This is a genomic window from Sorangium sp. So ce726, from assembly GCF_051521405.1.
GTDB lineage: Bacteria > Myxococcota_A > Polyangia > Polyangiales > Polyangiaceae > Sorangium.
In genome coordinates this window covers 7,196,339-7,427,024 of sequence record NZ_CP150349.1, presented here as the reverse complement: position 1 = coordinate 7,427,024, position 230,686 = coordinate 7,196,339, and the positions used below count along the sequence as shown (strand labels likewise).

Here is a 230,686-nt window from a genome sequence, read left to right as displayed (position 1 = left end):
GCGAGATCTCGTTGGTTCTGCACATTTCCGCCAGGGCAGGAGCGTCCTCGCGCGCGCTCCCGAGCGCTCTTGCGCGGTGTCAAGGGTCAAGGATCCTCCGCGCCGGCTCCATCTCTTCGGCGGAGTGACGAGCCCCGCGGAGCGGTGCGTCGTGATGAGAACGTTCACACGGGTGTTGCGTACTGCCTCCATCGCTCAGCGCTCCGGGAAATGTACCGCAAAATTGCGGATCTTTAGTCGCGAGGCGAAGCGACTGCCATCGCGGTAGGAACGCCGGTGTGGCATCATGCGCCAATGCGTACCATCACGGATAGGCTCACACGTAGCGCTCGATACCTCGCCTTCGCGGCCATGCCATTCGCCGTACTGAACTGCTCCAGCAGCGATCCCGATGTGTCGGGGGACGGCGGGAGCACCGCGGCGAGCACCGGCTCCCCGAGCGCCAGCAGCAGCAGCGCCAGCAGCAGCAGCAGCGCCAACAGCTCGAGCTCGAGCGGAGGCGACCCCGCGACCACCACGACGTCGGGGGCCGGGGGCAACGGAGAGGGGGGCGCGACGGGAGCAGGCGGAAGCGGAGAGGGCGGCTCGGGAGGGAGCGGCGGCGCGCCCTCCGAGGAGTTCTCGCTCGCGAGCACCAATCACGCGGAAGGCGCCAAGTTCGCCGACAAGTACACCTGCCAGACCGCCGGCTTCCAGAACAGCGTCATGCCGGAGCTCCACTGGACCCCGGGGCCTGCGGGCACGAAGAGCTACGCCATCACCTTCATCGATGTCACCCTGGCGCACGCGACGCCGTCGCAGCCCAACGGCTATCACTGGGTTCTGTACAACATTCCTGCCACCACCACCTCGCTGCCCGAGGGGTTCAAGCAGGCGGACGCGACGGCGCTTGGCGCCAAGCAGAACTCGAACTACCTCGGGCCCTGCCCCAACTTCGGCAGCAGCACCGGCGCGAAGACCGACACCTACGAGTTCACGATCTACGCGCTCGCCGAGGAATCGATCACGATCACGGGCACCAGCACGGCTGCAGTGAGGGACGCGGAGACCAAGCTCGAGGCGAAGCACCTCGAGAGCGCGAAGCTCACCGGCACGTCCAACGCCTTCTCGACTCGATGAAGCGGTAGCGGGCGTCGACGCCCGCGGGGGCCTTGCGGCCGCAGGACGGCACGAGGCCCCCGCGCTCGCCGCGCGAACTCGCGCGGTCCTTCGTTCAGCGGTGTGAGGGCGATCCGCTCACGGACGCGGAGGTGGCCGATCTCATGGCCTTCCTCTCCTCGCTGACGGATCCCAGCTCGCTCAACTTGCACCACCTGATCCCGGAGAGCGTGCCGAACGGGCTGCCCGTCGACGATTGAGCGGCAGGAGCCACGGCCGTCTGGAGCTCTCCCATGCTTTCTCGATCCTGAAGCATCCTCTCGAATGTTTCGAGAGATTCACAGGGAGGCGGGGAGGCGAGGAGTAAAGTCCCATGAATCTCCCTGTCTCCCCGCCTCCCTGTTCAAATTTCTCTTCCCCAAAATGCCAACAAAATGAGGGGATTTGTCAGCTCTCGATCCTGACCCCGGGGTCGCAGGTGCGATGTCTCGATGACCGTCGTCGGACGCGCAGCGCCTGCTGATGCTCGATCCGTCCGTCATCCAGAGGTGGGCTCCCGGCGGCGGCCCTCCGGACGCTTCGGGGTCTGCTGCGGGGAAGACAGGCTCTCTGCCAGCTTGCCGCTCCCCTGTTCGATCAGCTTCTTCTCGTACCAGGGCCGTGTGGCCTGCGCGCGAGCGAGATAGGCGAGCGCGATGACGCCGAGGAGCGGCAAGGCGGCGTAGGCCACGGAGTGGGCCGTCACGTCGGGGCCGATCGCGCTGGCTGAGCTCCACGAGGGGACATGGCGCGCCTTCACCGTCTCGCCCTCGCGGAGCCGGGCGAATGCGCCGTGGGACACCTCATCGGAGAACGCGGCGCCGCTCTCGCCCCGCATCGTGACCTCGAAGCGGGTGTGGTCGCCGTCCTCGTTCTCCTGGAGCTGCGTCACGCGGACGTCCACCGTCTCCCCCAGCCAGCGGCGCGCGTGGAAGGCCGCGAACGCCATGTTGAACGCGAGCGACGCGACGGCCGCAGCGATGGCCCACCGCTTGTGGAACGCCGCCCTGCGCGCGAACCGCTCGCCGAGCGGCTCGGACGAGAGGAGCATGCGCCCCCCGCGCAGGGGCACGAGCAGGTATCCCTGCGCCTGCTCGCGGTACCCCTGGGCTTGCGCCTCGGGATCGGGCGCGCGCCGGAGCTCACCGATCGCGAAGACCCGCTCGCCTGGCATGAGCTCGGCCACGCGGACGCGCCGGGTGAGATCGACCCGGATCATGCCGTCGAGCACGTCGACGAGCTTCACGTCCTCGCCCGGCTCGACCCGGATGCGCGCGCCGGACGCGTGGCGGAGATAGAAGGGGTGGACACGGACCTTGCGGCCGGTCTCGGCCCACTGGTGGCTCCAGATCCCGGAGGTCTCGGACTCGGACCCCTCCTGCTCGACCTCGACGCGCACCGCCACGTCCACGCCTTGCTCCCGCTCGACGGTGCCCACGACGACGGCCTCGCCGGGCGCGAGCGCGGCGCCGGGCATGAACGAGGCCTCGGCCTGCGCGGCGGCGCGGCGCTGCCGGCGCGAGAGCCGGAGCGCGAGCGCCGCGAGGACGAGCAAGCCGACCGTCGCGACGCCGTCCACCAGGAGCGACGACAGCTCGGCGTCGAGGTGGTATCGGCTCACGAGCAGCCAGATCCGGGGTTCCATGGCCCGCCATGAGAGCGCAAACCGGCGCACCCGTGCGAAAAACCCGGCGCGCGCCTACCTTCCGGAGGAACGATGCCTGCCACGCCGCCGCCCTTCCGCGTCCACGAGCCTGACACGGCGGGGCCGATCGTCGTCGAGGTCCCGCACGCGAGCCTCGTCGTGGACGAGCTCGCGGCGCGCTTCACGCGCGTGCCGGAGCGCGCCCTCACGGCCGACGCGGACGTCGCGGCGGACGCGCTCTTCGGCGACGTCACGCTCGAGGGGGCCGCGCTCGTCGTGGCGACGGCGAGCCGCTTCGTCATCGATCTCAACACGGCCCCGCGCGTGCCCACGCCCTACGAGGACAAGCTGCCCTACGGGCTGCGGGAGGTGCGGCGGCGCTCCGCGAGCGGCGAGCAGTGGCTCGAGAGCCCGCCGCCGCGCGCGGAGGTCGAGCGCCGCGTCCGCGACGTGTTCGAGCCGTACCACGCGGAGGTCGCCGCGCGCCTCGCCGACGCGCGCGCGCGCCACGGCGTCGTGATCCTCGTCTCCGGGCACACGTACCCTGACGTCATGTTCCCGGGCGCAGCCGATGTCGTGCTCGGGACCCGGCGCGGCGAGAGCGCGGCGAGCTGGGCGCGCGACGCGGTCGCCGAGGTCGCGCGCGCGCACGGCCTCTCGCTCGCGCTCGACGATCCGTTCCCCGGCGGCCACGCGATCGAGCGGCACGCGCGCCGCGACGAAGGGGTCCACGCGCTCCAGATCGAGATCGCCCGCAGGCTCTACTGCGACGCGCGCACCCTCGCCCTCCGTCCCGACGATGTCGCGCGCCTCCGGGGCTTTACCCGCAGCGTCATCGCCGCGCTCACGAGTGCAGCCGCGCGATAACGCGGCACGCACACGGTACGGCCGCAGCGCGCACACGGTACGCGCGCAGGACGCACACGGTACGCGCGCAGGGCGCACACAGACACGGCGCGCGCGCGGTGAGGGCACGGCACACGCGCGGTGATGGCGCGGCGTACGCGCGGTGAGCGCGCGGCACACGACCTCAACGAGCTCGGCAGGCGCGCAGCATCGAGCCTGCGCTGCTCGGCGAACGTCGCACAGGTGCGCGCTCGTCCCACCACCGGATCCGCTGTTCCACAGCACTCTCGTGGCGCATGCAGACGTTGACACCGCGACACGATGCACGGAGATTCCGCCCTCAACACCAGGCCAGGGATGGGGAGGCTCTCCATGCGCCCAGACGGTTTTTCGCTCTCGTGCTCGGCGCTCGCCAGCGTCGCTTTCATCGGCTTCCGCGGTACCGAGCACGTCTCGCAGCCGTATGAGTTCGAGCTCTTCTTCTCCGTCCCAACGAGCACCGACGTGCGCAAGGCGGTGGGCGAGCGGGCGACGGTGCGCGCGAGCCGCGGCGACGGGAAGGACCCGCTCGTCGTGCACGGCGTCATCGCGAGCGTTCGCCTCTTGCACCAGAACGCGGAGCGGGCGCTGTACCAGGCGCTGCTCGTGCCGAAGCTCTGGTTCCTGCGCCACTTCTGGCGCAGCCACGTCTTCACGAACCAGCCCGTCAAGGAGTTCCTCTCGGCGACGCTCCAGAACGGCGGGCTCGCGGGCAGCGACTTCCGCTTCTCGATCAACGACGGCGACTACCCGGTCGAGGAGTTCGTCGCGCAGTACCGCGAGACGCACCTCGCGTTCTTTCACCGGTGGCTCGAGCGCGAGGGCCTCTACTACTTCTTCGAGCACCCGGAGGACGGGCCCGGTGAGGTGCTCGTCATCGTCGACGATCGCGGGCTGCACGACGATTTCCCGGGGGGCGGGGTCGTGCGCTACGTCCCGCTCTTCGGCGACGACGTGACCGCGCCGCCGGGCCTGCACCACATCGAGCAGAACGTGCAGTGGCTGCCGAAGACGGTCACCATCGCCGACTACAACTACTCGAACCCGTCCGCGTCGGTGAAGGGCGAGAGCAGCATCACCGCGAACGGGGTGGGCGCGATCCGCGAGTACGGCTTCCGCGTCTTCGTGCAGAGCGACGCCGAGCGCCTCGCGCAGGTGCGCGCGCAGTCGATCGGCTGCCGCGAGGTGACCCTGCGCGGGAGCGGCGACGCGCTCGGGCCGCGGGCCGGGTACCGGTTCTCGCTGGACGATCAGCCTGCCGACATCGTCGACCAGTGGCTCGCGCTGGAGGTGCAGCACAGCGCGTCGATCGCCGGGATCACGCCCGAGATCGCGCGGCTGACGGGGCTCTCGGGCAAGGACATCTACGCGATCAAGCTGCTCGCGATCCCGGCCGACGTGCAGTTCCGCGCGCCGCAGGCGACGCAGTGGCCGCGCATCTACGGGTTCGAGAACGCGATCGTGTGCGGCGCCGCCGACAGCCAGTACGCGCAGATCGACGCCGACGGCCGCTACCTCGTGCGCTTCGAGTTCGACACGAGCGGGCTGCCCGACGCGCGCATCTCGACGCGCGTGCGCATGATGCAGCCCCACGGCGGGACGACGGAGGGCTTCCATTTCCCGCTGCGCAAGGGCACCGAGGTGATGATCGCCTTCCTCGGCGGCGACCCGGACCGGCCCTTCATCGCCGGCGTCGTGCCCAACGCGCACCGGCCGAGCGTCGTCGCGGAGCGCAACCTCAGCCAGAACATCATCCGGACCGGGAGCGGCAACCAGCTCGTGCTCGAGGACGAGCAGGGCAAGGAGTTCATCTTCCTCCACACGCCGAACAACCGCACCGGCATCTACATGGGGACGCCGAGCGGCAACCACGGCTCGGTCTACACGGGCGACGGCGACACGCAGACCGGCACGTTCCTGTCCCCCGAGAACGCCGATCCGGCCATCGCCGGCAGCAGCCTCGTCGACGTCACGTTCAGCTATCTCGAGACGACCTCGGGGGACGGCGGCTCATGGATCGGCGGCGACTCCTGGGAGAACGTCAGCGGCAACAAGTTCAGCATGGTGGTCGGCAACCTCTGGGCGGGCGTCGGCGGGACGTACACGTACCAGGTCACCGGCGCGGCGACGGAGACCTACTACGCGACGCGCACGACCACGATCAAGACGGGCCGCGTGGACACCGTGGAAGCCGGCGGGATGAAGCAGACGATCACCGACGGGATGACGCTGACCATCACGAGCGGCGGGATGAAGCACGACGTCCACGGCAAGTTCGAGCAGACGATCGAGCCGGAGGGGTCGTCGACGGTGACCGGGCCGTGGATGCACAAGGTCACGGCCGAGAACTTCGACGACTACAAGAGCTGGAAGACGGAGGTCGCCACCACCTGGAAGGGCCACTTCGGCGGGGACGTCGACCTGAAGTCCGACACGAACTTCCTGATCAAGGCGCCCAACGCGAAGATCACGGCCACCAACCTGAAGTGGGAGGTGCTCGGGCTGACGTTCGACCTCACGCCGAACAAGCACGAGCTCTTCTTCTACAAGGGCGCGAGCGGCGTCATCAAGACGGACCACGCCGTGCTCGCCCAGCAGGCCTACTTGCTCAAGCTCGAGACGTCGTTGATCAAGCTCGACTACTTCGCGTTCGATAAGAAGGACGCCGCCGCCAAGATGGATCAGTTCGGCACCTACCTGAAGCAGCAGGCCATCGCCCTGACCCTCGCGGGGGTCATCGCGTGGAACAGCGCCTTCACGAAGATCTGAGCGCGGATGCGAGTCGTCAAACCCCTCAAGGTCCCGGCGCTCACGCGCGTCGTCGAGGTCGCGCGGCGCCCCAGGTTCCACGTGGGCGCCATGCTCGCGTTTCCCCTCGACGCGCCGCGCGCGCTCGTCGACGAGATGACGTTCTGGCAGGCCGCGACCGCGCAGCTCGGGGGCCTCCCGCTCGACGACGGCATCACGAAGGCGCGCGGCGAGCTGCTCGTCGCGGGCCGGTGCTACGCCCCGGAGGGCCGCCGCGTCGGCGCGTCGTTCGTCCGCGCGCGGCTCGGCTCCGTCGACAAGCGCCTGGCCGTGCTGGGCGACCGGTACTGGAGCGGCCATGGCTTCACGGAGCCGGAGCCGTTCTCGGAGATGCCCATCGACTGGGCGCGCGCGCTCGGCGGGCCGAAGGACGCGGCGAACCCCTACGGGAAGGGGATCGAGGAGGTCGAGCGCGGCGGGCAGCGCGTCCGGCCGCTGCCGAACGTGGAGCACTACGGCGCGCTGATCCGCTCGCCCGGCGACCGGCCAGGCCCGGCGTCCTTCCTCGCGATGGACGTGACGTTCGGCCAGCGCCGCGCCCGCGCAGGGACGTACGGCGCGGACTACGCCGAGAAGTGGGCGCCCAGCCTGCCGCCCGACGTCGATCCCGCCTTCTTCAACGTCGCGCCGAACGATCAATGGCTCGCCGAGCCGCTCCGCGGCGACGAGGCGTTCCTCGTGGAGAACATGCACCCGACGCGCCCGCGCATCGAGGGCGCGCTCCCCGGCCTCGCCGCGCGCGTGCTCGTCACCCGCCGCGACGCGAGCGGGGAGGCGTTCCAGGAGCTGCCCGTCCGCTGCGACACGGTGTGGCTCCTCCCCTCGGCCAACCTGGGCGTGGTGATCTTCCACGGCTCGATGCCCGTGGCCGACGACGACGCCGGGGAGATCGTCGACCTCGTCGTCGCCTGCGAGGAGATCGGACGCCCCCGGCCGATCGAGCACTACCGCGAGGCGCTCGCCCGGCGGATCGACAAGGATCGGGGCTCGATCGCGTCCCTCAGCGACAGCGATCTCATGCCGCCGCGCGAGTCGGGCGTCGCCGCGAACGTCTCCGGGATCGAGATGGTGCAGTGGCTCAAGAGCGAGAACCTCGCCGCGCAGAACCTGCGGCGCGGCACGGAGCGGGAGCGCGAGCGCCGCCGCGAGGAGCTCCTCGCGGACGGCATCGACCCGGCGCGCTTCGGCCTCGACGCGCCGCTGCCGGAGGCGGAAGCGCCCCCGCCGGTCGACGATCTCGACGCGCTGGTGACCTACCTCGACGCGGCGTCGCGGAAGATGGAGGAGGAGAAGGCGAAGGCCGAGCGCCTGAAGAAGGAGGCCGAAGAGCGCTTGAAGGCGCAGGCCGCCGAGATGGACGTGTCTGAAGAGGCGCTCCGGCGCGGCCAGACCGGGGAGGAGCCGCCCGGCGGCCCGCCGCGCTTCTCGGCCAAGGCGCAGCTCCAGCAGTACACGGAGCTGGCCGAGGCGGGGCGCCTCGGCGGCGTGCCGAACCTCGAGCTGGAGGCGATGCTCGCGGATCCAGGGTTCCCCGAGCAGCTGCGCCGCCTCGAGCAGGCGGCGCGCGAGGGCTACCGCGGCTCGGCTCACCTGAGGTCCGCGGCCCTGCCGATGACCGCCGAGGCCGCGCAGATGGCGCGCGTGGTCGTCGATGCGGCGCGCGAGGCGAGCGAGCCGCTCGACGAGCGCGACCTCACCGGCGCCGACTTCCGCGGGGTCGACCTGCGGGGGATGCGCTTCACGCGCGCGTTCCTCGAGGGGGCCGACCTGCGCGGCTGCGACCTCTCGGGCGCGGTGCTCGAGGGTGCGGTGCTCGCGAAGGCCGACCTCTCGGGCGCGAACCTCACGGGCGCGCGGCTCCGGGGCGCGAACCTGGGCAAGGCGAACCTCGAGGGCGCGGTGTTCGACGACGCCGATCTGACCGAGGCCGTCCTGATGGGCGCGAGGCTCGCCGGGGCGAGCCTGAAGCGGGCGCGGCTCGAGCGCGCCGACGCCCTCCAGGTGAGCTGGGCCGGCGTGGATCTCTCGGGCGCGGACCTCTCGCTCTGCTCGTTCCTCCAGACGAGCTTCGCCGGGGCGAACCTCGCCGGGGCGAACCTCGAGCGGGCGACGCTGCTCGAGTGCAAGCTCGACGACGCGGACTTCTCGGGCGCGCGGCTGCACAAGACGTCGCTGATGAGCTGCACGGGGGCGAAGGCGCGCTTCGCGGGCGCGCGCTTCTCCGAGGGGGTCGCCGTCCACAAGAGCGGCTTGCCGGAGGCCGATTTCCGCGACGCCGTGCTCGACAAGACCTGCTTCCGGACGACGGACCTGCGCGGCGCGCGCTTCGATCGAGCCCAGATGACGATGACCGATCTCTCCGAGGCGGACGCGACGGGCGCGAGCTTCGACCGCGCCGTGATGAAGAACGCGCTCCTGATCCGGACGAACCTCGACCGCGCGTCGCTCCGCGGGTGCAACCTGACGGAGGCGATCCTCTCGAAATCGCGCCTGGCGGGGGCCGACTTCACGGGCGCGCAGCTCTGCCGGGCCGATTTCAGCCGCGCGCGCGGGGACAACCGGACGACGTTCGCCGAGGCGAGCGTCGAGTTCACCCGGTTCGACCGGCAGGCGGCGCCGGCCCCTGGAGGCGCGACATGAACCGCGACGAGGTGCTCGACAAGGTCCACCACGGGGACCCGATCCAGGCGGTGGACATCTCCGGGCTCGACCTGACGGGCGCGGATCTCTCGGGCGCGGTGTTCGACCGGGTCCGCATGCCGCGCGCGATGCGGGGCGCGCTCGTCAAGGAGTCGACGTTCTCGGAGTGCGATCTGTCGGGCGTGGACGCGGCGGGCGTGGACCTGCACCTGACGACGTTCTTCCGGAGCCGCCTCGACGGGGCGACGCTCTCGGGGGCGAGGCTCATCGGCGCGAGCTTCATCGAGTCGACGTTCGAGGGCGCGGTCCTGTCGGGCGCGGCGGCGCCCATCGCGACCTGGACGACGTGCTCGCTCGAGCGCGCCTCGTTCGAGGGGGCGAACCTCGACCGGGCGAACCTCGTCGAGGTCAAGGCCGGCGGCGCGAACTTCTCTCGCGCGAACCTCGAGAAGGCGACGTTGTACAAGCTCGACCTGCGCACCGCGCTGCTCGACGGCGCGAACCTGACGCTCACGACGCTGGTCGAGGCGGCGCTCGGCGCGCGGGCGTTCCAGGGGACAAAGCTGTTCCGCACGCAGTTCATGCGCGGCAGCGTCGCTGGCTCGAGCTTCGCGGGCTGCGACGCGACGCAGTGCAACTTCACCGGGGTCGACGTGTCCGACTGCGACTTCTCCGATGCGGTCCTGACGCAGGCGCTCTTCGGCGAGGCGAACGCGGCGAAGGCGCGGTTTTCGCGGGCGAAGCTGCAGAACGCCATCTTCGAGCGGGCCGCGCTCGCGGAGGCCGACTTCTCGGGGGCGGAGCTCGTCGAGGCGTACCTCGCCTTCGCGTCGTGCGCCGGCGCGCGCTTCGTCGGCGCGAAGCTCGCGTACGCGGACTTCTCGCACTGCGATCTCTCGGGCGCGGACTTCACGCAGGCAGGGATGTTCCGCGCCAAGCTGCACCGCGCTCGCCGCGACGGGGCGCGGGTGCCGGCGGGCGCAGGCTGGCTCGGCGACGACGAGAAGCTCGCCGCGCTCGAGGACTGGAAGCCGCGCCGCGGCGGCGAGCGCGACGGGCAGCGCGCGTGATCGTGCCTGCTGCGCGCGCCGTGCGGAGCCACGAAACCGTGCGTAACCACGAGGCCGCGGCCGCGACCCGTGAGATGTCGGGGCGAGACCGCGTTCCACGAAACCCGTTGATTCCTGCCGTGAAATCATTGAAACTAGCGTTGCGGCGCGCACGTCCTGACCGGGCGGATCCAGGCCGAGGAGACCCGAGATGCAGAGCATGGCGGCCCGCGAGCCCCTGACGGTGGCACACGACGACAGCGCGCAGGACGACCTCCTGGCCGCGGTGGATCTGCCGGCGATCGAGCGCTCGCCCGCGCCGCGGCGCGTGCCGTCGCTGGAGACGGGCGTCGTCCGGGGCACGGCGTCGGGGCTCGTGATCGAGCTCGGCGGCGGGCCGGTCGCGGCGCGGCGCGCGAAGAGCTGCCTCGTCGCGCCGGACGCGGGCGATCGGGTGCTCTGCGCGGTGGACGGCGAGCAGGTCTTCGTCCTCGCGGTGCTGGAGGGCGAGGCGGGCGCGACGACGCGGATCGTCGCCGAGGGCGACATGAAGGTGCAGGCGACGGGGCGGCTCGGGCTCGGCGCCGGCGACCAGATCGAGATCGCCGCCGCCAGGGAGGTTGGGCTGTTCGCGGGCAAGCTCCAGGTCCGCGCGCAGGCGGCGGCGGCGGCGATCGAGGAGATCGGGCTCGTCGGCCGGTCGCTCGAGGCGCACCTCCAGAAGGCCGTCGTCGTCGCCGAGCGCATGGAGGCGCGCGCGGATCGGCTCGTCCAGCGCGCGAAGCAGGCGTTCCGCTTCGTCGAGGCGCTCGAGCAGGTGCGCGCGGGCGTCTTCGATCTCCGCGCGGAGGGCCTCGCGGCGGTCCGCGGGGAGAACACGATCGTCGCCGCGCGGACGCTCGCGAAGCTCGACGGCGAGCAGGTCAAGATCGGCTGAAGGGGCGCGCCGCGGGGCCGCGGGCGCCAGCAACGACGAGGGGTAAAGCGATGCTCGCGAAGACGACCGCAGGGGGGATGTGCCTGGCGTTCCCGGACGTGTGCCTGACCCCGACGCCGGCCCCGGTGCCGATCCCGTACCCGAACATCTCGCTCCACCCGATGAGCGTGCTCTTCGTGCCGAACGTGCTCGTCACGTGCGCGCCGGCGCACAACATGCTGACGGTCGCGCCGCTCACGATGGGGGACAACCCGGGCGTCGCGCTCGGCGTCGCGTCCGGGATGGTGATGGGCCCGTCGCGCAACGTGACCGCGGCCTTCACGGTGATCGTCGGCTGCGCGCCCATGACGCGCCTGACGAGCGTCTCGATTCAGAACAGCACGAACGCGCCGGGCATGGCCATCGTGCCGAGCGTCACCACCGTCCTCGTGCTCGCGCCGTGACGGTCGCGAGCAAGGGGTCCACCACGGATTCAGGGACGGCGCCGGAGAAGAGCACGCTGACGGAGGCGCTCGCGAAGCTCGACGCGGCGATGCGCAGGCCGTCGGGCAGCAGCGCCGATCCGGATCGGCGCCGCGTGGCGGCCCGGCTCGCGGATCTCGTCCGATGCGAGGACGACGAGCTCACGGCGTTCGCGAGGCGGCACCTGCCCGACCGCGCGGCGGACGAGGCGGCGCTGCGCGCTGCGCGGGAGATGCTCCTGGCGATCGGCCGCGTCCTCGGTCCGGAGGGCGAGAGCGCCGAGGCGCTGGTCGTGCTGAAGGACGCGCACGGGGCGCTCGACGAGCGGCTGGCGGAGGCGAAGCGGGCCGCGGCGCAGCGCGCGGCGGACGAGGCGGCGGCGAAGCGCGCGGCGGAGGAGGCCGCCGCGACGACGGGCGCGCCGGCGCTGGTCGAGGCGCAGGGGCCGCTGTCTCGCCTGGGCGGAGGGCTGCCCTTCGTGCCGGCGACCGCGGCGAAGCGTGAAGCGGAGGAGGTCACCGCGACGACGAGCGCGCCGGCGCTGGTCGAGGCGCAGGGGCCGCTGTCTCGCCTGGGCGGGGGGCTGCCCTTCGTGCCGGCGGCGGTGCTGGCGCCCGCGCCGATGGCGGCGCCGATGGCGGTGCTGGCGTCAACGGCGGTGCCTGGGCCGGCGCCGCTCGGCGTGCCTGGGCCGGCGTCGGTCGGTGTGCCCGCGCCGGCGTCGGTCGGTGTGCCCGCGCCGGCGTCGGTCGGTGTGCCCGCGTCGATGGCAGTCGCCGCGCCGGCACCCATGGCGGTACCCGTGGCCGCGCCCGAACCGGTGGCCGAGCCCGAGCCCGCCCCGGCGCCTGCGTCCACACCCGCGCCCCAATCCGTCACCCAGCCCGCGATCGTGCCTGCACCCGCGCCTGCGTCGGCTCCTCGGACGGAGCCGCCGGTGAGCGGCGCGGAGTCGAAGCCTCTGGGCAAGACGCTCCCGGCTACGCCGCGGGCCATCGACTCCGCGCTGCCCTTCATCCCGGTGGCCTCCGAAGAGCGCTCTCGGCCAGCCGTCACTCGTTTCGACTCGGCGCTGCCGTTTCAGCCCGTCGCCAGCCCTGATGGACAGCCGGTGCGCGAGCCTGGTCCGGCGCCCGCGCACCACTCCCAGGCGATGCCGCTCCACGACGACGAGCGTCATCCCGTTGCGGCCACGCCGAGCGCGCAGGCCGCTGCCACGGCGAGCCCGCTGCCGGTCGCCGCGTCGAGCGCGCTGCCCGCTGCCACGGCGAGCCCGCTGCCGGTCGCCGCGTCGAGCGCGCCGCCGGTCGCCACGCCGAGCGCGCTGCCGGCAGCCACGCCGAGCGCGCCGCCGGTCGCCACGCCGAGCGCGCTGCCGGTCGCCACGCCGAGCGCGCTGCCGGTCGCCACGCCGAGCGCGCTGCCGATTGCCACGCCGAGTGTCCCGCCTGCCTCCACACCGGCCCCCGCGAGCGCGGGCGACCCGCTCAGCGCGCGCCCGCCACCCTCGCTCACGCTCAACCAGTACGCCGGCCTCGTCGTCGCGTGCGAGCTGTACCCCGCCTACGTGGAGAGCACGAACGCACGCTACGGGGTACCGACCTCCGCGGCGCGCGCTGCCCTCGACGCCTTCTGGGCAGGCCGCTTCGCAGCAGATCCCGCGCTTGCCCAGCGCTGGCCCGAGCTCTGCGAGGCCGCGCGCAGGTACTTCCTGCAATCGCGCTGAACGCTGGCGCCCCACGCGCAGCGCCTAGCGTTCAGCCGGCGCCGCTCGAGCAGGCTCGGATGAGCTCGGTCACGAGCGGCGGCAGCCGACCGGCGAGCGCGGCGCGCTCCGGCTGGAACAGCGTGGCGACGAAGAACGGATGGCCGTCCAGCTCCACGGCGCGCACGTCGCCGGCTTCGTCCTCGGCGCCGATGCGCAGCGGGCCCGAGACCAGCGCGGCCTGGAACTCCGGGTTGAGGCCGTAGCGGCACCGATATCCTTCCGTGGCCTCAGGGCGGCCGTACGCCCGCGCGATGCGGGTTCCGGCGCTGAAGCGAATCGTGCCGGTGGCCTCCACCAGCGAGCACTCCAGCGGCGCGATCACCGCGCGTTGCGCCTCTGGCGCCGTTTCCGCGTGCTCGGCGTCCGACCAGCCCAGCACATGGCGCGCGTACTCGATGATCGCGTGCTGGAAGCCCCCGCAGGTGCCGAGGAACGGGCGCCGCTGCTCGCGGGCGAAGCGGATCGCGCGCAGCGCGCCATCCATGCTCCGGTACGGGCTCGCCGGCACGCACCACAGGGCGTCATAACGAGCCACCCGCGAGGTGTCGGTCACCTCCTCGGTCGGCACCCATTCAAATGAGAGCGGCGCGGATAGCGCCTCTCCCGCCATCCGCAGCGCCACCGGGATGGCCCTGTGAGCCGTCACCGCGTCGTCGCGGTCACCGATGAGCCCAACATGAAGCATCGGCTGGATCATGGCCTCAACGCCGCCAGGTATACGGCGGTGCGACCGTCACCTCGGTGACCGTCGAGACGCCCGCCCAGTCGTCGGGGACGAACCCGTAGAACGTGTTGCTCGATTTCGACGTGGCGACGAACTCGACATCCCCGAGCAGCCGTGCTGTTCCGGAGACGGACTGGCGATCGCCGAACCAGCCGAGTGGATAGAAGGTGGTCTGCACGTTCGCCGAGCCGCTCACGTTGAATCCGCGCGCCTGGATGCCCGAGCCGCGCTGCCCGACGAGACTGAGCGCACCGACACGGCCGCCGGAGATCACGCCGTTGACGATGGTCGCGTGATCCTCGACGCGGACGTCGCCGCTCACCTCGCCGCCGAGGATGGTCGCGTAAGGACCGACGTAGACGCTCGACGGCGTGCCCGCGGGCGCGCAGCCGCCGCCGTTCGCGTGCCTCGCCGTGCCCCGCGGACACGCGTCGAGCTCACCGTCCTGGAACCCGGCGGGCCACGCTCCGTCGAGCTCCACCATGTACGGATAGCGATAGATCGACGGGTATGCTTGCCCGTCCGAGGGGTTCGTCCAGACCAGCTTCTGGTATTCGGTCGGCGTCGCGACCACGACCAAGTAGACGTTCTCACCTGGGCTAATGCAGAAGTCCATCTCGCCGTCGCTCCCCCGCTGCAGCGGGCTGTAGCGCGACGTGGTCAGCTCCGGGTCGGTCGCGACGAGGCCCCAGCGCCAGCCGGAGTCGGCGCCGGTCTGCGTCACGCCCCGGAAGACAACGCGCACGCTGGTCGCGTCCGATTTCGGGTGCAGGCGCACGATGTTGTAACCCCAGCGCTGCGGTGCCCAGTGATACGGCGAGACGAAGCGGCGATTCTGCGCCCAGTCCGCGTCGAGCGCCTCGAGCCGCGTGAGACGAAGCCGCCGATCCGTGCGGCCGTTCGACGTCATGTCGGCCTCGATCGAGCCGTATTTCCGTCGATACACGCTGGATGGATCGCCTCCGTCCGTGGGCGGCGGGTCCTTGTAGTCCCAGGTGATGTTGTGCATCGCCCACTCGCCGAACTCGTCGTTGAGCCGCTCGATGTCCCAGCCACGGCTCAGCATGAGCTTCTGCCACGGGTCGCCCTGGCCGCGTGGCGCCTCGTAGGCCCACATGTCGTTGACGGCGCTGTAGCAGTGCTTGTCCTTCAGGAACTCGAAGAACTGCCAGTTGCAATAGCGGTTCCGGGTGTTGCCGTAATAGAGGTGCGGCATGTTCGGCAGCATGTCTGAGCAGTGCACGTTGTCCCGCCATATCTGGTGCGGCATCCAGTTCGCGTGGCTCTCGAAGATCCAGCAGCCGGTGCCGCCGCAATCGGGGAATGCCTGCGTCATCGACTGCACGCCGTGCATGAACTCATGGGCGAGTCCCCACGGGTCGCTGGCGGCGCCGGGGCCGATCCACATCCCCATGTAGTTGACGCCGTTGCGGCTCCACCCGCCGCCCCAGAGCGGGAAGCTGTTGTCGAAGTGGACCGCGGCCTTCCACTTGTCCGCCGATTTGCAGTACGGCTCGGGGAAGAAGATAGGGCTGCCGAAGTACGCGCTCCAGATGGTCTCGAGCGTGTCCGCCGCCTCCTCCGCTTGGCTCAGGTTGATGTCCGTCCCATCGGGCCAGTAGAAGGCGAAGTGCGCCGACTCGTGGCGCAGCGGCGCGCGCGTCTCCCCGCCGTCGCGCGGCGCCTTCCATGTGCCTGCTGTGCAGCTGGCCCCGGTGGTCTGGCAGCTCGTCGCCCACTCGGTGCTGGTCGTGCCCTGCTCGCAGGCGCCGGGGTTGCCGCCTGCAGTCCCTGTCGAGCCGCCTGTTCCTGCCGCCTCGCCTGTGGATTCACCGGTGCTGCCGGTGCCGCCAGTGCCGCCGGCGTTGCCGGTGCTGCCGGCGTTGCCGGTGCTACCGGCGTTGCCGGTGCTGCTGGCGTTGCCGGTGCTGCCGGCGCCACCTGCGCCTGAGGTCGACGTGGTGGCGCCGCCGGACCCCGATCCCGAAGCAGCTTCCTCCGGCGCCTGACCGCACGCGGCGAGGAGCGCGGCGACAGCGAGTGCCGAGCCGTTCACGAGAAGCTGCTGGAACGATGTGCGAGTCGCGCGACGAACGCCCGCGGGTGTGCGGAATATGTAAGTGAAGCTCTCACGGACTGCGTGTTTGTGTATCGAGGATGAGTCATAAGCTTGGTCGAGCATGCTGTATTCTCGTTCGAGGCGCGCTCGCCATGCAAAAGAAAACAAAGCGTGGCGAGGTCCCTTCCGCTCCATGGACGTGACCGGCGCTGCGTGGCCGCAGCTCGTGACGGATGCTGGGGGGTGAGACCCGACCCAGGTTGGACCCATCCAGACCCGACCCAGGTTGACATAGACCCGACCCAGGTTGAGACCCGACACCCAAATCTCAACCCAGGTTGGACCCATCCAGACCCGACCCAGGTTGACATAGACCCGGCCCAGGTTGAGACCCGACACCCAAATCTCAACCCAGGTTGGGTTGTGGCATGGCGGCCGCCACCTCTGGCGCGATAATCGCCACCTGTGGGGTGTGGCAAGTGCTTGAAATGATTGATAGCAAACTCTGGCACAGCGTTTGTTGGTGTGGACGGGCCATGAGCCACCCTCGCGAGATCTCGCCCGGCGCTACCTATATGATTACCCGTCGCGTCTTGCGCCGGCATCTGCTCTTGCGGCCGGACGCGGCCATCACCCAGCTCTTGGTTTATGCCCTCGCGGTCTCGGCCCGTCGCTTCAGGATCGAGGTTCACGCGTTCTGCGCGATGTCAACGCATCTGCACCTGGTCGTGACGGACGTGAATGGCGTACTGCCGCGCTTCTTGCAGTTCTTTCATCGCCTCGTGGCGCTCGGGACCAAGGTGCTTCGCGCGTGGGAAGGACCGGTATGGGACCACGAGGCCACGAGCGTTGTGCGCCTCCTGACGCGCGCTGCCGTGGTGGAGAAGATCGCCTACGTGCTCGCGAACCCGGTGGCCGCTGGCCTCGTCCGGCATGCGCGTGAGTGGCCTGGTGCGAAAGTCGATGTGAGAGAGCTCGGCTGCGGCGTGCTGCGTGCGGCGCGTCCTGTGGCGTATCTTGACCCGGAAAATCCACAGTGGCCCGAGGAAGTGACGCTGCCTCTCGCGTTGCCACCGTCGGTCGAGCAGGACAGCCTCGATGACTTTCGCCACTCGGTCGCCGCATCTCTCAAGGAACAGGAGGCGCAGGCCCATGCGGCGCTGCAGCAGCAAGGGCGTCGCTTTCTTGGTGCTGAGCGAGTCAGCAAGATCTCCCCGTACGAGCGCGTCACGAGCTTCGAGGCGCTGGGCGAACGCAATCCGACCTTTGCGGTTGGCCGCCATCAAGGCGATGCGCGGCGAATCGCTGGCGCTGCGGTGCGGGCGTTTCGTGCGTCGTACCGCGCGGCGCTTGAACGGTGGCGCGCCGGGGTACGCAGTGTGGTGTTCCCGGCGGGAACTTGGTGGATGCGCACGTTCCACGGCGCCAGCGTGACGGACCTCGGACTCCTGGTGTAGATATCGCGTGGTGCTGTTTCCGGCGATGCGAGAAATGCGGGAGCGAGTTCGACCCGCTGCTGCCGTGTTGTGGGGAACGTCCGTCTGGAGAAGCTGGAGCGGGCGGACAGCGCGAGTGTCCGGCGCTGCGCGTACGCGTACGAACGGGGTGTACCGAGTCGAGTGCGTACGCAGCGATTGGACGTGTGACTTCAGATCGACTCTGACTGACAGAACGGGACGGTTATCGACCGGTAGGTGGCCGAATCGATTGAATCAATCCGGGTCAAGCCATGGATTGGGGGCGTGCAGATCCGGTGACGGTCAACCCGGGTCGAGTTTCCTTTGCGTGTGCTTTCGTGCGGTGGCTCAACCCGGGTCGGGTCGATGCTCTCACGGGTCGGTCGGGTCGGGCCGCTGGGCCCCTCTTACCTGTACATACGGTCGATCCGCTCTTCGGGGGCGCGTGGATCGAGCAGCAGGAGCGTAAGGTAGAATGCCCACTCCAGCGGCTTCATCGCGAGGTAGACGAGATCGGCAGCCCAAGTGGCGCCGATATATCGGCTCACGGGCAGCCCCATCCGGTCGTAGAGCCGGCGTGCCGCGCGCCCGAAGCGCGGCCAGCGCTCGTGCAGCAGATCCTCGAAGGCGTTGGCGATGGCGAGCTGGCGATTGACGAGGATCGGCGTGCCGCCCCGCCGCCCGAGCCGGATCGGGCGCACAAGCCAGGCGTGGCCGCGCGCTGCGACGGTGCACAGGTAATGGCAGTCGCCGGGTAGCTTCACGATCGGGAGCTGCGACAGCGTGTATCCGCACGTGCGGGTGAAGACCTGGAGCGCGGCTGCTGGATGTCCCAGCCAGGCCGCGTGCAGGACGGCGTGAACCCCGAGCAGCAGCGGGGAAGCCGCGAGGGCGCGCCACAACGTGGGTCGGTGAATCGCGGGCGGTGGCGGGAGCGGGACCTGCGGCGGCCCCGCGCGATAGGCGGGATCGGCAGCGGCCAAGGGAGCGGGCCCGCTGGCCTCGACGCCCCGCCGCACGAGGCGAGCGCGCAGCTCGGCGGAATAGAAGACGACGGTGACCACCGGCGCGACGCACGGCAGGAGCAGCGGCGGCACGAGCAGGCCGGCCGCGACCCAGGGGCCGAAGTGCACCGCCAGCAGGACGTGGAGCGTAATTCCGACGATCAGCGCTGCGTGAACGACGAGCTCTGCGGGGCCAGGCAGCGCTTCTTTCCGGCGTCGTGACACGACATAGGCGAGCGCGGTGAGGGCGTGCAGCGCGATCAGGCCGTGGACTTCCGGCTCGGCGAGCGGCCGGAACGCCGTGGTGCCGACGTCGCATGCCTGGACAGTGCACGTCCCAGGGGCCTCATGGCTGTATGCCATGCCCCAGGCGGGCAGGAGGAGCAGCGTGAGCACCTCGGCCGCCACCTGGAAGGGGGCGCGTCCCCGGCGTCGTATCGCGCGGTATGTCCAAACGGTCAGGCCGATCCAACCGGCCAGCCCGAGCGCGCCGGCGACGAAGATCGCGGCATCGAGTCGCACCAGCTGCCCCGCGCCGAAGAGCAGCGCCGCGAGCACCGGAACGCCGTAGCCGGTGGCTACCAAGGCGGCGATGGCGCCGTCGGTCAGCGAGAAGGGCTGCTCGGGCGGTGACTGCTGTGGCTCGGGCGGTGATTGCTGTGGCTCGGGCGGTGATTGCTGTGGCTCGGGCGGTGATTGCTGCGGCATGCGTCCACCATGCTAACGGCTCCAGTCGCAGGAGATCCATCCTGCGAGGTGGAGCGCGCGTCCTTCGCGAGCCGCGTCGCACGTCGGAGAGTGACCCGTGCCGGCTGCTCGCGCAGGGAACCCCCGCGTCGAGCGGATGCTGATAGGATCCATGGGATCTGGCATGAGCCCGGACCGCAAGCGCCGTCCGCGCCCCGCAACCTCCGCCGAAGGGCGGCCGCTCCGACGGCGGGCGCACGCGATCGTCGAGGCGCTCCTTACGTCGGCCATGAGCCACGAGGAGCAGGTGGGGCTCGCGCGCACCGTGCTCAGGTCCGGCTCCCGCGAGGCGATCAACCGGCTCTTCGAGTACTTCCAGCGCTGCCAGGCCGAGACCCGGTGGGGAAGAGACAACCCCCTGCACGAGATCGCCGGGGCGATGCGCGTCCAGGCGATCCGGGCCCTCAGGGGCCCGCCCGGGCAACACAGCCGGAATCACAGGAGCGCGCTCCTCGTCCTGTGGGTAGCCGGTCGCCCAGGCGATGTTCCGCTCCTCGCGTCGCTCCTGGCAGCGCAGGATCCAGACGGCCTGGGTCGCGACCTCTTGCCGGTGCTCCAGCACGTCATTTCGGGCTACGAACCCAGCGATCCCCACCTCATTGCCGCGATCGAGCGGTTCATCGAGCGGGCGGCTTCGCTGCAGGACATCCACGCCGCGTCGCTCGTCCTCCGCGAGTACCGCGTTTCCGAGGCCGAGTCGGCGCTCCAGCGGGCCCTCGCCTCTCCGGATCCGTGGCGGCGCGCTCCCGTGATGGCGGCCCTGGTCGTCAGGAATCCAGGACAGCACTGGCACGTCGGCGAGGCGTTGCTGGCCGCGCTGAAGCTCGAAGCGCGGGCGGCGGAGACATGGGACAAGGATTCGGTCCAGAGGGCGCTCGCCGAGGCGCTCGACGGGGCCAAGGAAGCGTTCGAGTCCGGGGAGGAGGCCAGACTTCCCCCGGTTCCCGAGGCGTGGATCGAGGAGCTCGACAGCGTGCCCGACGAGGACTGCGCTGCGTTCCTCGATCGGCTTGGACGGGAGTTCACCCTGGATCAGGCGCTCCTGCTTCCGCGCCTCCAGACCGCCTCCCTCGCCCGGAAAAGGGCGCTGCTCCGGGCCCTCGGGGCCGTGGCGACCGGCGGAACCCCGTTCTTTCATGCGGTATGGCCTTTCACCTCCGATCCTGACGAGGAGATCGCGGCGCTGGCCATCGCCGCGTGCGGGGCCACGCGCTCGGATCAGGCGAGGATGCGGCTGACGGCGAGGCTCATGGGCGCGATCGCGAGAGGCGATGCCGCCGCAGCAAGGCCGCTCCTGACCGGCCTACGCGGCTGTCTCTACGACGGCGCGGTGTGGAGCGCGGCGCTGTCCCTGTCGTGTGAGATCGCCCGGAGGCTGGCGATCGAAGGCATCGAGCACGCCGCCGTCCTGCGCGGGCCGGCGATCGAGCTGCTGAACGAGGCTGCGAGGCGCGAGAGCAACGAGGCGCTTCGTCGGCGGATGGCCCGGCTTCTCAGGGATCGCTGACCCAGGCAATGGCGGCGGGGGCGTCTACAGCCATCGCCATCGCCCGCCATCGCCCGTGACGTGGTTGGGTCCCGCGCAGCCATCGCCATCGCCCGTGACGTGGTTGGGTCCCGCGCAGCCATCGCCATCGTCCGTGACGTGGTTGGGTCCCGCGACGCCCGTGACGTGGTTGGGTCCCGCGGCGCCCGTGACGTGGTTGGGTCCCGCGGGGTCCCGCGACGCGAGGGACCGCGCGGACGTGGCGCTAGCGCCCCGCGGGATCGTGCACACGCCCCTCGGTTGGAGGCGTCGGCCCGGAGGGCGTCTCCAGCACGAGCTCGCCGCCGTGGGTCAGCACGTGCCAGCGCGCGTCCCGCGGCTCGGGCGACGGGGACCCCAGCCTTCCCTGGACGTCCGGCGCAGGATTTGGACGCACGCGGAACCGCACCCGCCCGTCCCGCATCTCCATCAGCGTCAGGTCCTGGTCGACATCCACGTCGCGCGCCAAGGTGAGCGCCGGCTGCCCTGGGCGATCCAGCGACACATCGAGGCGTCCGCCGGCCGAGTCCGTCGGCGAGCTCGCGATGAGCGCCGCGCCCCCGGGAGCTGGAAGCGCCGCGACGCCGTCCGGCGCCGTGACCCGGCGCCACGCCTGCGGTGCCCCGAGCGGCAGCGGGCTTCGCACGAGCGCCTGCAGCGGCTCGCGCTGCCGGGCGCTTGCGGGCGGCGTCGGCTCGAGCAGGAGCAGCGTGCCATCCGGCGCTGCGGCGATCCACTTGAGGGCCTCGGCCGGGGTCGCCTGGCTCCCCTCCGCGTGCCATGCACCTTGCGCGCCCCGCACGAAGAGGACCGCGCCCCCGCTGCCTCCGCGGCAGATCAGCACGCCGATGCCGGCCGCGTTGTGCAGCGCGACCGGCTGCGGGCACCCCTCGGGCGCCGCGACGGGCGTCACGTTGCTCGCGATGTGGTCGACGACCGCGAACGTCGGTGGCCGCGTGAGGTGCGCGGCGCAGGCGCTGCCGGGCGGTCGCGCGCTCGTCGGTTCGCATATCCCGTCGCCGAACGTCGCGATCCGTGTGCGCGTCGGCTGTGGCCGCGGCGTGGCGCTTTCGAGCAGGCAAAGCGCCCCTCCGCACGAGTCGCCAGCCGGGCCCACGAGTCCGATACCGCCCACCATGCCCTCGTCGTCGCTTTTGCACGGCGGCTCCCGCCCGACCGCGGTGTTGCCGCGTCGGGGCGGCTCGGGCGCTGGCGGGACGACGGACGAGCGGAACGAGCCGACCTCGATGGCGCGGATCGCGGGGGAGAGGTGCAGCGCGACGCCCAACGGGGGTCGGGCGTAAAGGCCAGCAGCGGCCCTGGTCCACGCCTGGCCGTCGCGGCTCAGCACGGCGGGGCAGCTCGCATTGCCGTTCCAGATCCAGGATCCCGCTCGCTCGATCGATCGCGGCTGGAACGCAGATCGCTTCCAGGTCTGCCCGCGATCCAGCGAGAGGAACGTGTCGGGCGCCGCCGGCTGCTGGCCGCGCGCCGGCGCCTGGACCACGGCCGCGAGCACGCCGTCGGGTCGCACGAGCACCGCGCGCACCGTCTTGCCGGGCGCAACCACGGTCGAGGTGAAGCTGCGGCCCTCGTCGGCGGAGACGCTGACGCGCTCTCCCGCCGCGGCCGCGATGAGGGTGCCGGCGGCGTCCCAGGCCGTCGCGCCAGGCACGCTGCTACGCGGCACGAAGCCTTCCGGCCTCAGTGCATCGCGGACGCCGGCAGCGCGGTGGAGCACGCCCTCCGGCGTGGCCCCATAGAGCGTGTCGATCTGCGGGCCGGCAACGCCAACCCAGGTGAAGTGAGCGGGCAGCTTCAGGGGGCCGACGACGCCAAGCTTCTCGTCGACCGCGAAGGCTCCGCCCGCGGGGTCGGCGCCGCCTTCCTTCGCCGCGAAGATCGCGACGTGCTCGCCGAGGGCGATCTCGGTGTGCTCGCGGAACGGGTCCCGACCGGCCCTCGCCCGCTCCTGCTCTCCGAGGGGCGGCTCGACCCAGGTTGCCGGCGGGATCGCGGCGATCGGCAACGTCAGCGGGGCCGAGGGATCCACGGCCGGCGCGCCAGCGGCGCGCGCGGGCGCTTCCAGCGGGGCGGGGGGGATGGCGACCCAAGCCGGCGCGAGCGCCGCGGGGGCCGACCCGGCGGCGGGACCACACGAAGCGACGAGAAGCAGGAGGGGGAGGAGCGCGAGCCGCGAAGCCATCATGCAGGGAGGGTCTCCTGGGCCACCCTTACCAGGCTCGCCGACGGGGATCACCAGGCGGGCGCTCGCGGTGCTCCTCGCTCGCCATCGCCACGGCCATCTGCTGACCTGGACTCGTGCGCACACCGCGAACGCCGAGCCCTGTGAGCCCATGCGGCGAACGAGCCGCTGGCGGCGCCCGCTCGTAATGCTCCTTCGGTGCCTGTGGCGTCGGAGCGGGGGATCCAGTCAATGACGAGCAACCTCGAGGCCGGTGGGGGCCAAGAGGGTCGCGGGATGCCTGGAGGCGTCCTCGCGCGAGGCGCGCCGTGACTGCCACCCTTCTTCCGGGGATCTCCTGAAGATCGCGTCGAGCAGCACGCCGGCGAGGCGGCCGACCTCCGGGACCTCCCTGGCCCGGGGGCGCGGCAGATCGACCGCGACGCTCTCCACGATGCGCCCCTCGTCGAACACCAGCACGCGATCACCGAGCAGGACCGCCTCCTCCACGTCGTGCGTCACCAGGATGGCCGTGAAGCGGCGCTGCGCCCACAGCGACTCGACAAGGCGTTGCGCCCCGATCCGCGTCAGGGCGTCGAGCGCGCCGAACGGCTCGTCGAGCAGCAACACCTTCGGGTCGTGCACGAGCGCGCGCGCGAGGGCGACCCGCTGTCGCTGACCTCCCGAGAGCACGCCCGGGTAGTCGTTCAGCCGATCTCCGAGCCCGACCCGGTCGAGCACGTCGCGCGCACGCGCGTCGCGCCCTCTCGGCCCGCCGATGCACGTGTTCTCCAGCACCGTGCGCCAGGGCAGCAGCCGGGGCTCCTGGAAGACGACGCGCACGGCCTCGCGCGCTGCGACCTCCCTCGACGTCAGGACGCGCGCCGCGCCGCGCGTCGGCTGCTCGAGGCCGCACAGCACGCGGAGCAGCGTGCTCTTGCCCGAGCCGCTCCGCCCGACGATCGTCACGAACTCGCCAGGGCGGATGTCGAGCTCGATGCCCGAGAGCGCGAGTCGGTCACCGTACCGCTTGTCGACCTGCTCCAGCACGACGCGCGCGCCGGCGGTTTGATCGCCCGAACCGCTCATTCGCTCACCTCGCGTCGAGCCGCTGCAGCGGCGGCTGCCACGGTAGGAGTCGGCGCTCGAGCCACCGCGCCAGGGAGTCGGCCAGCTTGCCGAGCAGGGCCCAGAGCACGATCGTGAGCACCAGGAGATCCATCTGCATGAACTCGCGGGCGTTCATCGCGACATAGCCCAGGCCCTGGCTCGCGCCGAGGGTCTCCGCGACGATGAGCACGAGCCACGAGAGCCCGAGCGCGAAGCGCAAACCGACGAGGATCGAGGGGAGCGCGCCAGGGAAGATGACCTCGCGGTAAAGCGCGAACCCCCGCACGTCGTAGACCTGCGCCATCTCGATGAGCTGCGGATCCACGCTGCGCACCCCGTGGAACGTGTTCAGGTAGACGGGGAACAGCACCGTGATCGCGACGATGAAGAGCTTCGCTGTCTCGCCGAGCCCGAACCACAGGATCACGAGCGGCACGAGCGCCAGCGCGGGGATCGCCCGGAGCATCTGCAGCGGTCCGTCGATGACCAGCTGGAGCGGGCGCGAGAGCCCCGTCCCGAGGCCGAGCGCGAGCCCGACGACGGCGCCGACGACGAGCCCGCCGACGGCCCGCAGCGCGCTCACGCCGAGGTGCGCGGGCAGCTCGCCGCTCCTCGTGGCGCCCGCCGCGGCGACCAGCACCTCCACGGGCGACGGCAGCAGGCTCTTCGGGATGATCTGCAGCCGCGACAGGACCTCCCAGAGGATCACGAGGGCCAGCGGGGCCAGCCAGGGCGCGATGCGCACGCCCAGCCCGCGCACCGCGCCGCCGCCCAGCGCTTCAGCAGCCGTCATCGCGCGCCTCCGCTCGCGGCGCCCGGCAGGAGCGCCTCCTCGATGCGGATGTCGCGCGGGATGATCGCGAGCTTGTGGAACGTATCGGCGATGGCTTGCTGCCTTTGCACGATCTCGGGCGTGATCGGCAGTATCTGGAACGCGCGCCGGTGCTCGGACCGCAGGAATGCCTCGTACGAGATCCCTGAAGATTTCGCGAGGATCTGCGAGGCTTCCTCGCGGTGCCCGTCCTCCCAGGCGCTCAGCGCGCGGTACTCGTCGAACACGATCTGCAAGAGCGCCTGTTGCGCTTCAGCGAACTCTCGCCGCACGACGTAGAAGAGGCGGTTGTCGACGAGCCCCTCGCCGTCCTGGAGGACACGGGCCCCGGCGAGCTCGGCCGCTGCCAGGAACGGATCCCAGATCACCCAGGCATCGACATTGCCGCCCTCGAACGCGGTCCGCGCGTCAGCGGGCGCGAGGAAGACGACCTGGATGTCGTCCAGCGTCAGCCCGGCGCTCTCGAGGGCTCGAACCAGGAGGTAATGGACGTTGGAGCCGCGGTTGAGGGCGACGCGTTTGCCCTTCAAGGCTGCGAGCGTGCGGATCGGAGAGTCCTTCTTGACGACGATCGCCTCGGCCTTGGGCGCCGGCGCGTCGCTGGCGGCATAGACGAAGGGCACGCCGCCCGCCTGCGCGAACACCGGCGGCGTCTCGCCGACGTGGCCGACGTCCACGGCGCCCGCGCGCATCGCCTCGAGCAGCGGAGGACCGGCTTGAAACTCGACCCACTCGGCGCGGGCGTTCCTCGCCTCGAGCGCCTTCGTCAGGGCCTCCGCGCGCTCCTTGAGGAGAAACGGCGTGCCGATCTTCTGGTACCCCAGCCGCACCACCACCGCCGTCCGCGTGTCCTCGGCCGCCTGCCCGGCGTTCGCCGCCTTCTCGCCCGTGGCGCCCGCCTCGCCGCCGTCGCGGCCGCACCCGAGCAGCAACAAGCTCGAGAGAGCTGCGCAGCCCAGCAGCGCGGAGCGGGCCGTCGTGAACGAGATGTACCTGATCATGAGGGCTCTTTCGCCTCCTCTACAACCCACGTCAGCACGTAAGGATGATATTTATGATGTAAAATTGCATCTGTGACGGATGCGTGGTGTAAACCTCGGTCCAGCAGCCGCTGTGCCAGGTCGAGGCGTGGCGCTCCGCCGGGGAGGACCCGTGGAGGAGCGGTCGATTGCTGATTCAGCAGCAGTCGATCAGCAGTTTGTGTTGCTGGAGCAGCAGCGGCGGCACCGCGGCATGCCCGGCGAAGTTCCCTGGCGCCGTGGGCCCCAGCGCGCAGCGGCGCGCGGTGCGGATCGTGCCCTCGCGCGCCTGACCCGGCGAATCACGGGCGAGGAGCTTCTCCATCGATGAACGTCTTCTGGTTTCTCCCGACGCACGGGGACGGCCGCTACCTTGGCACCGCCGAGGGCGCGCGCCCCGTCACGCTCCCATATCTTCGTCAGATTGCGCAGGCCGCCGACGACCTCGGCTATCACGGCGTGCTGGTCCCCACCGGGCGGTCGTGCGAGGACGCCTGGGCGGTGGCGTCGGCCATGATCCCGCTGACGCAGAGGCTTCGCTTCCTCGTCGCCGTGCGGCCGGGCGTCGTGTCGCCCACGTGGGCCGCCCGCATGGCGTCCACGGTCGATCGCCTGTCCGACGGCCGCCTGCTCGTCAACGTCGTGACCGGCGGCGATCCGGCGGAGTCCGAGGGGGATGGCGTCTTTTTGAAGCACGACGAGCGGTACGTCGTCACCGACGAGTTCCTCGGCATCTGGCGGCGCGTCATGGCCGGCGAGACGGTCGACTTCACGGGGCAGCACCTGCGCGTGAAGGGCGCGAAGATCCTCTTTCCACCGCTCCAGGCGCCGCACCCGCCGCTCTACTTCGGGGGATCGTCGCCCGCGGCGCACGCGCTCGCGGCGCGCCACATCGACGTCTACCTGACCTGGGGAGAGCCTCCGGCCGCCGTGGCCGAGAAGATCGCGGACATGCGCCGCCGCGCGGCCGCGGAGCAGCGCACGGTGCGCTTCGGGATCCGCCTTCACGTCATCGTCCGCGAGACGGCCGAGGCGGCGTGGGCCGCCGCGAACGACCTGATCCGGCACCTCGACGACCGCACCATCGCCGCGGCGCAGCAGGCCTTCGGGCGCCTCGACTCCGAGGGGCAACGCCGCATGGCGGCGCTGCACAAGGGGCGGCGCGATGCGCTCGAGGTGAGCCCGAACCTCTGGGCCGGCGTCGGGCTCGTCCGCGGCGGCGCCGGGACGGCGCTCGTGGGCGACGCAGATACAGTCGCGCGCCGCATGAAGGAGTACGCGGAGCTCGGGATCGAGACGTTCATCCTGTCGGGGTACCCGCACCTCGAAGAGGCCTATCGGGTCGCCGAGCTGCTCTTCCCGCGGCTCCCCGTCGAGCGGAGGGCCGCAGGCGTCAGCCCGAACCTCACGGGGCCGTTCGGCGAGATCATCGCCAACGACATCGTCCCGCACCGATCGCAGAGCTGAGGCGGAAGGCCCCGTCCCGAGACGTCATTCGAGCTCCTCGGGATCGGCGTTATCGAGGGCGCGCCGCAGGAGATCGAGGTCGCTCATCGCCCTCTCGATGCACGACGCAAAGGCATCGAGGAGGGCCGGGTCGGGGCTGTCGATGAACGCGTTGTCGCCCTCGCCATCGATGACGAACTCTCCCTCGATCGGCGGCTCGGCCAGCCTGGCGAGCGATCGGAGCACGGCGATCCACGTGTAACCGCCGCCTTGCAGCCCGCGCTCGTCGAACAGCGCGTGGACCTCGGGCGGGGCGTCGGCGACGACGAGGAAGTGGCGACCGTCGTCGTAGGTTCCGCGGGTGAGGTACTCCATCGACGATCACCTTGTCAGATAGGCCTCCCAGGTTCCAGGCTCGCGGGCGGCCGGTCGATCCAGATCGAGGCTCCCCGTGTTGTCGGCGTGGGCTTCGCTGCCGACATCTCGGCTGCCACGTGGGAGACGATGGGCGCGGCCATCGAACTCCCGTCTATCGTCTATGTGAATTAAATTACAAATGTGCCCCATCTAAAAAACGACGGGACCGCCACAGATCGCGTGAAGGATGGGCTCGCTCACCTGCATTCAAGGAGTGTGCAGCGCTCCTCGATGACGATGACCAGCGCACGGCGCCCGCCGTGCCCTGGCTCATCGCCCCAGAGACGGGCGCGCGCAGGCTATCGCAGGACGGTCAACTCGATGCGTTGTTGATGCCGTGCTGTCATGGCAGCGCGGGAGCGGCGACGCGCGCTCAGAGATGATCCTGCGCGCTTGATCTGCTCATCAGGCAGGGCGCGGCGTTCTCCCGCGCTCGCCTGGACTCCGTCGCTCTTCGTCCGCGAGCGTCCCCCGGGGGCGTAGCTCGTCACCGTGATCGTTTCCAGGAGGTCTCATGTTGTCCAAGCGTTCGAGGTCGAGGTGTTCGGTGCGCTCAGGGGCTGGTCTTGGCTCCGCCTGGGCGTGGTGGTCGGCGCGAAGCGCCGCGCTGGCCACGCTCGCGCTCCTTCCTGCCGCGTGCTCGGACCTCGGGCCGGAGGACGGCGGACTGGCCGAGCCCGGCGAGCTTCTGGATCTCGCGGAGAGCGAGACCGCCGAGGCCGCCCAGGAGGTCATGCTGCCGTTCGCGATCGATCCGCGGAAGTCGCTCATCGTCACGGACGTCGACATCGTGTCCCAGTTCTCCCTGCAGCAGGTCCTGCAGCAGCTGATCACCCAGTCGGGCGTCACGGGCCTGACGCCCCTCACGCTGTTCCGTAGCTTCATGGACACCCACCGGACAGGTGCGACCGGGCTCTTCTCCGTCCCGCACTGTGATGATACGGCGGCCAACACCGCGGATATTTACCCCCCGGGCGCCTCGAACCCACCCACCGGCTCGATCAACGGGTGGCCGGTCCTCTGCCCGCGTGCTGTAGGGAACGAATCCGCGAGTGATCCTTTCGCGGATCCGAACGCCGACAGCGCGTACATGGCCACGACCCTCACGAACCGCTTCGACCTCGCCCCGCCGGACGGCTCCAATTGCGGGGAGTACCGGATCGTCTTCGCGAGGCGCGGCGGCCGCCTCGATGCGAACAGCCTCCAGCGGAACTTCATCATCTTCGAGGCCCGGCTGCCCAACCCGAACCCGAGCCTCGGCCGGCAAGGTTGCTCCTCGGTCGTCGACTTCTGGCTGAACCAGTCGAATCCCGCGAAGAGCGTGGCGACGCGGACGAACGAGCTCCTGAACTTCTACTTCAATGGCCTGGATGGGTTCGAGCCCGTCATCCACATCGACCACTACGGCCACGCTCCCGGGGCCGAGCACGGCCAGATTCGAACCAACGATTTCCTGAATGGCTCGTTGCCGGTGGGGGCCTGGTCGCTCCGTGAGTTCAGGCTCGTCCACGGCACCAGCACCCCCTCGCTGAAGATCACCCCGTCCTTCGTCAAGGACAACCCGGCCGCGAGGGTCTTCTCGCCCGCCTCATCGAGCGATTGGCGGGTCAACAGCTTTCAGGGCACTCTCTTCCCGCAAATGGTGGAGCGGCTCGCCGCTGCCGACGATGTCAATCGCTTCGCTTACAAGTTCCCCATGACCAGCAATTACAACGGGGGGGAGAGCCTGATGATCCCCCTCCAGAACAACTACTTGAACGCGCTCGGGACCGGGGCGTCGACGCTGAGGAGCACTATCCAGGCGAAGCTCACCGCCATGGGTAGCTCGCTCACGCCGGACCAGATCGTCGGGCGCGCGCAGGCCCTCTCGTGCTCGGGGTGTCACGAGCCGGCGGACCGCAACGGCGCCGGGACGAGCAACTTCGATGTCGGCCTGTCTGCTCCGTTCCCGACCACGCTGGTCTTCACCCACACCTCCGAGAAGACGGAGCCGATCGACTCGAACAACCCGAACGGCCCAAGACGCTTCCTTATCTCGCCGGCCCTCATCAACGTGTTCCTCCCGTTCCGCCAGCAGGTGATGACCGACTACCTCCTCAACGACCCGGTCCTCGGGTTCGAGACGCCGGGCGCGTGGACCTCGCCGCAGACCTCCCTCCCGCTCCACACGGGCCGAGTGAGAGAGGGCATCTCGTCGCTGGAGGTCCGGACGCCGGCCTCGATCACCGAGATCGTCAGCCCGAGCTTCGGCACCTCGGCCCTGCTGCCGGTCGGCGACAGGATCAAGCTCGAGCTCTTCGTGTCCGTCGTCCAGCCGAACCCGAGCTCGATCGGCACCCTCGAGGCGCGGATCGAGATCCCGTCCGCCGGCATCCCCGAGCAGTCGGTCGGGGTGGTCGGGCTCGATGGCCTCACCCGGGGCGCATTCAACACCGTCGCGTTCCCGCAGCTCCCCGGGAACATCGTGAGCGCGCTCCTCGCAGCGCCGAGCGACGTGAAGCTGAAGTTCAGATTCGCCGTGACCCCGATGACCCCCACGTCCGGTTCCTACTACATGGACAAGGTTCGATTCGAGAACTGATCCGCGCCGCGCCCTCGTGAACGGGGCGTCTGGCTCTCGCCACGCGCGGCTCTTCCGGCGGTCTCCGCTCAGGTCTGCGCAAGCTCGCCGCCGGAACAGCCCGCCTCAGGAGGTCAGCGACGCCGAGCGCTCCCCGGGCTGACCGATGGCAACCCGAGCTCCTGCCGGCCGCTGCGTCGCGACAAACACCCCGAGCCCGAGCACGAGCGTGGCGGCGACCCCGATCACCGGGAAGTACTCCATCCATGTCGCCTCGGCGCCATCGGGTCGCGGCCAGGCGATGTTCGCGATGAGCGCGACCCCCCAGACCACGGCCGCGGCGTTCAGCGCGAGCCCGGCCCGGCCGAGGGAGAACACCCCGGCCGGCGCCCCGGCGAGGCCCGGCCACCCGCGCAGACGGCGGAGGAGCATCCCCGCCGTCACGACCAGGTACGAGAGGTTCACGAGGAGCACGGCCGTCTCCGTGATGAGCACGAAGAGCTGCGCCTCGCCGTAGTTCACGACGAGCATGCCGCACGCGAGCGCGCCGACCACGATCGCCGGGGCGACGGGCGTCTTCGTGCGCGGTGACACGCGCGACAGCGCCGGCGCACACGGCAGCGCGCCGTCCCGCGCCATCGAGAAGGCCAGGCGCGAGGCGCCGGTCTGGATCGCCAGCGTGCAGACGCACACGGCCAGCGCCACGTCGACAAGGAAGACCTTGCCCAGCGTCGGGCCGAGCGCGCCGACGACCACGTAGGCGAGGCCCTCCGTGGCGAGGCGGCCGTCGGTCAGGCTCGGCGCGGCCATCAGCGCTGCGAGGAGGAGCAGCGCGCCGCCCACCCCGGAGGCCACGACGGCCTTCAGGATCGCCCTTGGCACGATCCGCCGCGGGTTCTGGGTCTCCTCGGCCAGCGAGCCGGCTGAGTCGAAGCCGTACAGCACGTACGCTGGCATGAGCGCGGCCGCGAGCAGGCCCGCCACCCCCGTTCCCAGCGACGACGGCGGGCCGTAGATGGGCTCCAGCACCACCCCGGGGCCGCGCACCGCGCTCAGGAACAGCGCCACGAGCAGCAGCGCGACGCCGCCGAGCTCCGCCATCACGCCGACGTCGTTGACCCAGGCCATCACCTTCACCCCGGCCATGTTGATCGCCGTCGTCAGCACGATGAGCCCCGCGCCGAGCACCACGGCGTTCGCGGCGCCGTCGCGCGACGTGAGCGACGGGTCGCCTCCAAGGAACTGGAACCCGCTCCAAACGCTCGGCAAGATCGCTTGCAGCGCGATGGCCGCCGCGGCGACGCTCACGACGTCGCCGATGAGCTTCAGCCAGCCCGCGAGCCACCCCGGAGCGCCGCCCCAGACGCGGCGCCCCCACGGGTACACCGAGCCGGCCACGGGGTAGCGCGAGCCCATTTCGGCGAGGTTGAGCGCGACGGCGAGCTGGCCGAGGAAGACGACCGGCCACGTCCAGAAGAACCGGGTCCCGCCGAAGGCGTACCCGATCACGAAGAGCTGGAAGACCGTCGTGAGGATCGAGACGTAGGAGAAGCCCGCGGCGAAGGCGGACAGGCTGCCCAGGTCCCGCCGGAGCTCCTGGCGGTAGCCGAGGCGGGCGAGGTCGTCGGCGTCGCCGCGATCCTCCGCGACGAGCGCCGATGCCGGTGCGGCGGTCGAGATCGGGTCACGCATCGGCCGACACCCCCACGAGCGGCTGGCCCGCGCTGACCATCTGGCCCGGGCGGCAGCCAATCCAGCCGACCGCTCCGGCCACGTCGGCCACCACGGGGAACTCCATCTTCATCGCCTCGAGCACGGCCACGCGCTGGCCCGCCTCGACGCGCTGCCCCTCCGCCACGTCGACCTTCCACACGCACGCGGTGAGCGGCGCCGTCACCGGCAGCACCCCGGCCGGGAGGGCGTCCTCGGCGGCGGTCGACGCGCCCTCGAGCCGGGCGCCCGCGCGGCGCACGCGGTCGAACTCGCCGTCCGCCTCCCAGCGGGCGCGCTCGGCGTCGAACGCCGCCCGCTGCCGCGCCTGCGCCGCGCGGATGGGCCCGGCGTTGTCGGCGAGGAAGCGGTGGTGCTCGCCCAGGTCGAACGTGGTCTCCTCGATGCGCACCTCGCCGCGCCCGGCCACCATGTCGGCGCGGAGCTCGAGCAGCTCCTTCGCCGACACGAGGTGGAAGCGGAGCTGGTCGAAGAAGCGCAGGAGCCAGGGCCGCTCGCGCGTCGTCTGCCGGAACGGCCGGTGGCGGCTCCAGACCGGCACGGTGCGGCCGAGGAACTGGTACCCGCCCGGCCCCTCCATGCCGTAGATGCACAGGTACGCGCCGCCGATGCCGACGGCGTTCTCGGGCGTCCACGTGCGCGCCGGGTTGTACTTGGTCGTGACCATCCGGTGGCGCGGATCGATCGGCGTCGCGACCGGCGCGCCGAGGTACACGTCGCCGAGGCCGAGCACGAGGTAGCTCGCCGCGAGGAAGAGCTCCTGGACCGCCGCGATGTCCGGCAGCCCGTTGACCCGGCGGATGAACTCCAGGTTGCTCGGGCACCAGGGCGCGTCGTCGCGGACCGCGCGCATGTAGCGCTCGATCGCCTCGCGCGTCGCCGGGTCGTCCCAGCTGAGCGGCATGTGGACGACGCGGCTCGGGATGCGGACCTCGGCCTGGGCGGGCAGGTCGGCCTCGACCTCGCGGAGCAGGTCGAGGGCCTTGGCCACGGTGAGGCGCGCGCCGTCGACGTGCACCTGGAGGGAGCGGATCCCGGGCGTCAGGTCGACGACGCCGGGTATGCGGAGCTCCTCGAGCCGCGTCATGAGCAGGTGCGCGCGCACGCGCAGGTCGATGTCGAGCACCGGCGGGCCGAACTCGACGAGCACGTAGCGGTCGCCGCTCTGGCGGAAGACCACCGCGGGCCGGTCGTCGCGCGCCGGCACGCGCCCCAGCACGGGCTCGCCGCGCGGTCGCCGCGGCGCGGCCGGCGTCGCGGGAGCCGCGAGCGGCGCGGGCGCCAGCGCGGCCCTCGCCGCGACCGGGGTTGCGCCGTTCGCTCTGGCCGCGAGCGGCGCGGGCGCCTCCCTCGTGGCTCCGCCGCGCAGGGCCACGAGCGCCTCGCACCGCTGCGCCAGCGCGTCGGCCTCCGCGGGCACGATCGACCGGAACCGCACCTTGTCGCCGGCGCTCAGCTGGCCGAGCTTCCACCGCTCGGCCGCAGCGACCGTGAGCGGACAGACGAAGCCGCCCAGGCTCGGGCCGTCGGGGCCGAGGATGACGGGCATGTCGCCGGTGAGGTCGACAGCGCCGATCCCGTAGGCGTTGTCGTGGAGGTTCGAGGGGTGCAGCCCTGCCTCGCCGCCGTCGGTGCGCGCCCATTTCGGCGCGGGGCCGACGAGGCGGACGCCGGTGCGGGCCGAGTGGTAGTGGACCTCCCACTCGGTCTCGTAGAAGTGCTCGATCCCGTCGCGCGTGAGGAAGTCCGGCGCGCCGTGCGGCCCGTCGAGCACGGCGAGCTCCCAGGACCTGCCGATCTCCGGCCGGGCCTCGGGCGGCAGCGCGCCGGGGTCGAGGGAGGGGTCGACCTCCTCGCCGAGGCGCAGCACGTCGCCGGGGCGGAGCGGCCTGCCGGCGTGGCCGCCGAAGCCGCCGAGGGTGAACGTGGCGCGGCTGCCGAGGTGCGCCGGCACATCGATGCCGCCGCGGATGAGCAGGTAGGCGCGCGCGCCCGGCCCCCGCACCGGCCCGCAGGCCACGGTGGCGCCCGGCGCGACCTCGACCGGCGTCCACGGCGCAACCTCGGTGCCGTTGACGAGCACGCGCATCGCGGCGCCCGCGGCGCACACGACGGCGCGCCGGTGGAAGACCAGCGTGGGGCCGTGCACCTCGCACTCGAGCCCCGCGGCGCCACCGGGGTTGCCCACGACGCGGTTGCCGAGCCGGAACGACAGGTCGTCCATCGGCCCGCTCGGCGGGACGCCGACCGACCACAGGCCGAGGCGCCCGGGCCAGTCCTGCACGGTCACCGCGCCCGGCGAGGCGGTCACCTCGATCGTCGGCGGGCGGAACGGCAGCGACGCGAACGTGCCCGTGTGGTGCCGGACCCCGCGGAAATCGGGGTGATCGAGCGCGACCGCGACCCACTCCCGGTTGGTCTCGATCCCGCCGATCCGGGTCTCCTCGACGGCGCCGCGCAGCGCCGCGACGGCCGCGGCCCGGTCCGCGCCGTGCACGAGGAGCTTGGCGAGCAGCGGATCGTAGAGCGCGGAGACCTCGGTGCCGGTCTCGACCCACCCGTCGACCCGCACGCCCCCGCCCTCGGGGGTGCGAACCTCGGTGAGCAGGCCTGCGCTCGGCAGGAACCCCCGCGCCGGGTCCTCGGCGTAGAGGCGGGCCTCGATCGCGTGGCCGCGGAGCGCCGGGTCGCCGCCGGCGAAGAACGCGGTGTCGCCCGCGGCGATGCGCAGCATCCACTCCACCAGGTCGACGCCGGTGCAGAGCTCGGTCACGCCGTGCTCGACCTGGAGGCGCGTGTTGACCTCGAGGAAGTAATGCTCGGCGCGGGCCGGATCGACGAGGAACTCGACCGTACCCACGTTGCGGTAGGCGACCTTCGCGGCGAGGGCGCGGGCCGACTCGGCGAGGGCGGAGCGCAGCCGCGGCGGCAGGTCGGGCGCGGGCGCCTCCTCGAGGACCTTCTGGTTGCGGCGCTGGACCGAGCAGTCGCGATCGCCGAGGACGAGCACGTTCCCGCGGCCGTCGCCGGCGATCTGGACCTCGACGTGCCTGGGTGCGTCGAGGAAGCGCTCGAGGAACACCTCGCCCGAGCCGAAGTTCGAGCGGGCGAGGCGCTGGACCCGCTCGAACGCGGCGGGGAGCTCCGCCGGCCTGTCGCAGCGGGCCATGCCGATGCCGCCGCCCCCGGCGCTCGCCTTGAGCAGCACGGGGTAGCCGATGGCCGCGGCCTCGGCGGCGGCGTGGTCCGCGTCCCGGAGCACGCCGGTGCCCGGCAGGAGCGGCACGCCCGCCTCGACGGCGATCTCCCGTGCCCGGTGCTTGCTCCCGAAGGCCTCCATCTGGCCTGGCGTCGGGCCGATGAAGACGATGCCCGCGTCCTCGATGGCGCGCGCGAAGTCCTCGGACTCGCTCAGGAAACCGTAACCTGGGTGGACCGCATCAGCGCCGGCGCGACGGGCGGCGTCGAGCACGGCGTCGATGCGGAGGTAGCTCTCGGCGGGGGTCTGGCCGCCGAGGCGGACGGCGTGGTCGGCGAGCCGCACGTGGAGGGCGGCGCGGTCGGCGTCGGAGAACACGGCGACCGACGCGACGCCGAGGCGCTTCAGGGTACGGATGATCCGGCACGCGATCTCGCCGCGGTTGGCGACGAGGACGCGGCGGAAGGGCGGGGTCATGGCGCTCATGGCCGCACCACCACCGCGCGGATCGGGGTCGGGTTGAACGCGTTGCAGGGGTTGTTGATCTGCGGGCAGTTCGAGACGAGCAGCAGCAGGTCGAGCTCGGCCCGCAGGTCGACGTGTTTGCCGGGCGCGGAGAGGCCGTCGACGATGCCGAGGGTGCCGTCGGCCTCGACGGGCACGTTCATGAACCAGTTGATGTTGCCGACGAGGTCGCGCTTTCCGAGGCCGTAGGGCGTAGCGGCGAGGAGGAAGTTCTCGACACAGGCGTGCTGGTGCTTGGTGTGGTGGCCGTAGCGGACGGTGTTCGACTCGCACGAGCAGGCGCCGCCCGAGGTGTCGTGGCGGCCGCAGGTGTCGTCGATGAGGGTCATCATCACGCGGCCGCGGTTGGAGCGGAGCCGCGCGCCGGTGGTCAGGAAGATGTTGCGCTGGGCGACGAGGGTATCGGCGGCGCTGTAGCGCTCGGCGGTGTCGGCGAGGACGTAGGCGAGGAAGTCGACGGCCTGGTTGCCCTCGAGGTCGATGACGCGGAGGATCTCGCCGGCGCGGACGATCTTGGCCCACGGCGCGCGCGCCGGGACGATCTCGTCGGAGACGAGGGCGCCGGACAGCCCGGCGAGGGCGGGGTCGCGCAGGGCGGCGACCGGCTTTCCGGGGGTGGCGGCGGGGCTCATCGCGCGCCTCCTGCCCGGAGGCCGAGCGCGAGCTCCTCGGCGGTGTTCTCGAAGGCGCGGCGCGCCTCGGGGGTGGCGTTGCGCACGGGGTCGTCGTCGGCGGGGGGGCGGCCGCGCCATGCGGTCACGCGGACCTTGCCGGCGCGGTAGGTCGGGCGCGGGTCGAGGCGGTGCGGCACGACGGCGACGCTGACGAGGACGTCCTGCTCGGCGCGGAGCAGCACGTGGGCGCCCGGCCGGGAGGAGTCGGGCAGGAAGGTGACGGCGCCGTCGGCCTCGATGCGGACGCCCTTGAAGAGGTTGATGGCCGTGGGCAGGTCCCGCTCGGCAAGGCCGTGCTTGGCGAGGGCGAGGAGGAGCCGCTCGCGGCCGGAGCGGAGGGCGCCGCCGTGGGCGTCGCTGCCGTGGCGGGACTCGATCTCTCCCGGGAGCGAGGTGCCGCAGAAGGTGTCGTGGCGGCCCGCGGTGTCCTCGAGGAGGGAGGCGAGGACGCGCCCCATGTCCGAGAGGAGCAGGTAGCCGGGGCCGGGATAGGCCTGCCACTGGAGCTTCACGGTGTCGGGGAGGCAGAGCCGCTCGATGGGGCGGTCCGCGCGGTGGAGCACGAGGGCGACGCAGGTGTCGCCCTCGAGGTCGACGAGCCGGAGCCGGCTGCCGACGGGGAGCGTGCGTGCCGCGTAACCGCCGGCGCCGAGGGTCTCCTCCCAGAGGACGTCGCGCGCTTCGACGCCCGCCGGCGGATCGCCGATCGACGTGCTCGGTACGGTGGGTTGCGTCTCGACGACGCTGCCTTCCTGGGCGCGCGCGTGCTTGCGCGCGGCGTACGTTGTGGCCGTTTCAGACATCGACCGCCTCACTTTCGATAGAGAATCGAAACTACGGGCCGACTATCCGGGGCCAGGGTTTCCAGGCTGTTTCGCGGGGGTAAAATGCAGGGCGCGCGCGCTTTTTCCTGGAAGTGTTGAATTTTCTTGATGGCAGTGTGGGTGGTGGATTGGATGAAGAGCGGATGGCGCAGGGGGGCGAGCGCGGAGCCGATTGACGCGCGGGAGGGCGAGGCGGCATGAGGGCGCGGCGGCGATCGCGCGGCTGCGCGAGGGCCACCCCCGGCGATGATGATGAAGACAGAGATGGCTCCTCCCGCGAAGACCGACGGCAAGCACGGCGTCGAAGGAAGGCAGCAGGCGGAAGCGGGGCGGAACGCCGGAGGCGAGCAGAAGGCCGAGGGGAGCCCGCGCCGCATGGGCCGGCCGCGCAAGGCGCCGCAGCGGAGCGATCTCGCGCCGCGGGAGCAGATTCTGCAGGTGGCGGGCCGGCTGTTTGCCGAGCGGGGGGTCGCCGAGGTGTCGATGCTGGAGGTCGCGCAGGCGGCGGGGCTCCGGCAGTCGTCGCTGTACTACTGGTTCCGGCGCAAGGAGCTGATCGTCGCGGAGATCCTGCAGCAGGTGAACCGGCTGCCGCTGTCGTACGCGCGGAGCCTGGAGGCGGCCGGCGAGACGGCGGACGTGCAGCTATGGCGCTTCGTGCGCTTCGACGTGCAGACGGTGTGCGGGTTTCCCCTGGAGATCACGGAGATCCACCGCTTCAGCGAGCGGGATCCGGCGGCGTTCGCGACGTACTGGGCCGAGCGGCGCGCGCTGACCGAGGCCGTGGCCGCGATGGTGGGGCGCGGGATGGGGGAGGGGAGGTTCCGCGAGGTGGACGCCTACCTGTGCGCGCTGACGGTGCTGGCCCAGGACGAGAGCGTGCAGAACTGGTGCCGTCCCGAGGGAGGAGGGCGCCTGCATCCGCTCGCGGCCAGCGATCCGGCGGCGGTGGGCTACGGGCCGGAGCAGATCGCGGAGCTCGTCGCGGATCAGACGGTCGGCGGGCTGCTGGTGCGGCCGTCGAGGCTCGCGGCGCTCCGGAGGAAGGCCGGGGGAGCCGACCGAGGTTGAGGCGACCCGACCGAGGTTGGGGCGACCCGACCGAGGTTGAGGCGACCCGACCGAGGTTGAGCGGACCCGACCGAGGTTGAGCGGACCCGACCGAGGTTGAGCGGACCCGACCGAGGTTGAGCGGACCCGACCGAGGTTGAGCGGACCCGACCGAGGTTGAGCGGACCCGACCGAGGTTGAGCGGACCCGACCGAGGTTGAGTGGACCCGACCCAGGTTGGGACGCCGGGGATTGCAGGCGACCCGACCCAGGTTGAGGCGACCCGACCCAGGTTGGGATCGCCGGGGCGCTCAGAGCGGGTTGAAAGGCGCGAGCCCCGGGAGGTCCTTCGGCTTGCGCCCTCCGGCGCCGACCGCCGGGACCTCCTTGATCTTCTCGCGAGCACGCCCCGTGCCGTCATCCACCACGGTCCATTCGTTCCAGAAGTGACCGTCGACGACGAACAGCTGCGGGTGATCGAATGGCGCCTCCTCGAACCGGACCCGCTCGTCCGTGAGCGTCGCCAGGAACGCCACGAGCGCCTTCTTCTCATCTTCCGTCAGCCCGAGCGGCTGAATGTTCGGAGCGAGGTTCGTCCCGTTGGGCCCGAACCCAGTCGTGTCCCCACCCTCCCGTTCGCGCCGGCCGCCGCCAGCGTTGTAAAATTCGACGACTTGCCGCAGCGTCAGCGCGCCTCCGTTGTGGAAATAGGGGCCCGTCAGCTCGACGTTCCGGAGCGTCGGGACCTTGAACGCGCCGTCGACCGTATCGCGCTCGCCCGGCGCGATCGGCACGCCTGGATCGACCTCGAACGACGCCGGGTCGATGTGGAATACGTCCGGGGCGCCCTCGCCCGCAGCCAGCAGCTTCCCTTGCCGCGTGAACGAGAACGGATGACCGAAGGCATCGACCCCTCCGACGCCGAGGTCCTCCTCGGTCGGCCGAACGCCAATGTTGTAATAGCCCCTGTCGTAGAGCGCGGCGCCGCCGTCCCCGACCGGCATCCGCGAGATCAAACCGCCCACCTGCGCCTCGCGCTGCAGGCGGGTGGCGGCGTTGGTGAACTCGGGACCATGGTGGCAGTTGCTGCACCTGCCCTTGCCCTGGAAGATCGCGAGCCCCGCGCGCTCCTCGTCGCTCAGGGCCGCGCTGTCCCCGTCGGCAAAGCGATCGAACCGGCTGTTGTCGGACACGAGCGTGGCCTCGTAGAGCTGCATGGCGAGACCAAAGAAGAGCGAGAAGTTCGCTTCCACGAGCGACCGATCGCCGACGCGCTGGTCCGATCGCCAATATGCGTCCACGAAGGCCCCTTCGACGAGCTCCCCATACGACGGAGCGAGCCCTTTCCCGCTCGAATCGCGGAGCTCGCCGAGGATGCTGTCCGTGGGGTCCACGATCTGGCCAGCGAGCGGCTTGCGTGCCAAGAGCTTCGCGGCAATGTCAGCGTACGTCCTCCCCTCACACGACATCTCGAAGGGGTTGATCGGCGGGCCCACGGCCTGAGATGCGAGGCTCGAGTTCTCCAGGTCGACCTTCTCGGGGACCAGGATGCTGTCGCGCACGGCGTGGACGGCGGCGTCCGGATCTCGCCTGCCGAACGGGTTCACTCCGTTGAAATGGTTGCTCGCGCGTCCGTCCCAGAAGTTGCGGAAGTTGAACACCGCGTTGATGACGGTGGGCGTCTGCCGCGGCTCGACGCGCCGCACGTTCACCCCTTGCACCTGGAAGACGTCCGGCAGCACCGTGCAGTCGTCCGTCGCGCTCTCGGGCACGATGCTGTTGAATCGAGCGTGGAACACCCCCTGCGAAGAGATGATGTCGTCTGCATCTGCGGGGAAGTCGCGGCGGAAAGTCCAGTCGCCCGCCACGAGCGCGTAGTTCGGTCCGCCCTTCCCGTCCGACCTCGTGGCTTCGAACCGCGTGCGCCGCTCGGGATCCTGGTTGTTGAGCCCGGGGTTGATCTGGTTTCTCTTGCGGTGGTCGGCGCCGGCGTGGAAGTGGCACGTCGCGCACGCCACGCCGTCGCTGCCGACCTGCATGTCCCAGAACAGCGCCTTTCCGAGGGCGACGGCCATCTGCCTGCTCTTGACGTACCGGGACAGCTCGCTCGGCTCAGGGATGGGAACGCCTCGGAGCGAGCCGAGGGAAGGCGGCGGAGCGGCTGGCGCGGGCGTCGCGCCGTCGTCCGGCGGATCCGACGGCGGCGAGTCACCGCCTCCGGGCGCGACCGGCGACGAAGACCCGCCGTCCCCGAGCGACGAAGACCCACCGCCCCCGAGCGACGATGAGCCGCCGTCCCCGAGCGACGAAGACCCACCGCCCCCGAGCGACGAAGACGGTCCGGGCCTTGCGCATCCCGAGCACGGAGGCTCGCGTCCCTCGGGCCAGCAGCCGGTGGTTGACGATAGACCCATCAGGACGCCGAGGATCCACGCCCCGATCTCGCCGGTGCGCGGGTCTTCAGAACGAGCTCTAACCATCACGAGGAAGCCTCCTTCGCTGCTGCGCGAGTGAATGACAGGCGGCGCGAGCCAGCGTCCTCGCGGGACACCGCGGGTCGCCGGTATGTTCGTCCGTCCTGCGATGAGCGGATGTCGCGAGCGCCGACGCTCGACGGGGTTCCGCCCGGCATCGTTCGAGTCTCTTCAAGCCATCCGATCTTCAGAAAGACAGCGCGTGTCCAGGGCGCGCAACGACGTCTCGTCCTGCCTCGTCTCGGCCGGGCGTCTCCTCGTGTCGCGAGCGCATCGGCTCGCGCGGGGGATTCGAGGGAGAAGACGGCCTCTGTCGAGGACCGGACGAAGTGGGATGAAGGGACAGGACATATCCCCTCATCGCGCCGTCACCGCGCCGAGCAGGCGCGGCCGTGTGCGTCGCCGAAACCCTGACTCATCCACCGAGTTCGGGCAATGTCGTCGATGAGGAAGCGCAGGAGTGAGCTGATCGAGCGCGGAGCGCCTGGTGAACGCGGCGAAGGCGAGAGGGCTAGACTCTGGTCTTCGAGGAGGCCTCGAAGGATCGGAAAGCGCGCCGCGGGAGCTTCGCTGTCCGCGCCCGAGGCGACGTGGCGCCGCGCGACCGACCCGGGCGGAGCGCCCCCGTCCTCGACGGCGCTCCCCGGCGGGCGTCCCGCGTCAAGGCGCCTGGATCTTCTGCTTCACCCACCGCCCCGACTCGGTCAGCTGGCCATCCGACCACGGGCCGCCGGCGCTCGCTCCGGGCCTGAGCGCGGCGCAGGACTCGGCCTTGTCGACGATGGACCAGTTGAGCCAGCTGATGTTGTTGCTGGCCATGAAGTCGAGCCACCGCTGCGCCTCGGCGAGATCCAGCGCGCCGTCCCCGCTGGAGGAGCAGGTGCCCCACTCGGTGACGAACAGCGCGAGACCCGCGGACAGCGCGGTCCTCGCCTTGGTGCGCAGCGCATCCTTGTGCGTCGCCGCATAAAAATGGAGCGTGTAGGCGATGTTGCTGTAGCTCGTGATCGGGCTTCTGGAGGCGACGTCCACGTCCTGCGACCAGTTCGGCGACCCGACGATCACGAGGTTGTCGGAGCCGGCGCCGCGGATCTCCCGGATCACCTCCTCGGCATACGCCTTCACCTGCGCCCATGTCTCGGTGTCCGGCTCGTTGAACACCTCGAAGATCACGGCGGGCTCATCGCCGTACTCCGCCGCCATCTCCCGGAAGAAGCGCTTCGCTGCCTCCTTGTTCCGGGGCTGGACCGCGTCGTGATCGTGCCAGTCGATGAGCACGTAGATGCCTTTGGCGATGGCGGCGTCGACGATCGCCTTGACCTTCCGCTTCTCCGCGTCCGGGTTGTTGACATAGCCAAGCCCCGATGTGTTGGCGGTCATCGCGGCGCGGACGACGGTCACATCCCAGTCGTTCACGAGCGTGTCGACGGCGGACGCGTTGTAGAACTTCTCTCCCTCCCAGACGCTCCAGAACATGCTCATGCCCTTGAGCTGGAGCTCTTCGCCGTGCTCGTCGACGACGCGGTTGCCCATCACCCTCAGGCGGCCGTGCCGCTCCACCGGCGTTCTCGCGAGGGGGCCCGTGCCGGTCGAGGTGGTCGAGCTCATGCCGCTCGAGGTGGTGGTCACGCTCGACGTCGAGGCATCGCCGCCACCCATGCCGCCGCCGCCGCTCGAGGAGGCCGACGAGGACGCCACGGCCGACGTCGAGGCATCGCCGCCGCCCGCGCCGCCGCCGCCGCCCGAGGAGGCCGACGAGGAGGCCACGGTCGACGTCGAGGCATCGCCGCCGCCCGTTCCACTGGCGCTGCTGGCGCTGCTCGAGGAGGCCGACGAGGAGGCCACGGCGGACGTCGAGGCATCGCCGCCACCCGCGCCGCTGCCCGAGGCGGCCGACGAGGAGGCCACGGTCGACGCGTCGTCGCCTCCAGTGCCGCCAGCGCCGCTCGTGCCACCCGTGGAGGCCGACGAGGACGCCACGGTTGACGCATCGTCGCCGCCGGCGCCGCTGTTACCGCCTGAGCCACCGATGCCGCCCGAGCCGCCATTGCCGCCCGAGCCGCCATTACCGCCCGAGCCGCCATTGCCGCCCGAGCCGCCATTGCCGCCCGAGCCGCCATTGCCGCCCGAGCCGCCATTGCCGCCCGAGCCGCCATTGCCGCCCGAGGAGGCCGACGCCGTCGTGTCGACACCGCCGCTCGAGGAGGTCGACGCCGACGCCACGCTCGATGCGTCGCCGCCCCCTGATGCCGAGTCTTCCGACGGGCCTCCGCATGCGAGCAGCACCATCGCCGGCAAGGCGAGCTGCAGAAGGCCGCGCGTCCACTTCGGCCCGGTGAACAGTCCAGGGGTCAAGTCATGGCTCATCGTATTCTCCAAGGAAGGCGCCTCGCACGGCGCGCCCGGCGTCTATCGCGGGCGTCAAGCAAGGACATCGGCAAAGAAGGCGATCCCCTGCATAGCAGGCCCAGCGCGGCGGGTGAAGGTGAAAGTGGGAGAACCACCGAGCTGTGCACGCCTGGACGCGCGATCCGCACGACGCGCGATCCGCACGATCCCTCGCAGGATCGCCCTGCACCCCGCTCGTGGGCGTCTCTCTCGGAGCCTGCCTGCGCGAGGGACCGGCGGCCCCTCTCTACGCGCGGCGCACGATGTCGTGCAGCGCGCTCTCCAGCCGGCGCTCGATGTCGGGGTCGTCGAGCGCCGGCGTGATCTCCTCGGGCACGACGCGCGCGCGCATGATGACCCGCGCATAGATGAACGCGTCGCGCGCGTTCGGAGGGTCCCTGTCGCCGAGACAGGAGCGGAGCAGCTGGTACGCTCGGCCTCTCACCGCGCCTCCGCTGTCCGCGCGCGCTCGACGGTGGTGATGATCCGGCGCACCGCGGACGTCGCGGTCTCGTGCGCCGCGAACGCGTCCCGCACGACGTGCGCCGCCCTCGCGGCGGCGCCCTCGTCGAGCGTGCCCCCGAGCACGCTCTCGGCGAGCCGGACGAGCGGGCTGATCTCGACCATGTCCCGCGTGAGGGACCGCGTCGCCTGGGCGAGCTCGGACGCTTCCTCGGCCGGAGCGGAGCGCGAGAGGGCCATGGCGTCGTCGGCCAGCTCGGCCGCGATCGCGAACATGTCCCGGTAGCAGTCGACCGCCGCGCGCAGATCGTCCGGGCTCGGCGCGATCTGCGCCGCCTCCGGCAGCGTCGCGGCCGCGCGCTGCGCCTCGGCGATCACGGGAGCGATGGCCATGAGCGCGCGCTCCAGCGCACGCGCGGTCTGCCCGAACCGAGCGAGGCGCTCCTTCGCGGCGCGGCTCGGTGGCGGCGTGTCGCTCTCCAGCGCCTCGAGCCGCGCGCCGGCCTCGGCCGCGAGCTGATGGAGGCCCTCGACGACGCCCGGCTCGAAGGTGCGCGGGACGAGGTCGATCACGCAGAGCGAACCGACCACATGCCGGCGCACCCGCACCGGCACACCTGCGTAGGCGCGGATGCCATAACGCTCCACCAGCTCCTTGGGCACGCGCTCGTCGTGAACGGCGTCCTCGACGACGAGCGGCTCCTCGTGGCGCACCACGAGCTGGCAGAACGAGCTGCTCCGTGAGGTCGCGCAGCTGACGCCCAGGTCGGGTGGCAGGCCGCGGTGCGCGCGGAACAGCTGGATGTGTCGGACCACAAGGCTCACGAGCGCCATCGGCGCCCGGGCGAGCTCGGCCGCCCGCTCGACGCAGGCGTCCAGGATGGCGTCCGCGTCGTCGCGCAGCAGCACGTGGTGCAGCTCGGCGAGGCGCGCGGGATCGTTCAAATCGGCCATGGGGGTGCTCTTGCCGAGGCGACAGGGCGGGCTCAACCGCGAGCGCCGCCATGCCTGCGCCCGGCGCACGACCTTACCGCAACCCGGCGCCTCGAGGTGACCCCGCGGGCGCTTCATCGGCTCGGCGCTCCAGGAGACACGACCCCACCGGCGTCCACCTGCGGCCGGCGGCTCCGCTGCCCCGGCCTGGAATAGCGGAGCGGCGCGCTCCGGCTGGCTCGGTTGACTCAGTCGCACGCCACGTGCACGCCGACCGGCTTCGACATCCCAGCGCCGCTCGAATCCTTGACGTGAAGGACGAAGGTGACGAGGCCGCAGCTGTCCGCGGAGAACACCGCTGATTTCCCCGATATCTTCACGGCGCTCTGGCCAGGGCCGCTCACCATGTACGTCGGGCTCTGCGTGTAGCCAACGAACGCCTTGCCGAGGTCGATGGTGACGTCCTGTCCCTTGCTGGTCGAATGGTGGGCGTTGGCCATCCACTCGAGGTAGTCCTCGAGCTCGGTGTAGCCGTCCCCGTCCTCATTGCGATTGCCGTCCGAGAAATCGCCGGCGGGCGAAGACGTGTTGAGCCCGCGCTCCCCCTCCCACCAGTCGGGCAGACCGTCGCCGTCGCTGTCCCAGTCGGCCGCGCGCTTCGCGTTCGGATACGACTCATAGCCGCCGACGTCGTTCTCGTGATCGGGCAGGCCCGGCTTGCCGGAGCGGCTCCCCTTGTAGGTCGTCGTGCCGTTGAGGGTCTCCTTGATCACGCGGACGTCGTGGTCGTCGAGGACGGGCGAGGTGCAGCCGACGTCCGAAAGGACGCTCTTGTAGGCGTCGCCCGCCGGCTCGATCGTCGCGTGCGACGGGAAGAAGGGCGCGTCGACCCAGGGGCTGTATCCCCCCACGGGGGTACCCCGTTGCTGCCTTCCGTCGGCCTGATTGCTCTCGGAGAAGTGCCCGGGCATGACGTTGCCCTTGATGAAATACTGCTGTGGATTGGCAGCCTCGTAGTCGGCCGACAGCGCCACGAAGATCTTCGAGGCCGCGCCCGGTTTGTAATAGTTCCCGACGAAGTTCACCTCGTGCGCCCCGCCGTCCGTGGTCCGGCCGCCCCAGTTGTAAACAACGTTGTTGAAGATGTCGAGTCGTCCGGCGGCGACCCCGTACCCGTCCAGGCCACCCCCCATGCTCCAGTTGCGCCCTTCACAATGCGCGAGCAGGTTGTGGTGGAAGCTGCCGACGTCGCCCCCGATCGTCGCCGCGTACCCGTGGGCTGTCCCATCGGGGTAGTTCTGGTGTCCGGCCACGTTGAGCGCCTCCGAGATCAGCGTGCGCTGCAGGGTGATGTTCTTTCCGCCGCGCGAGCTGAAGGCCTCGTCGATGGTCCAGCTGATCGACGCGTGGTCGATGATCGCGTGATCGCTCCCGGTCATCCCCATCCCGTCGAAGGTGGTCCCAGCGCCGAGGCGAACGCGCACGTGTCGAATGATGACGTCCTGAGCGCCGCTCATGCCGAAGGGCGCCGCGCGGATCACGATGCCCTTGCCCGGGGCCGTCTGCCCGGCGACGGTGACATAACGGTCGTTCAGGACCAGCCTTGAGGACAGCTTGATGATGCCGCCGACGTCGAAGACGATGGTCCGTGGGCCGATGTCGTTCTCGATCGCCTCCCGGAGGCTCCCGGGGCCAGCGTCATCGAGGTTGGTCACGTGCACGACGACGCCGCCGCGCCCCCCGCGCGCGAAGCGCCCGTGACCTTCCGCGGCCGGGAAGGCGAGCTGCCGCGGCCGGAAGTACCAGACGTCACCCTTCGTGCCGTGGTTCTGAGCGTCGATCTCGTCGACGCGCCAATAATAGGTCTTCAAGCTCGAGACGCCGGTGAGCGTCCAGCTCGTGCTCGTCTGGTTGCCGCGAAACAGCGGTGAGCTCCGATCGGCGGCTTCCACGGCCTCCCGGTCCTCACCGACGTAGACGTCGTGCGTGGCGGCGAGGTCGCTGGCTTCCCAGGAGAGCGTCACGCTCCCCGAGTCGCCATCGACGTGCTCGTCTCCGTACGCCGGAGAAGGGTTCTTGGCTTGCTCGATCGCGTCCGGGGTGTCGAGCTCGATCCCGTTGATGAGCACGTTCTTCTTGGGTGCCTTCGACGACGTGTCCGCGCGGAACACGATGACGATGTCTTCCCCCGAGGCCACCTCGAAGCGCACATAGGCCGTCCTCGCTGCATAGGCCGACGCAGCGCGACCCGTCGGGACGATGCCGCTCGCGGCAGGGGAGCCGTTCACCTCGATGTCGATGGGCGCATAGGCGTCTGTCGCCGCGTCGCCCAGCTCGTTGAGGAAGGCGAGGAGCGAGTGCGCGCCCGGGGCGAGGTTCTCGAGCGTGAGGCGCACCTCGGCCCCGGAGTCGCCGCCGTCCACGGTCACTCCATCCCCCACGAGACGCGCATACGTCGGCGCCTGGACGAGCCCCTTGACCCAGGTGCCTTTCAGCTCTGTCCCCGCTGGCTTCGAGCTCTCGAGGCGAAACGTCACTCCATCGAACGTCTTCTCGATCTCGCGGGCGGCCTCGATCGGCCATGCGTTGTACCCGAGCTCCGTCACCTCGGTGGACGGCCGACCCGAGACGTCGAAGTCGATCTTGAGCGCTGGACCAACGGCCTCGTCGAAGGTGGGAGCCGGCCCCAGATCGACCATCCCACCGCTCGAGGTCGCCGTGCCAGCCCCTGTTCCCGTCGCGTGGGTTGTCCCCACCGCGCTGCTCCCTCCACCGCTGCCGGGAGAGCCTCCTCCGGCGCTCGCGTCCTCCGAGGGAGCCGTGGCGCCGGAGGCGCAAGCGGCGGCGGTGAGAGACACGATGCCGAGGACGGCGGCGGCACGGTTGGATCGAGCAGAGGCCAGGGCCCGGGCGGAGGTGGTAAGCAAGCTTGTCATGCCCTGCAGTTGCTCCGGGCGCTGCTCACCTTTCACGAATCGTCTGGAGCGCTGCGGCAGCGCCGCTTGGGCCGGGGCTCGTCTCTGCCTCGTCGCGCTCCCGCGGCTCAGAGGCCGAGCTCGGGTCTCGGCCCTGCGCACCTGGTGAGCAGGGCTTCGACCTCGTCGGCGGGATCGAGGGAGTACTCGTAGAATTCGCTCGGATCGAAGAAGGAATACGAGGCTCCGGTCGACTCCTTGGTCCCCGTCGTGGAACGGTAGATGTTCCCCGCGGCGACCAGCGTGCCCTCGTCGTAGTAATGGGGGCTCTTCACCGTGTCGAACACGCTGTTCTCGAGCACCATGTTGGTGCGGTTACGCGCGTAGTTGCCGTAGGAGCCGATGCGCTGCAGCCAGTTGTTGTAGAGATGGGCGCGGAGCACGTTGTCCGTGCTGGGATTGCGCTGGTTCAGGTCGCGGAACCAGTTGTGATGGATGGTCATCTGCGCGGTCAGGTTCTCCGTCCAGCCGATCCCGAACGCCTTGTTGTGGTCGCTCAAGATGCTCCAGGACACGGTCAGGTACGAGGTATCCTTGCGGCTGTCGATCATGCCATCGCCGATGTGGTGGAGATGGCAGTGATCGATCCAGACGTGGTGAGCCGTGTCCATCTGGATCCCGTCGAAGTCCTGCGTCTTTCCTTCCCAATCCCCTTCGACGAAGGTGTCGCCGATGGTCAGGTTCCGCAGGATGACGTTGTGCACGCCGCTCCCCAGGAAGAACCCTCCCTGGGAGATCTCCGCGGTCGCGCCGGCGCCCACGATGGTCTTGTTCGACGCGACCGAGATCTCCTTGCCCTTGGGGGACATCGTGATCTTTCCCTGGACCCGGATCACATAGGGCTCGGGCGCGCCGGCGTAGTGTTCGAGATCGGCCTGGGTCGTCACGGTGACCGTCGCGCCGTCTCGTCCCCCATAGGTCCCGTCCTGGCCCTCGCCGCTCACGCTGGCAAAGCCCTCCAGCGTCAGGGGACACCCCTCGCTGTCGACCGTGCCGTCCGCTCCTCCGGTGCCGCCGCCGCCCGTGCCACCCGAACCGGCGCTCGATTCGCCGCCGCCCGATCCCCCGGAGCCGGTCGCCGATCCGCCGCCAACCCCGCCGTGAGGGCCCGGGTTTCCACCCGTCGCCGATCCGCCTCCGCTCGCTTCACCTCCCGTCGTCGAGCTTGTGCTCCCGCTTCCTGCTGCCAGCGAGCCAGCGCTTCCCGAGCCGTCGGGCTCTGAAGCCCCACAGGCAAAGGCGAAGCCGAGAGGAGAGACAGCAAGGAGGAAGGAGGCGACGAGGTTCTGCGTCATGGCGCCCTGGCCTTTCTTTGGTCGCAAGCGAGGAGGGGTGACGAGAGGCGCTCTCAGTCCGCAAACGTGGGTTTCCAGGGCGCGAGCATGTTCTCGACCGTGTAGCCCGCTGCCTCGGCCGCGCTGAGCTGGCTGGACTCGGGGGCTCGCTGGCTCGGCTTCGCGCCGGGCCCCGTGGTCATGTGCTCGGCGAAGCGCGCCGTCGCGAGCGTGTTGTCGCCCATGCGGACCCAGCCGACGGGCGCGATGTGCGCGCCGAGCTCGGTCCCGAGGTAGGTGGTCGCGCCGTAGGGTCGCCAGTTGCGACCCAGCGCGACCGAGCCGGACTTGACCGATCCGGCCGCCGTGGCCTGTCCTCCGAGGAACACGATGCCGAAAGGCGTCGATTCGTCTGTGCTCGGCGCTGTGATCGCCGACCCTCCCGCGGCGTTATGCATCGTGCAGTCCTCGAACACCGCGGTGGCGCCGCCGAAGATGAAGTCGACGCTGCCCTCGACATAGCAATCCCTGAAGTACTGTGTCCCGCCCTTCACGTAGAGGGTGTCCTGGTAACCGAGGGCCCGGCAGTGGCGGAACTGCACGCGACTGCCGGTGACGAGGAGGGCCACGGCCTGCACCCCTGGGCCCGTGCTGTTGGCGAAGGTGATGTTCTCTGCGGAGACGTCGCTCGCGGAGATATTGACGCTGAAGCTCCCCGACGTGCCCAGCGTGCCACCTGCGCCGTTCGAGGTGTTCGCGTTGTCGCCGTAGGTGAGCACCGTCGCCTCCACCCGACCTGTCTGGCCGCAGAGCGTCACGTGGGGACGGTCGACGACGAGCTTCTCGGCGTAGGTCCCGGGGGCGATGCGGATGACGGTGGGCGTCGCGTTCGACTTGGCGACGCTGTTGATCGCGGCCTGCACCGAGGTGAAATCCCCGGATCCATCGCGGTTCACCTCGATGAGGGCTCCACCTGTCACGCTGTTGCAGTCGGACGTACCGCCGCCTGAACCACCCTCACCTGAACCGCCTTCACCTGAACTGCCGCCGCCGCCTGAACCAGCTTCACTTGAACCACCCTCACCTGTACCGCCGCCGCCGTCGCCGCCGGTCCCCGCGCCGGAGGCTCCGCCAGCGCCAGCGCCTCCCGAGCCGCTGGACGACGCCGCGCTGCCGCTGCCCGTCGTGCCGCTCGATTGCCCGCTGGAGGCGGCGGATGAGCCACCTCCGGCGGAGGAGGCCGGATCATCGGCGCCCTGCTCGCTCGAACAGGCGAGAGCGCAAGAGAGCGCGAGAAGGGAAGGGAGTGCAAGGTAGAAGCGAGGACGCGGCATAGGGAAGTTCTCCGGAACAGAAGCAGGTGCGCATCACGTGCACCTCAGGAGAGCGAGTTGCTCGAGGAAGGTCAGACCCGCCAAAAAAAGGAAGGCCTCAGGCGGAGCGGCCCTCGCGGCTTCGCGCGGGAGGTGTGGAGCGGCGCGGTCTCGGCACCGCGCGGTGATGCCTGAGCGAGCCGCGCTCTCCGGGGCGGCCTGCTCCCGCCATGCCTCGTCAGTCGCGCGCGAGCGGCAGCGCCCAGGGCCCTCCGGCTCCGGCGCGAGAGATCACCTGGGGCAACGCGTCGTTCGCCCGCTCGGGCGCATAGTCGTAGGGGGGCGTGAAGACGTCATCGGCTGGCTCCCCATTCCCGCCCAGGTGAACGTCGCTCTCGTCGCGGTAGAGGTTCGAATCAGGGGCGGCCAGGAGGAGCCCGCGGCCCGTCCCGTCGCTGCAGTCCGAGCGCCGCGTCGCTGCCTCGGCGTTCTCGAACACGCTCGCCTCGAGCAGCACCTGCCCCTCACAGGAAGCACCGACCGCCCAGTCCGAGATGTTCGAGAACACATTGTTGAAGAGGTGGAGGCGCGCCAGGGAGCCAGTGGCGAGGGGGGCGCGCGTGCTCACTTCATCGAAGCGACAGTGGTGCATCGTCACCTCGGCGTCGGTGATCGTGCAGGCCCAGCGCTCGCGGCCGCTGCACTCGGCATCGCTGCTGCCGTCGAAGTGGGCGTAGGAGAAGGTCACCCCGCTCGTGCCCGCGAGGATGTCGGCAAAGGCGTCGCTGATCCACTTGGCGGTCGTGTGATCGATCCAGACCCTGGAAGGCTGCGTCAGCGTGAACGCGTCGCCCGCTTCGTGCAGGTGCGCGTTCAGATCGTAGAGGGCGAGGTTGCGGAGGATCACGTTCTGGCTCCCGTCGAGAGCCATGCTCACGCCCGGCAGCGCCGCGCCGCGCCCGAGCCCGACGAGGGTCTTGTTGGAGCCGAAGTGGAGGACGCGATCGTTCCGCGTCGCTCCGACGAGCGCGCGCTCGCAGGTCGAATCCCCGGTGAGGACCTGATAGACCGTCTTCTCGGGATCCTCCGAGCAGGTGCTTGGACAGACCTCGATGTCCTCGACCTCCGAGCCTGTGCGGCGGAAGTCGTGGATGCCTTCGGCGAGCAAGATCACGGCCGGCTCCTCCGAGCGGGCGAGCGTCTCGAGCTCGGTCCAGCTCGAGACCAGCACGGGCGTCGCCCCCGCGCCCCCCGTGGTGCCCTCGCCAAAGCCGATCGCCTCGACCCGTATCACCTTGCGGAGGGCGATGGGCCCCCCCGTCCCGGGCGCGGGCCCGATCCAGCGAGCCTCCGTGCTCGCGGGGAAGGCCGCCTCGGGATCGCAGCCCGGCAGATCTCCAGCGCTCCCCAGCTCGCGCGCCGCCGTCCAGCCGCTGTCGTCGTAGCCGGGCGCGGTCCAGTCTCCTTCCGGCGCGGCGCTCAGCTTCCAGTCGCTGCCGCTCCCATGGCTGCGCTCGAGCTCGTCGAGGTGGATGAGCGCCGCGGGCGTCCCCGCTGCGGCATGAACGCTCACGGCGATCACGTTCTCTCCCGGCAGCAAGGAGAGGGGCACGAAGATGGGAGCGCGCGCCGACGCGCTCGCGGCGATGAGGTCCCCGTTGACATAGACGCGGAAGGTATCGCGCGCCGTGATGGAGAGACCCGGGCCCTCGAGCGCGCCGTAGCTCGCGCTGACGAGCGGCGAACTCGCGAGCTCGTCTCCCTCTCCGAAGGCGGTCCCCGGAGGGAGCTCCGTTGCGGGTGGCTCGCCGTCGCACTCCGTGAGGGAAGGAGAGCCGCCGCCGACACCCGCGCTCGCCGGGGGTCGGGTGGCCGTCTGGATGAGCTGGTCCTCACAGGAGAGCCCCCAGGCCAAGGCCGAGAGCGCGGCGACTCGGAGGAGCCAGGTGCGGCAGGAGAGGCGCATGGCGAACAGGGCAAAGCTGCGGGGCGATGCCCGAGAGCGCAACCCAAATGCTCCGAGTTGCCTGCTCCGATCCGGCGTCCTGGCGGCGGGCGAATTTTTCTGGAGGGTCGGGACGGCCCCAAGTAACTAGGAGAGAGTGGCTCAACCCACGCGCTCCGCCCCGCCGCCCGGACCCACCTTGGCCCGCTTCCCCGCCGACAAGCGGTCGGACGCGAGCTTGGTCGCTGGCGCCGCCGCCGGAGAGCGCGAGGCCCTCGCCGTCATCTGGGATAGGTATTCGGGTCTCGTGCGAGGTGTGCTCTACGGCGCCCTCGGTCCCGATACGAGCCTCGAAGATCTGGTCCAGGAGGTCTTCCTGGGCCTGATCCAGGGCGCCGCGCGCATCCAGGACGGGGGGGCCCTTCGCGGCTACCTTGCCTCCATGGCGGCGCGGCAGGCGGCGCTCGAGATCCGGAAGCGCAAGATACGCCGCTGGGTGGGCCTCTCCCCGAGCGGAGAGCTCCCCGAGCGCGCCCTCGAGCGCGTCGACTTCGAGCATCGCGAGGTGCTCAGCGCCCTCCACCGTGTGCTCGACAAGCTGAGCACACGGCGGCGCATGGCCTTCGTGCTGCGCCATGTGCAAGGCCTCGAGATGCTCGAGACGGCAGCGGCCCTCGGCATATCCGAGTCGACGGTGCGCCGCGAGCTCGAGAGCGCGCGCGCGTTCTTGCTCAAGGCGCGCGAGCCAGCCCTCCAGGAGTTCCTGTCCCGGTGTGAAGGACTTTGGCCATGAGCGAACCCGAACGACAGCTCGATCCCGTCGCGGCCCTCCTGCAGAGAGCCGCTCAGCTGAGCGAGCCAGAGCGCCGCGAGGCGCGCGCCGCCTTCCTGCGCCGCGTCGACGAGGAGCAGGCGCGCTCGAGCAAGGCGCGGGTGGTCGTCCGCTGGGTGGCTCCGCTCGCCTTTGCCGCGAGCGTGCTGATGGCCGTTTTCTTCTTCTGGCGAACGGAGCGAGGTCTCGATTACGTCGTCGAGGGCGCGGTGAACGAGAGCGGCTATGTGCGCGTGCCCGTCGATCACCCGGCCGCCATCACCTTCTCCGATCAGACGCGGATCCAGGCCGCGGCAGGGACGCGGCTTCGCATCGACGAGACCAAGAACGAGCACGGTGCCCGCATCTCGGTCGAACGCGGCCGGGTCGAGGCCGAGGTCACGCACACCGGGCACAGCGATTGGCGCTTCGTCGCGGGTCCGTTCGTTGTCCGGGTGGTGGGCACGCGCTTCGAGCTCCTCTGGGACGCCGACCGCGAGCGGCTCGAGGTGATCCTGCGCGAGGGTGCGGTCGAGGTGGAGGGCTACTCCGGCTCTGGCGCCGTGAGCGTGCGCGCGGGACAGCGCTTCGTGGGGGACGCTCAGGCGAGGACCCTGCACGTCAGCGACACAACAGCTCAAGCCCCCGACACGGCGGCGCAAAGCCCCGACACGGCGGCGCAAGGCGCCGAGCCCGCGCTTCCTGCAGCGCAGGGACCGCACGCCGAGGTCGCAGCACCGCCGCCGGAGCCCGCTGCTCCCCCGGCGCCGAGCTCCGCTGAAACCCCTGCGCCCCTGGTCGCCCCGCCGAGCACCAAACTGCCCTGGAGCAAGCTCGTTTCCCAAGGCGAGTTCCGGCGCGTCGTCCAGGAGGCCGCGGCGCGGGGCACGCAGAACTGTCTCACCTCCTGTGATGCTGCCGATCTGAACGCCCTGGCCGACGCCGCTCGCTACGTCGGGCAGAACGAGCTCGCCGAGCAGGCCCTGCTCGCCCTCCGCGCGCGCTACGCATCGACCGCGGGGAGCCGTGCAGCCTTCTTGCTCGGGCGCCTTCACGAGAGCCGCGGCGCCGCCGCGCGCGCCAGGACCTGGTACGAGACGGCCCTTCGCGAGGCGCCGGGCGGCGCCTTTGCCGCCGAAGCGCTCGCGGGGAAGATGCGCACGGTCCAGAGCCTCGAAGGACCGGCCGCCGCGCGCGCGGTGGCGCAAGAGTACCTGCGCCTCTATCCGAGCGGGGTCCACGCGAAGACGGCTCGACAGCTCGCCGCTCAGCCCTGATCCATGGTCCGGCGGGCGCGAACGCTCCTCGTCCTGCTCCTGCTGCTCGTCTTCCCTCGACTGGCGTGGGCGCAGCGCGTGCTCGTCGTTCGACCGGACCCGCGCGATTCCACGCTCTTCGAGGCCTTCGGACGGCTCTCTGCCGAGCTGGAGCTGCAGTCCTTCGAGGTCATCGTGCTCGGGAGCGCCGCGCGCTCGACCGGGGCCGAGGAGCTCGAGCAAAAGGCGCAGGAGAGCGAGGCCTTTGCGGCTGTTGCGCTGCAGCGCGACGGAAGCGGCACGGCCGCCGAGGTGTGCATCGTGGATCGCGTGACCGGCAAGACGACCACACGCAAGCTCCTCATCGATCCCTCCAGTGATGGCCCGATGCTCCTCGCCGTGCGCGCCGTCGATCTCCTGCGCGCAAGCCTCCTCGAGCTGGGCTCGGGCCAGGCTCCCGCTCGGGATGTGCTCGGCGTCGAGGCCCAGCCGCCCGCCCCCGAGGTGCTCCGCTTTTCCCGGGAGCCGCCCCGCTTTCACGTGCGCGCGGGAGGCCTCGTCCTCTTCACACCTTCGGTGGGCGGCGGCGTCGGCGCGCAGATCGGGGCGCATACTCGCCTGGACGAGCGCTTCCGTCTCGGCCTGCTCCTGGGCGGTCCCCTCTTTGGCGCCGAGTTCCGCGCGGCAGGCGGCGCCGCGCAGGTGCGCCAGGAACTCGCGCTCCTCCGGGCCAGCTGGAACCTCGGGCAAACAGCTGCCGGTCTTCACTGGGAATGGGGGCCGCTCCTTGGCATCGGCGCCTACCACCTCCAGGCCACCGGCGATGTCGAGCCGCCGCTCGTGGGGCGCAGCGAGGAGTTCTTCAGCTTCGCCGCGGACGCGGGGCTGAGCGTCCAGTACTTCTTTCATCCGAGCGTGAGCCTCGGCCTCGAGCTCACCTGCCTCACGCTCCTGCCGCGCCCCATCATCGCCGTCGATGAAGACCGCACCGCTCCGCTCATCGCTCAAGCCCTGGGCACGCTCAGCCTGGGGGTCTCGTTCTGAGGGAGCATGGCGAGGCGCGCGTGTCCACGAGGCGTCACGGGACGAGGGAGTTGATGTACTCCTCGAGGTTCGTCCAGCCGTCGCCGTTGCGGTCGCCATTGCGATCCTCCGGGTCGCCGGGGTCGAGCGAGGCGGAGACCTCCCACGCATCGGGCATTCCGTCCTGATCCGTGTCCTTGGGCGCAGTGCCCCCCGGGATGTCTCCAACGACGTTGGGGAGGCCGAGGCTCTTCTCGTCGCTGATCGTGGCGCCATCGGTCCCGAGGGACGCGAGCTCTTCCATCACGAAGTCGTCGACCGGGTCACGCCAGAGAGACGCCCCGGCGTGCTTCATCACGTGGTCGAAGGCGTCCTTTGCGCTCATCGCGGGCACGTCGGGAACCTCGACGCTCGGAGTCGTCTCCCAGGTCACCGAGCCGAAGTCCCCTTGGCCGAGCAGGCGGCCGTTCAGGACACCGTCCTTGTTGCTGTCGTACCAGTTGTCGACGGCATAGAGGTGGTACTCGGGCGTTGGGCTGTCCAGGGTACCGCCCTTCGTCTCCGGGCCGGGGATCAGGGTGTTGCCGACCATCGCCCCATCCGAGCGCCCGCTCGTGTCGCCCAGGATGTACCCCGAGGTGACCCAGTTGTAGACGACGTTGTTGACGAACTGCAGCGTCCCGCGGGCCTTCGGGTTACGGGAATTGTTGTCGATGTACAAGGACCGGATGATCGACGTGGCGCTCGTGTTGACGAGGCCGCCCGTGCTGTGGGTCTGGAGCCCTTGAGCGACGATCGAGTCCTGCAGGGTGATGTTGTAGAGCTCTGCCCCGCTCTCCCGGTTGAGATCGAAGGTGCCGTCGCGCCCCCAGCTCAGGGAGCAATGGTCCCAGATCACATCGTGACCGTTGGCCATGGTGACGGTGTCCTTGCCGGAGTCACCGATCTTGCCCATGCGAAACCGCACGTAGCGGACGATCGTGTTCGATGCGCCGGAGAAGGACGTGCCGTTCCCGTAGATGGTGATGCCGCCGCCCGGCGCTGTTTGCCCGGCGATCGTCTGGTTGCTCTTGAACACCAGGCGGGAGTCGATCTTGATGACGCCGCCGACGTCGAAGACCACGGTGCGATGTGGCTGGCTGATGGCATCCCGCAGGGAGCCGGGCCCCGAATCGTTCAGGTTGGTGACATGGTACACGTCGCCGCCGCGGGCGCCGGTGGCCATCCGCCCGAACCCCTCGGCGCCGGGAAAGGCCCCGAACTCGACGGCACCCGACCCGCCCGTCGCAGCGCTGCCGCCCACTCCGGGGTCCGGTGCGCCGCCGCCCGCACCCGGGCTCGGCGCACCGCCGGCCCCTCCGGGACCCGTCGTCACGCCGGAGGCGGAGTCGCCGCCCGATGCTTCTCCGCCCGATGTCTCTCCGCCCGGCGCCGCTCCGCCCGTGCCAGCAGGATCCACCGACGGAGCTCCGCCGCTCCCGGAGCCGTCGTGCGGCGCCCCAGAACACGCCCACGCGGCGGCACCCAGAGCATAAAGTGACAGCCAAGAAATGCTCGCCCGGCCTGGCAGGCGTCGCGCCCAGGTCTTCATGCCCCCGGAGTTGATCGAGCCCCCGCTCAACTTTCAGAAATCGTCACCCGCGGCGCAGGATGGCGTGCTGCGTCGCACGCGATACCGCCAAGGTCCAGGCAGTGTTGCCAGCGGGCGCAGCCGACGCGGGCGCGCCGACCTCAACGTGGCTGGCTCAACGCAAACGCGATGCCGCTCTGGAGCGAGCCCATCGTGACGATGCTGCCCAGATCAACGCCGAGCGCCACGAGGATCTGCGCGACGTCGGGACGGATACCGGTGAGGACCATCTGCGCGCCGAGCAGGCGTACGGCCTTCGCCGTCCGGATGAGCGCGTCGGCGACGTGTGAGTCCACATTCGATACGCCCGTGATGTCGAGGATCACCACCCTGGACTGCTCGGCGCTGACGCCCTGGAGCAGCCGCTCGAGGACCGCCGCGGCGCGGCTCGAGTCCACCGCGCCGATGAGCGGCATGATGACGGCCCGATCGCTGATGCGGAGAAGGGGGGTCGAGAGCTCGCGGAGCGTGGCGGCCTGGAGCCGGATCATCTCGTCCTTCAGGCGGACGCGCTCCTCCTCGGCGCGCTTGCGATCGGTGAGGTCCGCCGTCACGGTCGCCAGCGCCATGGGCTCCCCGGTCTCCGGGTCCCTGATCATGAAGGAGTTGTAAAGGACCGGAATCGCAGCCCCGGTCTTGAAGTGCCTGAACCTGAACTCTCCGACCCAGCGGCCGTGCTCCATCGTCGCGGGCATGATGTGCCGCTCGATGTAGGGGAGGTCGTCGGGGAAGAAGAAGCTGCCGATCGTCACCTGCGGCAGCTCGCTCGCCTCGAGGCCGACGAGCTGCCTCCCTGCCTCGTTGAGGTACTGGGCGACCCCTTCCATCGAGGCGATGCCGATGAAATCCGAGCTGTTCTCCGCGACGGCGGCGAGCCGCTTCTGCTCCGCCTCGATCTTGAGGAGTTGCGCCTCGCGCTCATGCAGCGCCCCGATCTCCCGCTTGTGCTCCGCCAGCTCCCGCTCGCGCTGGGCCAGCTCCTGCTCCAGGCGGACGACGCGCTCCCGCAGGGCCGAGGCGTCGCTCGGATCGAGTCGGCCATCCATGCTCATGGCGCTCCCCTCATGCTAGCTTGTTCACACACGCTCGCCCCTGCGCGGCGCACAGCATCGCAAAACGTATTCCTGCGAGCCGCCGTCTCCCCGAGGCGTGATGAACTATAAGCGAGAGAACGGTCCTCGATCTACTGGAAAGCCAGGCTGGATGTTCTCATCGCAGTCGTCGGCTTGCCCACATTGAAGCCCAGCCATCAACGTTGCAGGTTTTCCGCTCGGCGGCCGGACGCTGGTGGCACGGTGCGCGCATGGCTGTCGGTCCCGATCGTGCTTTACGACGCGGGCAATACCTGTCGCGCTATCTCTTCTTCACGGCCCCGATCTGCTCGGAGGCGAACTCAACAACGCCGGATCCTTCGACCAGACGGATCTCATGGCGTAGGACATGAGCACGCGACGCGCCCAGATGGCTCTCGATTCCTGGGGTGCAGTGCGGGTGACGTGCGCCCTGCTGCCGTCGATGCTCCTCGGATCGCCCTGGCGCGGCTCGGGCGATGGTGTATCTTTGACCTCGCAGAGGTAGCGCCATGAAGGTCTTCCGGTAGCAACGCGGTCACTTCCGCCGGGCGGGGTTCTTCCCGCTGCCCGCGTTGCTCGCGCGCCGGCGCCCCGTTGCCGTCCGCCCTCCGCTCGCCTCGCGCCAGCGGGGCGGCGTGTGTTCGACCTTCGACCTCCAGCCATCGGGCGATGCTCGTACGAGCCGAGCGCCGCCCGGAGAGCGTGCATCATGGCGCCCCGTCTTCCGCTTTCCATCAAGCTCACCCGTCGCGCCGTTGTGCGACGAGACCTCTTCTGCGAGCTGGTGCAGAGGGCCGTCCGGCCGTCTCAGGCCGACGCCGCCTTCGCCTTTCACGCGTTCGCGTTCAAGGCCGATGAGGATGAGTTTGCGCGCGAGCTCATGCACCGCCGGACCGAGCTCTGGCTCTTCCGGTCCAACCAGCGCGCCTCCTGCGGCGACTTCCTGGCCGTCGACATGTCGAGCCCCTGGGCGGCGCGGCGGCGATCCTACGTGATCGAGCTGAAGCGCGGGATGCCGGTGCGGATCGGCGGCGGCGCGGTGGGCGTGCAGCTCCAGAAGGCGGCGAGCGCCGTGCAGGCGCTCGCGCAGAAGGGTGATGTGCTCGGCGTCGAGGGGGCGTATGTCACCGTGGCCGGGGATGGAGCGGAGATCATGGCGATGTTCGCGAGGGGCGCGCGGCTCTAGCCTGCTCGACAGGCAGCGACGCTATTCTGTGGACTCAGCGAACTCCTGGGCTCGCGAGCAGGACGGGGGGCGCGGGCCGCAATATACTTGGCTCCGAGCCATGCGCGCCCTCGTCCTGAGAGCCCCGAAGAGCCCGCTCGTGCTGGAGGATCGGCCCGCTCCGCGGCCTGGGCCCGGTGAGGTGCTGCTCCGCGTGCGCGCCTGCGCCGTGTGCCGCACCGATCTGCACGTGGTCGACGGCGAGCTGCCGGACACCAGGCTGCCGCTCGTGCCCGGGCACCAGATCGTCGGCGAGGTCCTCGAGGAGGTGCCCGCGCCCGGCGAAGGGCCGCGGTTCGCGCGAGGCGCGCGCGTCGGCGTGCCCTGGCTCGGCTGGACCTGCGGCGCGTGCGCGCATTGCCGCGCAGGGCGGGAGAACCTCTGCGACCGGGCGCGCTTCACCGGGTACCAGATCGACGGCGGGTATGCGGAGCTCGCGGTCGCGGACGCGCGCTTCTGCTTTCCGATCCCCGACGGCTTCGCGGACCTCTCGGCCGCGCCGCTGCTCTGCGCCGGGCTCATCGGGTACAGGACGCTCCGTCTGGCGGGGGACGCGGAGCGGATTGGCATCTATGGGTTTGGCGCCGCCGCCCACCTCGTGGCGCAGGTCGCCCGCTTCGAGGGGCGGCGCGTCTTCGGGTTTGTCCGGCCGGGCGACGACGCGGCCTGTGCGTTCGCGCTGTCGATGGGGGCCGAGTGGGCAGGCGCATCCTTCGACGCGCCGCCCGAGGAGCTCGACGCGGCGCTGATCTTCGCGCCGGCCGGCGAGCTCGTGCCGGCCGCCCTGCGCGCCGTACGCAAGGGCGGCGCCGTGGTCTGCGGGGGGATCCACATGAGCGACATCCCCTCGTTCCCTTATTCGATCCTGTGGGGCGAGCGGGTCCTGCGGTCGGTGGCGAACCTGACGCGCAGGGACGGCGAGGAGTTCCTCGCGCTCGCGCCCCGGGTGCCGGTGCGGACGGAGGTGAACGTCTACCCGCTTGCGGCGGCCAACGAGGCGCTCGACGATCTGCGGAACGGCCGCATGTCCGGGGCAGCGGTGCTCGTGCCGCCGTGAAACCAGCGCTCCCCGCTCGTCGTGCCGTTCAGCGGTAAAAGGAGTGCTGTGCTGTCTGGGACGTGTCGGCGAACCGTTCGCGACGCGTGACTCAGGCGCGCCCTGGTATTCGTTCCCACTTTGTCCGGATACGTAGTTAGTCCAACAAGTCAATTCCATGGAGGTTCGTAAGGACATAGGCTGGCCAAGGGGGGGTGTTGCTCATGATGTATCGAAGCGTCCTGGTTCTGTGTCCTGCCATGATGACGTCGCTGGCCGCTTGCGTGGGGCTGCAGGAGGGGGAGGACGACGACGTCGGCGTTCTGGAGCAGGGCGTTCTCGTCGAGAACGCGCTGACGTCGAACGCGCTGACGTCGAACGCGCTGACATCGAACGCGCTGACGTCGAATGCGTTGACGTCGAACGCGCTGACGTCGAACGCGCTGACGTCGAACGCGCTGACGTCGAACGCGCTCCGGGATCCGCTCGCGCGCGAGCTGCTCAAGTACGTCGTGAGCTGCGCCTTGCCGAGGGGTGCGCACCTCGACGTCAACATCGACGGCGTCGTCCATGGATTCGATGGTGAGCTCGGTCTCCACAAGAACTGGGGCGACATGGGCGGCTCCTGCGACAACGCGTGCAAGACGTGGGTGTCCGCGTGCGTCCTCTCCAGGATCAATCACCTCGGGATCGCGACCCCGATCTCGATGCGAGGGAACAAGAGCGAGCTGTCCTCCGACTGGGCGGAGCGGATGGCGTACCCGAGGCGCGAAGGGGCATACTATGGCAATATCTTCGCGAATCCGCCGATCTACTACGCCTGCCTATCGCCCGAGCAAAACTCGATAGAGCGCGTGTGCGGGCCATCGCTGGACGACTGCGCTCTCACGGTCGTCGGCACCTGCCGCGACGCGTGCGACATACCGCAGGGCGATGGGAGCTACCCGAACTGCCGCGATCACGTGCGCAATTGGTGCGGCAGTTTCCCGAGCGGCACGATCGCCTACTCCAGCTCGGTCACCATCTTCTTGAAGTAGAGGACGCGATGGCGGGAACAGCGAAAGCTGCCATTCTTTGGATGAGAACGGCATCGCCCATTCGGCTGCAAAGCACGGGTCGGCGTGGTCGTTCTGAAGCGTGTTCGTCTGGCCAAGCGGGTCGAACCCGACCCCCGCTTGATCGTCGAGGGGAACGTCCGCCTCGGCGCCGAAGCTGACGAGCCCCTCGTAGACATCGCCTCCTGGCAGGAACGGTCGCCGGGCGCGCCGTGAGCTCCGTCGATGCCCGCGCCGGGCACACCAGGAGAAAGGGGCGCTCGTCCTCCGAGCGCCCCTTTCAGTCTTACTGCGCCGTGCGATGCAGGAGACGAACCGAGACCAGGTTCGCGGCGATCGGGTTACAGCGCTTGCACCCGATGTTCCCGCAGGGGCCCGCCGCATGTTGCCTGGTGCGGACTGTCGCCTTTCGCAGCCGCTTCGCCCGGAGCTTCGCGCGCCGGCTCTTCGTGTTCTGCCCCGCTGCCTTCCACGCTTCGTACTTCGCTCGCTCGGCGGCCTTGCGCGCGCGCTTCGCCGCCCTCCGATACCGCTTGGCCTCGGACTTCTTCTTCTTACTCATGGGACCACCCAACGCCGCTTCAAGGATCTTGCGGAGTAGGCGGCCGGGGACGGCGCCCGCGGCTCATCTCAACCGGGCGCAGCGTCCCCGAGCACGCCCGGATACGGGGTACCGGGCTAGCGCGTGACGATGCCTCCGCGTGACAACGTCACGCGCAGAGGACGAGGGTGTTCTTCATCGAGCTCCTCCGGTCGAGTCGCAGGTCGAGGATTGACGACGCCAGAATGAGAGAGGCCGCCTCCGGATCCCCGGGGCGGCCTCTTGAACGCGTCGCGCGCTTCTCAGTCGCCCGTCAGCGGGGCTCGCTCGCGGGATGGGCCGTGAGCGAGAAAGGGGAGGCGGCAACGACGAGCATAGCGACGGCGGAAGGATGCCTCGAATCGGGCCGGTCGTCAAGGGGCTTGAGTCGAATCACCACGGCTTCCACCTCTCCACCTCCATCCTCCATCCTCCATCTCCATTCCGCGCTCCGTTCCTCGTCGTTCCTCGTCGTTCCTCGTCGCCCTCGCGGAGGATGGGAAGCGCCGGCACCGCTCAGCGCCGCACGGGCAGCGCGCGGAGGCAGACCTCGATGCCGGCGCGGAGGTTGCCGTGCGTGGTGACGCCGGAGAGGTCGACCCCGATGCCGCACATGGATTGGGCGACGGCGGGCCCGATGCCGGTGAGGACGCCGCTCGCGCCAAGCAGGCGGATCGCGCGGACGATGCGGACGAGGTGGTCGGCCGTGGCGGCGTCGACGCTCTCGATGCCGGTGACGTCGATGATGGCGAAGCGAGCGCCTGTGCGCACGACCTCGTCGAGGAGCTTGCTGGTGACGTCGGCCGCGCGGACGTCGTCGAGCGCGCCGATGAGGGGCACGGCGAGCACGCCTTTGGCGACCTGGAGGATGGGCGTGGACAGGGCGCGGATGAGCGCCTGTTGGCGCTGGATGACCGCGAGCTGACCGGCGATGGCCTGCTTCTGCCGTTCGAGCTCGGCGATGGTGGCGGTCATGTGCTCCTCGTGCTCCCGCTGCGCCGTGATGTCCGTTCCGATGGCGAGGATGTGCGTCGTGCCGTCCTGCTCGACGAGAGGCACCTTGACGACGGACATCCACCGCGCCTTGCTGTTCGGGCGCGTGACGGAGTGAACCCTCGAGACCGGCTGCATGCGCGCGAGCACCTCCCGGTCCATCTCGCTGATGACGGAGAGCTCGGCGTTGTAGCGTGGCAGATCGGCAACGGTCTTTCCCACCGCGCCCTCCACCGTGGTGTCGTACAGTTCGGCGTAGCTCTTGCTGACGAGCTTCATCTTGCCGTCCCGATCCTTGACCGTGACGACGAGCGGGATGGTGTCGAGCACGAGGCGGATGAACTGCCGCTCGCGCTCGAGCGCGAGCTCTACCTCCTTGAGCGCGGTGGTATCGATCCGCAGGCCGACGAAGCTGCCGTCGGGGAGGCGGCCGCTCTTGAGGGTGATCCAGCGGTCCCCAAACCGTCGCACGTAGACGTCCCCGGGGCGGCGATGCTCCGCGAGGCGAGCGGCGACCCACTCTTCTTCGCTGAGGCCGCTGTGGAGGTGGATCCCGTTCCGGCAGCCCTCGCGGACGACATCTTCGAACGAATTGCCCATCTGAATGGCGGCGACACATTCGGGGTAGAGCGATTTGTAAGCGGTGTTGAAGAAGCGGAGCCGCTCCTCGGCATCGTAGATGACGAAGCCGACGTCGAGCGCCTCGACGGCCGCGTGCAGGCGCGCTCCTTGATCGCACGCCGCCCGCTCGGCCCGGCGTTGCTCGGTCACGTCGCGCAGCGCGAGGAGGACGGCGGCGCACGCGCCCGCAGGGTCGACGAGCGGGCTGAGGCTCCCTTCGGCGAGGACGACGCGCTCGTTCGCCAGCTGGAGGGTGAAGTCGGGCGGCAGGGCGCGCGGGGCGCGATCGCGGAGCACCTGATCGAGCAGCGTGCCGAGGGGCGCATCGGGCCGCAGGACCTCATCGACGGGCCTTCCGCGCGCCGTCGCCCCGGGAGTGGAGGAGAGGCGCTCGGCGGCGGGGTTCAGCGCCAGGATCCGACCGCTTCCATCGAGCAAGAGCAGCGGGTCGACGCTGCAGGTGAACGCGAGCGAGTAGAGATCAGCAGGAGCGTCGCTAGGCATCGGGAGGAGCGTAGAGCAAGAGCCCCTCAGGGTGTCAGCCTCCGTGACCCCGCGGCGCATCCACAGGCAGCGGAGCTGCTGGCCGAGCTCGGCATGGGCTCGATGCCTTGAACCGCTGGAACCGCCGGACGATGGCCGCTGCCGACGCTGCGCCACCTGGACCACCGCGCGCCGTGGCACACTGGCAGGCGGTCCTGGCATTGCCCGCCCATGCACCCACACACTGTGTGACTCATCCCTCCATTCCTTTCCTCGTTGCTGAGCTCGTCAGGTCACGTGCGCTGTTTTCTTCACGCTAAAGGCCATTGGCCGCAGCGGGACGTTGGCCGTGAGTCGCCGCAAGAGCGAGAGCGGATCCATAGAGCACCGCTCCACGCTCTCGACGACGATGCGCGTCGACGCGCCCAACAGCGCATCATTCTGGGTGAGCCTGCGCCGCCACGGAAACGGAAACGTCAGAACCGGCGTCTACTGCAAGCGGCTCCAGCGCTTGACGGCCAAAGCGACGGATCGCGACGGTTCGGCATCACAAAATCGTTACCCAAGGACGAACTTTCAGTGGCAGGGGCCCAGCGCGGGTCCAACCGGCGGGCCCGGCAGGGAGCAGGCGCCGGCCGATCCCTCTCCTCGGGCTGCCGTGCTTGCCGAGCACCCTGAGCCATGCCTTCGTCCTCGAGGATGAGGTGACGGCCCGGGTAGTTCACGAGGCGATCGGCCGGCTGCCCGGGCTCTCGGCGGGACCGGAGGGGTGAGCAAGCCATGGCGACAAGCGTCATTCTGCCATTCCATTACGAGCACTCGAGTTAATCCTTGTGGTGAACCGGTCCTGGTGAAGACCTTGCGGTGGCTGGCGGCCGGTGCGGCAATGGCGCAATCGCCAGGAGGGGACCAGAGTCTTCCAGGGGAACGGTGCTGTTTGAGCGAGGAAGGCCGCTTGCTGCGCAGGAAACCACCGCGGCTTCGAATGCGATCGAATCCGTGCGGGAACGACTCCGGGAGATGTCAACCTGCAGGCGCCTCCCCGGCAGACCCGGGGAGTATCAACGGCGCGCGCCCTCGCCAGGCCACTCGGTGATAAGCTGGCGCAGGCTGTGCGCGACATTGGCCCAGGCGTCGTCTGGATCAGTCCACCGCGTCACCGGGATCCGGTCTCTGGGCAGCGGTGTCAGCTTTGCGAAGGGTGCGCTTACCCAATCGCAGGGCCGCAGGAGCAGCGGCACCACCTTGGCTTTGCCGATCTCGTGCCGCGCGAGCGCGCGCGTCATCTGCGCGTCCCAGCACTCGTCCGACGCGAGAAAGTCCGGGCTTACTAGAAGCAGCACGAGATCGGCTTCGTCGAGGTGCCGGTCGATCTCCGCACGCCCTACGCTGCCAGGGAGTAGGCGCTGCTGGTACCAGGGCTCGATCAGCCCCTGACGCTCCAGCAGCTTTAGGTGCACGTCGAGTCGCTCGCGCAGGGCCTCGTCCATGGCAGCATAGCTGTAGAACAGACGTAATCTGCGTCGGACCGGCGCGACCGCGGGCTCGGTCTGGAGAAGGCGTTCGTAGATGCGATACCGCACCGGGTGTGTTCCACGCTCACCCTGCTGCACAAGCCCCTGGCGAATGAGGGCGTCCAGTGTCTTGCCGTCGACGCGGGTCGCCGGATCCTTCGCCAGGGAGGCGAAGGCCTGCCCGAGCTCGGGCGAGGCGTTGAGGCGGGTCCGGTGCTCATAGAGATGATCGGCGGCAAGGCTGCGGCCAAGCGGCGCGCCGGAGGCGAGATCGACGAGGGTGTAGCGCTGGCCGGCAAGATCGAAGAGGACGGCGCGCACGAGGTAGGGGTGGCCGCCGGCAAGGCTCATGAGGCGGTCGAGATCGGCGTCGGATAGCTGGAGGCCGTGGCGGTCGGCGAGCTCGGCGATTTGGGCCCGTTCGAGGTTCATGACCTCGATGGGGTCGCTGAGGTTATAGAAGAAGGATTGGTTAACCTCCGTACTAAGACGAGCGGGCGGGGTAGAGACGGAGACGAGGAGGCGGAGCTTTTTCCAGGGCCCTTTGGCGACCGAGCTCTCAGCCCAGCCGCGTAGCAGGCCGGAGAAGTCATTGTAGAAGGGCCGACCGACGACGAGGTCGGCGCGGTCGATGATGAGGAGGAGCGGGCCCGGTACGAGGCGGAGGATGGTGCGGGCAAGGAGATCGTTGATCTTGCGTTTCGGGTCGCCCTTGAGGGAAGACCAAGTGGCTTCCACGGTGGCATAAGCGTCGGTTCCGATGCTATCGTCGAGTGCTTCGAGCAAGGCAATGGCGAAGGCGCGCAGACAAGCATCGAGATCAGTGAAAGCGTCGGCGTCGAAGGTATGAAGGTAGACAACGGCGACCTGGCGGAAGTCGTTTGCGGCGGCTCTCCATTGCTCCGAGATATGGGTCCAAAGCCAGGTGCGGCCCTGGCGGCGCGGGCCCCAGAGGAGGACGGGCTGACCATATTCGAGGTAGTTGAGGGCGAGTTGCTCCTCGTGGGGACGAGCGACGTACCAGGCGGAGCGGTAGGGGGTGCCGGGGGGTTGGAGCGGGACGAGCATGGGGGCTTAGGGCGACGTGGGGGCTTCGGGCCACTCGGTGCAGGTTTGTCGATAAGAGTTGCCAGACATGAATTGGGACCATTCGGCGCGGGTGAGATTGCGAGCGGCGTGGGCGCAGGCGCGCTGTAAGAGACGATCGATTGAGATGGTCCAGACGCGCGCCGTCGTATCCCAGGACGCAGTCAGGACGCGAGCACCGTCAGGGCTGAACACCGCGCTCAAGATCTCGCCTTTGTGACCCCGCAGGACGATGGGCTCGCCCTGGCCATCAACGCGCCAGATGCGCGCGGTGTTATCCAAGGATGCCGTCAAGACGCGAGCACCGTCAGGGCTGAACAACACGCTTCGGACTCCGCCCTCATGGCCGCGCAGGACGATGGGCTCGCCCTGGCCATCGGCGCGCCAGATACGCGCCGTCGTATTCGAGGACCCAGTCAAGACGCGAGCACCGTCGGGGCTGAACACCGTGCTCCAGAGCTCGGGTTCGTGGCCGCGCAGGACGATGGGCTCGCCTTGGCCATCGGCGCGCCAAATGCGCGCCGTTTTATCCCCAGAAGCGGTCAGGACGCGAGCACCGTCAGGGCTAAACACCGCGCTCAGAACTCCGTCTTCGTGGCCACGCAGGATGATCGGCTCGCCCTGGCCATCGGCGCGCCAGATGCGCGCCGTCTTATCCCAGGACCCGGTCAGAATGCGGGCACCTTCCGGGCTGAACACCGCGCTCCCGACCGCGTTTTCGTGACCACGCAGGACGATGGGCTCGCCTTGACCATCGGCGCGCCAGATGCGGGCCGTGTTATCCAAGGACGCGGTCAGGATGCGAGCACCATCCGGGCTGAACACCGCGCTCAGAACTCCGTCTTCGTGGCCACGCAGGATGATCGGCTCGCCCTGGCCATCGGCGCGCCAGATGCGCGCCGTCTTATCCGCGGATGCGGTCAGGATGCGAGCACCATCCGGGCTGAACACCGCGTTCCAGAGTGCGCCTTCGTGGCCGCGCAGGACGATGGGCTCGCCTTGACCATCGGCGCGCCAGATGCGCGCTGTCTTATCCGCGGATGCGGTCAGGATGCGAGCACCATCCGGGCTGAACACCGCGCTCCCGACTCCGCGTTCGTGACCGCGCAGGACGACTGTCTCGCCCTGGCCATCGGCGCGCCAGATACGTGCTGTGTTATCCAGGGATGCGGTCAGGACGCGAGCACCGTCAGGGCTGAACACCGCGCTCCCGACCCCGCGTTCGTGACCGCGCAGAATGATGGGCTCGCCTTGGCCATCGGCGCGCCAGATGCGCGCCGTCCTATCCCCAGACGCGGTCAGGACGCGAGCACCGTCAGGGCTGAACACCGCGCTTGAGAGCACGCCTTCGTGGCCGCGCAGAACGATGGGCTCGCCTTGGCCATCGGCGCGCCAGATGCGCGCCGTGTTATCCAAGGATGCGGTCAGGACGCGAGCACCGTCGGGGCCGAACACTGCGCTCCATAGCGCGTCTTTGTGGCCGCGCAGGACGATGGGCTCGCCCTGGCCGTCGGCGCGCCAGATGCGCGCCGTGTTATCCAAGGATGCGGTCAGGACGCGAGCACCATCGGGGCTGAACACCGCGCTCAGGACGCCGTCTTCGTGGCCACGAAGGACGATGGGTTCGCCCTGGCCGTCGGCGCGCCAGATGCGTGCCGTCTTATCCCCAGACGCGGTCAGGACGCGAGCACCGTCAGGGCTGAACACCGCGCTCGAGAGCACACCTTCGTGGCCGCGCAGGACGATGGGCTCGCCTTGGCCGTCGGCGCGCCAGATGCGCGCCGTCTTATCCAAAGATGCGGTCAGGATGCGAGCACCGTCAGGGCTGAACACCGCGCTCCAGAGCACGCCTTCGTGGCCGCGCAGGACGATGGGCTCGCCTTGGCCGTCAGCGCGCCAGATGCGCGCCGTCTTATCCAAAGATGCGGTCAGGACACGGGCGCCGTCAGGGCTGAACATTGCGCTCGATACCTCACCTTTGTGGCCACGAAGGACGATGGGCTCGCCTTGACCGTCGGCGCGCCAGATGCGCGCCGTTTTATCCTTAGAAGCGGTCAGGACACGGAGGCCGTCAAGGCTCAGGGCCACCGCAGTGACCGCCGAGTCATGCCCGGCGAGCAATCGCTCCTCTCTGACATCACGTACGGCGTCACCGAGCGCCTGCTCCGCCACGGTGACAAGAGGACTCCTCGCATGCTCCCCCGCTTTTACGGCCTCGACGGCTAGCAGCAACTGCCGCCGCTTTAACCCAGAAGCCCCCGCCAGGTCAGCCAACGCCGCGAGCCGCCGCGCATTGACCGAGGCAGCCTGGCGCTGCACCTCACGGTTGGCCTTCTCCTTTTCATGGGCTTCGTGCTGTGCCCGTATCGCCGCCTCTTGGGCGCGTTTTCTCTCTTGCTCTTTCAGGTCGCGCTCGTGCAAGGCGTCGCGCCTGGCTGCTTCCTTCTGATCTCTCTCCGCATTGGCCTTGTCCGCTTCGCGCTTCGCGTGCTCCTCGGCGATTCTCGCCTTTTCCGTCTCTCTCTTCGCTTCCGTCTCGGCATTCTTCGCCCTGTCCGCCTGCCACAGCACTGCCGCGAACGCCGTCATCAGCAGCGCAATCACCGCGATCAGGACCGCATTCAGCCGCCGCAGCGTCCGCCTCTTCTCCTCCTCGGCCTGTCGCCGCTCCTCGCCCCGCGCGGACTCTTGCAGAAAGTCCCGCTCCTCCCCGGTCAAATCCTGCCGCCCCTGCGCCCACGCGCGCATCTCTTCGAGCCGCGCCCCGCGCAACAGGTAATCCTGCTTGCGCCCGCTCGTGAGCCACTGGGAAAGCGGCTCGACTATTGCCCGGTCAGCCTCTTTGGCCCGCACCCACGCCGCGTCGAACACCTCCGCAAAGATCCGGTTCCGTACCCCGAGCGTCCGCTGCCCGCCCGTGCCCTCGCGCTCCGCCGCCATCCCGGTCAGCCGAAGGGCGAGCTGATCCGGCTCGCTCCCCTGCGCCGTGACCTCCTCGCCCGTGAGCAGCATCTTGTAGAGCCGCAGCGTCCGCGGCACCCGCTCCGCCTTTGCTCCCGCCCGCGCCTCCTCGAACCAGCGCGCCGCGTAGTGCAGGTTTGGATCTTCCGTCCTTCCCCGCTCCAGGAAGCGCACGCACACCGCGTCGTCCACCGCCTGCCCCCGCCGCGTGCCCGCGAGATCCTCGCAGAGCCGCAGCGTCATGTACGGGTGTCCATACGTCCACGCGAAGATGGCATCGATCAACGCATCCGGGTCCTCGGTCACTCCCTCGAAGCCCTCGCCAAGCGCCGCGGCTTCCTCTCGGGTGAAGTCCTCGAGGCGGATTGAGCGGCCGACGTTGAGCGTGGTGCGGGTCGGATCCTCGACAAGATCCCCGGGCGCGGCGACACCGAGAAGGCAGAAGGTGAGCCGCGCGCCCTCCGCGCGCTCCAAATGCCGGAGGTACAGCGCGCGCACCGCGGTGAAGAAGTCGTCGCGCGAGAAGGGCAGCGAGAGCGTGGCGTCGATCTCGTCTACGAAGACTACGACTGGGCGGTCCGCCCGCGCGAGCACCTCGTCCTCGAGGTAGCGCGACCAGCAGTGCACGGGGCCGAGCATCTTGTGCGCCTCCCAGAAGGCGTCTGGCCGGGGCAGGTCGAGCTGCTCGGCGATCTCCGCGGCAAGGCCGAAGTACCAGGTCTCGGGGGTGGCGGTACCGGTGCCCAAGAGGGTGAGGTCGATGTGCACGCAGGCCACCCCCTCGGCCTCGAGGGTCTTGGCCGCACGCAGGCGCAGGCTGGACTTGCCGATCTGGCGCGTCGCTAGAACGAAGCAGAGCTCGCCGAGCTTGAGCGCCTCAGGGAGCTCGCGATCCGCGGGGCGCTCGACGTAGAGCGCGTTGTCCCGGACCGTGCCACCGGCCTGAAAGCGACGCCGCGGGGTCGATCCGGACGAGCCAGGGATGGCAGCCATAGGTGAATGGTCGCCTCCTCGAGGTGAGCTCGTCAACGTAGCCGGACAACAACTCCAAGACGCCCTTCCCTCGCCTCGACACCGCCCCGCCAGGCGCTGGCCCAGGGCGATGCTGCCGCCCCCACCGTGATGGACGCTAAAGCTCCCAAAAGGCGGCCGGTCGCTCCCCGTTGGGCCATTGCGGAAGTGAACCCATCTACCCGTGTTCTGCGAACCTATTGATATCGCTTAACTTTCCGTCGTTCGTTCCCTAGCACCAGGGGAGGGGCTCAAGTTCGCCCTTGATTGTGCGCTTCCGGCCGGCAGGCGCCCGGGGAGGAAGCTAGGCGAGATTTCACGCTCGACCAGGGATAGGCGACGACGCGCTACTCGCGGTGCCACACCACGATGGCGATCGTCAGCGAGCCCAGCACGCCCGTGACGTAGATCGCGGCGGCATGCTCCCGGAAGACCGCGGCGGCCGCCGCGCACGCCGCACAGAGCGCGGCCGCTATGCAGCTCGCCCTCGGCAGGCTCGGCGCGGCGGTCGCGTGGACGGCCGCGAAGAGGAGCAGGTTCGTCGCGAGCGCGCGCTCCACGGGGTCGTCGGTGATCATGGCGAGCGCCCGGTGAAGGAGCATCGCGACGAGCAGCACCTTCACCACGTGGCCGATCCGCCGGTTCACCGCGCTCTTCGAGAGCGGGCGGCGGAAGACCCGGAGCAGCGTGAACCCCGCGAGCGCCGTGACGCAGCCCATCGCGAAGAGGTCCACGGGGCGGACCACCGGGACGACGCGGCCGATACCCACCGTCGCCATTACCGCGCCGAGAGCGCCGATCATGAGGCCGAACCGGATGCGCTCTGCTCACCGATCTCGTAGATGGGGACGACGTTCGGGGGCGAGAGCCTGGCCATCCGGCGCGACCCGATCCTGCGGCCACCGCGCCCGCCTCCGCCCCGACCCCATCGCGGCAACAAAATTACTGTCGCCTGACAACGGCTCGCCTCGAGGCATAGGCGGGTATGCCTATGCCTCGAGCCAGAGGGCTCGGGTACGAAGTCGTTGCAGTCACCCGCATCGGGTGATGCGAGGACGGACGGCGATCTGCGACCAGAGAGGCGAGGAGGAATGACAACGCTCGGCAATCTCGGCACGAGCGCTCCAGGGGGCGTTGCACTGGCGGCGTCCGCGACGGTGGCCTGATCCAACCGGGGATGCGGTCGTCCAGGTCGCCCCGGACTTCGAGGTCGGGAGCTCGTGCTCGCCGAAGGGCGCGAGCGTGTTCACCGGGTCCGTCACGCTCCACCAGCTACGTTCAATCACCGCATCTGTTCGGCTGCGGCCAGCTGCAACCATCCCGGGCAACGGGAACGAAACGGGAGGTTTCCCCATGGGCGCATCGCCCCCTCACGCGCCGCGCGGCGCCGTCACGCTGTCGCTGTGCTTCTTGATCGCGCTGCTGGAAGGGTTCGACATCCAGGCCGTCGGCGTGGCCGCGCCCCTGCTGATCCCCGCCCTGGGCCTGACGCCCGGGCAGGCCGGCGTCGTGTTCGGGGCCGGCATGGCCGGGCTGGTCTGCGGCGCGCTGGCCGGCGGCTGGATGGCCGACCGCATGGGCCGCAAGCCGCTGCTGATGCTGGCCGTCGCCGTTTTCGGCCTGTTCACGCTGGCCACCGTGGTGGCGGGAGGACCGCTGTCGCTGGGCCTCTACCGGCTCCTGGCTGGGACAGGGCTGGGGGCGGCGATGCCCACCCTCGTGGCTGTCGCCCTGGAAATCGCCCCGCCCGACCGGCGGACCCGCACCACCACCTTGATGTTCAGCGGCATGCCGGCCGGAGGCGCGCTGGCGGCGCTGTTCGCGGCCGGTTTCCTGGCACGGTTCGGCTGGCACAGCATCTTCCTGGCCGGCGGCGTGATGCCGCTGCTGCTGCTGCCGGTCATGGCGCGGCTGATGCCCGACAGCCGCGCAGCAGCGGCCAGCGGCGCCCAGCGGCCGGGCGGGGGGCAGGCGCTGTTCGGCCATGGCCGGCTGCTGGTCACGCTGCTGGCCTGGTTCACCTTCGGCCTGACGCTGCTCGTGCTGTATCTGCTGTTGAACTGGCTGCCATCGCTGGTGGCCGCCAAGGGCCTTGGCGGAGTCGGGGGTGCTGGCGCCGCGTTCGCCTTCAATGCCGGCAGCATCGTCGGCTGCTGGGTCATCGGCATGCTGGTGGACCGGCTCGGGCCGCGCCTTCCCATCATCGCGGCCTATCCCGCCCTGGCCCTGTCGCTGTTCGGGCTGGCGGGGGCAGACAGCCTGCCGCCGGTGCTGGTGCTGGCCGGCCTGGCCGGCTTCTTCTTGCTGGGCGCGCAATATTCGCTCTATGGCGTCATCCCGCTCTATTACCCGGCGCAGGCGCGCGGGCTGGCCACCGGCGCCTCCATCGCCGCCGGCCGGCTGGGTTCCATCGGCGGGCCGCTGGTGGCGGGACACCTGCTGGGGCAGGGCTGGGGCCCCGCCGGCGTGGCCATGGCCATGGTGCCCGTGGTGCTGTCGGCCGGGCTGGCCGCGGCGGTGATGACCATTCGCGGACGTTATGCCGGTGATTGAGGAGATGGCGGGGGCGATCTGCGCTGGGCGCCATCCGGGTGGCTCGGGTCGGAGAGATTGTTACGGCCCATGACAATGGGCGGCGTCAAGCCGCGTGGTTGCGGGAGGATCTCATGCAGGTAATCGTCGTGGGCGCCGGGATCGGCGGCCTGGCCGCGGCTCTGGCGCTGCACGCCTCGGGCCATGAGGTGACGGTGTTCGAGGCCGTGCCTACCATCCTGCCGCTCGGGGTCGGCATCAACCTGCTGCCCCACGCAGCCGAGGTGCTGGACGAGCTGGGCCTGGTCGAGGCCTTGATGGTCCACGGGGTGGCGACCCGGGAGCTTGTCTATTTCAACCGCTTCGGCCAGCGCATCTGGGGCGAGCCGCGCGGCCGCTTCGCCGGCCACGCCGCGCCGCAGATCTCCCTGCACCGGGGCGCCCTGCAGGGCGTGCTGTTCGACGCCGCCGTCGAGCGGCTGGGGCCCGACCGGATGATCTGCGATCGGCGCCTCCTGGACCACGAAGAGGGCGAGGGCCGCATCGTGGCGCGCTTCCTCAACCGCGAGGGCGTGGCCTGGAAGGTGTCCGCCGATCTCCTGATCTGCGCCGACGGCATCCATTCGGCGGCGCGCGCCGGCCTCTATCCGGACGAGGGGCCGCCGGTCTATGGCGGCCGCATCCTGTGGCGGGCGACCAGCCTGGCGGCGCCGTTCCTCACCGGCGCCAGCATGATCATGGCCGGGCATCAGGACCAGAAGTTCGTCGCTTATCCCATCTCCCCACCGGGGCCGGACGGCCGCCAGACGATCAACTGGATCGCCGAGCTCATCGTCGCCGAGAGCCTGCGACGGGAGGACTGGAACCGGCGGGGCGATCCCGCCGACTTCCTGCCGAGGTTCGAGGCCTGGCGCTTCGACTGGCTGGATGTGCCCGGCCTGATCCGGGGCGCCGAGGTGATCTACGAGTTCCCGCTGGTCGACCGCGATCCGCTGCCGCGCTGGAGCCATGGGCGCATGACGCTGCTGGGGGACGCCGCCCATCCCATGTATCCGATCGGCTCCAACGGGGCGAGCCAGGCCATCCTGGACGCCCGCGCCCTGGTCCGCGCGCTCGCCGCCCACGCCGATCCGGTGGAAGCGCTGGCCGCTTACGAGGCCGAGCGCCTGCCCGCCACCGCCGCCATCGTCGCGGCCAATCGCGGCAACGGTCCGGAGCAGTGCATGCAGATCGCCCAGGATCGCGCGCCCGACGGATTCGACCATATCGAGGACATCTTCGCCCCGGGCGAGCTGGAGACCATCGCCGCCCGCTACAAGGTGCTGACCGGCCTGAAGCGCGCCTCGGAGCCCCGCGCGTGAGCCCTCCCCTCGTCCCCTTGATGACGCTCGATGTGGCGGTGGACCCGCCGGTCACCGTCAATCCGAGCTCGCCCGGCCGGCGCTTCATCCCGATTGTCGGCGGCACGGTGGCCGGAGGCCTCGAGGGGCGGGTGCTGCCGGGTGGCGACTGGCAGACGATCTGGGCCGACGGGCGGATGGACATCTCCGCCCACTACATCCTCGACATCGCCGGCCATGGGACGGTGGAGATCCTCTCCGAAGGCGTCCGCGCCGGGCCGCCGGAGGTGCTGGCGGCGCTCGGGCGCGGCGAGGCCGTGGACCCCGGGCTCTACTACTTCCGCACCGCCATCCGTATGCGCACCTCGGCGCCAGGGCTCCTGCGGCTGAACGCGGTGCTGGCCCTGGCCGTGGGCGAGCGGCTGGCCGATCGGGTGCGGCTCACGGTGTACGAGATCGGCTAGGGGGCGCGAGCGTGGCTGAGATCTTCAAGACCTCGGATGTCCTGACACGGAGAACGCATGAGCACACAGACGAGAGCGGCGAGACGCCGGGGCGATGTCGGCGCAGGGTTCTTGGCCGTCATTCTCGGCATCACTTCCTTCCATCGCTCGGTACGGGCACAACCGCCGCCCGAGGCGCCGCCGGCGCCCACGGGCGAGACTCCGACGATCGCGGCTCCTGCTGCCGACGCGAGCGCGGCGCCAGCGCCGTCTGCGGAAGCCCACGCCGGCGCGCCGGCGCCGCAGGGCGCTGCCGGGCCCGGTCCAGCTTCGACGGCACCGCCGGCGGAGAAGGAGCCGTGGAAGAAGCCGGTCAGCGTCGCGGCCTGGGCCCGCGTCGGAGGTCGCTTACAGAACCCCGGCGCGCGCGAGAAGATGGACCGGCTGCTCGGGGAAGGAGAGCTGGATCTGTTGTTTTCAGGCGAGATCAACCGATTCATCGGCCTGCAGGGCGCGATCGTCGCTCAGTTCGGGCCGACCCCAACGGGGGGCAACATCACGGGCAGCGCGACCATCCGTGACGCCATCGCCAAGCTCCAGTTCCATGATCTGCTGAACGTCTGGATCGGTCGAATGATCGTGCCGTCGGATCGCTCCGCCTTCTCCGGGCCGTGGTCGATGGGGCCGTGGAACTATCCCGGATTCTTCGAGCCCTATGCGCCGCCGATCGGGCCAAGACAGGGGCCTTTCGGGCGCAACGATGGGGTAACCACCTGGGGCAAGGCAGCGGGCGGCCTGTTCAAGTATTACGTGGGTGCTTTCAACCTGCATGACTCTTCGGTGAGCCCGCTCTACACGGTGAGGCTCAACTTGAGCTTGCTCGATCCAGAGCCAGCCTATTACCAGAAGGCCACGTACCTCGGGGAGAAGAGCATCCTAGCGCTCGGCGTGGGGGGTGAGGTGCAGAGGGAAGGTTCGGTCGAATCGCTGCCGCCTCCTGCGACGGGCGAGCCCGCAGGCACCCCGCGCAAGGACACCTATGGCGAGGTCAATGCCGACCTCCTGTTCGAGAAGAACCTCGGCGCGGCGGGCACCCTCACGCTCGAGGGCGCATTCTACAAGTACTTCGGCGACTTCGAGAGGTTCGACCATTCTTATTTTGCGCTCGCGAGCTACCTCACGCCGAGCAACGTCGGCGTCGGGAAGTTGCAGCCTCTGGTCCGACTACAACAAGCGAAGCCGAAGAACGCCGACCCCTATCTTCTCATCGATGCCCAGATGGGCTACATCATCGAGGGGCACGCTGCGCGTGTCGCGCTCGGCTATCAAAGAAGCGATCTGTCGGGGGCGAAAGGGAACGCCCTGTTCCTCGGCGTCCAGCTGCAAAAGTGATCCCCAAGACGATGGGGTTTCGCGGAGCTCGAGAGATCCCGCAGCTGCGGAGTGATGGCGGCCCTCACATCGCGGCATAGGCGAGTATACCTATGCCGCGAGCCAGAGGGATCGGGTACGAAATCGTTGCAATCACCTCCATGGCGCGCTGCGCGAGATCGTGGGGCGTCGTGAAAACATCCAATCCGGTGTTCATGCGGATCCATTCAACCGGTTACTCGGTGCACCGTGCGCAAACGAGGACGAGCCCTGGCAGGCGCGACGGGGCTCCTGCTCGTCCAGCGGAGGCGAAGAGACTGCCGGGGCGCCACGAGGAGCTCGCACGCGCATGAAGCTCGCCTCTCTCCGCGGCCCCGGCCGCGACGGCACGCTCGTCGTCGTCCGTCGCGACGGCCTCGCCTACGCGCCCGCCGGCGCGGCCTTCCCCACGCTCCAGGCCGCGCTGGACGACTGGGAGCGCGCCGAGCCCGCGCTCCGCCGCATCGCCGACGATATCGAGCGCGGCGACGCGGTGGTGACGCCGCTTGCCGTGGAAGATCTCGCCGCGCCGCTGCCCCGCGCGTACGAGTGGATCGACGGCTCGGCGTACATTCACCACATCGTGCTCGTGCGCAAGGCGCGCGGCGCCGAGCCTCCCGAGACGCTCACGACCGATCCGCTGGTGTACCAGGGCGGCTCCGGCGTCCTCCTCGGCCCGACCGACGACATCGTCCTGCGCGACCAGGCCTGGGGCCTCGACTTCGAGGCCGAGGTCTGCGTCGTCCTCGGCGACACCCCGCAGGGCACGCGCCGCGACGAGGCGCACCGGCACATCCGCCTCTTCCTGCTGGCCAACGACGTGACGCTGCGCAACCTCGTGCCCGCCGAGCTCGCGAAGGGCTTCGGGTTCTTCTGCTCCAAGCCTGCCACCGCGTTCTCCCCGTTCGCGATCACGCCCGACGAGCTCGGGGACGCGTTCCGCGACGGACGCGTCCACCTGCGGCTCCGCTCGAACTACAACGGCGGTCTCATCGGCGATCCCGAGGCCGGCCCGGAGATGCATTTCTCGTTCTTCGAGCTCATCGAGCACATCGCCCGGACCCGCAGCTTCACGGCCGGGACCCTCCTCGGCAGCGGCACCGTCTCCAACGAGGACCCGGCGCGCGGCGTGTCGTGCCTGGCCGAGAAGCGCACGCTCGAGATCCTCGCGCACGGCGCGGCCACGACGCCTTTCATGAAGCCAGGAGACACGATCATGATCGAGATGCTGAATCGCGCGGGAGAGAGCCTGTTCGGGCGCATCGCGCAGCGGGTGGTATCCGGATGAGCGCCAAGGTGGAGTCGATCGGCATCAAGCGGGTGGAGGCGCTGCACTACTACGTGCGCGACCTGGAGCGGAGCCGCAGGTTCTACACGGAGAAGCTCGATTTCCAGGAGATCGCCGCGAGCTCGCCGGAGCTCACCGCGGCGGCGGCGCAGCAGTCGGTCGTCTTCCGGGCTGGCGAGTGCGTCGTCGTCTGCTCGCAGCCGATCGGCGAGGGCGGGCGGGCGTGGCGCTACCTGCGCAAGCACCCCGACGGGGTGGGCACGGTCATCTTCGAGGTGGAGGACATCGACCGCGCCTTCCGGCTGCTCGACGGCCGCGGGGGCACGCCGATCGACGAGATCCACAGGGCGACGGATGAGGGCGGCGCGTTCGCGTCGTTCTCGATCACAACGCCGTTCGGAGACACCACCTTTCGCTTCGTGGAGCGGCGCGGATACCGGGCGCTGTTCCCGGGCTGCGTGGCCTACGGCGCGCCGCGCGGCGGCGAGAACCGCTTCGGGATCGCCCGGTTCGATCACGTCACCTCGAACTTCCAGACGATGGCGCCCGCCCTGCTCTGGATGGAGCACGTGCTCGGGCTCGAGCCGTTCTGGCAGATCGCCTTCCACACGAACGACGTCGCGAAGGGCGCCGCTCACGGCTCAGGCCTGCGCTCGGCCGTGATGTGGGACCCGGCCTCGGGCGTGAAGTTCGCGAACAACGAGCCTTATCGGCCCTACTTCAAGAGCTCGCAGATCAACGTCTTCCACGAGGAGCACCGCGGCGACGGCGTGCAGCACGTGGCGCTCGCCGTGGAGGACATCCTCGCCGCCGTGCGCGCGATGCGCGCGCGGGGCGTGGAGTTCATGCCGACCCCGGCCGCCTATTACGACATGTTGCCCGAGCGCTTGCGGCAGCTCGGCATCGGGCAGATCGACGAGGACGCGGCGGCGCTGCGGGAGCTCGAGGTGCTTGTCGACGGCGACGGCGCGAGGTCGTACCTCCTCCAGATCTTCCTCAAGGAGTCGTCGGGCACGCACCGCGATCCCGACGCGGGGCCGTTCTTCTTCGAGCTCATCCAGCGAAAGGGGGATCGCGGCTTTGGCGCCGGCAATTTCCGGGCGCTGTTCGAGAGCATCGAGCGGCAGCAGAGAGCGGAAGGGAGCGGCTGATGCTCGATCGCATCGCCGTCGGGGCCATGCCCCCGAAGCACCACATCGCTCTGCGCAGCGAGGCGGGGGACCTCCGCTACGAGGAGTGCCTGACGCGGGCGGGCTTCGACGGCCCGTTCACGATCGCCTACCACGAGCGCCGGCCGCACGAGCACCGGATCGCGGAGGCCGCGCACGGCTTCGCGCTGCCGGTCGCCGCGCCGGCGCGCCCGCTCGCGAAGCGGCACTACCGGTCGCAGGATCTGCCGCGGCGGGGCGGGCCCGCTGTCGACTGCCGCGTGCCGCTGCTCTTCAACGACGACGTGGTGATCGGGCTCGCCCAGCCGGACGCCGCCGATCCGGTGTACTTCGCGAACGCGGATGCCGACGAGCTGTTCTTCATCTTCCACGGGAGTGGCGTCCTGCGCACGATGCTCGGCGATCTCCGCTTCGAGCAGGACGACTACGTCGTCATCCCGAAGGGGCTCTTCCACCGCTTCCTCCCGGACGCCGTGCCCCAGCGGTGGCTCTCGATCGAGGCTGCGGACATCCACCTCCCGCGCAAGTGGCGCAACGAGGTCGGCCAGCTGCGGATGGACGCGCCGTACTCGCACCGCGATTTCCGGCGGCCCACGTTCGTCGGCCCCCTCGACGAGGGCATCCGCGCGCTCGTCGTGAAGCGCGGCGGCGCCTTCCACGGCTTCGCCCTCGAGCGCTCGCCGCTCGATGTCGTCGGCTGGGACGGGGCGGTGTACCCGTTCGCGTTCCCGATCCAGCGCTTCCAGGCGCGCGTCGGGCTCGTCCACCTGCCTCCCGACTGGCACGGGACGTTCGCCGCGCGCGGCGCCCTCGTCTGCAGCTTCGTGCCGCGCCCGACCGACTTCCACCCGGAGGCGATCCCCTGCCCGTACCCCCACTCGTCGGTCGATTGCGACGAGCTCCTGTTCTACTGCCGCGGCAACTTCACCTCACGCCGCGGCGTCGGCCCCGGCAGCATCTCGCACCATCCGGCCGGCGTCCCGCACGGGCCGCACCCCGGCGCGTACGAGGCGAGCCTCGGCGCCCGCGAGACGAGCGAGCTCGCGGTCATGCTCGACACGATCCGCCCGCTCTCGGCCACCGCGGCCGCGCTCGCGGTGGAGGACCCGGGCTACCAGGACAGCTTCATCGCGGGCCCATGATCGAGGTCAGGCGCTCGGCCGACGATCTTCTCGTTGGATTCCAGCATGCGCCGGACGCCTCGTGGACGAGCGCGGTGGGGCCGAGGGTCTGCCCGGCGCGGAGGTGGCGGACGCGTGGCCGGGCCGACGAGCCCGACCGCACCCACGCCGCGACAGCCCGGGGCGGGACGCCGGCGCGCCGCGCGCCGCCCCGCCGGTCGACCGGCCGACAGCCATCGAGGGACCCTGCCCGTCCGCCGCTGAGGCCCGCGCCAGCCGCCCAGCCGCGCGGCGCCGCGGTGGTTGCCTCGACGTCGCGGTCACCTTGACGCTGGAGGTGCTCGGCGTCGCAGCGTTGATGATTCCGTGCGACGAGAATCTCAGTCGGTTCATCCCCGCGCGGCGGCGCGCCAGAGAGCGTCCGAGCTTCAGCGAGTGTCCGAATCGAAGATGGATATCGCATGTTCTGCGAGTTGCGCGGCTCCTGGGTGCGGAGTAGTAAGCAGGGCTCTCGCGAGTTCGGGCGGGCGAAGGAGCCGCTGCGCCGAGCGCTGGTTGGCGCGGAGCGCTCCCTTCGGCGGCAGCTCCGCGCTGCCACTTCAATGCGGGCGATGAGCGCGAGCGCGGGTATGTGCTCGACGGCGCGTTGGCCCAAGGAGGAATGATGCGTTCCCCACGATCGAACGTTGTTCGTGCTGCACTTCTCCTCGCCGCCTCGCCAGCGCTCCAGGCGTGCTCGGAAGGGCCGGAGTTCGACGGCGCGCCGTTCGCGAACGGCCCCGAGCTCGCGCTCGGCGGCGTGACGGAGAACGGCGTCACGCCGCCTGTTCGCACCGCGAGCATCGCCCCGCACCAGGCGCTTACCGGCCGCGCGTGGGCGAATCTCGCCGAGCGAGCGTCCTCGTCCCGTTGGCCGGAATACACGCCGTCGATCCGGGCGCTCGGAGAGAACGTTCAGGTCAACGACCCAGCGCTCGACAAGGTGTATGTGCTCTCCACTGATCCGACGATCCCTCCCTTCGTCAACGTGACCCAGAGCGAGACCTCGATCGCAGCAGATGGTCGCAATATCGTCGTCGCCTACAACACGTCCTCGGGCGCGAAGCCTGCTCTGGTCGACGGCGCGGTCGCGCTCAATCCCGTGTACTTCTCGGGCTTCTCGACCTCGCATGACGGCGGCAGGACCTGGGAGAGCGGCTTCATCCCTCCGCTGCCCGGGAGCACGACCACGCTCGGTGATCCCGTCGTGCGTAGGGATCGCCATGGGTTCTTCCATTTCGCTGGGCTCACCCAGGACGCGCAGGGCCATCGGGGCGTGCAGGCGAACAGGTCGACCAACGGCGGCCGCAGGTGGAGCGAGGCGGCGCTCGTGGCCCAGGACGACGGCGCCGACAAGGGCTGGCTCGCCGTGGGCCCCGACCCGGTGCGTCGACGCCGAGACAACCTCTACGTGACCTGGACCAGCTACCAGCCCCCCCAGGCACCCGTCCGGACCGAGCTCCGCTTCGCGCGCTCGACCGACGGCGGCAGGACATGGACATCAAAGGTCATCTTCGCTCCGGAGCCCACGCCCCTGCGGCAAGAGTTCCAGTTCACGAACCCCGTCGTGGATCCCGACGACGGCGCGCTCTACGTTCCGTTCCTTCACATCACCGGCTTGAACACCGATTTCATCAAGATGCTGGTGTCCCGTGACGCCGGCGAGACGTTCGAGTTCGTGGAGTTCAACGTCGCGGGAGCCCCGGACCCGACGCTCCTGCCCGTGGTCCAGCCCGGCGAGCTCATCGACTGCGGCGATCGCGGTGGACTCCGCCTGGCCATCACCGACGGGCTGCCCCTCCCGGGGCGGCTTGGTTTTCCCACGTATGTGCAGGCCTCCCGCCTCACCGTTCAGCCAGCGCTCGCGGTGCGACGCGGGGTCCTTTACCTGGCCTGGTCGGCCTCGACCAGCGGGAACCGCGGCGAGGCGCGCTCGGGCTCGAACGTGTTCCTCATGCGCTCGGACGATCGCGGGGAGACATGGACGCCTCCGATACCCGTCACCTCCACGACCGAGGACATCCATCACGTGCTCCCGGCCGTGACCATGGGTGACGAGCCGAGCGACATCCACATCCTCTACTACACGCAGCACAGCGACAGGTCCGTCGACGTGGAGATGGCGAGCTCGTTCGAGCGAGGGGAATCGTTCGGCGAGGGCGACAGGCAGCGCGTCACGGACACCTCCTTTCGCCTCTCCCCGACGAACATTCCGCTGCGCGAGCCCGCCGGTCTGAGCTACCCGACGACGAACTTCGATCAGGTCGTCCCGCCTTGCTTCAACCTCGGCGAGTATCTCGACATCACGTCGGAGGGGAAGAAGCTCTATTCGGTCTGGGGAGACCTGCGCAACCTCATCACGGAGCCTGAGCACCCCGGTAACCCGATCTCGGGCCAAACGCACTCGCAGGCCGACGTCTTCTTCCAGGCCTTCCAGGTGCGCTGAGCGCGCGCCGCGCGGCCCTCCGTCGGCGCCGTGCCGTGCCCATCGCGCCCCTGGTGATCTTCACTTCGCCTTGCGCTTGCCCGTCCGCGCTTTCTGCTGCGTCCGCTCGGGCTCCGCCGTCTTCTCGGGCCGCGTGGCCAGGGCCACGACGCGGCCGAGCTCCTCGCGGAGCGCGTCGGCCCTGCTCTCGCCGAGCTGCTCGCGGACGTGCTTCTGCGTCCGCTCCCACAGCGGGAACGCCGCCTCGATGGCGCGCTCGCCCTGACGCGTCAGGCAGATGATCCGGACGCGCGCGTCGTCGGGCGCCCGCGCCACGCGGAGCAGGCCCGCCTTCTCGAGCGGCACGAGGTTCCTCGTGAGCGTCGTGCGATCCATGACGAGCCCGTCCGCGAGCGCGCTGAGCTGCACGCCCTCGTCGCCGCACGTCGCGACCGCGGCGAGCATCGTGAGCTGCGTCGCCTGGAGCCCCGCAGCGCGCAGGCTGTCGTCGTAGAGCCGCGTCAGCGCGCGCGACGCGCGGCGGACACGCACGAGGGCGCACTGGCTCGCGATGATCTGGGCGGCGCGGGCAAAATCGGTCACCAGTGTATCTACACCGTTTCGATCTGGTCCGTCAAATCGCGGCCAGGATCGCGGCTTGACATCCGTTCAGGTGTAGCTACACCTATCTCGTCCTCGACGACGTGGATCCGCCTCGTCCGCACGACGCCTGCTCGGCGTCGGCGGTCCTGGCGGCCCCGGCGCGCGCTGGCCGATCCCTCGATCGATCGGTCATCTGTCGCCAGGGGCACGGCGGCGCCGAGGCGAGCATCGCGGCATCACTCGCGCAGCCGGGGGCCATGGGCCCGCGGCGCGCTCTGAGCATTTACGTGTAGGTACACTTATTCGAACGGCCCGAGCGGCGCAGCGGTGAGGAGCGCACGAAACATCGGCTGGCACGCGGTGCCAGGCGTGTGTCGACGCCGCGCGCGGGCGGGCCGCGTGGAGAGGATCTATGGGCGAGTTCTTCGTCGTTCCGTACTGCGTGAAGTTCGAGGACAGCATGGCCTATGGCAGCCATCACTACCTCACCAACTTCCGCTTTCAGTGCATCGCGCGCGAGACGCTCTACTTCGCCGAGGCCGCGGACGGCACGCTCCCGCACGAGGAGGATCGCGCCGCGATCCGGCTGCTCACCACCGAGGGGTACAGCCGGAACCTCGCGCCGGTGCGCGTGGGCGAGCGCGTCGCGATCTTCATGAGCCTCGGCGCCGTGACGCGCTCGAGCGCGTACGGCTACTTCCGCACGGTCCGCTTCGACGGCGAGCCCGTGGCGTGCGGCTACCAGCGCATCGTCGCCGTCGCCGCGGCGAGCGACGAGCTCGCGCCGCTGCCCAGGTCGGTGACGGCGCACGTCGGGGTCCTCGACGAGCGCGTGCCGCACCAGCGCTTCGTCGAGCTCTGCCTGCGCGGCGGCTCCGCGCTGCGTGAGCTCTTCCCCGAGCGCCTGCTCCGGCACGCCGCCGAGGTCGCGCGGGGGCCGCTCCACGAGGCGCGCCCGCACAGGGCGCGGTGGGACGCGGAGGCCGCGGCGGGCGTGGAGGCGGCGCCGGGGCGCTCCGGGGAGGCCGCGCGGGAGGGCGGCGGCGTCGCCGGCAAGATCGCGCTGCTTCTGCCGGGCCAAGGCTCGTTCGATCTCCGGCTCCTGCGAGCGCTCCACGCGCGCTTTGACGCCGCGCGCGAGGCCGTCGCCGCGGCCGAGCCCGCGGCGCGCGAGCTGCTCGGCGCCTCGCTCGCGGCGCTCGTGACCGCCGGCGAGGCGGAGGCGCGGGCCGCCCTCGAGGCGTGCGTCGATCTCGATCAGCTCGGGATCCTCGTCCAGGACCACGTCGCCGTCGCGCTGCTCCGGTCCGCCGGGCTCGAGCCCGACGTCGTGGCGGGGCACAGCCTCGGGGAGATCGCCGCGCTGGCCGCGAGCGGCGCGTTTCCCCTCGCGACGGCCGCCGAGGTCGTGTGCCGCCGGGTGCTCGCCCTCCGCGGCGCGCCGCCCGGCCGCATGCTCGCTGCGCACACCGGCGCGGAGCGTTTGCGCGACGAGGTGCATGCGCTCGGCCGGGACGACGTGTTCGTCGCGGTGGTCAACGCGGCCGATCAGGCGGTCGCGTCGGGCACGGCGGACGGCATCGCCGCGCTCGAGCGGCGGCTCACCGGCGCCGGTGTTCGCGCGACGGTGCTCGCGAGCCGCTACGCCTTCCACTCGCCGCTGCTCGCGCCGGCGGTCGGTCCGTTCGCGAGCGCCCTCGTGCGCGCCGGCGCGGCGCGCCCCGCGCTGGCCACGTACTCGCCGATCGATCGCGTCCACTACGGCGACGGCCCGCTCGCGCCCGCGCGCCTGCTCCCGATGCACCTCGTGACGCCGCTCGACTTCGAGGCGGCCGTGCGCGACCTCCACGCGGCGGGCGTTCGCACCTTCGTCGAGTGCGGCGGCGGCGGCGCCCTGACCGCGCTCGCGCGGCGGAGCGCGCCGCCCGGGCCCGATCTGCGCGTGATCTCGACGTTCCGCGCCGGGGAAGACGTCGTGGCCGAGCACCGGCGCGTGATCGACGCGCTGCGCGCCGCGGGGCGCGCGCTCACGGCGCTCGCGCCGCTCCCGGCGGAGGAACCGGACGGCCGCCGCCCGCGCGAGGCCGCGAGGCCTGCCGCCGCGAGCTCCGCGAGCCCCGCCGCCGTCGCGAGCTCCGCGAACCCGGTCGCCGCCGCGAGCCCGCGCGAGGACGCTGCGGGGGCGACGCCGATCGCGATCGTGGGCATGGGCGCGGTGCTGCCGGGGGCCGGCGGCGTCGACGCCTACCTCGCGCAGCTGTTCGCGGGCACGTGCGGGATCGCCGACACCGGCGAGCGACACCCGGAGCTCGCGACCGACTTCCTGAACCGCGGCCGCGCCGCCGACAAGACCTACAGCCTGCTGGTCGGCACGGTTGACGCCCTCGGCCCGTACGCCGAGCAGACCGGCTACGACGCGCGCACGCTCGAGCGGCTGCCCAAGACGGCCCGCATGCTGGCGTGCGCGCTCGCCGAGGCCCGATCGCACGCGTCCGTGCTCCGCCACGGCGCGCCCCTGCGGATCGTATGCCTCCTCGGCTCCACGGCCGACGGCTCGATCGAGCACGACGAGGCCACGCTGCTGCTCGGCGTCGAGCGCGCGCTCGGGCGCGCCGCCGCGGACGAGGCGGCCCGCGCCGCCGTGGTGGACGCGCTGGCGGCCGAGCTCGGGCTCGACGCCGGGCGGCGCGCGGCGTGCCGCGGCCACCTCGAGCCGCTCGCGCGCGTCGTGCGCGACGTGGTGGGGGAGGGCGCGCGCACCGTCATCGTCGACGCGGCCTGCGCGTCGTCGATGCACGCGGTCCATCTGGGCGCCGCGATGCTCCGCCGCGGCCTCGCCGACGTCGTGATCGCCGGCGGCGCCTACCAGCCCGGCCCGACGAACGCGTGCCAGTTCTCGCAGTTCGGCGGGCTCTCCGCGACCGGCAGCCGCCCCTTCGATGCGTCCGCCGACGGCGTGGTGTTCGGCGAGGGCGCCGCGGTCGTCGTGCTCGAGCGGCTCGACGACGCCCGATCGCGGGGCGATCGCGTCGACGCCGTGCTCCTGGGCAGCGGCCTGTCGAGCGACGGCCCGAGCCCGTCGGTCACGGTGCCGCAGCGCCGCGGGCAGGCCCTGGCGATGCGGCGCGCCCACGCGCGGGCCGGCGTCGAGGCGCGGAGCGTTCAGTACGTCGAGGCGCACGCCACGGCGACGCCGGTCGGCGACGCCACCGAGTTCCAGGCGCTCGCCGAAGTGTTCGCGAGCGACGCCGGCGACCCGGGCGCCCCGCGCATCGCCCTGGGCAGCGTCAAGTCGCTGCTCGGCCACACGGGCTGGACCGCGGGCGTCGCGTCGCTCATCAAGGTCGTGCTCGCGATCCGCGAGCGCACGCTCTTCCCGCAGCACGGGTTCCAGGCGCCGAGCGCGCGGATCGATCTGGCGCGCTCGCCGTTCGCCATCTCGACGGCGGCCGCCCCCTGGACCGCCGAGGGCGGGGCCCCGCTGCGCGCCGCGCTCGACAGCTTCGGCTTCGGCGGCACCAACGCCCACCTCGTCGTCGAGGAGCACCGCGCCGACTGCCACCCCGCGCGTCCGCGCCCGCGCGGAGGATGCCGCGCGCTGTGCGTCGTCGGGCTCGGGTCCGTGTTCCCTGCCACGGGCGGCGCGACCGCGGGCGCCCCGTCGGACGTGCTCGCGTTCGACGAGGGCGCGCTCCGGCTGCCGGCCCGCGCGCCGGTCCTCCCGGACGCCCTCGAGGCGATGGACCCGACGCAGCTGCTCGCGGCGATGGCCGCGGAGGAGGCGCTCGCGGCGCTGCCTGCGCGCGAGCTCTGCGAGCGCATCGGCGTCGTCGTCGGCCACGAGGGCAAGACGCGCCGCGGCGCACGCGCCAACGAGCGCATCTTCGCTGACCGCGTGGCGCGGGCGCTCCGCGCGCGCGGCGTCAGCCCCGCGCTGGCCTCCACGACGGCCGACGCGCTCCGCGGGGGATCGCCCGCGACGGGGCCGTACACGCAGCCGGGCAACATGCCCAACGTCATCTCCGGGCGCGTCGCCAACGTCTTCGGCCTGCGCGGGCCGAACTTCGTCGTCGACACCTCGGCGACCTCGCTGCTCGACGCGCTCGCGGCCGCCGATCTCGTGCTCGATGAGGACTGCGACGTCGTGCTCGCGGGGGCCGTCAACGCCTTCAGCGACGACGTCGCGCGGGGCGCGTCCGCGACCCATGACCCGCGGCCGGTCGGCGAGGCGGCGCTGCTGGTCGCGCTGTGCACCGAGGACACCGCCGCGCGCCACGCCTGGCCGGTGCTCGCTCGCCTGCACCTCGTCGCCGGCGCGGCGGAGGGCGTCGCCGGCGAGGCGGTGCGCGGCCCCTCGGCCCGCGAGCTCGCGGTCGGCGGATCGAGCGCGCGGCTGCGCGGGGCCGAGGGCGTCGTCGAGCTCCACGCGGCGATCCGCGGCGCGCGAGCGCACGGCGCCGCCCTGGTGCGCTGGCCGTCCGATCCCCGCGCCGTCCAGGTCACGCCCCCCGAGGCCGCGCGGGTCGCGCCGGAGCGACCGGCCTCGGGCTTCGCGACGGGCACGCCGATCCACGGCTTCGTCCCCGAGATCGCCCCTGCGCCGGCGACAGGGCCGGCGGCGCGCGTCCCGTCCCGCGTCCTCTACGTCTGCACCGACGCGGCGCTCGCCGCGGAGGTGCGGCGCGCCGCGCGCTCCGACGAGGAGCGAGCGCGCGTCCTCGCGCTCGCCGTCGAGGAGGCGTCCGGCACGGTGGAGCCCGGTAGCCCGCGCGACCTTGCGGCGCCGGGGGCCGAGGCGTCCGGCGGTGCGCCCTCGCTCGACGCCCGCGACGAGGCGCGGCTCGGCGCGTCGTTCGCGGCCCTGGCCCCCGATGACGTCGACGCGGTCGTCGTGCTCACCCGCGCCGCGGACGCGCTCGCGTTCGTCGACGGCGCGCCGGGCTCGTACAGGCCGGCGCTGCGCGCGCTGTTCGGCGCTGCGCGCCGCTATTACGACGCCATCGCGCGCGGCGAGGTGGCCCTCGCCGCCGTCGTCGCCTCCGCCGTGGACCTCCACGGGCGGCTCGCGCCGGTGAGCGGCGCGGTCGGCGGCTTCGTGAAGTCCCTGGCGCGCGAGCTCCCGGGCGGCGACGTGCGCGTCCTCCACACCGACGCGCACGACGTTGCGGCCGCGCTCGGCGCGCTCTCCGAGGAGTGGCGGCGCGCCCGGCCCGCCGTTCCCGAGGAGGTGGTCGATCTCGGCGGCGCGCGGCACACCGTGCAGCTCGCCCGCGCCTCCGCGAGGCCGCGCGCGCGCGCCGTGCCACAGCTCAACGCCGATTCGGTCGTGCTCGTGACGGGCGGCGCGCGCGGCATCACGGCGGAGTTCGTCGAGGGCCTGCTCGGCCGCTTCGGCTGCCGCGCCGTGCTCCTCGGCCGCTCGCGGCTGGAGGACGCTCCTGCCCGCGCGCTCGCGATGACCGACGCGGACTTCGACGCGTACGAGCGGGACTTCTACGCCGAGGCCCTGCGCGAGAGCCCGGGCCTGCGGATGGGCGTCCTGCGCGACCGCTACGCGCGCCTCCGCGCGGCCCGCGAGGCGCACCGGGTCCTCGCCCAGCTGCGCGCCGGGGGCGCCGGTGGCCGCGTCGTCGACTACCACGCCGTCGACGTGACGCGCGGCGAGGACGTCGACCGCGCCGTCGCGGCGGTCGCGGCGGCGTACGGCCGGGTCGATCTGATCGTGCACGGCGCCGGCATCCAGGTGTCGAGCCGGCTCACGTCGAAGCCGCTGGAGCTGTTCGAGCGGATCGTCGACACGAAGCTCGCCGGCCTCGCCCACCTCCGCCGCGCCCTCGCGCACCACCTGCCCGCCGCGCGCCCGCACGTCCACCTCGTCACCTCGGCGTTCAGCGTGCTCGGCAACGACGGGCAGCCGGACTACGGCGCGGCGAACGAGGCGATGAACCGCGCGGCGGCGTACTTCGCCGCCGAGGCGGGCGCAGGCCCGTGGTCGAGCCTCGCGTGGCTCGGCTGGAACGGCGTCGGTATGACCGCCGGGTCCGAGTACAGCGCGCTCGGCGCGGCGCGCGGGCTCCGGGGCGTCGAGCCGGAAGAGGGGAGGCGGATCTTCCTCGACCTCGTCGCCGATCCGCCCGCCGGCGCGGCCCAGGTCCTGCTCACCGACAGCGAGATCGAGCGCTTCGCCCCGCGCATCGTCGCGGCGGACGCGGCGGTCGCGTTGGCCGCCGCGGACGGCGCGCCCGAGAGCGCGCCTGTGAGCGCGTGGACGCTCGATCCACGCGTCGATCCGTGGCTCTCCGACCACCGGGCGCGCTCGAGCGCCGTCGCGGCCGGGGCGTTCCTCGTCGACCTGGCCGTCCGGCACGCGCTCGCGACCTCGGGCGGCGGGGCGCTCGTCCGCGAGGTGCGCGACGTGCGCTTCCTCGAGTTCCTGCGCCTCGCCGACGACGCGCCGCGCGACGTGCGCGCGGTGACGACCCGCCGCGAGCGGCTCACCGGTGGCCGCGTCGCGTGCGCCGTCGAGGTGCGCGGCGACTTCGTCCACCGGTCGGGCGTGACCCTCCGCGCCGGCGTCGTCTTCGCGACCTGCGTGGTCGAGCTCGGCCCGATCCACGTCGACCGCGGCGGCCTCGCTCCGCGCCACGCCGGGCGGGTCGACGGGCCCCTGGTGCGCGACCCGTATGCGAGCCCTGGCTCGCCGGTCCGGCACGCGGGCTGGTTCGATCACCTCGGCACCTTCGTGCTCGGGCCCGCGCTCAAGGAGGCCCGGTTCCGCCTCACGACCGACGGCGCCCTCGCGCGGCAGCGCGGGGCCGCCACGCCGTTCCTCCTGCTCGACGCGCTCCTGTCGCTGGGCACCCTGCGCCGCGACGAGGCGGGCGCGTTCCCGGTGTGCGCCGCGGGCGGCGTCGACCGGATCCGCTTCGGGACGGCGGCCAACGACCTCGCGCTCCGCGACGCGGGTGTCCCCATCCGGCTCGTCGCCACGGTCCCGACCGCGGCGGGCGATCGCGTCCTCGGCGCGTGGGCGCAGGCGCTCGACCCCTCGGGCGGCGTGCTTCTGGAGGTCGAAGGGCTCGAGGGGCGCGTCATGGGGCGCGTGGCCGCGGACGCCCGCCCGGCGGCGCAGGCGACGCTGACGCTGGGGGCGCCGTGACGCCGCCGCTCGCGATCGCGGTCGCGCGGGCGGACGCCGAGGCCGCGGCGCGCCTCGAGCCCTACCTGACACCCAGCGAGCGCCGCGCGTGCGCCGCGCAACGCGTCGCGGCCCGGCGGGCGCAGTCCGCGTGCGCGCGCGTCGCGGCGAAGTGGCTGCGCCTCGAGCTCGCCGCCGGCCGCGGCGCGCCGCTGGTCGCGCTGGACGCGGCCTCGCTCGAGGCGCACCCGCGCGCGGACTACCTCGCCTGCGCGGTGACGGGGCCGTCCGGCCGTTGCCCGCGCTTCGAGGACGGCGCGTTTGCGGTGTCGCTCTCGCACGCCGGCGAGCTCGCGGCGGCCGCGGTCACCACGGCGCGCGCGGTCGGCGTCGACGTGGAGCGGGTCGAGGCGCGCGCGGCGGGCTTCGCTGACGAGCACTTCACCCCGCGCGAGCGCGAGGGCCTCGCGCGCGGCGCCGCGGCGGGCGTCGACCGCGCCGCCCTCGAGACGTTGCTCTGGAGCGCCAAGGAGGCGCTCTACAAGACGGGGGCGCTCGCGCTGCCGGCGCGGTTCTCGTTCCGGGACATCGACGTCGCGTTCCCGCCGGGCGGCGCGCGCCTCGCGCAGCCCTCGGTCCGCTCCTTCGCGCTGGGCGCGCGGGGCGGGCAGTTCTTTGGCCGGGCCGTGCTGACCGGTGCGTTCGCGCTCGTCGCGGCCGTCCCCGTCCCGCCGGTCGCGGCTCTCGGATGAATGGCACTCACCAAACACGAGGTTTCGACGATGCAATCTCATGATCTTCTCGACCATGTTCGCTCCGTCTTCGTGCGCATGACGCGCTACCCCGACGAGGTCGTCGTCGCCGACGCCGATCTGGAGCAGGACCTCGGCATCGACTCCGTGAAGCGCGGCGAGATCCTCGCGACGCTGCGCGCGGATTTCGGTCTCCCGAACGCCCTCAAGGCGGCGCCCGACGAGCTGCGCACGGTGGCTCGTGTCAGCGAGTTCCTGTCGCGAACGATCGCGGCCAGCGCGGAGGCCGGAGAGCACGCCAATGGTCACGTGGAGCCCGGAAACCACGCCAATGGCCATGTCGAGGCCGGATGGCACGCCAATGGTCACGTGGAGACCGAAAGCCACGCCAACGGCCATGTGGAGGCGGCGAAGCACGCCAACGGCCATGTGGAGGCGGCGAAGCACGCCAACGGCCACGTGGAGGCCGGAAGGCACGCCAATGGCCACGCGGGCGACGCGCTCCATGTCGTGGTCCAGGCGCTCGCGGACGCGACCCGCCACCCGGTCGATCTGCTCGTCCCCAACGCGCGCCTCGAGGAGGACCTCGGGGTCGACCGCCGCCGGCGCGACGAGCTCCGCGCGCTCCTCTGGCAGCATGGCGCCCAGCCGGGCGCGCTCGAGGTGGCGCTCGACGAGGCCCGCACGGTCGGCGATCTCGCGCGCCTCGTCGACTCCGCGCCGCCCGCGCAGGTCACCGCGGCGCGCGCGCCCGCGGCCCCTGCGGCGCAGCGGGCGCTCCCTGCCGCCGGGGTAGCGCTCGCGGGCAAGACGGTCCTCGTGACCGGATCGAGCCGCGGGCTGGGCCGCGCCATCGCCGCGAAGCTCGGGCGCGCCGGCGCGCGGGTCGTCGTCAACAGCTTCCACTCGCGGGACGACGGTGAGGCGGTCGCCGACGAGATCCGCGGGGACGGCGGCGACGCGGTGCACGTCTGGGGCTCGGTCGCCAACCCCGCGCACATCGACAGGCTCTTCGATGCGATCGCGCGCGACGTCGGCGAGCTGCACCACTTCGTCAGCAACGCGTCGAACGGCCGCTTCGGCCCCCTCGAGCAGACGACCCCGGAGCACTGGGAGCTGGCCTTCCGCACGAACGTCATCGGCTACCACCTGTGCGCCATGCGCGCGGCGCGCCTGATGGAGCGCCACGGCGGCGGTCGGATCGTCGCGCTCTCGTCGAACGGCTCGTCGAGGTACCTCGAGCACTTCGGCGCCATGGGCGCCGTGAAGGCCGCGGTGGAGTCGCTCACGCGCGCGCTCGCCGTCGAGCTCGCCCCGCGCAACGTGCAGGTCAACTGCGTCTCCGCCGGGCCGATCTATGGCCACGTGACGAGCAACTACCCGGATCACGAGCGGATCCTCCCGTACTGGGAGTCGCGCACGCCGGGCGGCCGGCTCTGCACCGAGGACGACGTCGCAGAGGCCGTCCTGCTGCTGCTCTCGGACGGGGCGCGGAGGATCAACGGCGCGACCCTCACCGTCGACGGCGGAGGCTCGCTGTGCATCTGACGCTTGCGATGGCCGGCGCCGGTCAGCGCTCGGCGCAGGTAAGCGCTGAACAGCTCACGTCGGCTTCCTTGGAGCTCGCGAAGAAGGAGGAATCATGAGTGCCCATCTCGACCCGCAGCCCCCGGGCCCCGGCCCGCTCGCCAGCCTTCGGTACCTGGCGAATTTCAGGACCGGTAACATGCGTCATTACGAGGACCTCTTCGCGCGATATGGCGACGTCGTGCGCCTGCGGGCGCCCGGGGCCGAGGACTTCGTCATGGCGTTTCACCCGAACGACATCGCGCACGTCCTTCGCACGAACGTCCGGAACTACCCCAAGGGGAAGCGCTACCACGAGCTCGCCCCCGTGCTGGGCTGGGGCCTCGTGAACAGCGAGGGGGAGCTCTGGCGGCGCCAGCGCAGGCACGTGCAGCCCCAGTTCAACCACGCCAACACCCTCAAGTTCGTCCCCCTCATCGTCGACCACATGGAGGCGGCGCTGCGGCGCTGGGACGCCCAGCCGGGCGAGTTCGAGCGCGACATCAACGACGACATGATGGACGTGACGTTCGGTATCGCGGGCGAGGCGTTCTTTGGCGCCGCGCTGCAAGCCCACACGGACACCGTCCGCGAGGCGTTCAAATATGCGCTGTCGATCGCGCTGAAGCGGATGTACTCCCTGGTCAACCCGCCGCTGTCCTGGCCGCTGCCCAGCCACCTGCGCTTCCGCCGGGCCATGGACCGCGTGCACACCGTGATCGACGGCATCATCGACGGCTACCAGCGCGGCGCGGGCGGCGAGGACAACGTGCTCGTCCGCCTCATGAACTCGGTCGACCCCGAGACCGGCGCGAAGATGGACCGCGCGCAGCTGCGGGACGAGATCAAGACCATCCTGATGGTCGGGCACGAGACATCGAGCGTCACCGCCTCGTGGGCGCTGTACCAGCTCGCGCAGCACCCCGAGGTGTACGCCCGCCTCACCGACGAGATCGATCGCGTCCTCGGCGGCCGGTCTCCGACGGCCAAGGACATCGAGTCGATGCCTTACCTCACCATGGTCTTCAACGAGTGCCTTCGGCTCCTGCCCTCCGTGCCGTTCATCCTCCGCAGCCCGCTGGAGGACGACGTCATCGGCGGTTATCAGGTCGCCGCGGGGTCGACGGTGGCCATCGTCCCGTGGGTCACGCACCGGCACCCGGAGTTCTGGAGCGATCCGCTGGAGTTCAAGCCCGAGCGCTTCGCGAACCACCGGCGGAGCGCGGACGACAAGCTCGCCTACATCCCCTTCGGCGCCGGCCAGCGGATCTGCCTCGGCGAGTTCATGGGGCAGCTCGAGGGCAAGATCATGGTCGCGATGGCGCTGCAGCGCTATCGGCTCCGTCTGGTCCCCGGCTTCGACCCGCGTTGCCGCGGCTTCATCTCGCTGCAGCCGGTGAACGGGATGCGCATGATCCTGAAGCGGCGGGAACCGTCGAGCGTCGTGCGCGCGGCGCCGGCGGGGCGGGGGGAGCCCGCGGCGGCGGAGCCTGTGGTGGCGGAGCCCGCGGCGGCCGCCGTCATGAGAGCTCACGGCTGCCCGTACAGCGCCAGGGCCTGAGGGCCTGGGCTCGGCGCACCGGCCGGCGGCGCGATCGCCCGGCCTTTCCTCCCAGGCGGAGCCTCCGCCCTCATTTTTTCTCTCGGTCCATGTCAGGCCCCGGGGAGCCGCGGCGAAGTAACAGGCAGGCAGGCGGACGGCTCGGGGTGAACCCCTGAGCGCTGCCTCCTTGTACGGCACTGGCACAGCCGGCGCGCTGCGCGCTCCGACGACGAGCGCGCGCGCCAGGCGAGAAAGGCATCCCTCCCCATGCGGACTCCCATGCACACGGTATCTCGATCGATCGTCCTCACCCTGGCGGCGAGCCTCGCGGGCTGCGTCGCGGCCGGCCCTGCGGATGAGCCTGAAGACGAGGCGATAGCTGCGGCCTCCAGCCCGCTCGTGGCGGACCGGGCCAGCCTGCCGACACCGGCGGCCTACTGGAGCTTCGACACCTGCGCGGCCGGCGCGATCACGCGTGTTCGCGAGGACTCGGGCCGGGGGGCGTTCGGCGTGATGTCCGGCCGCCGCCTCTGCAGCCCTGGATGGTCCCTGTCAGCCGGCGACTTCGACGGGGCAGGGGATCGGGTGGAGATCAGCAGCGAGGGGAGGAGCTACCTCCACTTCCAGGACCGGATCACCGCGGCGGCCTGGGTCAACCCGCGGAGCGTGACGGGCAGCCGCACCATCGTCAACCAGTGGTACGCGGCAGATTCATTCCTGCTCGGCATCGACAACGGCAAGTACTTCTTCTCCGTGGCCTTCCCCGACGGAGGCGCCGGCCGGCGCGCGACCGTCCAGGCCCCGGCCGTCGCCAACGCGTGGGCGCACGTCGCCGGCGTCTACGACGGCGCGGCGCTCAAGCTCTATGTCAACGGCGTGCTCCGCGCGTCGACGCCCGCGTCGGGCGCACTTCAGCAATCGACGCGGCCGATCGTCATCGGCGGACACCCCAGCTGGAACGCCTACAATGGCCTGATCGACGAGGTCCGCCTCTACCAGCAGGCCCTGAGCGACGCGCAGGTGGCGCAGCTCGCGGCGGGCGAGGTCTACCCGGTGAGGGCGTATTACGTCTATCCGAGCGACCAGCCGTATCACCAGGAGTACGTCGACGCCATCAACACGTACCTCGACGAGCTGCGCGGCTGGTACCGCGACGAGTCGGGCGGCTCGTTCCACCTTGTGGGCTTCGTCCAGCCGGTGCGCTCGTCCCAGGACTACCTGACCATGCGCTGCGGCTCGACGCCGACGAGCGCCTGCCGGAGCAACCCGCAGGAACTCCCGAACTGGCTCAACGCGGTGTCACAGGCCGTCGGCGGCTTCCCGGCGCGGCAGTCCACGCTCGTCTTCACGCAGGGCGGCGGCGGCTGGGCGGGCGCCAACCTCCAGGGCGATTTTAGCGGATACGCCCTCGTGGGCGACTGGGTGCTCGAGCCCCTCTCGGGTGTGCGGGAGCCGCTCGCGCTCCACTGCGGATACGCCACGTGGCAGTGCAGCGGTGGCGTGCCGAAGGGGACCGTCGCCCACGAGATCGGGCACTCGTTCGGCCTGCACCACCCCGACGGCTACTCGGGCACGACGATCATGGCGTGGCACGGCGACTATCCGACGACCGACTTCCTCGATCACGAGCAGATGATCCTCCAGGAGAGCCCGATGCTCTCGTCCGGCGTGTTCGTGCGCGGCGGGCTCTGGCTCGACTTCAACAACGCCGACGTCATGCACTGGAACACGACGGTGAGCCTGACCGGCTCGGGCTTCGGGCCCGGCGCGCAGGTCGAGTTCGTGGACGCCACGCACACCGCCCTCGCCAGCCCGACCAGCATCAGCGCGACGAGCCTCACGGTGCAGGTCCCGAGCGGCGTCGGCCCCGGGTACATCCGCGTGCGCAACGGGAGCGGCGCGAGCAACAAGGTGCCGGTGAACTTCCACCCCTGAAGGGTGCGGTCCTCTAGTACGACTGCGGGACGTCGACCCGGATCGGCAGAACAACCGCCATGCCGCCAAGGACGCCAAGGGGAGAGAGGAAGTGCCGTCTCGGCATTTCTCCATCCCATTCCCCTGGTTTCTTGGCGCCCTTGGCGTCATGGCGGTTCACTCCCTCATCTTGCTTCGCGCCGCAGCACCAGGTGACGCCGCGGTGCTGACAAGCGGCGTCATCGCCGGCCGTCGCTGTCTCTCGAGCAGCGCCGATGCGGCGCGGGCCGTCGCTCTTCGCTCCGACGGCCCTACCCCCGCTCTTTCTTCAGCCTCCGACCCTCATTGCTGGCCCAGGACGGCCCACCCGCTCCACGTCGTCTGCACGCCTGCGCGGAGCTCCTGCGTTGCGCCCTGGTCCAGCCATCGCACGCTGGCCCATCCCACGTCTTTGACGAGCCCCTGGTCCACGGCGTAGAGGGCCTTCGCGGACCCGTCGGGTTTCGGAGCGACCTTGTAGGTCGCGAGCGGCACACCCCTCGTCGAGTAGAGCGTCATCGAGATGTTGGGCATCGACTCCCTCTGATCGATGAACAGGTACAGCGTCCGAGTGCTCAGCACGTACGCTGCGCACGCGCCGCACTGAGGATCTCTCGGTTGCATGGGTTCGTCCTTGATCCTGCGTGGCGACTGCGGCCGCACACCGGATGACAGCTCCTGCGCCGCCTGGCCGGTGTCCGCGGCCGACTCGACAGGCGTGGCGTTCATCGTTGGACCGCAGGCGATGAGGACAAGGGCGCTCAGACCGAAAATCGAGGTTCGCATCGTTCAGATCCTCCGTATGCCGTTTCCGGGGTCGATCTCTTCTTCGCGGTTTCCTCCCGGCCTCTGACAGATCTCGATCCATCTCCGGGGCGGTCAGGGGACCAGCGCCCGGAAGCTCGCCCAGTCGCTCGACGGATCCGCGCGCAGCGCCGCGAGGGTCGCCTCACGCAGCTGCGCGCCCGGATCTCCTCGCTCTCCGGCGTAGAGCGCGGCCATCACCCGCTCTGCCAGCGCGTCGTCGACCGGGCGCGTCGCCGCGATCACCGAGCGCGCGCCGGCGATCAGCAGCGCCTGGGCCAGCCCGAGCCCGAGCCCCCGCGCCCCGGACGCCGCCTCCGTGCGCGCCGTGTCGCAGCCGGACAGGACCGCCCGCGCGGGCGCTCGGCGCAGCGCCAGGATGTCGCCCACGGCGAGCTCGCTCCCGCCGGAGAGCGCGAGGCTGCTGTCCCAGCCGTCGAGGCCCCCGAAGACGCCGTGGCCCGCGTAGTGGAAGAGCGCGAGCCCGGGCTCCTCCAGCGCGCCGGCCACCGCTCGGCGCGTGGCGAGCCCGCCCGACAGCCGCTCGACGCGCAGCCCCTTCCCGGAGAGCGCCGCCGCGACCGCGTCCGCCTCGCGCCGCGCGGCCGGCAGATCGCGCCGCGGATCCGCGACGACGAGCGCGCGCTCCGGCGCTTGCCCCGCGCCGGCGCCCTCCGCGGGCCGCGCCCCGCGCCGGGGCAGATCCAGGCCGTACGTCACCGGCATGCGCGCGACGAGCGGCGCGCCGTCCCAGGGCAGGGCGTGGAAGTCGACGCGAGCGAGCTCGCCATGGGCGGCGACGCGGAGGCGCGTCGCGGCGCGCAGCTGCGCATCGAATGGCGCGAGCAGCCGCGGGGCCAGCGCCGCGGCGGGGGCGGACACGTCGAGCGCCGGCAGCCGCTGGGCCACGACGCCGTCGCGGGTGACGGCGAAGCCGGCCCATCCTTCGCGGATCGGATGGACCACGAGCATCAGCTCGCCCTCTTCCAGCGCCGGCGCCGCCTCGACCTCCACCGCCGCGGGCTCCCCCTGTCGCACCAGGAGCAGCGCCTCCTCCAGCCGCGCGCGGATCGACCCCCCGCGCGCGGCCCGGGCGACCCGGACCGCCTCGAGCTCGTCGGACGAGAGCCGCCAGTCGTCGCGCCCCTCCTCGTCGAAGGCCGCCCGCGCGTCGCGGTACGCCGCGAGGGCGCGCTCCCAGCGCGCCCTCTCCTCGCCGCCGAGCGCCTCGATGCGGTCGATCCAGCGGAGCGTCGCGAGCGCCCGCGCGCGCGACCGCCGGGCGGCGCGCACGGCGCGGCGCGGATCGCGCCGGAGCAGGAGGTCGACGAGCCGCCGCGCGCTCTCCTCGAGGCGGCCGAGGTAACCGCCCCGGCCCTGCCCGAGCGGCACGAGCGCGCCGAGGTCGCCCCGCAGCCCCTCCGCGCGCTCGTAGGCCTCCGTGGCCGCGTCGAGCCGCCCCATCGCCTCGAGCGCCCGCCCGCGGCCGAGCGCCGCGCGGTAGCGGCCTTCCGGCAGCTCGCTCGCGTCCGCGAGCCGCGCGAGCCGGCTGTAGATCTCCAGCGCTCTCGCAGCATCGCCGCTGCCCAGCGCGACGCGCCCCTCGATCTCGAGCCAGTACATCGCCACGCTGGCGTCGGGGCGCGCGTCCGTCCGCCGGGCCTCGTCGAGGAGGGCGCGCGCCGCGTCCGCCTGGCCGCCTTCCAGCTTGGCGAGGGCCAGGTTCGTCAGCGCGTTCGCGCGCTTGGCCGGCTTCGGGCACGCGGCCCCGTACAGCTCGAGCGCGGCCGTGAGCGGCGATTCGGCGTCCGCGAGGGCTCGAGGCCGCTCGGCGCCCGCAGGCGGCTCGCTGGACCCGCCGCTCGCCCACGCGACCTGCAGGGCGTTCCAGCCGAGGTCGTTCAGCAGGGAGGCTCGCTCGCACGGGGCCCCCCCGGCGGGGGAGGACGCCTGCACGTCGCGCAGCAGCGCCCGCGCCTCCAGCGGTCGGCCCAGGGTCTGGAGCACGTCGGCGCGCTCCTGGAGCACGTGCAGCCGGTGGTCGCCCAGGCCGAGGCGCTCCGCGCCCGCCGCCGACGCGTCCAGCTGCCGGAGCGCCGCGCGCAGGTCGCCCGCCTCGGACGAGAGCAGCGCCGCGTAGTACGGCTTCACGGCGCGCCCCTCGGGGTGGCTCGCCTCGAGCGGCCCGAGCGCGTCGAGCGCCGCCCGCGCCTCCGCGAACCTGCGCCCGTTGTAGAGGAGCGCGTACGAGAGCGCGAAGCGGTCGAGGAACTCGTCGGAGATCCGCCCCGCCGCCCGGTGCGCCCGGATCGACGCCTCGAAGCCCGCGATCGCCTCCGGGATCCTCCCTCGCGCGAGGTCCACGCGCGCGCGCTTGCCGATCGCCAGGGCCTGGACGGCGGGGTCCGCGCCGGACGCCAGCGCGTCGAGCGCCGAGGACGCCGCGTCGAGGTCGCCGCTCCGGCGCAGCGCCTCGGCCTCCTTCAGCCGGGGCGCGTCGGCGGCCGGGCGGAGCTCCAGGCGGAACGACGCGCGCCCGCCGCCCCGCTCGGCGGTCACCGAGAGGGCGCGGGCCCCGTCGGGGACGGGGACGCGCGCCAGCACGCCTCCCTGGACGGGCGCTCCATCGAGCGCGGCGAGCGGGGTGTCCGCCGCGACGGCCGCGTCGACGGCGATCACGACGTGGGCGTCCGCGGGGGCCTTCACCCAGATGCGGAGGATCCGGTCGTCTGGAAGCGCGCAGGCGGGTCCGGCGTGCACGGCGCCGCAGCCGGCGAACTCCACCTCGAGGGGCGGCGCGGGCGCCGCGGCGGTCGCCAGGGCCACGGACGCCCCGGAGGCCGCCGGTTCTGCGGGCGCCTTCGCGCGGCGCTCCTCGCCTCCCCGCGAGAGCGCCACCACGCCGAGGATCGCTGCGCCCAGCAGGGGCCAGAGCGCTCTCCGGCGCGTCACGGGTCCTTGGAGGGCGCGTCGGGTCGGGCGGTGGGGAGGGGGCGCGGCGCTGCCGGCGGCAGGAGCAGCACGTTGAATCGTAACACTCGGAATGTACTATTATTTTTGCCATCGTGCGGCCGCGCGTCCCGCGCCTCGGCCGCGCTGGCTGGCAGCGCCGCTGGCCGCCCGATCGCGACGGCGATCTCCCACTCGCCCACGGGCACCCCGTGGAAGAGCGTCTCCGTGTCGCCTTCGATGCGCGCCGCGCCTTGCTCCGAGACGTCGGCGTGCACGTCCCAGGGGCGCGCCGCGTCGCCCTGGATCAGGAAGGCGCGCACCGCGACCGGGCCGTCGACCCGGGTTGCGGGCCGCAGGGCGATCTCGAGCCGCGATCCGGGGCCGAGCCGCGCGGTCGCCGTCGCATCGGCGCCGTTGGAGGCGGAGCGCTCGCTGACCTCGCCGCCAGCGAGCGTCATGGCGTAGGCGGGCACCGGGAGCATGGCCACCGCGCCCGGATCGTCGAGCAGGCCGCGCCGCTGGTGCCTGTCGCCCTCCAGCGAGAGCCGCACGACGAGGACCGCCGCGGCGGCCGCGGCCAGGGCCGCCGCCGCGATCCGCCAGGGCGCCCGGCCAGGCTTTCGCGCGAGCGGGATCACCTGGCCGCCGCGCGCCGAGGCCGTGCGCTGTCCCGGAGGTGGCGGGCCTGTCGTCTCCGCGCCGGCAGCAGCGGCGCCTGCCGCCTCCGCGCCTCGCTCGCCCGCGCTCGCCTGCAGCCCGGCCAGGATCTGGTCTGCGATCCGCGACCGCGCGTCGCCGTCCAGCGGGCGTGACGCCTCCCATGCCTCGCGGTCCTCCGGGGAGCGCTGCGCCTCCGTCTCCAGCGCATCGCGCTCGCTGGCCGCGAGCGTCCCCAGCGCCCTCGCGGACCAGCGCGGATCGCTCGCCCGGTCCTGCTCGCGCGCGGCGCGCGCCAGCGCCTTCAGCAGATCGTCGTCGGTCATCGTCCCCCTCCCGGGCTCGCAGCGCTCGGCGAGGCGCTGTGTCCTCTCGGCTCCGCCTCGGCCGCGAGCTCCGCGGCGATCTGCCGGACGAGCCGGGCGATGCGGCTCCGCCACGCATACACGGCGTCCGCCGTCATGCCGGTGATGGCGCAGGCTTCCTCCGTGGATCGCTCGTCGACGAGCAGCAGGTAGAAGAGCTCCACCCCACGCTCGCTCAGGCGATCGCGGAGCTGGCGCGCGATCGCCGCGAGCAGCTCCCGCGAGATCGCCGCGGGCTCCGGTGACACGGAGGCGCCGTCCACGCGCTCGAGCGCGTCGTCCTCGGTGGGCTGCTCGGTCCAGGGGTTCCTGCGGCGGCTGCGCAGGATCGAGCACGCCTCGCGCTCGGCCACGAGCCCCACGAAGCTCGCGAGCGGCAGCCCCCGGCCGGCGTCCCACTGGCGCAGCGTGCGCCCCTGGTCCGCGAAGAGCGCAAGGAACACGCTCTGGGTCAGGTCCTCGACCTCCTGCCTGACGTCGCGGTGCCCCGCGGCCCGCCGGCGGCGGAGCAGCGGCCGCATCACCCGCTCCTGGATGGTGGGCGTCAGCAGATCGACGAGCGCCCTCACCGCGGCCGGCTCTCCCGCCACCGCCCGCGCGATGAGCGCGGCCTCCGGGCTCGGCGATGCGGCACCTGGGGCTCCCCGCCGCGCGTCCTCGGCGATCGTCCGCGGCTGCGCGGGCAGGGGAGAGCTCGGGGCCATCAGCGCACGGATAGACGCGCGCGACACGCCCGTCAATCGAGCCACGTCTTCGCCGCGCGGGCCGTGGTCGAGTGAGCCCACCGGGATCGCTCGCGATCAGCCGCCGCAGGCGAGGGGGATCGTCAATCTCCACATGTCGTTGAGCAGCACCGGCGCGAACTCCGCGGTCGCTCCCCCGAAGATGTAGAGCTCGTAGGCCGTGGCGGTCTTGCGAGAGAAGTAGAACTGGCCGAACCTCGGCGCCGGCCCCGTCATCGCGGTGCCCACGCGAGTCCAGGTCCCGGCGTGGAGATCGAAGCACCAGACATCGGACAGGGTGGTACCGTCGAACCGGCTTCCCCCGAAGAGCCAGATGCGGTCGTTGTGCTCATCGGCGATCCGCTTCGCGTTGTCGCGGTGGCCCGGTCCACGAGCGCGGCCGGGCCAAAGGACCGCGATCGGCCTTGGTTGTCTTCTCCTCTCCACGAGCATCTGTCGTGCCCCAGCGTGGGTTGACAAATAATCCTCGCATACGCGATGCTATTCATCTCAGCCATGAAGGAAGCGCACTTCGTGACCGGGTTTCTTGGCGCCGTGCTCGCGTGCGCCCGGCGCGCTCGCGTTTCACCGAGCTCGCGTCCGGAGAGCAACGCGCGTTGATGAAAGGGTGTCAGCCTGGTTTCGCCGCGCTCGCGGAGCTGTATTCCGCGGAGGTCGCGGAGACGGCCATGGACGGGGCCCCGACCTGAGCGAAACCCCATGGAACACCCGCACGATCTCGTCGGCGCCATCCCCGAACGCCTCGATCCCCGCGATGTCCGTCGATTGTCGGTGCTCGCGCCAGCCCGGGCGTTCGCAGCCATCGCGGTCGAGTGGTCGATCATCGCGCTGGCGATCGCGGTCGCGACCCGTGTCGATGCGTGGCCCGTGACCCTCCTCGCGGTCGTGGTGATCGGCGCGCGCCAGCACGCGCTCACGGTCATCGCCCACGACGCCGCGCACTTTCGCCTCTTACCCCATCGTCAGCTCAACGACTGGGTGGGCAACGTGCTGCTCGCCTGGCCGATGTTCATTTCGGTCCAGGGCTTTCGGCACTACCACGGTGAGCACCATCGCCACCTCAACCGCGAGGGTGACGGCAACCGCACGCTGTGGAGCACCCATGACGCCGAAGGTCGCCTCACATGGGAGTGGCGCTATCCCAAGACGCCCCTGGGGTACGCGCTGAAGCTCGCGCGTCGCGTGTTTCTCTTGACGGGCTTGTTCTGGATCGTCCGTGGGCTGATCGGCGGCTTCATGTTCGGTGTCTCGCCGCTCGGCCATGTCGTGCGACTCCTGTTATGGGCCGCCGTCGCCTGGCTGTTGACGGTGTTCGACGCCTGGCCGGAGCTCCTCGTGTACTGGGTGGTCCCCTACTGTACCTGGCACATCGCAGCCCAGTACATCCGCCTGACGTGCGAACACTCGGCGATCCAGTCCGAGGATCCTCGTTATGCCGATACCCGCACGACGATCCCCGGCTTGATCGGACGTTTCTTGGTCCTGCCGCGCAACATCGGCTATCACATCGAGCATCATTGGTATCCGAGCGTGCCGTTCTATCGGCTGCCGGAGCTGCACGCGCTGCTGGCGCAACGGCCGGGGTTTCGAGCGCACGCCCAGTGCGAGCGATCCATCCTTGATTCGCTGCGCCGCTGCGTCACGCCAGGCATCCGCGACCGCCTCTTGCCGCGCTGAGATTCGACGCACGCCGTACTTCGGAAGCTCAGCGTGGTGTAGACAATAGTACACGCCGAGTGAACTCGTTGGATTCTGGCGGACGGTCCTTCGCCTGTGCTGCCTGTGCCCGCCTTCCTGGAAGCGCCTCCTGAACAGGGACCTCGAGTTCGAGACGTACCTGCGGCGACGGGGGGAGCGCAGGGTTACGACGGGCGTTTCCCTCCCAAGCTCCGCCCTCGTCGTCGGTATCATCGCCTCATGAGGCACCGCCGGGGACCGGGATCGAGGGGGTGGCCGTCACGGCGGCTCGGGCTGACAGGACCGCTGGCCGTCGCCGTCCCGCTCCTCTGTGCCTCGCTGTGGCCGGCGGTGGCCCGCGCCGACAGCTACGAGCGGTGCGTCCGCGAGGCGGCGACCCAGGCCGAGATCGACGCCTGCGCCCCCAAGGATGAGCCCCTCGAGGTGAGGGTGCGGGCGAAGCCGCCGGCCCGGAGCGCCTCGGACGTCGAGGCGGACGCGCAGGTCCTCGCCGCCGCGCCGCACGGCTCGGGCGCCGATGTGCTGCGGGTCCTCCCGGGCGTCTTCATGAGCGATCGCGGCCTGCCCGGTCGCGCGCCGCACCTGTCGCTGCGCGGCTTCGATGGCACCTCGGGTCAGGACGTCGAGATCTTCGCCGGCAACATCCCGATGAACCAGGTCTCGCACATCCGTGCTCCTGGATATGCCGACATGCGGCTCATCATGCCGGAGGTGGTCCGGTCGGTCCGGATCGCCAGCGGCCCTCACGATCCGAGGCAAGGCGATTTCGGCGTCGCCGGCTCGCTCCGCATGGATCTCGGCCTGGAGGCGCCGGGCTTCTGGTTGAAGGGGGGAGTCGGCTCGTTCGGGACAAAGCGCATCCTCATCGCGTTTGCGCCCGAGCACGACGAGATGATGGACACGTTCGCGGCCTTCGAGACGGACGCCACGGACGGGCCGGGCGGCGCGCGCGGCGGCGAGCGCAGCTCCTTCGTCGGGCAGCTCGGCGGGGGCTCCAACCAGGTCCAGTTCCGCGCGACGGTGGCCATCGGCTCGGCGCGCTTCGACTTTCCCGGCTACCTGCTGCAGGGCCCCGTAGAGCGGGGCGCCGACCCCTACGCGGCGCAGCGGCCGCTCGGCCGCGATCGGACATCACAGGCGCTCATCGGCTCCGATGTCCTGTGGAGCCTCGGCGAGGGCACGATGGGCATCGGCGGGTTCGCGGGCAAGACCAAGACGACGTTTCACCAGAACCTCACCGGGTACGCGCTCGACCAGCTCGCCGGCGAGCCGATCGTCGAGAGCGACGACAGCGAGATGGTGAACGACGCCTCGACCTTCGGCCTCACGGTGCTTTACCGCCATGGCGTCGAGATCACGTCGAAGCGCGATTCCATCGAGATGGGCGCCTACGCGCGCGTGGACACGGTCGACCAGACCGACACGCGCCTCTTCGAGGACGGCACGAAGAACGCCGCGCTCGTCGACGCGACGATCGACGCCACGAACGTGGCCGCCTATGCCGATCTCTCGCTCTACCCGATCAGGCGCGTGGTCGTCCGTGGCGGCGCGCGCCTCGACTCGCTCTCGTACGGCGTGCGGGATCGCACCAGCAACGCCGGGCTCGAGCGCACCGCGCAGGGCTTCGTCGTGTCGACCAAGGCCATGGCCGACATCGCGGTCAGCGGCGGCGTGCACCTCGTGGCGAGCTACGGCGAGGGGTTCCGTTCCCCGCAGGCGCGCGACCTCGACGAGGGCGAGCGCGTGCCGTTCACCAAGGTGCGCAGCGTCGAGGCGGGCGTCCGACTCAAGGAGGGCAAGACCTTCCAGGGCTCGGCCGTGGGGTTCTGCTCGTGGCTCGGCAATGACCGCGTGTTCGACGCGGCGTCCCGGCAGAACATCGAGGCCCCGCCGTCGGTGCGCGCCGGCGCGCAGGTCGTGATGAGCGCGCGCTCTGGCCCGTTCGGCGCGCACCTGAGCGGGACGTACACCCACGCTCGCTTCACCGGGTCCGACGCGCGCTTCGCGGAGGGCGACCCGGTGCCCTATGCGCCGGCGTTCGTCCTGCGCGACGACGTGTTCGCCTCGGGGGTCGTCGGCCGGCTCTCCGGCAAGGAGGTGACGGTCCGCGTGGGCGCCGGCGTCGAGGGCATGGCCGGTCGCACCCTCCCGGGCGGGCGGGACGGCAAGGACGCTGTCAGCCTCGATGCCGTCGCGGCGGTCGGATGGCGCGGCATGGAGCTCGCCCTGAACGGCACGAACCTCCTGGGCCTGCAGTATTACGACGCGCAGTACGTCTACGCTTCGAGCTTCGTGAAGGACAGCGCGCCCCCGCTGCCGTCGCCGCATGTGCTCGTCGCGGCGCCGATCGCGTGGATGCTGACGCTCCAGATCCATCTCCGCGGCAAGGAGCGCGAGCCGCAGCCGGCTTATTAGCCGGCTGCCGGAGCGGGGTGCAGATTCGTGGGAGTTGGGTCCAGCCGCTAGCCCAGCGCGAGGCTGCTGCTGTCTTCCTGATCGGACGTCACCCGATCTCGCGGTAGTCGAACCAGTCGAAGTCCGCGTGCAGGCGTGTGCCGGCCAGGTCCTGGCATGCCATCCCGACGAAATTGCCCGTGAACCCACAGGGCACCGCGTGCTCGTCCGACAGGATCGACGCGTCGTGCTCCCAGCCCACCGCGTGGTAGGTGACGCCATCCCGGGAGTAGAAGAACGATATCCGATCGTCTTTGATCTCGAGCCGCAGGAAGATGTTCTCCACCCCGTCCAGCACGTACTCCTTCTCGACCGGGAACGTCAGGTTCCCCCGCTCGCACTTCATGAGCGCCAGGGCCTTCTCGGCGTGCTCCGCCCGTGAGACGTAGAGATAGTAGAACGAGTCCGTGCTGTAGAACGCAACGAGGCCCGCCATCTGCTGAAAGTGCTGAGGGGTGAACTGCATGCACGTCGTCGCTTGCACATGTTTGGCCTGCTGGCGCCGCGCGACGAGGCTCTGCTCGAAGTTCGAGCTGATGCTCTCGCGCCCGATCAGGCGCAAGTACCCAGGTCGAGCGGCGAGGCTGCTCACGTCTGCCGGCAGCACGCGCGGCGACTGCCACTCGATGCCCAGCACGGGCTTGTCGAAGTTGTCGCGCTCAGGCGTCTTTGGCCATTCGTGGCGCGGCAGGTTGGGCCCCTCGTAAACGTCCAGAGGAACCTGCCCGCCGGACGCCAGCCGCGGCCACCCCTCAACCCAGGTGATCCCCTGGAGCGCCGTCTCGCGCCCCAGCGTCGACCGACCATTCTGCAGCGGGCGGCGGCAGAGGTGCGCGAGCGCCCACGAGCCGTCCTTGTTCTCCACGAAGCTACCGTGACCGGCGCTCTGGAGCCGCAGCTCGGGGTGGGACGCGCTGGAGATGAGCGGATTGTTGGGCATGACCTCGTAGGGGCCGTGAATCGAGCGAGAGCGGGCCACCGTCGCGGCGTGCGTGATGAACGTGCCCCCCTCCGCGGTGAGCAGGTAGTAATAGCCATCTCGCTTGTAGATGTGCGGCCCCTCCACGAGCCCCAGCGCGGTGCCTCGGAAGATGTTCTCCACCGGACCCACGAGCTTCTTCTCCTTGGGGCTGTACTCCTGGAGCAAGATCCCACCGAACGGGTTGTTGCCCGGCCGGTGATCCCACACCATGTTCACAAGCCACTTGCGGCCGTCGTCGTCGTGGAACAGCGAAGGATCAAACCCCGAGCTGTTCAGGTAGATGGGCTCCGACCACGGACCTGTGATGGAAGGCGCGGTGACCAGGTAGTTGTGTACGTCCTTGAACGACCCTGCCCAGCGTCGCGAATTGGTGTAGATGAGGTGAAACAAGCCGTCTGCGTAGGTCAAACACGGCGCCCAGATCCCTCCGGAATTGGGGTTGCCGCGCATGTCCAGCTGCGAGTACCGCTCCAGCGGTCGCGCGACCACCCGCCAATTGACGAGGTCTTTCGAATGGGAGATCTGGACGCCCGGGTACCACTCGAACGTCGAGGTCGCGATGTAGTAATCGTCCCCCACGCGCACGATTGACGGATCGGGGTTGAACCCCCTCAGTGCCGGATTTTCCACCTTGCTCATTCACTCACCTTGATTGTCTCGTTTTGTTCCAGCGCAGCCAGTCGTGCTTCCAGCGCTTGACCGATACGCTCGGCATCGTAGGTGCATCTTGCCCAGGTCCCACCGCTCGCGCGCTGGCGTGAGGCGCGAGAGGTGCGTATCCACAGGCAGCTCGGGGTGCGGTGCGAGCTTGGGGATGCGGCGCGGAGGGAGAAGGCATCATAGGGGAACGTGGCGTCCGCAACGTCGCCCCTGCTGGTTCCTGCACCTGCCGGCCATGGCCGCGCAGCAGGACCCGCCGGAGGAGCTCCGCCGTCGGCGGGCGAGGGTAGCACCGTGCTCGTGCGTGTCCAGGCGCTTCGCCCCACGGCGCGGGCTCGTCCGGCGGGCTTGAGCGACCGCGCGCCCGGTCATCAGTCCGCTGCCGCCGCGAGTTGCGCCGCATCCGCCGGCCGCGCGCGGTTCCATGCGGACGCGACGGCGGCGAGCGACGCCATGTCGGCGTCCCCGTGCGTCCCCGCCCCGAAGCTGCGCTTGCGCCCGACCGAGATGGCCACATAAGCCGCCGTCTCGTCGCCGGCGCTCCTCGGGAGCGCGTGCGCCGCGTGCTCGTCCACCGCGATCGCGATCCCCGCGTGGCGCGAGAGCGCGCTCGCGAGCGCCTCGACGGGGCTGCCGCCGGCGGCGCTCAGCACCTGGGCGACGCCTCGGATCTGCACCTGGAACTCGTGTCGTTCGTCCGCGCCCTGGCCGACGCGCCGGTGCCGGGTGACGCGGAGCGGCCCCGCGCGGTTCACGTACTCCCGCTCGAAGATCGCCAGGATCTCGGCCTTCTGCACCTCGCCCTCGGTCCGCTCCGCCCTGCGCTGCACGGCCTGGCTCACCTCGATGGCGAGCCCTCTCGGCAGCGTGTAGCCGTGGTCGTGCTCGAGCACGTAGGCCACGCCGCCCTTGCCCGACTGGCTGTTCACGCGGATCACCGCCTCGTAGCTGCGCCCGACGTCCTGCGGATCGATGGGCAGGTACGGCACCTCCCAGAGCGGGCTCCCGCCCTCGCGCAGCGCCTTGAACCCCTTCTTGATCGCGTCCTGGTGTGACCCGGAGAAGGCCGTGTACACGAGCTCACCGACGTACGGGTGGCGCGGGTGGACCGGCAGGCGGTTGCAGTGCTCGACCGTCTCCTTGATCGACTGGACGTCATGGATCTCGAGCTCGGGATCCACGCCCTGGGACAGCAGGTTGAGCGCCAGCGTCACGACGTCGACGTTGCCCGTGCGCTCGCCGTTCCCGAACAGCGTGCCCTCGACGCGGTCGGCGCCTGCCATCACGGCCAGCTCCGCCGCGGCCACGGCGGTGCCGCGGTCGTTGTGCGGGTGCACGCTCAGCACGATGCTGTCGCGCTGCTTCAGGTTCCTGTGCATCCACTCGATCTGATCCGCGTAGATGTTGGGTGTCGACATCTCGACGGTGGCGGGCAGGTTCAGGATGATCTTCCGTGATGGGGTGGGCTCCCAGACGTCCATCACGGCCTCGCAGATCTCCTTCGCGAAATCGAGCTCGGTGCCCGTGAAGCTCTCGGGGGAGTACTCCAGCACGACCTCGGTCTCGGGCATCCGCGCCGCGAGCTCCTTCACGAGCCGGGCCCCGCGCACGGCGATCTCGGCGATGCCCGCGCGGTCCAGGCCGAACACCACGCGTCGCTGGAGCGTGGAGGTGGAGTTGTAGAGGTGGACGATGGCGCGGCGCGCCCCGCGGATGGCCTCGAAGGTGCGCTCGATCAGCTCGGCGCGCGCCTGGGTGAGCACCTGGATCGTCACGTCGTCCGGGATGAGCCCCTGGTCGATGATCCAGCGCACGAAGTCGAAGTCGGGCTGCGACGCGCTGGGGAAGCCCACCTCGATCTCCTTGAACCCCATGCGCAGGAGCTCGTGCCACATGCGGAGCTTGCGCTCGAGGCCCATGGGCTCGACCAGGGCCTGGTTGCCGTCGCGCAGGTCCACGCTGCACCAGCGCGGCGCGCTCTCGATCACGCGGCTGGGCCAGCGGCGATCGGGCAGATGGATGGGCTGAAAGGGCTTGTACTTGTGGACAGGCATCGTGGACATGACAGGACTCCCTGAAAGCTAGCGATGGGAGTCGTCACGACACGACGACGAGGCGGAGGACCCCCATCGGGACCAAGAAAACCGAGGGGGCCGTACTGCGAGGAGCGACGTCGTCAGCAGCGCGCGCAAAGGCCCCCGGGCCGTAGGCCTAGGCAGGGGCGTAGGGAGCGCGCGCGAGGGACGGACATCGAGGTGCAGCCTAGCGAACATTCGCGCGCCTGTCCAGCGCTGCGGTGAGCGTGGCGTTCACCTCCGACGGCGCGACGCTTTGCGCCGGCTCGGACCTGACCCTTTTCGTGTAGGCTCGTCTGTCGGGCGCTGCCGGCGCGCGGTCACGGAGCGTGCAAGACCGAGAGTGCGAGCGCGGGGGGGGTGAAATGTGGAATCCACGATCGCTTGAACGATGGTCGCTCGCTGTCGCGACCGGGGTTGTTGTCTCCGCCTCCGGGCAGGCGCGCGCGGACGACGACTCACCGCCTGCTGCGCCGTCCATGCAGACGCAATTCCCGCCGGCTCCTCCGCCTCCGGGCTTCCACGGCGGTCCCGGTGCCCCGCCCGCGGGCCCGAAGGTGCTCCCCTGGAGGGAGGGTGAGCCGGTGCTGCCCGGCTATCATCCGGAGACGCGCGTCCGCAAGGGGCTCGTGATCAGCGGCGCGATCGTCTTCGGAACCGTCTACCTGTTCACCGCGTTCGGCGGCGGCGACGCGGTGTACCGCGGCTCCCCGGGGTACGCGGCGCTGTTCGTGCCGTGCGCAGGCCCCTTCATCACCCTGGCCACGACCCAGCAGGACGACCTCGAGACCATGGCGCTCGTTCTCGACGGGCTCGTCCAGATCACGGGAGCCGCCCTGCTCGTCCCCGGCCTCCTCGTTCCGCGAAGGGTGCTCGTCCGCGACGACGTCAGCCAGCCGTTCGTGCTCCCGGCGCCTGTGGCGCTCGGCCCGAGCAGCGCCGGGCTCGGCCTTGTCGGTCGGTTTTGAGCGAACCCGGCCACCCGCTGCGAGTGCGCCGGGTGCAATTTTGAACCATGATTGCGAGGAGCTCTGGCGCGTTCCAGCCGAAACGGCCGCGTGTGTCCGCTGGCCTGCTTTGGCGCTCGATCATGTGATCTGTTCAACAGGGTACCCCGGTGGATTGACGCGCTGAATGAATTGACGCGCTGAATGAATTGACGCGCAAAGGTAGATCGGCGAGCTCGCATCGCAGGGCCCGTCGCTTTCCTGCCGCGCCGGGGGGCACGCGCGGAATTTGTGATCCGCCGCCTCGCACGCGGAGATTCATCTTATATCGCCAGAGCCCGACCGGGCTCCGCCAGCGGCGAGTAAAATCTCATCCACGAGTGATCGAGGCCGCCCCCGATGACGGCCTTCGCCCAAGAATCGAGAACCGCGACGACGGTCGCCGAGAGGTTCCCCGATGCGTAAGATGGCTTATTGGATGGCTTTGAGTTCTGCAGCTGTGATCGCGGGCGCCCTGGCGACCGGCTGTACGGCGATGATGGGTGAGCCGGGGCCGTCCGGCTCCGACGAAACGACGTCTGGCGGGGGCCCGACAGGCGGCAACAACAGTTCCTCGACGGGGGGGAACACCACCACCAGCGGGGCTGGCGGCAGCTCTTCCGGGGTCGGCGGGGGGTCCAGCGGCGTCGGCGCCAGCGGCAGCACCGGCGTCGGCGGGTCGGAGCCGGTGGCGGGCTGCGCGGCCGGCTACAACGAGCTCCCCAACGGCAAGGGCGGCGTCAACGTCGAGGCGGTCTGCTACACGGACGAGATGGGCTTCGACAAGGCCAGGTCGCTCGAGGCCTTCAAGACGACGGTCTACCCGCTCTTGACCACCAACTGTGCGGGCTGTCACAGCACGGCGACCCGCGCCCAGGCGCCCATCCACGCGGACCTCGACCCGGCGCTGGCCCACGAGTACGCGCTCACGCGCGTGAACTTCAGGAAGCCGATCGACTCGAAGCTCGTCGTCCGGATGGGCATCGACCGGCACAACTGCTTCGGGCGGGATTGCAAGGACGCGAGCACGCAGATGCTCGCCGCTGTCGAGCAGTGGGCGGCCGCTGTCGTGCCGTCGCTCCCGGAGACCCCGCGCTCCGTCCCGGCTAGCGAGAAGGTCACCGAGGCGCAGGTCAAGGAGTGGATCGCGGCGGACAAGGCCAAGGTCGCCGCCGCTGACGCGGAGTTCATCAAGTACACGTCACTGCACGAGATCCACAACGCGGGCGTCACCGCGGATGAGCTCAACGTGGCCCGCGTCGGGCTGGCCAAGGCCCTGAACTCGACCGCGCGGTGGGCTCCCGAGATCGTCAACCCGGTGGACATCAACGGCAAGGGCATCGTCTACCGCTTCGATACCCGCGACTACTGGGGCCACAACAAGGGGGTCACGAAGCTCCACTTCGGCGGCTCGGACGACGACGTCTTCTTCGGGAGGACCAGCGTCAACTACCTGGGCGAGAAGGTCGGCAGCGACGTCACCACGAAGGAGAAGTACAGATACGCCGCGGAGGTCCAGGTGGACCCGAGCTTCGCGAAGCTCGTCTGGGGGCGCGTCAAGGCTGGAAACGTCGAGGGCGCCACGGACAGCAAGGTGCTGCCGCCGTACGTCGATGGCTTCAAGACGGACTACATCGAGGCAAGCCAGCTCGTTTACACGCTGACGCGCCCGGACGTGTACAACGCGATCATGGCGATCCCGTGGTACGCCCAGGACCTCGAGGACGAGCTCGGCGTCATCAAGGACGACGGGATGAAGTCCTACGAGTACATGGTCACGAAGCAGGCCATCACGATCGACTCCCGCATGTACTGGCGCGCCAGGACGAAGAGCGGCGGGTACTACTGGAAGACGTGGGATATCTTCACCGGCCAGCTCGAAGGCAACGTGCAGACGATCGAGCAGGCGTACGATCAAGGACAGATCCGGTTCCCCTTCTGGGCGCACCCGATCCCGAAGTTCATCGCAGGGACTGGCGGCGGCGTGACGGCGGCCACGCTCAGCTTCGTCGCGACGCTGGCGCAGCCGTTCAACTCGGAGCCGGCCGGGTGCGACGGGCAGCCGAACTACGGCGGCTCGCAGTTCCTCAACTGCCGTTACTACACAGGGACCGAGGGGCTCCAGCAGTCGGCCGAAGAGGTCATCTGGGATCTGCCGAACGGCCTGCAGGGCTACTCGCTGTGGGGCGGCTTCAACCAGCGCCGCGTCGACGCCTTCGTCAACATCGTCCGTGATCCGCGCATCACCCGCGAGGACGCCGACGCCGTGATCACGAGCCGGATCGGCTTCGCCAGCACGGATCGCCGCCTGAACACCGGCAGCGCGTGCATCGGCTGCCACGCGGACGGCATGAACCGCGGGGACAACGATCTGCGCGACTGGCTGGACGAGGGCGGCGCGCGCCTCCCGAAGGGCCAGCACGGGGTCGACGGGTGGATCGACGACGAGAACGTCGTGTCGCAGGTCAAGGAGCTGTACCCGCCCTCGGGCGTGATGCGGCCCCGGATGGAGGACGACCGCAGGGTCTTCCTGGCGGCGATGTCGAAGATGAAGCGGGAGATGATCCTCGGCTCGGACAAGAACGTGTTCGTCGAGCCGACGATCTGGACCATCGAGTGGGCGCAGAAGTTCTACAAGTACGCGCCGACCCGGTCGAACTGAGGCGAGCTGCGCGCGGGCACGCTAGAGCGACAAACGGGTTGAACCCGCGTGAAACGAGCGGAATTTCGAACCGCCAAGCACGCCAAGCACGCCAAGGGCGCCAAGAGAGAAGAGAATGATTTTTTTTCTTGGCGTCCTTGGCGTCCTTGGCGGTTGATCTCTCGGTCGAACAACGTGATCGGCATTCTAGGCCGGCGCGGCGCCGCGCTCCTCCGCCTCCGGCGGGTTCAGCGGGAGCTCCACCACGAACGTCGCGCCCGCGCCCGGCTTGCTCTCCACCCGGACGGCTCCGCCGTGCGACGCCACGATCGAGCGGACGATGTAGAGCCCGAGGCCGAGGCCGCCGAAGTTGCGCACCGACACCGCGCGCTCGAAGCGCTCGAAGATCCGGCCCTGATCGGCCTCCGCGATCCCGATCCCCTCATCCCGGACGGCGAGCAGCGCGCGATCGGCCTGCCTCCGCACGCCGACGAGGACCGGCCTGCCTGCCCCGTACTTCATCGCGTTCGACAAGAGGTTCACGACGACCTGCTCCAGGCGATCTGGATCCCAGTACCCGACCACGGGCGCTTCCAGATCCAGCTGCGTCCGGCAGTGGGACGCCGCGAGTTGCTGGCGCATCCGCTCGACGACCTCGCGCGCTAACGCCGCCAGATCGACCGGCGCGCGCGCGAGCGTCAGCCGTCCGGCGTTCAGCCTCGTGACGTCGAACAGCTCGTCCACCAGGTGCCCGAGCCGCGACGTCTGGCGTCCGAGGATCTGGACCATCGCCTCGATCCGCTCCGGGGGGACGTCCGCGAGCGGGCGGCGGCGCAGCCGTCGCTCCATTGTCTGCGCCTGCATCTTCAGCGACGTCAGCGGGGTCTTGAGCTCGTGAGAGGCGACGACGAGGAACTCGTCCCGCCGCTGGATCGCCACCTGGGCCTCGGCGAACAGGCGGGTGTTGTCGAGCGCGAGCGCCGCGCGGCGCCCGAGCTCCTCGGCCAGCCGCAGCTCGGCGGGGCCATAGCGGCGCTCGGGCGCGGTCGCCAGCAGGGTCATGACGCCGAGGTACCGGTCGCGCGCGACCAGCGGACCCCGCAGGAAGGAATGAACGCCGAGCTGCTGCCAGAGAGGCCTGTCCCGCGGGTCGAGCGAGCTCACCTGCTGTAGTAGCGACGCGACGCGGCCGTTTCCCTTCTCAGCCCCATCCGGCGGCGCCTCGGCCAGCAGGCGTAGCGCGTTCTTCAGCGCTTCCAGCTGCTCGCCGCACACCCCCGCAGCGACCGTCCGGCCTGTCGTCGCGTCCTCGCCGAGCACCTCGATGACGCACTGATCCGAGAGCTCCGGTACCGGGAGTTGGGCCACGCTCTCGAAGGTTGCGTCGTAGCCCAGCGTCATCAGCTTGCGGCTCGCCTCGGCCAGGAACCGCTCGGCCTGCTCGGCCCGCTTGCGCTCGGTGATATCCGTGGAGATGCCGCAGAGCCCGTGCGGCACGGCACCCTCTCCAGGAAGAGGGAACTTGACCGACAGGTACGTGTGCAGCCCGTCCTGAAGCGGCACCTCCTCCTCCCACTCCATCGGCGCGCCCGCCTCGAGCACCAGCCGGTCGTGCTCGCGGATCGTCTCGGCGACGGGAGCAGGCAAGATGTCGGCGTCGGTCTTTCCGAGCATCTGCTCGCTCGACAGCCCCAGGTTGGTCCTCACCAGCCGGTTGGCGAGCAGGTATCGACCCTGGTGATCCTTGAGGTAGATGGACGCTGCCGAGTTGTCGACGATGGCCTGGAGGGTCGCCTGGTTGGATTGGAGCGCGTGCTCCGCCCGCCGCCGCTCGACGTTCTCCTGCTCCAGCTCGGCGTAGAGCATGGCGTTCTCCAGCGAGATGGCCGATTGCGAGGCGAGCAGCTCGATGACGCTGAGCCGCCCGGGGGTGAAGGCGCCGGTGACGAGGTTGTTCTCCAGGTAGAGCAGGCCGATCAGCCGGGCCTGGCGCACGATCGGGAGGCACAGCACCGATCTCGAGCGCTTGCGCCGGAAATACTCGTCCTCCAGGAAGGGGTGCCGGGCGGCGGCGTCGTCGAGCAGCACGCGCTCGTGGCTCCGACGAACGTAGTTGAGGACGGACTGCGGCAGTGCGGCCGGCTGTGCCTCGCCCACGCCGAGCAGCCGCACCGCGCCCCCCGGCGTCTCGATCGCCGCGGTCCACAGGCGCTCATCCCGGACCAGGAGGACGCGTCCCTCCTCGGCGCCTGCGTGCTCGACCATCGTGTGAAGCAACGTCTCGAGCAGCCGCGGGAGCCTGAGCTCGCCGGAGATGCTCTGTGCGGCCTTCACCACCGACAGGACGTCGAACTGCTCGGCCCGCACGGCGAAGGTGATCGTGGGAGCGATCGGCCCGCGCGGGGCGAGGTGCGGATAGCGCTGATCGAGCTGCTCCACCTTGGCGTGGGCGCCCCACGTGAAATAGGCGGCGCGGGCCTTTCGCAGGTAGCTGTCGGCGGGCGTCGCGAGCCCGCGCGCGTGGTAGAAGCCCGCCGCGAGCTCGCACGCGATCGCCTCGTGCTGGACGAAGCCGCCCTCCCGCGCCGCCGCGATGGCCTGCTCGTAGAGCCGACTTGCCTCCGGTTCGTGCCCGAGGAGCCGGGCCATCTCGGCGCGGACCAGGGCGTGCTTGTGGAGGAAGTTGTCCGGGCCGCCCCTGGCCCACTCGCCGAGCCGCCGCTCGCACTCGATAAGCTCTTCGGGGAGCGCCAGCAGCGGAGGATCCCGCTCCGCGTGCGGCGCGTTGACGAGGGCCGCGCGTGAGAGCGCGAGATAATAGAAGCTCTCGGCGAGGGGCGCGTACATGAAGGGGGACTCGGTGATGACGCGGGTCGCCGCCCGAGACGCCTCCCTGGGAGAGCCGAGCACGAAGAGCACCTGAGCCTTCAAGCTGTAATAGTGGCCGCGAGCGCGCTGAAGATCCCCCTCCTCCAGCTGCGCCTCGAAGGCCGGCGGATCCAGATCGGACCCGTCCAGCATCGAGAAGCGGACCGGCCTCCCTCGCAGCGCCTGGATCATGGCGTGGCTGCCGGCGAGGGCGCTGTGCGGGAACGCGTAACCGGCTCTGCGCACGAGGCCGAGGCGCTCGTCGACCTCGTGGAGCACGTCCTCCAGCGGCTCGCCAGAGAGCAGCGGGAACAGCGCGGCCCAGATGCAGTTCAAGCAGACCATGTGCAGATCACCGGACTCCACCGCGGCGCTGAGGCCGGCGCGCGCGTACGGAGACGTCTCCCGGTAGTGGCGTGTCCAGAAGGCGACATGCGTTCCAAAGAGGTAGAACACCACCGATTTCGTGCTGAGGAGGCCGCTCCTGTCCGCGAGGTCGCAGCCGAGCTTGCCGAATCGATAGGCCTCCTGGTATCGCCCGAACCTCGGGCCGATCAACCTCGCGAAGGCGGCGTAAGCATGCGCGGAGCCCTCGGCGTTGCCGTGGCGCAGGCTGAGCTGGACCATGCGCAGGATGACGAGATAGTGAAGGTCCACGTCCACGAAGAACGCAGGGGCGGCCATCGCCTCCACCACGGCCATCGTGAGCTTGATCTCCGGGTCAGCCATGGGGGCGAGATGGATCAGGTCCTCGATGGCCTTGTCGCCCAGGGCCAGCCAGACGCTCTTCATCTCCTCTTCGAGCTGTGCGCTGGTGGGGTGGAGCGGAAGATCCATGTCGCAGGCGCTGAGCCACGTGAGGCCGATCTCCACCGCGAGGGCGCATTGCCCGCGGAGCATGTAGAAGCCGAGGGCGAGCTCGACGACGGCGGCCGTCTCGCTCCTGGTCCTCGCGCGCTCCATGAGCTCCTCCAGGAGCCGCTCGGCCTCGTCGAAGCCGCCAGTGATGTACGCGATGCGCGCGCGAGCGAGGGTCAGGCCGTAGGTCAGCTCGCGCTGCGTCTCCCAGGAGTCCGGCGCGAGCAGGCCGAGGCCCGCGGCGAAGAGCGCGGCGGCGGCGTCATAGGCCGCGGTGGCCTTGGCCTTCCTGCCGGCGCGGAGGTTCAGCGCGGCGAGATCGTCCCGCTCCGCCTGGGAACGCAGGAGCGCGGCGCCGCGGTTGAGATGGCCGACGACGTCGAAGAGCGCCTCGTCGCGCTCCTCCGCGCGCTGCGCCAGCGCCGCGAGGAGCAGCCGGCCGATCTCCAGGTGCATCTCGGCGAGCTGCTCGGCCGGAATGAGCGAGGTTGCCGCTTGCTGCACCCGGTCATGGAGGAACCGATAGGCAGAGCCCCGGCGGAGCAGCAGCCCCTCCTGCACGGCCTCCTCGAGCGCGTCGCGGACCTCCTCCGCTGGACGGCCCGCGACCACCGCGAGGGCGTCGACATCCACGCTGCTGCCGAGGAGCGCGGCGAGCGTGAGCGCGTCCCGCGTCCGGTCCGAGAGCCGCTTCAGCTTGCCCGCCATCAGCTCGACGACGTTGTCGGTGAACCCCTTGTCGCGGATCGCGCCGATGTCCCACCGCCACGCGCCCTCGTCGGCGTCAAAGGCGATGAGCCCCTCCTGGTGCAGCACGATCAGGAACTGGAGCACGAAGAACGGGTTGCCGCCGGTCTTCTCGTAGACCAGCCGCGCGAGCGGCTCGACCTGCTCTGCGGGCGCATGGACCGCCTCGGCGACGAGCGCCCCGACGTGGGCGGCCGAGAGCGGCGCGAGGACGAGCTCCGAGACGGCAACGTCGCGCCTCCGCGCCTCGGCCAGCATGAGCCGCAGCGGGTGCGCGGGGCCAACCTCGTTGTCGCGGTACGCGCCGATCAGCAAGAGGTGCGCGGGCCCCGCATAGAGGGCGAGCTGCTCGAGCAGCTGGAGGCTGGCCGCGTCGACCCACTGCAGATCGTCGAGGAAGAGCGCTACGGGGTGCTCCTTCTGGGCGCACGCCGCAACGACGCGCTGGAGGGTCGCGTGCAGCCGGCTCTGGGCCTCGGCGGGCGGCAGCTCGGGCACGGGCGGCTGGGGGCCGAGGAGCAGCCCGAGCTCGGGGAGCACGTCGGCGAGCAGCCTGCCGTTCGGGCCGAGGGCCTCCCGGAAACGCTGCCTCCAGCGCTCGACCTGCTCCTCGCTCGCGCACAGGATCTCCTGCAAGAGCGCCCGGAACGCCTGATGGAAAGCGCGGTAGGGGACGTCCCTCGTCGTTTGCTCGAACTTGCCGGAGAGGAAGAACCCCCGCTCCCTCACGATCGGCCGGTGCAGCTCGGCGACGAGCGACGATTTCCCGATGCCAGCGTAGCCCGACACGAGCACCAGCTCGGGCCGGCCTTGCGCCACCACCCGCTCGAACACGGCGAGCAGCGCCTCCACCTCGCGCTCGCGCCCGTACAGGCGCTGCGGGATCTGGAACCGGTCGGACAGGTCGCGCTCACCCAGCGCGAAGGGCCCAATGGCGCCGCTCGCCCGCCACCTCGCGAAGCACTCGTCGAGGTCGTGCCGCAGGCCGGCCGCGCTCTGATAACGCTCCTCGGCGGCCTTGGAGAGCAGCTTGAGCACGACCTCCGACAGGAGCGGTGGAATCGAAGGGACGAGCCCGTGCGGCGGGTCCGGCCTCCGCGCGATATGGCAATAGACCCACTCGACGGGATCGCCGGCCCGGAACGGCAGGGTGCCCGTCAGCATCGCGTAGAAGGTGACGCCGAGGGAGTACAGATCGGTCCGCTCGTCGATCCAGCGGTTCATCCGGCCCGTTTGCTCCGGGGCCATGTAGGCCAGGGTGCCCTCGATGAGCCCGACGTGCTCGAGATGCTGGAGCTCGCGAGGTATCCGGGACGCGATCCCGAGGTCGGCGATCTTCACCTCGCCGGTGGTGGGGTTGAGGAGCAAGTTTTGAGGCTTGATGTCCTTGTGGACGACGCCATGTCGATGCAGCCCGGCGAGCGCCTCGACCAGGCGGACGGCGAGGGGGAAGAAGCGCTCGAGCGGCATCGGTCCGTCGAGGAGGCGATCGAGCGACACACCGCCGAAATCCTCCAGGACCAGCGCCGGCTGATCGCCGAGCATCTCGAGCGCATAGGGCTTGACGATGGCCGCGGTCTCGAGCGCCCGGGCAGCCTCGTACTCGTGACGCAGCCGCTCGCGGGCACGGGGGCTCGCGTGATCACGCCGGAGGACCTTGAGCACCACGGGAAGGCCGTCGTCTTCGCGCACACCCCGGTAAAGAAGGGTGTCTGAACCCTCACAGAGGATCTCGACGATGGCGTAGCGGGACGACGCCCCGGGAGTGGAGCAGGCGGGAACGGTGTTCACATGAGCCGTACGACGGACAATGTGCGGCTCCATGCTGCCATGGTCGGCGCGCCTCGCCATCGCTTTGAGCGGGCGAGGCGGCGGTCACGCCGAGCTCGTCCGCTCCTGCGCTGCGGCGCGGCGGCGTCGAGGCGGGATCACTGACTCACGGAACTAAGGCTTGTCGAACTCGGGGATGAGCTTGCCGATCTGGCGAATGCTGCTCATGACCTGCTCGTGCGACAGGCGCCCGACCTGCTGGAAGCTCAGCAGGCGATCGATGCCGAGCTCCTTGTAGAAGTTGATCTTCTGCCGGCACGTCTCCGGGCTGCCGACGATGAGCGAGTTCTGCTCCTTCAGGGCGTCGAACACCTCGTCGTTCGGGACCTCTTCGTTCTGCATGATGCGGGCGAGGACCGCGTTGGCCTTGCTCTCGGCCGGCGTCTTCCCCGCGCGGTCGCGCAGGAGCTGGCCCACGAGGCCGCCGCCCGCCGGGTCCTTGGCCAGCGCCTGCTCCTCGGCGTGGGTCCGCAGAAAGTGCTCCTTCGCCTCGAAGAACGTGAAGGACCCGTTCGTGTACCACGCGGCGGCGGAGGCGGCGCCGTTCTCCATGGCCTGCTGATCCGTCTCGGCGCAATGAGCGAACGTGAAGAACCCGACCTGGTTGTTGATGAATGCGCCGACGGGGCGCTCACACCGGCGGATGGCTTCGCGGTAGATACCGATCCACTCCTTCACCTGGTCGGGCGGCGCCCACAGCGTGACGCCGAGCGCGCCGACCCCGTTGCGCCCGGCCTGCTCGAACGAGGCAAGGCTCGAGCAGGCCTGCCAGAGGGGCGGGTGGGGCTTCTGGTACGGCTTCGGGATGATGGGCACGTTATTGATCTCGGCGTCCTCGCTCTTCCAGGAGAACCGCTCCTGCGTCCACATCTTCGGGATCATCTCGAACGCCTGCTGCATCTGATCGCGCGTCCGGTCCGGAGGGATGTTGAACGCGCGCCACTCGGGGATGGTCGAGCGGGCCAGGCCGAGCTCCAGGCGCCCGCCGCTCAGGTGATCGAGCATGGCCGCGCGCTCGGCGACGCGGATGGGGTGGTTGAACCGGAACGGCGACAGCACCGAGGAGTGCCCGAGCCGCATCGACGTCGTGTGCTGCGAGATCGCCGCGAGCATCACCTCCGGCGCCGACGAGTAGCTGAACTCCTCGGCCGTATGGTGCTCGACCTGCCACCAGCAGCCGTACCCGAGCCGATCGGCGAGCTTCGCCTGCTCGAGGGTGTTCATGATGACCCTGTGCTCGTGGTCCTCTGACCACGGACGGGGACTCTGCATCTCTGTGAACAGGTCGATCTTCATTACTTCCTCCCTCGCGAGTGCCGCGCGCCAAGCATCGATCCGTCGCGTACAAATCGGCAATGTGTGGTTTGACGCACACCGATGTACATGTCGATGGATGACCGCGGGCGGGTGCTCAGCGGCTGTGATGTGCGTGCCGACCTTGGCGGGAGACGTCCTGTGGAGGGCTTGGAGGGCTGTTCGGGTGGCGGCGATCCCGGCCCCGGGGCGCTCCGGAGGGCGCGGGCGATCGCCACGTCTTCGCCACAACCTCTCCGCGTTTGTTCCTTGTCGGGCGCGCGGGCGCGCCTCACCCCGGGGGTACGCCCAGGGAGCTCTGCGGCGGCTGTGACCACGCCGCGCAGCGTTCACCCCCATGGAGGTCCTCGTGCAGGCGCAAGCTTCCTGTCTCCCTGTAACGTCATCGCCCGAGGCCGGCACGGACGCCGGCGCAAGAGAGCCCGTGGAGCGTCGAGACGACGCTCCCGCGGCCCCCGTGTCCGGCCCCGCCGCGGAGCCGACGGCGGGTGCCGGACACCGCAGCTGGACGGCCGCCCTCCTCGCGGAGCGGCCTTCGGTCTCGCTCCGCGACGAGCTGTCCAGGTTCGGCGTCGGCGTCGGCCTCGCCTCGCTGTATGGGCTCTCGCTCGGCGCGCGGCAGGGCGGCGTGTCGTTGGCCTACCACGCCGCCGGCGTCCCTGCGGCCATGGTCGCCGTCGCCTGCGTCGGCGTGCCGGCGCTCACGATCGTGCTGACCCTCTTCGATGCGCCGCTCGACCCGTCCCGCGCGCTGTCAGCGACGGCGCGCGCCGCTGCCTCGACGGGCCTCGTGCTCGGCGGCCTCGCGCCCGCCGCGGCGCTCTTCGTCGTGACGGGCGGGTCGGACGTGACGGCGGCCCTCATGGGGCTGCTCGGCCTCGCGGTGGGCGGCGTGGTCGGCGTCGGCGTCCTGCTGCGCGATCTCGGCGCGGCGCTCCGGCGCGACGGCGGCCTCGTCAGGCTCTCCGGGGCGACCGCGGCGCTCGTCGGGTTCGCGGTGTTCGCCGCGGTGCTCGCGCTGCGCGTGTGGCTGGAGACGCTCCCGATGCTGAAGGGGGGTGCCTCGTGAGCGCCTCCGTCGTGAGCCGTCTCCTCCGGGCGCCCGCCGAGGTGGCCGCGAGCTGCCGTGAAGACAGGGACATCCGCGCCATCGCGCTCGCGTCGCTCGGCGCCATCGCCCTCGGCTCGGCCGTGTTCGGCGGCGTGGTCGGCAGCTTCCGCGGCAGGGAGCAGATCGTCTATGCGGCCATCAAGGTGCCGCTGGCGATGCTGATCACGCTCGCGCTCTCGGCCCCGGCGCTCCACGCGTTCTCGGCCGTGCTCGGCCGCCCGTGGCCGATGCGGTCCGTCATCGCGCTCGCCCTCGCGTCGGCGGCGCGCTCGTCGCTCGTGCTGCTCGCGTTCGCGCCCGTGCTCTGGCTGGCCATCGACGTGGGGCTCGGCTACCACGCGTCCTCGGTCGCCGCCTGGCTCGTCTACGCCGTCGCGGGCCTCGCGGCGGTCGGCGTGCTCGTGCGGGGCATCGGCGCGGGCCGGGGCCGCTGGCTCACCGCGGTCGCCTTCATGGCCGTCTTCTTCGCCGTCGGCGGTCAGGCCGCGTGGATCCTCCGGCCCTACCTCGGGCGGCCGAGCGAGAAGGCGGTCCCCTTCCTGCGGGCCAGCGAGGGGAGCTTCTCCGACGCGCTCTTCCGGAGCTTCCGATCTGCGCGCGGGATCTATGACGACGACGGGCGTCCGCCCTATCCGGGCGACTACCCGCACGGCTACCCCTACCCGTACGAAAACGAGGACGGCGTCGCGGGCGACGGCCAGGCGGGGAGCGAGCGATGAGCCTGCGCGACCTGGCGGTCCTGTACCTGATCGCGGGGCTCGCGTGCGCCGTGGCGGTCTACCGCGGCGCGCGCCCTGACGGCCACGGCGCGCGCCGCCGCGCCGCCCTGTCCGCGGCCCTCTGCGTGCCGCTCTGGCCGATCTGGGCGCCCGTTGCGCTCACGGCGGGCCGCGGAGAAAGCGGTGGGCGCCCTGGCGGCGCCGGGGGCGAGGCCGCCGCGCGCGTCCTGGGCGCGCTGCGCGAGGGGGTCAGCGCCTGCGCCGGCACCTCGTTCGAGGCGCTCCTGTCGCGCGAGGCGGCCTCGCGGATCGAGGCCGAGGTGGCGCGCGCCGCCGCCCGCCACGCGGAGCTCGACGCGCTGCTGCGCCAGAGCGGCTTCGACGAGGGCGCCGCCGCGGCGCGCGTCGCGGAGATCGAGCGGGGCGGCGGCGGCGCGGGTGCGCGGTCGCTGGCGACGGCGCACCTCCACCTCCAGAACGTCCGGCGCCTGCGGGCGATGCGCGACCGCGACGCCCGTGCCCTCGACGAACTCGCGGACCTCGTCCAGGCGCTCCGCACGCAGCTCGTGCTGGCGCGCTTCGCCGGATCCTCGGTCGAGGGCGTCGGTGGTATCGTGACCGAGGTCTGGGCGCGCGTGGAGGGCCTCGGCGCGGCCATCGACGGGCACGGCAGCGCCGAATACGAGGAACCGATCAAGACGTGAGCAAGCACATCCTGGTCGTCGACGACGAGGCGCGCATCCGTGAGGTCCTGCTCTACGCGCTGCAAAAGGAGGGGTACGCCGTGACGGCGGTGGCCGACGGGCGCGCCGCCGTCGAGGCGGCGGGGACGGGCACGGTGGACCTCGTCGTGCTGGACGTGATGCTCCCCGAGCTCGACGGCCTCGAGGTGTGCCGGCGGCTGCGCGCCGGGAGCAGGACGCCGATCCTGTTCCTGTCGGCGCGCGCCGACGAGGTCGACCGGATCGTCGGCCTGGAGCTCGGCGGCGACGACTACCTCACGAAGCCGTTCTCGCCGCGGGAGCTCGTGGCGCGGGTGCGCGCGCTGCTCCGGCGGACCGAGGCGCCCCCGCCCGCGCCGGCGGAGGTGCGCGCCGCGGTCCTCCGCCACGGCCCGATCGAGGTCGACACCGAGCGTCACGAGGCGCGGTACCTCGGCCAGCCGGTGTCGCTCACGGCGACGGAGCTCGGCGTGCTCGGCGCGCTGCTGGAGCGGCCTGGGGTGGTGCTCTCGCGCGGGCAGCTCATGCAGCGCGCCTACCGCTACGACAACCTGATCACGGAGCGCACCATCGACACGCACGTTCGCCGGATTCGCGCGAAGTTCCGCATGGTTGGCGGCGACCCGATCGCGACCGTCCACGGCGTCGGCTACAAGCTGCAGGGGGCGTAGCCGGGCCGCGATGCCGGGCCGTACGATGATCGAGCGCCTGCGGTGGGAGCTCGGCCGGATCCGCGTCCGGCTGCTGGTCGTGAACCTGGTGGTGCTGCTCGTGCCGGTTGCGGGGCTCGAGTTCGCGCGCCTCTATGAACGGCAGCTCCTCGGCTCGCTGGAGCGCGACATGGCGAACCAGGCGGTCCTGGTCGCGGCGATGCTCGCGTCGGATCTCGACCGGGGGCTCGAGCTCGACGCGCCCGAGCACGGCGACGTCTTGACCCAGGCCGCGAGGCACACGCGCACGCGCGTCCGGATCCTCGACAGGGCGGGCGCGGTCGTCGCCGACTCGCACGAGAACGGCCCGCCCGAGGGGCCGGAGCCGGCGGCCCCCGCGCTCATGCCGACGCGCGGCCATCGCCCGAGCTCGGCGGACTTCCGGGAGCTCGCCGACAATGTGCGGCCGATCGGAAAGGGCGCGCGCGAGGTCTGGTCGGAGGTCCCGGACCGACCGGAGGTGCGCGAGGCGCTCGCTGGGCGTCGCGCGGCGCGGACGCGTGTCCGGCAGCAGGAGCTGGCGGTGTTCCTTTTCCTGGCCGAGCCTATCCGGCGGGGCGGAGAGGTGGTTGGCGCGGTCTACGTGGTCCGCTCGACGCAGCCGGTGCTCGTCGAGCTGTACCGGATCCGCTCGGGGCTCACCAAGGTCCTCGTGGTCGCGAGCCTGTTCACGGGCCTCGTCACGCTGGCGCTCGCGTGGTCGATATCGAGGCCGCTCGGCAAGCTGTCGCGCGCGGCAAAGCGCGTCGCGGCCGGCGAGCGCGACGTCGTGGTGCCCGTGTCGGGGAGCGGCGAGATCCGCGAGCTCGGCGAGTCGTTTGCCGCGATGAACGAGCGGCTCGGGGCGCGGCTGCGGTACATCTCGGATTTTGCGGCCGATGTGGCGCACGAGTTCAAGTCGCCGCTGACGTCGATCCGGGGCGCCGCCGAGCTGCTCGACGAGGGGGCGGCGGACGATCTGGAGGCGCGGCGGCGCTTCCTGCGGAACATCGAGCTCGACGTGGCGCGGCTCGACCGGCTCGTGTCGAGGCTCCTGGAGCTGAGCCGGATCGAGGCCTCGAGCGAGGCGATGACGGTGCTCGATCTGGAGGCGCTCGTGGCGCGCGTGGTGGAGCGGCGCGCGAGCCCCGGGCAGCCGGTGGAGCTGCGGTACGAGATGCGGATACGGCTGCTCCGGGCGCGGCAGACGGACCTGGAGACGGCGCTCCTGAACCTCGTCGACAACGCGGTGAAGTTCTCGCCGCCGGGAGAGGCGGTGGTGGTGACCGTCGAGGGCGGGGAGGGGCGGGAAGGGGGGAAAACGGCGAGGATCTCGGTGCGCGACCGCGGGCCGGGGGTGCCGCCGCAGCACCTGCCGAGGATCTTCGACAGGTTCTTCACGACCGACGAGGGCCGCGACGGGACGGGGCTGGGGTTGGCCATCGTGAAGAGCGTCGTCGAGGCGCATGGCGGGGCGGTGACCGTGGAGAGCGCGCCGGGGGAGGGGGCGAGCTTCGTGGTGGAGCTGCCGGTGAGGCAGTGAGGAGCGAGCGACGGGTGGCGGTCGTGGCGCGCCGCTGGTGCCGTCGGGGGTGTCCGCGGAAGCGGGGAGCACCAGACCGAGCGAACCTCAAGGCCCGCGCTTCTTCCGTGCGCGCTCCTTGAGAACCGCAGCCACTATCTCGCCCACGCGCTCCGTTTCATCATCTACGAGCTTTTCTAGTCTGCGCTGAAACCAGAGCCCAAACGGACCATCGATAGGGAGCGGCAGCCCGATGTCTCCGGGCTCCTGACCTAGCCATGTGATCGGCAGCCCGCATTTCTCTAGCGCGTGTCGCGCATACCGCATGGCGCTTTGGATTGCCTGGACGGCGTCGACCCCTTCGGCATACTGGATGTCCGGCTCCAGCCCATCAAGAAGAACAGGGCACGTCCACGAGCCGCTGGGCGAGACAGGTTGTATTGGTTCGCCGATCTTCAGGACGATCTCGCGACCTGGTTCACCTTCGACGCTATACCGACGAACGGCTATGACCTTGTATTTTTGTCGAGCCACCCACGCAGGGTAGCTAAAATTCGTCGTTGAGGCCCGACCCAGGTTGAGGCACCGCGCCGCTGCCGCCCACCGGGGTTGAGGTTCCCGATCTCGGCGCCGCCCGCGCGGCAACGATCGCGCGCCGAGCTGCCATGCCCACCCCCCTCGCCTCGCCGAGCGCGCGCGGCGCCCTCCTCGACCGCCACGCCGGCGCGTCGACGTCTCGCGGGACGTTGCCAGGTCGCGATCGCTTCGCTATCTTCTCGCTTGCCGAAAGAGGTAGGCCGGTTCAGGCGAGCCCCGGCCACTCCCATGACGGGAGCCCATGTCCCCTCCACCACGGAGTGAGGTCCCACGGCACCTGGACGCACGTGCGTCCTCCGTGGAGGCTCCCATGCAGCTCAATCACATCGATCTCCAGGTCCCCGACGTCCTCGAAACGGCTGCGTTCTTCGAGCGGCACTTCCAGTTCGAGGTCCACGGCAACCGGCACTCGCCGGCGGTCGCCATCCTCACGGGGCCCGGCGACTTCACGCTCGTCCTCCAGCGCCGGCGCGAGGCGGACGGCCCTTATCCGGAGGGCTTCCACATCGGCTTCATCGTCGGTGACGTGGCCACCGTGTACGACAAGCACGCGGCGATCGTTGCGGCGGGCATCGACAGCGGTCCCGTGAGCGAGAACGGCCGCGGCGTGATGTTCTATTTCAAGGCGCCCGGCGACATCCTCATCGAGGTGAGCTGCCGGCGCCGCCCGCTCCCCGCGGTGCGCGCCGACGGTTGACGGCGACGCGCCGCTGGGACGCGTGGTGATCGAGGCAGGGAGAGCCCGAGATTTCGAGGACATTCCGCCGCTTCCACCTCCCGCCCACCGAGGTTGAGGTTCCGGAGGTTGAGATTCCGCCACATCACGAGGTGCTGTTCGGACCCCTCCCGGTGCTCGACCAAGATCCGAAGCTCGCCCCCGCCGGAGCGGACTGGGCCAAGCGTGCTGTGCGTTGCTCGGCCACCGAAAGCGGGGCGAGGCCAGCGCGGCCTCGCCCCACGTGTTCGGTCCGGCTACTGCAGATTGACGAACTTCGCGACCGACGGCACGCCTTGCGTCGAAACGACGAAGAGCATGTAGTAGCCAGGCGGCGCGACCTTCGCGTTCGACGGAGCCGTGAGCGTCAGCGTGCTGCCCGACTGCCCGGTGATCGCGAGCTTCACGGCGCGCTGGCTCTGGTCGAAGCCGTGCGTCACCGCGCCGGGCGACATGAGCATCGCGCTTCCGATGCCCGTGGCGGACACCGCCGAGGTCAACGTCACCGAGATGGACTGGCCGTACGACGCGCTCGAGGCCACCGACTGGATCACCGGGCGCGCGCTGCCGTTCAGGAGATAGGGGGGCGTGAAGATCTCGACCCGCCGCTCGGGCCACTTGTAGGGGAGCTCGTTGAACGCGTGGTCCCGGCCCGCGGTGAGCACGCGCGCGTCGGGCAAGAGCAGCGCCGTCGAGTGATAGAGCCGAGCCACGCGCATCGGACACATCTTGGTCCAGCTGTCATTGCTCGGGTCGTAGATCTCGGGCGTCATGACCGGCGAGGCCGCATGGTCGGCCGAGCCGAGCGTGCTGCCTCCCGCGACGAACACCTTGCCGTCCGGGAGCAACACAGCGGTGTTCAGCACGCGCGCATAGTTCATCGACTTCTTGGAGGCCCACGCCGGCGACGCCGCGCCGAGGTCGAGCATCTCGGTGGTGGCCGTGGCGGGAATGGGGCTGTCGTTCGGATCGCTCTTCCCCGAGTTCGAGACGGCCCCGCCTCCGCCGATGACCATGACGCGCGCGCGGTAGTTGTCAGTCGGCGAGAGCGGCAAGAGCACCGCGCTCCCGTATCCGGGGTACGTGCGCGAGTTGGCGTACTGTGTCGTGTACTGTGTCGCGCTCCAGGTGTTGTTGCTCGCCGTCAGGAGCCGCGAGCCTCGGCCCGAGTGAACGAGCACCTTGCCGTCCGGCAGCTGGAAGACGAACGGGTAGAGCTGGATCGAGAGCCCGTCGCTCGTGAACGGGTTCGGCACCGACTTCTCCGCGGAGAGCGTGCCCGCCGTGTTGAGCGTTTGCCAGGTGCTGTTCACGGGGTTGGTGCTCGAGAGGCGCCCGGTCTTCGTGGCGCCGGAGATGGCCATCACCGAGCCGCTGTCGAGGCGCGTGAGCGTCGGGTACCAGCGCCCGTTGGGCATGTCCGTGAGCATGGACCACGTCGAGCTCGACGGGTCGAACCGGTGCGAGTTCTTGACGTGGGTGTCCCCATGGCCTCCTGCGACCCAGAGGCGCCCGTCGCTCAGGAACGCGTGGCCGGAACAGAAGCCGTGCGGCTGCATTCCGCTCGGCGAGGTCGCCTGACCCGTCGCCGGATCGAACAGCTCGGAGTACCCCTCATCCGAGTCATCCGTGAACCCGAAGAACAGCACCTTGCCCGTCCGCTGGAGCGCCGCGTGGATGCCGATTGCCCCCGAGTTGATGGGGTCGCTCCACTGCCCTTTCGTCGCAGGGTCGCAGCACGGCTCACCGCCGAAGACGGCGCCCGACCACACGGTGGTGCCGGAAGCGTTCTTGCCCTGTCTCTGCCAACCACCATCGTAATAGAAGGCCGCCAGCGACCCATCGGCGCTCCGCCGACCAACGACCTCCAGGTGATCGTACTCGCTCCAGATCACGCCCGCAGCCGAGTACGAGTTGATCGGATCGACCCACGTGGCCGACGTCTTCCAGGGGTACGTGCTGTCGTCGTTGTCGCGGTAGTAGTGCCGCAAGCCGCCGGTCGAGAGCGGCACGACGAGCTCGAAGTTCCCCTTGGTGCCGCCCTCTCCCTGGACAAACTGGTGCACCCCGGTCGCGGAGATCGCCTGGTTGCTGTCCACGCGGATCTCGTTCGGCGTCGTCCAGGTGCGGTCGTCCCTGCGATACAGGTGGTAGAGCGTCGACCCCGAGCGCGCGATCACCTCCAGGCGGTTGGTGCCGAGGTTGCTCTCGACCAGGCTCACCGCGGAGTAGGTGCGGCCTGTCGCGAACGTGTTCGGCCCGTTCCATGGATGGGACGCGACCGAGTTGTCACGCCAGTAGTGGGCGAGGCCGCCGCTGGCGAGCGGCACCACGACCTCGAAATTGCCGGGCGATAGCTTGGCCTGTACGAACCCCGGCTGCCCGGTGACGCCCGTCCCGACCGTCGTTCCGCTCGACCAGTCCTTCGTGGACTGATTGCGGTAGTAGTGCACAAGGCTGCTGCCTTGTACGGCCATGACCTCGAGGTTGTGGCCGCTCGAGTTCTCGAGCATGCTGATCCCGTTCACGTCGGCCGAGCCCACCTTCTTCGGGCCGAACCAGGTCGGGGTCGACACGAGCGCGGTGGTCGCGTTGTTTCGGTAGTAGGCCGAAAAGCCACCGCCAGTGTGCGGCACGACGAGCTCGAAGTTGTGGACCGTCCCGGTGCCGTCCGAGCCCTGCACGAGCCCGATTCCGAACGTCGGGCTGCATGTGCACGAGGCTCCGCTGCACACGAGCTCGTCGCTCTCGGCATCCAGACTGAGCTCGTCCCCGTCCATCAATACGGCGCAGCCTGCACCACCCAACGCCAAGCTGCCGAGCGCCAGTAGCGTTCTCGGCGCACACCTCCACCCACCGAGCAATCGCATCATCTTGCTTTTCATGTTCTCCTTGGTGCGTAAGTGCGAAAGAGGGGCGGAGCCTCGGATGAACTCAAGCTCCAGAGCGAGCGACATCTTGACGTCCTGCGCGCTGATCGACGCTTCCTACCCCGTCCGGCGCGAGCATCGACGACGATCGAGAGCTCATCTCATCCCGGGGCTCTTACGTCGGGCAGCGCTCACACATAGAATGCCTTGTCAGGGGCGGCCGAGCACTAATTCTTTTGTGTTTTTGCGCTGGCGCAAGTTTGCTTCGGCCGCGAAATTCCCACGGACGACGTGTTGTGGGGATCGATGCCACGGGCGTCGGGTGTCATGTGGCCTGCGGCTCCCTGGTGCTGTTGGGACGACCTGTTGAGGCCTTTGCGGGTGCGTTCGGGTTCGAGGCGACCCAGACGAACTGCTACCGGCGTCTCTTCGCCAGCGCCGCGCCGAGCGTGGCGAGCTCTTTCTCGCCGGCAAACCAGGAGAGGCATTCGTGGCGCGTCTTGCGTTGTATCGCGGAGAGGCTCTTTCCATTGTCGAGCTTCCCCGCGAGCACCTCGAGCAGGAATGCCTCGGTCGAGGGGTGCCATGCGTAGAAGAGCGGCCAGAGGGACTTCGCCGGCAGGCGCGCCAGGCCGTAATGACCTGGCACGGATTGCTCGCGGCGGATGAGCTCGATCAGCGCCGGGGCGAGCTTCGCGCCGTCCGCCCGCTCGAGCGGTCTGGCGAGCTTCACCCAGGCCGGCCGCGGCGTGGCGAAGGATGCCCAATCGTTCCGGAAGAGCTGCTGGTAAGCGGCGAGCGCCGCGGCGACCGCCTCCATCGGCGCGCCCGCGTGGACCGTCGCGTCGAAGACGTCACGCAGCGGGTCGAGCTCGTCGAGCTTGGCCTCGAGACGCCGCCTCACGCGGCTCCACGCGCCATCGCTGAGCGCGGAGAGGACCCGCTCCTCGTCGATCGCCTCGGAGTCGCCGAGCGCCTGCAGGAAGGCGAAGAAGGGCGCGCGCTCGGCCTTTTCATGGCGGGGCAAGGCATCGAACGCGATCTCGTGCGCGTCGTCGAGGACGTGTTCCAGACGGTCGGCGTCGCGCCGGTCGGCGAAGCGATCGAGGAGCGGTCGGGCCCGCTGCGCAAGCTCGAGCCGATCGGGCAGCTTCACGCCGTCCTCGTCGCCGAGCTTCCACAGGGCCGCCGAGTGATCGATGATGGCCTTGACCAGGGCGAAGGCGATCGGAATCGACGTGCCGCGCTCGCGAGCGTCAGGGACCACCCGCCAGGGCTGTGCGCACCAGACGGCGGCCGCTCGGCTGCGTTCGTCGTCGCTGCGCTCGCTCGCAAGGAACCAATCGGGGTCGAAGCTCTCCGGGATCGCGCCGCCAGTCTCCTTGCCTGCACGCTCGAGGCGCCGGATGTCCTCCCCATGGAGGTCGCCTTGCCAGGAGAGCCCGGCGGCGGTAGCGAGCGCCCGCGCCCGGCGATAATCGTCGAGCGCGCCCGCGGCGTCTCCCGATCCTTCGCGGACCAAGGCCCGCGCGGCGAAGATGCGCACCTCGAAGCCGCGATCCGTGACCCCCTGGCCGGCGCGGGCGCGCGCCTCGTCGCCTCGAGCGCGCTCGTCGACGAGGGTGACCGCCTCCTCGGCGAGCACGCGCGCCCTCGCGAGGAGCGATGAACGCTCTGTCTCGGAGGTGGCCTTGGCCTTCTTCGTCTTCGGGCGGTCGCGGCAGGGGTCTTCCCCGCCCGCGACCTTCCCGAGGGATCGCGCCACCCGCGCGAGCCCCATCGCCTTTCGATCCTGCCGGTCGCCCCGATAAAAGAAGCCGAGCGAGAGTCCTTGCGCCGGGTCGTCGATCGGCTCGGCCGCGCGCCAGTCCTCCGCGGCGGCGCGCTCGTCGCCGCGGTAGAGCCGGCATTCCCAGCGGGCGCGGAGCAGCTCTGCGCTGGCGATCCCCGCGTCGCGCGCCGCCGACAGCCACGGCTCGGCCTCGGCGTAGGCGCTGCGCTCGAACAGCTTGTACCCGAGCATCTCGGCGATCCCCACCGCCGTCTCGAAGACGGCGCCGTCCCCCTCTTTCAGCCACGCCTGGAGCGCAGGCTGGATGTTCTTCATGAACGTGAGGTGATTGTCGTTCGAGAGGTGCTTCGTTGTGGATCGATAATGCTTGGCCACGAAGAGGCGCTCGCGAGGATCGCTGCTCCCGGCGTGAGACGCGAGCATCTTCAGGTGGCCGCCGAGCGAGGAGGTCGAGCTGGTCCGCTCCTCGAGCTCGGACAGCTTCGCGAGCACCTCCTTGCGGAGCCCGTTCGGCACGGCGCGCTCGAGCTCGAGCCAATAGCCGGAGTCGACGTCAAGGACGTGCCGGAGGAGGAGGAGGACCGCCTCTTCGTGCGCATCGTCGTCGAGCGCGAGGGCGATCCGGCCCACCGCGGGCAGCGCCGCCTGCTGGAGGTTCTGCCAGTTGTTCCATTGCGTCGAGAAGCTGAGGGGATACGGGGTGAGCGTCGGCAGCAGGCAGCACAGGCCGTGCCCCTCGCTCACGCGGGCCTCGGCCCAGAGCCGCCCGGCGAGGAGATAGAGGGCGGAACCCCGCTGGCGGATGATGGACGTCCCGCCCTCGCCTGCCTGGAGGGTCACTTCGATCGACGCCCCGACGAGCCTCGCAGTGAACGGGGGGACTTCGCGCGTTCCTTGGAGGAAATTCGATGAAAAGAGCGAGAAAAACTCCGCGAGGGCGTCGTGCAACGCTGCATTGGCCTGCATCGGGAGCGACCGTAGCACGTGCTCGGCGATGGGTATGCGGGCGGCGAGCCGATGGCGGGCCTGGGTGAGACCGACCCTGCTCGACGTTTCGAGGTGCCGGCGCGCTGAGGCCCGTGAGACTCGACCGCGGTTGACCCCCTCGAGCTTGACGCCCCGGCGGAGCTTCCGACCGAGGTTGACGTCCTCATCAACTGAATCGGTTCAGTTTTTCTGCGCCTCCGTGCTATGGCCGGTCGTGGTTTCCACCACGCGGCCTGACGATCAACGCTCCGGGCCGCGCAATCACCCGACCCGCTCGTGCAGCGGCAAGGAGCCAACATGCGACAATCTTCGTTCTTGAGCCTTGGTTCGTCAGGCACGCTCGCTCTCCTCCTCGCGGCGTTCGGATGCGACTCGTCGGACGGGTCGTCCTCTGGCGCCGGCGGTCAGGGCGCCGGCGGTCAAGGCGCGACGAGCAGCGCGAGCGCGAGCGGCTCCGGCGGCGCCGGCGGTCAGGGCGCGACGAGCAGCGCGAGCGGCTCCGGCGGCGCGGCGGGCACCGGCGGCGCTGGCGAAGGGGGCGGCGGCGCGGCAGGCACCGGCGGCGCCGGCGGCGCTGGCGAAGGAGGCGGCGGCGCGCCGCCGGCGCCGCTCTGGGACTGGAGCGGCATCGTCGGCACGGGACAGAGTCTCTCGGTCGGCGCGGAGGGCACGCCGCCCCGCACCACGACGCAGCGCTTTCACAACCTCAAGCTGTCCCTCGGGAACGCCAGCGTGCCCCCCTTCGATGCGGCGAACGCGGCCCTCTCCCTGGTGCCGCTCGTCGAGCCGATCCGCGCGTTCGCGACCACGTACCCCAGCGCTTATCCGAAGAACATCTATGGCGAGACGCCGCACACGGCGATGGCCGACCAGATCTCGTCCCTCGCCGAGGCAGCCGCGGGCGGCGATCACATCACGGTGCACACGGTCGTCGGGGAGAGCGGGCAGCCGATGACGGTGCTCCGGAAGGGCGCCACCCAGACGACCACGGGCGACACGTCGATGGGCCGCGCCTACGCGGCGACGCTGTTCGAGGCGGAGGCCATCGCGCGCCTCGCCAGGGAGGCCGGCAAGACGTACGGCGTCGGCGCCATCGTGATCACGCATGGCGAGGCCGACGCCGGCAGCGCGACCTACGGGGACGACCTGGTAAAGCTGTGGTCCGACTACAACCAAGATCTCCTCCGGATCACCGGCCAGTCGCGGAGCATCCCGCTGCTCGTGTCCCAGCAGAACTCGGTGCACACCGACGCCGGGACGCGGTCGACGTCGACGCAGGCGCAATGGCGCGTGGGCGTGGATCACCCGGGCGATATCGTCTGCTCGGGCCCGAAGTACCAGTATCCGTATGCGAACGATCACATCCACCTGAACGCGAACGGGTACCAGCAGCTCGGCGAGAAATTCGGCCAGATCTACTTCGAGAAGGTCGTCCTCGGGAAGGACTGGCAGCCGCTCCAGCCGACGCGCGTCGAGCGCAGCGGCAACGTCGTCACCGTGCACTTCCATGTCCCGGTGCCGCCGCTCGCCTGGGACAGCGCGCTGCCGTCTCCCCACCAGACCGCGTTCACGGAGTGGGCGCAGGGCCGCGGCTTCGAGCTCTGGAGCGGCAACTCCCGGATCCAGATCAGCGGCGTGGAGATCTCCGGCGATTCGGTGCAGATCACCGCGCGGAACCTCCCCGCGTCCGGCGTGATGGTCGGTTATGCGATGACGACCGACGGGACGTCGATGACGGGCGGCACGATCCGCTGGGGTCAGCTGCGCGACTCCGATCCGTTCGTCGGCTCGACGACGGGCAAGGCCCAACCGAATTACAGCGTCGCGTTCGAGCTGAACGTCCCCTGACGGGGCGCCTCCGGCGCGGCGTTCAGACAGGAGAGCCTGCGGGCGGCGGCCCGCAGGTGCATCTCCGCACGCTTGACAAGACAGACCTGTCTGTCTAGATCAGCGTCGTGCGGGACGCCAGGCGTCACATCCTCGAGGTCGCTGAGCGCCTCTTCTACGCCGAGGGGTATCGCGCCGTCGGCGTCGATCGCTTGATCGCCGAGGCGGACGTCGCCAAGGCCACCTTCTACCGCCACTTTCCGACGAAGGACGACCTGCTCGTGGCGGTGCTCGACGCGCGCGACGCGCGCTTTCGCGAGTGGCTGGCCGGGCGAGTCGAGGCGCTCGCGGACGATCCGCGGGACCGGCCGCTCGCGGTCTTCGACGCGCTCGCCGAGCTGTTCGCCGCGGACGACTTTCGCGGCTGCGCGTTCCTCAACACGATGGTCGAGGTCGCGAGCCGGAGCCACCCCGCGCACGAGGCCGCGCAGCGCCACAAGCAGCGGCTCATCGACTATTTCGAGCGGCTCTTGCGCGAGGCCGGCGTGCCGGCTGCCGACGCGCTGGCGTCGCAGCTCCTGTTGCTGATCGACGGCGCGATCGTGACCGCCGTCCGCGAGGGGGGACCGGGCGCCGCCGCGCGCGCGCGGTCCCTCGCCGAGAACCTCATCGCAACAACGCGGCCAGGAAGGCGACGACGATGAACCGGATCACGCGTGTCCCGAGCAGGTGGAATGGACGTGCAGAGCAGCTCCCGCAGCCCGCCGGGGCGGAGCCCGGCGCAGGCGCGCCCTCGACAGGTCGCCGGCGCAAGCCGCGAGCGCCCGTGGGGTCGATCATCGCCGCGCTGCTCGCGCTCTCCCTGACGGCCTGTGCTTCGCCGGACCGCGGCGGAGCCAGCGCGCCGCCGGCTGGCACGGCGGCCGCGAGCGCGCCGCCGGCCGGCACGGCCGCTGCGGAGGAGGCCTCGAGCGGGCGCCTCCAGTGGCGCGGCGGCCCGACGGCGATCCTCGAGCGCGACGGCCTCCGGCTGCTCACCGATCCCGTCCTTGGCCCGCGCGGCCCAGCGGCGTTCGTGCTCCCCAAACACCCGTCGACCGGCGTCGAGAACGCGCCTGTCGCCCGCTATACCGATCCTCCTGCGGAGCCGCTCGGGCACCTCGACGTCATCCTCCTCAGCCACAACCATGCTGATCATTTCGACGCTGTCGCGAAGGAGACGCTCCCGAAGGACGTCACCTTCGTCCTCCCTCCCGACGCGGTCGAGGCGGCGCGCGCCGCCGGATTCACGAAGCTGACGCCGCTCGATTGGGACAACGAGGCCGTCCTCCCGACCCGCGCCGGTCGCCTGCGGATCCTCGCCGTCCCGGCGAACCACTCCCACGATGCGGCGCTCGACGCGACGCTCGGCAAGGGCAACGGGTATGTGCTCCGCTGGGAGGGCGCGGCGCCCTATTCGGTCTACTGGACCGGCGATTCGGTCTTCACCGAGCCGATGCGCGCGGTGGCGGCTCGCTTTGCGCCCATCGATCTCTGGCTGCCACACCTGGGCGCGGTCGGCGTCGACGGCGCGCGCGGCCTCCGCACGATGGACGCGGAGGAGGCGGTCGCCGCCGCCGCGCTGCTCCGCGCCCGCCACGTGATCCCCATCCACCACACCACGTTCGCCCACTACCGCGAGCCGGTGACGGCGTTCACCCAGCGCGCCGCCACGAAGAGCCTGCCCGCGCATGTCCACGTCCCGACGGACGGCGCGTGGATGCCCCTGCCGCGCTGAGCCCGCGGCGCCGCCGCGCCGTTCAGACCAGCCACTTCAGGAGGAAGAGGCCCACGGTGGTGGCAAAACCGACGAACCAGACCATGCTCCGGGCAGAGGCCTTGTCGCCGAGGTACATGACGAGATAGAGCCCGCGCGCGGCGACATGGGCGACGGCGAGGATGGCGCTCCAGCGAGCGTCGGCGCCCGCGAGGTGGGCCGTGAAGACGCCGGCGGCGAAGGGGGCAAACCCCTCGAAGGCGTTCTGGTGGGCGGCGAGGGCACGCCGCCCGACGCCGGTGAGCTTGGCCTGCTGGTCGCGCGGGTTGCGGTTGTCCAGGCCCTCGGGCTGCTGCGCCTGCGCCCTGGCGACGAACAGGCGGGGCACGTAGATCAAGACAAGTGAGATGAAGACGCAAGTCAACGGAATGGTCATCTGATCCCTTTCGAGCGCGCAGGCTCCTCGGAGCGCGGAGCGACTCTAACGAGCTCCCGCCGCCAGCGCGAGCGCCAAGCGTCGCGGCCGCTCCCACGGCGCCTGCGCCGGAGCGGGCAGGGCGATCCCGCGGGGGCGGCGCGCTCCAGCGACGGACGCGCGCCGGTGGCAGGACGGGAGCGGCCGGTCCGCGGTACGGCCCTCGGGAGCTCCGCGTGAAAAGGGGTTGCCGGGGATGGGCGATTCGAGGAAGGTTCGTTCAGGTGCACCTTGAGCGAAGATCCTGTCGTGTCGCGCCCGCCGCTGCCGCCCTTCACCGCCGAGACCGCCGCGCGGAAAGCGCGGCTGGCGGAGGATGCTTGGAACAGTCGGGATCCCGCGCGCGTGGCCCAGGCATATACCGTTGATAGCCGCTGGCGGAACCGGGCGGAGTTCTTCCAGGGGCGGGCGGCGATCGAGGCGTTTTTGCACCGCAAATGGCAGCGGGAGCTGGACTACCGCCTGATCAAGGAGGTCTGGGCATTCACCGGGGACCGGATCGCGGTGCGCTTCGCCTATGAATGGCACGACGACAGCGGGAACTGGTACCGGTCCCATGGCAACGAGCAGTGGGAGTTCGATGCGCAGGGGCTGATGCGGCGGCGCGAGGCGAGCATCAATGACGTGCGGATCGCGGCAGAGGAGCGGAAGTTCCACTGGCCGCTCGGGCGGCGACCCGACGAGCATCCGGGGCTGAGCGAGCTCAGCTTGTAGCGGTTGTCGCTGCACCGGTCCGAGATTGCCTCTGCGGTAGGGCTCGCCACTGGAATGCTCGGATGATGTGCTGTTGACACGGCCGCCGTCCCCCCGATAGACTTCCCCAGCGTCGAGGGCGTTCGGCTGACCGGGAGGCCTTCGCGATCCTGGTTGACGGCGTGTCCTTGGGCGGGTGAACGACACAGGATGCCGAGCGAGCTCATGTCCAGCTCTTCAGACAAGCCCGAGATCGCCACGGCCTACGATCGCTGGGCCGCGACGTACGATGACGATTTCAACCGGACCCGCGAGCTGGCGGCCGAGGTTCTCCGGCAGCGCGGCCTGGCGCTGGCCGGCAGGGACGTGCTCGAGATCGGCTGCGGCACCGGGCGCAACACGCAGTGGCTCGACGAGCACGCGAGGAGCGTCCTCGCGCTGGATTTCTCCGAGGGGATGTTGCGTCGCGCGAGGGCCCGCGTGTGTTCTCCCCGCGTCCAGTTCGTACAGCACGACATCCGCGTTACCTGGCCCCTCGCGGAGGGCTCGTCGGACGTCGTGATTGCCATGCTCGTGCTGGAGCATATCGAGCACATCGACGCTGTCTTCGCCGAGGCTGCCCGCGTCTTGCGCGCGGGAGGAGAGCTCTTTCTGTGCGAGCTGCACCCTGTGCGACAGATGCGCGGGGGCCAGGCCAATTTCGTCAACCCCGAGACGGGCCAGCCCGAGCGGGTGACCGCGTTCCTGCATGACGTGTCACAGTACGTGAACGGGGGCCTCGGGGCCGGGTTCGAGCTCGTTCACCTGGGCGAGTGGCGCGACGCGGAGGCGGTCAGGAGCGACCCGCCGCGGCTCCTGTCCGTGCAGCTCAGGCGCACGGCACGCCATCCGCCTGGGACATGAGCAACGTCCTCATCAGCGGTTCCTGTTCCTTAACAACGCTCGGCATCGAGGCATACTCTACGGTGCTCCGGGCCGTCCCATCAACCCTGCGAGGGAGATTGCAATGAAGCTCTACTACAACCCCCAGAGCCGTGCAGCGATCACCAAGTGGATGCTGGATGAGTGCGGTGCCACGTACGAGCTCGTCCCCGTCAGCCTCGAGAAGCGGGAGCACAAGACGCCGGAGTTCTTGAAGATCAACCCGGCTGGCAAGCTGCCCGCGCTGGTGGACGGCGACACCAGGCTCTTCGAGAACGCGGCGATCTGTCTTTATCTGGCGGACAAATTTCCCGAGGCCAGGCTGGCGCCGCGGATCGGCGAGCCGCAGCGGGGGCGTTATCTGTCGCTGATGGTCTACTCGACGTCGCAGCTCGAGCCGTCGATGGGCGACCACCTGATGAAGCTCGAGACGCAACCCCAGCGGGGCTGGACGGATTTCGCCACGGTCATGGACGTGATTGAAGGCGAGATCGGGGACGGGCCTTATCTGTTCGGCGACTGGTTCACCGCGGCCGATGTGATGATCGGCTCGATGTTCATGTGGGCACGCCTGTGGGGAAATGCGACGGGGCGGCCCAGGCTGGAGGCCTACGTCGATCGCTTGCAGGCGCGTCCGCACGCGATGAAGATGAAGTAATGAGTGAAGCGCCTGGCCGAGGTGGACGAGGTTGACGACCTCGCCGAGCTCGGTGGCGCTGCGCCACGTCGCGCGCGGAGCGCGCGGCAGCGATCGCCGTTCGGGTGACGTGGGTCGGGCCAGCGGTCTAGGATGGTCTCCATGAAGCTCTCGTCACGCCGGCGCCGCCGCGTGCTCGCGTCCTCATTCGTCGTCACGGTGGCCGGCGGCGCGGCGGCTTGCGCCACGGCCCAGCCGCCGTCCGATAACCCGCCGCGCCTGGATCTCCCGCTGACGACTTCGTCGGGCGTGGGGGATGCCGTCGCGCCCAGCGACGCCGGGACGACGGAGACGCAGGACGCGGCGGCTCCGGAGACGTCGCAGGACGCCGGGACGACGCCGGCGCCGGCCGCATCCGGCGCGTCGCACGGCGCGGGGGCGACGGCGGCGCAGGGCGAGGAGGGACCGCTTCCGCAACCCGCGCAGGGGGGGAGGGTGATCCGGGTCCCGGACGGCACGTGCAGGCAGTTTTTCCCGAACACCTGCCCGCCGCCTCAGCCTTCTCGCAACGGAGGCCCTCCCGTGGTCGTCATGTGCAACCCGCCGCCGCCCCAGAGGGTCGCGTGCCCGCCGGAAGGCAGCCATCCCTGACCGCGGGGCTGCCCTCTGAAGTGGGCGATACGACTCCCGTGGATCCCGCCCTCCTCGATCGCGCTCTTGCGCTCTATGGCCTCGATCCGGCGACCTGCCGGTCTATCGGCGGCTTCGAGAGCCACGTCTTCGAAGCGCGGCGGTGCGACGGTACCTTCGTCCTGAAGATCGGGGATCCCGGGCGCAGGTCCCCGGACGCGGTCGAGGCGGAGTGCGAATGGCTGGAGTACCTGACGGCACAGGGCGTCCGCGCCGCCCCGGCGATCCGGGCCGCCGACGGCAGCTACGCGGCGTTGCTCGGAGGGCCCGGCCAGGTCGTCTGCGTGCGCGCGTACGTGAAGGCGCCCGGCGCGCCGCTCTCTGCCGACGATCTGACGCCGGACGTGGCGACCGCCTGGGGGCGGCTCCTGGGGCGACTTCACGCCGCGACCAAGCTGTATGTTCCGCCGTCGGCGAGGCGGCGTCATGCGTGGCATGAGGACGGCGACTTCACCAGCGCGCGGGAGCTCTTGCCGGAGGACGAGCGCGACCCGATCGGCGGTCGGCTCCAGCGGCTCATCGCGGAGCTCCGGGCCTTGCCGACGGATCGCGACGCCTTCGGCCTGGTGCACACGGACGCCCACTTCGGGAACGTGCTCAAGGACGGCGGCGCGCTGACGCTGATCGATTTCGACGATTGCGCCTATGAATGGTTCGCGAGCGATCTCGGGATCGTCCTCTTCTATGTCGCGATCGACCCGCTCGGCCCCGGGCGGCCCCCCGAGCTCCTCCGGATGTTCCGTGACAGGTTCCTGGACGGCTACGCCCGGGAGAACGTGCTCTCCGCGCGGTGGCTGGCGGAGATGGACCGGTTCATGAAGCTGCGCGAGCTCGTGCTCTACACGGCGATCCGCCGGGTCAGCCGGCGCGAGGCGCCTGACGCCTGGTGTCGCGCTTATCTGGAGCGCCACAAGCCGCGCATCCTCGGCGATCAGTCGGCGTGGCCGGAGGCTGGCTGAGAGCGCGTCGCTCAGCTGCCCTGGCGAGCCGGCCCGCCGCCCGCGGGCGGCCGCGGCGCGAGCATCGGGTGCAGCTCGGCGATCCCGAGCCGCGCGCGCCCCGCGAACTCGTAGGCGTCGTCGGTCGCGGCGATGTGCTGCGTCGCCGCATGGATGTCCCGGAAGCACCGCTGCAGCGGGCTCGCCGCGTAGAGCGCGCTCCCGCCGCCGGCCCGGTAGGCGAAGCCCGTGACCTCCGCGGCGACGTCGGTCACATACGTCTGGACGAGCCGGATCGCCGCCCAGTCGTCGATCGAGAGCGCCTCTCCAGCGCGCGCCTGATCCCACATCCGCCCGAGCGCATCGAACGCATAGGCCCGCGCCGCCGCGAGCTTCGCCTCCGCGCGCCCTAGGTCCATGTGGAAGGCCGCGTGGCTGCCCAGCGCGAGCTGCGGCCACGCCTTCACACGGCGCGGGGCGACGGCGGCGATCTCGTCGAGCGCACGCCGTCCGACGCCGAGCGGGAAGCCGACGTGACCGGCCGCGAGCAGGGCCAGCAACGGCAGCGAAGCCAGCGCGCCGCCGCGCCGCTGAGGAGCCGCCGGGAAGGGGCACGTCCGCGCCTCGGGCACGAGCGCGCCCTCGATCCGGTAGTGGTCGCTCCCCGTGCCGCGCAGGCCGGCCACGTCCCACGTGTCCTCGATCACCACCTGCTCGCGCGGGACAGCGAGGCTGATCATCTCGGGCGGCCCCGCCGGAGGAGCTCCGCCCTCCGGCGCCACGATGGCGCATGTGAACACCCACGACGCGTGCCGCACGCCGCTGCCGAAGGCCCAGCGGCCCTCGAGCACATACCCGCCGGAGACGCGCCGCGCGAGGCCGGTCGGAATCTGAAGCCCCGCGAACGTCGGGAACGGCCCTGCGAACACCTGGCGGGCCCCCTCGTCCGGCAGGGTGCCCCCGGCGAGCGCGGCGAGCAGCGCGCTGATCATCAGCGACCACCCCGCCGACGCGTCCGCGCGCGCCATCGCCTCGAAGACCTCGACCTGCGTCAGCGGGTCGCTCTCGACGCCGCCGAGGGCGCGCGGCGCGGCCATCGCGAGCAGGCCGCTCGATTGCAGGGCGTCGACGACCGCGGGCGCGAGCGTGCGCAGCCGCTCGGACGCCTCGGCGTGGGCGGTGGCGACGCCGCGGACGCGCTCCACGGTGGCGAGGAGGCGTTCGCGCTCGGGGGATCGACGGGGCTCGGACATACGGGGCTCCTTTCCTGGATCAGGTGCAGCGCGCCGGCCACCGGCCGCCCGCGCGACCGATGATGACACTGACAACATGGGGAAAGTTTCCACTGCCTACATTTTCTTCGCGACCGCCTGCAGCTCCTGAGCTCGCGGCCCTGCGCCCCGCGGGTCGGTGGGACCGCGGTCTTCGTGGTATCGTGCGCCTGCGCTGTGGCTTCCCCCGCAAGGCGCCGCCGTCCGCGCGCGCACACCTCACCCGCAACCGTGTCGCGCGCCTCACCCGCGCCCGCGTCGCGCCCCGTCGACAGGCCCTACCACCACGGCGACCTCCGGCGCGCCGTGCTGGAGGAGGCGCTCTCGCTCATCGAGGAGCAAGGGAACGCGAGCTTCACGCTGCGCGAGGTCGCGCGGCGCATCGGCGTCTCGCACGCCGCGCCTTACCGCCATTTCGCGGACAAGCGCGCCCTGATGACGGAGCTCGCCGTCCAGGCGAGCGCGGCGCTCGGCGCGCGGATCTCGGCCGCCCTCGAGGGCGCCGGGGGCGACCTCCGGGCGCGCTTCCTGGCCGCCGGCTTCGCCTACGTCGCCTTCGCGCTGGAGCACCCCGCGCCCTTCCACGTCATGTACTCCGGCGAGGTGGACGTGGACGACCCGCGGGTCGCGGCGGCCACCTCGCAGAACCTGGGGGTGCTCCTCGGGTTCATCGAGGAGGCGCAGCGCGCCCGCGCGTTTCCGCCCGGCGACCCGTGGGCGCTCGCGGTCCCGATCTGGGCGATGCACCACGGCCTCGCGACCCTCGCGGCGTCGGGGGCCCTGGCCAAGGCCGGGCCGGCGGCGCTCCGGAGCCTGGTCGACGACGCCCACGCGCGCCTGCTCGACGGGCTGCTCCTCGCCGCGCCGGGACCGTCGCGCGCCTGACGTCCGCGACGGATTCCCGTGCCCCTCGGCCCCGGCTACGCTCGCGCCCCTCATGCGTGCCCCCGCCGCGCTCGCCCTGTCTGCCTTCCTCGTCGCCGTCTCGTCCTCGCCGTCCGCCGCCGCCGACCCGTCTCCCGAGCTCACGTACCGGCCCGAGATCGATCTGCCCATCACCGTCGTCGGCGGCGCCGGATGGATCGCCTCCGAGTTCGCGAAGAAGGGCCTCGCCCCCGAGTCGTGCCGCTGGTGCGAGGCCAACTCCCTCGATACGTCGATCCGCGACGCGCTGGTCTGGAGAGGCAATCCGAACACCGCTCATGATGTCAGCAACGTGATGGTCCTCGGCGTCGCGCCCGCCGCGGCGCTGGGCCTCACAGCGCTCGCCGCGTGGTACGACGGCCGCTCCGACAACATCGCCGCCGATCTCGTGATCGTGACCGAAGCGATGGTGGTGGCGATGAACCTGAACCAGATCACCAAGTACATCGTCGGCCGCCAGCGGCCCTATGCCCATCACGACAACCTGGATGTGCTCCGCGCGGGCGAGGGCACCTCGGGCCCCCTCCCGCACGACGACGATCTCTCGTTCTTCTCCGGCCACTCCACGGCCGTCTTCTCTCTCGCCGCCGCGAGCGGCACCGTGGCGTCGATGCGCGGCTATCGCGCGGCGCCGTGGGTATGGGCGAACGGAATGGCGATCGCCGCGCTCTCCGGCTACCTGCGCATCGCCGGCGATCGCCATTATTTCACCGATGTGCTCACGGGCGCCGTATTCGGCGCCGCCTCCGGCGTGCTCATCCCGGCTCTGTTTCATGCCCCGCGCCCGGGCGTTGCCAGTCCCGGCACGCACCGTTTTCGCCTCTCGCTCGCGCCTGCGCGCGGCGGCGCAGGCGTGGGCGTCGCCGGCGCATTCTGAGCCGAGTAGGGCAAATTCGGCGATCGGCAAGTGGCAGCGCTGCGTTCGGACGGCGTAAGTAAGCAGTGTTGACAAACCGATAGTTCATTTTTACACTACGCCTGTCAGCTAGGAATGCTGGCGCTCGGGCCGTCGTTGCTGGAGCGCTAGCTCACTACGTCGAATACGCCGTGCCGCCCTGGCGGCCATGGCGACGGCGAGCTGCGGTCCCGCAATGGGCACGCGCGCTTTCGCGGGCCCGTCTCGACGGGGTTCCGTCAGCTCGGCCCCATGAAGGAGTCGACGACATGCATGTCGTTCACCATTCGTCACACACCCGGTGGATCGCGGGAGGCCTCGCCGCCCCGCTCCTCGCCCTCCTCGCAGGTTGCAGCGATCAAGCGCTCGGGGCGCCCGTGGCGGCGCCCAGCGCCGAGCTGCCGCCTCGGTCCGCGCCCGGCGTGGACGGGGAGCTGCCCCAGGGGATCGCCGGTCAGGGCGAGCCCACGCTTCGGTCCGCCGCGACAGCGGCTGCGCTGCTGGAGCGCGACGAGCTGATCCGGGAGGCCGGGCGGCTCGCGGAGATCAGGGCGGTGTTCGCGCGATCGCCGGAGGCGCCGCTCGCCCTGCTCGACGAGCACCGGGCCGAGTTCCCGGAGGGGCGCCTCGCGGCCGACCGGGAGATCGTCGCGATCGACGCGCTGCTGCGCAGCGGGCGCGCCGACCAGGCGCGCACCCGCGCCGGGGCGTTCCTCTCGCATTTCCCGGCGAGCCCCCACGCGGACCGGGTTCGCCGCCTGACCGGCGCCGCGCCATGAGACGATCTCGATACCGCCTCGCGGCGCCCCCATAACGCCGGACGGGCATCGATGGAGGCTCGCGGTCGCAACGGCTGCTGAGCCTGGGCCCCCGCGCCCGCGGGGGCTCAGCCCGCGGGCGCCGGCTCGGCCGGCTCGGATTCCGGCGGCGACATCCCGTCGACCACGACCGGATCGCTCTGCTCGACCAGGTGCGGCTTGCCCCACGTGTCGATGAAATGCCCCGATCGCTTCGCCTTGGTCTCCAGGTAGAAGCGGTTGTGATCGTTCGGCGGTATCACGTGCGGGATGCGCCCGGCCACGGAGACTCCGTATTGCGTCAGCTGCTGGACCTTGTTGGGGTTGTTCGTGATGAGCTCGATCGATCTCACGTTCAGGCTGCGCAGCATGTGCGCCGCGACGGCGTAGTCGCGCTCATCGTCCCTGAAGCCGAGCGCCAGGTTCGCCTCGACCGTGTCGAGCCCCTGGTCCTGCAGCGCGTACGCCCGGATCTTGTTGATGAGCCCGATCCCTCGGCCCTCCTGGCGCAGATAGAGCAGGATGCCCCGATCCATGCTCTGGATCTTCTTCAACCCTTCGAGGAGCTGATCGCGGCAGTCGCAGCGCAGCGAGCCCATGACGTCGCCTGTCAGGCACTCGGAGTGCAGCCGCGTTGGCACGTTCGAGGCGCCGATGACGTCGCCGTGCACCATCGCGATGTGCTCCTTCGCGTCTCGGTTGTTCCAGAACGCGACGATGCGGAAGTGGCCGGCGCGCGTCGGCAGCTCGGCGACGCCGACCACCCGCACGCAGACGTTCACGTGGCCAACCCCATTGCAGTCGTGCTCTCGATCGCGGGCGACGAGCTCCAGCAGCGGGTTCATCGAGTCGGTCATGTCCTGCCTCCGCAAGGAGCCTCCTTGCGAGCCGATCCGTCGTGGGTAAAGGCGCGCACTTCTTACCAGAACACGACGACCAGGCAACGCCCCGCCGCCGCGCGGGGCGGCCCTCGGCCGGAGGAGGCCTGTCAACGGCATCACGGCTCGTTCGTCCTGCCGACACCGGCCCTCGCGCGGCGCGAAGCCGTCGCCGCCGTCACGCGCCGGAGCGAAGCGGCGGACTCAGCTGTTCAGGCGTCTTCGGGGTGCCCTCGGTGGGCCGCGCCGGCCGCGGCCACCTCGGGCAGCGACCCCGAGCGCCCCGCGCGCAGCACGCGCAGGATCAGGCGAGGATCCAGGAGCGCCTCCGGCCCGTCGAGCATGTGCAGCGCACGCACGAAGCGCACGTAGACCTCGCGATCGACCTGCGCGGCCCGGTGCAGCATCCCGGTGTACCAGCGCATGATCGGCTGGAGGAACGGCCGCCGGCCCCGGGTCTCGGGGTAGGCGAGATCTTCGCCCGTGGACATCCGCCACGGCAGGTCGACCGCCCTCGCCGCGGCGGCGTGGTAGCGGCGGGTGAGGCCCGCGATCGCGCCGCGCCCCGCGCGGCGGCGCTGCTCCTTGAGCGCGGCGTCGAGCGCCAGCGCCTGGAGGCAGGCCGACGTCATCCCCTGGCCGTAAACGGGGTTGAAGCTGGCGAGCGCGTCGCCCAGCACGGCGAGCCCCTCGGGCATCCGCGCCATCCGCTCGTAGTGCCGCCGGAGGTGCGCCGGGAACTTGGAGACGGCGACGTCCGTCACCGGCTCGGCCCCGAGCAGCGCCCGGTAGAGCGCGTCGTTGGGCAGGCCCCGGGCGAACTCCAGGAAGCCCTCGGGATCGGCGGGCGGGTGATCGCCGAACAGGCCCGCCAGCACCACGATCCAGCGCCCGCCCTCGATCGGCGCGATGCAGCCGAACCGCCGGCTGTCGGACGGCGAGCCGAGGACGTACAGCGACTTCCACGGGAGCTGCGCCGGATCCCGCGGCCGGTACTGCCGGCTGGCATACCCCACCCGGACCTGGATGGTCGACTCGTCGGGCCGCCGGTAGCCGAGCGCCTCGAGCCACGCCGGCGCGCGCGAGCCGCGCCCGCTGGCGTCCACCACGAGCTCCGCCGGCAGCTGCTCGATCTGGCCCCCCTCGTCGCGTTGCCGGACCACGACGCCCGTGATCCGGGAGCGATCGGGAGACGCCGAGAGCTCCACCACCTCGCGCTGGTCCAGGCGCCGCACTCTCGGCAGCGCGAACGCGCGGCGGCGCACGTGCGCCTCGAGCAGCGGACGGGTCATGCACACGGTCCGCACCCCCGTCTCGAAGCGCGGCTTCCAGGCGCCGTGGTGGTGCCACGCCAGGCCGAGCCCGAAGTCGTACGCGACGGCTCCGTCCTGGAGCAATTCCCCGGTGAAGCCGGGGAACAGGTCGTTCAGGATGCGCTCTCCCTGGGCGAGCAGCCCGTGGAGCTGGCGAGCCTGGGGCACGCCCTTGCGGGCCTCGCGGAGGTCATCCGGGATGGCGTCGCGCTCGATGACGGCCACCTCGCCGAAATGGTCGGCGAGCACGCGGGCTGCGACCAGGCCCCCGATGCTCCCACCGATCACCACCGCCCTGCGGCCGGCGAACGGGCGATTGGAGCGGATGTCCTCCTGGGTGCAAGGCTTCATGAAGCCGCCAGGATTGCAATCCTCGGGCCGTCCCTGAAGATTGCAAGGCCGGCGCAATGCTCGCTTCGTGATGAGGCGATCAACGCGCGTTGCGCGCGCCGCGCACATCACGCGCAACGCGCCAGGGCCCGACTGAGCAGCTGCGCAACTACGCAACTCGGCGCGCTCCGTCGAGATGAAAGCGACGATCACTCCTGCGCTCTTCGTCGCCATCAAAGCAGGGCCTCCGGTGCGACAGGCGCGGAGAGGCCGTATCGGGGCGCCGCCCCCCGCTGGCGGCTGGCCGCTCCGCGGCGCGTGTGAGAGAGAGCACCTCTCACGATCCGGTCCTCGCGTCTTCGCGAGAAGCGAACGACAGGCATTACAATGCCATGCGCCCGGAGCCGCGCGACGTGACCCGTCGTCCCCAGCGATGGGCGCCGGGCTACTTCTTGCGGCAGCCGCAGTCGGACGTCGGGGCCTGCGGCGCTGCCGGCCGCTGGCACGTGGTCACGAGGGTGCTCAGGACAGCGAGGAGGATCGCGACGCGGAGCCGCATGCCGGCGATCCTCCCCCGCGCGCCGGGCGGCGTCAATCCGGGGCCGTGGGCTCAGCCGAGCGGCATCTCGAGCGACACCTCGTCGAGCCCGACGCCGAGGAAGCGGCGCGGGCGCACCGTGACCGCGATCTGCGCGCCGCCCTCGCCGCGGCCCGCCTTCACGGTGAGCTCGACGCTGGCGGGCGGCGCATTCTCGAACAGCGCCCAGAGGGCACCCTCGACGACGGGCTGGACCTCCGCCGGATCGCTGTCCGGGGGCAGCTTCGAGCAGAGCGCGCGCAGGAACTGGACGACGCGCGCGACGAAGAGCTGATCGACGAGCGAGACGCGCTCGAGGCGCTCCTCCGGCTCGGCCGTGGGGCTGTCGTACGTGAGCTTCTCCGGCGGGACGTAGGCCGTCGGCGCGGCGAGGACGTACACCGCGTCGCTGTTCGGGGCCGACGCGAGCAGGAGCACGCCGCTCTTCGAGAGCTCGCGCTGGGTGTCCGTCGACACGAACGCCTCGGTCGGGATCGCGACGCCCTCTTCGCCCTCGTACGCGCCCTTGACCTCGTGCACCGGCAGATCCCCGAGCGTGCCGCCGCCCTTCGCGCCCGTGACGCGGCAGGGCCACGTCGTCTCGCGGAAGCTCCCCGCGATCAGCGCGCCGACGACGTACGCCGGCGAGATCCAGACGCGGCCGCCCTCATCGCCGGGCTGCTCGGCGATCGCCGCTTCCCGGATCCGGGAGGTCGACCGGTCGTACGGAAGCCGGCCGAGCACGCGGTTCATCGCGATCGCGACCCACCGCGCGCCATGCCGCGCTGCAGCGGAGCGCCACGGCGCGCGGTGCGGCGCCCGGAACAGCGCGGCCTTGTTGTCGAGCCGCTCGACGCCGCCGAGATCGTCGACCCCGAGCAGGCGCGCGTCGCCGTTCACCACGGCGGGGAGCGCGTGCGCCTCGGCGACGCGCGCGATCTCCTCCAGCCGCGCGAGCGACGCGGCGCTGCCGTCGATCGCGACGTCCACGATGGCGACCGACGCCGGCGGCTCGGAGCTCGCCGTCTGCGCGAGCACCCGCACGAGCGCGGAAGCCGCCTCGTCCGGGCGCGCGCTGACGACGTCGAACCGGACGCCCTCCGCCGCCTTCGCGCGATCCACGAGCAGGCTCAGCCCGCGCCACGCCTCCTCGATGCGCCGCACCTCGGGGTGCTGCAGGATCGCGCCGAGCTGCGCGCCGATCGCGCGCTCGAGCTGCGCGATCGCCTCCGCTGGCCGAGCGGGCTGGCCCGCGCGCGGGCGGGCGCTCGCCGCCACGGTCGCGATGAACTCCGAGAACCGCCCGGCCTCCGCCGGCTTCTGATCGAGGCTGCCTGGCGTTGCGGGTGGAGGCGCCGCGTCGGCGCCCTCGCCCCCGCCGAGGTCGACCATCGAGAGCAGCGCGTCCACGTCCGAGCCGGGCGCGGGCGCCGGCGCCGCGGGCCGGTTCGCAGCGGGCGCCGCGGAGCGGTCGGGCGAGGCGTCCCGGCGCTCCGGCAGGAGGCCCAGGATGTCGCGCACCAGCGGGGAGCCGCCCCAGAGCCGATCGAGCTCGGCGCGCGCCTGGTCGAGCGTGGCCGAGCCGTCGCGCAGCCGATCCAGGACCCGGCGGCCGTCGAGCAGCGAGCGCAGCAGCGGCACCTCGGCGCACAGCGCGTCGGGCCGGAAGCTCTTCAGCCCGGCGGGCGCGAGGTCGACGCGCACCGCCCGGCCCGCCGCGAGCACGCTCGGCACCTCGATCGCGAGCCGCGGCCGGAGCATCGTGAAGAGGTTATCGAAGCGGCTCGCGTCGACGCGGATCGCGCCCGAGGGCGGGCTCGCGCCGGCGTTGTGCGGATCGCGCGGGGTGAGATCGGCGACGACGAGCACGCGCAACGGGAGCAGCGGCCCCCGCTCCACGGCGCCCCCGTCCTCGCCCACGTGGAACCTGAACTCGTCGCCCAGAACGCCCTTTTCCGTCATGGCCAGCGCAGCATAGGCGTCACCTATCGGCGCGAGAAGCGCTAAGCTCCGCGCGCATGAAGACGGAAGGCGGTCCGCCCTTGAACTTGAACCCTGAACCCCACGCCGCCAGCGATCGCAGGCGCCTTCGCGGGGGCGCCCCGATCCAGATCGGGCTCCTCGGCTGCGGGACGGTCGGCGGCGGCGTCCTGCGCCTCCTGGCCGAGAACTCCGGTTATCTGGCGGAGCGCGCAGGCGTCCCCCTCGTCGTGAAGCGCGTTGTCGTGCGCGACCTCGAGAAGGAGCGCGTCGCCGCCCTGGATCGCGACCTGCTCACCACGAACCCCGAGGAGGTCGTCGACGACCCCGCGATCGACGTCGTCGTCGAGGTGATGGGCGGTGACACGCCCGCGCGCGCGCTGATCGAGCGCGCCATCGACCGCGGCAAGGGCGTGGTCACCGCGAACAAGCTGCTGCTCGCCGCCCACGGCCCCGCGCTCCTCGCGCGGGCCTCGGCGCGCCAGGTCGATCTCGCGTTCGAGGGGGCGGTCGGCGGCGGCATCCCGATCATCCGGACGCTCCGGGACGCGTTTGCGAGCGACTGGGTCGAGCGCGTCACCGCGATCCTGAACGGCACCTGCAACTACATCCTCACCCGCATGCGCGACACGGGCGCGTCGTTCGACGCCGCGCTGCGCGAAGCGCAGGCGCTCGGCTACGCCGAGGCCGACCCGTCGCTCGACGTCGACGGCCACGACGCCGCGCACAAGCTGATCGTCCTGGCGATGCTCGCCTTCGGGGCCCAGGTCGACAGCGCCGACGTGCACACGTCCGGGATCCGGACCATCGAGGAGGCCGACCACCGCTACGCCGATCGGTTCGGCTACACCATCAAGCACCTGGCGATCGGCCGCGACCTCGGCGATTCCATCGAGCTGCGCGTGCACCCCACGCTGATCCCGAAGGAGAGCGTGCTCGCCAACGTCTCCGGCGTGCTCAACGCCGTGCTGCTCGAGGGGCGCGCCGTCGGCCCGTCGCTCGTCTACGGCCGCGGCGCTGGCGACCTGCCGACCGCGGTCAGCGTCGTCTCCGACATCCTCGACGTCGCGCGCTCGATCGCGTCGGGCGTCGCGGGCATGCAGGGCCGCGGCATGTCGATCAAGCCCCGCCCGGTCCGCCCGCTCAGCGAGATCGTCTCCCGGTACTACCTGCGCTTCGCGGTCGAGGACCGGCCCGGCGTCATGGGGCGCCTCGCCGGCGCGCTCGGCGACGCGGGCGTCAGCATTGAGCAGATCGTGCAGCAGGGGCCGACGAACTCGAGCTCGGGCGCGGCGCCCGCTCGTCAGCCCGCGGTGGACGTCGTGCTCATCACGCACGACGCGCGGGAGGGGCTCGTGCGGAACGCGCTCGACGCGATCGCGCGCGAGCAGTTCCTCCGCGAGCCGGTGCACCTGTTCCGCATCGAGGAGCCGTGACGTCCCACAGCGACGCGCCGCTCGGCGTGTTCGACTCCGGCCTCGGCGGCCTCACGGTCGTGCGCGCGCTGCGCAGGCGCTGCCCGGCGGAGGACATCGTCTACCTGGGCGACACGGCGCGCGTCCCCTACGGCACGCGGTCGCCGGAGACGGTGGTCCGCTACGCGCTCGGCTGCGCGCGCGTGCTCATCGGCCGCGGCGTCAAGGCGATCGTGGTCGCGTGCAACACGGTGAGCGCCGTCGCGATCGACATGCTCCGGGTCGAGCTGGATCTGCCTGTCCTCGGGGTCATCCTGCCCGGCGCCCGCGCCGCCGTCGCCGCGTCACGCGGCGCGACGATCGGCGTGCTCGGGACGGCCGGGACCATCGCGTCCGGCGCCTATCCCCGCGCCGTGGCGTCGCTCAGCACCCGCACCGAGGTCGCTGGCCAGGCGGCCCCGCTGCTCGTGTCGCTGGCGGAGGAGGGATGGGTCGAGGGCGAGGTCCCGCGGCTCGTCTCGCGGCGCTACCTGGAGCCGCTCATCGGCGCGGGCGCCCGCTCGATCGTGCTCGGGTGCACGCACTTCCCGCTCCTCCGCGCCGCGATCGAGGCCGAGACGGCGTCGCTCGCCGGCGGCCCCCTCCCGATCGTCGACAGCGCGTCGGCGACCGCGGAGGAGGTGGCCTCGTTCCTCGCCGAGCGGGGGCTCGCGACCTCCCGGAGCACTCCGGGCGGCCTCTCGCTCCTCGTCACGGATCTACCGAAGAGCTTCGCCACCGTGGCGGCCAGGTTCCTCGGGGAGCCGGTCGTCGCGGACGGCGCCGTTCACTCCTCGACCCAGGTTGGCGCCGCTGTCCGCTCCCCGACGCAGGTTGGCGGGGATGCCGCTGGCCATCCTTCCAATTTTTCCGCCCAAGGCGTCGACGTGGAGCAGATCGACCTGTAATACGCAGCAAGCTTCGCCCGGGGCTCTGGGCGCAGAGGAGGTTTTCCACACGATGACGCAGCTCAGGTGGCTTTCGGCCGGTGAGTCGCACGGGCCGGAGCTCGTGGCGACCGTCGAGGGTATTCCGGCGGGCATGCCGCTCCTTGCCGAGGACATCGACGAGGATCTGGCGCGGCGCCAGCGCGGCTACGGGCGCGGCGGGCGGATGAAGATCGAGACCGATCGCGTCCGCCTCGTCGCCGGCGTGCGCGGCGGCGAGACGCTCGGTGGCCCCATCGCCATGGTGATCGAGAACCGCGATCACGCGAGCTGGGCCGGGCGGATGGGCCCCGAGCCGTTCCCCGAGCCGCCCGAGGCGCTGACCCGCCCGCGCCCCGGCCACGCGGATCTGGCCGGCGGCCTGAAGTACGCCCGGCGGGACCTGCGCGACGTGCTCGAGCGGGCGAGCGCGCGCGAGACCGCGGCGCGGGTCGCGGTGGGCGGCGTCTGCCGCAAGCTCCTCCGGTCTGTCGGCGTCGAGGTCTTCGCCCACGTCCTGTCGATCGGCCCTGTGACGTCGCCGACCTCGGCCGCCTCGGGCGGGGGTGAGCTCCCGCTCGCCGAGCTCCGGGAGCGCGCCCGCGCCTCCGATCTCGCGTGCGTCGACGCCGCCGCCGCGCAGGCGATGCGCGACGCCATCCGCGAGGCCGCGCACCGGGGCGACACGCTCGGCGGCGTCTTCGAGGTGATCGCGACGGGCCTGCCGCCCGGGCTCGGGAGCCACGTGCAGTGGGACCGCAAGCTCGACGGCCGGCTCGCGCAGGCGCTGATGAGCATCCAGGCGATCAAGGGCGTCGAGATCGGCATCGGCTTCGAGGCCGCGCGCATCTCGGGCTCCGAGGTGCACGACCCGATCGCCTACGATCAGGGGGCGCACGCGTTCACCCGCCCGTCGAACCGCGCCGGCGGCCTCGAGGGCGGCATCACGAACGGCATGCCGCTCATCTGCCGCGCCGCCATGAAGCCGATCGCGACGCTCAAGCGCGCGCTCCCGTCGGTCGACGTGCGCACCAAGGAGCAGTTCGACGCCGCCTTCGAGCGCAGCGACGTCTGCGCCGTCGCGGCCGCCTCGGTCGTCGGTGAGGCGATGGTGTCGATCACGCTCGCCGCTGCCCTGCTCGAGAAATTCGGCGGCGACAGCCTCACGGAGCTCTCGCGCAACGTCGACAGCTACCTCCAGCAGGTCCGCTCTTACTGAAGGCCATGGAATTCCCTCCCGACGCACCTCCGCTCCTGCTCACCGGCTTCATGGGGGCAGGCAAGTCCACCGTGGGCCGCATCGCCGCCGCGCGCACGGGGCTCCCGTTCCTCGATCTCGACGACGCCATCGTGGAGGACGCCGGCGAGAGCGTCCCGTCGCTCTTCGCCACGCGCGGCGAGGCTGGCTTCCGCGCGCTGGAGGCGGCGACCCTGCGCCGGCTCCTCGCGGCGCGCGGCCCGCGCATCATCGCCCTCGGCGGCGGCGCCCTGGTCGATCCCGCGCTCCGCGCCGAAGCGCTCGAGCGCGGCTGCGTCGTCGCGCTCACCGCCACCCCGCGCACGATCGCCGCGCGCACGCCGAACGGCAACCGCCCGCTCCTCGACGGCGCGCCGGATCGCGAGGCCCGCATCCGCGAGCTCCTGGCCGCGCGCGCCCCCGTCTATGCCGACGCCCACGCGCGCGTCGTCACCGACGGCGTCTCCCCCGCGGACGTCGCGGCGCGGGTCCTCCGCGCCTACGCGGATCGCCCGCTCTTCGTGCCGCTCGGCGACAAGAGCTACGCGGTGCGCATCGCCTCCGACGGGGCGGCGTCCACGGCGGACGCCATCGCCGCGCTCGCGCCGACGGCCGTCTTCGTCGTCACGGACGAGAACGTGAGCCGCCTCTGGGGCGCGCCGCTGCTCGCCGCGCTCGCGGCGCAGGGGACGCCGGCCGCGGCCGTCACGGTGCTCAAGCCCGGCGAGGAGCACAAGCGGCTCGCGGCCGTCGAGGCGGCGCTGACGGCGATGATCGACGCCGGCGCCGACCGCGGCGCGGTGGTGCTCGCGCACGGCGGTGGGGTAGTCACCGACATCGGCGGATTCGTTGCGTCCACGCTGCTGCGGGGCGTCCGCTGGGTCGCGGCGCCGACCACGCTCCTGTCGATGGTCGACGCCTCGGTTGGCGGAAAAACCGGGGTCGACCTCGGGCCCGCGAAGAACGCCGTCGGCACGTTCCACCAGCCGTCCGCGGTCGTCGCGAGCCCGGCGGCGCTCGCCACCGAGACCGACCGCGCCTACCGGAGCGGGTTCGCGGAGGTGGTGAAGTCGGCCTGCATCGGCGATCCGGAGCTGCTCACGCTGGTCGAGCGCGAGGCCGACCACGTCCTCGCGCGCGACCCCGGCGTGCTCGCCGAGATCATCCGCCGCTCGATCGCCGTGAAGGCGGCCATCGTCGCCCGCGACGAGCGTGAGTCGGGCGACCGCGCCCTCCTGAACCTCGGCCACACGCTCGGGCACGCCCTCGAGGCCGAGGGCGGGTTCGTCCGGCTGGCCCACGGCGAGGCCGTGGCGCTCGGCATGGTGGCCATCTTCCGCGTCGGCTGCGCGCTCGGCGTGACCGACCGCGGGGCGGCCGACCGGGTGACCCGCCTGCTCGCGCGGCTCGGTCTGCCCACCCGGATCGAGGACGAGCCGGTCTCCGCCGCGCTGCGCTTCCTGTCGCTCGACAAGAAGCGCCGGGGTTCGTCGGTCCGGACGGTGCTGATGCGGGACATCGGCAGCACGTTCGTGGAGCCGATGCCGCTCGATCGCCTCGCCTCGCTCCTCGAGAGAGCGGCCGCCGGCGCGACCTGATCCCTTCACGCCACGACCGCCTCCGGACGCGCGACCGCGTTCGGTCCCGGGCGCTCGCTCCCGCGGTGCCTTTCGGGGCTGCGTGCTCGGCGAACGCTCCAGGCGGCGCTCTCCGGCGCAGGCCGAGCTGGACGCCGCATGGTTTTCCGCGGGGCGGCTCGGCAGGAGGCGTGTCGGCGCCGTCGCGGTCGGTCCTTTTCGAGGCCGAGCGGTCTGCCTGAGACAGCCCTGCTCCGGGCGAAACCCCTGCGCGCCAGCGCCGCAGGGCCACGTCGCTGAGCGCCTCCGGCGCAGACGGCGCTTGCGCTGCCGGTGAATAAAATCGATGCGTTTCCAACGTTCTTCGGAAAAAAATCCCGGCACACCGCCCGCGTCGTCCGCTCCGCGCTATCTTTCCCGGCGCCGATGGTGACCGCGACGAAGAAGAGAATCCTGGTGGTGGAGGACGAGCAGGACACGGCGGCGATGATCGCCCGGTTCCTCGGCGACGAGTTCGACACCGTGGTCGCGACGAACGGGGTCGAGGGGCTCGCGCTGGCCCAGCAGGAGCCGCGGCCCGATCTGCTGATCGTGGACATCATGATGCCGAAGCTCGACGGGGTGAGCATGACGAAGCGGCTCCGCGAGCACGAGGCAACGCGCCGGGTGCCGATCATCTTCCTGACCGCCAAGTCGGATCCGATGGACGTCATCGCCGGCATCCAGGCGGGCGCACGCCATTACATCACGAAGCCCTTCGTGCTCGACGATCTCAAGAAAAAGGTCCGCAAAGCCGTCTACGGCCGTTAGAGCGGCGGTCACTCGCTTCGGATACGGGCCCACCTCGGCGTTTTCGGTGCTCAGCGCACCGGAGTGCGCCTGCGCGCCGAAAACGCCGATCTGGGCCCGTCTCCTGTGCGAGAGACCGCCGCTCTGCCACGGCAGACAGCGGGGCGGGGGGAGCCGCTGCAGGGAGCGGGGCTGGCTGGGGCTTTGCGGCGGGGGCGGCGGTGGACGAGGGCTGTTTCAGCGAAGCTTCGCTTCGGAACCCGCGGCGGGGGCCGTGCTGGTCAATGAGTCGAACGCTGAAGAGGCCAAGCGAAGGGGAGAAGACCGATTGGCGATCTCGGCATGTTCGAGGTTTCTCTCGTCCAAACGGGCCGTTTCTCGCGTGCTGCGCCGTGGGGTGAGCCAGGAGTCACGATGGTTTCTGACGCGGTCACGCGCCGGCGCCGTGCGGCGCTCGCCTTGAGGTCTATGAGGTTTCTTCGGAGATCTCGTATCTCCGTCGGGGGGCCGGCGCAGCGGCGGGGCGCTGCCGGGAGGCCGGGTCAGCTGCCGCTGCGGCTCGGGACGCTGAGGGCCTTGAAGGCGCGCTCGAACAGCTCGAGGGAGCGGGTGATGCTCGACTGCACCCGGCGCATCTCCTCGCCAGAGGTGGTCGCGAGCTTGACGATCTCGAGCGCCTCGCGCGGGTGCGCGTCATCGTAGTTCGCGTGCGCCGCGAGCCACGTCAGCGACTTGCTCCCCTCGCCGTAGAGCTTCGTGAAGGCCGGCATCACCACGCGAGACCACTCGCCGGTGATCCCCTCGATCGCGTAGTTCACGGCGCCGACCGCTTCCGCGAGGGAGCCACGGTAGGAGATCGACCAGAGCCAGTCGAAGAGCGACGCGACCTCCGGGCTCGGGCGGTGGCTCGTGATCTCCGCGGTGCTGATCCCGTGCCCCGCCGCCCAGTCGAGGTACCAGCGCACGTGCAGCGCCTCGACCCGGATGTTGCCGATGAGCCAGTCGCGCACCAGGAAGTCGCGCGGTGACTGGCCATACGTCGTCTTGGCAAGGCTGAGCCCCATGTACTTCGGGAACGCCTCGACCACGCAGAAGAACTCCCGGAGGAGCACGCTCCAGGTCTCGTGATCGACCGGCTCCGTCAGCGTTCGCGCGATCGGCGGCGTGTAGACCGCGGCCTTCCACTGGTCGGCCAGGGACTCGAGCATGTCTTCGATCCAGACCGGATGCGGCGTCGCCTTAAGGCTGTCCTTGACTTCCTTGTGCCGCTGCGAGCGAGGTGACAACATGAAATTACCTGGAGGGTTGCTGGGTCAATCTCCCTCGTGGCTGCCCGCCGGTCTCTACCCCACCGAATCGCCTCAGTCTGACCGGCCAGCGGCCGTCAGGAGACAATCCGCGGCGCAGGCACGATGCTGACCCCCGAGCACGACAGAAAAAAGGGCCAGCACGACGACCTCACCATGAGAGGCTTCGTGTACATGTGTCCCGCCTGCATCCAGTTTGGATCAGGGTGAAGGAGCAAGTCAATAGACAAACGCGGGCGCAGCCGCGACGACACAAGGGCCGATCTCGCTCAGGTCGCTCACCATACGACCTCGGAGAGGCACTCGGTCGCGCCTCGGAACCGGCACCGCTGGTGGGTTACCTTTGGGGTGGACGCGCCGCACAGGAGGAGCGCCTGCTCCACCCAGCCGCAGACACCTTCTCCGCAGTTCATCGCGGAGGGCCCCTCGTCGTCGCCGGTCGGGCCTGTAATGGTCAACACCCATTCCCGCGGCTTCACCATGCGCGGGAAGACCTTCCCGGAGTCGAAGTAGCGCGACCAGAACATTCCAGTCCGGGCGACGATCGTGTCGGGCATGGCGATCGAGAGCGCGAACTTCAACACCGTATTGAGGTCGCGATCCGCGACGTAGCGGGCAAACCGCTTGATCTCTGCGGCCTGGTCGCTCGCAGTCCGCACGTGCGTTCGCAGGGCCCGGTTCCAGACGCCGATCGGATACCAGCTGCTCACCAGCAGCGGCTGATAGAGTACGTCCCGGTCTGACTTGGGCAGCGACGTCACCAGGCGCTCCCATGCACCGGCGTCGCGGTTCGTCGTGACGAACGACCGGAGGTTGACCAGCAACGTTCCTTTGCATCTGCCGGCGGGGATCGAGGTCTTGGTCTTCGTCTCGTGCGTCTTCATCGCGGCGAACCTACGGCGGGAAGGCCCCGGCGAAGCTGAGCCCGATCGCGGGCGCGGCGCACGTGCCCTCGGGCGGGAAACCCTGCCGGGGAGCACGTCGTCGGGACAACTCCAGGAGTCGTGGTTGTACCTTGCAGGGGAGCGTGAGTCGGGCTCGATGGCAAGAGATGATTACGTGGGAGCAGCCGTACGACACGAGCCGACGTGGCCCTGGGCAAGATCACGCCGGTTGTCCAGCTCTCCTTTCGACCCGAGATGCCAAGCCTTGGGCGACCGCCGCAGACGTCAGCGTGCGCAATGATGTAATGCGTATTACGTGATTTCGTTCCGCGCCCATCGGTCGTCGTGGCCGTCGACGGGCGCTCGTCGCGGCGACGGGGGCTCGCGGCGGCGACGGGCGCTCGCGGCGGGGGCTGCGCGCGGCCTGCGGAGGTGCTGCGCCTTGCAGTTGCCGTCCTCCGCGAACCTCGGTACCCCTACGCCCATGAGCGAACCCACCACGGGCCGGCCCGCCGCCGGCCACGCGGAGCCCGAGCTGCCGCACATCGACGTCACCGAGCGGGGGGCGCCGCGCGACGGCCGGCCGCAGGTCATCGACCGCCGGCTGTTCATGCAGCTGCTCGTGTTCCGTTGCTCCGGCGACGCCGATCCGGCGGAGCTGACCCGCGCAGCCGGCCAGGCGCTCTCGTCGCAGCGCGTCGGCGCGGTCGTCTACGAGGACATCAACGATCCCCGCGGGATCGCTGTGCTCACGTGGGCAGAGGACCCCGCCGTCTTTGTCCAGACCGTCCGCCCGGCGCTCAACCGCAACGAGCTCAGGGCCCTGGAGCTTCGCCCCGATTTCACGATGCTGGGGCGCACGTACTCGACCGGCTACGAGCAGGATCTCGACTTCTGGCTGCTCCGGCGCCCCGCGGAGACCGTCTTGAACCCCGCCTGGCCATGGGCGGTGTGGTATCCGCTCCGCCGCAGCGGCGCGTTCTCCAAGCTCGAGGGGCGCGAGCAAGGGAGCATCCTGCGCGAGCACGGCACCATCGGCAGGGCCTACGGCGCCCAGGACCTCGCCCACGACATCCGCCTCGCGTGCCACGGCCTCGACGCCCGCGACAACGAGTTCGTGATCGGGCTCGTCGGCAAGGAGCTCCACCCGCTCTCCCACATCGTGCAGACGATGCGGAAGACCCGCCAGACCTCGGAGTTCATCAGCCAGATGGGCCCGTTCTTCGTCGGCCGCGCCGCCTTCCGCAGCCCGGGCGGCTGACGGGAGCGCTCCCCCTCAGCCGATCCCGGCGAGGCCCGAGAACGCCCGGGCCAGGGCGTCGAGCCGCGCCGTCGCGCGGGCCTCGGCGTCGCCCAGCGGCTCGTCCGCGGCGACCTCCTCGCGCACGTCGAAGTAGAATTTGATCTTCGGCTCCGTGCCGCTCGGGCGGGCGATGAGCCGGCTCCCGCCGTCGAGCTCGTACACGAGCACGTTGCTCGGAGGCAGCACGAGCGGCTCGACCAGGCCGTCGCTCGTGGTGCGCGTGCGCGCCTCGAAATCGCGCCATGCCGCCACGGGGACGCCGCCGATCGCGGCCGGCGGGCTCTTCCTCAGCGTGGCCATGATAGCGGCGATCTTCTCGAGGCCGTCGACGCCGCGCAGGGTGTACGAGCGCTGCCCGCTCATGTAGAGGCCGTACTTGCGGGTGATCGCCTGGAGCTCGTCGAGCAGGGTCCTGCCCTCGGCCTTGCGCACCGCCGCGAGCTCGGCGACCAGCGCCGCGGCGCTGATGCCGTCCTTGTCGCGCACGACCGGGCCGACGGTGTAGCCGAGCGCCTCCTCGAAGCCGAACACGAAGCGGGCGCCGGTCGAGCGCTCGATGTCCATCGCCCGGTTGGCGATCCACTTGAACCCGGTCAGCGTCTCCTCGTAATGAACCCCGAGCGCCGCGGCGATCACGCCGAGCATCGGGGTCGAGACGCAGGAGGCCAGCACGAGGCGGCGCTCGTCCGCGCCCTGCGCCCGCCCCTCGGTGAGCAGGTAATGGCCAAGGAGCACGCCGACCTGGTTGCCCGTGAGCTGCACGTACTCGCCGTCAGGGCGCCTCACCGCCACGGCGAGCCGGTCGACGTCGGGATCGTTGGCGAGGACGAGGTCGGCGCCCTCCCGCTTCGCGAGGGCGAACGCCAGGTCCATGGCGCCCTTCTCCTCGGGGTTCGGGAACGCCACCGTGGGGAAGGCGCCGTCTGGCTCGGCCTGCTCGGGCACGCTCGCCACCCGGGTGAAGCCGGCCTCGCCGAGCGTCTGGCGGACCAGGCGGTTGCCGACGCCGTGAAGCGGCGTGTAGACGATGCAGAGGTCGCGATCCCCGTCGCTCCGCACCGCGAGGCCGCGGATGGCGCCGAGGTAGCTCCGCTCCAGCGCCTCGGGGAAGTCGCGCACGAGGCCGAGCCTCCTCGCCTCGTCGAGGGGCATGCGGGGGACCTGATCCGCCGGTGGCGAAGCGTCGATCGCTGTCGCGATGCCGGTGTCGTGGGGTGGGATGATCTGCGCAGCGTTGTCCCAGTACACCTTGAAGCCGTTGTACTCGGGCGGGTTGTGGCTCGCCGTCACCATCACGCCCGCGGCCGCGCCGAGGTGGCCGACCGCGAACGCGGCGATCGGCGTGGGGCAGGGGGCGGGCGAGAGGTGGCTCGGGATGCCCGCGGCGGCGAGGGCGCAGGCGGTGTCCTCCGCGAACTCGCGGCTCATCCGGCGACCGTCGTAGCCGATGACGACGCCGGCGCTCCGCGCCTTGTCGCCGAGCGCTTCGAGGAGGTGACGGGCGAGCCCCGCGGTCGTGCGGAGGATGACGGCGCGGTTCATCCGGCTCTCGCCCGCCCCGAGGACGCCGCGGATGCCCGCGGTGCCGAACTCCAGCGGGCCGGCGAAGCGCTCGGCGAGCTCGGCGCGGACGCCGTCCTCGCCGGCTCTGGCCGCGTCGATGAGCCGGCGCAGCTCGCTCTGGGTCTCCGGATCGGGATCGTGGGCAAGCCAGCGTTCGGCGGGCTCGAGGACGAAGTCGTGGCTCACGCCTGGTATTTAGTTCATGCCGGCCGTGGTTTGCACCACGAGCGCGCGATTCAGCGCGGCGGCAGCGCGGGCGGCGACCGCCGCGCGCTGGCCCACCCGGCCCGGCGCCGACGTAGCCGGCGGCTCCCGGCCAGCTCGGTCCGCTCGGCCGAGCGTCATCCCGCCTTCTTGCCGGCGGCGAGCGCCTCGGCGAAGCGCGTGTCGTACTGCCCGCCGCGGAAATCGCCGGCGCCCAGGATCTGGCGGAGGAACGCGAGGTTGGTCGCGGCGGGCCCTGCCGGACCGGTGAGCTCGATCGTCGTCTCGGCGAGCGCCCGGTCGAGGCGAGCGATCGCCTCGTCACGGGTCGGGCCGTGGGCGACGACCTTGGCGAGCAGCGGGTCGTAGAACGGCGTCACCTCGAGCCCCTCGGCGATGCCTGTCTCGATCCGCAGGTCGTCGCTCGCGGCCGGCCAGCGGAGCGCCGTGATGCGGCCGGGCTGGGGGGCGAACTTCTTCGCCGGATCCTCCGCGTAGAGGCGCGCCTCGATGGCGTGGCCGCGGTAGGTGTGGCCCAGGACCTCCGGCGCGAGCGGCTCGCCCGACGCGATGCGGATCTGGTGCTCGACCAGGTCGAGCCCGGTGCACATCTCCGTGACGCAGTGCTCGACCTGGAGCCGCGCGTTGACCTCCAGAAAGAAGAGCTCGCCGGTCTCCGCTGCGACGAACTCGACAGTACCGGCGCCGACGTAGCCGGCGGCCGTCACGACCCGGAGGGCGCTGTCGTGGAGCTCCTTCCGGCGGGCCTCGCCCGCCGCTCCCTGGAAGAACGCGGCCGGCGACGGGGTCTCCTCGACGATCTTCTGGTGCCGGCGCTGCGCGCTGCACTCGCGCTCGCCGAGCGCCACGGCGCCGCCCTTTCCGTCGCAGAGCACCTGCACCTCGATGTGGCGCGGGCGCTCGATGTATCGCTCCATGTACACGCGCGGGTCCGCGAACGCCGCGCGTCCGCGATCGGAGCACGCGGTGAGGGCGCGCGACAGCTTGCCCGGATCGGTGACGATCTGCATGCCGATGCCGCCGCCGCCGCCCGCGGCCTTGACGAGCAGCGGGAAGCCGATGCTCTCGGCGGCGCGCTGGGCGGCCTCGACGTCGGCGGGGTCGACCGGACCGCCCGTGCCCGGCGGTGGGAAGACGTCGGCCGCGCGTGCGTGATCCCGCGCGAGGATCTTGTCGCCGAAGGCGTGGAGCACCGCGGGTGGCGGGCCGATGAACGTGACGCCGGCCTCGATGACGGCCTCGGCGAAGGCCTGGTTCTCGCTGAGCAGCCCGTACCCGGGGTGGACGCCGTCGGCGCCCGTCGCGCGGGCCGCCTCGACGATCGCATGGATGACCAGGTAGCTGTCCCGGACCGGCGGCGGCCCGATGCGCACCGCCTCGTCGGCCATCGCGACGTGCGGCGCGCTCGCGTCCGCGTCGGAATACACGGCGACCGTCGCGATCCCGAGCCGTTTGCAGGTCCGGAGGACGCGGCAGGCGATCTCTCCACGGTTGGCGACGAGAATCTTCTTCAACACGGCCGACAGCTACGCCCCCGCGCGGCGGCGCGTCAAGACGCCCGCGGCAGGCAGCGCTCGCTCGCGCGCTTCCGGGGGGCGGCGCGCGTGATCGTGCGATCGTCAGCCGAGCGCCCGCCGCACCTTCGGCTTGGCCCCGAGCAGCACGAGCTGCCCGCAGGCCGCCGAGACGTCATCGCCGCGCCGGCGACGAACGAAGCAGGAGTATCCCGCCTGAGTGAGCACCTCCTGGAACGCCGCCACGCGCTCGTGGGCCGGAGGACCCAGCGAGGAGGCCTCGATCGGGTTCATCGGGATGAGGTTGATCTTCACCGGGAGCCCGCGAAGGAGCTTCGCCAGCCGCCGCGCCTCGGCGGGATCGTCGTTCTGCCCGGCGACGAGCGTGTATTCGATGGTGATGCGCCGGCGCCGCGGCAGCGGGTAAGCGCGCAGCGCCGCGAGCAGCTCGTCGAGCGGGTGCTTGCGGTTGATGGGCATCAGCGCCGAGCGGGTCTCGTCGTCCGCTGCGTGCAGCGAGATCGCCAGCGCGATCTGCCCGCCAAAATCCGCGCCGAGCCGCGCGATCTCGGGCACGAGGCCCGACGTGGACACCGTGACCCGCCGCGTCGAGAGGTTGATCCCTTCCGGGTGCGTGAGCAGGCGCAGCGAGCGAGCGGTCGCTTCGTAGTTGTGGAGCGGCTCGCCCATGCCCATGTACACGACGTTGCGGAGCTCCTCGCCCTCCTCGAGCATCGCCCGCCCGAGGAGCACCTGGCCCGCGATCTCCTCGGCCCCGAGGTGGCGCTTGAGCCCCGCCACGCCGCTCGCGCAGAAGCTGCACCCCATGGCGCAGCCGACCTGCGTCGAGATGCACTGGGTGACGCGGACGCGCGGCGCGGCGTCCGCCTCCGCGGCCGCGTCGTCGTCCTCGTCGTCGGCGGCCGCCGCGTCGGCGTCGAGCTGCGCCTGCGAGCCGGGGCCCGACACCGACGGGAGCAGGACCGTCTCGATGGTCGCGCCGTCGCGGAGGCGCAGGAGCAGCTTGCGCGTGCCGTCCTCGGAGCGATGAACCCGCTCGGGCGTCAGCACCTCGCCCAGCCCCTCCGCGGCGAGGTGCTCGCGCAGCCGCGCCGGGAGGTTCGTCATCGCGGCCGGATCGAGGACGCCGCGGCGATGGATCCAGTGGAATACCTGCTTCGCCGTGAACGACCGCTCTCCGCGGGCAGCCAGCGAGGCCGACCAGTCTTCAGGCAGCCGGGCGACGGGGTGAAGCGGCGTGGAGCGCACCTGCCTGGCCTACTGCGCGCCGCCCCCAGCGGCAAGGGGAGCAGGCGGGCGGCCAGGCCAAAGCGTCAGCCGCTCTGGCTCTCGACGTGCGCCGCCGTGACCTGCCCGTCGCGCTCGCGGCGCGCGCGCGTCCGGCTGGCGGCCTCGAGGACCTCGCGGGTGTAGCGCTCGAACGACTCGGCCCGGTGCATTGCGGTGTGCTCGGCGAAGACGCGTTGCCTCGCCCGCTGGCCCACCGTCAGGCGCTTGTCCTCCTTCATCTCCCTGAGCTTCCGGAGCACGTCCTCCGGCGAGCGCACGAGCAGGATCTCCTCGCCAGGCTGGAAGAACGTCTCGATCCCCGGCCAGGTGTCGCTCAGGACAGGGGTCCCGCAGGCGGCCGCCTCGAACAGGCGCGCGCTCGGCGACCACCCGGACTCCACCATCGCACGGCGGGTCAGGTTCAGCGTGAAGCGCTGAGAGTTGTAGAAGATGCGGTGCTCGTCCGGCGGGAGGTGCTCCGTCCGGGAGACGTTCTCCGGCCACGCGAGCGACGCCGGGTACTGCGCGCCCGCCACCGAGAAGCGCCCGCGGCGCATGCGCCGCGCCGGCTCGAGGAGGAGCCGCTCGACGGCCGCCTGCCGGTCGTCGCTGTAGGTCCCGAGGTAGCCGAGATCCCAGCGCATCGGCGCCGGCTGGGGATGGTAGACGTCCGTGTCCGCCGAACAGTAGAGCGCCCGCGCGCGCACCGCGCCGTGGCTGCGCTCCAGCCGCTCCAGCGTCGGGCCCCCCGTCGCCGACAGATAGAGATCATACCGTGGGATCAGCGCCGGCGTCAGGTACGCGTGGTCCCCGTGCGCCAGCCGGCCCAGCGTGACGGGCGTGTCCAGATCGTAGAACGCGGCCTTTCCGCGGGCCTCTTCCGTGATCCACGCCCCGACCGTTGCCCCTTCCGGCACGAACGAGCCGACGATCACGAGATCGGCTTCGCGCACGGCGCGTGAGAATCTATCGCGGAGCTCGGTAATGCTCGAGTACTGCTCGGTCGTGCCGTAAGGCGGGTTGGACAGGTCGCGGTGCTGATCGTAGATGGGGAGGTTCCGCTCCAGAAAGAGCACCCGGTGGCCGCGCGACGCGAGCGCCCGGAGGAGCGCTCTGTACGTCGTGGCGTGGCCGTTGCCCCACGAAGACGTGATGGAGAGCCCCAGGAAGACATAGCGGTAGGTAGTTGTCGTCATAGCGTGGTGGCGGCAAGGGTTGAGAGATCCCAGACGGCGTGCCGGCCCGAAATGAGCTGGTCCCGAGGTACACCGCGGCGGACCCGGAGAGGCGAAAGACGCCTCGCGGACGCACGCGCGACATGCGCAACACGCGCAACGTGCACAAAACGAGCGGCACGCCGATCCAGTTGCCCTGGCGCCGCGCGAGAGGGCGCGGCGACGAGCGCATCCGGGATTAACATGCGTGCTCACCCTCTGCAATGCTGTGAGATGCAGTTTCTTGAACGAAGGTGCGTATTCCTCGTCAGACGCCAGGCGGTAAGGCCCGCCCTTTTCCCGTGACGACGAAGCGCGCAGAATCACCGCTTGCTCCGGGATAACGCGGCTCGTTCGGGCAAAGCACCCGACGGCAACCGTCCTCGCATCGCAGAGGAGCCGGCCTGTGCGGTAAACGCTGTTCGGAAGCGATGATGGTGAGAAAAAGAGGGACGTTGTCGCAATGGTCGGTGACGGCCGCTGGTCGAACGGAGCGTCGACGGGGGAGCCCTGCTCCAGAACGCCGGGGCAGCGCTGGCGAAGCGCCGCCCAGGCCGGCGCGCGCTGTCGGACGCGTACGCCGCGGTGAGCGGGCGCGGCTTTCGGCAGGGGATTCCCCCGTCCAGCTGAGCTCGCCAACGAGCTGGCGGCCTCGGCCGTACACGGGCGCCTGGCCTTGCGGAGAAATCGGGCAGGGGAGCAGGAAGGCAGGAAGCGCGCGGCGCTGTCTGGGTGCCTTCCTGTCGATGCGGGGATGCTGCGGTGGAATCGGCAGGCCGGGTGTCCAGCCTTCAGCGGCGGTGGGGCCGCGCGAGAGCCGTCGAGACGTTCAGGTGGCGGGGCTCAGCGCCTGCCAGCCCTGGATCACTTCGGCGATGTTCGCGAAGCGGCGGTCCGGGCTGTGCGCCAGCCCCCTGTTCACGAACACCTCGATCCCCCGGTCGACCGGCGGAGGCATCAGGCTGCCCAGGCGGCGCGGCGGCGTCCTCGTCTTGAGATCGGCGAGCATCATCAGATTGCGCGCGGCGTAGGGGAGCTCGCCGGTAAGCGCGTGAAAGATCACCGTCATGGCCGCGTAGAGGTCGGCCCGGTGATCCACCGTCTTCCCCTTCGTGAGCTGCTCGGGTGGCGCGAACCTGAAATCGCCGAGACACCGGCTCGGCAACGTCAGCTCCGCGTCGGAGAGCCCGGGAGGGAGCTTGCACGAGCCGAGATCCAGGAGCGTCAGCCGCTCGCCGTCAGGGCCCTGGTCGAGGAGCACGTTCGTGGAGCTGATGTCGCGGTGGATGATGCCAATCTCGTGCAGCTCGGCGATCGCCGACCAGAGCTGCTCGCCCAGCGGGTGAACGGTGCTGAACGGGAGTGGCCCCTGTCGGGAGATGCGCTCGTTGAGGAGCTCCCCCTCGCGCAGCTCGAACACGAGGAGAGGACCGTGCGCCGGGTCCTTGCCGCCGTCGAGCGAGGGCAGTGTGTGTGGGCCCCGCAGCCGCTCGCACGCCACCGCCTCGCGCCGGAAGCGCGCCTCGGCCTCCTGCTGGGGCATGCGCTCTGGCGTGTTGAGCACGCCTCCCGGTTCCTGGCGCACCGGGGGCTCACCGAGCACCTTGACCGCGACGCGCCGGCCGGCGCTCGCGTCCTCGGCGCTGAACACCTCACCGAGGCCTTCGCGGCGGAGATGACGTACCACGCGGTAGCGCTGGAGCAGAACGGTTCCGGGCACGATTGACAAGAGCGGCCTCCTTCGCTTGACAAAAGGGGGTCCAGCGCGTTCCGGTCGCCTCCCCCCTCTCCCCAGACAAGCTCATTTATCACGCAGACGCGACAGAGGAAGCGCCGCGCGCAGCGTCACACGACGAACGGCCCCCACGCCTTGTTTTCCGGGCCGCGCCACCTCACATCGGCCGCCCGTCGCACCCGAGGTCGCCTGGACGAAAAAGCCGCGGGGCACGGGAAGTTTGGACGCGGTCCACGCCACGCGCGCCCGCGGGACAACGGGGCGCAGGCGGTCCGGGCAGCCGGGAGCGCGGGCCGCCGGCCGAGGCGCGTCGCGGCGGCGGGAGCGGCCAGCGACTTGGCCACCACGGCCCCGCCGGTCTCAGCGGCTGGGCCGCCACGGCCGCGCCGGTGTGCCGCATTGCTATCGTCGCGCGCCGCCGGAGGGCCGGAGCGGGTGCCTCGCCGGAGCGCGCTCCGGTGGATGGCGGTGGAGCACCGGACTGTCCTCGTGGCGCCGGACCGGAGACCGCCGGGCGCTTCGACGCTGCAGAGTTGCCCCTGGCCGCGCTCTCTGGTGACGATGCGCACCTGAGCGCGGCAATCGGTGGTCATTACATGACGGCGGCGGCGCCTCGCGGCGCCCGCTTCCGGTGACACGCCCGTGACCCCGAACCGCTGGCCATTCAGGTGAACTTCGCGTAGCTCCCACACAGGCGGACGATCCGGAGCGACGGCAGGCAATGCGAGCGGGAGACGTCATCGACGGCCGGTTCGAGATCATGGAGCTCGCGGGCGCCGGCGGCATGGGCCACGTCTTCCGCTCGCGCGATCTCAAGACCGGCGAGACCATCGCCCTCAAGGTCCTCCAGAACGCCGCCTCCCAGGACTCGAACCGCCTCGCGCGCGAGGCGCAGGCGCTCGCCACGCTGCGGGTGCCCGGGGTAGTGCGGTACATCTCGCACGGCCGCACGGAGCACGGCCACCCCTACCTCGCCATGGAGTGGCTCACCGGCGAGACCCTCTCCCAGCGCCTTGCCCGGCAGGCGTTCACCCTGGAGGAGAGCCTCAAGCTCGCCCGGCGCGTCGCGACCACCCTCGGCTCCGTGCACCGGCTCGGCGTCGTCCACCGCGATCTCAAGCCGAGCAACCTGCTCCTCGTCGGCGGCACCATCGACCGCATCACGCTCATCGATTTCGGCGTCGTCCGGATGTCCGGCATCGATCAGCAGCTCACCATGCCCGGCGCCATCCTCGGCACCCCCGGCTACATGGCGCCGGAGCAGGCCCGCGGCGAGGCGCATGTCGACGCGCGCGCCGACGTCTTTGCGCTCGGCTGCGTGCTCTACAAATGCATCTCGGGGCGCGCCCCGTTCCGCGGCGCGCGCGGGCTCGCCGTGCTCGTCAAGGTGCTGATCGAGGAGCCGCCGTCGCTCCGGTGGCTCCGCGACGACGTGCCCGAGGCGCTCGACGAGCTGGTCCTGCGGATGCTGTCCAAATCGCCCGAGGGGCGGCCGAGCGACGGCAACGCGGTCGCGATCGAGCTCGCCGGGCTCATGGATCCTGCGGCGATCTCCGTCCGCCCGCCTGCGATGTCCGTCCGCCCGCCGGAGCTCACGACCGGCGAGCGCAAGGTGATGTGCCTCGTCCTCGCGCGCGACGGCCTCTCCGCCGCCGATCCGTCCCTCCCCGAGGCCGACGAGCAGGCGCGGGCGCAGGCGCTCTCGACCACGGCGGCGCGCTACAAGGGCCAGCTCGAGCTCGTCGACGCGCGGCTGCCGCTCGTCGTGCTGTCCGGCGCCGGCGCGACGACCGACCTCGCGGCCCGGGCCGCCCGCTGCGCGCTTGCCGTCCAGGCGCTCCTTGGCGGCGCGCCGGTCGCGGTCGTCACGGGCAGGGCGGAGATCGCCTCGCGCATGCCGATCGGCGATCTCATCGACCGCGTTGTCCAGCTGCTCCCCGAGGGCCGCGCCTCGTCCCGCGCGCCGGCGATCCGCATCGACGACGTGACGGCCGGGCTGCTCGGCACGCGGTTCGAGATCACGTCCGACGGGGGCGGCTCCTGGCTCCACGGCGCGCGCGAGGAGCCGGAGGCGCCGCCCTATGTGCTCGGCAAGGCGACGTCGTGCGTCGGGCGCGAGCGGGAGCTCGCGCTCATCCGGGACGAGCTCGCCCGCTGCATCGAGGAGTCGACCCCGAGCGTCGTGCTCGTCACGGGGCCGGCGGGCATCGGCAAGTCGCGGCTCCGCCACGAGCTCGTCCGCGCGATCCGGGAGGACGGCGAGCCGGTCGAGGTGTGGCTCGGCCAGGTGGATCCGATGAGCGCCGGATCGGCCTTCGGCCTGCTCGCGCACGCGCTCCGGCGGGCGATCGGCCTCACGGACGCCGATCCCGTCGAGGAGCGCCGGCGCAAGGTGCGGGCGCGGGTCGAGCGGCACGCGGCGCTCGACGCCGCGCGGGTCGCGACGTTCCTCGGGGAGCTCGTCGGCGCGCCGTTCCCGGACGACGACGTGCAGCTCCGGGCGGCGCGGCGCAACCCGATGCTCATGGGTGATCAGCTGCGCCTCGCCTGGGAGGATTTCCTGCGCGCCGAGTGCGCGGTGCAGCCGGTCCTCCTCGTGCTCGAGGACCTGCACTGGGGCGACCTGCCCACGGTCACGATGGTCGACGCCGCGCTCCGGAACCTGAAGGACCGGCCGTTCATGGTCATGGCGCTCGGCCGGCCCGAGGTGCACGAGCTCTTCCCGAAGCTGTGGGACGAGCGGCGCGGGCACAAGCTCCGCCTCGCGGGGATCTCGCGCCGGTCGAGCGAGCGGCTCGTGCGCCAGGTGCTCGGCGAGGGCGAGAGCCCGGCGCTCGTGGCGACGCTGGTCGAGCGCGCGGACGGCAACGCCTTCTACCTCGAGGAGCAGATCCGCGCGGCCGCGGCGGGCAAGGGCGTGGACCTGCCGGAGACGGTGCTGGCGATGGTGCAGGCGGAGCTCGACGCGCTCGACGTGGGCGCGCGGCGGGCGCTGCGGGCCGGGGCGATCTTCGGCGAGACCTTCTCGCGGAGCGGGGTGGCCGCGCTGGTCGGCCGGGCGGAGGTCGAGCCGCTGCTCGCCGAGCTCGAGGTGCGGGAGCTCATCGTCCGGCGTTCTGTGGAAGGCGCGCCGGAGGCGGCCGAGTACCGGTTTAGGCACGCGCTCGTGCGCGAGGCGGCGTACGGGATGCTGACCGATCACGATCGCCGCCTCGGCCACCGGCTCGCCGGCGAGTGGCTCGAGCGGACGGGCGTGGCGGATCCGATGGCCCTGGCCGAGCACTTCGAGCGTGGCGGCGAGCCGGCGCGGGCCGCGGCGGCGACCCTGCGCGCGGCCGAGCAGGCGCTGCTGGGGAGCGACCTGGGCGCGGCGATCGAGCGCGTCGAGCGCGGCATCGCGCGCGGCGCCTCGAAGGCGACAGCCGGGGCGCTGCGGCTCTGCCAGGCGGAGGCGCACCTCTGGCGCGGCGAGTTCGCGCTGGCGGAGCGGCGGGGGACCGAGGCCCTGGAGCGGCTCGCGCCCGGGTCGGCGCCGTGGTTCTCGGCGCTCACGCAGGTGATCCTCGCCGCCTCGAAGCGCGGCAACCACGACCAGGTCGAGGGCCTGCTGCGCCTGGCGCAGGGCACCGAGGCGCGGCGGTCGGCGCGCCCCGCGCGCAGCGTGTGCCTGTGCGCGGGCGCAGGGCGGCTCGTGTTCGGAGGGCGGTACCAGCTCGCGGACGAGCTGCTCGACGGGATCGAGCAGGACGCCGAGGAGACCGAGCAGGAGGTCGAGGTGCTGGCGCGGCTCCACGAGGCGCGCGCGTACCGGGCGATGGCGGTCGGCGATCCCGGCGCGTGCCTCGCGGGCTTCGAGGCGGCGCTCGCGGCGTTCGAGCACGCGGGCGATCGCCGCAACGCCTGCTGGGCGAGGAACAACCTGGGCTCCTGCTACGCGGAGCTCGGCGATTTCGAGGGCGCCGAGGCGGCGCTGCGCGCGTCGCTCGCGGACGCGGAGCGGATGGGGCTGTCGGACGCCCGGCTCGGCGCGCTCCTCAACCTCGGTCCGGTGCTCGCGCAGCGGGGCCTCGTCGAGGAGGCGCAGCAGACGGCGGAGGAGGCGATCGCGACGTCCCAGCGCCTCGGCGACGCGCGCGGGGAGGGCGCCGGGCGGGCGTGCCTGGCGAGGATCATGCTCCAGGCGGGCGATCTCGAGGGCGCCGAGCGCGAGGCGCGCGCCGCGGTCGCGATCCTGTACGGCGCGCCGCCCTTGCGGGCCTTCGCGTACGCGGTGCTCGGGCGGGCGCTGCTCGACGCGGGGCAGGCGGTGGACGCGCTCGCGGCGACGACCGAGGCGCTCTGCCTGCTGGAGTCGATGGGGGCCGAGGTGGGCGAGTCGCTGGTGCGCCTCTCGCACGCCGAGGCGCTCTCGGCGTGCGGCCACGGGCGGGAGGCGCTGATGGCGATCGCCTCGGCGCGGGAGCGCCTGATCGAGCGGGCGCGGAAGATCGGCGATCCGGTGTGGCGCGGGAGGTTCCTCGGCAATGTGCCGGACAACGTGGCCACCCTCGAGCTGGAGCGGCGCTGGCTGGAGGCCTAGGGGCCTAGGCCGCCGGCGCGCTCAGAGGAACTCGCAGAAGTAGCCGGTGGGCTGGGTGGCCCTGACGTCGAAGCCGCTCTTGCCTGCCACCTCGAACGACGTCCCTGCCGGATAGGCGCGCCACTCCGTGGAGCCGTCGATGCGGATCGCGAGCTCGCCGGCGACGACCGTCATCCGCTCCGGCGCCTCGGTCGAGAAGTGGAACTCGCCGGTGTCGATGACACCCACCGTCTGCCGGCGCCCGTGGCGCTCGAAGCCGACGCTCTGGACGTTGCCGTTGAAGTAGCTGTTGTGCTTGAGCATGGCGCCCTCCTACCGCGTCCCGCCGCGAGAGACCAGCCCGGACGGGCGTGCTAGCCGGAGAGCGCGACAGGTGTGCTCGGCGTCTGCTTCCGTCTGCTTCCGTACTTCCGTGCTTCCTTGCCCGGCGAGCGGAGCCGCGGCGGTCAGCCGCGCGCGTCGTCATGGGCCTTCGACCAGCGCTCGGCGGTGACATCGAGGCTCGCCTTGAGCCAGTCGTCGAGGGCGCGCAGGTCGAGGTCCGCGAACGACGCGGCGTGCTGCCGGGCGAGGATGCTCACCTGCGCCTCGAGCACCGCCCGGAGGTCGCGCTTGCCGAGATGTTCGAGGTCGAACGAGGCCCTGCCGAGGCGGTCCCGAAGCAGGTAGACGGTCCGGCCCACCTGCACCTCGACGTGGTAGGGGGCCGTGAGCCCCCGCCATATCGACGCCTTGGCGCGATCGAGGCGCCCCTCTTCCTCGTGCAGGAAGTTGCTCCAGCTCGTGGCGGCGTGGGTGGTCTCCTTGAGCTCGAGCAGGCGCAGCCCCTCGCGCCGCTCGTCGCGCGCGAGGACGTAATAACGGTCGAGGCCGCCCGAGCCGCCGCCCTCCCGCGCCCGGCGGGCGACCTCGATCATCTGGAGATGGGCGTTCGACGCGAGCCCGCCGAGGGCCTCGACGAGCTGCTGGCCGGTGCCCGCGTGCACGCGAGAGAGCTTGAGTCCGGGCTCGTCGAACCGGAACTCCTCGCCGTCCGTCCATCTCGCGAGCTCGTGCGCGTCGCTGGCCGCGATGTCGGGGATCATCGCCGCGGAAAGCTCGCGCGGCGGCTCGTTCCCCTGAACCATGTCCTCGTAGAGCTCCACGAGGCCTTCGGTGACCTTGGCGGCGTCGAGGAGGAGCCGGAGCGTCGTGAAGTACCGGAGCGCGTCCAGCGCGGCGAGGCCTGGGCCCGCGTCGTCGAGATCGTTGAAGACGTAGCGCGGACCTTCCTCGAACGTGACGAAGCCGAAGTTCTCGGGGTGCGCGTCGCCGAAGCAGAGGCAGCGGCCGCCGGGCACCTTGCTCCGCGGGACGTCGAGGAGATCGACGTGCCACGCCTGAGGAAAGCTCCGCATGAAGCGGAGGGGCGACTTCATGGCTGCCCGCCACTTCTCCTCGAACTCGTCGGAATCGAGGTGCGGGTTCACCGCCCGGAAGAACGACTTGGTGAGTGTCTTGACGGGGCGGAGGTCGCCCTCCTGGATGGGTTGCATCGGTCTCCTCGCGGGGCGCGCGCCTCGAGCGAGATCTGGTGTTCACGAGAGAGGTGGAACGGCCTCCCTGTCAGATCTTCGCATGATTCCAGGGGGACCTGGGGGCGGCGAGCGCCAGCGTTTCAGGGGACGGGACGACCCTCTCGTGATGGTATGTCGGCGGCGGCGCTGCCCGGCGCGGCCGTCGTCGCGCCGGGCAGCTGCAGGGTTATCCGGGCAGCGCGCTCGCGTCGCCGCGCTTGCCTTCATCCGACGCCCCGGGCGGGGCTCCGCTCGGCTCGGTGGCGGGGATGCCCGCGTCGTCCTCCTCCGGCGCCTGCTCCGGCTTGCTGTTCGCGTAGCGCCTTCCTGCGCGGCTCGAGGCCCGGAGCAAGGGCCCACGGATGATCTCGATATCGCGCGCCGGAGCGCGGGAGAGATCGAGGTTGGAGAGCACCAGCGCCACGATCTTGAACCACTGGCTGCGCGCGGCCTGGATCGTGGTCTTGCTGGCGGGGGTGGTGGTCTCGGTGGCCTCGATCTCCGCGCGGGCGCGCTCGAGCGTCTGGAGCTCCCGGCCCTTGGCGAGCCAGCGCTTCACGACATCGAGCAGCGACGCCTTGCCGTGGGCGGGGACGGACCTGAGAAATGTGCTGACGGCTGGCTCGTCCTCGAGGAGGCGGGCGATGCGCGTTGTGTTGCCCGCCTCGGCGAGCGTCGAGGCGTTGACGATGGACAGGCCGCCCGGGAAGAGCTGCTTCTGGACGTCATCGCACTGCGCGGCGCGGGCGGCGTCCGAGGGCTCTCCGGCGAGGCAGAGCTCGCGGTGCGCGTCGATACCGTAGGATACCGCCCGCGCGAGGTGGTCGTGGCGCCTGTCGACCTCGCTGGTCTCGTCGACGATGGCGCGCAGCTTCGACGACACGCGGCCTCCGCGGTTGCTCGGCTGGACCGCGAGCACCGCCTCGTGGGCCTCCACGACCCGCGGGTGGAGCGCCGCGATCTCGAGGATCGCCAGGAACAGCCGGCGTTGCTCCCGGTCCTCGACCCACGGGGAGAGGAGCGCGACCATCTCGTCGATATTCAGATGCTTCAGCATGAGAGACACCTCCTGATGGGGTGATAAGGGCAATGCCTGAGGGCGCATTGCTGACGAACAGGCAAGGGAAGTCCTGCTGTGTCGTCCGTCAAGGGCGGTGCTGCGCTGGTTTCGTGCGGTGTTCGCGCGGGAGCTGGGCTCTTGTGTGCGGTTTGAAGCGTCCGGAATGGGGGACGGTAGGGGGAGTGGGCCTGAAGGGGGCGTCTCGTGCGGGAGATCGCCTTGGAAGGCGGGCGGGTCGGTGCGGGACCGAGGTGGGCGGCCTCGGAAGGCGGCGCGGAGAGGTCGCGACGTCGCGGGACCGGCTCGGGAGGGGGGCGGATCGGTGCGGGACCGAGGTGGGTGGCCTCGAAAGGCGGCGCGGAGAGGTCGCGACGTCGCGGGGCCGCTTCGAGGGGCGGCGTGGTCGGTGCGGGACCGAGGTGGGTGACTTCGAAAGGCGTCGCGAAGAGGTCGCGACGTGGCGGGACCGGCTCGGGAGGGGGGCCGATCGACCTGGGATCGAAAAATACGGCCTCGGTGGGGGGCCGGTCGATCCAGCCCGCCGGCCCTCCGCTCAGCCCCCCGCGCCGACCGGCAGCCGCAGCGCGACCTCGAGCCCGCCGCCGTCCGCGTTCCTCGCCTCGACCTCGCCGCCGTGGATCCGCACCGCCCGCTGCGTGATGGCCAGCCCGATCCCCGTGCCGCCCGCGCCGCGCGCCCTGTGGTCGTCGACCCGGTAGAACGGCTTCCAGATGTCCCCGAGCGCGCCCTCCGGGACGCCCGGGCCGCGATCGCGGACGCGCACCTCGGCCGTCCCGCCGGAGCACTCGAGATCGATGCGGACGGCGGTCCCCGGCTCGGTGAAGCGCACCGCGTTGCGCACGACGTTCTCGATGGCGCGCCGGAGCAGCTCCTCGTTCCCGTCCAGCGAGCACGCGTCGCGCGCCCCGAGCTCGACCGAACAACCCCGCTGCTCGGCCTCGAACGCGGCGTCCTCGACAAGCTGCTCCAGGAGCGCCGTGAGATCGACCCGCTCGGTGCGCTCCATGCCGCGGCCCGACTCCAGGCGGCTCAGCGTGAGCAGCTCGCCGATCATCCCGTTGAGCCGCTCCGTCTCCCGCTCGATCCGGTCGAACGCAGGCTCCACGTCCGGCGGCGAGCGCCGGCGGACGAGCTCGAGCGCGATGTTGAGCCGCGCCAGCGGCGACCGGAGCTCGTGCGAGACGTCGCGCAGGAGCCGGCGCTGCGTCTCCAGGAGCTCGTCGATGCGCTCGGCCATCCGGTCCATGTCGCGCCCGAGCGCCAGCGTCTCGCCGTCCGCGCCCGCGAGCTTCTGCGAGACGCGCACCGAGAGATCACCCGCGGCCATCCGCTGCGTGGCGCCGCGCAGGATGCGGATCGGTCGGGACAGGTACCGCGCGAGGAGCACCGCGACGAGCCCGGTGACGGCGACGATCGCGAGGAGCCGCTGGGGCAACGTCTCCGGCACGATGAAGAACATCCACGGCGACCGGACCGGACCGGCCGCGATCGCGGCGAGGGCAGGGTCGCGGCGCAGGACGACCGCGACGAGCTCACGCTCCTCGCCGACCTCGATGGCGATGCCGTCGCCCGAGCGCTTCGCCCTCTCCTCGACGAGCGGCGCGCCCTCGATGGACTCGCCCATCACGAGCGCGCCGGCCCGGTACACCGCGACGCGCTGATCCCGCGGATCGAGCGGCGCGAGGCGCTGCTCGCAGCCGGGGAGCCCGTCCCGCGCGCAGGCGAGCGCGCTCTCCGCCCGGAGCTCGATGCTGCGCGTGTTCAGGCGGCGGCGCAGCCCGCTCGGCTCGGCGGAGAACGCCCAGCCGTGGATCACCGCGAGCAGGCCGGCGAGCAGCGCCATGGCGAGCCACAGCGAGACGAGGAGGCGCAGGAAGAGGCTCTTCACGGCCGCCCTCCGGGGAGGAAGCGCTTCACGTGCGCTCCCTCGCGAGGATGTAGCCCGCGTTGCGGACCGTCTTGATGCGCTCGCCGCCGTCCGGCCCAGGCCCGAGCTTGCGGCGGAGGTTCGAGACATGCATGTCGATGCCGCGGTCGTACGCCGCGAGCCTTCGTCCGAGGACGCGCCGCGCGAGATCCTCGCGCGAGACCACCGTCCCCGCCTGTCGCGCCAGGACCTCGAGCAGGTCGAATTCGGCCGTCGTGAGCCGGACCTCCTCGCCGCGGACACGGACGCGCCGCGCGGCGGGGAGCACCTCGAGATCGTCGACCGTCAGCGCGCCCTGCGCCTCCGCGGCGGAAGGACCGGCCGCCGCTCCCGCGTGGCCAGCGTGAGAGGCGCGCCGGTGGAGCGCGCGCACGCGGGCGACCAGCTCGCGCGGGTTGAACGGCTTCGGCAGGTAGTCGTCGGCGCCCATCTCGAGGCCGACGATGCGGTCGACGTCCTCGCCCCGCGCGGTGAGCATCAGGACAGGGACGCGCGAGCTCTGCCGCAGCCGCGTGAGGACCTCGAACCCGTTGAGCCCTGGCAGCATCACGTCGAGCACCACGAGCGTGAACGGCTTCTCCCTCTCCTCCTGCGCGCGCGCGAGGCCGGAGATCGCGTCGCGCGCGCTCTCCACGGCGTAACCCTCCTGACCGAGCAGCTCGGCCAGGAGCTCGCAGAGCTCGGCGTCGTCGTCGATGACCAGGATCTGGGGCGGATCCGTCATGTCGCGACTGTAGCGCGCCTGTCGCACCGCCGTGTAAGGCCTGGTCAAGAGGCGTCTTGACGAATCTTTACACGACCAGGACACCTCTTGAGACACTGCCCTTTAGCTTGCGGTGCATGACGTTCACTCGCTCCGTTCCCTTGACGTGGCTGGCGTCTCTCGCCCTTGCCGCCACGTGCTCGCTGAGCGTCGCGGCGCGCGCCGAGACGCTCACCGCCGAGGAGGCGGTCCGCCGCGCAGCCTCCCAGAACCCGTCCCTCCGCGCGGCGCTGCTCGAGGCCACCGCGGCGCGGCAGGCCGTCGCCGCCGAGGAGGGCGCCCGCAGGCCCACGCTCTCGGCCTCGGTGACCGGAGAGTACAACGAGCCGTTCCGCACCGGCGCCGACCCCATCGACGCTGACGGCAACGGAGTCCCCGACACCGACGCCGACGGCAACCCGCTCACCATTCGCATGCTCAAGCGCTCCAGCGGCACGTCCGTCGCGTCGAACGTGGCGCTGCGGTACACGACCGACGTCGGGACGAGCCTCGAGGTGGGCGCGTCCGGGCGCGCGCCCGCGGACGGGACCCCGGGGCCGAACTACGGCGCGCAGGCCTACGTCTCCGCGCGGCAGCCGCTCCTCCGAGGGGCCGGGACCGACGCGGTCCTCGCGCCGTACGTGCAGGCGCAGGCGTCGGCCGTCGCCGCGGAGCAGGACCGCGAGCTCGCGGCGAGCCAGACCGCGCTCGACGTGCTCGGGGCGTACTGGGAGCTCTGGTACGCGGAGCAGGCGATCCTCGTGCAGGAGCAGGCGCTCGCGGCCGCGGAGCGGCTGCTCGCCGACGCGAAGGCGCGCGCCGAGAAGCTCGGCACCGGCACGAAGGTGGACGTCCTGCGCTTCTCGACCTCGGCCGCGTCCATCGCGGACTCGCTGTCGCAGGCGCGGGCGACGCGCGCGGCGCGGGCCATCGCGCTCGGGCGCGCGCTCGGCATGCCCCCGGCGAGCGCGGCGTCGCTCGCCCCGACCGGCGCGCCGCCGTCGCTCGGGGCGCTACCGCCGGCCGACGCGCTCGTGCGCGCGGCGAGCGAGCGATCCCTGGAGCTCGCGGCGCTGCGCGCCGACCTCGATGCGCAGCGCGCGCGGGTGAGCGCGGCGGAGGACGCGGACCAGATCCGCCTCGACCTGTTCGCGACGGCCTCGATGGACGGGCAGTGGGTGCGCGACGGCCTGCCGGGGCTCTCGCTGCCCGGCGGTCGGCCCGCGTTCGGCGTGCTGGGCGGGATCGAGGTCGAGCTGCCGCTCGGCGGCAGCCGGGCGTCCGCCGACGCGGCCCGCGCGCGCACGCAGCTCGCGGCCGCGGAGGCGCGGTACCAGGCGCGCGCCGAGGCGATCGCGGCCGACGTCAGCTCGCTGCGGGCGAGCCTCGAGGCCGCCGCCGAGCAGGTCGCGCTGGCCACCGAGACGGCGCGCATGGCGGGCGAGCTGGCCGAGGCCGAGCGGCAGCGGCTCTCGCTCGGGACCGCGACGTCGGCGGACGTGGTGCAGGCGGAGCAGACGCGGAGAGAGGCGGAGCTCCGCAGGCTGCGGGCGGCGGTGACGGAGCTGACGTCGCGCCTCCAGCTCGATCACGAGACGGGCGCTCTGCTCGTCCGCTTCGCGTCGGTGCTCCCCAGGAGGTCGTCATGAACAGGAACAAGAAGCGCTACCTGATGTCCGGCGTGGCCGCGTTGGCCGTGGCGAGCTTCGGGATCGGCGGGTACGCCTGGTACAAGCAGCCCGCGAAGACCCCCGCCGGCCCGACCGTCGAGATCCGCCGCGGGAGCCTGACCGAGACCGCCGCCGCGTCCGGGAAGATCGAGCCCGACGTCCAGGTCGAGGTGAAATCGCGCGTCGCGGGCCAGGTCGTCGAGGTGCTCGTGAAGGAGGGCGATACGGTCGAGGCGGGGCAGCTCCTCGTGCGCCTCGACCCGACGGACGCGGAGCGCGACCTCGCCGAGGCGCGCGTGGCGCGCGACCGCGTGAAGGCGGACCTCGCCGCGGCGAACGCGTCGGTCGCGGTCGCGGAGCTCGAGCGCAAGAACAGCCAGGCGAGCCAGGAGGTCGCCGAGAAGAGCGCCGAGATGGGCCTCGGGTCGACCGACGCGGCCCGGACTGCGGCGCACTCGACGAAGGTCGCGGGCGCGAACATCACGCTGCGGAAGGCGCAGCTGAGCTCGTCGCAGGCGCAGCTGAAGACGGCCGAGCTGGCGGTGCAGGACGCCGAGACGCGCCTGAAGGAGACGCAGATCTACGCGCCGATCGCCGGGACGGTGCTCGACGTGGCGGTGGAGAAGGGGACGCTCGTCTCGTCGGCGCTCACCAACGTGAGCGGCGGGAGCGCCGTGATGACGCTCGCCGATCTGTCGAACCTGCGCATCGTCGGCGCGATCGACGAGGCGCAGATCGGGCGCGTCGCGCCGGGGCAGCGGGTCGACATCCGCGTCGACGCCTACGGGGACCGGGTGTTCCAGGGCGTTGTCGACCGGGTGAGCCCGCTCGGCAAGGAGGTGTCGAGCGTCGTGACCTTTGACGTCGAGATCGTCGTCAAGGACAAGGACGCGTCGCTGCTCCGGTCCGGGATGAGCGCGGACGTGGAGATCGTGACCGCGGAGCAGAAGGACGTGCTGCTCGTGCCGCTCCTGGCCGTGCAGTCGCAGGGCAAGCGGCGGTTCGTGCGGCTCGCGAACGGCGAGGAGCGGCCGATCCAGACCGGGGCGACGGACGGCTCGCAGATGGTCGTGACCGCGGGGCTGAGCGAGGGCGACGACGTGCTCGCGAGCGCGCCCGCCGCGAGCGCGGCGGGTCCGCAGGGGCAGCCGCCGGGCGGCGGCCAGAACCCGATGCGCGGGATGGGCATGGGGATGGGCGCTGGCCGAGGGGGGCGCTGAGATGGACGTCCCGGTCCTCGTGAGCGGGCTCTCGAAGGTGTACCACGCCGATCGCGAGGACCTCGCGGTGCGGGCGGTCGACCGGATCGGCTTCGAGGTGCGCCGGGGCGAGTCGGTCGCGATCATCGGGCCCTCGGGCTGCGGGAAGTCGAGCCTGCTGAACATCCTCGGGTGCCTGGATCGGCCGACGGAGGGCACGTACCGGCTCGGAGGGCGCGACGTGGCGGAGCTCGACGACGACGAGCTCGCGGCGCTCAGGAACCGCCACATCGGGTTCGTGTTCCAGAGCTTCAACCTGCTGCCGCGGATGACGGCGGCGGAGAACGTCGAGCTGCCGCTGCTCTACGGGGCGGTGAAGAACACCCGCGCGCTCGCGGAGGGCGCGCTCGAGCGCGTGGGGCTCGCGGCGCGCGCGCGGCACCTGCCGTCGGAGCTCTCCGGCGGGCAGCGGCAGCGCGTCGCGATCGCGCGGGCGATCGTGACGCGGCCGTCGATCCTGCTGTGCGACGAGCCGACGGGCGCGCTCGACAGCAAGACGGGGCGCGACGTGCTGGAGCTGCTCCTGTCGCTGAACGCGGACGGGACGACGCTGATCATGGTGACCCACGACCTCGGCGTGGCGCGGTCGCTCTCGCGCGCCATCCACATGAGGGACGGCCACATCGTGGCCGACGGCCCGTCGGGCGACGTGGTGTCGGCGTTCCACGCGGGCGAGATGGAGGCAGCATGTTGATCAAGGAGACGGCGAAGAGCGCGTGGCGCTCGCTCGCCTCGAACCGCATGCGCACGCTGCTGACGATGCTCGGCATGATCATCGGGACCGCGGCGGTCGTGGCGGTGCTCGGGATCGGGGAGGGCGCGCGCAGCAGCGTCGAGGGGCGGATCCGGTCGCTCGGCGCGAACCTGCTGACGGTGCGCCCGGGGTCGGCGTCGGCGAGCGGGGTCCGGTCGGGCACGGTGAAGACGCTGACCGAGGGCGACGCCGAGGCGCTGAAAAAGCTCGACGGCGTGGCGGCGGTCGCGCCGGAGCGGAGCGGCAACGCGCAGCTCAGGTACATGGCGAGCAACCTGAGCGCGGCCGTGACGGGGATCACACCGGCGTACCTCGACGTCCGCTCGCTCTCGGTGGCGAGCGGCGTCTCGTTCTCCGACCTGGACGAGCAGCAGCGGGCGCGCGTGGTGGTGCTCGGGGCGAACGTGGCGAAGCAGCTCTATCCGGGGGCCTCGCCGCTCGGGACGCGGCTCCAGATCAACGGGAACGCGTTCCGGGTGGTCGGGGTGCTGACGGAGAAGGGGTCGGGCATGGGCTCGCCGGACGACGGGGTGTTCGTGCCGATGTCGACGCACCGGTCGGTGCTGTTCGGGCAGGATCACCTGTCGACGATCTCGCTCCAGCTGAAGAGCGAGGATCGGTCCGAGGCGGTGATCGCGCAGCTCAATCAGCTGCTACGCCTGCGCCACCGGCTGCGCGCGGATCAGGCGAGCGATTTCGAGGTGCGGTCGCAGGCCGAGATGCTGGCGACGATGGGGCAGATCACGGGCACGTTCACGACGCTGCTCGGCAGCGTGGCGGCGGTGTCGCTGATCGTGGGGGGTATCGGGATCATGAACATCATGCTGGTCTCGGTGCGGGAGCGGACGCGCGAGATCGGCGTGCGGATGGCGGTCGGGGCGCGGCGTGGGGACATCCTGCGGCAATTCCTGGTCGAGGCGGTCGTGGTGTCGCTCGCGGGCGGCGTGGCCGGGGTGGGCCTCGGGTACGGGGCGGCGGTGCTGCTGTCGCGGTTCGGGCAGTGGGCCACCATCGTGCCGACGTACGCGGTCGGGCTGGCGCTAGGGGTGTCGATCCTCATCGGGATCACGTTCGGCGTGGGCCCGGCGAGGCGCGCGTCGAGGCTCGATCCGGTGGAGGCGCTGAGGTTCGAGTGAGCGGGCAATGGGGGAGGCACGGGTTGAAGGGGCGAGTCTCGGGTATGCTGGATGAACAACGGACATGACCAAGACACATCACCGCCGGTCGTCGTCCCGAGAACCGATATCGCTCGCCTGAAGGCCTCGTTCCCGCCGCCCGCGCCCATCGCGACGGAATACAGACGTCGCTCATTCTGGGCTGCTCATCGCTCCACGCACACCCGAACCCACGCCGCAGCGCGGCGGTCCGTTCTGGCCGATCGCGCAGTGTTTGCCGGCGCAGCGCTGAGCTCGCCATTGCTTTTCAGTACCGGCGCGCCGCCGGCTCGCTATCCTGTGGTGGGATGGATGTCCTGCTGCAGAACGACCACCTGACGGTCACCCTCGATCAGGAGATGTCGATCGTCCGCAGCACCCGCTCGGAGCTCCCCTATCCGTCGCCTGACGATTTCATCCGGGTCCATACCGAGGCGGTCAAGGTCTACGAATCGCTGGATCGCTGGTGCCTCGGCCACCTGATCGACCTCCGCCGGGCGCCCATGAACAACGATCCGGCGTTCGAGGCCGCGACGATGCGCACGCGCAGCATGCTCGTCAGCGAGTTCGCGTGCGTCGCCATTGTCGTGCGGACGGCGGTCGGCGCCCTCCAGGTGAACCGGCTCCTGCGTGAGGAGAGCAACGACCATGTCGTCGTGCTTCAGGACGACGACGCCGCCGTGGGAGTTCTCCTCGAGGAGCTCGGAAAGCAGGTGCGCCGGTCCAGCGCGCCGCCGCACAGCCGCCCCCGGAGCTCCCATCCCCATCCCTTCATGCGCCCCGCCAGGCAGCGCTGAGCCCGAGAAGCCAGGCGACGTGAAGGCCGTTCTGGCGCCCGGAGCGAGGGCGCCTGTCGCGGCGCTTCTCGTGAGCGCTCCGGGCGTCTAGACTCCCCGGGTGCGCGCCGATCGCAGCACGTGCCCGCGCTGCGGCCTCCTGATCAACGCGGAGGGGCGCTGTTACCTCGGGTGCCAGGGGCCGCTCGCCACCGTGCGCTGCGGCGGCTGCTACCAGCTGAACCTCCCCGACGCGGAGCGCTGCGACGGGTGCGGGCACGAGCTCGGCCTGGAGCCCATCCCCGAGCCCGACGCGCTCCTCTGCTCCGATTGCGGCGTGCCCTTCTCGGCGTTCCGCGCCGCGGCCGGCCTCCTCCGCGACTGCTGCCGGTGCGGCGGCCAGCTCGTCGACCACGCGCTCTTGCGGGATCTCCTGGAGCGCCGGGAGAGCTATGGGACGAGCGCGCCGAGGCCGCCGCGGCAGCCGGAGCACGTCGACGTCCGCGTGCGCTACGTCCGGTGCCCGGCGTGCGGCCAGCGGATGAACCGCAAGAACTTCGCCGGCAAGAGCGGCATCATCGTCGACATCTGCAGGGAACACGGCACCTGGTTCGACCGGGGCGAGCTCCCGCAGCTCCTCGCCTTTGCCGCGTCGGGCGGCACCGCGATGGCGCGGCAGCAGCAGATCGAGGAAGAGGAGCGGTCGCGCCGGGAGGCCGAGAACGCCAGGGAGGCGGCGCGTCGGGCGAGGGCCGTCGTGGCTGCCTCGTCCTGGGAATCCCGCTGGGAAGGCCGGCGGGCCGGCGTGCAGGAGCTGCTCGAGCTCTTGTGGCAGATCACCCGCTGAGCGTTCGCGCGCGCCGGCCGCGCCGGTGAAGAGACGTTAAGGGGCGTGCAGGACGGACGGGGGCGTCGTATGACGTGCTGCCACGACATGACGTCCCTCGACCAGCGCCTGTCGGCGCTCGATCTGTCCGTCCTGCCGACCTGGGTCTACGACCACGGCCGGCACCGGTTCCCCTGGGTGAACGCGAAGGCCCTCCAGTTCTGGCGCGCGACGGATCGCGCCGAGCTGCTCTCCCGCGACCTCTCGGACCTGTCGCCGGCCGTCCGCGCGCGCCTCGACGGCTACCTCCGTGTCCTCGCGGAAGGGGGGACGGTCCTGGAGGACTGGACGGTCTACCCGCGCGGGACGCCCGCGACCGTGACGCTCCATGGGCAGCCGATCGACCTCGATGACGGGCGGCTCGCGATCCTGTTCCAGGCGCTCCCTCAGGCCGCCAGCGTCGGCGCCTCGATGGTGCGCGGCGTGGAGGCGGTCCGCCACTCGTCGGTGCTGGTCAGCCTCGTCGACCGGGAGGGGAAGGTGCTGTTCCACAACCCCGCGGCCCTGCACGCCCTCGGCGACGCGCCGACGATCGACGCAGCGTTCCCGGACGAGGGCGTGGCCGCGGCGGTCCGCGGCGCGATCGACGCCGAGGCGGCGTGGGCAGGGGAGGTGCGGGTCGTCACGACCCACGGCGAGCGGTGGCACCAGGTGGAGGCGCGCCCGACGACCGATCCCGTGACCGGCGCGCGCGCGGTGCTCGTGCAGCAGCTCGACGTCACGGCGCAGCGGCGCGCCGAGGGGCAGGTCGAGGAGCAGGGCCGGCTCATCGACCAGCTGAACCGCTCGCTCGCCCTCGTGGAGGAGCAACGGCGGCAGATCCTCAACCTCTCCGCGCCGATCCTCGACGTCGGCCGGGGCACGCTCGCGGTGCCGCTCATCGGGCGCCTCGACGCGGAGCGCGGCAGCGAGCTTGGAGAGCGGCTCCTCCCCGCGATCGTGGCGCAGCGGGCGTCCCACGTGGTCCTCGACGTCACCGGCGCAGAGGCGCTCGATCCGGACGGCGCCGCGGCCCTGGAGCGGCTGGCGCACGCGATCCAGCTGCTCGGCTCCAGGCCGATCCTCACCGGCGTCCGCCCGGAGGTCGCGCGCGCGCTCGTCGACGTCGATCTCGGCGAGGAGCTGCTCGTCCTGCGCAGCCTCGGCCGCGGCCTGGAGGTCAGCCGGAAGCGCGCGCGTGGAGACGCGCGACGGCGGACGTAGGCGCGGGCGCGCGCGGCGCCATCTGGAGCGGCGTCCCGGCGGCGCCTGCGTCCGCTGCGCGCTTTTCGAGCTGCCAGGACGGACGGCCTCTGCCATAACGGCCGCCATGACGCTTGAAATTCGTGGAAAGTGGGCGCTTGTCACCGGCGCGAGCCGGGGTATCGGAAAGCGGATCGCGCGCGGCCTCGCGGATCTCGGCTGCAACGTCGTCCTGCACAGCCGCGACGCGGCGCACACGCGCGAGCTCGAAGGCGAGCTCGCCGGCAAGGGGATCCGGGTGAGCGCCGTCTCGGGCGAGCTGTCGGATCAGACGGCGGTCGACCGCATGCTGGACGACGCCATCGCGGCGTCGGGCGGGATCGACCTCCTGTTCAACAACGCCGCCATCATGACGCCGTTCCGCGCCTCGCACCTGCAGACACCGGCGGACGATTACCGGCTCAGCTTCGAGGTGAACGTCATCAGCCCGATACGGATCACGTACCGGCTGCTGCCGACGATGCTGGAGCGCCGCTTCGGGCGCATCGTCCAGGTGACCTCCGGGATCCAGGATCAGCCCGAGCTGATGGCCTACGCGGCGTCGAAGGCCGCGCTCGACAAGTTCGTGCGCGACATGGCGCCTTCGCTCCGTGGCACGGGCGTGCTGATGAACCTCCTCGACCCGGGTTGGCTGCGGACCGATCTCGGCGGGCCGAAGGCGCCGAACGACGTCGAGTCGGTGCTGCCTGGGGCGCTCGTTCCGGCGCTGGTCGACGGCGAGGTCCACGGAGTGCTCTTCCGCGCGCAGGATTACGTGCGTCCCGCCGCGCGCTGACGCACGCGGGGGCGTGCTTCTGACGTACCGCGCGCCTCGCGTGAATCGCGCCGGCTCGACAAGTTGTGCCGCGCCGCCGGTGCGTGTCTTGCTAGCGTCGTGGGAGATGAACGAGAGCTCGGGACCTGGGGCGGACACGAGACCTCGCGCGGGCTGCGGCGCGGCGGAGGCTCCCACGGCGCTCGCGACGGCGGCCGTCGCGCGTGCAGCGCGATGGGGCCGCTGGGGGATGCTCTTGCCGGTGCTGGCCTGCGCGTGCTCGTTGGAGGGGTTGTCCTCCGAGTGGGACGCCTCGTCGGCGCCCACGGGAGGGGGGAGCAGCTTGTTCAGGATCAGGATCGAGGCCGAGGACTGCGAGCTCTCCGGCCGTTTCGAGCGTGTGGACGACCCGCTGGCGAGCGGCGGGACGTTCGTGGCGGTCCCCGAGGAGGCGAATTGCGAGAGCGATCGGGTCGACTGCTCGTTCGAGATCGGCGAGGCCGGCACGTACCAGATCAGGGCCAGGGTCGCCACGGGGCCCGACGAGAGCACGGACAACTCGTTCCTGGTCCGCATGGACCATGAGCCGGAGCTCGGCACCAGGTACGACTTCAACGGGACCGAGTTCCACGAAGATTACGTTCACGACTCGGAGGACGCGACAGGGCTGCTGCTCAAGTTCGAGCTCGATCCCGGGATGCACATCGTCTCGTTCGGGTGCCGCGAGGACGCGGCCAGGCTCGACTGGGTCGAGCTCGTTCGAATCGGCCCCTGATCCCCGGGAGGAGCCGCGGCACCGAGCACCGGGCGACGCCGCGGCGCGCGATATCGCGGGCATCGGACAGCGCCAGGGCGGATGACGCGGTGTTGCACGCGTCCACCGTGTCAACCCGTGGTTGACAGCCTCGGTCGCGGCGCCGCCCTGGGGCCTCGGGAGAGAGGCGCGGCGCAGCAGCGGTTCCTGCGAGAAATGCGGTGGAACCGCGCGATCCAGACGGGGCCAGTCCGCCCTGAACTGATGGCATGTGCGTTGCTGTGAAGCTTCAGCGAACGGCTTGTGTGCTGTCCGGCGTCTCCGCCCGCGTCGCGCGAGCTGCTTGGCCTTGGCTCATCACGGAAAGGTGACTTGCTCATGAAGTGCGAATCTCGAGTCGCTTGGGCTGCGCTGATCGCGCTCGGCATCCTCGGCGTTTCGGTGGTCGGGTGCGGCTCGGAGACGTCAGAGCCGGAAGACGATGCGGGGCAGTCGACGAGCAGCGGGAGCGCCGGCTCCACGGCGAGCGTCGGCACCACCGGCACCGGCGGAACCGGCGCGGGCAGCGGTGCTGGCATCTCCAGCGGCGGGACCGGGGGCTCCGGCAGCGGGACCGGAAGCTCCGGCAGCGGTGAGGGCGGCTCGGACGAAGGCACCGGCGGCTCCGGCAGCGGTGAGGGCGGCTCGGACGAAGGCACCGGCGGCTCCAGCTCCAGCAGCGGCGCGGGCGGCTCTGGCAGCGGCGCTGGCGGCGGCGACCCCGGCGCGGTCGACTTCAGGCTCTACGGCTATGCCACGACCGGCGACGGCACCACCGGCGGCAAGGGCGGAGAGGTCGTCTCCGTGAGCTCGCTCGACGCCCTGAGGAGGGAGGCCTCGAGGGAGGGCGCCGTGATCATCCAGATCACCGGCAAGATCAGCGGTAGCGGCGACGACGTGGACGTCACCTCCGACAAGACCCTCGTGGGGGTCGGATCGAGCGGAGAGCTGGAGGGGATCGGGCTCAATCTAAGGAGGTCCTCCAACGTCATCGTCCGCAACCTGAAGATCCACCACGTGCTGGCCAGCAGCGGCAACGGCGACGGCATCCACATGGACGAGAGCCACAACGTCTGGATCGACCACTGCGAGCTCTGGGCCGAGTCTCCCGCTGTGAACTCCGACAAGGACAAGTACGATGGCCTCATCGACGCGACCCACGAGTCCTCGAACATCACGATCTCGTGGAGCTACCTGCACGACCACTGGAAGGGCATGCTGGTCGGCTCGTCGGACAAGGACGACAGCGATCGCCGCATCACCTTCCATCACAACCGCTTCCGCAACGTGAACTCCCGTATCCCGAGCTACCGCGGCGGCAACGGGCACGTCTTCAACAACTACTTCGAGGACATCGCCACGTCGGGGGTGAACTCGCGGGTCGGCGCCTGCCTGAGGGTGGAGGGCAATCACTTCTACAAGGTGCAGAACCCCATCACCACGCTGGACAGCCCGGCCGGCGGTACGCACCGCATCGACAACGTGTTCGAGGAGACCACCGGGACGCAGGAGTCGGGTGAAGACTGCTCCTGGACCGCGCCGTACGAGTACCCGCTCGACCGCGCGGCCGCCGTCAAGGCCCTCGTCCTGGAGCACGCAGGCGTCGGCAAGACGGATCCGCTGGCGAACCTGCCCTGAGCGCCGTCGCCGGAGCGCCCCTTGTCCCGGCGGCTCCAGGCGGGGGCGCGCCCGAGCTCGCGTCCGCCGGCTGAGCCATTCCCGGCCTGTCGGGGTACATAGTCAGCATGAACCCCGAGCCGCCGCTCCGCGCGTGGGTGCGACCGCCCCTCACCCAGGGGAGCGTGGCGCGCCAGTGGCAGCGCATCGAGGAGCGGCTCGAGGCCCGGGGCGCTCGCCATGGCCGCCGGTGGCTCTGGGCCGGCTCCCTCGCAGGAGCGCTCGCCCTGGGGGCGGCCGCGCTGTGGGTGGGGGCGCGCGACGGCTCGTCCAGCGCGCCGCCGGTCGCGGTCGCGGCGATGGGCTCGGTGCTGTCCCTGTCGGACGGCTCAACGATCTCGCTCGACCAGGGCGCGGAGCTCGAGGTGCAGCGCGACGAGCCTCGCCACATCGCGACCGCGCTGCGCTCGGGCGCGGCCCGCTTCGAGGTCGTCCCCGACGCCGCGCGGTCGTTCACCGTCGTGGCGCGCGGCGTGGAGGTCCGCGTCGTCGGCACCGAGTTCCGCGTCGTCGTCGACGGGGCGACGGAGGAGGTCTCCGTCACGGTGACGAAGGGGATCGTCGAGGTCCGTCACCCCGCGCGGCCCGACGACGTGAAGCGGCTGCACGCGGGCGAGTCGTGGTCGACGAGGCCCGAGCCCGCGAAGGCGGAGCCGCCCGAGGGCGCGGTGCCTGCTCAGCCACCGCCCGCCCAGCCGCTCGCCACGGGCGCCCCGGCGGCGGCGCCGGCGCAGGGGAACGCAGCGGCCGCGCCCTCCGCGCCGAGCGCCGACGCCGCGCAGAAGCTCTTCGATGCGGCCAACCAGGCGCGGCGGGCAGGGGATCTCGCGCGCGCCGCGACGCTGTACCGGCAGCTCGTGGCGAGGCACCCGGGCGACGCGCGGGCGCAGATCGCGGCGCTCGAGCTCGGCCGCATCGAGATGGAGCGAGGCCAGGGCACGAACGCCGAGGACGCGCTCAAGACCGCCGCCTCGTCGGCGGCAGGCTCGTCGGTCCACGAAGATGCGCTCGCCCGCCTCGTCCGGCTCTACGATGGCCAGGGGAAACGAGCCGCGTGCGAAGAGGCCCGACGTCGCTACCTCACGACCTACCCGAACGGCGTCCACGTCGCCGCCATGAAGGCCGCCTGCGCGCAGCGGTGATGGCGGCGGGGCGCAGTCTCGCGCTCCCGGCCCTCCTCGCCGCCACCGCCGGGGTCGCGCGCGCCGAAGGGGTCGCGCGCGCCGAAGGAGACGCCTGCGGCGGCGATGCGCCGCCGATCGCCGTGCTCGTCGAGGGCGCGACGCCGGAGCTCGAGCGCGCGATCTTCGTGGACCTGGCAGCCGAGCTTGCCCGCACCGACCTCTGCGCGCGTCTCGAGGCGGGCGCCTCGCCCGACGCGCGCGGTGCGGGGCACGAGCGGGCGATCGCGCGCGTGACCATCCGCATCTCGCCGGAAGGCGTCGCCGCGGTCCGCGTCGACGACGCCATGACCCAGAAGCGCCTCGAGCGCACGGTGGACGTGGCCGGGCTGAAGGACGACGGCCGCGCGCTCGCGCTCGCGATCGCCGCCGACGAGCTCCTCCGGGCGAGCTGGGTCGAGCCCACGCTGAGGCGGCGGGCCGCGATGGCGAGCGCCGCGCCAGCGCCGACGGCGCCCGCGGGCGGGCCCCGCGAGGCCCCGGACGCTGGCGGCGGAGCGGATCGGCGCGCGACCGAGATCGGCGTCCGCGCGACCGTGGCCGCGTACGGCGGCGGCCAGGTGCAGCTCGGGGGCGCGCTCCTCCTCCGGCGGGACGTGCTGCCCTGGCTCGCTGGCTCGGTGTTCGTGTACGCGCGCGAGGCGCTCCCCGCGTCCGCCGCGATCGGGACGGTGCTCGGGCACGCCGCGGGCGGCGGCGCCTCGCTGTCGGCGTACGTCGCTCGGACGGGGCGCGCCCGGCTCGGCTTCGAGGCGGCCGTCGAGGCGGGCTACGTGCTGTTCGAAGGGCGCGCCGAGGAGGGCGCGTCGGCGTCGCGCTTCGGAGGGCCGACCGCGTTCGGCGCGCTCGGCGTGACCGCGGACGTCGACGTGCGGCCCGTGCGCTTCGGCGCGAGCGTCGGCGCGCTTGCGCCCTTCATGATGGTGGAGGCGCTCGCGGGCGACGCGGTCGTCACGCGCATGGGCGGCCCAGGCGTGCTCGCCGCGCTGGGCGCGGGGGTGGCGTTCTGACACGGCGCTCGACGTGGCTGCAGGCGTGGCGCGCGATCGCCGTCGCTGTCGCCGTGGGGGCGTGCACCCAGAGCGGCGTCGTCCTCGAGGCGGGGCCGGGCGGAGCCGGCGCGGGCGGGGCCGGTGCAGGTGGCGCCGGAGCGGCCCGCGCGGGGGCGGGGGGAGCCGGTGCAGGTGGCGCCGGCGCGGGCGGTGCTGCCCAGGACACCGTCTGGCGCGTCGACGGCCTCGCCGCGGGCCCGTACCACACGTGCGTCATCCAGGGCGGGCGGCTCTCCTGCTGGGGGGCCAACGACGAGGGGCAGCTCGGCGTCGGCGACACGGAGGACCGGACCACCCCGGCTGCGGTCGAGGGCGACGGCTGGGCCGAGAGCGCCATCGGCGAGCTCCACAGCTGCGCGAGGCGCCTCGACGGCAGCCTGTGGTGCTGGGGCGCGAACGGCGAGGGGCAGCTCGGAATCGGGTCCGCGGCCTCCGAGGCCACGCCCGTGTTGGTCAGCAGCGCGCCGCCGATGGCGCAGCTCGGGAGCACGTACCTTCACACGTGCGGGGTGGACGTCGACGGGGCGCTCTGGTGCTGGGGTGACAACGAGGAGGGCCAGCTCGGCCTCGACGATCCCTTCCCGGAGGACGGCGTCGACCGCGACCAGCCCACGCGCGTCGGGTCGGCGAACGACTGGACGCTCGTCGACGGCGGCCAGGGCCACAGCTGCGGTATCCGCGCGCCGGGCCACCTCTACTGCTGGGGGCGCAACACCCGGGGCGAGCTCGGCCTCGGCGACGACGCCGAGCTGCAGCTGCGCGATCCGCACCGCGTCGGCGACGCCACGGACTGGATCGACGTCCGCACCGGCCAGAACGGGGCCTGCGGGCTGCGCGACGTGGGCCGTGGTGGCCACGAGGGCGCGCTGTACTGCTGGGGCGAGAACTCGTTCGGCGAGGCGGGCGTCGGACACGAGGAGATCCTCCGGGCGCCGGCGCGCGTCGGTGCGCTCGACGACTGGGTCAGCTTCTCGATCGACACCTTCCACACGTGCGGCGTGCGCGCGAACGGTGAGCTCTACTGCTGGGGCTACAACCTGGAGGGCCAGCTCGGCCTGGGCGACATGAGCGATCACACGACGCCGGTGCGCGTCGGCGACGCCTCCGACTGGGCGTCGGTCGCGGCCGGGCGACACCACACGTGCGCGCGGAAGCGCGACGGCGCGGTCCTGTGCGCCGGGCTCAACGATCGCGGCCAGCTCGGCACCGGAGACCTCGAGCGGCGCCTCGTCTTCACGCCGGTCGCGAGCGCGCCGTGAGCGGTCGTCACGCGCCGGGCTTGCGCGGGCGCCCGGCCTGCGCCGAGAGGCGCTCTTCGGCGGCCGCGATGCGCCGCTTGACCGTCGCGAGCGACGCGCCCGTGGCCTCGGCGACCTCTTCCAGCGACATGCCCTCGACGCGCCGGAGCAGGAGCGCGACCCGCTCGGCGACCGGGAGCGCCTCGACCTGCACGTAGAGCTGCCGCACCTCGACGGCGACGTCCTGCGGGCAGTCCGAGCCGACGACTTCGTCGAACGACACGTCCCCGCGGCGCGCGAGCCCGAGCCGCTCGGCGACGCGCTGGCGCCGCAGCTGCTTGTGCGTGAGCCGCACCGCCATCGAGGCGATCCACGAGGCGAAGGCCTGGGGGTTCTCGAGCTTGTGGAGGGAGACGAACGCCGTGAAGAACACGTCCTGCACGACGTCGTCGAGGTCCGCGCGGTTCGGGATCAGGCGCCAGAGGATCCCCGAGACGTACGACACATGCCGCAGGAAGAGCGCCTCCTGCGCCCAGCGCTCCCCCGCGCGCGCGGCCAGGACGAGCGCCGCGTCGGAGGGGCCCGCCTTGGGCCCGGGCGGCGCCGGCGGGCCCCCGCGTGCGCTGGGCGGACTCTGGCTCACGACGACGATATACAATAGGGGATCGTCGCCGGACGAACTGTGAGCTCAGGGGAGGGGCGCGGTGCGCTTCCTGACGCTTCCCGATCTGGAGGGGTTCCGGGCGGTCACGTCAGCACGCGGGCGGCGCTAGCGGCTCGCCGATTTCGCCCCGGCGGGGCGCTCGTCGAGCCAGAGGATGGCGGTGACGCCGCGCGGGTAATAGCGGCTGCCGACAGGCACGCCCCGCTGCATCTGGTCGGAGAAGGCCCAGTAGCCGGAGCCCTCGATCTGCCAGCGGACGTGGGCCTCGTCGTGGCGCCCGTCGTCGGAGAGGTCGGCCTTCAGGATCGCGCGCGCGATGTGCTGGCAGAGCGCGATCTTGCTCATCCAGGAGTTGTCGCTGCTGCTCGAGAGCTTCCAGCCGCCCTCGGGGAACAGGCACATCCCGGGCTTGAGGATGGCCTGGAAATGCCGGCGGAGCGTCCGGACGAGCTCGCCGTGCTCGCCCTCGGCGGCGTTGCCGTCAAGCAGGCCCATGGCGTGGGGATAGAGGAGCCCCTCGATCGCGGGGATGATCGCGCTCTTCGAGCTCCCGTCGAGCAGGGCGGGGATGTAGCCCGACGGCTCGTGGAAGGCCGACACGATGGCGCGCGCCGACCGCTGGCTCGCTGCCCTGGACTCCGCGGCCTGGGCGGCGTTCCCGCAGCGCTCGAGCAGGTGGGCGAGGATCACGTACGACGCCCACGTCTTACCGGCCAGGTACAGGTTGCCGCGCGCGCGCCCGAGCGAGTGGTCGAGCGAGTCGTAGGTCGTGATCTCGGCGCCGGTCCCGCAGCGGCTGCTGTCGAGCGACATCACGCCGGTCCGCGCGCCGGGCTCCGGGGCGTCGCGGTGGAGGAGGCTCGTGAGGAGCTCGGCGAAGAGGCCCCGGTGGCGGTCGAGGAAGCCCGCGTCGCCGGTGCGCGCGATGTAGACGCCGGTGCAGCAGATCCAGTTCGTGAGCTGCTCGTGCGTCATGTGGCTGAAGCAGGCGGCGTCGAGGTTCGGGCGCTACGTGATCCGTCCAGCACGGATTGTGTCGGTGGCCCAGCCGAGCTCGCGGCGGATGTCCTGCTCGCCGAAGACGCGGCGCATCTGCGTGTCGTACGTCAGCGGGACGCCGAACGGGACGTCCGAGCCGGCGGCGCTGCTCGTATCGAAGTAAGGGAGGCAGAAGAACTGGCCGTTGCCCTCGCGGTAACCGATGTAGACGTTCGACCCTCCCGGGCGGCCGACCTGGGAGGCAAAGGCGCCCCGTCGGTTGAAGCTGCCGAGGGTGAAGGAGGCAAAGGCGCCGACCGGCGCATGCTGAACGTTGTAGGAGGAGCTCACGGCGGCACGATACAGGAACCGCCTTGCGAAGCGCCCCTGTGGACTGGCGTGCGACGCCGGCAAAAGGCGCGTCGCACGGCGGAGCTGCCCGCGCGGGAGCCGAGTATGGCGAGCGCCGACGATGTAGTCCGTTCAGCGCCAGAGGTCGTCTCGAAGGTGTGTCGTGGCGTCCGGTGATTCCGTCGTGTCCTGATGTATAAGGGCCTATCGGGCCCCGCCGAATTGGGCGATGCGCCGCTCGGGGAGCTCAGCTCTCTCGAACGGCCCGGAACCTGGGGGAAGATCTCGTCATGTTGACCTTCGCGGCGCTTTGTGCTCAGAGCCGGGCGATTTCACGGATGGCGTTCGATCGGAAGTATCCGCACGCCTGGTTGCTCCGGGAGCTCGGCCCCGATGACCAGCCTCCTCCATCGTTCAAGACCCTCGTCGCCGGCACCGCGCCTGGCATGAGCGGCCAGCCGATCCCGTCCCGTCACCGGATCTCGTCAGGGATGATCTCCACATCGCACGGCTGCGAGCTCCTGCCGGTGGCGAAGCGCCCCGAGAGCCCCTGGCAGGATCGCATCCTCATCGGGCGGGCGCTGAACAGCGATATCGTGCTCCGCGACGCGTCCGTCTCCAAGGTCCACGCCCACATCTCGGTGCTGGTCGCGGACACCCCGATGCTCCACGCGAGAAAGAGCACCAACGGGACCTTCCTGAACGACCGGCTCCTGGCGCCGGCCGGGGACGGCGTGCCCCTCCGCAGCGGCGACATGCTGCAGCTCGGCAACGTCGTCTGCGAGTTCATCGTGAACGCCGATCTCTACCGGCTCATCGCTCGCTGAGGGCGGGGCTTCCCCGCGGCTCCGCTCGCTCGTCTGATCGCCCGAGCCCTGACAGATCGCCGGCGCCGCCGCCGGGATCAGCTCCGCTCCGGGTGGGGCGCGCGGAAGAGCACCTCCACCGGGCCCGCGTGCGTCTCCACGACGTAGCTCGCGTCCACCGGGGCGCCGCCGCGGAACGCCTTCGTGACCTCCTTGCGCCGCTTCATCAGCTCGACCAGGCCGAGCGCGAGCGCCTCGGAGGCCGTGAGCTCCTTCGGCGTCGGCTTGCGGCCGATGAGGTCCTCGTCGACCATCGCGAGCGTGGGGTAGGCGTCCGGGTCGGCCAGCTCCCAGCGCTGCTCGGCGACCTCGGCGCGCAGCGCGGGGTGCAGGTCGCTCGCGCGATCGAAGCTCAGCGAGAAGAAGCTCGCCGGCAGCGACGCGGGGGGCGCGTCCGGGAGCTTGGCGGTCTCGGCCAGGTAGAGCTCGAACCCGCGCGCGCTCTCGAACAGGAGGACGCCGTGGCTCTGGCCAGCCTGCCCGACGACGCACAGCGCGAGATCGCGCGCGCCGAGCGATGGGATCGACAGCGCCATGATATCCGCGTCGCTGGGCACCGCCTTCCAGGGCGTCACGCGGTAGAGCGCGGCCGCCGCGCGGAAGAACGAGGCCATCGCCGGCGCTTCGATGCCGCCCCCGAGGAAGCTCGGCGTCAGGCGGCCGTCCCGCGCGCCGAGGTGCGCCTCCAGGTCCTCGGCCACGACGTCGATCTCCGGCGTGGGCGCGACGCGGACCTCGACCTTCGGGCCGAGCCGCGCCCGCAGGGCCTCCGCGAGCGCCGGCGAGGCCACGCGCACGCGCTCGGGCAGGCGCGGCTTGCCCTCCAGGGGACCTTTGGCGGCGGCCTCGAAGCTGTCGACCGCGCCCGTCACGACGTCGCCGGGGCGCAGGGCGGCGCAGCTCAGGACGAAGCCGCGCTCGGTCATCCAGACGACCGCCTCGGGGCGGTACGCGTCGTCGCCCTCGTGCACGAAGGCGCGCAGGGAGAAGAAGCCGCCGATCCACTCCTCGTCCCTACGAGGCAGGGGGCGCGCGCTCTTCTTGGACCGCTTCTTCTTGGGGGCTGGCACGGAGGACATCAGGGCACCTGTTCGCGAGGGCGCTCCAGCCGGTACGCTCGACGACCTGGGAGCGAGGGGCGAGACCGGAACCACCGGAACCGAGAGGAACTGAGAGAAACGAGAGGAACCGCGAGGAACCGAGAGGAACCGAGAGGAACCGAGAGCGGAACGCTAGCGCAAAGGCCGCGTGCGTCGAAGCGGGAACACGGCGCAACGGGCGCAAGGAGCGCAAGGAGCGCAACGGAGCGCAACGGAGCTGCGTGGCGGCTGGCGCGAGGGTCTTTCGTCTGGCGCTCGTCGCGGTGCCCTGTTATCGGTCATCGTGGTCCAGCGCGGGGACCTGAAGCAGGTGTCGCTCGCCGACCTTCCAGGGGACTCGATGCCTGAAGCGATCAGCAGAGGTTCCCGGCGCTCCGCAAAGGGTGTGGGGCGCGCGGGGCGAAGGGGGCTCGGTCGCCCTGCGCTCGGGCTCCTCGTGACGCTGGCCGCCTGGGCGCAGGCGAGCGCGGCCCAGGCCGAGCCGACCGCCGCGGAGCGCGCGCAGGCCGAGGGGTTGCCCGCGAAAGCGGCCGGCGCGGCCCGCCCTGTCGAGCCGGGGAAGCACAAGGGCATCGCGGCTGCGCCCGCGAGGTACGCCCTCGCGCGCGACGTCGAGGTGAAGCGGCCGGGAGAGGCCGTCGAGGACCCCGTGAGGGCGCTCGCGCCCAGCGCAGCAGCGCCGGCTCCCGCGCCTTCCGCCGGCGACATCGAGCCGCGCAGGCCGACGCCCTACGGCGTAAGGCCGGATCCGATCCACCGGAACCTGATGTGGGTGACGGGCGGGCTCACGCTGGCGGGCATCGCGCTCGGAAGCACCTTCGGTGGCCTGGCGATCTCCACGTGGGACAAGGTCGACGACGCGGCGAAGACGGCGTGCGCGAATCCGAGGCGTTACCGGGACTGCGCGCACCCGGTGCCCGATCTGGCCAGCAAGGCGATGTCGTATGCGACCGTATCCGATTTCTCCTTCATCGCCGCGAGCGTGGCGCTCGCCGGCACGGCCGTCCTCTGGCTGACGCTGCCCTCGGACGGGCCGCGCGCGACCGCCCGCGTCCAGCTCGCTCCGGGCGTCGTCGGTGGCTCCGTCGTCGGGGTGTTCTGATGACGATGAGGCTCGAAAGGCGCGCCCGGCTGTGGCTGGCGGGCTCTCTCCTCGCGGCGACCAGCGCGGGCTGCGCGGAGATCGTTGGCATTCAGCTCATCGACGAGCAGGGCGTCGGGGGCGGCTCGTTCAGCGAGCCCGGCTATACGTGCCAGTGGGTGATGTCTTTCGGTGACGCCGAGACCACGCTCGGCGGGATCGCGGCCGACGAGGACGGCACCCTGTGGCTAGCGGGCGGCTTCAAGGGGGACCTCACCGTCGCCGGCGGCGCGCCGCTCACGGCGGGAGGCGCCGGCAAGGACGTCTTCGTGGCGCACCTCGCGCGGGACGGGAACCACATGTGGAGCGAGCGCTTCGGGAACGCGGAGAACGACACCGCGACCCACGTCCATCAGGCGACCGCGATCACGCTGGGCGGCGGCAGCGTCTACGTGGCGGGCGACTTCACGGGCAGCCTGTCGTTCGGCGCGGACTGCGGGCTGCCCGAGGGCGCCGGCGCCGGCGACGCGTTCGTGGCGCGGCTCGACAAGAGCGATCCCGACGGGGTCGCGGCGTGCGTGACGCACGGGTCCAGCGGTCTTGACGAGGCGAAGGCGGTTGCGGCGGAGGGCGACCGCGTCTTCGTCCTGACGTCGCTCCAGGGCGGGTTGGACATCGGGTTCTCCAGCTACGATGGACAGACCCTCTTGAATCCGTGCAGCGGTGTCTTTGCGGGCCGTGAAGGAGCGCGTTCCTGGCCTCGCGACCTCCGTGTGGCCTCCGGCGACGCGTTCGTGGTCTCCGATTTCGAGGGACGGGTGAACGTGGGCTTCCCGGGCTTCGAGAGCGCGCTGCCGCCCGGCGGCGCGGCCTCGGAGGGGATCGACGCTTTCCTGGCGTCGTTCCCGGCGTCGTGGATCTGCGATGGATGGAGCCCCGAGGGGGCGGACGTCTGGTATCGACACTACTCCGCCCTCCGCGGCGATCAGCGCACCAGCGCCGTGGCGTTGCACGAGGCCGGCGTCGTCCTGACCGGCTCGTTCGAGGGGCAGATCGATCTCGCCGGAGAGATGGTCTCCACCGGAGAGGACGGCTTCGCCGCGCACCTCGACCGGAGCGGCGCCGCGACGTGGGCCAAGCAGCTCGGGGGCAGCGGGGCTCAATCGGCGCAGGTCGTCGGGGTCGACGAGCTCGGAAAGGTCGTCGTGGCCGGGCATTTCGATCAGCAGATGAGGATCGATGACGTCGAGATCGGCGGGGAGGCGGGCGAGGGGGACGCCTTCCTCGCGCGGCTCCGGGCCACGGACGGCGAGGTGGAGTGGCTGGGCGCGCTCGGCGGCCCTGCGCTCCAGCGGATCCTGGCGCTCGCCGTCTCCGGAACGGACGTGTTCCTCGCGGGCACGTCCGGCGCCGACTTCGCGCTCCTGAACTGCCCTGTCGAGGCCGCGGACGGTCAGCTGTTCGTCGCCAAGCTGTCGGTCTCCTCGCGCTGACGGCCGTCCGACGAGCGCGGGCGGCTGCGCTCGGCGCTGTCGCCGCCGCGCGAGAGCAGCGCCCGCGCGCAGGGAGCGATGACCTGAGCGAGCGCGCGCTCCCGGATCGCGTGCCGGTGCTGCGGGGAGAGCACGCCGAAGCCGAGCAGGGGGCCGCTGTGGCTGGCCTCGCTCGGGGCGGGGAGCTCCGAGGAGGCCGCGGCGAGCTCGTCGACGATGGCGCTCGCCAGGGAGGGATCGCGGTCGAGGGCCCAGGCCGCGAACCGGAAGGCGAGCTCGGCGTGCCGCGTCTCGTCCTCGGCGATCTTCTCGAGCGCGCGCCGGACCGCGGGATCGGTCGCATGGAGGGCGGCCTCTGCCGCCTCGATCGCGGCGATGGTCTCGCCGATGCACCCCTCGCGGAGGGTCGTCACGAGGATCTCGCGGGCGCCTTCGCCGCCGAGGGCGCCGTCGATGGCGAGGGGCCCGGGGCCGACGCCGCGGCCGGCGAACGCGCTGGCCAGCTCGAAGCACGTGCGCGCGTGGTCGGCCTCGTCGCCCATGGCCGCCTGCGCCGCACCGACGAGCTCCGGCGGCGCGCCGAGCGACAGGAGCTGCAGCGCGAAGCGCGCGAACGCGGCGATCGACGCGTGCTCGAGGAGGGCGGCGCGGGTCCAGTGCTCGGCGAGGGCCGCCCGTTGCTCGACGGACAGCTCCTCCAGGCGAGGCGGCGCGTCCGGAGCTGCGGTGCGCCAGTCGTCGCGCGCGGCGGGCTGTGCGGTGCGCACGACGCCTTCCACGAGGAACGGCCGGCCGATCACGCAGATCTGCTCCGTGCAGGCGTGCCGCAGGGCCTCGAGCGAGCATTGCTTGTCCCCTGAGCAGTCCTGGTCGCTGGCGCACTCGTCGGCGGGCGTCTGGCACGCGAAGGCGGTCCCGCCGCATCCGGGGTGAAGGACGTAGCTGGAGCAGAGCAGCGTTCCACAGTCCTGGTCGCTTGTGCACCGCGCGAGCACGCACCGCCCGACCGGATCGCCGCACAGGCAGATCTGCGCCTCGCCGCAGTCGGCGTCGGTCGTGCATCCGTACTGGCAGAAGCACCCTGGCGCCACCTCGCCCCCGGTCATGACGTCGCAGTAGCCGTGTGGCTGCTCGGTGCAGTCGGCGTCAGATTTGCAGTTCCCCGTCGCGCCGCTCGGGTCCGCGCAGGCCTTGGCACGCGGGAGCGGGCTGGGACAGGTGACGATCTCCGCGCGGTGGATCCAGCCGCCGGCGCAGCGCACGTAGCCGGTGTTCTGGTCTGCGACGACGATGGGCTCCGGATCGTCGCAAGCGAACGGAAACCCTTCCGGTGGCAGGCCTCCGGTGCTGCTGGAGGTGCCTTCGCCTGCGCTGCTGGAGGTGCCTTCGCCTGTGCTGCTGGAGGTGCCTTCGCCTGTGCTGCTGGAGGTGCCTTCGCCTGTGCTGTTGGAGGTACCTCCGCCTGTGCCGCCGCCCGAGCCTTCAGCCGGCGTGACGTTTCCACCGCAGCTCAGCGCAGGCGCGATCGCCAGCACCGAGAGCAGCCTCGCACCCCAAGAGTCCATCGAGACGAGCAATCGCATGGTATGTCCCTCGTTCGAGGATCTTACCCGGGTTTGGCGCCGCGGTCGCGGGCGCCACGAGCGTCGTTGCCGCGTCCGGCGCGCCATGCGAGCGTCGCGTGATGCGGGTGTTGATCGCGGGCGGTGGGATCGGCGGGCTGACGGCGGCCCTGAGCCTGCACGCGGCCGGCATCGATGTGTGCGTTGTGGAGGCCGCGCGAGAGATCAGGCCGCTCGGTGTCGGCATCAACCTCCTCCCTCACGCTGTGCGAGAGCTGACGGAGCTTGGCCTCGCTGATGCGCTGGTGGCGACAGGGATCCCGACCGCCGAGGTCGTGCACCACGATCGGTTCGGGGGTCGGATCTGGGGCCAGCCGCGGGGTATCTCCGCCGGGTATCGCTGGCCACAGGTGTCTATCCACCGCGGTGAATTCCAGTTGATGTTGCTCGCGGCGGTGCAGCGGCGCCTGGGGGCCTCCAGCGTGCGCGTCGAGTTGGCGGTGGAGGGGTTCGAGCAGACGACGTCCGAGGTGCAGGTTACGGTGCGGGATCGGCGGACCGGTGAGCGCGACGTGGTCGCTGCGGACGTGCTTGTCGGGGCCGACGGTATCCACTCCGTGGTTCGCGCGCAGCTCCACCCCGCGGAGGGGCCGCCCAGGTGGAATGGCATTCACATGTGGCGTGGCGTGACCGAGGGCGAGCCGTTCCTCTCGGGGCGCAGCATGATCATGGCCGGCAGCAACCTGGCCGCCAAGTTCGTCGCTTACCCGATCTCCCGCCGCGCGGAGCTCGGCGGCCGGGCCGCGATCAACTGGGTGGCGGAGGTGCGGCTGCACGAGGGGGCGGCGGTCGCGCCGGGGAGCTGGAACCGGCAAGGGCGCCTGGACGACGTGCTGCCCCACTTCGCGGCGTGGCGCTTCTCCTGGCTCGACATTCCTGCGCTCATCGCTGCGGCGCCCGTCATCTTCGAGTATCCCATGATCGACCGCGATCCGCTGCCGTCGTGGGGCGCTGGCCGGGTCACCCTGCTCGGCGACGCTGCACATCCCATGTACCCTGTCGGTTCCAACGGGGCTTCCCAGGCGATCCTCGATGCTCGCGTGCTGGCCTGGCACCTCGCCCAGACGAGCAACCCCGAAGAGGCGCTCGCCGCCTATGAAGCTGCGCGCCGTCCGCCGACGAGCTCCCTCGTGCTCGCGAACCGTGCGATGGGCGCCGACCGGGTCCTCTCGATGGTGGAGCAGCGAGCGCCGGCGGGCTTCGCCCGGATCGAGGACGTGCTGAGCAGCGAAGAGCTCGAGGAGATGGGTCGCAGCTACACGAAGATGATTGGAACCGACGTTGAGGAGCTCAACGCCCGGCCGTCGTGGGGCGTCGGTTGGGGACGGAAGGTGCCGGGAGAGCAGAACGGCTCCAGCTGATCGGCGCGGTCCGGTGAGCCTACCGTCCGTGGCGGATGCACTCGCGCCTGCTGGCGTCTTCAGGCGCTTTCTCAAGGAAGGTGATGGAATCTCTCCATCCTCTCGGCGATCGGCGCGACGACTGACGGGCTTCGCTGCCATGATCGGGTAACGGCGCCTCCGGTCCGCGATATCCGCGGCCTTCCTAGCGGGTCCAGCAGAACTCCCGAGTTGAGCAGCTTTTCGTCGCCAGAGATTCGACGAATCACCATGGACGGATCTCGGCCCGTCCGGAGCGCGTCACCGCCTGCTCGAGCGCCATGAAGGCGCCGCTCTATGGCGTGCGTAGGGCGATCGGCATCAGCGTCGATCGGCCGCAAATCGCCGAGGTTGCGGCCGACAGTGACACAAGCACAGTGCGGGCCCGACGCGAAGACCCGGCGGGGGGCACCTACAGGGGCCGCACCAGAAGCCAACGTGGGAGAAGCGTCAACAATACCCGCTCTTCCACACCTACGTCCCAGTCGAAGTCACGGCAAAGCGGCTTGATTCGCGTTTCGAGATGGCATACTAATTTTTATGTATGCTGCCTCGTAAGAATCTATTTTCTTTCACCTCGAAAGACCCTTCGGCGTTCGCGATCCATCTCGCCGCTGCGGCGAGGGAGCACTCCGTCTATTTCGACGAGGGACTCGGCGTGCCGGTCGTACTCCGCGGCGCCGATGTGGCCGCGGTGCTGCGCGACAGCGAGACCTTCAGCACCCGGGCCTACGACACCGGGATCATGAAAGGGACGCTCGTGACGCTTGGCGGTGAGTCGCACACACGCATGCGGCGGCTCTTCAACGCGGTCCTCTCCCCACGCGTGATCTCCCGCTACGAGGAGGCGACCGTGACCCCGGTGGCGCGCAGGGTCGTGGAACGACTCGTGCGGAAGGAGCGAGCGGATCTTTTCGATGATTTTGCGATGTCGATGCCCATGGGCGTGACGAGCGCCCTCTTCGGGCTCCCGGAAGAGCGGATCGCCGAGAATGACGTGCTGATTCGCAAGATGATCCGCAGCGTCGTGATGCCGCAGGACCCCGTCGTCGTGGCCGAGGGGCGGAGCGCCCACGCCGCGATGGAGGCGCAGCTCCGGGAGATCGCTGAGCGCGAGGTGGCGCACCCGAGCGATACGCTGCTCGGCGAGATCGCGCGGGCAATCGTGGCGGAGGGGCTGGGCGGTGTGGAGGCGTGCGAGGGGGTCGTGCTCACGTTGATCCTCGCCAGCTACGAGACGACCAGCTGGATGCTGGCCAACCTGCTCGTGGCGCTGCTCGCCCACCCTGACGCGATGAACCAGCTGCGTCAGCAACCTTCGCTCCTGCCGCAGGCCATCGAGGAGTCGACCCGCTGGTGCAACAGCGCGGCGGGCATCGTGCGGTTCGTCGAGCGTGAGGCGACGATCGGCGGCGAGACGCTGGCTGCGGGGACGATCCTCTACCTGTCGCTGATCGCTCGCCATTACGACGAGGAGATCTACCCGCGCCCGGAGATCTTCGACATCCATCGACGACCCGTGGGGATGCTGAACTTCGGCGGCGGTCCGCACTACTGTGTCGGTGCGCCGCTCGCGCGGATGGAGGCGAGGATCGGCGTGTCGCTCCTGCTCGAGCGCTTTCCGGCGCTGCGGGCTGATCCGACCCTGCAACCGACGTTCTCGACGGCGCCGCGTGGCGCGGCGGCGTTCGGACCTGATCAGATTCCAGCGCTGCTTGTGTAATTTTCGCGCGATTCTCCCGACCCCAACCCGTCGCGACCCGACCCAGGTTGACGCCGACCCGCGCGCGACCCGACCCAGATTGGCGGCGGCCCGACCCCGGCGGCCCGACCCTGGCGACCCGACCCAGGTTGCGGCGATCCGACCCAGGTTGTGGACTCTACCCGAGTAGGGCGATCCGGGTGCCATGGCGGCCGCCACCTATGGCGCCGATGCCGCCACCTGCGGGGCGCGGCAATTGCTTGAAATGATTGACTGCGATCTCTGGCACAACGTTTGTTGTGTGGACGGGCCATGAGCCACCCCCGTGAGATCACGCCCGGCGCCACCTATTTGATCACCCGTCGCGTCTTGCGTCGGCACCTGCTCTTTCGCCCCGACGCAGCCATCACCCAGCTCTTCGTCTACGCCCTCGCAGTCTCGGCCCGCCGCTTCGCGATCGAGGTTCACGCGCTCTGTGCGATGTCAACGCATTTGCACCTGGTCGTGACGGACGTGCATGGAGTCTTGCCGCGCTTTTTGCAGTTCTTTCATCGCATTGTGGCGCTTGGTACCAAGGTGCTTCGCGCGTGGGAAGGACCGGTATGGGACCACGAAGCCACCAGCGTGGTGCGCCTCCTGACGCGTGCTGCCGTGGTGGAGAAAATAGCCTACGTGCTCGCGAACCCCGTGGCCGCTGGCCTCGTCCGGCATGCGCATGAGTGGCCGGGGGCGAAAGTCGATGTAAAAGAACTCGGCTGCGGTGTGCTGCGTGCGGCGCGTCCTGTGGCGTATCTTGACCCGGAAAATCCACAGTGGCCCGAGGAAGTGATGCTATCTCTCGCGCTGCCGCCGGCGGTTGAGCAGGACCACATCGATGAATTTCGACAAGAGGTCGCCGCCGAGCTCAAGGTACAGGAGACGCAGGCCCATTCGGCGCTGCAACAGCAAGGGCGTCGTTTTCTTGGTGCTGAGCGAGTCACCAAGATCTCCCCGTACGAGCGCGTCACGAGCTTCGAGGCGCTGGGCGAACGCAATCCGACCTTTGCAGTCGGCCGCGAGCACGGGGACGTACGGCGAATCGCTGGCGCCGCGGTGCGGGCGTTTCGCGCGTCGTACCGTGCGGCGCTCGAACGGTGGCGCGCCGGGGTACGCAGTGTGGTATTTCCGGCGGGGACTTGGTGGATGTGCACGTTCCACGGCGCCAGCACGAGGGAATTCGGGCTCGCGGTGTAGATATCAGGGCGCCAGTTTCACAGCGGTGCGGAATAGGAGGGGCGGTTTCGACGCGCTGTTACCGTCTCATGGGAACATCCGTTTGGAGGAGCTGACGCGGGCGGGCGAAGTGTTCATAGCGCGCTGCGCGCTCGCCTACGAACGGGGTATGCGGTGTCGAGCGCGGATGGATCGGCCCCGGGTGACGCTGATTGTGCTTGGTTCGCGGACGCCGATGATCGATTTCGGCGGACACATCCAGTTGATGGGACGATCTGGAGCGGCTCTCCGTGCAGAACGCATGCTTGGCATCCGCTGAGCCGGGTCGTTGCGGACAGTACCGTTGCGGTCAATCCGGATCGCGCATCCGACTTGTTCCGACTGTGAGCTCTGAGAAGGCCGCCGCGAACCGGCGCCGGAAATCCATATCCGCGATCAGCTTGTCGCGCAGGGTTCGGGACATCTCAACATGGTAGAACGGCGCGCCCATCTGGCGCGACCAGCGTGCTTGCACGTTCGTGGCACCCCCCAGCCTATCGATCTCCGTGGGGTAGGCGAGCACCTTTCCATCGTTGACGATCGCCCGCAGAGGGGCGAGCAACCGCTCCAGCGCGGCGCCATGCCCCACCGCGCTGGCGATGACGGCGGCGTTCGGAGCCGAGCGGTCTTGAAAGCCGTGCAACTGCACTGTGGGCGTGCCGGGGAAGCTCTGGATCAGCGCCCGGTGCACGGACAGGAAGAACGAACGCTCGGCATGGGCTACGTCTGCGAAGGCGAGCGACGCAATCAGCCGCTCTCGGGAAGCACGGTTATCCCCACGAGCGCTGCCGCCGGTGTCCTGGGCGCCGTCCTGCACGGTCTTGCCGTCGACGGCTTCATCACCGCCGTCCTCGCCACCAGCGCCTTCCGTGCTCTCGTCATCAGCGGTGTGACCCGGGTTGCGCCCGCCCCCGACAGCGGTACCGAGGTTGGGGCGTCCGCCTTCTGCGCCCTCATCGTCGACGCTGGTGTTGCGCGGGTTGGGACGCCCGCCGTACCGGTGCGACGTATTCACGATCAGGGCGCGCGCCCGTTGCGCCTCGAAGATGGCCAGCGCGATGGGCAGCGTTCCCCGATCGAAGAACGTGTGCGGCGCCTCGACGATCAGCGGCACGGCCGCTCCTACGCGCAGCACGACCGCAGCTGCCCCGCGGCGGCGCGTGCCGTCCTCGGACAACACCCACAGGTCGCGCCCGCGGACCGCCCGCAGCGCGAACCCCGGTGGTGCGGCCGGCGGCGGCTGCCTGTTCTGCGCGGCGAGCCCTGCCGCCGCGATCCATGCGGCGTACGTCACCTCCTCCGCGTCGTCCGGCGGCTCCGCGATGAGGTGGCGCCCGCCCTTGCGCAGCGGGGCGATCTCCTCGTCCAGTACCTCCTGCTCGCCGCTGTTGACCAGGGCCGCCGTCACGGGCTCCTCCGCCGCTGCTCCCGGGTTCGGCGCCGTGCCCGGCGCGCTCCCGATGCTCCGACACACCCCCTGCGAGCAGCCGGCGATCGCGAACAGCACCACATAGCCTGCGCTCTTCATGGTCGTCCTCGTCGTCGGCGCCTCGATGCCCTCCGTACTTTTCTCATGCTACGGGCTTGGAGGCCAGGATGACGCTCTGCGATAGGGCACCCTCTGCATCGTCTCCTCTTCGTCTTCCTCTGCTTCCGGAGCGGGGGTGGTTTGCGCTAGTAGCACTGCATGCCTCGTTCCTTCGAGCCCGTGGAGGCTCCGCCGCTCCCCGAGCAGGCCGGTCGTACGTTTCCGCGCATGGTCGAGCTGATGCAGCGGCTCCTCGCACCCGACGGATGTCCTTGGGATCGCGAGCAGAGCTTCGCGACGCTCAGGCGCTACGTGCTTGAGGAGGCGTGCGAGGTCATCGACGCCATCGACGGCGGCGACCGCAAGGAGCTGTGCGCCGAGCTAGGCGATCTCTTGCTCCAGGTCGTCTTCCAGGCCGAGCTCGCCCGGGCCGAGGGGGCGTTCGGGCCGGACGATGTGATCGCTGCGATCTGCGAGAAGCTCGTGCGGCGCCACCCGCACGTGTTCGCGGACGAGAGCGCCGAGAACGCCGACGAGGTGCTCCAGAACTGGGAGCGCATCAAGGCGGACGAGCGGGCAAGGCAGGGGAAGGAACGCGGCGTGCTTGGCGGCGTTCCCCGCAGCTTGCCGGCGCTGACCCGGGCGCAGCGGGTAGGCGAGAAGGTCGCGCGTGTGGGTTTCGATTGGCCGGACGCGCGGGGCTCGCGTGCGAAGGTGGACGAGGAGCTCGGAGAGCTCGATCGAGCCCTCGATAGCGGCGATCCCGCTGCGATCGAGGAGGAACTCGGGGACGTGCTCTTCGCGCTCGGGAACCTGGCGCGCCACGCCGGCGTCGACGCGGAGGGGGCTCTGCGTCGGACGATCGACAAGTTCACCCGGCGCTTCGACCACGTCGAGCGGCGGGTCATTGAGCGGCACGGCGGCTGGCCCGTCAAGGCGTCCCACGACACGCTCACGCTGGAGGAACTCGACGGCTACTGGGACGAGGCCAAGCGCGGCGAGCGGCAGACCTGAACAGGTCGACCCGACCCAGGTTGGGAGCCGGGACGAGCGGCAGACCTGAACAGGCCGACCCGACCCAGGTTGGGAGCCGGGACGAGCGGCAGACCTGAACAGGCCGACCCGACCCAGGTTGGGAGCGGCCGGCAGACCTGAACAAACAGGCCGACCTAGGTTGGGGAACAGGCCGACCCGGACCAGGTTGCCGACCCGACCCAGGTTGGGGGCCCAGGTGAGGCCTGGTCAGGTTGGGGCCGACCCGACCCAGGTTGGGGTAAAATGGGCGAGATTCCCGCGGTGGAGGCTTCCGCGCCCGATGTGCCCGTTTCGCTAGGCTCAGTCGCGAAGCGCGGTCAGCACGAACCGCTCACGTACGCGCGCCTCGTTCGACTCGTGACGGACGTGGATCTCATAGCGGCCCGGCTGGGCGACGGCCACGCTGAGCGGCGTGTCGCCGCGGTAGCGCGTCAGCCGGTGCGAGCAGCGCCGCTGCTGGCAGTGCTGCTCCAGCGCGCCACCTTCTCCGTCAGGCAACCGCACGAGCACGTTCTCGGGCACCTCGAGCTGCACTTCCGCCGGCTCGTCCGCGTGCCGGTGGGTCCACAGATCGAGGTGCATCCACGCGTGCCCATCGTCAGGCAAGGTGACGGCAAGCTCCTCGGAGCGCTCGATCGCCGGAGTTGTCGCGCCCCTGTCGCCCGCCACGAAGGCGGTGGTCGCCAACGCCGCGAGCGCCGGGGCCACGAGGAAGACCCTCCACCCCCAGAGGCTGCTCGCCCGCTGCGACCGCGCCCCTTCTGCCGCAGCCTGGCGCTCCGGCCGCTCGGGGAGCTTGCTCAGCGCGCGCTCGACGAGCGCATCGGAGGGGTTCATCGAGCGCAGCGCCCGCACGCTCGCCTCGAGGTCCCGCGGAATCGGGGGTAGATCGCGGTCGTGCCCGCTCACGTCGAACCCTCCCGCGCCGCGACGACGCGCGGCGCCGCCAGACGCTCGTAGGCGTCCCGCAGCCGCGCGCGCCCGCGGGCGTGACGGCTCTTCACCGTCCCCTTGGGGATCCCGAGGATCTCGGCCACGCTGTCATAACCCACTTCCTCGATGTCGCATAGCACCACCACGGTGCGAAATTCCTCCGGCAGCTCCTGGAGGCACGCAAGGAGTACCCCAGTGTCCTGGCTCAAGATCGCGGCCGTCTCCGGGCTCGAGACCTCGGCGCGAGGCAGGATGCCGAGCGCCTCGGTGCACACCTCGACCAGCCGATCGAGCAGGCCGCGGCGCCGCGCCTCGGTCCGGTAGGCCTCCAGGTACTCGTGCCGAGCGATCCCACACAGCCAGACGCCGAGGTCCGAGCGCCCTTCGAAGGACGCCGCGTGCAGGTATGCCTTGAGCAACGCGTTCTGGAACAGATCGTCCGCCTGGTCTCGCGCGCCGCAGAGCGAGGCGCAGAATCGATAGAGCCGAGGGAGCACCGGGCGCACCGCTGACTCGAACTCCGCGCGCGATTCGCCGAGGGGGGGTCGCGATTCGGTCATGAGGGCCGTTCGAGCATCTAGGGCGTCGAAGGCCGGAACTCTAGCGTGGATTGGACGGAGGGGTAGCGCCCGCTGCTCGCGCCACGAGGGGGCGGGCGACGTGACCCCGAAGGAGGAAGAAATGTGCATCGGCCGCCCTGGGACGGAACGGATCCGCGCCGAGGTTCCTGGGCGCCGCACGAAATCGTCACCCCGAGCGGGAACCTCGGGCCGAGTGGTCCCGTCCTGGGCCGTGTTCTGACGAACAGCGGGCCCACATGGTGCCCCATCTCCAAGGCGAGCACCGCATGTCCAATCCGAATATTTCGAGGGCGTCGACGTCCTCGGCGTCCACATGGAGGAACGACCTGGTTTCAGGGTTCCTCGTTTTCTTGATCGCCCTACCGCTCTGCCTGGGCATTGCCATGGCGAGCGGGTTCCCCCCCATCGCGGGCGTGCTCACCGCCGTCGTCGGTGGCATGGTCGCCACCTGGCTCGGCAGCGCGCCGCTGACCATCAAGGGGCCCGCGGCGGGCCTCATCGTCATTGCGCTCGGCGCCGTTCAGGAACTCGGCGGTGGGGACAACGCCGTGGGCTACCGCCGCGCGCTCGCCTGCATCGCCGTCGCCGCGGTGACACAGATCGCCTTCGCCCTGGCGCGCGCAGGCACGCTCGGCGACTTTTTCCCCTCCTCGGTGGTCCACGGCATGCTGGCGGCCATCGGGATCATCATCTGCTCGAAGCAGGTCCACACGCTCGTCGGCGTCACGCCTTCGGCAAAAGATCCGCTCCACCTGATCCTGGAGATCCCGCGCAGCCTGTTGCGCCTGAACCCCGAGATCGCCTCGATCGGCATCCTCTCGATGATCCTCCTCTTCGGCTATCCGGTGGTCGCCAAGAGAGCTCGCTGGATGCAGAAGATCCCCGCGCCGATGCTGGTGCTGGCGCTGTCCATACCGCTCGCTTATGTGTTCGATCTCGAGCACGAGCACACGTACACGCTCGCGGCGACCCAGACGACGTACGCGATCGGGCCGAACTTCCTCGTCAACCTGCCGGGCAACCTCGTCCAGGCGATCGTCTTCCCGGACTTCAGCTACGTCGGCACGCCCGCGTCCATCAAATATATCGTCATGTTCTCGCTGGTGGGCAGCATCGAGTCGCTCCTGTCCGCGAAGGCCGTCGACGCGCTCGATCCCGCGAAGGGCCGCTCCGACCTCGACAAGGATCTGCTGGCCACGGGCGTGGGCAACCTCATCGCGGGTCTGCTCGGCGGGCTGCCGATGATCTCCGAGATCGTTCGCAGCTCGGCGAACATCGGCTACGGCGCGAAGAGCCGGCTGTCCAACTTCTTTCACGGGACCTTCCTCCTCCTCTTCGTGGCCTTCGCGCCGGGCCTCATCCACCGGATCCCCCTCGCCGCGCTCGCCGCGATGCTCACCTTCACGGGCATTCGCCTCGCGTCGCCCAAGGAGTTTGCGAAGACGCTCCGCATCGGCAGGGAGCAGCTCGTCATCTTCGCCACAACGGCGGCAATGTGCATCGTCTCCGATCTGCTGGTCGGCGTCGCGGCCGGCATCGCCGTGAAGCTGCTCATCCACCTGACGAATGGCGCGCCGCTGCGCGTCCTCTTCCGCTCCGAGGTGGACGAGCGTGTCGAGGAGGGGCGGGTCGTGCTGCGCGTCAAGCACGCCGCCATCTTCAGCAATTACCTCAGCATCCAGCGGAAGATCGCGAACCACGCGCACGTTCCGAACGTCGAGATCGACTTCGCGAATGCCCGTCTGGTCGATCACACGGTCATGTCCAACCTGCATGAGCTCCAGGGCGTGATGGAACGAAACGGGCGGACCTTGACCCTCGCCGGCCTCGGCGATCATTTCCAGATGTCATCCCACCCGCTCTCGGCGAGGAAGCGGCCTGTCATCAGCCCCGTCGCCGAGCGCTGAATCGAGTCGAGACACCATGGCGCGAGAGGGGGAAGCGCGCGTGGGGCTCTCCAGGAACAACCGCCACTCGGGAACCCCATGAACAGCGAGCTCTCTCAGGATCTTCGCGCGAGCGCCGCCCGGCAGAAGCACCTGTGCGACGTGGTCGAGCACGCCGGACACCTCCTGCCGGCGCAGGGGCCGATCGGCGTGTTCGTCCACCACAACACGTTGCACGCGTTCCAGCACCTGCCGTTCCATGACGCGCTCGCCGCGGCGAGCGCCGTCTTCGAGGCCGAGCCGTATCTCTCCGAAGCAGATTACCGCGCGCACATCGCGTCGGGTCGGATCGGCGACGAGGACCTCGAGGCCGCGCTCGCGGGGCGGTTCGCCGCGCGACCGGACGAGCGCCGAGGCCCGCTGTCCCGGCACGAGATCGAGCAGCTCGCGCTGCGCCATCCGATCGACGCCGAGACCGCGGCGGGCCTCCTGTGGCGTATCTCCGAGGCGGGGGAGACGCGCAGGCTCCGGGGCGACGTCCCCGACGAGCGACGCCGGCGCATCGTCCAGAGCACGGAGCGCTGGCTTGAGGCGAGCCCGGACATCGCGGCGCGCCTCCTCGACCGGGGGGGCCGCGATCCGGAGTCGCGGGCGGCCCTCGCGCTCTGGGACGCGTGCCGCGCTGTGCTGCTGCCGCCCGCCCCGCCCGTGGAGCCGCCGCTCGTCGAGCGCGTGGGCGCCGACCGGTCGCACCGCGATCTGCTGGTCGAGCTGGCTGGCGAGGATCCGGCTGAGCTCGTCGATCCGCTCATGATCCGGTTCCTCGGCGCTTACCTCGACGAGGGCATTGCACACTGGACGATGCCCGATCGAGCGCAGGGGCTCTGGCGCTGCTTTCGCGACATGGCGCTCGAGGGCTCCCGGCTGGCCGCCCCGGCCTTCGTCGGGCTCGACGTGGAGCTTCGCCGGTTCGACGCGGAGGCGCTGTCGCCGGCCGCCATCGCCGCCCGCGCCCTCGAGGAGCTCTCCGTCGCCGAGGATCACTGGGACGTGTACGTGACACGCGTGCTGCTCGAGCTGCCGGGCTGGGCCGGCATGATCCACCGCCTCGAGCACACGCCGAGCGATCGGCCTCCGGGATCGCCGCCCGTGTCGTTGCTCGAGTACCTCGCCGTGCGCCTGACGCTCGCCCGGTACGCGCTGCGCGACGTCGCGCGCCGGCGGCTCGGGTACCGAGGGCCCCTCGCCGGCCTCGTCGAGCATGCCCGGCGCGCCGCGCGGCCGCCTGTGCCGCCGTCGAGCTCGCCTGATCACGCTCGGCCGTTCCGCCTGTTCCAGCTCGCTCAGCTCGCTGGCCTCTCGGCCGCCGAGATCGCGCCGCTCTCCAAGGCGGAGCGCGTCTGGGCGCTCGAGGCGCTCGAGGCGTTCGATGAGATCGCGCGGCGCCGCGTCCTGCACGAGGCCTACGAGCACCACCACCGGACCGAGGTGCTGCACGGGATCGCCGCGAACCTCCGCCGCCCGGAGGAGGAGCGCTCCGTGGAGGCGCCCCGCTTCCAGATCGCGTTCTGCATCGACGACCGCTGCGAGGGGCTCCGGAGGCATCTGGAGGAGCTTTCGCCGCGGCACGAGACCTTCGGCGTGGCCGGGTTCTTCGGCGTGCCGATCCGCTACCGCGGGCTCGACGACGCCGGCCACGTGAGCCTCTGCCCGGTCGGCGTGGAGCCGGCGCACGAGATCGTCGAGCGGCCGCACGAGGAGGAGGCGGGCTGGCGCAGAAAGGCTCGCCGCAAGCGCTGGGCGCGGCTCCTGCACGCGCTGGGGCGCGGTACCCGCACCATGGCGCGCGGCGTGCTGCTCACCCCGACCCTGGGCCTCCTGTCCACCGTCCCGCTCGTGGGACGCACCCTCTTTCCGCGCGCCGTGGCGCGGCTGCGCCGCGCCCTCGAGCGGCGCCTGCTCCCGCCGGTGCTGACGCGGCTCCACAGCCCGCATGACGAGGGCTCCGCCGCGGGTGGGGAGGGGCAGCCGTTCACCGCCGCGGCCAAGGCGGCCCGCGTGGCCGCCACGCTGGAGAACATGGGGCTCACGCGCAGCTTCGCGCCGATCGTGGTCGTGCTCGGCCACGGGGCGACCAGCGTGAACAACCCGCACCAGTCGGCGTACGACTGCGGCGCATGCGGCGGCCGCCACGGCGGCCCGAACGCGCGGCTGTTTGCGGCCATGGCGAACGATCCCGAGGTCCGCGTGCTGCTCGCAGCGCGCGGGATCGACATCCCGGAAGGGACCTTCTTCCTCGGCGGCATGAACAACACGACGACGGACGAGATCGTCCTCTACGACCAGCACCTCGTGCCGGCGTCCCACCGCGGCGAGCTCGCGGCGCTGGTCGGAGCGCTCGACGCCGCGCGCCAGCAACACGCGCACGAGCGCTGCCGGAGGTTCGCGTCGGCGCCGCGCGAGGGCGACGCCGCGCGGGCGCTCGCGCACGTCGAGGCGCGCGCCGCGGATCTCAGCGAGGCGCGGCCCGAGCTGGGACACGTGACCAACGCGGTCTGCGTCGTCGGCCGCCGTTCGCTCACCCGCGGGCTGTTCCTCGACCGCAGGGCGTTCCTTGTCTCGTACGACCCGACCCAGGACCAGGGCGGAGCGATCCTCGAGCGCATCCTGCTCGCGGTCGGCCCGGTCGGGGCAGGGATCAACCTCGAGTACTACTTCTCCTGCGTGGACAACCGCCGTTACGGCGCCGGCACCAAGCTCCCGCACAACCTCGCCTCGCTGCTCGGGGTCATGGAGGGATCGCTGAGCGACCTGCGCACCGGGCTGCCGAAGCAGATGATCGAGATCCACGAGCCGGTGCGGCTGCTCGTCGTCGTCGAGGCGAGCACGGACACGGCCGCCGCGCTCTACGCCCGGCAGCCGGCCCTCCGCGAGCTCATCGGCAACGGCTGGATCCAGCTCGCCTGCGTCGATCCGGCGACGCGCCAGATCGCGTGCTTCACGGGCGACGGCTTCGCGCCGTTCTCTCCACCGCATCAACCCTTGCCTGCGGTCCAGCGCTCCGCCGACTGGTACGCCGGGAGGTCCGGCTTCGTTCCGCCTGCGCTCATTCGAGCCGCGTCCACGCGGCCACGTGAGGTCGTCGACCATGCTGTCTGATGTGCTTCTCGGCAAGCTCGCCGCGCTCGCCGTGCTCTCTCCGGCGGCGGCGTTCGCCGCGCTCGGTGCCTACCTGCTGCTCCTTCGCACGCCGAGCGAGCGCGTCGTGTCGCGCGTCGTGCTCTCCACGCTCGCGCTCTCGCTCGCGGCCTCGCTGGCGATATGGCTCTCCGCCGTCGCGGCGCCCTACGCGTTCGTCCCGGTGGCGCTCGGCCACTGGTTCGAGCTCGGCGGCTATGCGTTCGAGGTCGTCCTGCTCGTCGATCGGCTGTCGGCGACGATGATGCTCCTCGTCTCGCTGATCGCGCTCCTGGTCGGCAGGTTCTCGGTGGCGTACCTGCACCGCGAGCCGGGCTTCGCGCGCTTCTTCCTGCTCCTCGCGCTGTTCTCGACCGGGATGCTGGGGCTCGTGTCGGCGGGCACCGTCGACCTCCTCTTCGCCGGCTGGGAGCTCGTCGGCGCGACGAGCGTGCTGCTCGTGGCTTTCTTCCACGAGCGCGAGGCGCCGCCGCGGGCCGCGGTGCGCGTGTACATCACCTACCGGCTCTGCGACATCGGGTTGCTCGGGGGCGCGGTGCTCATGCACGAAGTCGCCCACTCCTCGCAGTGGGGCGAGGTGTTTGGCGGCTCTCCCTGGCCCGGGACCGCGGCGTCGCTCGGGCCCGGCGCGGCGACGGCGCTCGCGTTGTGCCTGTTCCTCGCCGCGATGGGCAAGAGCGCGCAGTTTCCTCTGGGCAGCTGGCTGCCCCGGGCCATGGAGGGGCCGACGCCATCGAGCGCGCTCTTCTACGGCGCCATCTCGGTGCACGCCGGGGTGTACCTCATGCTCCGCGCGGCCCCGCTGCTCCAGCGCTCGCTCGCCGCGAGCGTGGTGATCGCCTGCGTCGGGGCGGCGACGGCCGTCTACGGCACCATGGTGGGGCGCGTTCAGGCGGACGTGAAGGGCGCGCTCGCGCACGCGACGATGACGCAGGTGGGGCTCATGTTCGTGGAGATCGGGCTCGGGCTCTACTGGCTCGCGCTCATCCACCTGTTCGCCCACGCCTGCCTGCGCTGCCTCCAGCTGCTGCGCGCCCCCTCGGCGCTCCGCGACGCGCAGGACATCCGGGCCGCGCACGCTGGCGAGCCGCTGCCGCACCTCGGGCTCGCTGGCCGGCTCCTGCCGGCGGCGCTCGTGCGGCGCGCGTACTGGCTGTCCCTCGACCGCTTCCACCTCGAGGGGCTGCAGGAGCGGCTCGTCGCCGCGCCGCTGATGCGCCTCGGGCGCCTGCTCGATCAGAGCGAGCGCCGCTGGGTGGCGGCGCTGAGCGGGTGGCCTGAGCGCACCCCCGCAGAGACCGGCGACGAGGACGCGCGCGGCGCGACCGGGAGCGCGGCGGCCTTCCAGCCCCGCGCGCGCGACACGAAGAGGGCTCGCACGTGAACGCCTTTCCGCTCCTCGGGACGCTCATCCTCACTCCCGCGATCGCGGCGCTGTTCGCCGCGCGGGCGCGCAGCGACGAGCGCGCGCGCCGCGTCGCCCTCATCGGCGCGGCGCTCACCCTGCTCCTCTCGCTGCTGCCGCTCGCGCTCTCCCACGCCGGCGTCGCGCTCACCGCCGGGGGGCCCGCCCTGCCGCTCCTCGGAGCGCGCCTCCGCCTCGGCCTCGACGGCTTCACCATCACCCTGCTCCCGCTGCTGGGCTTCGTCCTGCTCGCCCTGCTCGCCGCGAGCCCGCGCGCCGCGATCGATCCGCACAGCGCCGCCGCGCTGCTCGCCACCGGCAGCGCCATTCTCGGCGTGTTCTGCGCCGTCGATCTCGCGGTGCTCGCGGCCGCGTGGGTCGCCGCGCTCGTGCCGGTGGATCGCCTGGTCGCCAGGAAGGGCGCCCAGGACCCGCTCCTCCGGCGCACCTGCCGCATCTTCCTGCTGGGGGGCACGGCGCCGCTCGTCCTGGCGATCGGCGCTATCGCCGTGCTCGCCGCGCGCCACGGCGCCGCCCTGCCGTTCGACGTCGAGGAGATCGCCCGCGTCGGCGTCCCCGAAGCATGGCAGTCGCCGCTGTTCGCGCTCGTCGGCATCGCCGTGCTGATGCGCATGGCCGCCGTGCCGTTCCACGGCTGGCTGCCGGTGCTGCTGGAGCGGGGGCCGCTCGGCGTGACCATCCTGCTCGCCCAGATGCAGGTCGGCGTCTGCGTGCTCGTTCGCGTGGGGGTGACGCTCCTGCCCGTGGGCTGCGCCGACGGCATGCCGATCCTCGCCGTGCTCGGCCTGATCAGCGCGCTGCACGGCGCGGTGCTCGCGCTGGTCCAGACCGATCTGCGCCGGATGCTCGGCTACCTCGTGGCGAGCCAGAAGGGGCTCGTGCTCCTGGGCGTCGCCTCGCTGAGCCCGCAGAGCGTGAGCGGCGCGCTCCTGCAGAGCGTCGCCTTGTCGATCGCGATCACGGGGCTCGCGATGGTCGTCGGCGCGATCGAGGCGCGCGCCGGTACGGCGGACACGCGGGAGCTCGGGGGCCTCGTCGCCCGGACGCCCCGCATGGCCGCCTTTTTCTTCCTGCTCGCGTGCGCCATGATCGGGATGCCGGGAGCGCTCTCGTTCGTGAGCGAGGACCTGCTCCTGCATGGAATCTTGCACGCCCATCCCGTGCTCGCGGTGCTGGCGCTGACGGCGGCGGCGCTCAACGGGATCACGCTGTTCCGGGCGTTCCAGCGGACCTTCCTGGGGCCGCTCCGGCGCCACCTGAAGGGCGCCGCGCTGGAGGCGCTCGTGCTCCGCGAGCGAGCGTTCCTGCTCGCGCTGGTCGCGCTCACCGTGGTCCTGGGGGTGGCCCCGGCGCGGCTGATCGCGATCCATGAGCCGGTGGTCGAGCGGGTCATCCACGAGGTGGCGCACGGCGCGCAGGCGCGCCTCGCGGCAGCGACGTACCGCCGATCCATCGACGCGGACGGCGGAGCGCCCCGTCGTGACGGACGGCCGTCGCCATGAGCCGCGTCCGGCAGATGGCGCGCGCTGCGCGCCGCCGCCGGATGTGGCTCAGAGCAGGTAGCGTTCTCCCGAGTCGGGCAGCACGGTCACGATCGTCCCGCGCACCCTGCGCGCGATCTCCACGGCCGCGTGGACGTTGGCGCCGGAGCTCGGCCCGACGAGGAGCCCCTCCTCGCGGGCGAGCCGCCGCGCCATGCGCGAGGCGCCCGCTTCGGTCACCGTGAGGATCTCGTCGATGAGCGACCGCTCCAGGATCGCCGGGACGAAGCCGGGGCCGAGGCCCTGGATGCCGTGGGGGCCGGGGCCTCGCCCGGAGAGCACGGCGCTCTTCGTCGGCTCGACGGCGCAGATGCGGACAGCGCTGCCGAGCTGATCCCGGAGCACGCGCCCGCAGCCGGTCAGCGTGCCGCCGGTGCCCACGCCGGCGACGAAGGCCGCGATGTCGCTGCCGGTCTGCGCGAGGATCTCGAGGCCGGTGGCGCGCGCGTGGGCGCCGGGGTTCGCCGGGTTCTGGAACTGCTGGCTCATCCACCCGCCGGGGGTCGCCTCGCAGATCTCGTTCGCGCGGGCGACCGCGCCGGCCATGCCCTGGCCCTCGGGCGTGAGGACGATCTCGGCGCCGTACGCGCGGAGGACGTGCCGGCGCTCGACGCTCATGTCCTCGGGCATGACCACCACGCAGCGGTAGCCGCGCACGGCGGCGATCATCGCGAGGCTGATCCCCGTGTTGCCGCTCGTCGCCTCGACGATGGTCGACCCTTTCCTGAGGATCCCTTCGCGCTCGGCGCAGAGCACCATGCCGAGCGCCGCCCTGTCCTTGACGCTGCCGCCCGGGTTCATCGACTCGAGCTTGCCGTAGACGACACCTCCGCCCTCGGGCGAGACCCGGGCAAGGCGGACGAGCGGCGTGCCGCCGATGAGAGACAGGGCGTCCGGCACGACCGGACCGACGCGGACCGCACCAGCAGGCGGAGGCGCCGAGCTCTCACCGGGCGCGTCGGGCGGACTCGGCGGTCCGCCGCCCGGTGCTCGAGGGGACGACATGCCGCCAGTGTACACGTGAACAGGGCATCCCCGGGCAACGTGCCGGAGCGCACGCCCCTCCAGGGGCGCCGGCCCCGCTTTACATCGAGACCTCCGAGAGAACCCCGTAATGATCCGAAGCGGCGACGCCGTTGCGGATCTCCTCGAAGACGACCCTCGATGAGAGCGGCTTGCCTCGCCCCTGCGCGTCCGGGCCGCGGACGAAGACGTAATCGATGCGGCGCGGGTACTCGTTCGTGATGGCCGCGAACGGGTTCCGCACGGGATCGAAGGTGAATCCGGGGCCCTTGCCCGTCTGGTCGAAGGTGTCGGCGAAGTACACGCTCTTCTGGTTCAGGGCGTGCAGCCCCTTCATGAACCGGATCTCCGTGGCCTCGGGCTGCGCGTTGAAGTCGCCGACGACGATGGGCGGCAGGCCCTCCATGGGCGCCTCGCGCATGACGATGTCGGCCACGGCCGCGACCTGCGCCTCGCGCACGGCGCCGTGGTGGAACTTCCAGTTGAGGTGGGTGACGAAGAACGGGATCGCGCCGTGGGGCGACCCGAGCTCGGCGAGCAGGATCGAGCGCTTCTCGTCGGTCTCGCCCGTGGGCAGGGGGAACGCCTGGCTCCGCGCGATCGGCCAGCGCGACAGCACGGCGTTGCCGAAGAGCACGCCGCCGCCGAGGTCGTGTGCGGCGCCGAACGCGGCCTCGTAGCCGAGCCCGTCCGCGATGCCGTCGGCCAGCGATCGACCCTCGTACGACAGCACCTCCTGGAGGCCGACCACGTCGGGATCGAGCTCGCGGAGACCCTCCCGGATGAGCTCGAGGCGCGCCTCCCACGGGTCGTGGCGGTTCCAGATGTTCAGGGTGAGCACCCGGAGGGAACTGCGAACACGGATGCCGGATCCGCCGTGCGGGGAGCCGCTGACCCCGGAGCCTTCTCGAGGACGTTCCATGCCGACGGGCTACGCCAGCTGCGCGCCCGGATCCAGCCGTGATACGAAGGGCCCGGCGCAGGCCGCTGCCCCTCCGGCGCGGAAGGGCGGCCTTGACCGGGAGAACCCTGAATGATCACGTGTGCTCGTCGACGCGGGCGGCCTGGATCGGCCTCCTTCCGACCTCGGACCTCGCTCCGCATGACCGCGAGCTTCCTCCTGCTCGCGCTGGTCGCCGGTTGCGAGAGCAAGATGGATCCCAAGGAGTGCGACAAAGTCCGCGGCGACGCCTTCGAGATGGTGAACAAGGCGCAGCACTGCAACACGGACGCCGACTGCCGTCAGAGCGAGTGGCCGGGCTGTGCGAAGCCCATCAGCAACGCGACCTTCGACAAGATCAAGCCCCTCTCGGAGAGCTACAAGACGGGCAAATGCGAGGAGCCCAAGGTGGACTGCAAGCCCCCGCCGGACTCCTACTGCAAGCAGGGGCTCTGCGTGCACCGCGAGATCGGCACGCCGGAGGGGGCGGGCAACACGCCCACCGACCAGATCCAGATCCAGTGATCCCCGCCACGCCGTCCGCCAGCGAGCCCTGCGGGCCGCTGCGCGGCGGCGCTGCCCGAGCGCGGCGCGCGCCGGCCCGCGCCGCGCTCGGGACAGCGCTGCCGGGCCCAAACGGGCGCGCCGCCTCGGTACGCGCTTGACGCGCGAACCCGCAGAGGCCACGGACGCGGCCGTGAGCGAAGGCTTCTATCGCGGCAAGCGCGTCGTGGTGACCGGCGCCGGCGGGTTCATCGGCAGCCACCTCGTCGAGGCGCTGATCCGGGAGGGCGCGCGGGTGAGGGCGCTCGTCCGGTACACCTCGGGCTCGCGGCGCGGGCACCTCGACCAGCTCCCCGAGGACGTCCTCGCGCAGGTCGAGGTCGTCCCCGGCAACGTGGAGGACGCGGGAGCGGTCCGGTCGCTCGTGCGCGGCGCCGACGTCGTGTTCCACCTCGCGGCCCTGATCGGGATCCCGTACTCGTACGTGGCCCCGCAGCAGTATGTGGCGACGAACGTGCAGGGCACGCTGAACGTCCTCGAGGCGGCGCGCGAGCACGGCGCGCGCGTGGTCCACACGTCGACGAGCGAGACCTACGGCACCGCGCGCTACACGCCCATCGACGAGGCGCATCCCCTGACCGGCCAGTCCCCGTACTCGGCCACGAAGATCGGCGCCGACAAGCTGGCCGAGAGCTATCACCTCTCGTTCGGCCTCGAGGTGGCGACCATCCGGCCGTTCAACACCTACGGCCCGCGGCAGTCGTCGCGCGCGATCATCCCGAGCGTGATGCAGCAGCTCGCCGCCGGCAGCGCCGTCCTCCGCCTCGGGAGCACCACGCCGGTGCGGGACCTCAACTTCGTGACCGACACCGTCGCCGGCTTCCTCCTCGTCGGATCGAGCGCGCGGGCCGTGGGGCAGACGCTCAACGTCGGGAGCGGGCGCGCCATCTCCATCGGCGATCTGGTCCGCCTCATCTTCGAGGTGACGGGCAAGCGCGCGGAGCTCGTGACGGACGAGGCCCGGGTGCGCCCTGACGCGAGCGAGGTCATGGTGCTCCTCGCCTCCTATCGCCGCGCCGCGGAGCTCGTCGGCTACGCGCCCCGCGTGCCGCTCGAGGAGGGGCTCGCGCGGACGTACGCCTATGTCGAGCGTCACCTCACCGATTACCGGCCGCGCGAGTACGCGATCTGACGCACGCCGCCGCGCGGCCGGGGGCCAGCGCCTCGCGCGCCCTCTCCGCGAGGCGCCGGCTGGATGGATGGAAGGCCATGTGGAAGATACCTCTCAGCGATCTCTCGTTCGGGCCTGAAGAAGCCGAGGCCGCGCGGCAGGTCGTCGCGTCGGGCTGGTTGACGATGGGGGAGCGGACGGCGCAGTTCGAGCGGGAGCTCGGCGAGGCGCTCGGCACCCCGAGGGTGCTCGCCGTGACGAACTGCACCGCCGCGCTGCACCTCGCGTACACCGCGCTCTCCGTGGGCCCCGGCGACGAGGTGATCTGCCCGAGCCTCACGTTCGTGGCGACCGCCAACGCCGCGCTCCTGTGCGGGGCCAACGTGGTGCTCGCCGACATCGTCGGCGACGATGACCTCAGCATCGATCCCGCCGACATCGTCCGCAAGATCACCCCGAGGACGCGGGCGATCGCGGTCGTCCACTACGCCGGCTACCCTTGCGACATGGACGCGATCTCCGCGATCGCGGCCGAGCGGGGGCTCGCGGTGGTCGAGGACGCGGCGCACGCGCCGCTCGCGACCTACCGGGGCAGGGCGCTCGGGACGCTGGGGGACGTCGGCTGCCTGAGCTTCTTCTCGAACAAGAACCTCGCCGTCGGCGAGGGGGGCGCCGTGATCGCGAGGGACGACGCGCTCCACGCGCGCATGCGGCTCCTCCGCGCTCACGGGATGACGACGCTCACCCTCGATCGGCACAAGGGGCACGCGTTCACCTACGACGTCGTGGACGCGGGCATGAACTACCGCATCGACGAGATCCGCAGCGCCATCGGCCTCGTGCAGCTCGGCCGGCTCGCGGCGGGCAACGCGCGCCGGCGCGACCTCGTGGCGCGCTACCACGAACGCCTCGCCGGGGTGCGGGGCCTCGGGCTGCCGTACCGCGACTTCTACGCGCGCGGGCTGGGGGAGAGCGCGCACCACCTCATGCCGGTGCTCCTGCCCGAGGGCACCTCGCGCGAGGCCGTGATGGAGGCCATGAAGGCGCGCGGGATCCAGACGAGCGTGCACTACACGCCGATCCACCGCTTCTCGCACCACGGCGCCTCCGACCGGGTGCGCAAGGAGGGGCTCTCGCGGACGGACGCGATCGCGGGCCGCGAGCTCACGCTGCCGCTCCACCCGCGCATGGCCGACGCCGACGTCGACGCCGTGTGCGAGGCCCTCGCCGCGTCACTCGGGTAGGTACCGCTGCCGGTTCTTCTCGAACTCGTCCTGCGCTTCGGCGAAGTCGTCGCTCCTTCCGATGTCGAGCCAGTGGCCCCGGAACGGGAAGGTGGCCACCGGCTCGCCGGCGCCGAGCAGCGCGTGCATCAGGTCGTCGAACCCGAACGGCCGGCCCTCGGGGATGAAGCGCAGCACGCCGCGGCTCATCGCGTAGATGCCCATGCTGACCCAGAACGTGTAGGTCGGCTTCTCGCGGAAGCTGACGACGCGCCCGTCGGGGCCGAGGTCGAGCACGCCCAGGTCGATCTTCGAGGCGCGCTCGCAGACGGCGACGGTGAGCGGCGATCCGGTCGACGCGCCCGTGCGGTGGAGCGCCGTGAAGTCGAGATCGCTGAGGATGTCGCCGTTCATCACGAGGAAGCGCTCCGGCAGGTCGCGCTCGATGACCCGGAGCGGACCCACGGTCCCGAGCGGCGTGTCCTCGCGCTGGTAGGAGATGCGCAGCCCGTACCGGCTCCCCTCACCGACGACCGCCTCGATGAGCGCGGCCTGGTGGCCGACGCACATCACGACGTCGGTGACCCCCGCCCGGGCCAGCTGCCGGAGGAGGATCTCGACGATCGTGTGATCCCCGATCGGCATCAACGGCTTCGGGATAAGGGCGGTGTAGGGGCGGAGCCGGGAGCCTTTGCCGCCGGCAAGCACGACTGCCTTCATGCGATGACGTATACCCACGCGCTGCCTGGACGGGGGACCATTCCGCAGAATTTCACGCTCGCCCGGCCCGCCGCGTCCTCTCCGATTGACTCTCTTCGGGCTGCTCTATTACTGGTTGGAGAGCGTCCCGCGGCAGGTCAGCCCCGGCGTGGGGCGATTCACCCTTCACAGGCGACGTGGGCAGCAATCATGACGATGGTACCTCCGTCTCGTACCCCCGCCAGGAAGCGCCGGAAGCTCGGATATCGAGGCAGCGGCACCTTCGCCATGTGCAGCGCCGGCCCGCACCCGGGCGGTCCGCTCTTCCGGCAGCTGTGCACGCTCGCTGACCGCTTCAACGCGTGCGAGGACGATCCGGCCGCGGCGCAGATCGGGAGCGTGCTCTCGCTGCTCGCCCTCTACGCGACCAAACCGAACGACCGGGATTTCCGGTTGCCGTTCGGCTCCTTCGTCATGGATCTCGCCCTCGCCGACGAGGCGCGGGCTCGGGCGCCGGGCGCCGGACCCATCCCGTACGGGCGCCCGTTGCTCGCTCGCTGACCTGGGCTTCATGAGCACGCGAGAACTACCGACACGACCAGCGGGGCGCAGCAAGCGGACGGCATCGGCCTCGGTGGTGCTCATCGTGAGCGCCAGCGAGCAGCTCGCGGAGCGTTGCCGGCGGCTGGTCTTCGTCGAAGGCGCCGACCTGCTCGCCTGCGATCTCGTGTCGCTGCGCGGCAGCGCGGCATGGCTGAACCCGCTGGCCATCGTGATGACCCAGGACGTGCGGGCGTTCGATCCGGAAGGGTTCATCGAGCTGTCGCGGCGCATCGGCGCCGAGCTCGTGGTGCTCCCCTCCGAGAGCGTGCCGGATACACAGCTCACCGCGATGATCACGGCGGCGCTGGACATCGCCCAGCGCCGCCGGACCGACTGACGGCGACGAGCCGCGGTCGAGGGCGCGTCAGTCGCGCGGCGGGAGGACGTCGCCGGACCGGCTCGCCCGCAGGCACCCCTCGTCGAGGCCGAGCTTGCACGCCTTCGTGAACAGCTCGACCGCCTTCCGGTCGTCGCGCGTCACGCCCTCGCCCTCCGCGTGGAGGTGTCCGAGCTCGACGCAGGCGGGGGCGTTCCCGCGCTCGCAGACGCGCTGGAACAGCGCGGCCGCGCGCCCGGGATCGGCGCTCGCGCCCTGGCCGTGGAGGTAGGCCCTGCCTGCCGCGAGGCATCCGAGGTTCGCGCCCGCGTGGCACGCGCGCGCGTGCCAGTAGAGCGCCGCCTCGTCCGCCCCGCTCGCCCCGCCGGCGTCCGCGCGCGCGAGCCGATCGTGGTAGGCGTCGCCGAGCCGCAAGCAGCCGCGCGCGCTCCCCTCCGCGCACGCCTTCTCGAACAGCGTCATCGCTCGCTCCACATCGATCGAGACGATCGCTCCGCCCAGGTACATCGATCCCAGCGTCACGCAGTCCTCGATCTGGTGGTCGGCGCAGCCGTTCGTACAGCCGACGAGATCGTCCGACTCGCACGGCAGCCGCAGCGGTGGCGGGGCCGCCTCGGCGCTCGCCACGGCTCGCGGCGTCGCCGCGCGCCCTTCGGGTGCAGGTCGACCCGGGTCGGCGGGGCGCCGCGCCGCGGTCGCGCTGCTGCAGCCGCAGAGGAAGAGCGCGCCGAGGAGCGACTGGGCGAGTTCGCGCACGTGCATGCTCGAACTCATGACACACAGGGAGCGCTCTCCCAATGCCGCCCATCGGGCGCGTTCAACGCAGCCTCTCGGGCGCGTTTGCCCCGGGCGCGCGGGGTACGGGGGACGCTCCAGGGCTGGTCCCGCGCCGGGCCTCGGTGTACACGGAGCCGATGCCCCAGATGAGCCCTCCTCCGCTGAAAACGCTTGATGAGCCGAACCTCGAGGCGCTCGTCGAGCTGATGTTCCTCGCGGCGTTCGCCGACGGCGAGTTCAGCCCGGAGGAGAAGAGCCATTTCGCCCGGAGCGTAGAGTCGCTCACCGATCGACGGATCCCGCAGAGCACCATGGACACGCTCCTCCAGACCGTGGTGGAGCAGCTCCACAAGGAGGGTCGCGCGGCCCGGCTCGCGTCGCTCAAGGAGCGGCTGGCCAGCCCGCAGGCCCGGAAGGTCGCCTTCTTCCTGGCCGCTCAGGTCGTGGTCGCCGACGGGATCGTCAGGACCAGCGAGCGCGAGCTCTTGCTCGACGTCGCCGCGGCGCTCGAGCTCGATCAGGCCGAGGCCGCGGAGATCGTGCGGAAGCTCGCCGCTTCATGAGCGGCCGGCCGCCCTCGGCATGTCGCGTCCGGGGGGCCATGGGCGCCCCCTGCGCCGCGAAGGCGGACCGCTGCGCGGGGCGCGTGCGGCGGGGTGAACGGGCGCCGTCGTTTTCGGTTACGATGGGCCCGCCGTGACCTGGTCCTCCACTGGCAGCTTCCTGATCCCGTTTCCGGTGCCGGGCTCAGCGCTGACCTCCACCCGGGGGACGTACGTGATCGGGGCGCTCATCGGCGACGGGCAGTATGGCTCGGTGTACGAGTGCAGCGGGCCGTTCGATCAGGTGTACGCCCTGAAGATGCTGCGTCCGGCGAACAAGCCCTACCAGGTCGTCAAGGAAGAGTGGTCGCGCGAGATGCTCCGCCTGGAGAGCTTCCGCCACCCGAACATCGTCTACATCCACGACGCGTTCGAGGTGAATTACCTGTTCTACCTGGCGCTCGAGCGGTGCGACACGAGCCTCCGGGCGCTGCTCGGGGCCCCGTTCCAGCCGCCGCTGCTCCTGGAGCTCGCGCGCCAGCTGCTGATGACGCTGCAGTACCTGCACGATAACGGCGTCGTGCACGCCGACCTGCACGCGGGCAACGTGCTCATCTCCCAGCTCGACCACAGGCCGCTCGTCAAGCTCACCGACTTCGGCGTGGCGCACCAGCTCGACGGCGTCACCCGCTGGTTCCGCCCGCAGGTCGCGAACCCGAAGATCCTCGTGCCAGAGCTCGTGACGGCGGGCTACACGACGACGCAGAGCGACCTCTACCAGCTCGGCCTGCTCATGTACCAGATGCACACCGGGCAACCGGCCATCGACGTGAACGTCGCCTACGAGGAGATCACGCGGCAGATCGCCGAGGGCACCCCTCGGCAGAAGGCCGAGGCGCTCGGCACGCCGCTCAGCCAGGTGATCGCCAAGCTGCTGCGCCGCCGCGACGCTTACCGCTACCACTCCGCGCGCGATGTCTGGGACGATCTGCGGCAGCTCCGCTGGGCGTAGCGCAATCTCCGCTGCGTCCTGCGCGCGTTCCGGGCTAGATCTCGCGGCATGATCGCCGCCGAAACGCCACGCGTCGTCTCGCTCACGCCCGCGGTCTTCCACCTGCCGGACGCGGTGAACCAGGTCTCCCGCACCTACGGGGAGAGCCCGATCGTCCCGCGTGGCCCCCGGCTCCGGCCGCTGCTCGACCGGGCACGCCACGGCATCGTCGAGGCCCTCGGCGCGCCCAGCTACGAGGCCATCCTCCTCACGGGCTCGGGATCGACCGCCATGGCCGCCGTGCTCGGCTCCTGCTTGCGGCGCGACGAGCGGCTCCTCGTCGTCCGGAACGGCGCCTACGGCGACCGGATCTTCGAGTACGCCGCCACGCTTGGCCAGCCGGTTGTCGACATGTGCCTGCCCTACGGCGAGAGGCCGGACCTCGCGAAGATCGAGGCCATCCTGGCGGCGGACGAGGTCGACGCGGTGGCCATGGTGTACGGGGGCACGTCGACGTGCACGTTGAACCCCTTGCCCGAGGTCGGCGCGCTCGCCCGGAAGTACGGCAAGAAGCTCCTCGTCGACGGCATCAGCTCGCTCTTCGTCGAGCCGCTGGCCCTCGAGGGCTCAGGCATCGCCGCCGTCATGGGCTCGTGCAACAAGGGCCTGCACAGCCACCCGAACCTGACCGTGGCGCTCGTCCGCAAGGACCTGCTCGCCGAGATGGAGCGGATCCCCGCCCGCGTCCCGAGCCTGGAGCTCCACAAGACCTGGCGCGCCCAGCAGGGCGGCGCGCACCCCTACACGATCGATCCGATGAGCCTCTGCCAGGTGATCGCGGCGCTGGATCACCTCGCCGCCACCGGCGGCGTCGCAGGGCGTCACGCCGTGTACCAGGCGCGCTGCGCGATCCTGCGCCCCGGCTACGAGCGCCTCGGGCTGACGATCGCGCGTTGGGAGAACATGCCGCTCCAGTCGATCGGGACGGCGCTGCACATCCCGGCCGGGCGGACCTACGACGAGATGGCGAGCCGGCTCGCCAGCGAGCCGGTCGATGGGCACGTGTTCGAGATCTACGCGGCCCAGGGGAAGCTCTCGAACCGGCTGTTCCGGATCTTCCACATGGGTGAGTACCCGCTCGAGGCCTACGAGATCTTCCTCAAGGCGCTCGCGCGCGTCGTCTGAGCGCGGCGCTCGAGGCTCACTTCGCGCGGCCGCCTGCGGCTCACTTCGCCTCCTTGGGCGCCTCCTTCTTCTCGGCCGGCGCGGCGGGCTTGTCGCCCTTGGCCGCCTTGTCGCCCGCGGGCTTGCCCGCCTTGTCGGCCGTGGTCTTCCCGGTCTTGTCGTCCCCGGCCGCGTCCTTCGCCGCGTCGCCGACGCCGAGCAGCTCGATGTCGAAGACCAGCGTCGCCTTGGCCGGGATCTTCGGCGGGCTACCCGCGTCGCCGTAGGCAAGGCGGGAGGGGATCGTGAGCTTGCGCTTGCCGCCCACCTTCATTCCGGCCACGCCCTGGTCCCAGCCCTTGATGACCTCCGACGCGCCGAGCGTGAACTCGAACGGCTCGCGGCCGACGGAGGAGTCGAACTCCGCGTTGTTCTTCAGCAGGCGCCCCGTGTAGTGGACGCGGACTTTGTCGCCGTCCTTCGCCTCCGGGCCGGTGCCCACGACGGTGTCTTCCTTGATGAGATCGGCGGGCTCCGGCTCGACGGGCTTCACCGCCGGCACGGCGCTGCCCGGGGGCAGATCCGGCTCGGGGACCTTCTCCTCGCAGCCCGCGACCGGGCCGAGGAGGACAGCGCAGGAGATGGCGATGACGATTTGGAGAGGCTTCATGGCGCCACCTCTTACGCACCCGGCGCGGGGCGATCAACGGTCACCCGACGCGCCCGGGGCTTCCCGGCCGTCCGGGTTTCCGTTGCAGCGCTCCTGCCCGCGCGGTTAGGGTGCGGCCACCTTGGCTCGCGCGTTCTCCGTCGCTGCCCTGGCGATCGCCGAGGGGGGCGCCAATGCCGTTGGCGCGGTGCGCTTCACCTGCGCCGAGGCGGAGCTCGAGGTCGAGCTGGTCCGCGTCGCCGGCTACGCCGAGGGGTTCGCCCTGGGCGCCGTGGCGGCGCCGGTCCGCTTCGGGGTGCCCTACACCGCGATCCGCGGCCTCTTCCGGCGCGGCAAGGCGCTCTGCGTGGCGCTCGATCCGTCCGCGTGCTCGCCGCACAACTGCTTCGTCCTCGCGCGCTTCGAGGGCGATCTGCCCGGCGTGCCCGGCGTGACCTCGCCGGCGGCGATGGAGGCGATGGAGAGCGCCTACCGCGCGCGCCTCAACGCCCGCATGGCGAGCTGGATCGCGCCGGCGCCGCTCGGCGTGCTCGCGGCCGCCCTGTCCCCCGACTATCTCGCGAGCGGCCCGCTCGGGACCGCGTCGCTCGCGTGCCTCGTCGCGCTCGCGACCTGGCTCGCGCTGCGCTTCGTCGCGCGGCTCGCGACCTGGGGAGGGCCGCCCTCGGACCGCCTGCGCGACGTGCTCGTGGCGGAGATGTCGAGCCGCATGGGCTTCGCGTCGGAGCGGCTCGCGGCCTCGTCCCCCGGCTCGCCGGCTGCGCCCGTGTTCGCGCCCCGCCCGACCCCGCTCGGCGAGCGGCCGGGGCGCGAACCAAGGCGCGGCGTCGAGGAGGGGATCGACGCGCTCCCGCTCCGGGCCCGCGTGCTCGTGCCCGCGGCGCTCGCGGTGATCGGCATCGTGGCGACGATGGCGTTCGTGCAGCGGTTCGCGGCCCCTCGGGAGCAGTCGCCCGCCGAGCGGCAGGCGGCGCGCGGCGTCGGGCAGGCGACCCGGGGAGCCACGGCCGCGCTCGTCGCGAGCGAGGTCCAGGAGCGCGCCGAGCCGTCGTTCCCGCACTGCCTCTGCGATCGCGCCGACTCGCCGCTCTGGCGGGCGGGGGTGCCGATCCTCAGCCTGCTCGGATCGACCGGGCCGGACGACGGCGCCGGGGTGATCGCCCCGATTCTGCGGCGGGACCGCGCGGACGATGACGCGGAGAGCGAGGCCGGCGCAGGGCAGGGCGACGCCGCCGGGGAGCCGGGCGACGCCGGCGCAGAGCCAGGCGACGCTGGCCGGGACGGCGGCGCGACGCGGCCAGCGCGCGGCCGCTACGATTTCGAGCTCGCGGTCGTGAACAACAGCGGCGCGCCCGTCAGCGACTTCCGCGTGCTGCTCACGTTTGCGCGGCGCGATCGCCGCGGCGAGCGCGCCGGCATCACCGAGCGCGGGCTGTTCTGGGAGGGCGCGCTCGGGCCGGGGCGCGCGGTGAAGTGGCACGTCGAGGCGCCCGGGACGGAGGTGAAGATCGAGCCGGGCGTGACGGGCATGCTCGACGGCGAGACCGGCGTGGCGTCACCCGATGCCTTCTTCCAGCTGACGCGCGCGCGCTACCGCGTGGTGCGCATCCACGCGGCGATGATGCTCGCCTGGCTCCGCGACCCGCGCGCCCGTGACGCGCTCGTGTCGCTCCTGCCCGCCGCGCCCGCGGAGGAGGCGATGCTCGGCCGGATCCGGCGCGCGACGGCTGACGTCATCCCGTGCTCGGCCGCGGTCGTTGAGGGGCGGCTGCGCGCGTGCCTCTTCAACGGCGGCGTGAATCCGGTGCGCGGCGTCACGCTGCGCGAGGTCGCGGCGGGCGAGGGCAGCGCGCCGCGCTCCTGGCCCGTCGCGGCGACCCTGCCGGTGCACGAGGGGGTGGAGGTGACGCTGCCCCTCGAGGGGAGCGCGGCGCCCGAGGAGCTCGAGGTGGTCCCGCAGGACCGATGAGCCAATGATGGAGGAATGAAGAGAGGCTTCAGGGCCGCGCTCGCCCTGGTCGCCCCGCTCGCCGCCGCGCTGGCGCAGCTCGCGGGGGCCCGCGAGGCCGCCGCATGGGCGCCGCTTGATCTCGAGGTCGTCCCCCGCTGGCGCGAGCTGCCGGCCCGCTACCACATCAACCGGGGGACGATCCCGGGGCCGCTCTCCAGCTTCGCCGCCGCCAGCATCGAGGCCGGCTTCGCGGCCTGGTCGAGCCCCGGATGCACGGCGTGGGAGACCGAGCTCCTCGGCGACACGGGTGACGGCTACGACTTCGACGACGGCAAGAGCGTATTTCTCTGGATCAGCGACAGCTGGCCTGGCGAGCTCGGGCAAGCCGACTCGGTCATCGCGGTCACGATGCCGGTCTGGGATGCCGACGGCGTCATCGGCGAGGCCGACATGATCTTCAACAACGTCGGCTTCTGCTGGAACGACACGGGCGAAGGAGATTGCATCGATGTGCGATCGATCGCCACGCACGAAGAAGGGCACTTCCTCGGCCTGGGTCACACGAACGTGCGCGGCGCGACGATGCTGGGGTTCTACCCGGGCGGCACGTCGGCGCGCACGCTCGAGGACGACGACATCGAAGGGGTCTGCGCCCTCTACCCGATCGCCGGGACGAGCGCCGCGAGCTCGGGCGGCGGCGGCTCCGGCGCGGGCGGGACGGCGGCCTCGGGCGGATCGGGCGGCGCCGCGTCGGGGAGCGAGGACAGGCCGAAGAGCGGCAATATGGACGAGGCCGGGGGCGACGCTGGCTGCTCCTGTTCGGGCGCTGGCCAGGCGCCGAGTGCTCCCGGTGCCCTGCCGATGACGGCGCTCGGCGCGCTGCTGGCCTTCTGGCGCCGGCGGTGGCGATGGCCGGGGCGGCCGCGCCAGACCTTGCGTGAATGGCAGCAATCGGGCGGGGCAGGAGAGCGCGCCCCCCGTGTTGGCGCGCGGACGGGCGCGCTTTACAACCCAGCGCAGCCGGGGCAAACGTCCCGCCATGCCCGAGCCGAGCACCGCAGCATTCGAGGCGGAGGTCGCGCATGCCCTCCGCTCCCTTGAGGCCGACAGCTCCGTTCCCGCCCTCGATCCACTCGGCGATCCGGTCGGGGCGGCGCGCGCCCTTTCGGCGGAGGGCGGCGGCGCGCCGCTGATCCTCCGGGTGGCGCCCGAGCTTGGCGCGCTGCGGCGGGAGCAGGATACAGGCTTCGGTCCGGCGCCCCGGGACCCCGTATGGCTCCGGATCGAGCGCGGCGCGAGCGTCCTCCGGCTCGCGCCGCTGAGGCTCGCGGGCGCCCGCCACGCGCGGCCCGAGGCAGGCGGCGCGGGCGGGGCGGGGGAGGGCACGGCCGAGCCTCGCGATGCGGTGGGCGTCCAGGTGATCTCGGAGCGGCGCCCATGCTGCGGCGCCCCCACGTGTGCGCGCGAGCGGACCTACGTCGCCGCATGGCTCGCGCTCGCCGCGCCTGCGCGCGCCACGGCGGCGCGGCGCCTGCTCGTCGCCGAGGCGCAGGATCTCGAGGCTGCGCGGGCGGAGGCGCTCGTCGAGGCGGTGGCGGCGCCGCTCGCGGCCGCGCTGGGCGTCCCGCTGGAGACGGCGCGGGGGACGGAGCCGCCCGGCGCCATCGCCCCGCGGCCCCTCCCGGAGCCTGCCCCGACTCCGCTGCCAGCGCTGCCGGCCGCCGCGCTGTCGCGGTTCGCGATCCGGAGCGAGGGCGAGCTCCTCGTCTTGCGGGACCACGCGAGCCACGGCCCGCGCAGCTCCGCGGCCCGCAACGCGCTCATCGGCGCCGCGCTGCTGCTCGCCGCGCTCGCGCTCTGGATCCAGGCCATGCGGAGCGCCTCCGCGGGCGACAGCGGCATCGCCATCGGCGTCGGCAGCGCCGCCGCGCTGCTCTCGCTCGCGGGCTACGCCTTCCTGGGCGTCGCCAGGTTCTCGTCCCGTTACGCGGCGCGCTCCGCCCCGGTCGTGTCGTTCGGGCCGGGCCGCTTCGTCGTCGCCCCCTGGGTGAGCCGCACCGGCGCGATCGACCTGCGGCCCGAGGGCCGGCTCGGGGCGGCCATCTCCGCCGGGGAGGTCCGCGACATCCGCGTGCTCCCCCGCGGCGACCGGTTCGCGGTCGAGATCGAGACCGATCACGGGCCCATCGACGCCCTCCTCACAGAGGGCGAGGACGTCGCGCGCTACTGGCGGGACGCGATGGATCGCGCCGTCGCCTCGGTGCGCCACGCCGGCGGCCCGTCCGCCAAGCAGCGCCTCCGGGCGCGCGCCCAGGCGCAGCAGGCCCCCGCGGCGGGCTGAGCTGTCCCGGCGATCGTCGCCTGCGAGGGGCGAAAGGGAGCGGAACGAGCGGAATGAAAAAAGATGTCCGGCGCGGCGCCGCTCGAACGTCGTAGGGGCGAAGTACCTGCGAAGGAGAGAGGCATCATGAACGAGTTCTTGTTCTTGTTCCGCGGCGGTGACATGTCCGGATCTCCGGCCGAGATGCAGCAGCGCATGGAGAAGTGGTTCGCGTGGGCGAGGGAGCTCACGGAGAAGGGCCACCTCAAGCGTCCCGGCCAGCCCCTCGAGCCCACCGGCAAGCTCGTTCAGGGCAAGCAGAAGGTGGTCGTCGACGGGCCCTTTGCCGAGGCCAAGGACCTCATCGGCGGCTACATGGTCCTCGAGGCCGAGGATCTCGCGCACGCGGTCGAGCTCTCGAAGGGTTGCCCCGTCTTCGATGGCGGCGGGGCCGTCGAGGTGCGCCCGATCCTCAAGCTGAGCAGGTAGTGGATCCGGTCGACCCCGTCTTCCGGCGCGAGGCCGGGCGCATGCTCGCCACGCTGACGCGCCTCTTCGGGGTCCACAACCTCGCGCTGGCAGAGGACGTCGTGCAAGACGCCCTCTGCCGCGCGCTGGAGGTGTGGAACTTCCAGGGGGTGCCCGAGAACCCGGCCGCCTGGCTCATGGCGACGGCGAAGCACCGCGCGCTGGA

At 71.3% G+C, this 230,686-nt stretch carries 170 protein-coding genes and 1 pseudogene (1 of these 171 only partly in view); 97 read left to right on the top strand and 74 right to left on the bottom strand.

Annotated elements, in window-relative coordinates; all coding sequences use genetic code 11:
- Positions 1-351 precede the first annotated feature (351 nt).
- Positions 352-1,119 carry a YbhB/YbcL family Raf kinase inhibitor-like protein gene (locus WME79_RS27640; RefSeq protein ID WP_437520676.1) on the top strand — a complete coding sequence of 256 codons (768 nt, stop codon included), beginning with the start codon at positions 352-354 and terminating at the stop codon, positions 1,117-1,119.
- Positions 1,120-1,636: 517 nt separating this feature from the next.
- Here the strand turns inward: WME79_RS27640 and WME79_RS27635 are convergent.
- Positions 1,637-2,782 carry a hypothetical protein gene (locus WME79_RS27635; protein WP_437520674.1) on the bottom strand — a complete coding sequence of 382 codons (1,146 nt, stop codon included), beginning with the start codon at positions 2,780-2,782 and terminating at the stop codon, positions 1,637-1,639.
- 72 nt (positions 2,783-2,854) lie between these two features.
- Between WME79_RS27635 and WME79_RS27630 the strand changes: the two genes are divergently transcribed.
- The 7 genes from WME79_RS27630 to WME79_RS27600 all read left to right on the top strand — a co-directional run bounded on the left by WME79_RS27630 (position 2,855) and on the right by WME79_RS27600 (position 13,289).
- Positions 2,855-3,649 carry an N-formylglutamate amidohydrolase gene (locus WME79_RS27630; RefSeq protein ID WP_437520672.1) on the top strand — a complete coding sequence of 265 codons (795 nt, stop codon included), beginning with the start codon at positions 2,855-2,857 and terminating at the stop codon, positions 3,647-3,649.
- 351 nt (positions 3,650-4,000) lie between these two features.
- On the top strand, positions 4,001-6,436 hold the full coding sequence (locus WME79_RS27625) for a type VI secretion system Vgr family protein (RefSeq protein ID WP_437520670.1): 2,436 nt from the start codon (positions 4,001-4,003) through the stop codon (positions 6,434-6,436).
- A gap of 6 nt (positions 6,437-6,442) precedes the next feature.
- Positions 6,443-9,115 carry a DUF2169 domain-containing protein gene (locus WME79_RS27620; RefSeq protein ID WP_437520669.1) on the top strand — a complete coding sequence of 891 codons (2,673 nt, stop codon included), beginning with the start codon at positions 6,443-6,445 and terminating at the stop codon, positions 9,113-9,115.
- Entirely contained in the window at positions 9,112-10,185 is a 1,074-nt protein-coding gene (locus WME79_RS27615) for a pentapeptide repeat-containing protein (protein ID WP_437520667.1), read from the top strand. Before WME79_RS27620 ends, WME79_RS27615 begins: the two co-directional genes overlap by 4 nt.
- A gap of 190 nt (positions 10,186-10,375) precedes the next feature.
- On the top strand, positions 10,376-11,101 hold the full coding sequence (locus WME79_RS27610; RefSeq protein WP_437520665.1) for a DUF3540 domain-containing protein: 726 nt from the start codon (positions 10,376-10,378) through the stop codon (positions 11,099-11,101).
- A gap of 50 nt (positions 11,102-11,151) precedes the next feature.
- A complete protein-coding gene (locus tag WME79_RS27605) occupies positions 11,152-11,544 on the top strand; it encodes a DUF4150 domain-containing protein (RefSeq protein WP_437520663.1) in 393 nt (130 codons plus the stop codon).
- Positions 11,541-13,289, top strand: a complete 1,749-nt coding sequence (locus WME79_RS27600) for a hypothetical protein (protein ID WP_437520662.1) — start codon at positions 11,541-11,543, stop codon at positions 13,287-13,289. Before WME79_RS27605 ends, WME79_RS27600 begins: the two co-directional genes overlap by 4 nt.
- A 31-nt stretch (positions 13,290-13,320) precedes the next feature.
- On the opposite strand, the gene WME79_RS27595 is transcribed toward WME79_RS27600, so the two are convergent.
- Positions 13,321-14,028, bottom strand: a complete 708-nt coding sequence (locus WME79_RS27595; RefSeq protein WP_437520660.1) for a CTP synthase C-terminal region-related (seleno)protein — start codon at positions 14,026-14,028, stop codon at positions 13,321-13,323.
- 4 nt (positions 14,029-14,032) lie between these two features.
- Positions 14,033-16,309: a DUF6055 domain-containing protein gene (locus WME79_RS27590; RefSeq protein ID WP_437520659.1), complete on the bottom strand. Its 2,277-nt coding sequence runs from the start codon at positions 16,307-16,309 to the stop codon at positions 14,033-14,035.
- Positions 16,310-16,650: 341 nt separating this feature from the next.
- Here WME79_RS27590 and WME79_RS27585 point away from each other — a divergent pair, with 341 nt between their 5' ends.
- On the top strand, positions 16,651-17,571 hold the full coding sequence (locus WME79_RS27585; protein ID WP_437520657.1) for a transposase: 921 nt from the start codon (positions 16,651-16,653) through the stop codon (positions 17,569-17,571).
- Positions 17,572-17,978: 407 nt separating this feature from the next.
- On the opposite strand, the gene WME79_RS27580 is transcribed toward WME79_RS27585, so the two are convergent.
- Positions 17,979-19,283, bottom strand: coding sequence for a DUF6688 family protein (locus WME79_RS27580; protein WP_437520655.1), 1,305 nt, complete (start codon positions 19,281-19,283; stop codon positions 17,979-17,981).
- Between the two features lie 163 nt (positions 19,284-19,446).
- On the opposite strand from WME79_RS27580, the gene WME79_RS27575 reads away from it, so the two are divergent.
- Entirely contained in the window at positions 19,447-20,829 is a 1,383-nt protein-coding gene (locus WME79_RS27575) for a hypothetical protein (protein WP_437520654.1), read from the top strand.
- A 244-nt stretch (positions 20,830-21,073) separates the two neighbouring features.
- On the opposite strand, the gene WME79_RS27570 is transcribed toward WME79_RS27575, so the two are convergent.
- From WME79_RS27570 to WME79_RS27550, 5 genes are all read right to left on the bottom strand, one after another.
- Positions 21,074-23,056, bottom strand: a complete 1,983-nt coding sequence (locus WME79_RS27570; RefSeq protein ID WP_437520652.1) for a hypothetical protein — start codon at positions 23,054-23,056, stop codon at positions 21,074-21,076.
- Positions 23,057-23,281: 225 nt separating this feature from the next.
- A complete protein-coding gene (locus WME79_RS27565; protein ID WP_437520650.1) occupies positions 23,282-24,121 on the bottom strand; it encodes an ABC transporter ATP-binding protein in 840 nt (279 codons plus the stop codon).
- A 4-nt stretch (positions 24,122-24,125) separates the two neighbouring features.
- The gene (locus WME79_RS27560; RefSeq protein ID WP_437520648.1) at positions 24,126-24,935 is read right to left on the bottom strand and encodes an ABC transporter permease subunit; all 810 of its coding nucleotides are present in this window, start codon (positions 24,933-24,935) and stop codon (positions 24,126-24,128) included.
- The gene (locus WME79_RS27555; protein ID WP_437520647.1) at positions 24,932-25,975 is read right to left on the bottom strand and encodes a sulfonate ABC transporter substrate-binding protein; all 1,044 of its coding nucleotides are present in this window, start codon (positions 25,973-25,975) and stop codon (positions 24,932-24,934) included. Before WME79_RS27555 ends, WME79_RS27560 begins: the two co-directional genes overlap by 4 nt.
- 175 nt (positions 25,976-26,150) lie before the next feature.
- A complete protein-coding gene (locus tag WME79_RS27550) occupies positions 26,151-26,318 on the bottom strand; it encodes a hypothetical protein (protein ID WP_437520646.1) in 168 nt (55 codons plus the stop codon).
- A 2-nt stretch (positions 26,319-26,320) separates the two neighbouring features.
- Between WME79_RS27550 and ssuD the strand changes: the two genes are divergently transcribed.
- Positions 26,321-27,460: an FMNH2-dependent alkanesulfonate monooxygenase gene (gene ssuD, locus WME79_RS27545; RefSeq protein WP_437520644.1), complete on the top strand. Its 1,140-nt coding sequence runs from the start codon at positions 26,321-26,323 to the stop codon at positions 27,458-27,460.
- A gap of 24 nt (positions 27,461-27,484) precedes the next feature.
- Here ssuD and WME79_RS27540 read toward each other — a convergent pair whose 3' ends face one another.
- Complete coding sequence (locus WME79_RS27540; protein ID WP_437520642.1) at positions 27,485-27,814, bottom strand: Imm51 family immunity protein; 330 nt, start codon at positions 27,812-27,814, stop codon at positions 27,485-27,487.
- Positions 27,815-28,403: 589 nt separating this feature from the next.
- Here WME79_RS27540 and WME79_RS27535 point away from each other — a divergent pair.
- Positions 28,404-30,437, top strand: a complete 2,034-nt coding sequence (locus WME79_RS27535; protein WP_437520641.1) for a hypothetical protein — start codon at positions 28,404-28,406, stop codon at positions 30,435-30,437.
- A gap of 105 nt (positions 30,438-30,542) precedes the next feature.
- On the opposite strand, the gene WME79_RS27530 is transcribed toward WME79_RS27535, so the two are convergent.
- Genes WME79_RS27530 through WME79_RS27515 form a run of 4 tightly spaced genes read right to left on the bottom strand, consistent with a single transcriptional unit; the run spans position 30,543 to position 37,348 of the window.
- Positions 30,543-32,108, bottom strand: coding sequence for an APC family permease (locus WME79_RS27530; protein WP_437520640.1), 1,566 nt, complete (start codon positions 32,106-32,108; stop codon positions 30,543-30,545).
- Positions 32,101-35,832 (bottom strand): urea carboxylase, encoded by a 3,732-nt coding sequence (uca, locus tag WME79_RS27525; protein WP_437520638.1) that lies wholly within the window; start codon positions 35,830-35,832, stop codon positions 32,101-32,103. The genes WME79_RS27530 and uca overlap by 8 nt, the downstream gene beginning before the upstream one ends.
- Positions 35,829-36,503 (bottom strand): urea amidolyase associated protein UAAP2, encoded by a 675-nt coding sequence (locus WME79_RS27520; RefSeq protein WP_437520636.1) that lies wholly within the window; start codon positions 36,501-36,503, stop codon positions 35,829-35,831. The genes uca and WME79_RS27520 overlap by 4 nt, the downstream gene beginning before the upstream one ends.
- Entirely contained in the window at positions 36,500-37,348 is an 849-nt protein-coding gene (locus WME79_RS27515) for an urea amidolyase associated protein UAAP1 (RefSeq protein ID WP_437520635.1), read from the bottom strand. Before WME79_RS27515 ends, WME79_RS27520 begins: the two co-directional genes overlap by 4 nt.
- Before the next feature lie 285 nt (positions 37,349-37,633).
- Here WME79_RS27515 and WME79_RS27510 point away from each other — a divergent pair, with 285 nt between their 5' ends.
- Positions 37,634-38,440, top strand: coding sequence for a TetR/AcrR family transcriptional regulator (locus WME79_RS27510; protein WP_437520634.1), 807 nt, complete (start codon positions 37,634-37,636; stop codon positions 38,438-38,440).
- A gap of 290 nt (positions 38,441-38,730) precedes the next feature.
- Here WME79_RS27510 and WME79_RS27505 read toward each other — a convergent pair whose 3' ends face one another.
- From WME79_RS27505 to WME79_RS27470, 8 genes are all read right to left on the bottom strand, one after another.
- Positions 38,731-40,494, bottom strand: a complete 1,764-nt coding sequence (locus tag WME79_RS27505; RefSeq protein WP_437520632.1) for a cytochrome-c peroxidase — start codon at positions 40,492-40,494, stop codon at positions 38,731-38,733.
- Between the two features lie 1,059 nt (positions 40,495-41,553).
- A complete protein-coding gene (locus WME79_RS27500; RefSeq protein ID WP_437520630.1) occupies positions 41,554-43,260 on the bottom strand; it encodes a glycoside hydrolase family 5 protein in 1,707 nt (568 codons plus the stop codon).
- A gap of 268 nt (positions 43,261-43,528) precedes the next feature.
- Complete coding sequence (locus tag WME79_RS27495; RefSeq protein WP_437520629.1) at positions 43,529-43,726, bottom strand: hypothetical protein; 198 nt, start codon at positions 43,724-43,726, stop codon at positions 43,529-43,531.
- Entirely contained in the window at positions 43,723-44,697 is a 975-nt protein-coding gene (locus tag WME79_RS27490) for a GAF domain-containing protein (protein ID WP_437520627.1), read from the bottom strand. The genes WME79_RS27495 and WME79_RS27490 overlap by 4 nt, the downstream gene beginning before the upstream one ends.
- 227 nt (positions 44,698-44,924) lie before the next feature.
- Complete coding sequence (locus WME79_RS27485) at positions 44,925-47,612, bottom strand: T9SS C-terminal target domain-containing protein (RefSeq protein ID WP_437520625.1); 2,688 nt, start codon at positions 47,610-47,612, stop codon at positions 44,925-44,927.
- Between the two features lie 107 nt (positions 47,613-47,719).
- Positions 47,720-48,946, bottom strand: coding sequence for a pectate lyase family protein (locus tag WME79_RS27480; RefSeq protein WP_437520623.1), 1,227 nt, complete (start codon positions 48,944-48,946; stop codon positions 47,720-47,722).
- Positions 48,947-48,999: 53 nt separating this feature from the next.
- The gene (locus WME79_RS27475) at positions 49,000-49,905 is read right to left on the bottom strand and encodes a pectinesterase family protein (protein ID WP_437520622.1); all 906 of its coding nucleotides are present in this window, start codon (positions 49,903-49,905) and stop codon (positions 49,000-49,002) included.
- Positions 49,906-50,476: 571 nt separating this feature from the next.
- A complete protein-coding gene (locus tag WME79_RS27470; protein WP_437520620.1) occupies positions 50,477-52,204 on the bottom strand; it encodes a pectate lyase family protein in 1,728 nt (575 codons plus the stop codon).
- A gap of 136 nt (positions 52,205-52,340) precedes the next feature.
- Here WME79_RS27470 and WME79_RS27465 point away from each other — a divergent pair, with 136 nt between their 5' ends.
- Genes WME79_RS27465 through WME79_RS27455 form a run of 3 tightly spaced genes read left to right on the top strand, consistent with a single transcriptional unit; the run spans position 52,341 to position 55,294 of the window.
- Entirely contained in the window at positions 52,341-52,976 is a 636-nt protein-coding gene (locus WME79_RS27465; protein ID WP_437520618.1) for an RNA polymerase sigma factor, read from the top strand.
- Positions 52,973-54,271 carry a FecR domain-containing protein gene (locus WME79_RS27460; RefSeq protein ID WP_437520616.1) on the top strand — a complete coding sequence of 433 codons (1,299 nt, stop codon included), beginning with the start codon at positions 52,973-52,975 and terminating at the stop codon, positions 54,269-54,271. The genes WME79_RS27465 and WME79_RS27460 overlap by 4 nt, the downstream gene beginning before the upstream one ends.
- A 3-nt stretch (positions 54,272-54,274) precedes the next feature.
- Positions 54,275-55,294 (top strand): hypothetical protein, encoded by a 1,020-nt coding sequence (locus WME79_RS27455; protein WP_437520614.1) that lies wholly within the window; start codon positions 54,275-54,277, stop codon positions 55,292-55,294.
- A gap of 34 nt (positions 55,295-55,328) precedes the next feature.
- Here the strand turns inward: WME79_RS27455 and WME79_RS27450 are convergent, their stop codons facing one another.
- Both WME79_RS27450 and WME79_RS27445 read right to left on the bottom strand, forming a co-directional pair.
- Entirely contained in the window at positions 55,329-56,732 is a 1,404-nt protein-coding gene (locus tag WME79_RS27450) for a pectate lyase family protein (RefSeq protein ID WP_437520612.1), read from the bottom strand.
- Between the two features lie 272 nt (positions 56,733-57,004).
- Positions 57,005-57,955: an STAS domain-containing protein gene (locus WME79_RS27445; protein ID WP_437520611.1), complete on the bottom strand. Its 951-nt coding sequence runs from the start codon at positions 57,953-57,955 to the stop codon at positions 57,005-57,007.
- Positions 57,956-58,685: 730 nt separating this feature from the next.
- Here WME79_RS27445 and WME79_RS27440 point away from each other — a divergent pair.
- From WME79_RS27440 to WME79_RS27430, 3 genes are all read left to right on the top strand, one after another.
- Entirely contained in the window at positions 58,686-59,162 is a 477-nt protein-coding gene (locus WME79_RS27440) for a hypothetical protein (protein WP_437520609.1), read from the top strand.
- Positions 59,163-59,262: 100 nt separating this feature from the next.
- Positions 59,263-60,258: a zinc-dependent alcohol dehydrogenase family protein gene (locus WME79_RS27435; RefSeq protein WP_437520607.1), complete on the top strand. Its 996-nt coding sequence runs from the start codon at positions 59,263-59,265 to the stop codon at positions 60,256-60,258.
- Positions 60,259-60,461: 203 nt separating this feature from the next.
- The gene (locus WME79_RS27430) at positions 60,462-61,274 is read left to right on the top strand and encodes a hypothetical protein (RefSeq protein WP_437520606.1); all 813 of its coding nucleotides are present in this window, start codon (positions 60,462-60,464) and stop codon (positions 61,272-61,274) included.
- 304 nt (positions 61,275-61,578) lie between these two features.
- Here the strand turns inward: WME79_RS27430 and WME79_RS27425 are convergent, their stop codons facing one another.
- The 5 genes from WME79_RS27425 to WME79_RS27405 form a co-directional block, all read right to left on the bottom strand.
- Positions 61,579-61,854, bottom strand: a complete 276-nt coding sequence (locus tag WME79_RS27425) for a hypothetical protein (protein ID WP_437520604.1) — start codon at positions 61,852-61,854, stop codon at positions 61,579-61,581.
- 534 nt (positions 61,855-62,388) lie between these two features.
- Positions 62,389-63,990 carry a PAS domain-containing protein gene (locus tag WME79_RS27420; RefSeq protein ID WP_437520602.1) on the bottom strand — a complete coding sequence of 534 codons (1,602 nt, stop codon included), beginning with the start codon at positions 63,988-63,990 and terminating at the stop codon, positions 62,389-62,391.
- A gap of 1,040 nt (positions 63,991-65,030) precedes the next feature.
- Positions 65,031-66,551, bottom strand: coding sequence for an AAA-like domain-containing protein (locus tag WME79_RS27415; protein WP_437520600.1), 1,521 nt, complete (start codon positions 66,549-66,551; stop codon positions 65,031-65,033).
- Positions 66,552-66,557: 6 nt separating this feature from the next.
- Positions 66,558-70,523, bottom strand: a complete 3,966-nt coding sequence (locus WME79_RS27410; protein ID WP_437520599.1) for an AAA-like domain-containing protein — start codon at positions 70,521-70,523, stop codon at positions 66,558-66,560.
- Between the two features lie 365 nt (positions 70,524-70,888).
- Positions 70,889-71,344: a hypothetical protein gene (locus WME79_RS27405; protein WP_437520598.1), complete on the bottom strand. Its 456-nt coding sequence runs from the start codon at positions 71,342-71,344 to the stop codon at positions 70,889-70,891.
- Between the two features lie 550 nt (positions 71,345-71,894).
- Between WME79_RS27405 and WME79_RS27400 the strand changes: the two genes are divergently transcribed.
- The 4 genes from WME79_RS27400 to WME79_RS27385 all read left to right on the top strand — a co-directional run bounded on the left by WME79_RS27400 (position 71,895) and on the right by WME79_RS27385 (position 76,248).
- Positions 71,895-73,094 carry an MFS transporter gene (locus tag WME79_RS27400; protein ID WP_437520596.1) on the top strand — a complete coding sequence of 400 codons (1,200 nt, stop codon included), beginning with the start codon at positions 71,895-71,897 and terminating at the stop codon, positions 73,092-73,094.
- A gap of 113 nt (positions 73,095-73,207) precedes the next feature.
- On the top strand, positions 73,208-74,434 hold the full coding sequence (locus tag WME79_RS27395) for a flavin-dependent oxidoreductase (RefSeq protein WP_437520594.1): 1,227 nt from the start codon (positions 73,208-73,210) through the stop codon (positions 74,432-74,434).
- Positions 74,431-74,877, top strand: coding sequence for a DUF3237 family protein (locus WME79_RS27390; protein ID WP_437520592.1), 447 nt, complete (start codon positions 74,431-74,433; stop codon positions 74,875-74,877). Before WME79_RS27395 ends, WME79_RS27390 begins: the two co-directional genes overlap by 4 nt.
- A 414-nt stretch (positions 74,878-75,291) precedes the next feature.
- Positions 75,292-76,248: a hypothetical protein gene (locus WME79_RS27385; RefSeq protein ID WP_437520590.1), complete on the top strand. Its 957-nt coding sequence runs from the start codon at positions 75,292-75,294 to the stop codon at positions 76,246-76,248.
- Positions 76,249-76,312: 64 nt separating this feature from the next.
- On the opposite strand, the gene WME79_RS27380 is transcribed toward WME79_RS27385, so the two are convergent.
- On the bottom strand, positions 76,313-76,444 hold the full coding sequence (locus tag WME79_RS27380; protein ID WP_437520589.1) for a hypothetical protein: 132 nt from the start codon (positions 76,442-76,444) through the stop codon (positions 76,313-76,315).
- A gap of 132 nt (positions 76,445-76,576) precedes the next feature.
- On the opposite strand from WME79_RS27380, the gene WME79_RS27375 reads away from it, so the two are divergent.
- From WME79_RS27375 to WME79_RS27360, 4 genes are all read left to right on the top strand, one after another.
- On the top strand, positions 76,577-77,554 hold the full coding sequence (locus WME79_RS27375; protein ID WP_437520587.1) for a fumarylacetoacetate hydrolase family protein: 978 nt from the start codon (positions 76,577-76,579) through the stop codon (positions 77,552-77,554).
- Positions 77,551-78,705 carry a 4-hydroxyphenylpyruvate dioxygenase family protein gene (locus tag WME79_RS27370; RefSeq protein ID WP_437520585.1) on the top strand — a complete coding sequence of 385 codons (1,155 nt, stop codon included), beginning with the start codon at positions 77,551-77,553 and terminating at the stop codon, positions 78,703-78,705. Before WME79_RS27375 ends, WME79_RS27370 begins: the two co-directional genes overlap by 4 nt.
- Positions 78,705-79,865, top strand: coding sequence for a homogentisate 1,2-dioxygenase (locus tag WME79_RS27365; protein WP_437520584.1), 1,161 nt, complete (start codon positions 78,705-78,707; stop codon positions 79,863-79,865). Before WME79_RS27370 ends, WME79_RS27365 begins: the two co-directional genes overlap by 1 nt.
- Before the next feature lie 640 nt (positions 79,866-80,505).
- A complete protein-coding gene (locus tag WME79_RS27360; protein WP_437520582.1) occupies positions 80,506-82,329 on the top strand; it encodes a sialidase family protein in 1,824 nt (607 codons plus the stop codon).
- 60 nt (positions 82,330-82,389) lie between these two features.
- Here the strand turns inward: WME79_RS27360 and WME79_RS27355 are convergent, their stop codons facing one another.
- Positions 82,390-82,911 carry a MarR family winged helix-turn-helix transcriptional regulator gene (locus WME79_RS27355; RefSeq protein WP_437520580.1) on the bottom strand — a complete coding sequence of 174 codons (522 nt, stop codon included), beginning with the start codon at positions 82,909-82,911 and terminating at the stop codon, positions 82,390-82,392.
- Between the two features lie 412 nt (positions 82,912-83,323).
- On the opposite strand from WME79_RS27355, the gene WME79_RS27350 reads away from it, so the two are divergent.
- The 5 genes from WME79_RS27350 (at position 83,324) to WME79_RS27330 (ending at position 95,845) form a co-directional block, all read left to right on the top strand.
- Positions 83,324-90,070, top strand: a complete 6,747-nt coding sequence (locus WME79_RS27350) for an SDR family NAD(P)-dependent oxidoreductase (RefSeq protein ID WP_437520578.1) — start codon at positions 83,324-83,326, stop codon at positions 90,068-90,070.
- Complete coding sequence (locus WME79_RS27345; RefSeq protein WP_437520576.1) at positions 90,067-90,801, top strand: 4'-phosphopantetheinyl transferase family protein; 735 nt, start codon at positions 90,067-90,069, stop codon at positions 90,799-90,801. The genes WME79_RS27350 and WME79_RS27345 overlap by 4 nt, the downstream gene beginning before the upstream one ends.
- 30 nt (positions 90,802-90,831) lie before the next feature.
- Positions 90,832-92,349 (top strand): SDR family oxidoreductase, encoded by a 1,518-nt coding sequence (locus WME79_RS27340; RefSeq protein ID WP_437520574.1) that lies wholly within the window; start codon positions 90,832-90,834, stop codon positions 92,347-92,349.
- 94 nt (positions 92,350-92,443) lie between these two features.
- Positions 92,444-93,928, top strand: coding sequence for a cytochrome P450 (locus WME79_RS27335; protein WP_437520573.1), 1,485 nt, complete (start codon positions 92,444-92,446; stop codon positions 93,926-93,928).
- 261 nt (positions 93,929-94,189) lie between these two features.
- Entirely contained in the window at positions 94,190-95,845 is a 1,656-nt protein-coding gene (locus tag WME79_RS27330) for a LamG-like jellyroll fold domain-containing protein (RefSeq protein ID WP_437520571.1), read from the top strand.
- 321 nt (positions 95,846-96,166) lie between these two features.
- On the opposite strand, the gene WME79_RS27325 is transcribed toward WME79_RS27330, so the two are convergent.
- The 5 genes from WME79_RS27325 to WME79_RS27305 form a co-directional block, all read right to left on the bottom strand.
- Positions 96,167-96,649 (bottom strand): hypothetical protein, encoded by a 483-nt coding sequence (locus WME79_RS27325; RefSeq protein ID WP_437520569.1) that lies wholly within the window; start codon positions 96,647-96,649, stop codon positions 96,167-96,169.
- 93 nt (positions 96,650-96,742) lie between these two features.
- Positions 96,743-99,619 carry a CHAT domain-containing protein gene (locus WME79_RS27320; protein WP_437520567.1) on the bottom strand — a complete coding sequence of 959 codons (2,877 nt, stop codon included), beginning with the start codon at positions 99,617-99,619 and terminating at the stop codon, positions 96,743-96,745.
- Positions 99,616-100,602: a hypothetical protein gene (locus tag WME79_RS27315; protein ID WP_437520566.1), complete on the bottom strand. Its 987-nt coding sequence runs from the start codon at positions 100,600-100,602 to the stop codon at positions 99,616-99,618. The genes WME79_RS27320 and WME79_RS27315 overlap by 4 nt, the downstream gene beginning before the upstream one ends.
- A complete protein-coding gene (locus WME79_RS27310; RefSeq protein ID WP_437520564.1) occupies positions 100,599-101,345 on the bottom strand; it encodes an RNA polymerase sigma factor in 747 nt (248 codons plus the stop codon). The genes WME79_RS27315 and WME79_RS27310 overlap by 4 nt, the downstream gene beginning before the upstream one ends.
- 96 nt (positions 101,346-101,441) lie before the next feature.
- Complete coding sequence (locus WME79_RS27305; RefSeq protein ID WP_437520562.1) at positions 101,442-101,810, bottom strand: kelch repeat-containing protein; 369 nt, start codon at positions 101,808-101,810, stop codon at positions 101,442-101,444.
- Between the two features lie 273 nt (positions 101,811-102,083).
- Here WME79_RS27305 and WME79_RS27300 point away from each other — a divergent pair, with 273 nt between their 5' ends.
- Positions 102,084-103,061, top strand: coding sequence for a fatty acid desaturase family protein (locus WME79_RS27300; RefSeq protein ID WP_437520560.1), 978 nt, complete (start codon positions 102,084-102,086; stop codon positions 103,059-103,061).
- Positions 103,062-103,301: 240 nt separating this feature from the next.
- The gene (locus WME79_RS27295) at positions 103,302-105,497 is read left to right on the top strand and encodes a TonB-dependent receptor (RefSeq protein ID WP_437520558.1); all 2,196 of its coding nucleotides are present in this window, start codon (positions 103,302-103,304) and stop codon (positions 105,495-105,497) included.
- A gap of 88 nt (positions 105,498-105,585) precedes the next feature.
- Here the strand turns inward: WME79_RS27295 and WME79_RS27290 are convergent, their stop codons facing one another.
- Both WME79_RS27290 and leuA read right to left on the bottom strand, forming a co-directional pair.
- Positions 105,586-107,157 carry a glycoside hydrolase family 43 protein gene (locus WME79_RS27290; RefSeq protein WP_437520556.1) on the bottom strand — a complete coding sequence of 524 codons (1,572 nt, stop codon included), beginning with the start codon at positions 107,155-107,157 and terminating at the stop codon, positions 105,586-105,588.
- Between the two features lie 392 nt (positions 107,158-107,549).
- A complete protein-coding gene (gene leuA, locus WME79_RS27285; protein ID WP_437520554.1) occupies positions 107,550-109,241 on the bottom strand; it encodes a 2-isopropylmalate synthase in 1,692 nt (563 codons plus the stop codon).
- Between the two features lie 491 nt (positions 109,242-109,732).
- On the opposite strand from leuA, the gene WME79_RS27280 reads away from it, so the two are divergent.
- Together WME79_RS27280 and WME79_RS27275 are read left to right on the top strand one after the other, a co-directional pair.
- The gene (locus WME79_RS27280; RefSeq protein WP_437520553.1) at positions 109,733-110,221 is read left to right on the top strand and encodes a hypothetical protein; all 489 of its coding nucleotides are present in this window, start codon (positions 109,733-109,735) and stop codon (positions 110,219-110,221) included.
- Positions 110,222-110,678: 457 nt separating this feature from the next.
- Positions 110,679-112,901, top strand: a complete 2,223-nt coding sequence (locus tag WME79_RS27275; protein WP_437520551.1) for a hypothetical protein — start codon at positions 110,679-110,681, stop codon at positions 112,899-112,901.
- Between the two features lie 186 nt (positions 112,902-113,087).
- On the opposite strand, the gene WME79_RS27270 is transcribed toward WME79_RS27275, so the two are convergent.
- Positions 113,088-119,177, bottom strand: a complete 6,090-nt coding sequence (locus WME79_RS27270) for an AAA family ATPase (protein WP_437520549.1) — start codon at positions 119,175-119,177, stop codon at positions 113,088-113,090.
- Positions 119,178-119,297: 120 nt separating this feature from the next.
- Positions 119,298-120,479 (bottom strand): LLM class flavin-dependent oxidoreductase, encoded by a 1,182-nt coding sequence (locus WME79_RS27265; protein WP_437520548.1) that lies wholly within the window; start codon positions 120,477-120,479, stop codon positions 119,298-119,300.
- Between the two features lie 442 nt (positions 120,480-120,921).
- Between WME79_RS27265 and WME79_RS27260 the strand changes: the two genes are divergently transcribed.
- Genes WME79_RS27260 through WME79_RS27240 form a run of 5 tightly spaced genes read left to right on the top strand, consistent with a single transcriptional unit; the run spans position 120,922 to position 125,281 of the window.
- Positions 120,922-121,566, top strand: a complete 645-nt coding sequence (locus WME79_RS27260) for a hypothetical protein (RefSeq protein WP_437520546.1) — start codon at positions 120,922-120,924, stop codon at positions 121,564-121,566.
- The gene (locus WME79_RS27255; RefSeq protein ID WP_437520544.1) at positions 121,563-122,327 is read left to right on the top strand and encodes a hypothetical protein; all 765 of its coding nucleotides are present in this window, start codon (positions 121,563-121,565) and stop codon (positions 122,325-122,327) included. Before WME79_RS27260 ends, WME79_RS27255 begins: the two co-directional genes overlap by 4 nt.
- Entirely contained in the window at positions 122,324-123,031 is a 708-nt protein-coding gene (locus WME79_RS27250) for a hypothetical protein (protein WP_437520542.1), read from the top strand. Before WME79_RS27255 ends, WME79_RS27250 begins: the two co-directional genes overlap by 4 nt.
- Positions 123,028-123,720 carry a response regulator gene (locus WME79_RS27245; RefSeq protein WP_437520540.1) on the top strand — a complete coding sequence of 231 codons (693 nt, stop codon included), beginning with the start codon at positions 123,028-123,030 and terminating at the stop codon, positions 123,718-123,720. Before WME79_RS27250 ends, WME79_RS27245 begins: the two co-directional genes overlap by 4 nt.
- Before the next feature lie 10 nt (positions 123,721-123,730).
- Positions 123,731-125,281 carry a sensor histidine kinase gene (locus tag WME79_RS27240; protein ID WP_437520538.1) on the top strand — a complete coding sequence of 517 codons (1,551 nt, stop codon included), beginning with the start codon at positions 123,731-123,733 and terminating at the stop codon, positions 125,279-125,281.
- 87 nt (positions 125,282-125,368) lie between these two features.
- On the opposite strand, the gene WME79_RS27235 is transcribed toward WME79_RS27240, so the two are convergent.
- Positions 125,369-125,794 (bottom strand): DUF6968 family protein, encoded by a 426-nt coding sequence (locus WME79_RS27235; RefSeq protein WP_437520536.1) that lies wholly within the window; start codon positions 125,792-125,794, stop codon positions 125,369-125,371.
- 373 nt (positions 125,795-126,167) lie between these two features.
- Here WME79_RS27235 and WME79_RS27230 point away from each other — a divergent pair, with 373 nt between their 5' ends.
- Complete coding sequence (locus WME79_RS27230; RefSeq protein ID WP_437520534.1) at positions 126,168-126,554, top strand: VOC family protein; 387 nt, start codon at positions 126,168-126,170, stop codon at positions 126,552-126,554.
- Positions 126,555-126,829: 275 nt separating this feature from the next.
- On the opposite strand, the gene WME79_RS27225 is transcribed toward WME79_RS27230, so the two are convergent.
- A complete protein-coding gene (locus WME79_RS27225; RefSeq protein ID WP_437520532.1) occupies positions 126,830-129,352 on the bottom strand; it encodes a galactose oxidase-like domain-containing protein in 2,523 nt (840 codons plus the stop codon).
- A 505-nt stretch (positions 129,353-129,857) separates the two neighbouring features.
- Positions 129,858-132,074: a hypothetical protein gene (locus WME79_RS27220; RefSeq protein WP_437520530.1), complete on the bottom strand. Its 2,217-nt coding sequence runs from the start codon at positions 132,072-132,074 to the stop codon at positions 129,858-129,860.
- Positions 132,075-132,518: 444 nt separating this feature from the next.
- Here WME79_RS27220 and WME79_RS27215 point away from each other — a divergent pair, with 444 nt between their 5' ends.
- The 3 genes from WME79_RS27215 to WME79_RS27205 all read left to right on the top strand — a co-directional run bounded on the left by WME79_RS27215 (position 132,519) and on the right by WME79_RS27205 (position 135,825).
- Complete coding sequence (locus tag WME79_RS27215; RefSeq protein WP_437520528.1) at positions 132,519-134,069, top strand: dockerin; 1,551 nt, start codon at positions 132,519-132,521, stop codon at positions 134,067-134,069.
- Positions 134,070-134,176: 107 nt separating this feature from the next.
- Positions 134,177-134,752 carry a TetR/AcrR family transcriptional regulator gene (locus WME79_RS27210; RefSeq protein WP_437520526.1) on the top strand — a complete coding sequence of 192 codons (576 nt, stop codon included), beginning with the start codon at positions 134,177-134,179 and terminating at the stop codon, positions 134,750-134,752.
- On the top strand, positions 134,749-135,825 hold the full coding sequence (locus tag WME79_RS27205; protein ID WP_437520524.1) for an MBL fold metallo-hydrolase: 1,077 nt from the start codon (positions 134,749-134,751) through the stop codon (positions 135,823-135,825). Before WME79_RS27210 ends, WME79_RS27205 begins: the two co-directional genes overlap by 4 nt.
- A 22-nt stretch (positions 135,826-135,847) precedes the next feature.
- On the opposite strand, the gene WME79_RS27200 is transcribed toward WME79_RS27205, so the two are convergent.
- A complete protein-coding gene (locus WME79_RS27200; protein ID WP_437520522.1) occupies positions 135,848-136,240 on the bottom strand; it encodes an MAPEG family protein in 393 nt (130 codons plus the stop codon).
- Positions 136,241-136,510: 270 nt separating this feature from the next.
- Between WME79_RS27200 and WME79_RS27195 the strand changes: the two genes are divergently transcribed.
- The 5 genes from WME79_RS27195 to WME79_RS27175 all read left to right on the top strand — a co-directional run bounded on the left by WME79_RS27195 (position 136,511) and on the right by WME79_RS27175 (position 140,179).
- Positions 136,511-136,993, top strand: a complete 483-nt coding sequence (locus WME79_RS27195) for a DUF1348 family protein (protein WP_437520520.1) — start codon at positions 136,511-136,513, stop codon at positions 136,991-136,993.
- Positions 136,994-137,197: 204 nt separating this feature from the next.
- Positions 137,198-137,875 (top strand): class I SAM-dependent methyltransferase, encoded by a 678-nt coding sequence (locus tag WME79_RS27190; protein ID WP_437520518.1) that lies wholly within the window; start codon positions 137,198-137,200, stop codon positions 137,873-137,875.
- 103 nt (positions 137,876-137,978) lie between these two features.
- On the top strand, positions 137,979-138,551 hold the full coding sequence (locus tag WME79_RS27185; protein WP_437520516.1) for a glutathione S-transferase family protein: 573 nt from the start codon (positions 137,979-137,981) through the stop codon (positions 138,549-138,551).
- Between the two features lie 141 nt (positions 138,552-138,692).
- Complete coding sequence (locus WME79_RS27180; RefSeq protein WP_437520514.1) at positions 138,693-139,181, top strand: hypothetical protein; 489 nt, start codon at positions 138,693-138,695, stop codon at positions 139,179-139,181.
- A 38-nt stretch (positions 139,182-139,219) separates the two neighbouring features.
- Positions 139,220-140,179, top strand: coding sequence for a phosphotransferase enzyme family protein (locus tag WME79_RS27175; protein ID WP_437520512.1), 960 nt, complete (start codon positions 139,220-139,222; stop codon positions 140,177-140,179).
- An 11-nt stretch (positions 140,180-140,190) separates the two neighbouring features.
- Here the strand turns inward: WME79_RS27175 and WME79_RS27170 are convergent, their stop codons facing one another.
- Positions 140,191-141,411 (bottom strand): acyl-CoA dehydrogenase family protein, encoded by a 1,221-nt coding sequence (locus tag WME79_RS27170; protein ID WP_437520510.1) that lies wholly within the window; start codon positions 141,409-141,411, stop codon positions 140,191-140,193.
- Between the two features lie 249 nt (positions 141,412-141,660).
- Between WME79_RS27170 and WME79_RS27165 the strand changes: the two genes are divergently transcribed.
- The 3 genes from WME79_RS27165 (at position 141,661) to WME79_RS27155 (ending at position 144,027) form a co-directional block, all read left to right on the top strand.
- The gene (locus tag WME79_RS27165; RefSeq protein ID WP_437520508.1) at positions 141,661-142,314 is read left to right on the top strand and encodes a TetR/AcrR family transcriptional regulator; all 654 of its coding nucleotides are present in this window, start codon (positions 141,661-141,663) and stop codon (positions 142,312-142,314) included.
- A gap of 52 nt (positions 142,315-142,366) precedes the next feature.
- Positions 142,367-143,230 (top strand): phosphatase PAP2 family protein, encoded by an 864-nt coding sequence (locus WME79_RS27160; protein WP_437520506.1) that lies wholly within the window; start codon positions 142,367-142,369, stop codon positions 143,228-143,230.
- A 287-nt stretch (positions 143,231-143,517) separates the two neighbouring features.
- Positions 143,518-144,027: a hypothetical protein gene (locus tag WME79_RS27155; RefSeq protein WP_437520504.1), complete on the top strand. Its 510-nt coding sequence runs from the start codon at positions 143,518-143,520 to the stop codon at positions 144,025-144,027.
- A 107-nt stretch (positions 144,028-144,134) separates the two neighbouring features.
- Here the strand turns inward: WME79_RS27155 and ribA are convergent, their stop codons facing one another.
- From ribA to WME79_RS27140, 3 genes are all read right to left on the bottom strand, one after another.
- Positions 144,135-144,902: a GTP cyclohydrolase II gene (gene ribA / locus WME79_RS27150; protein ID WP_437520502.1), complete on the bottom strand. Its 768-nt coding sequence runs from the start codon at positions 144,900-144,902 to the stop codon at positions 144,135-144,137.
- A gap of 233 nt (positions 144,903-145,135) precedes the next feature.
- The gene (locus WME79_RS27145; RefSeq protein ID WP_437520500.1) at positions 145,136-146,587 is read right to left on the bottom strand and encodes an NAD(P)/FAD-dependent oxidoreductase; all 1,452 of its coding nucleotides are present in this window, start codon (positions 146,585-146,587) and stop codon (positions 145,136-145,138) included.
- 589 nt (positions 146,588-147,176) lie between these two features.
- Positions 147,177-149,105, bottom strand: a complete 1,929-nt coding sequence (locus WME79_RS27140) for a type VI secretion system contractile sheath domain-containing protein (RefSeq protein ID WP_437520499.1) — start codon at positions 149,103-149,105, stop codon at positions 147,177-147,179.
- Between the two features lie 80 nt (positions 149,106-149,185).
- Between WME79_RS27140 and WME79_RS27135 the strand changes: the two genes are divergently transcribed.
- From WME79_RS27135 to WME79_RS27115, 5 genes are all read left to right on the top strand, one after another.
- Complete coding sequence (locus WME79_RS27135; RefSeq protein ID WP_437520498.1) at positions 149,186-150,559, top strand: homoserine dehydrogenase; 1,374 nt, start codon at positions 149,186-149,188, stop codon at positions 150,557-150,559.
- Positions 150,556-151,485, top strand: coding sequence for a glutamate racemase (gene murI / locus WME79_RS27130; RefSeq protein WP_437520496.1), 930 nt, complete (start codon positions 150,556-150,558; stop codon positions 151,483-151,485). Before WME79_RS27135 ends, murI begins: the two co-directional genes overlap by 4 nt.
- A gap of 52 nt (positions 151,486-151,537) precedes the next feature.
- Complete coding sequence (aroC, locus tag WME79_RS27125; RefSeq protein WP_437520494.1) at positions 151,538-152,722, top strand: chorismate synthase; 1,185 nt, start codon at positions 151,538-151,540, stop codon at positions 152,720-152,722.
- Positions 152,723-152,727: 5 nt separating this feature from the next.
- Positions 152,728-154,338, top strand: coding sequence for a 3-dehydroquinate synthase (gene aroB, locus WME79_RS27120; RefSeq protein ID WP_437520492.1), 1,611 nt, complete (start codon positions 152,728-152,730; stop codon positions 154,336-154,338).
- 405 nt (positions 154,339-154,743) lie between these two features.
- Positions 154,744-155,127, top strand: a complete 384-nt coding sequence (locus WME79_RS27115) for a response regulator transcription factor (protein WP_437520490.1) — start codon at positions 154,744-154,746, stop codon at positions 155,125-155,127.
- A gap of 521 nt (positions 155,128-155,648) precedes the next feature.
- Here WME79_RS27115 and WME79_RS27110 read toward each other — a convergent pair.
- Positions 155,649-156,314: a TenA family transcriptional regulator gene (locus WME79_RS27110; RefSeq protein WP_437520489.1), complete on the bottom strand. Its 666-nt coding sequence runs from the start codon at positions 156,312-156,314 to the stop codon at positions 155,649-155,651.
- Positions 156,315-156,691: 377 nt separating this feature from the next.
- On the bottom strand, positions 156,692-157,297 hold the full coding sequence (locus tag WME79_RS27105) for a hypothetical protein (protein WP_272093731.1): 606 nt from the start codon (positions 157,295-157,297) through the stop codon (positions 156,692-156,694).
- A 484-nt stretch (positions 157,298-157,781) separates the two neighbouring features.
- Here WME79_RS27105 and WME79_RS27100 point away from each other — a divergent pair, with 484 nt between their 5' ends.
- Positions 157,782-158,558, top strand: coding sequence for a chlorite dismutase family protein (locus WME79_RS27100; protein WP_437520487.1), 777 nt, complete (start codon positions 157,782-157,784; stop codon positions 158,556-158,558).
- A gap of 15 nt (positions 158,559-158,573) precedes the next feature.
- On the opposite strand, the gene WME79_RS27095 is transcribed toward WME79_RS27100, so the two are convergent.
- The 6 genes from WME79_RS27095 to WME79_RS27070 all read right to left on the bottom strand — a co-directional run bounded on the left by WME79_RS27095 (position 158,574) and on the right by WME79_RS27070 (position 166,126).
- A complete protein-coding gene (locus tag WME79_RS27095) occupies positions 158,574-160,349 on the bottom strand; it encodes a phospho-sugar mutase (protein ID WP_437520485.1) in 1,776 nt (591 codons plus the stop codon).
- Between the two features lie 9 nt (positions 160,350-160,358).
- Complete coding sequence (locus WME79_RS27090; RefSeq protein ID WP_437520484.1) at positions 160,359-160,508, bottom strand: hypothetical protein; 150 nt, start codon at positions 160,506-160,508, stop codon at positions 160,359-160,361.
- Positions 160,505-161,905: an acetyl-CoA carboxylase biotin carboxylase subunit gene (locus WME79_RS27085; RefSeq protein ID WP_437520482.1), complete on the bottom strand. Its 1,401-nt coding sequence runs from the start codon at positions 161,903-161,905 to the stop codon at positions 160,505-160,507. Before WME79_RS27085 ends, WME79_RS27090 begins: the two co-directional genes overlap by 4 nt.
- A gap of 102 nt (positions 161,906-162,007) precedes the next feature.
- Positions 162,008-163,171 (bottom strand): 23S rRNA (adenine(2503)-C(2))-methyltransferase RlmN, encoded by a 1,164-nt coding sequence (gene rlmN, locus WME79_RS27080; protein ID WP_437520481.1) that lies wholly within the window; start codon positions 163,169-163,171, stop codon positions 162,008-162,010.
- 65 nt (positions 163,172-163,236) lie between these two features.
- On the bottom strand, positions 163,237-164,388 hold the full coding sequence (locus WME79_RS27075; RefSeq protein ID WP_437520480.1) for a CgeB family protein: 1,152 nt from the start codon (positions 164,386-164,388) through the stop codon (positions 163,237-163,239).
- Between the two features lie 847 nt (positions 164,389-165,235).
- A complete protein-coding gene (locus WME79_RS27070; RefSeq protein ID WP_437539964.1) occupies positions 165,236-166,126 on the bottom strand; it encodes a serine/threonine-protein kinase in 891 nt (296 codons plus the stop codon).
- 736 nt (positions 166,127-166,862) lie between these two features.
- On the opposite strand from WME79_RS27070, the gene WME79_RS27065 reads away from it, so the two are divergent.
- Complete coding sequence (locus WME79_RS27065) at positions 166,863-170,720, top strand: serine/threonine-protein kinase (RefSeq protein ID WP_437520478.1); 3,858 nt, start codon at positions 166,863-166,865, stop codon at positions 170,718-170,720.
- 21 nt (positions 170,721-170,741) lie between these two features.
- Here WME79_RS27065 and WME79_RS27060 read toward each other — a convergent pair whose 3' ends face one another.
- The 5 genes from WME79_RS27060 to WME79_RS27040 form a co-directional block, all read right to left on the bottom strand.
- Positions 170,742-171,023 (bottom strand): pyrimidine/purine nucleoside phosphorylase, encoded by a 282-nt coding sequence (locus WME79_RS27060; RefSeq protein ID WP_272093724.1) that lies wholly within the window; start codon positions 171,021-171,023, stop codon positions 170,742-170,744.
- A 143-nt stretch (positions 171,024-171,166) separates the two neighbouring features.
- Positions 171,167-172,255, bottom strand: a complete 1,089-nt coding sequence (locus tag WME79_RS27055) for a DUF2252 family protein (protein WP_437520477.1) — start codon at positions 172,253-172,255, stop codon at positions 171,167-171,169.
- A gap of 208 nt (positions 172,256-172,463) precedes the next feature.
- Positions 172,464-173,333, bottom strand: a complete 870-nt coding sequence (locus WME79_RS27050; protein WP_437520475.1) for a hypothetical protein — start codon at positions 173,331-173,333, stop codon at positions 172,464-172,466.
- 556 nt (positions 173,334-173,889) lie between these two features.
- Positions 173,890-175,245, bottom strand: coding sequence for an ATP-binding protein (locus WME79_RS27045; RefSeq protein WP_437520474.1), 1,356 nt, complete (start codon positions 175,243-175,245; stop codon positions 173,890-173,892).
- Positions 175,246-175,270: 25 nt separating this feature from the next.
- The gene (locus tag WME79_RS27040; RefSeq protein ID WP_437520472.1) at positions 175,271-176,008 is read right to left on the bottom strand and encodes a response regulator transcription factor; all 738 of its coding nucleotides are present in this window, start codon (positions 176,006-176,008) and stop codon (positions 175,271-175,273) included.
- 116 nt (positions 176,009-176,124) lie between these two features.
- Here WME79_RS27040 and WME79_RS27035 point away from each other — a divergent pair, with 116 nt between their 5' ends.
- The 13 genes from WME79_RS27035 to WME79_RS26975 all read left to right on the top strand — a co-directional run bounded on the left by WME79_RS27035 (position 176,125) and on the right by WME79_RS26975 (position 190,483).
- A complete protein-coding gene (locus WME79_RS27035) occupies positions 176,125-177,675 on the top strand; it encodes a TolC family protein (RefSeq protein WP_437520470.1) in 1,551 nt (516 codons plus the stop codon).
- Positions 177,672-178,916, top strand: coding sequence for an efflux RND transporter periplasmic adaptor subunit (locus tag WME79_RS27030; protein WP_437520469.1), 1,245 nt, complete (start codon positions 177,672-177,674; stop codon positions 178,914-178,916). Before WME79_RS27035 ends, WME79_RS27030 begins: the two co-directional genes overlap by 4 nt.
- A gap of 1 nt (position 178,917) precedes the next feature.
- Positions 178,918-179,649, top strand: a complete 732-nt coding sequence (locus tag WME79_RS27025; protein WP_437520468.1) for an ABC transporter ATP-binding protein — start codon at positions 178,918-178,920, stop codon at positions 179,647-179,649.
- Positions 179,643-180,845 carry an ABC transporter permease gene (locus tag WME79_RS27020; protein WP_437520466.1) on the top strand — a complete coding sequence of 401 codons (1,203 nt, stop codon included), beginning with the start codon at positions 179,643-179,645 and terminating at the stop codon, positions 180,843-180,845. Before WME79_RS27025 ends, WME79_RS27020 begins: the two co-directional genes overlap by 7 nt.
- Before the next feature lie 326 nt (positions 180,846-181,171).
- Positions 181,172-181,660, top strand: a complete 489-nt coding sequence (locus WME79_RS27015; RefSeq protein WP_437520464.1) for a hypothetical protein — start codon at positions 181,172-181,174, stop codon at positions 181,658-181,660.
- Positions 181,661-181,760: 100 nt separating this feature from the next.
- Positions 181,761-182,486 carry a zf-TFIIB domain-containing protein gene (locus tag WME79_RS27010; RefSeq protein WP_437520462.1) on the top strand — a complete coding sequence of 242 codons (726 nt, stop codon included), beginning with the start codon at positions 181,761-181,763 and terminating at the stop codon, positions 182,484-182,486.
- 87 nt (positions 182,487-182,573) lie between these two features.
- Positions 182,574-183,728, top strand: a complete 1,155-nt coding sequence (locus WME79_RS27005; protein ID WP_437520460.1) for a PAS domain-containing protein — start codon at positions 182,574-182,576, stop codon at positions 183,726-183,728.
- 106 nt (positions 183,729-183,834) lie between these two features.
- A complete protein-coding gene (locus tag WME79_RS27000) occupies positions 183,835-184,542 on the top strand; it encodes an SDR family NAD(P)-dependent oxidoreductase (RefSeq protein ID WP_437520458.1) in 708 nt (235 codons plus the stop codon).
- Positions 184,543-184,864: 322 nt separating this feature from the next.
- Positions 184,865-185,296 (top strand): hypothetical protein, encoded by a 432-nt coding sequence (locus WME79_RS26995; RefSeq protein WP_437520456.1) that lies wholly within the window; start codon positions 184,865-184,867, stop codon positions 185,294-185,296.
- Between the two features lie 357 nt (positions 185,297-185,653).
- A complete protein-coding gene (locus WME79_RS26990; protein ID WP_437520454.1) occupies positions 185,654-186,952 on the top strand; it encodes a pectate lyase family protein in 1,299 nt (432 codons plus the stop codon).
- A 107-nt stretch (positions 186,953-187,059) separates the two neighbouring features.
- Positions 187,060-188,133, top strand: coding sequence for a FecR domain-containing protein (locus WME79_RS26985; RefSeq protein WP_437520452.1), 1,074 nt, complete (start codon positions 187,060-187,062; stop codon positions 188,131-188,133).
- The gene (locus WME79_RS26980; protein WP_437520450.1) at positions 188,133-189,182 is read left to right on the top strand and encodes a hypothetical protein; all 1,050 of its coding nucleotides are present in this window, start codon (positions 188,133-188,135) and stop codon (positions 189,180-189,182) included. Before WME79_RS26985 ends, WME79_RS26980 begins: the two co-directional genes overlap by 1 nt.
- Positions 189,183-189,235: 53 nt before the next feature.
- Complete coding sequence (locus WME79_RS26975; RefSeq protein WP_437520448.1) at positions 189,236-190,483, top strand: RCC1 domain-containing protein; 1,248 nt, start codon at positions 189,236-189,238, stop codon at positions 190,481-190,483.
- A 7-nt stretch (positions 190,484-190,490) separates the two neighbouring features.
- On the opposite strand, the gene WME79_RS26970 is transcribed toward WME79_RS26975, so the two are convergent.
- The 3 genes and pseudogenes from WME79_RS26970 to WME79_RS26960 form a co-directional block, all read right to left on the bottom strand.
- Positions 190,491-191,105, bottom strand: a complete 615-nt coding sequence (locus tag WME79_RS26970; protein ID WP_437520446.1) for an RNA polymerase sigma factor — start codon at positions 191,103-191,105, stop codon at positions 190,491-190,493.
- Between the two features lie 126 nt (positions 191,106-191,231).
- A pseudogene (locus WME79_RS26965) lies at positions 191,232-192,119 on the bottom strand (glycoside hydrolase family 52 protein); the annotation flags it as partial.
- 15 nt (positions 192,120-192,134) lie between these two features.
- A complete protein-coding gene (locus WME79_RS26960) occupies positions 192,135-192,455 on the bottom strand; it encodes a glycoside hydrolase family 52 protein (protein ID WP_437520445.1) in 321 nt (106 codons plus the stop codon).
- Between the two features lie 338 nt (positions 192,456-192,793).
- Between WME79_RS26960 and WME79_RS26955 the strand changes: the two genes are divergently transcribed.
- The gene (locus tag WME79_RS26955; protein ID WP_437520443.1) at positions 192,794-193,282 is read left to right on the top strand and encodes an FHA domain-containing protein; all 489 of its coding nucleotides are present in this window, start codon (positions 192,794-192,796) and stop codon (positions 193,280-193,282) included.
- 77 nt (positions 193,283-193,359) lie between these two features.
- Here the strand turns inward: WME79_RS26955 and WME79_RS26950 are convergent, their stop codons facing one another.
- Complete coding sequence (locus WME79_RS26950; RefSeq protein ID WP_437520441.1) at positions 193,360-194,400, bottom strand: hypothetical protein; 1,041 nt, start codon at positions 194,398-194,400, stop codon at positions 193,360-193,362.
- 361 nt (positions 194,401-194,761) lie between these two features.
- Between WME79_RS26950 and WME79_RS26945 the strand changes: the two genes are divergently transcribed.
- Together WME79_RS26945 and WME79_RS26940 are read left to right on the top strand one after the other, a co-directional pair.
- Complete coding sequence (locus WME79_RS26945; RefSeq protein WP_437520439.1) at positions 194,762-195,523, top strand: hypothetical protein; 762 nt, start codon at positions 194,762-194,764, stop codon at positions 195,521-195,523.
- 5 nt (positions 195,524-195,528) lie between these two features.
- Positions 195,529-196,995, top strand: coding sequence for a hypothetical protein (locus tag WME79_RS26940; protein ID WP_437520437.1), 1,467 nt, complete (start codon positions 195,529-195,531; stop codon positions 196,993-196,995).
- On the opposite strand, the gene WME79_RS26935 is transcribed toward WME79_RS26940, so the two are convergent.
- Positions 196,956-198,578, bottom strand: coding sequence for a ferritin-like domain-containing protein (locus tag WME79_RS26935; RefSeq protein ID WP_437520435.1), 1,623 nt, complete (start codon positions 198,576-198,578; stop codon positions 196,956-196,958). The two genes, WME79_RS26940 and WME79_RS26935, sit on opposite strands and share 40 nt — an antisense overlap.
- A 101-nt stretch (positions 198,579-198,679) precedes the next feature.
- Here WME79_RS26935 and WME79_RS26930 point away from each other — a divergent pair, with 101 nt between their 5' ends.
- The 3 genes from WME79_RS26930 (at position 198,680) to WME79_RS26920 (ending at position 202,931) form a co-directional block, all read left to right on the top strand.
- Complete coding sequence (locus tag WME79_RS26930; protein WP_437539962.1) at positions 198,680-199,978, top strand: flavin-dependent oxidoreductase; 1,299 nt, start codon at positions 198,680-198,682, stop codon at positions 199,976-199,978.
- A gap of 562 nt (positions 199,979-200,540) precedes the next feature.
- Positions 200,541-201,719 (top strand): cytochrome P450, encoded by a 1,179-nt coding sequence (locus WME79_RS26925; RefSeq protein ID WP_437520434.1) that lies wholly within the window; start codon positions 200,541-200,543, stop codon positions 201,717-201,719.
- A gap of 291 nt (positions 201,720-202,010) precedes the next feature.
- Positions 202,011-202,931 (top strand): transposase, encoded by a 921-nt coding sequence (locus WME79_RS26920; protein WP_437520432.1) that lies wholly within the window; start codon positions 202,011-202,013, stop codon positions 202,929-202,931.
- Positions 202,932-203,259: 328 nt separating this feature from the next.
- On the opposite strand, the gene WME79_RS26915 is transcribed toward WME79_RS26920, so the two are convergent.
- Positions 203,260-204,477, bottom strand: coding sequence for a hypothetical protein (locus tag WME79_RS26915; RefSeq protein WP_437520431.1), 1,218 nt, complete (start codon positions 204,475-204,477; stop codon positions 203,260-203,262).
- A gap of 159 nt (positions 204,478-204,636) precedes the next feature.
- On the opposite strand from WME79_RS26915, the gene mazG reads away from it, so the two are divergent.
- Positions 204,637-205,491 (top strand): nucleoside triphosphate pyrophosphohydrolase, encoded by an 855-nt coding sequence (gene mazG, locus WME79_RS26910; protein WP_437520430.1) that lies wholly within the window; start codon positions 204,637-204,639, stop codon positions 205,489-205,491.
- 321 nt (positions 205,492-205,812) lie between these two features.
- Here the strand turns inward: mazG and WME79_RS26905 are convergent, their stop codons facing one another.
- Positions 205,813-206,421 carry a hypothetical protein gene (locus WME79_RS26905; RefSeq protein WP_437520428.1) on the bottom strand — a complete coding sequence of 203 codons (609 nt, stop codon included), beginning with the start codon at positions 206,419-206,421 and terminating at the stop codon, positions 205,813-205,815.
- Positions 206,418-207,005, bottom strand: a complete 588-nt coding sequence (locus tag WME79_RS26900; RefSeq protein WP_437520426.1) for an RNA polymerase sigma factor — start codon at positions 207,003-207,005, stop codon at positions 206,418-206,420. Before WME79_RS26900 ends, WME79_RS26905 begins: the two co-directional genes overlap by 4 nt.
- A gap of 287 nt (positions 207,006-207,292) precedes the next feature.
- On the opposite strand from WME79_RS26900, the gene WME79_RS26895 reads away from it, so the two are divergent.
- From WME79_RS26895 to WME79_RS26880, 4 genes are all read left to right on the top strand, one after another.
- On the top strand, positions 207,293-208,933 hold the full coding sequence (locus WME79_RS26895) for a SulP family inorganic anion transporter (RefSeq protein ID WP_437520425.1): 1,641 nt from the start codon (positions 207,293-207,295) through the stop codon (positions 208,931-208,933).
- Between the two features lie 78 nt (positions 208,934-209,011).
- Positions 209,012-212,071 (top strand): YbcC family protein, encoded by a 3,060-nt coding sequence (locus WME79_RS26890; RefSeq protein WP_437520423.1) that lies wholly within the window; start codon positions 209,012-209,014, stop codon positions 212,069-212,071.
- Entirely contained in the window at positions 212,061-213,494 is a 1,434-nt protein-coding gene (locus tag WME79_RS26885) for a proton-conducting transporter transmembrane domain-containing protein (protein ID WP_437520421.1), read from the top strand. The genes WME79_RS26890 and WME79_RS26885 overlap by 11 nt, the downstream gene beginning before the upstream one ends.
- A complete protein-coding gene (locus WME79_RS26880; protein WP_437520420.1) occupies positions 213,491-215,038 on the top strand; it encodes a complex I subunit 4 family protein in 1,548 nt (515 codons plus the stop codon). The genes WME79_RS26885 and WME79_RS26880 overlap by 4 nt, the downstream gene beginning before the upstream one ends.
- 48 nt (positions 215,039-215,086) lie before the next feature.
- Here the strand turns inward: WME79_RS26880 and cysK are convergent, their stop codons facing one another.
- Complete coding sequence (gene cysK, locus WME79_RS26875) at positions 215,087-215,977, bottom strand: cysteine synthase A (protein WP_437539960.1); 891 nt, start codon at positions 215,975-215,977, stop codon at positions 215,087-215,089.
- 184 nt (positions 215,978-216,161) lie between these two features.
- Positions 216,162-217,022: an endonuclease/exonuclease/phosphatase family protein gene (locus tag WME79_RS26870; RefSeq protein ID WP_437520418.1), complete on the bottom strand. Its 861-nt coding sequence runs from the start codon at positions 217,020-217,022 to the stop codon at positions 216,162-216,164.
- A gap of 180 nt (positions 217,023-217,202) precedes the next feature.
- Between WME79_RS26870 and WME79_RS26865 the strand changes: the two genes are divergently transcribed.
- The 3 genes from WME79_RS26865 to WME79_RS26855 all read left to right on the top strand — a co-directional run bounded on the left by WME79_RS26865 (position 217,203) and on the right by WME79_RS26855 (position 219,959).
- Positions 217,203-217,565 (top strand): hypothetical protein, encoded by a 363-nt coding sequence (locus tag WME79_RS26865; RefSeq protein ID WP_044965677.1) that lies wholly within the window; start codon positions 217,203-217,205, stop codon positions 217,563-217,565.
- Positions 217,566-217,737: 172 nt separating this feature from the next.
- Complete coding sequence (locus tag WME79_RS26860) at positions 217,738-218,736, top strand: SDR family NAD(P)-dependent oxidoreductase (RefSeq protein ID WP_437520416.1); 999 nt, start codon at positions 217,738-217,740, stop codon at positions 218,734-218,736.
- A gap of 77 nt (positions 218,737-218,813) precedes the next feature.
- Positions 218,814-219,959 (top strand): DegT/DnrJ/EryC1/StrS family aminotransferase, encoded by a 1,146-nt coding sequence (locus WME79_RS26855; RefSeq protein WP_437520415.1) that lies wholly within the window; start codon positions 218,814-218,816, stop codon positions 219,957-219,959.
- Here the strand turns inward: WME79_RS26855 and WME79_RS26850 are convergent.
- A complete protein-coding gene (locus WME79_RS26850; RefSeq protein WP_437520413.1) occupies positions 219,948-220,658 on the bottom strand; it encodes a nucleotidyltransferase family protein in 711 nt (236 codons plus the stop codon). The genes WME79_RS26855 and WME79_RS26850 overlap by 12 nt on opposite strands.
- 189 nt (positions 220,659-220,847) lie before the next feature.
- Between WME79_RS26850 and WME79_RS26845 the strand changes: the two genes are divergently transcribed.
- On the top strand, positions 220,848-221,198 hold the full coding sequence (locus WME79_RS26845) for a hypothetical protein (RefSeq protein ID WP_437520411.1): 351 nt from the start codon (positions 220,848-220,850) through the stop codon (positions 221,196-221,198).
- Positions 221,199-221,208: 10 nt separating this feature from the next.
- Positions 221,209-221,577 (top strand): hypothetical protein, encoded by a 369-nt coding sequence (locus WME79_RS26840; protein WP_437520409.1) that lies wholly within the window; start codon positions 221,209-221,211, stop codon positions 221,575-221,577.
- A 27-nt stretch (positions 221,578-221,604) separates the two neighbouring features.
- On the opposite strand, the gene WME79_RS26835 is transcribed toward WME79_RS26840, so the two are convergent.
- Positions 221,605-222,339, bottom strand: coding sequence for a tetratricopeptide repeat protein (locus tag WME79_RS26835; protein ID WP_437520408.1), 735 nt, complete (start codon positions 222,337-222,339; stop codon positions 221,605-221,607).
- A 161-nt stretch (positions 222,340-222,500) separates the two neighbouring features.
- Between WME79_RS26835 and WME79_RS26830 the strand changes: the two genes are divergently transcribed.
- The 3 genes from WME79_RS26830 to WME79_RS26820 all read left to right on the top strand — a co-directional run bounded on the left by WME79_RS26830 (position 222,501) and on the right by WME79_RS26820 (position 225,072).
- Positions 222,501-222,917, top strand: a complete 417-nt coding sequence (locus WME79_RS26830; protein WP_437520406.1) for a tellurite resistance TerB family protein — start codon at positions 222,501-222,503, stop codon at positions 222,915-222,917.
- Between the two features lie 133 nt (positions 222,918-223,050).
- Positions 223,051-223,908: a serine/threonine protein kinase gene (locus WME79_RS26825; RefSeq protein ID WP_012237410.1), complete on the top strand. Its 858-nt coding sequence runs from the start codon at positions 223,051-223,053 to the stop codon at positions 223,906-223,908.
- A 48-nt stretch (positions 223,909-223,956) separates the two neighbouring features.
- The gene (locus tag WME79_RS26820; protein ID WP_437520404.1) at positions 223,957-225,072 is read left to right on the top strand and encodes a pyridoxal-phosphate-dependent aminotransferase family protein; all 1,116 of its coding nucleotides are present in this window, start codon (positions 223,957-223,959) and stop codon (positions 225,070-225,072) included.
- A gap of 40 nt (positions 225,073-225,112) precedes the next feature.
- Here the strand turns inward: WME79_RS26820 and WME79_RS26815 are convergent, their stop codons facing one another.
- A complete protein-coding gene (locus tag WME79_RS26815; RefSeq protein WP_437520402.1) occupies positions 225,113-225,721 on the bottom strand; it encodes an FKBP-type peptidyl-prolyl cis-trans isomerase in 609 nt (202 codons plus the stop codon).
- A gap of 121 nt (positions 225,722-225,842) precedes the next feature.
- Here WME79_RS26815 and WME79_RS26810 point away from each other — a divergent pair, with 121 nt between their 5' ends.
- The 5 genes from WME79_RS26810 to WME79_RS26790 all read left to right on the top strand — a co-directional run.
- Entirely contained in the window at positions 225,843-227,690 is a 1,848-nt protein-coding gene (locus WME79_RS26810; RefSeq protein WP_437520401.1) for a hypothetical protein, read from the top strand.
- A 15-nt stretch (positions 227,691-227,705) separates the two neighbouring features.
- Positions 227,706-228,773, top strand: a complete 1,068-nt coding sequence (locus WME79_RS26805) for a matrixin family metalloprotease (RefSeq protein ID WP_437520399.1) — start codon at positions 227,706-227,708, stop codon at positions 228,771-228,773.
- Positions 228,712-230,013, top strand: coding sequence for a hypothetical protein (locus WME79_RS26800; RefSeq protein WP_437520397.1), 1,302 nt, complete (start codon positions 228,712-228,714; stop codon positions 230,011-230,013). The genes WME79_RS26805 and WME79_RS26800 overlap by 62 nt, the downstream gene beginning before the upstream one ends.
- A gap of 126 nt (positions 230,014-230,139) precedes the next feature.
- Positions 230,140-230,481 carry a YciI family protein gene (locus tag WME79_RS26795; RefSeq protein WP_437520395.1) on the top strand — a complete coding sequence of 114 codons (342 nt, stop codon included), beginning with the start codon at positions 230,140-230,142 and terminating at the stop codon, positions 230,479-230,481.
- Positions 230,481-230,686 carry the 5' portion of an RNA polymerase sigma factor gene (locus WME79_RS26790; RefSeq protein WP_437520394.1) on the top strand. The gene runs 1,051 nt beyond the window's last position, so the window shows 206 of its 1,257 coding nt (coding positions 1-206); it begins with the start codon at positions 230,481-230,483; the stop codon falls past the right edge of the window. The genes WME79_RS26795 and WME79_RS26790 overlap by 1 nt, the downstream gene beginning before the upstream one ends.

Bases quoted from the DNA above. Each gene is read 5' to 3' on its own strand.
- WME79_RS27155 (WP_437520504.1), top strand. From the start codon at position 143,518: ATGCATGTCGTTCACCATTCGTCACACACCCGGTGGATCGCGGGAGGC.
- WME79_RS26940 (WP_437520437.1), top strand. From the start codon at position 195,529: ATGAGGCTCGAAAGGCGCGCCCGGCTGTGGCTGGCGGGCTCTCTCCTC.
- WME79_RS27520 (WP_437520636.1), bottom strand. From the start codon at position 36,503: ATGAGCCCCGCCGCCACCCCCGGAAAGCCGGTCGCCGCCCTGCGCGAC.
- WME79_RS27480 (WP_437520623.1), bottom strand. From the start codon at position 48,946: ATGACGCAGAACCTCGTCGCCTCCTTCCTCCTTGCTGTCTCTCCTCTC.
- WME79_RS27510 (WP_437520634.1), top strand. From the start codon at position 37,634: ATGGCTCCTCCCGCGAAGACCGACGGCAAGCACGGCGTCGAAGGAAGG.
- WME79_RS26895 (WP_437520425.1), top strand. From the start codon at position 207,293: ATGTCCAATCCGAATATTTCGAGGGCGTCGACGTCCTCGGCGTCCACA.
- WME79_RS27370 (WP_437520585.1), top strand. From the start codon at position 77,551: ATGAGCGCCAAGGTGGAGTCGATCGGCATCAAGCGGGTGGAGGCGCTG.
- WME79_RS26980 (WP_437520450.1), top strand. From the start codon at position 188,133: ATGGCGGCGGGGCGCAGTCTCGCGCTCCCGGCCCTCCTCGCCGCCACC.
- WME79_RS26850 (WP_437520413.1), bottom strand. From the start codon at position 220,658: ATGAAGGCAGTCGTGCTTGCCGGCGGCAAAGGCTCCCGGCTCCGCCCC.
- WME79_RS26865 (WP_044965677.1), top strand. From the start codon at position 217,203: ATGACCGCGAGCTTCCTCCTGCTCGCGCTGGTCGCCGGTTGCGAGAGC.
- WME79_RS27360 (WP_437520582.1), top strand. From the start codon at position 80,506: ATGATGCGTTCCCCACGATCGAACGTTGTTCGTGCTGCACTTCTCCTC.
- WME79_RS27075 (WP_437520480.1), bottom strand. From the start codon at position 164,388: ATGACGACAACTACCTACCGCTATGTCTTCCTGGGGCTCTCCATCACG.
- WME79_RS27115 (WP_437520490.1), top strand. From the start codon at position 154,744: ATGGTGACCGCGACGAAGAAGAGAATCCTGGTGGTGGAGGACGAGCAG.
- WME79_RS27275 (WP_437520551.1), top strand. From the start codon at position 110,679: ATGGCTTTGAGTTCTGCAGCTGTGATCGCGGGCGCCCTGGCGACCGGC.
- WME79_RS27060 (WP_272093724.1), bottom strand. From the start codon at position 171,023: ATGCTCAAGCACAACAGCTACTTCAACGGCAACGTCCAGAGCGTCGGC.
- WME79_RS27040 (WP_437520472.1), bottom strand. From the start codon at position 176,008: ATGACGGATCCGCCCCAGATCCTGGTCATCGACGACGACGCCGAGCTC.
- WME79_RS26955 (WP_437520443.1), top strand. From the start codon at position 192,794: ATGGCGTTCGATCGGAAGTATCCGCACGCCTGGTTGCTCCGGGAGCTC.
- WME79_RS26890 (WP_437520423.1), top strand. From the start codon at position 209,012: ATGAACAGCGAGCTCTCTCAGGATCTTCGCGCGAGCGCCGCCCGGCAG.
- WME79_RS27050 (WP_437520475.1), bottom strand. From the start codon at position 173,333: ATGCTGAAGCATCTGAATATCGACGAGATGGTCGCGCTCCTCTCCCCG.
- WME79_RS26945 (WP_437520439.1), top strand. From the start codon at position 194,762: ATGCCTGAAGCGATCAGCAGAGGTTCCCGGCGCTCCGCAAAGGGTGTG.
- uca (WP_437520638.1), bottom strand. From the start codon at position 35,832: ATGAGCGCCATGACCCCGCCCTTCCGCCGCGTCCTCGTCGCCAACCGC.
- WME79_RS27205 (WP_437520524.1), top strand. From the start codon at position 134,749: ATGAACCGGATCACGCGTGTCCCGAGCAGGTGGAATGGACGTGCAGAG.
- WME79_RS27425 (WP_437520604.1), bottom strand. From the start codon at position 61,854: ATGAGTAAGAAGAAGAAGTCCGAGGCCAAGCGGTATCGGAGGGCGGCG.
- aroC (WP_437520494.1), top strand. From the start codon at position 151,538: ATGACGCAGCTCAGGTGGCTTTCGGCCGGTGAGTCGCACGGGCCGGAG.
- mazG (WP_437520430.1), top strand. From the start codon at position 204,637: ATGCCTCGTTCCTTCGAGCCCGTGGAGGCTCCGCCGCTCCCCGAGCAG.
- WME79_RS26855 (WP_437520415.1), top strand. From the start codon at position 218,814: ATGTGGAAGATACCTCTCAGCGATCTCTCGTTCGGGCCTGAAGAAGCC.
- WME79_RS26920 (WP_437520432.1), top strand. From the start codon at position 202,011: ATGAGCCACCCCCGTGAGATCACGCCCGGCGCCACCTATTTGATCACC.
- WME79_RS27610 (WP_437520665.1), top strand. From the start codon at position 10,376: ATGCAGAGCATGGCGGCCCGCGAGCCCCTGACGGTGGCACACGACGAC.
- WME79_RS27100 (WP_437520487.1), top strand. From the start codon at position 157,782: ATGAGCGAACCCACCACGGGCCGGCCCGCCGCCGGCCACGCGGAGCCC.
- WME79_RS27565 (WP_437520650.1), bottom strand. From the start codon at position 24,121: ATGAGCGGTTCGGGCGATCAAACCGCCGGCGCGCGCGTCGTGCTGGAG.
- WME79_RS27180 (WP_437520514.1), top strand. From the start codon at position 138,693: ATGAAGCTCTCGTCACGCCGGCGCCGCCGCGTGCTCGCGTCCTCATTC.
- WME79_RS26925 (WP_437520434.1), top strand. From the start codon at position 200,541: ATGCTGCCTCGTAAGAATCTATTTTCTTTCACCTCGAAAGACCCTTCG.
- WME79_RS27635 (WP_437520674.1), bottom strand. From the start codon at position 2,782: ATGGAACCCCGGATCTGGCTGCTCGTGAGCCGATACCACCTCGACGCC.
- WME79_RS26885 (WP_437520421.1), top strand. From the start codon at position 212,061: ATGCTGTCTGATGTGCTTCTCGGCAAGCTCGCCGCGCTCGCCGTGCTC.
- WME79_RS26835 (WP_437520408.1), bottom strand. From the start codon at position 222,339: ATGCACGTGCGCGAACTCGCCCAGTCGCTCCTCGGCGCGCTCTTCCTC.
- WME79_RS27350 (WP_437520578.1), top strand. From the start codon at position 83,324: ATGGGCGAGTTCTTCGTCGTTCCGTACTGCGTGAAGTTCGAGGACAGC.
- WME79_RS27375 (WP_437520587.1), top strand. From the start codon at position 76,577: ATGAAGCTCGCCTCTCTCCGCGGCCCCGGCCGCGACGGCACGCTCGTC.
- WME79_RS27105 (WP_272093731.1), bottom strand. From the start codon at position 157,297: ATGAAGACGCACGAGACGAAGACCAAGACCTCGATCCCCGCCGGCAGA.
- WME79_RS26815 (WP_437520402.1), bottom strand. From the start codon at position 225,721: ATGAAGCCTCTCCAAATCGTCATCGCCATCTCCTGCGCTGTCCTCCTC.
- aroB (WP_437520492.1), top strand. From the start codon at position 152,728: ATGGAATTCCCTCCCGACGCACCTCCGCTCCTGCTCACCGGCTTCATG.
- WME79_RS27555 (WP_437520647.1), bottom strand. From the start codon at position 25,975: ATGATCAGGTACATCTCGTTCACGACGGCCCGCTCCGCGCTGCTGGGC.
- WME79_RS26990 (WP_437520454.1), top strand. From the start codon at position 185,654: ATGAAGTGCGAATCTCGAGTCGCTTGGGCTGCGCTGATCGCGCTCGGC.
- WME79_RS26805 (WP_437520399.1), top strand. From the start codon at position 227,706: ATGAAGAGAGGCTTCAGGGCCGCGCTCGCCCTGGTCGCCCCGCTCGCC.
- WME79_RS27540 (WP_437520642.1), bottom strand. From the start codon at position 27,814: ATGGAGTACCTCACCCGCGGAACCTACGACGACGGTCGCCACTTCCTC.
- WME79_RS27290 (WP_437520556.1), bottom strand. From the start codon at position 107,157: ATGAGCAAGGTGGAAAATCCGGCACTGAGGGGGTTCAACCCCGATCCG.
- WME79_RS27530 (WP_437520640.1), bottom strand. From the start codon at position 32,108: ATGCGTGACCCGATCTCGACCGCCGCACCGGCATCGGCGCTCGTCGCG.
- WME79_RS26800 (WP_437520397.1), top strand. From the start codon at position 228,712: ATGCCCGAGCCGAGCACCGCAGCATTCGAGGCGGAGGTCGCGCATGCC.
- WME79_RS26915 (WP_437520431.1), bottom strand. From the start codon at position 204,477: ATGAAGAGCGCAGGCTATGTGGTGCTGTTCGCGATCGCCGGCTGCTCG.
- WME79_RS26845 (WP_437520411.1), top strand. From the start codon at position 220,848: ATGACGATGGTACCTCCGTCTCGTACCCCCGCCAGGAAGCGCCGGAAG.
- WME79_RS27005 (WP_437520460.1), top strand. From the start codon at position 182,574: ATGACGTCCCTCGACCAGCGCCTGTCGGCGCTCGATCTGTCCGTCCTG.
- WME79_RS27505 (WP_437520632.1), bottom strand. From the start codon at position 40,494: ATGGCCGTCGCCCTCGGAAAGGCGCTGTTCTGGGACATGCAGGTCGGC.
- WME79_RS27455 (WP_437520614.1), top strand. From the start codon at position 54,275: ATGGTCCGGCGGGCGCGAACGCTCCTCGTCCTGCTCCTGCTGCTCGTC.
- ssuD (WP_437520644.1), top strand. From the start codon at position 26,321: ATGAACGTCTTCTGGTTTCTCCCGACGCACGGGGACGGCCGCTACCTT.
- WME79_RS27190 (WP_437520518.1), top strand. From the start codon at position 137,198: ATGTCCAGCTCTTCAGACAAGCCCGAGATCGCCACGGCCTACGATCGC.
- WME79_RS27615 (WP_437520667.1), top strand. From the start codon at position 9,112: ATGAACCGCGACGAGGTGCTCGACAAGGTCCACCACGGGGACCCGATC.
- WME79_RS27145 (WP_437520500.1), bottom strand. From the start codon at position 146,587: ATGAAGCCTTGCACCCAGGAGGACATCCGCTCCAATCGCCCGTTCGCC.
- WME79_RS27225 (WP_437520532.1), bottom strand. From the start codon at position 129,352: ATGGACGGGGACGAGCTCAGTCTGGATGCCGAGAGCGACGAGCTCGTG.
- WME79_RS27240 (WP_437520538.1), top strand. From the start codon at position 123,731: ATGCCGGGCCGTACGATGATCGAGCGCCTGCGGTGGGAGCTCGGCCGG.
- WME79_RS27405 (WP_437520598.1), bottom strand. From the start codon at position 71,344: ATGATCGGCGCTCTCGGCGCGGTAATGGCGACGGTGGGTATCGGCCGC.
- WME79_RS26950 (WP_437520441.1), bottom strand. From the start codon at position 194,400: ATGTCCTCCGTGCCAGCCCCCAAGAAGAAGCGGTCCAAGAAGAGCGCG.
- WME79_RS27270 (WP_437520549.1), bottom strand. From the start codon at position 119,177: ATGGAGCCGCACATTGTCCGTCGTACGGCTCATGTGAACACCGTTCCC.
- WME79_RS27400 (WP_437520596.1), top strand. From the start codon at position 71,895: ATGGGCGCATCGCCCCCTCACGCGCCGCGCGGCGCCGTCACGCTGTCG.
- WME79_RS27030 (WP_437520469.1), top strand. From the start codon at position 177,672: ATGAACAGGAACAAGAAGCGCTACCTGATGTCCGGCGTGGCCGCGTTG.
- WME79_RS27035 (WP_437520470.1), top strand. From the start codon at position 176,125: ATGACGTTCACTCGCTCCGTTCCCTTGACGTGGCTGGCGTCTCTCGCC.
- WME79_RS27380 (WP_437520589.1), bottom strand. From the start codon at position 76,444: ATGAACACCGGATTGGATGTTTTCACGACGCCCCACGATCTCGCGCAG.
- WME79_RS27340 (WP_437520574.1), top strand. From the start codon at position 90,832: ATGCAATCTCATGATCTTCTCGACCATGTTCGCTCCGTCTTCGTGCGC.
- WME79_RS27015 (WP_437520464.1), top strand. From the start codon at position 181,172: ATGGATGTCCTGCTGCAGAACGACCACCTGACGGTCACCCTCGATCAG.
- WME79_RS27020 (WP_437520466.1), top strand. From the start codon at position 179,643: ATGTTGATCAAGGAGACGGCGAAGAGCGCGTGGCGCTCGCTCGCCTCG.
- WME79_RS27460 (WP_437520616.1), top strand. From the start codon at position 52,973: ATGAGCGAACCCGAACGACAGCTCGATCCCGTCGCGGCCCTCCTGCAG.
- WME79_RS27470 (WP_437520620.1), bottom strand. From the start codon at position 52,204: ATGCGCCTCTCCTGCCGCACCTGGCTCCTCCGAGTCGCCGCGCTCTCG.
- WME79_RS27395 (WP_437520594.1), top strand. From the start codon at position 73,208: ATGCAGGTAATCGTCGTGGGCGCCGGGATCGGCGGCCTGGCCGCGGCT.
- WME79_RS26985 (WP_437520452.1), top strand. From the start codon at position 187,060: ATGAACCCCGAGCCGCCGCTCCGCGCGTGGGTGCGACCGCCCCTCACC.
- WME79_RS27560 (WP_437520648.1), bottom strand. From the start codon at position 24,935: ATGACGGCTGCTGAAGCGCTGGGCGGCGGCGCGGTGCGCGGGCTGGGC.
- WME79_RS27550 (WP_437520646.1), bottom strand. From the start codon at position 26,318: ATGGAGAAGCTCCTCGCCCGTGATTCGCCGGGTCAGGCGCGCGAGGGC.
- WME79_RS27595 (WP_437520660.1), bottom strand. From the start codon at position 14,028: ATGATCCAGCCGATGCTTCATGTTGGGCTCATCGGTGACCGCGACGAC.
- WME79_RS27620 (WP_437520669.1), top strand. From the start codon at position 6,443: ATGCGAGTCGTCAAACCCCTCAAGGTCCCGGCGCTCACGCGCGTCGTC.
- WME79_RS27440 (WP_437520609.1), top strand. From the start codon at position 58,686: ATGGCGCCCCGTCTTCCGCTTTCCATCAAGCTCACCCGTCGCGCCGTT.
- WME79_RS27625 (WP_437520670.1), top strand. From the start codon at position 4,001: ATGCGCCCAGACGGTTTTTCGCTCTCGTGCTCGGCGCTCGCCAGCGTC.
- WME79_RS27445 (WP_437520611.1), bottom strand. From the start codon at position 57,955: ATGAGCATGGATGGCCGACTCGATCCGAGCGACGCCTCGGCCCTGCGG.
- WME79_RS26840 (WP_437520409.1), top strand. From the start codon at position 221,209: ATGAGCACGCGAGAACTACCGACACGACCAGCGGGGCGCAGCAAGCGG.
- leuA (WP_437520554.1), bottom strand. From the start codon at position 109,241: ATGTCCACGATGCCTGTCCACAAGTACAAGCCCTTTCAGCCCATCCAT.
- WME79_RS27515 (WP_437520635.1), bottom strand. From the start codon at position 37,348: ATGTCTGAAACGGCCACAACGTACGCCGCGCGCAAGCACGCGCGCGCC.
- WME79_RS27065 (WP_437520478.1), top strand. From the start codon at position 166,863: ATGCGAGCGGGAGACGTCATCGACGGCCGGTTCGAGATCATGGAGCTC.
- WME79_RS27230 (WP_437520534.1), top strand. From the start codon at position 126,168: ATGCAGCTCAATCACATCGATCTCCAGGTCCCCGACGTCCTCGAAACG.
- WME79_RS27415 (WP_437520600.1), bottom strand. From the start codon at position 66,551: ATGCTCGTCCCGCTCCAACCCCCCGGCACCCCCTACCGCTCCGCCTGG.
- WME79_RS27265 (WP_437520548.1), bottom strand. From the start codon at position 120,479: ATGAAGATCGACCTGTTCACAGAGATGCAGAGTCCCCGTCCGTGGTCA.
- WME79_RS27200 (WP_437520522.1), bottom strand. From the start codon at position 136,240: ATGACCATTCCGTTGACTTGCGTCTTCATCTCACTTGTCTTGATCTAC.
- WME79_RS27025 (WP_437520468.1), top strand. From the start codon at position 178,918: ATGGACGTCCCGGTCCTCGTGAGCGGGCTCTCGAAGGTGTACCACGCC.
- WME79_RS27570 (WP_437520652.1), bottom strand. From the start codon at position 23,056: ATGATGGCTTCGCGGCTCGCGCTCCTCCCCCTCCTGCTTCTCGTCGCT.
- WME79_RS27630 (WP_437520672.1), top strand. From the start codon at position 2,855: ATGCCTGCCACGCCGCCGCCCTTCCGCGTCCACGAGCCTGACACGGCG.
- WME79_RS27420 (WP_437520602.1), bottom strand. From the start codon at position 63,990: ATGCCTAGCGACGCTCCTGCTGATCTCTACTCGCTCGCGTTCACCTGC.
- WME79_RS27605 (WP_437520663.1), top strand. From the start codon at position 11,152: ATGCTCGCGAAGACGACCGCAGGGGGGATGTGCCTGGCGTTCCCGGAC.
- WME79_RS26900 (WP_437520426.1), bottom strand. From the start codon at position 207,005: ATGACCGAATCGCGACCCCCCCTCGGCGAATCGCGCGCGGAGTTCGAG.
- WME79_RS27580 (WP_437520655.1), bottom strand. From the start codon at position 19,283: ATGCCGCAGCAATCACCGCCCGAGCCACAGCAATCACCGCCCGAGCCA.
- WME79_RS27575 (WP_437520654.1), top strand. From the start codon at position 19,447: ATGAGCCCGGACCGCAAGCGCCGTCCGCGCCCCGCAACCTCCGCCGAA.
- WME79_RS27170 (WP_437520510.1), bottom strand. From the start codon at position 141,411: ATGTCCGAGCCCCGTCGATCCCCCGAGCGCGAACGCCTCCTCGCCACC.
- WME79_RS27435 (WP_437520607.1), top strand. From the start codon at position 59,263: ATGCGCGCCCTCGTCCTGAGAGCCCCGAAGAGCCCGCTCGTGCTGGAG.
- WME79_RS27640 (WP_437520676.1), top strand. From the start codon at position 352: ATGCCATTCGCCGTACTGAACTGCTCCAGCAGCGATCCCGATGTGTCG.
- WME79_RS27280 (WP_437520553.1), top strand. From the start codon at position 109,733: ATGCAGACGCAATTCCCGCCGGCTCCTCCGCCTCCGGGCTTCCACGGC.
- WME79_RS27485 (WP_437520625.1), bottom strand. From the start codon at position 47,612: ATGACAAGCTTGCTTACCACCTCCGCCCGGGCCCTGGCCTCTGCTCGA.
- WME79_RS27300 (WP_437520560.1), top strand. From the start codon at position 102,084: ATGGAACACCCGCACGATCTCGTCGGCGCCATCCCCGAACGCCTCGAT.
- WME79_RS26930 (WP_437539962.1), top strand. From the start codon at position 198,680: ATGCGGGTGTTGATCGCGGGCGGTGGGATCGGCGGGCTGACGGCGGCC.
- WME79_RS27110 (WP_437520489.1), bottom strand. From the start codon at position 156,314: ATGCTCGAGTCCCTGGCCGACCAGTGGAAGGCCGCGGTCTACACGCCG.
- WME79_RS27365 (WP_437520584.1), top strand. From the start codon at position 78,705: ATGCTCGATCGCATCGCCGTCGGGGCCATGCCCCCGAAGCACCACATC.
- WME79_RS27385 (WP_437520590.1), top strand. From the start codon at position 75,292: ATGGACCGGCTGCTCGGGGAAGGAGAGCTGGATCTGTTGTTTTCAGGC.
- WME79_RS27055 (WP_437520477.1), bottom strand. From the start codon at position 172,255: ATGCAACCCATCCAGGAGGGCGACCTCCGCCCCGTCAAGACACTCACC.
- WME79_RS27585 (WP_437520657.1), top strand. From the start codon at position 16,651: ATGAGCCACCCTCGCGAGATCTCGCCCGGCGCTACCTATATGATTACC.
- WME79_RS27250 (WP_437520542.1), top strand. From the start codon at position 122,324: ATGAGCCTGCGCGACCTGGCGGTCCTGTACCTGATCGCGGGGCTCGCG.
- WME79_RS27160 (WP_437520506.1), top strand. From the start codon at position 142,367: ATGCGTGCCCCCGCCGCGCTCGCCCTGTCTGCCTTCCTCGTCGCCGTC.
- WME79_RS27500 (WP_437520630.1), bottom strand. From the start codon at position 43,260: ATGAGCCATGACTTGACCCCTGGACTGTTCACCGGGCCGAAGTGGACG.
- ribA (WP_437520502.1), bottom strand. From the start codon at position 144,902: ATGACCGACTCGATGAACCCGCTGCTGGAGCTCGTCGCCCGCGATCGA.
- WME79_RS26870 (WP_437520418.1), bottom strand. From the start codon at position 217,022: ATGGAACGTCCTCGAGAAGGCTCCGGGGTCAGCGGCTCCCCGCACGGC.
- WME79_RS27090 (WP_437520484.1), bottom strand. From the start codon at position 160,508: ATGACGCTCGGCCGAGCGGACCGAGCTGGCCGGGAGCCGCCGGCTACG.
- WME79_RS27140 (WP_437520499.1), bottom strand. From the start codon at position 149,105: ATGACGGAAAAGGGCGTTCTGGGCGACGAGTTCAGGTTCCACGTGGGC.
- WME79_RS27410 (WP_437520599.1), bottom strand. From the start codon at position 70,523: ATGGCTGCCATCCCTGGCTCGTCCGGATCGACCCCGCGGCGTCGCTTT.
- WME79_RS27315 (WP_437520566.1), bottom strand. From the start codon at position 100,602: ATGACCGACGACGATCTGCTGAAGGCGCTGGCGCGCGCCGCGCGCGAG.
- WME79_RS26795 (WP_437520395.1), top strand. From the start codon at position 230,140: ATGAACGAGTTCTTGTTCTTGTTCCGCGGCGGTGACATGTCCGGATCT.
- WME79_RS26820 (WP_437520404.1), top strand. From the start codon at position 223,957: ATGATCGCCGCCGAAACGCCACGCGTCGTCTCGCTCACGCCCGCGGTC.
- WME79_RS27295 (WP_437520558.1), top strand. From the start codon at position 103,302: ATGAGGCACCGCCGGGGACCGGGATCGAGGGGGTGGCCGTCACGGCGG.
- WME79_RS27330 (WP_437520571.1), top strand. From the start codon at position 94,190: ATGCACACGGTATCTCGATCGATCGTCCTCACCCTGGCGGCGAGCCTC.
- WME79_RS27325 (WP_437520569.1), bottom strand. From the start codon at position 96,649: ATGCGAACCTCGATTTTCGGTCTGAGCGCCCTTGTCCTCATCGCCTGC.
- WME79_RS27000 (WP_437520458.1), top strand. From the start codon at position 183,835: ATGACGCTTGAAATTCGTGGAAAGTGGGCGCTTGTCACCGGCGCGAGC.
- WME79_RS27215 (WP_437520528.1), top strand. From the start codon at position 132,519: ATGCGACAATCTTCGTTCTTGAGCCTTGGTTCGTCAGGCACGCTCGCT.
- WME79_RS26935 (WP_437520435.1), bottom strand. From the start codon at position 198,578: ATGCGATTGCTCGTCTCGATGGACTCTTGGGGTGCGAGGCTGCTCTCG.
- WME79_RS27430 (WP_437520606.1), top strand. From the start codon at position 60,462: ATGATGTATCGAAGCGTCCTGGTTCTGTGTCCTGCCATGATGACGTCG.
- WME79_RS27490 (WP_437520627.1), bottom strand. From the start codon at position 44,697: ATGGCCGATTTGAACGATCCCGCGCGCCTCGCCGAGCTGCACCACGTG.
- WME79_RS27590 (WP_437520659.1), bottom strand. From the start codon at position 16,309: ATGGAGCGGAAGGGACCTCGCCACGCTTTGTTTTCTTTTGCATGGCGA.
- WME79_RS27310 (WP_437520564.1), bottom strand. From the start codon at position 101,345: ATGGCCCCGAGCTCTCCCCTGCCCGCGCAGCCGCGGACGATCGCCGAG.
- WME79_RS27185 (WP_437520516.1), top strand. From the start codon at position 137,979: ATGAAGCTCTACTACAACCCCCAGAGCCGTGCAGCGATCACCAAGTGG.
- WME79_RS26830 (WP_437520406.1), top strand. From the start codon at position 222,501: ATGAGCCCTCCTCCGCTGAAAACGCTTGATGAGCCGAACCTCGAGGCG.
- WME79_RS27335 (WP_437520573.1), top strand. From the start codon at position 92,444: ATGAGTGCCCATCTCGACCCGCAGCCCCCGGGCCCCGGCCCGCTCGCC.